This is a genomic window from Paenibacillus sp. FSL R7-0163 (assembly GCF_037969975.1).
GTDB lineage: Bacteria > Bacillota > Bacilli > Paenibacillales > Paenibacillaceae > Paenibacillus_AQ > Paenibacillus_AQ odorifer.
Window position 1 is genome coordinate 6,459,200 of record NZ_CP150224.1, and the last position, 230,686, is coordinate 6,689,885.

At 45.1% G+C, this 230,686-nt stretch carries 192 protein-coding genes and 1 riboswitch (1 of these 193 only partly in view); of the genes, 163 read left to right on the plus strand and 29 right to left on the minus strand.

Annotated elements, in window-relative coordinates; translation table 11 throughout:
* Positions 1-191: 191 nt before the first annotated feature.
* The 7 genes from NST45_RS28395 to NST45_RS28425 all read left to right on the plus strand — a co-directional run bounded on the left by NST45_RS28395 (position 192) and on the right by NST45_RS28425 (position 7,417).
* Positions 192-1,301, plus strand: a complete 1,110-nt coding sequence (locus NST45_RS28395) for an ABC transporter ATP-binding protein (RefSeq protein WP_036682445.1) — start codon at positions 192-194, stop codon at positions 1,299-1,301.
* Complete coding sequence (locus NST45_RS28400) at positions 1,291-2,103, plus strand: ABC transporter permease (RefSeq protein WP_036682096.1); 813 nt, start codon at positions 1,291-1,293, stop codon at positions 2,101-2,103. Before NST45_RS28395 ends, NST45_RS28400 begins: the two co-directional genes overlap by 11 nt.
* Positions 2,093-2,926 carry an ABC transporter permease gene (locus tag NST45_RS28405; protein ID WP_036682094.1) on the plus strand — a complete coding sequence of 278 codons (834 nt, stop codon included), beginning with the start codon at positions 2,093-2,095 and terminating at the stop codon, positions 2,924-2,926. The genes NST45_RS28400 and NST45_RS28405 overlap by 11 nt, the downstream gene beginning before the upstream one ends.
* A complete protein-coding gene (locus NST45_RS28410) occupies positions 2,923-3,996 on the plus strand; it encodes an ABC transporter substrate-binding protein (protein ID WP_076105064.1) in 1,074 nt (357 codons plus the stop codon). Before NST45_RS28405 ends, NST45_RS28410 begins: the two co-directional genes overlap by 4 nt.
* Positions 3,997-4,171: 175 nt before the next feature.
* The gene (locus NST45_RS28415; protein ID WP_076140670.1) at positions 4,172-4,846 is read left to right on the plus strand and encodes a response regulator transcription factor; all 675 of its coding nucleotides are present in this window, start codon (positions 4,172-4,174) and stop codon (positions 4,844-4,846) included.
* Complete coding sequence (locus tag NST45_RS28420) at positions 4,843-6,210, plus strand: HAMP domain-containing sensor histidine kinase (protein ID WP_036682088.1); 1,368 nt, start codon at positions 4,843-4,845, stop codon at positions 6,208-6,210. The genes NST45_RS28415 and NST45_RS28420 overlap by 4 nt, the downstream gene beginning before the upstream one ends.
* Positions 6,211-6,436: 226 nt before the next feature.
* Complete coding sequence (locus tag NST45_RS28425; protein ID WP_076105062.1) at positions 6,437-7,417, plus strand: alpha/beta hydrolase; 981 nt, start codon at positions 6,437-6,439, stop codon at positions 7,415-7,417.
* Between the two features lie 66 nt (positions 7,418-7,483).
* On the opposite strand, the gene NST45_RS28430 is transcribed toward NST45_RS28425, so the two are convergent.
* The 3 genes from NST45_RS28430 to NST45_RS28440 form a co-directional block, all read right to left on the minus strand.
* Positions 7,484-8,305: a class I SAM-dependent methyltransferase gene (locus NST45_RS28430; RefSeq protein WP_076105061.1), complete on the minus strand. Its 822-nt coding sequence runs from the start codon at positions 8,303-8,305 to the stop codon at positions 7,484-7,486.
* 158 nt (positions 8,306-8,463) lie between these two features.
* The gene (locus NST45_RS28435) at positions 8,464-9,315 is read right to left on the minus strand and encodes a 1,4-dihydroxy-6-naphthoate synthase (protein WP_038573726.1); all 852 of its coding nucleotides are present in this window, start codon (positions 9,313-9,315) and stop codon (positions 8,464-8,466) included.
* Complete coding sequence (locus NST45_RS28440) at positions 9,315-10,010, minus strand: futalosine hydrolase (protein WP_339824358.1); 696 nt, start codon at positions 10,008-10,010, stop codon at positions 9,315-9,317. Before NST45_RS28440 ends, NST45_RS28435 begins: the two co-directional genes overlap by 1 nt.
* A 280-nt stretch (positions 10,011-10,290) precedes the next feature.
* Between NST45_RS28440 and NST45_RS28445 the strand changes: the two genes are divergently transcribed.
* The 8 genes from NST45_RS28445 to mprF all read left to right on the plus strand — a co-directional run bounded on the left by NST45_RS28445 (position 10,291) and on the right by mprF (position 18,796).
* Entirely contained in the window at positions 10,291-10,761 is a 471-nt protein-coding gene (locus tag NST45_RS28445; RefSeq protein ID WP_036682080.1) for a MarR family transcriptional regulator, read from the plus strand.
* Positions 10,762-10,957: 196 nt separating this feature from the next.
* Positions 10,958-11,806, plus strand: a complete 849-nt coding sequence (locus NST45_RS28450; protein WP_038573724.1) for a neutral zinc metallopeptidase — start codon at positions 10,958-10,960, stop codon at positions 11,804-11,806.
* Positions 11,807-11,921: 115 nt separating this feature from the next.
* Positions 11,922-12,323, plus strand: coding sequence for a DoxX family protein (locus NST45_RS28455; RefSeq protein WP_036682076.1), 402 nt, complete (start codon positions 11,922-11,924; stop codon positions 12,321-12,323).
* Positions 12,324-12,340: 17 nt separating this feature from the next.
* The gene (locus tag NST45_RS28460) at positions 12,341-13,291 is read left to right on the plus strand and encodes a ring-cleaving dioxygenase (RefSeq protein ID WP_038573722.1); all 951 of its coding nucleotides are present in this window, start codon (positions 12,341-12,343) and stop codon (positions 13,289-13,291) included.
* The gene (locus NST45_RS28465; RefSeq protein ID WP_036682072.1) at positions 13,288-13,908 is read left to right on the plus strand and encodes an alpha/beta hydrolase; all 621 of its coding nucleotides are present in this window, start codon (positions 13,288-13,290) and stop codon (positions 13,906-13,908) included. The genes NST45_RS28460 and NST45_RS28465 overlap by 4 nt, the downstream gene beginning before the upstream one ends.
* Before the next feature lie 164 nt (positions 13,909-14,072).
* Positions 14,073-15,296, plus strand: coding sequence for a multidrug effflux MFS transporter (locus NST45_RS28470; protein ID WP_036682442.1), 1,224 nt, complete (start codon positions 14,073-14,075; stop codon positions 15,294-15,296).
* Positions 15,297-15,411: 115 nt separating this feature from the next.
* The gene (locus tag NST45_RS28475) at positions 15,412-15,762 is read left to right on the plus strand and encodes a FlxA-like family protein (RefSeq protein ID WP_036682071.1); all 351 of its coding nucleotides are present in this window, start codon (positions 15,412-15,414) and stop codon (positions 15,760-15,762) included.
* Positions 15,763-16,129: 367 nt separating this feature from the next.
* Positions 16,130-18,796, plus strand: coding sequence for a bifunctional lysylphosphatidylglycerol flippase/synthetase MprF (gene mprF, locus NST45_RS28480; RefSeq protein ID WP_038573719.1), 2,667 nt, complete (start codon positions 16,130-16,132; stop codon positions 18,794-18,796).
* Positions 18,797-18,852: 56 nt separating this feature from the next.
* Here the strand turns inward: mprF and NST45_RS28485 are convergent, their stop codons facing one another.
* The gene (locus NST45_RS28485; RefSeq protein ID WP_036682065.1) at positions 18,853-20,325 is read right to left on the minus strand and encodes an alpha-amylase; all 1,473 of its coding nucleotides are present in this window, start codon (positions 20,323-20,325) and stop codon (positions 18,853-18,855) included.
* 141 nt (positions 20,326-20,466) lie between these two features.
* Positions 20,467-22,059, minus strand: coding sequence for a histidine kinase N-terminal 7TM domain-containing protein (locus NST45_RS28490; RefSeq protein ID WP_036682063.1), 1,593 nt, complete (start codon positions 22,057-22,059; stop codon positions 20,467-20,469).
* A gap of 281 nt (positions 22,060-22,340) precedes the next feature.
* On the opposite strand from NST45_RS28490, the gene NST45_RS28495 reads away from it, so the two are divergent.
* From NST45_RS28495 to NST45_RS28520, 6 genes are all read left to right on the plus strand, one after another.
* On the plus strand, positions 22,341-23,123 hold the full coding sequence (locus NST45_RS28495) for an ABC transporter ATP-binding protein (RefSeq protein WP_036682061.1): 783 nt from the start codon (positions 22,341-22,343) through the stop codon (positions 23,121-23,123).
* 2 nt (positions 23,124-23,125) lie between these two features.
* On the plus strand, positions 23,126-23,938 hold the full coding sequence (locus NST45_RS28500) for an ABC transporter permease (RefSeq protein WP_051491222.1): 813 nt from the start codon (positions 23,126-23,128) through the stop codon (positions 23,936-23,938).
* On the plus strand, positions 23,938-24,855 hold the full coding sequence (locus NST45_RS28505) for an ABC transporter permease (protein WP_051491221.1): 918 nt from the start codon (positions 23,938-23,940) through the stop codon (positions 24,853-24,855). The genes NST45_RS28500 and NST45_RS28505 overlap by 1 nt, the downstream gene beginning before the upstream one ends.
* A gap of 136 nt (positions 24,856-24,991) precedes the next feature.
* Entirely contained in the window at positions 24,992-26,092 is a 1,101-nt protein-coding gene (locus tag NST45_RS28510) for an ABC transporter substrate-binding protein (RefSeq protein WP_051491220.1), read from the plus strand.
* Between the two features lie 105 nt (positions 26,093-26,197).
* Positions 26,198-27,661: a CoA-acylating methylmalonate-semialdehyde dehydrogenase gene (locus tag NST45_RS28515; RefSeq protein WP_036682059.1), complete on the plus strand. Its 1,464-nt coding sequence runs from the start codon at positions 26,198-26,200 to the stop codon at positions 27,659-27,661.
* Between the two features lie 31 nt (positions 27,662-27,692).
* Positions 27,693-29,051 carry an aspartate aminotransferase family protein gene (locus tag NST45_RS28520; protein WP_036682058.1) on the plus strand — a complete coding sequence of 453 codons (1,359 nt, stop codon included), beginning with the start codon at positions 27,693-27,695 and terminating at the stop codon, positions 29,049-29,051.
* Here NST45_RS28520 and NST45_RS28525 read toward each other — a convergent pair.
* Entirely contained in the window at positions 29,026-30,714 is a 1,689-nt protein-coding gene (locus tag NST45_RS28525) for a PucR family transcriptional regulator (protein ID WP_036682056.1), read from the minus strand. The genes NST45_RS28520 and NST45_RS28525 overlap by 26 nt on opposite strands.
* Before the next feature lie 318 nt (positions 30,715-31,032).
* Here NST45_RS28525 and NST45_RS28530 point away from each other — a divergent pair, with 318 nt between their 5' ends.
* Genes NST45_RS28530 through NST45_RS28545 form a run of 4 tightly spaced genes read left to right on the plus strand, consistent with a single transcriptional unit; the run spans position 31,033 to position 35,440 of the window.
* Positions 31,033-32,424 carry an NAD(P)-dependent oxidoreductase gene (locus NST45_RS28530; RefSeq protein ID WP_051491219.1) on the plus strand — a complete coding sequence of 464 codons (1,392 nt, stop codon included), beginning with the start codon at positions 31,033-31,035 and terminating at the stop codon, positions 32,422-32,424.
* A 45-nt stretch (positions 32,425-32,469) separates the two neighbouring features.
* On the plus strand, positions 32,470-33,759 hold the full coding sequence (preA, locus tag NST45_RS28535; protein WP_076222360.1) for an NAD-dependent dihydropyrimidine dehydrogenase subunit PreA: 1,290 nt from the start codon (positions 32,470-32,472) through the stop codon (positions 33,757-33,759).
* Between the two features lie 2 nt (positions 33,760-33,761).
* Entirely contained in the window at positions 33,762-35,189 is a 1,428-nt protein-coding gene (gene hydA, locus NST45_RS28540; protein WP_076222359.1) for a dihydropyrimidinase, read from the plus strand.
* A complete protein-coding gene (locus NST45_RS28545) occupies positions 35,189-35,440 on the plus strand; it encodes a hypothetical protein (RefSeq protein ID WP_051491218.1) in 252 nt (83 codons plus the stop codon). The genes hydA and NST45_RS28545 overlap by 1 nt, the downstream gene beginning before the upstream one ends.
* A 322-nt stretch (positions 35,441-35,762) precedes the next feature.
* Here NST45_RS28545 and NST45_RS28550 read toward each other — a convergent pair whose 3' ends face one another.
* Positions 35,763-35,939, minus strand: coding sequence for a GNAT family protein (locus NST45_RS28550; RefSeq protein WP_256720259.1), 177 nt, complete (start codon positions 35,937-35,939; stop codon positions 35,763-35,765).
* Positions 35,940-36,375: 436 nt separating this feature from the next.
* Here NST45_RS28550 and NST45_RS28555 point away from each other — a divergent pair, with 436 nt between their 5' ends.
* Complete coding sequence (locus NST45_RS28555; protein WP_036682051.1) at positions 36,376-36,993, plus strand: TVP38/TMEM64 family protein; 618 nt, start codon at positions 36,376-36,378, stop codon at positions 36,991-36,993.
* A gap of 59 nt (positions 36,994-37,052) precedes the next feature.
* Positions 37,053-37,964 (plus strand): aldo/keto reductase, encoded by a 912-nt coding sequence (locus tag NST45_RS28560; protein ID WP_036682049.1) that lies wholly within the window; start codon positions 37,053-37,055, stop codon positions 37,962-37,964.
* A 12-nt stretch (positions 37,965-37,976) separates the two neighbouring features.
* On the opposite strand, the gene NST45_RS28565 is transcribed toward NST45_RS28560, so the two are convergent.
* The 4 genes from NST45_RS28565 to NST45_RS28580 all read right to left on the minus strand — a co-directional run bounded on the left by NST45_RS28565 (position 37,977) and on the right by NST45_RS28580 (position 41,206).
* Positions 37,977-39,488: an aminotransferase class V-fold PLP-dependent enzyme gene (locus tag NST45_RS28565; RefSeq protein ID WP_036682047.1), complete on the minus strand. Its 1,512-nt coding sequence runs from the start codon at positions 39,486-39,488 to the stop codon at positions 37,977-37,979.
* A gap of 125 nt (positions 39,489-39,613) precedes the next feature.
* Complete coding sequence (locus NST45_RS28570; RefSeq protein ID WP_036682046.1) at positions 39,614-40,090, minus strand: DsrE/DsrF/DrsH-like family protein; 477 nt, start codon at positions 40,088-40,090, stop codon at positions 39,614-39,616.
* A gap of 120 nt (positions 40,091-40,210) precedes the next feature.
* The gene (locus NST45_RS28575; RefSeq protein ID WP_051491217.1) at positions 40,211-40,528 is read right to left on the minus strand and encodes a hypothetical protein; all 318 of its coding nucleotides are present in this window, start codon (positions 40,526-40,528) and stop codon (positions 40,211-40,213) included.
* Positions 40,529-40,582: 54 nt separating this feature from the next.
* Positions 40,583-41,206 carry a GPR1/FUN34/YaaH family transporter gene (locus NST45_RS28580; protein ID WP_036682044.1) on the minus strand — a complete coding sequence of 208 codons (624 nt, stop codon included), beginning with the start codon at positions 41,204-41,206 and terminating at the stop codon, positions 40,583-40,585.
* A 335-nt stretch (positions 41,207-41,541) separates the two neighbouring features.
* Here NST45_RS28580 and NST45_RS28585 point away from each other — a divergent pair, with 335 nt between their 5' ends.
* From NST45_RS28585 to NST45_RS28600, 4 genes are all read left to right on the plus strand, one after another.
* A complete protein-coding gene (locus NST45_RS28585) occupies positions 41,542-42,459 on the plus strand; it encodes a prenyltransferase (RefSeq protein ID WP_036682043.1) in 918 nt (305 codons plus the stop codon).
* Positions 42,460-42,494: 35 nt separating this feature from the next.
* The gene (locus tag NST45_RS28590; RefSeq protein ID WP_326047808.1) at positions 42,495-43,268 is read left to right on the plus strand and encodes a DUF6081 family protein; all 774 of its coding nucleotides are present in this window, start codon (positions 42,495-42,497) and stop codon (positions 43,266-43,268) included.
* Between the two features lie 41 nt (positions 43,269-43,309).
* On the plus strand, positions 43,310-44,263 hold the full coding sequence (gene menA / locus NST45_RS28595) for a 1,4-dihydroxy-2-naphthoate polyprenyltransferase (protein ID WP_076222356.1): 954 nt from the start codon (positions 43,310-43,312) through the stop codon (positions 44,261-44,263).
* A 163-nt stretch (positions 44,264-44,426) separates the two neighbouring features.
* Entirely contained in the window at positions 44,427-45,422 is a 996-nt protein-coding gene (locus NST45_RS28600; protein WP_326047807.1) for a Gfo/Idh/MocA family oxidoreductase, read from the plus strand.
* An 88-nt stretch (positions 45,423-45,510) separates the two neighbouring features.
* On the opposite strand, the gene NST45_RS28605 is transcribed toward NST45_RS28600, so the two are convergent.
* Positions 45,511-46,866 (minus strand): dicarboxylate/amino acid:cation symporter, encoded by a 1,356-nt coding sequence (locus NST45_RS28605; protein WP_326047814.1) that lies wholly within the window; start codon positions 46,864-46,866, stop codon positions 45,511-45,513.
* Positions 46,867-47,222: 356 nt separating this feature from the next.
* Between NST45_RS28605 and NST45_RS28610 the strand changes: the two genes are divergently transcribed.
* The 5 genes from NST45_RS28610 to NST45_RS28630 all read left to right on the plus strand — a co-directional run bounded on the left by NST45_RS28610 (position 47,223) and on the right by NST45_RS28630 (position 57,192).
* The gene (locus NST45_RS28610; RefSeq protein WP_076274843.1) at positions 47,223-47,990 is read left to right on the plus strand and encodes a hypothetical protein; all 768 of its coding nucleotides are present in this window, start codon (positions 47,223-47,225) and stop codon (positions 47,988-47,990) included.
* A gap of 73 nt (positions 47,991-48,063) precedes the next feature.
* Complete coding sequence (locus NST45_RS28615; RefSeq protein ID WP_076274842.1) at positions 48,064-51,801, plus strand: S-layer homology domain-containing protein; 3,738 nt, start codon at positions 48,064-48,066, stop codon at positions 51,799-51,801.
* A 684-nt stretch (positions 51,802-52,485) separates the two neighbouring features.
* Positions 52,486-53,292, plus strand: coding sequence for an ABC transporter ATP-binding protein (locus NST45_RS28620; RefSeq protein WP_036682032.1), 807 nt, complete (start codon positions 52,486-52,488; stop codon positions 53,290-53,292).
* On the plus strand, positions 53,285-54,943 hold the full coding sequence (locus NST45_RS28625) for a hypothetical protein (protein ID WP_052097381.1): 1,659 nt from the start codon (positions 53,285-53,287) through the stop codon (positions 54,941-54,943). The genes NST45_RS28620 and NST45_RS28625 overlap by 8 nt, the downstream gene beginning before the upstream one ends.
* A gap of 233 nt (positions 54,944-55,176) precedes the next feature.
* Positions 55,177-57,192: an EAL domain-containing protein gene (locus NST45_RS28630; RefSeq protein WP_038573706.1), complete on the plus strand. Its 2,016-nt coding sequence runs from the start codon at positions 55,177-55,179 to the stop codon at positions 57,190-57,192.
* 77 nt (positions 57,193-57,269) lie between these two features.
* Here NST45_RS28630 and NST45_RS28635 read toward each other — a convergent pair whose 3' ends face one another.
* The gene (locus NST45_RS28635; protein WP_076145420.1) at positions 57,270-58,967 is read right to left on the minus strand and encodes a methyl-accepting chemotaxis protein; all 1,698 of its coding nucleotides are present in this window, start codon (positions 58,965-58,967) and stop codon (positions 57,270-57,272) included.
* Between the two features lie 243 nt (positions 58,968-59,210).
* On the opposite strand from NST45_RS28635, the gene NST45_RS28640 reads away from it, so the two are divergent.
* The gene (locus NST45_RS28640; RefSeq protein WP_051491215.1) at positions 59,211-59,642 is read left to right on the plus strand and encodes a MarR family transcriptional regulator; all 432 of its coding nucleotides are present in this window, start codon (positions 59,211-59,213) and stop codon (positions 59,640-59,642) included.
* Between the two features lie 114 nt (positions 59,643-59,756).
* Here NST45_RS28640 and NST45_RS28645 read toward each other — a convergent pair whose 3' ends face one another.
* Positions 59,757-61,622, minus strand: coding sequence for an LTA synthase family protein (locus tag NST45_RS28645; protein ID WP_038573700.1), 1,866 nt, complete (start codon positions 61,620-61,622; stop codon positions 59,757-59,759).
* A 283-nt stretch (positions 61,623-61,905) separates the two neighbouring features.
* Between NST45_RS28645 and NST45_RS28650 the strand changes: the two genes are divergently transcribed.
* Positions 61,906-64,218: a helicase C-terminal domain-containing protein gene (locus tag NST45_RS28650; RefSeq protein ID WP_076274841.1), complete on the plus strand. Its 2,313-nt coding sequence runs from the start codon at positions 61,906-61,908 to the stop codon at positions 64,216-64,218.
* A 53-nt stretch (positions 64,219-64,271) separates the two neighbouring features.
* Positions 64,272-65,240, plus strand: coding sequence for a Gfo/Idh/MocA family oxidoreductase (locus NST45_RS28655; RefSeq protein WP_038573694.1), 969 nt, complete (start codon positions 64,272-64,274; stop codon positions 65,238-65,240).
* A gap of 77 nt (positions 65,241-65,317) precedes the next feature.
* Here the strand turns inward: NST45_RS28655 and NST45_RS28660 are convergent, their stop codons facing one another.
* Both NST45_RS28660 and NST45_RS28665 read right to left on the minus strand, forming a co-directional pair.
* Positions 65,318-66,001 (minus strand): CidB/LrgB family autolysis modulator, encoded by a 684-nt coding sequence (locus NST45_RS28660; RefSeq protein ID WP_036682019.1) that lies wholly within the window; start codon positions 65,999-66,001, stop codon positions 65,318-65,320.
* Positions 65,995-66,369 (minus strand): CidA/LrgA family holin-like protein, encoded by a 375-nt coding sequence (locus NST45_RS28665; RefSeq protein ID WP_036682017.1) that lies wholly within the window; start codon positions 66,367-66,369, stop codon positions 65,995-65,997. The genes NST45_RS28660 and NST45_RS28665 overlap by 7 nt, the downstream gene beginning before the upstream one ends.
* Before the next feature lie 111 nt (positions 66,370-66,480).
* Between NST45_RS28665 and NST45_RS28670 the strand changes: the two genes are divergently transcribed.
* From NST45_RS28670 to NST45_RS28700, 7 genes are all read left to right on the plus strand, one after another.
* The gene (locus NST45_RS28670; RefSeq protein ID WP_036682015.1) at positions 66,481-67,410 is read left to right on the plus strand and encodes a LysR family transcriptional regulator; all 930 of its coding nucleotides are present in this window, start codon (positions 66,481-66,483) and stop codon (positions 67,408-67,410) included.
* Between the two features lie 114 nt (positions 67,411-67,524).
* Positions 67,525-67,794: an aspartyl-phosphate phosphatase Spo0E family protein gene (locus NST45_RS28675; protein ID WP_076099698.1), complete on the plus strand. Its 270-nt coding sequence runs from the start codon at positions 67,525-67,527 to the stop codon at positions 67,792-67,794.
* A gap of 164 nt (positions 67,795-67,958) precedes the next feature.
* Positions 67,959-69,356 carry a hypothetical protein gene (locus NST45_RS28680; RefSeq protein ID WP_036681998.1) on the plus strand — a complete coding sequence of 466 codons (1,398 nt, stop codon included), beginning with the start codon at positions 67,959-67,961 and terminating at the stop codon, positions 69,354-69,356.
* Positions 69,357-69,761: 405 nt separating this feature from the next.
* Positions 69,762-70,148, plus strand: coding sequence for a MarR family transcriptional regulator (locus NST45_RS28685; RefSeq protein ID WP_339826263.1), 387 nt, complete (start codon positions 69,762-69,764; stop codon positions 70,146-70,148).
* Complete coding sequence (locus NST45_RS28690; protein WP_036681991.1) at positions 70,141-71,901, plus strand: ABC transporter ATP-binding protein; 1,761 nt, start codon at positions 70,141-70,143, stop codon at positions 71,899-71,901. Before NST45_RS28685 ends, NST45_RS28690 begins: the two co-directional genes overlap by 8 nt.
* Positions 71,898-73,796, plus strand: a complete 1,899-nt coding sequence (locus NST45_RS28695; RefSeq protein WP_036681989.1) for an ABC transporter ATP-binding protein — start codon at positions 71,898-71,900, stop codon at positions 73,794-73,796. Before NST45_RS28690 ends, NST45_RS28695 begins: the two co-directional genes overlap by 4 nt.
* 211 nt (positions 73,797-74,007) lie before the next feature.
* On the plus strand, positions 74,008-76,233 hold the full coding sequence (locus NST45_RS28700) for an MMPL family transporter (protein ID WP_036681987.1): 2,226 nt from the start codon (positions 74,008-74,010) through the stop codon (positions 76,231-76,233).
* Between the two features lie 456 nt (positions 76,234-76,689).
* Here the strand turns inward: NST45_RS28700 and NST45_RS28705 are convergent, their stop codons facing one another.
* The 3 genes from NST45_RS28705 to NST45_RS28715 form a co-directional block, all read right to left on the minus strand.
* Complete coding sequence (locus NST45_RS28705; protein ID WP_076212583.1) at positions 76,690-77,001, minus strand: antibiotic biosynthesis monooxygenase; 312 nt, start codon at positions 76,999-77,001, stop codon at positions 76,690-76,692.
* A 1,118-nt stretch (positions 77,002-78,119) separates the two neighbouring features.
* On the minus strand, positions 78,120-78,839 hold the full coding sequence (locus NST45_RS28710) for a 3-ketoacyl-ACP reductase (RefSeq protein WP_036681981.1): 720 nt from the start codon (positions 78,837-78,839) through the stop codon (positions 78,120-78,122).
* Positions 78,840-78,987: 148 nt separating this feature from the next.
* Positions 78,988-80,535: an FAD-dependent oxidoreductase gene (locus tag NST45_RS28715; protein ID WP_339824370.1), complete on the minus strand. Its 1,548-nt coding sequence runs from the start codon at positions 80,533-80,535 to the stop codon at positions 78,988-78,990.
* A 159-nt stretch (positions 80,536-80,694) separates the two neighbouring features.
* On the opposite strand from NST45_RS28715, the gene NST45_RS28720 reads away from it, so the two are divergent.
* The 18 genes from NST45_RS28720 (at position 80,695) to NST45_RS28805 (ending at position 103,291) form a co-directional block, all read left to right on the plus strand.
* A complete protein-coding gene (locus NST45_RS28720; protein WP_076105040.1) occupies positions 80,695-82,053 on the plus strand; it encodes a spore germination protein in 1,359 nt (452 codons plus the stop codon).
* Complete coding sequence (locus NST45_RS28725; RefSeq protein ID WP_094901293.1) at positions 82,053-83,153, plus strand: GerAB/ArcD/ProY family transporter; 1,101 nt, start codon at positions 82,053-82,055, stop codon at positions 83,151-83,153. Before NST45_RS28720 ends, NST45_RS28725 begins: the two co-directional genes overlap by 1 nt.
* On the plus strand, positions 83,150-84,247 hold the full coding sequence (locus tag NST45_RS28730; protein WP_038573684.1) for a Ger(x)C family spore germination protein: 1,098 nt from the start codon (positions 83,150-83,152) through the stop codon (positions 84,245-84,247). The genes NST45_RS28725 and NST45_RS28730 overlap by 4 nt, the downstream gene beginning before the upstream one ends.
* Positions 84,248-84,338: 91 nt before the next feature.
* Positions 84,339-84,734 carry a transcriptional repressor gene (locus NST45_RS28735; protein ID WP_036681969.1) on the plus strand — a complete coding sequence of 132 codons (396 nt, stop codon included), beginning with the start codon at positions 84,339-84,341 and terminating at the stop codon, positions 84,732-84,734.
* A gap of 230 nt (positions 84,735-84,964) precedes the next feature.
* Positions 84,965-86,968: a methyl-accepting chemotaxis protein gene (locus NST45_RS28740; RefSeq protein WP_339824373.1), complete on the plus strand. Its 2,004-nt coding sequence runs from the start codon at positions 84,965-84,967 to the stop codon at positions 86,966-86,968.
* 103 nt (positions 86,969-87,071) lie between these two features.
* Complete coding sequence (locus NST45_RS28745; RefSeq protein ID WP_339824375.1) at positions 87,072-87,884, plus strand: uroporphyrinogen-III synthase; 813 nt, start codon at positions 87,072-87,074, stop codon at positions 87,882-87,884.
* A 206-nt stretch (positions 87,885-88,090) separates the two neighbouring features.
* On the plus strand, positions 88,091-88,729 hold the full coding sequence (locus tag NST45_RS28750; RefSeq protein ID WP_036681964.1) for a ThuA domain-containing protein: 639 nt from the start codon (positions 88,091-88,093) through the stop codon (positions 88,727-88,729).
* Positions 88,730-88,827: 98 nt separating this feature from the next.
* A complete protein-coding gene (locus NST45_RS28755) occupies positions 88,828-89,175 on the plus strand; it encodes a phasin family protein (RefSeq protein ID WP_036681962.1) in 348 nt (115 codons plus the stop codon).
* Positions 89,176-90,843, plus strand: coding sequence for an AarF/UbiB family protein (locus NST45_RS28760; RefSeq protein WP_036681960.1), 1,668 nt, complete (start codon positions 89,176-89,178; stop codon positions 90,841-90,843).
* Positions 90,844-91,233: 390 nt separating this feature from the next.
* Positions 91,234-93,033 (plus strand): DEAD/DEAH box helicase, encoded by a 1,800-nt coding sequence (locus NST45_RS28765; protein WP_094901285.1) that lies wholly within the window; start codon positions 91,234-91,236, stop codon positions 93,031-93,033.
* Positions 93,034-93,232: 199 nt separating this feature from the next.
* Positions 93,233-94,108 (plus strand): M15 family metallopeptidase, encoded by an 876-nt coding sequence (locus tag NST45_RS28770; RefSeq protein WP_339824377.1) that lies wholly within the window; start codon positions 93,233-93,235, stop codon positions 94,106-94,108.
* Between the two features lie 141 nt (positions 94,109-94,249).
* The gene (locus tag NST45_RS28775; protein ID WP_036681956.1) at positions 94,250-94,726 is read left to right on the plus strand and encodes a glutathione peroxidase; all 477 of its coding nucleotides are present in this window, start codon (positions 94,250-94,252) and stop codon (positions 94,724-94,726) included.
* A 249-nt stretch (positions 94,727-94,975) separates the two neighbouring features.
* On the plus strand, positions 94,976-96,610 hold the full coding sequence (locus tag NST45_RS28780) for a formate--tetrahydrofolate ligase (RefSeq protein WP_076140696.1): 1,635 nt from the start codon (positions 94,976-94,978) through the stop codon (positions 96,608-96,610).
* Between the two features lie 336 nt (positions 96,611-96,946).
* On the plus strand, positions 96,947-98,311 hold the full coding sequence (locus NST45_RS28785) for an FAD-dependent oxidoreductase (protein WP_339824380.1): 1,365 nt from the start codon (positions 96,947-96,949) through the stop codon (positions 98,309-98,311).
* Positions 98,312-99,558: 1,247 nt separating this feature from the next.
* Complete coding sequence (locus tag NST45_RS28790; protein WP_036681949.1) at positions 99,559-100,386, plus strand: formate/nitrite transporter family protein; 828 nt, start codon at positions 99,559-99,561, stop codon at positions 100,384-100,386.
* A gap of 460 nt (positions 100,387-100,846) precedes the next feature.
* Positions 100,847-102,067, plus strand: coding sequence for an MFS transporter (locus tag NST45_RS28795; RefSeq protein WP_036681946.1), 1,221 nt, complete (start codon positions 100,847-100,849; stop codon positions 102,065-102,067).
* Between the two features lie 68 nt (positions 102,068-102,135).
* Positions 102,136-102,666 carry a GNAT family N-acetyltransferase gene (locus NST45_RS28800; protein WP_038573668.1) on the plus strand — a complete coding sequence of 177 codons (531 nt, stop codon included), beginning with the start codon at positions 102,136-102,138 and terminating at the stop codon, positions 102,664-102,666.
* Positions 102,647-103,291: an MOSC domain-containing protein gene (locus NST45_RS28805; RefSeq protein ID WP_081383983.1), complete on the plus strand. Its 645-nt coding sequence runs from the start codon at positions 102,647-102,649 to the stop codon at positions 103,289-103,291. The genes NST45_RS28800 and NST45_RS28805 overlap by 20 nt, the downstream gene beginning before the upstream one ends.
* Before the next feature lie 89 nt (positions 103,292-103,380).
* Here NST45_RS28805 and NST45_RS28810 read toward each other — a convergent pair whose 3' ends face one another.
* Positions 103,381-103,929 carry a GNAT family protein gene (locus NST45_RS28810; protein WP_036681941.1) on the minus strand — a complete coding sequence of 183 codons (549 nt, stop codon included), beginning with the start codon at positions 103,927-103,929 and terminating at the stop codon, positions 103,381-103,383.
* Between the two features lie 230 nt (positions 103,930-104,159).
* On the opposite strand from NST45_RS28810, the gene NST45_RS28815 reads away from it, so the two are divergent.
* Positions 104,160-105,866 carry a glutamine--tRNA ligase/YqeY domain fusion protein gene (locus tag NST45_RS28815; RefSeq protein ID WP_036682422.1) on the plus strand — a complete coding sequence of 569 codons (1,707 nt, stop codon included), beginning with the start codon at positions 104,160-104,162 and terminating at the stop codon, positions 105,864-105,866.
* 85 nt (positions 105,867-105,951) lie between these two features.
* Here NST45_RS28815 and NST45_RS28820 read toward each other — a convergent pair whose 3' ends face one another.
* The gene (locus NST45_RS28820; protein ID WP_305953522.1) at positions 105,952-107,187 is read right to left on the minus strand and encodes an MFS transporter; all 1,236 of its coding nucleotides are present in this window, start codon (positions 107,185-107,187) and stop codon (positions 105,952-105,954) included.
* A gap of 361 nt (positions 107,188-107,548) precedes the next feature.
* Here NST45_RS28820 and NST45_RS28825 point away from each other — a divergent pair, with 361 nt between their 5' ends.
* The 3 genes from NST45_RS28825 to NST45_RS28835 are packed head-to-tail and all read left to right on the plus strand — an operon-like array spanning position 107,549 to position 111,061.
* On the plus strand, positions 107,549-109,405 hold the full coding sequence (locus tag NST45_RS28825; protein ID WP_036681935.1) for an ABC transporter ATP-binding protein: 1,857 nt from the start codon (positions 107,549-107,551) through the stop codon (positions 109,403-109,405).
* The gene (locus tag NST45_RS28830; protein ID WP_036681932.1) at positions 109,335-110,012 is read left to right on the plus strand and encodes a response regulator transcription factor; all 678 of its coding nucleotides are present in this window, start codon (positions 109,335-109,337) and stop codon (positions 110,010-110,012) included. Before NST45_RS28825 ends, NST45_RS28830 begins: the two co-directional genes overlap by 71 nt.
* Positions 110,009-111,061, plus strand: coding sequence for a HAMP domain-containing sensor histidine kinase (locus NST45_RS28835; RefSeq protein ID WP_036681931.1), 1,053 nt, complete (start codon positions 110,009-110,011; stop codon positions 111,059-111,061). Before NST45_RS28830 ends, NST45_RS28835 begins: the two co-directional genes overlap by 4 nt.
* Positions 111,062-111,324: 263 nt before the next feature.
* Here the strand turns inward: NST45_RS28835 and moaA are convergent, their stop codons facing one another.
* Entirely contained in the window at positions 111,325-112,326 is a 1,002-nt protein-coding gene (gene moaA, locus NST45_RS28840) for a GTP 3',8-cyclase MoaA (protein WP_339824383.1), read from the minus strand.
* A 420-nt stretch (positions 112,327-112,746) separates the two neighbouring features.
* On the opposite strand from moaA, the gene NST45_RS28845 reads away from it, so the two are divergent.
* Positions 112,747-113,439 (plus strand): molecular chaperone TorD family protein, encoded by a 693-nt coding sequence (locus NST45_RS28845; RefSeq protein WP_036681926.1) that lies wholly within the window; start codon positions 112,747-112,749, stop codon positions 113,437-113,439.
* Between the two features lie 618 nt (positions 113,440-114,057).
* Here the strand turns inward: NST45_RS28845 and NST45_RS28850 are convergent.
* The 4 genes from NST45_RS28850 to NST45_RS28865 form a co-directional block, all read right to left on the minus strand.
* A complete protein-coding gene (locus NST45_RS28850; protein ID WP_036683961.1) occupies positions 114,058-115,173 on the minus strand; it encodes an IS110 family transposase in 1,116 nt (371 codons plus the stop codon).
* A 55-nt stretch (positions 115,174-115,228) separates the two neighbouring features.
* A complete protein-coding gene (locus NST45_RS28855; protein WP_155986559.1) occupies positions 115,229-115,402 on the minus strand; it encodes a hypothetical protein in 174 nt (57 codons plus the stop codon).
* A gap of 204 nt (positions 115,403-115,606) precedes the next feature.
* Positions 115,607-118,822, minus strand: coding sequence for an efflux RND transporter permease subunit (locus tag NST45_RS28860; protein ID WP_076140706.1), 3,216 nt, complete (start codon positions 118,820-118,822; stop codon positions 115,607-115,609).
* A gap of 115 nt (positions 118,823-118,937) precedes the next feature.
* Positions 118,938-119,855 carry a TetR/AcrR family transcriptional regulator gene (locus tag NST45_RS28865; RefSeq protein ID WP_036681609.1) on the minus strand — a complete coding sequence of 306 codons (918 nt, stop codon included), beginning with the start codon at positions 119,853-119,855 and terminating at the stop codon, positions 118,938-118,940.
* 227 nt (positions 119,856-120,082) lie between these two features.
* Here NST45_RS28865 and cls point away from each other — a divergent pair, with 227 nt between their 5' ends.
* Entirely contained in the window at positions 120,083-121,591 is a 1,509-nt protein-coding gene (cls, locus tag NST45_RS28870; RefSeq protein ID WP_036681607.1) for a cardiolipin synthase, read from the plus strand.
* A 65-nt stretch (positions 121,592-121,656) separates the two neighbouring features.
* Here the strand turns inward: cls and NST45_RS28875 are convergent.
* Positions 121,657-123,014, minus strand: a protein-coding gene (locus tag NST45_RS28875) for an IS3 family transposase (protein WP_143766079.1) whose coding sequence is annotated in 2 segments (ribosomal slippage) — positions 121,657-122,561 and positions 122,561-123,014 — 1,359 coding nt in all. Because the reading frame shifts where the segments join, the coding sequence is not laid out codon by codon here.
* Positions 123,015-123,090: 76 nt separating this feature from the next.
* A complete protein-coding gene (locus tag NST45_RS28880; protein ID WP_339824388.1) occupies positions 123,091-124,626 on the minus strand; it encodes a phospholipase D family protein in 1,536 nt (511 codons plus the stop codon).
* Positions 124,627-124,909: 283 nt separating this feature from the next.
* Here NST45_RS28880 and fni point away from each other — a divergent pair, with 283 nt between their 5' ends.
* The 93 genes from fni (at position 124,910) to NST45_RS29345 (ending at position 229,938) form a co-directional block, all read left to right on the plus strand.
* On the plus strand, positions 124,910-126,049 hold the full coding sequence (gene fni, locus NST45_RS28885; RefSeq protein WP_081383770.1) for a type 2 isopentenyl-diphosphate Delta-isomerase: 1,140 nt from the start codon (positions 124,910-124,912) through the stop codon (positions 126,047-126,049).
* A gap of 36 nt (positions 126,050-126,085) precedes the next feature.
* Positions 126,086-126,556, plus strand: coding sequence for a GNAT family N-acetyltransferase (locus NST45_RS28890; protein ID WP_235219460.1), 471 nt, complete (start codon positions 126,086-126,088; stop codon positions 126,554-126,556).
* A gap of 167 nt (positions 126,557-126,723) precedes the next feature.
* On the plus strand, positions 126,724-128,091 hold the full coding sequence (locus NST45_RS28895; protein ID WP_051491197.1) for a S41 family peptidase: 1,368 nt from the start codon (positions 126,724-126,726) through the stop codon (positions 128,089-128,091).
* A gap of 100 nt (positions 128,092-128,191) precedes the next feature.
* On the plus strand, positions 128,192-129,292 hold the full coding sequence (gene ychF, locus NST45_RS28900) for a redox-regulated ATPase YchF (RefSeq protein ID WP_036681604.1): 1,101 nt from the start codon (positions 128,192-128,194) through the stop codon (positions 129,290-129,292).
* Positions 129,293-129,525: 233 nt separating this feature from the next.
* Positions 129,526-130,602, plus strand: coding sequence for a peptide chain release factor 1 (gene prfA, locus NST45_RS28905; protein ID WP_076144618.1), 1,077 nt, complete (start codon positions 129,526-129,528; stop codon positions 130,600-130,602).
* Positions 130,592-131,584 carry a peptide chain release factor N(5)-glutamine methyltransferase gene (prmC, locus tag NST45_RS28910; RefSeq protein ID WP_076316157.1) on the plus strand — a complete coding sequence of 331 codons (993 nt, stop codon included), beginning with the start codon at positions 130,592-130,594 and terminating at the stop codon, positions 131,582-131,584. The genes prfA and prmC overlap by 11 nt, the downstream gene beginning before the upstream one ends.
* Positions 131,585-131,723: 139 nt before the next feature.
* Positions 131,724-132,908, plus strand: a complete 1,185-nt coding sequence (locus NST45_RS28915) for an FtsW/RodA/SpoVE family cell cycle protein (protein ID WP_038573650.1) — start codon at positions 131,724-131,726, stop codon at positions 132,906-132,908.
* A 520-nt stretch (positions 132,909-133,428) separates the two neighbouring features.
* On the plus strand, positions 133,429-134,616 hold the full coding sequence (locus NST45_RS28920) for an FtsW/RodA/SpoVE family cell cycle protein (protein WP_339824390.1): 1,188 nt from the start codon (positions 133,429-133,431) through the stop codon (positions 134,614-134,616).
* An 83-nt stretch (positions 134,617-134,699) separates the two neighbouring features.
* Positions 134,700-135,458 (plus strand): stage II sporulation protein R, encoded by a 759-nt coding sequence (gene spoIIR, locus NST45_RS28925; protein ID WP_081382511.1) that lies wholly within the window; start codon positions 134,700-134,702, stop codon positions 135,456-135,458.
* A gap of 104 nt (positions 135,459-135,562) precedes the next feature.
* A complete protein-coding gene (locus NST45_RS28930) occupies positions 135,563-136,918 on the plus strand; it encodes an L-threonylcarbamoyladenylate synthase (RefSeq protein ID WP_076140837.1) in 1,356 nt (451 codons plus the stop codon).
* A gap of 104 nt (positions 136,919-137,022) precedes the next feature.
* On the plus strand, positions 137,023-137,595 hold the full coding sequence (locus NST45_RS28935) for a manganese efflux pump MntP family protein (RefSeq protein ID WP_038573646.1): 573 nt from the start codon (positions 137,023-137,025) through the stop codon (positions 137,593-137,595).
* Between the two features lie 45 nt (positions 137,596-137,640).
* Positions 137,641-138,228 carry a low molecular weight protein arginine phosphatase gene (locus NST45_RS28940; protein WP_036681588.1) on the plus strand — a complete coding sequence of 196 codons (588 nt, stop codon included), beginning with the start codon at positions 137,641-137,643 and terminating at the stop codon, positions 138,226-138,228.
* Between the two features lie 48 nt (positions 138,229-138,276).
* Positions 138,277-138,359: riboswitch (ZMP/ZTP riboswitch) on the plus strand.
* Positions 138,360-138,433: 74 nt separating this feature from the next.
* Positions 138,434-139,018, plus strand: coding sequence for a TIGR01440 family protein (locus NST45_RS28945; RefSeq protein ID WP_076099682.1), 585 nt, complete (start codon positions 138,434-138,436; stop codon positions 139,016-139,018).
* Between the two features lie 115 nt (positions 139,019-139,133).
* Positions 139,134-140,381: a serine hydroxymethyltransferase gene (glyA, locus tag NST45_RS28950; RefSeq protein ID WP_038573642.1), complete on the plus strand. Its 1,248-nt coding sequence runs from the start codon at positions 139,134-139,136 to the stop codon at positions 140,379-140,381.
* 422 nt (positions 140,382-140,803) lie between these two features.
* Positions 140,804-141,433 (plus strand): uracil phosphoribosyltransferase, encoded by a 630-nt coding sequence (gene upp, locus NST45_RS28955; RefSeq protein WP_036681583.1) that lies wholly within the window; start codon positions 140,804-140,806, stop codon positions 141,431-141,433.
* Positions 141,434-141,491: 58 nt separating this feature from the next.
* Positions 141,492-142,652 (plus strand): UDP-N-acetylglucosamine 2-epimerase (non-hydrolyzing), encoded by a 1,161-nt coding sequence (gene wecB, locus NST45_RS28960; protein ID WP_036681581.1) that lies wholly within the window; start codon positions 141,492-141,494, stop codon positions 142,650-142,652.
* Between the two features lie 178 nt (positions 142,653-142,830).
* Complete coding sequence (locus tag NST45_RS28965; RefSeq protein WP_036681579.1) at positions 142,831-143,064, plus strand: AtpZ/AtpI family protein; 234 nt, start codon at positions 142,831-142,833, stop codon at positions 143,062-143,064.
* On the plus strand, positions 143,057-143,434 hold the full coding sequence (locus tag NST45_RS28970) for an ATP synthase subunit I (RefSeq protein WP_036681578.1): 378 nt from the start codon (positions 143,057-143,059) through the stop codon (positions 143,432-143,434). Before NST45_RS28965 ends, NST45_RS28970 begins: the two co-directional genes overlap by 8 nt.
* Positions 143,435-143,463: 29 nt before the next feature.
* Positions 143,464-144,231, plus strand: a complete 768-nt coding sequence (atpB, locus tag NST45_RS28975; RefSeq protein WP_036681575.1) for a F0F1 ATP synthase subunit A — start codon at positions 143,464-143,466, stop codon at positions 144,229-144,231.
* 105 nt (positions 144,232-144,336) lie between these two features.
* Positions 144,337-144,549 (plus strand): F0F1 ATP synthase subunit C, encoded by a 213-nt coding sequence (atpE, locus tag NST45_RS28980; RefSeq protein WP_036681574.1) that lies wholly within the window; start codon positions 144,337-144,339, stop codon positions 144,547-144,549.
* A gap of 97 nt (positions 144,550-144,646) precedes the next feature.
* Positions 144,647-145,135 carry a F0F1 ATP synthase subunit B gene (gene atpF / locus NST45_RS28985; RefSeq protein ID WP_036681571.1) on the plus strand — a complete coding sequence of 163 codons (489 nt, stop codon included), beginning with the start codon at positions 144,647-144,649 and terminating at the stop codon, positions 145,133-145,135.
* Positions 145,132-145,683 (plus strand): F0F1 ATP synthase subunit delta, encoded by a 552-nt coding sequence (locus tag NST45_RS28990; RefSeq protein ID WP_036681568.1) that lies wholly within the window; start codon positions 145,132-145,134, stop codon positions 145,681-145,683. Before atpF ends, NST45_RS28990 begins: the two co-directional genes overlap by 4 nt.
* 11 nt (positions 145,684-145,694) lie before the next feature.
* Positions 145,695-147,206, plus strand: a complete 1,512-nt coding sequence (atpA, locus tag NST45_RS28995; RefSeq protein WP_036681566.1) for a F0F1 ATP synthase subunit alpha — start codon at positions 145,695-145,697, stop codon at positions 147,204-147,206.
* 191 nt (positions 147,207-147,397) lie between these two features.
* Entirely contained in the window at positions 147,398-148,267 is an 870-nt protein-coding gene (gene atpG, locus NST45_RS29000) for an ATP synthase F1 subunit gamma (protein WP_036681564.1), read from the plus strand.
* A 239-nt stretch (positions 148,268-148,506) separates the two neighbouring features.
* The gene (gene atpD / locus NST45_RS29005; protein WP_036681562.1) at positions 148,507-149,907 is read left to right on the plus strand and encodes a F0F1 ATP synthase subunit beta; all 1,401 of its coding nucleotides are present in this window, start codon (positions 148,507-148,509) and stop codon (positions 149,905-149,907) included.
* A gap of 102 nt (positions 149,908-150,009) precedes the next feature.
* Entirely contained in the window at positions 150,010-150,426 is a 417-nt protein-coding gene (locus NST45_RS29010; RefSeq protein WP_036681559.1) for a F0F1 ATP synthase subunit epsilon, read from the plus strand.
* 195 nt (positions 150,427-150,621) lie between these two features.
* Positions 150,622-150,879 (plus strand): DUF1146 family protein, encoded by a 258-nt coding sequence (locus tag NST45_RS29015; RefSeq protein WP_036681556.1) that lies wholly within the window; start codon positions 150,622-150,624, stop codon positions 150,877-150,879.
* 199 nt (positions 150,880-151,078) lie between these two features.
* On the plus strand, positions 151,079-152,455 hold the full coding sequence (murA, locus tag NST45_RS29020) for a UDP-N-acetylglucosamine 1-carboxyvinyltransferase (protein ID WP_036681554.1): 1,377 nt from the start codon (positions 151,079-151,081) through the stop codon (positions 152,453-152,455).
* Between the two features lie 216 nt (positions 152,456-152,671).
* A complete protein-coding gene (gene spoIID, locus NST45_RS29025) occupies positions 152,672-153,814 on the plus strand; it encodes a stage II sporulation protein D (protein ID WP_038573638.1) in 1,143 nt (380 codons plus the stop codon).
* Positions 153,815-153,875: 61 nt separating this feature from the next.
* A complete protein-coding gene (locus NST45_RS29030; protein ID WP_076140714.1) occupies positions 153,876-154,619 on the plus strand; it encodes a M23 family metallopeptidase in 744 nt (247 codons plus the stop codon).
* A 272-nt stretch (positions 154,620-154,891) separates the two neighbouring features.
* The gene (gene spoIIID, locus NST45_RS29035) at positions 154,892-155,179 is read left to right on the plus strand and encodes a sporulation transcriptional regulator SpoIIID (RefSeq protein WP_036681548.1); all 288 of its coding nucleotides are present in this window, start codon (positions 154,892-154,894) and stop codon (positions 155,177-155,179) included.
* Positions 155,180-155,308: 129 nt separating this feature from the next.
* Positions 155,309-156,307: a rod shape-determining protein gene (locus NST45_RS29040; RefSeq protein ID WP_036681546.1), complete on the plus strand. Its 999-nt coding sequence runs from the start codon at positions 155,309-155,311 to the stop codon at positions 156,305-156,307.
* 47 nt (positions 156,308-156,354) lie between these two features.
* Positions 156,355-157,233, plus strand: a complete 879-nt coding sequence (locus NST45_RS29045) for a flagellar hook-basal body protein (RefSeq protein ID WP_076140716.1) — start codon at positions 156,355-156,357, stop codon at positions 157,231-157,233.
* Positions 157,234-157,285: 52 nt separating this feature from the next.
* Positions 157,286-158,107: a flagellar hook-basal body protein gene (locus NST45_RS29050; protein WP_038573632.1), complete on the plus strand. Its 822-nt coding sequence runs from the start codon at positions 157,286-157,288 to the stop codon at positions 158,105-158,107.
* A gap of 10 nt (positions 158,108-158,117) precedes the next feature.
* Positions 158,118-158,342, plus strand: coding sequence for a DNA-directed RNA polymerase subunit beta (locus NST45_RS29055; protein WP_036681538.1), 225 nt, complete (start codon positions 158,118-158,120; stop codon positions 158,340-158,342).
* A 263-nt stretch (positions 158,343-158,605) separates the two neighbouring features.
* A complete protein-coding gene (gene fabZ, locus NST45_RS29060; protein ID WP_036681536.1) occupies positions 158,606-159,028 on the plus strand; it encodes a 3-hydroxyacyl-ACP dehydratase FabZ in 423 nt (140 codons plus the stop codon).
* Positions 159,029-159,070: 42 nt separating this feature from the next.
* Positions 159,071-160,792, plus strand: a complete 1,722-nt coding sequence (locus tag NST45_RS29065) for a phospho-sugar mutase (protein WP_036681534.1) — start codon at positions 159,071-159,073, stop codon at positions 160,790-160,792.
* Positions 160,793-160,920: 128 nt separating this feature from the next.
* Complete coding sequence (locus NST45_RS29070; RefSeq protein WP_036681532.1) at positions 160,921-162,957, plus strand: DUF5693 family protein; 2,037 nt, start codon at positions 160,921-160,923, stop codon at positions 162,955-162,957.
* On the plus strand, positions 162,933-164,066 hold the full coding sequence (csaB, locus tag NST45_RS29075) for a polysaccharide pyruvyl transferase CsaB (RefSeq protein WP_036681529.1): 1,134 nt from the start codon (positions 162,933-162,935) through the stop codon (positions 164,064-164,066). Before NST45_RS29070 ends, csaB begins: the two co-directional genes overlap by 25 nt.
* A gap of 6 nt (positions 164,067-164,072) precedes the next feature.
* Positions 164,073-164,828, plus strand: a complete 756-nt coding sequence (locus NST45_RS29080; RefSeq protein ID WP_036681526.1) for a WecB/TagA/CpsF family glycosyltransferase — start codon at positions 164,073-164,075, stop codon at positions 164,826-164,828.
* A gap of 116 nt (positions 164,829-164,944) precedes the next feature.
* On the plus strand, positions 164,945-166,072 hold the full coding sequence (locus tag NST45_RS29085) for an MraY family glycosyltransferase (RefSeq protein WP_036681523.1): 1,128 nt from the start codon (positions 164,945-164,947) through the stop codon (positions 166,070-166,072).
* Between the two features lie 160 nt (positions 166,073-166,232).
* Positions 166,233-170,159: an S-layer homology domain-containing protein gene (locus tag NST45_RS29090; protein ID WP_076099679.1), complete on the plus strand. Its 3,927-nt coding sequence runs from the start codon at positions 166,233-166,235 to the stop codon at positions 170,157-170,159.
* A gap of 156 nt (positions 170,160-170,315) precedes the next feature.
* On the plus strand, positions 170,316-170,657 hold the full coding sequence (locus NST45_RS29095) for a hypothetical protein (protein ID WP_036681520.1): 342 nt from the start codon (positions 170,316-170,318) through the stop codon (positions 170,655-170,657).
* Between the two features lie 500 nt (positions 170,658-171,157).
* Positions 171,158-174,010 carry an Ig-like domain-containing protein gene (locus NST45_RS29100; RefSeq protein WP_052097368.1) on the plus strand — a complete coding sequence of 951 codons (2,853 nt, stop codon included), beginning with the start codon at positions 171,158-171,160 and terminating at the stop codon, positions 174,008-174,010.
* A gap of 87 nt (positions 174,011-174,097) precedes the next feature.
* Positions 174,098-174,637, plus strand: coding sequence for a hypothetical protein (locus NST45_RS29105; RefSeq protein WP_038573625.1), 540 nt, complete (start codon positions 174,098-174,100; stop codon positions 174,635-174,637).
* Positions 174,638-174,790: 153 nt separating this feature from the next.
* Positions 174,791-175,060, plus strand: a complete 270-nt coding sequence (locus tag NST45_RS29110; protein WP_036681516.1) for an alpha/beta-type small acid-soluble spore protein — start codon at positions 174,791-174,793, stop codon at positions 175,058-175,060.
* A gap of 339 nt (positions 175,061-175,399) precedes the next feature.
* On the plus strand, positions 175,400-176,602 hold the full coding sequence (metK, locus tag NST45_RS29115) for a methionine adenosyltransferase (RefSeq protein WP_036681514.1): 1,203 nt from the start codon (positions 175,400-175,402) through the stop codon (positions 176,600-176,602).
* 201 nt (positions 176,603-176,803) lie between these two features.
* Complete coding sequence (locus NST45_RS29120) at positions 176,804-180,838, plus strand: Ig-like domain-containing protein (protein WP_076212563.1); 4,035 nt, start codon at positions 176,804-176,806, stop codon at positions 180,836-180,838.
* A gap of 215 nt (positions 180,839-181,053) precedes the next feature.
* On the plus strand, positions 181,054-183,786 hold the full coding sequence (locus NST45_RS29125; RefSeq protein ID WP_081383173.1) for a stalk domain-containing protein: 2,733 nt from the start codon (positions 181,054-181,056) through the stop codon (positions 183,784-183,786).
* A gap of 57 nt (positions 183,787-183,843) precedes the next feature.
* Complete coding sequence (locus NST45_RS29130; protein WP_036681511.1) at positions 183,844-185,004, plus strand: sensor histidine kinase; 1,161 nt, start codon at positions 183,844-183,846, stop codon at positions 185,002-185,004.
* Between the two features lie 4 nt (positions 185,005-185,008).
* The gene (locus NST45_RS29135) at positions 185,009-185,731 is read left to right on the plus strand and encodes a response regulator transcription factor (protein ID WP_036681509.1); all 723 of its coding nucleotides are present in this window, start codon (positions 185,009-185,011) and stop codon (positions 185,729-185,731) included.
* Positions 185,732-185,866: 135 nt separating this feature from the next.
* Entirely contained in the window at positions 185,867-186,310 is a 444-nt protein-coding gene (locus NST45_RS29140; RefSeq protein WP_076123908.1) for a glycosyltransferase family A protein, read from the plus strand.
* A 138-nt stretch (positions 186,311-186,448) separates the two neighbouring features.
* Positions 186,449-188,461: a helicase-related protein gene (locus NST45_RS29145; RefSeq protein ID WP_076212560.1), complete on the plus strand. Its 2,013-nt coding sequence runs from the start codon at positions 186,449-186,451 to the stop codon at positions 188,459-188,461.
* The gene (locus NST45_RS29150; RefSeq protein WP_249267653.1) at positions 188,458-189,312 is read left to right on the plus strand and encodes a ComF family protein; all 855 of its coding nucleotides are present in this window, start codon (positions 188,458-188,460) and stop codon (positions 189,310-189,312) included. The genes NST45_RS29145 and NST45_RS29150 overlap by 4 nt, the downstream gene beginning before the upstream one ends.
* A 166-nt stretch (positions 189,313-189,478) precedes the next feature.
* Positions 189,479-189,889 carry a TIGR03826 family flagellar region protein gene (locus tag NST45_RS29155; RefSeq protein ID WP_038574933.1) on the plus strand — a complete coding sequence of 137 codons (411 nt, stop codon included), beginning with the start codon at positions 189,479-189,481 and terminating at the stop codon, positions 189,887-189,889.
* Between the two features lie 103 nt (positions 189,890-189,992).
* Entirely contained in the window at positions 189,993-190,280 is a 288-nt protein-coding gene (gene flgM, locus NST45_RS29160; protein ID WP_036678454.1) for a flagellar biosynthesis anti-sigma factor FlgM, read from the plus strand.
* A gap of 12 nt (positions 190,281-190,292) precedes the next feature.
* A complete protein-coding gene (locus tag NST45_RS29165) occupies positions 190,293-190,793 on the plus strand; it encodes a flagellar protein FlgN (RefSeq protein WP_036678457.1) in 501 nt (166 codons plus the stop codon).
* 54 nt (positions 190,794-190,847) lie between these two features.
* Positions 190,848-192,431, plus strand: coding sequence for a flagellar hook-associated protein FlgK (gene flgK, locus NST45_RS29170; RefSeq protein ID WP_076106998.1), 1,584 nt, complete (start codon positions 190,848-190,850; stop codon positions 192,429-192,431).
* 15 nt (positions 192,432-192,446) lie between these two features.
* Positions 192,447-193,364 carry a flagellar hook-associated protein FlgL gene (flgL, locus tag NST45_RS29175; RefSeq protein WP_076107000.1) on the plus strand — a complete coding sequence of 306 codons (918 nt, stop codon included), beginning with the start codon at positions 192,447-192,449 and terminating at the stop codon, positions 193,362-193,364.
* Between the two features lie 15 nt (positions 193,365-193,379).
* Entirely contained in the window at positions 193,380-193,946 is a 567-nt protein-coding gene (locus tag NST45_RS29180; protein ID WP_076107002.1) for a DUF6470 family protein, read from the plus strand.
* A 201-nt stretch (positions 193,947-194,147) separates the two neighbouring features.
* Entirely contained in the window at positions 194,148-194,594 is a 447-nt protein-coding gene (gene fliW, locus NST45_RS29185) for a flagellar assembly protein FliW (RefSeq protein WP_076273697.1), read from the plus strand.
* Position 194,595: 1 nt separating this feature from the next.
* Positions 194,596-194,835: a carbon storage regulator CsrA gene (gene csrA, locus NST45_RS29190; protein ID WP_076107006.1), complete on the plus strand. Its 240-nt coding sequence runs from the start codon at positions 194,596-194,598 to the stop codon at positions 194,833-194,835.
* 211 nt (positions 194,836-195,046) lie between these two features.
* Positions 195,047-195,943: a flagellin Hag gene (hag, locus tag NST45_RS29195; protein ID WP_076273698.1), complete on the plus strand. Its 897-nt coding sequence runs from the start codon at positions 195,047-195,049 to the stop codon at positions 195,941-195,943.
* A 232-nt stretch (positions 195,944-196,175) separates the two neighbouring features.
* A complete protein-coding gene (gene hag, locus NST45_RS29200; protein WP_339824397.1) occupies positions 196,176-197,072 on the plus strand; it encodes a flagellin Hag in 897 nt (298 codons plus the stop codon).
* Between the two features lie 126 nt (positions 197,073-197,198).
* Entirely contained in the window at positions 197,199-199,076 is a 1,878-nt protein-coding gene (locus NST45_RS29205) for a glycosyltransferase family 2 protein (protein WP_339824399.1), read from the plus strand.
* Positions 199,077-199,155: 79 nt separating this feature from the next.
* Positions 199,156-199,548 carry a flagellar protein FlaG gene (locus NST45_RS29210; protein ID WP_339824401.1) on the plus strand — a complete coding sequence of 131 codons (393 nt, stop codon included), beginning with the start codon at positions 199,156-199,158 and terminating at the stop codon, positions 199,546-199,548.
* A gap of 15 nt (positions 199,549-199,563) precedes the next feature.
* A complete protein-coding gene (gene fliD / locus NST45_RS29215) occupies positions 199,564-201,066 on the plus strand; it encodes a flagellar filament capping protein FliD (RefSeq protein WP_339824403.1) in 1,503 nt (500 codons plus the stop codon).
* A 171-nt stretch (positions 201,067-201,237) separates the two neighbouring features.
* Complete coding sequence (locus tag NST45_RS29220; protein ID WP_339824405.1) at positions 201,238-202,854, plus strand: glycosyltransferase; 1,617 nt, start codon at positions 201,238-201,240, stop codon at positions 202,852-202,854.
* Positions 202,855-202,856: 2 nt separating this feature from the next.
* Positions 202,857-203,624, plus strand: a complete 768-nt coding sequence (rfbF, locus tag NST45_RS29225; RefSeq protein WP_339824407.1) for a glucose-1-phosphate cytidylyltransferase — start codon at positions 202,857-202,859, stop codon at positions 203,622-203,624.
* Positions 203,625-203,627: 3 nt separating this feature from the next.
* Positions 203,628-204,698, plus strand: coding sequence for a CDP-glucose 4,6-dehydratase (gene rfbG, locus NST45_RS29230; RefSeq protein WP_339824409.1), 1,071 nt, complete (start codon positions 203,628-203,630; stop codon positions 204,696-204,698).
* 23 nt (positions 204,699-204,721) lie between these two features.
* Positions 204,722-205,951 carry a class I SAM-dependent methyltransferase gene (locus tag NST45_RS29235; protein WP_339824411.1) on the plus strand — a complete coding sequence of 410 codons (1,230 nt, stop codon included), beginning with the start codon at positions 204,722-204,724 and terminating at the stop codon, positions 205,949-205,951.
* Positions 205,948-206,478, plus strand: coding sequence for a dTDP-4-dehydrorhamnose 3,5-epimerase (gene rfbC / locus NST45_RS29240; protein ID WP_339824413.1), 531 nt, complete (start codon positions 205,948-205,950; stop codon positions 206,476-206,478). The genes NST45_RS29235 and rfbC overlap by 4 nt, the downstream gene beginning before the upstream one ends.
* An 11-nt stretch (positions 206,479-206,489) precedes the next feature.
* Positions 206,490-206,978: an acyltransferase gene (locus NST45_RS29245; protein ID WP_339824415.1), complete on the plus strand. Its 489-nt coding sequence runs from the start codon at positions 206,490-206,492 to the stop codon at positions 206,976-206,978.
* Positions 206,975-207,802 carry an NAD(P)-dependent oxidoreductase gene (locus tag NST45_RS29250; protein ID WP_339824417.1) on the plus strand — a complete coding sequence of 276 codons (828 nt, stop codon included), beginning with the start codon at positions 206,975-206,977 and terminating at the stop codon, positions 207,800-207,802. Before NST45_RS29245 ends, NST45_RS29250 begins: the two co-directional genes overlap by 4 nt.
* A gap of 325 nt (positions 207,803-208,127) precedes the next feature.
* On the plus strand, positions 208,128-208,472 hold the full coding sequence (locus NST45_RS29255) for a hypothetical protein (protein ID WP_339824419.1): 345 nt from the start codon (positions 208,128-208,130) through the stop codon (positions 208,470-208,472).
* A gap of 230 nt (positions 208,473-208,702) precedes the next feature.
* The gene (gene fliS, locus NST45_RS29260; RefSeq protein ID WP_076107027.1) at positions 208,703-209,092 is read left to right on the plus strand and encodes a flagellar export chaperone FliS; all 390 of its coding nucleotides are present in this window, start codon (positions 208,703-208,705) and stop codon (positions 209,090-209,092) included.
* Complete coding sequence (locus NST45_RS29265; RefSeq protein ID WP_076107029.1) at positions 209,085-209,420, plus strand: hypothetical protein; 336 nt, start codon at positions 209,085-209,087, stop codon at positions 209,418-209,420. The genes fliS and NST45_RS29265 overlap by 8 nt, the downstream gene beginning before the upstream one ends.
* Before the next feature lie 235 nt (positions 209,421-209,655).
* A complete protein-coding gene (locus NST45_RS29270) occupies positions 209,656-209,853 on the plus strand; it encodes a cold shock domain-containing protein (RefSeq protein ID WP_019915069.1) in 198 nt (65 codons plus the stop codon).
* A 317-nt stretch (positions 209,854-210,170) separates the two neighbouring features.
* Entirely contained in the window at positions 210,171-211,604 is a 1,434-nt protein-coding gene (locus tag NST45_RS29275) for an S-layer homology domain-containing protein (RefSeq protein WP_339824421.1), read from the plus strand.
* A gap of 229 nt (positions 211,605-211,833) precedes the next feature.
* Positions 211,834-212,382, plus strand: coding sequence for a ribosome-associated translation inhibitor RaiA (gene raiA, locus NST45_RS29280; protein ID WP_076107032.1), 549 nt, complete (start codon positions 211,834-211,836; stop codon positions 212,380-212,382).
* A gap of 269 nt (positions 212,383-212,651) precedes the next feature.
* On the plus strand, positions 212,652-215,159 hold the full coding sequence (secA, locus tag NST45_RS29285; protein ID WP_076107034.1) for a preprotein translocase subunit SecA: 2,508 nt from the start codon (positions 212,652-212,654) through the stop codon (positions 215,157-215,159).
* Between the two features lie 366 nt (positions 215,160-215,525).
* Positions 215,526-216,639 (plus strand): peptide chain release factor 2 gene (prfB, locus tag NST45_RS29290; RefSeq protein WP_143758633.1). Its coding sequence is split into 2 segments (ribosomal slippage): positions 215,526-215,597 and positions 215,599-216,639, totalling 1,113 coding nucleotides; the frame shifts between segments, so codons are not numbered across the junction.
* A 99-nt stretch (positions 216,640-216,738) separates the two neighbouring features.
* Complete coding sequence (locus NST45_RS29295; RefSeq protein WP_036678511.1) at positions 216,739-217,623, plus strand: YitT family protein; 885 nt, start codon at positions 216,739-216,741, stop codon at positions 217,621-217,623.
* Positions 217,624-217,806: 183 nt separating this feature from the next.
* Positions 217,807-218,856: an N-acetyl-gamma-glutamyl-phosphate reductase gene (gene argC / locus NST45_RS29300; protein ID WP_218642606.1), complete on the plus strand. Its 1,050-nt coding sequence runs from the start codon at positions 217,807-217,809 to the stop codon at positions 218,854-218,856.
* A 20-nt stretch (positions 218,857-218,876) separates the two neighbouring features.
* Positions 218,877-220,109 (plus strand): bifunctional ornithine acetyltransferase/N-acetylglutamate synthase, encoded by a 1,233-nt coding sequence (gene argJ, locus NST45_RS29305; protein ID WP_339824423.1) that lies wholly within the window; start codon positions 218,877-218,879, stop codon positions 220,107-220,109.
* Positions 220,110-220,150: 41 nt separating this feature from the next.
* On the plus strand, positions 220,151-220,981 hold the full coding sequence (argB, locus tag NST45_RS29310) for an acetylglutamate kinase (protein WP_339824425.1): 831 nt from the start codon (positions 220,151-220,153) through the stop codon (positions 220,979-220,981).
* A 69-nt stretch (positions 220,982-221,050) separates the two neighbouring features.
* Positions 221,051-222,337: an acetylornithine transaminase gene (locus tag NST45_RS29315; RefSeq protein ID WP_339824427.1), complete on the plus strand. Its 1,287-nt coding sequence runs from the start codon at positions 221,051-221,053 to the stop codon at positions 222,335-222,337.
* Positions 222,334-223,302: an ornithine carbamoyltransferase gene (gene argF / locus NST45_RS29320; RefSeq protein WP_339824429.1), complete on the plus strand. Its 969-nt coding sequence runs from the start codon at positions 222,334-222,336 to the stop codon at positions 223,300-223,302. The genes NST45_RS29315 and argF overlap by 4 nt, the downstream gene beginning before the upstream one ends.
* Before the next feature lie 311 nt (positions 223,303-223,613).
* Complete coding sequence (locus tag NST45_RS29325; RefSeq protein ID WP_036678522.1) at positions 223,614-224,849, plus strand: argininosuccinate synthase; 1,236 nt, start codon at positions 223,614-223,616, stop codon at positions 224,847-224,849.
* Positions 224,850-224,943: 94 nt separating this feature from the next.
* On the plus strand, positions 224,944-226,359 hold the full coding sequence (gene argH, locus NST45_RS29330; RefSeq protein WP_036678523.1) for an argininosuccinate lyase: 1,416 nt from the start codon (positions 224,944-224,946) through the stop codon (positions 226,357-226,359).
* Positions 226,360-226,496: 137 nt separating this feature from the next.
* Positions 226,497-227,696: a phosphoenolpyruvate hydrolase family protein gene (locus tag NST45_RS29335; RefSeq protein ID WP_036678524.1), complete on the plus strand. Its 1,200-nt coding sequence runs from the start codon at positions 226,497-226,499 to the stop codon at positions 227,694-227,696.
* Between the two features lie 153 nt (positions 227,697-227,849).
* Positions 227,850-229,058 carry a Tm-1-like ATP-binding domain-containing protein gene (locus tag NST45_RS29340; RefSeq protein ID WP_076099668.1) on the plus strand — a complete coding sequence of 403 codons (1,209 nt, stop codon included), beginning with the start codon at positions 227,850-227,852 and terminating at the stop codon, positions 229,056-229,058.
* A gap of 43 nt (positions 229,059-229,101) precedes the next feature.
* Positions 229,102-229,938 (plus strand): phosphoenolpyruvate hydrolase family protein, encoded by an 837-nt coding sequence (locus NST45_RS29345; protein ID WP_042192344.1) that lies wholly within the window; start codon positions 229,102-229,104, stop codon positions 229,936-229,938.
* A 130-nt stretch (positions 229,939-230,068) separates the two neighbouring features.
* Here the strand turns inward: NST45_RS29345 and NST45_RS29350 are convergent, their stop codons facing one another.
* Positions 230,069-230,686: the 3' portion of an alpha/beta hydrolase family protein gene (locus tag NST45_RS29350; protein ID WP_036678530.1), read on the minus strand. It continues 171 nt past the right edge of the window; only the last 618 of its 789 coding nucleotides appear in the window; its start codon lies beyond the right edge, outside the window; its stop codon occupies positions 230,069-230,071.

Consider the following 230,686-nt stretch of genomic DNA (forward strand, 5'->3'; position numbering starts at 1 on the left):
TGCTTAGCATTTAACAATGTAAGCTATCGCATATAATGGTACAATCTAATATGCTATATCTATTGGAGCGTCGAAGGAGAGGGGAAATTGTCGCTTATTAGCGCTGAGCATACCCATTTCGATTGTTCTCCGCAAGATGCGGGTAAAATAGTATTGTATTACTAAGGTAAGGGAGGTTGTTAGCTATAGCTATTCAGGAAGGTACCATCATTTCATTTGAAGAAGTTACTAAGCAATATGACGACGAAGATCCGGTGTTAAAAGGAGTCAGCTTTGAGATAGAGCGCGGCAAATTCTATACACTACTTGGTCCATCTGGCTGTGGTAAAACAACTATTCTTCGATTGATCGCCGGGTTCGCTGAGCCAACGAGCGGTTCTATCTATTTAAATGGAAAAGTAATTAACCACATTCCCGCCAATGAGCGGCAGGTCAATACGGTATTTCAGGATTACGCATTGTTTCCGCACCTGAACGTATTCGAGAATGTGGCTTTCGGACTGCGCATTAAGAAGCTTAAGAAGGACGTAATCACGAAGAAGGTACAGGAAGCGCTAAGCTTCGTTAACCTTGTGGGTTATGAGCAGCGTGCGATTAACGAAATGTCCGGCGGTCAGCGCCAGCGGGTCGCCATTGCCCGGGCGATTGTGAATGAGCCACAGGTTCTATTGCTGGACGAGCCTCTATCGGCGCTAGACCTCAAGCTGCGCACGGAGATGCAGTACATACTGCGGGAAATGCAGCAGCGGCTAGGGATTACCTTTATTTTTGTAACCCATGACCAGGAAGAGGCACTCGCGATGTCCGACTGGATTTTTGTCATGAATAAAGGAAAAATCGAGCAAAGCGGCACTCCTAATGATATTTACGATGAGCCGATTAACCGTTTTGTGGCGGATTTTATTGGCGAATCGAACATTGTGCCGGGAGTTATGATCGAGGATTATCTGGTGGAGTTTAACGGCCGCCGCTTCGAATGTTTCGATGCCGGGCTGAAACCGAATGAATCCGTAGAGATTGTTATTCGTCCTGAGGATTTGGAAATTTCTACGCTGGAACAGGGTAAACTACGTGTGCGGGTTGATTCCCAGCTGTTCCGGGGCGTGCATTATGAAATCAGCTGTTATGATGAATCCGGGCATGAATGGCTTGTGCATTCTACACGTAAGGCGACTGTAGGCAGTGAAATTGGCCTTTATTTTGATCCGGAAGCGATCCATGTTATGCGTTTCGGTGAAACGGAGGAAGAATTCGACAGACGTCTGGAAGCTTATGGCGAGGTGGAGAGTCATGAAGAATAAGGGCAAATCGTACTATCTCATCCCTTATTACCTCTGGATCGCATTGTTTGTAATTGCACCGGTAGTGCTTGTCATCTACTATTCGTTATTTGATTTGGATGGCCATATTACTCTGGATAATTACGTCAGTTTCTTCACCCCTGTATATTTGAAAATGACGCTGACCTCGTTCTGGTACGCGTTTCTGATTACAGCATTCTCTTTGCTGGTTGCTTATCCGGCGGCTTATCTACTGACAAGAACCAAACATAAGCAGCTGTGGTTATTGCTGATTATTTTGCCGACATGGATTAATTTGCTGCTAAAAACCTACGCTTTTATAGGGATATTCGGTACATTTGGTCCGATCAATAATTTCTTTGATCTGCTTGGAATCGGAGAACAGCAAATTTTGTTTACGGGCTTCAGCTTTGTATTTGTATCTGTCTATATTTTTATCCCGTTTATGATCCTGCCGATATACAGCGCTTTGGAGGATTTGAATTTATCCTTGCTGGATGCGGCACGTGATTTGGGGGCTTCGGGCTGGACCACGTTCAGACGTGTTATTTTTCCGCTGACCATTTCGGGAGTACGCTCAGGCTGTATGGCAGTATTCATACCGGCGCTGTCCCTATTTATGATTACCCGTCTGATTGCAGGCAACAGGGTCATTACGCTGGGCACCGCAATTGAGCAGCATTTCCTGGTCACTCAGGACTGGGGCATGGGTTCTACAGTTGCAGTGTTTCTGATTGCCATCATGGCGCTGTTTATGATTATCACAGGCGGATCGCGGAAAGGGGCGCGGAATGAGAAATAAAAATGGATTCTCTAACCTCTACCTAGTTCTGGTGTTCATTGTTCTGTATGCACCTATCTTCTATTTAATGTACTATTCGTTCAACAGTGGGGGGACGATGCATAAGTTCGAGGGCTTTACGCTGGATTACTACCGTGAGGTAGTCCAAGATAAGCGCCTGATCATCATCGTAATCAATACGCTTGTGATCGCGCTGCTATCCTCGGCTATTGCGACCCTTATCGCTATTATTGGTGCGCTGGCCATTAAAAGTGTGCAGAATCGCCGCGCTAAGAACACCTTGCTGTCTCTGAATAACGTGCTGATCGTCAGTCCGGATGTCATTATTGGTGCTTCGTTCCTTATCCTGTTCACCATTGCTGGCATCAAGCTGGGCTTCGCGTCTGTTCTGCTCTCACACGTTGCATTCAGCGTACCGATTGCCGTATTGATGATTTTGCCGCATCTACAGGAAATGAGCCCTACATTGACGGATGCAGCCCGTGATCTTGGGGCAAGCCGTAAGGATGTGCTGACTAAAGTTATTTTGCCGATTATTAAACCAGGGATATTCAGCGGATTTTTTATGGCGCTTACGTATTCACTGGATGACTTTGCAGTTACATTCTTCGTAACAGGCAACGGTTATTCGACGTTATCGGTTGAGATATACTCTAGAGCTCGACAAGGGGTATCGCTATCGATTAATGCGCTGTCGACACTGATCTTCCTGTTCACCATTCTGCTTGTGGTTGGTTATTACTTCCTGACCCTTAAGAAAAATCGTCATAACACAGCAGAAGCTGTGGCGGAGCCTGTTGCAGAAGCGGGGGTGCCTAGATGAAACAGCTGATAAATGCTTTTCTGGCGATCCTTATCACGGCATTTGCGCTTATATACTTGGGCTCTTGGATGAATTCGAGAGAGGGATATTCGGGTGGAAACACACTGACTATCTATAACTGGGGCGACTATGTTGATCCGGATCTATTGAAGGAATTTGAAAAAGAGACCGGCTTAACAGTCATTTATCAAACCTTCGATTCCAATGAAGCTATGTTGACCAAGGTTGAGCAGGGTGGAACTACCTTTGATGTTGTAATCCCTTCGGATTATGCCATTGCTAAGATGAAAGAAGAAGATCTGCTCATCCCGCTGGATCATAGCAAGATTTCAAATCTAAAGAATATTGATTCACGGTTTATGGACCTTTCGTTTGATCCAGACAACAAATATTCCGTGCCTTATTTCTGGGGGACCGTCGGGATTATTTTCAATCCGGAAATGACCAAGGGCATGGACTTCACCAGCTGGGATTCTCTCTGGGACAGCAGACTGCATAATAGCATCTTCCTGGTGGACGGAGCCCGTGAAGTGATGGGCATGGCTTTGAACAGCCTGCATTATTCTGTTAATGACAAGGATGAGGCGCATCTGCAAGAAGCACTGACCAAGCTCAACAAGTTGTCTCCTAACGTGAAGGCGATTGTCGGTGATGAGATCAAGATGCTGCTGGCAAATGAAGAAGCTGCGGTTGGGATTGTCTGGTCCGGCGATGCTTCCGAGATCATGGACGAGAATGATAAGCTGGATTATGTAGTACCGGAAGAAGGTTCGAATAAGTGGTTTGATAACATGGTTATCCCTCGGACAGCGAAAAACGTGGATGGAGCGCATCAGTTCATCAACTTCATGCTCCGCCCAGACGTTGCTGCTAAGAATGCAGAATATGTAGGTTATTCCACGCCTAACATTCCTGCGCTGGAGCTGCTTCCTGAGGAAACTTCTGAGGATACCCGTTTCTATCCACCTGCTGAAATTACGGACCGGCTTGAAGTATACGACAACCTTGGCAAACGGATGCTTGCTCATTATAATGAGCTGTTCCTAATGTTTAAGATGAATAAGAAGTAAGCTGACTAAAGCTAGAGCTAAAGCGAAACGACATTAAGAGCGTCTACATACGGGTAACCGTGTTAGACGCTCTTTTTCGGTTTGATCATCGTGTAGTCTCAAGACAACAGACAGTTTAGCCGAAAGTATAATATAGTATAATAGTAAGAATGGACAACAGGAAAAGAGGAAACGAATGCCTACTATACTGGTTGCTGACGACGATGCGAACATTCGCGAACTTGTCTGTTTATTTCTCCGCAACGACGGATTCGAAACAGTTGAAGCTGTGGATGGCAAGGAAGCGCTCGCCGTATATGCTGGAACACATGTCGATCTTGTCGTGCTGGATATTATGATGCCAAATATGGATGGTTGGATGCTTTGTAAGGAGCTCCGCAGAGCTAATCCTGATCTTCCATTACTTATATTGACTGCCAGAGGCGAAACCTGGGAGAAAGTGAAGGGTTTCGAATTAGGCACGGACGATTATTTAACTAAACCCTTCGATCCTTTGGAGCTGACGGTTCGTGTTAGGTCATTGCTGAAACGATATCGGATTGGCTCCACGCAGATGATCCAAATTGGCAATGTAATGCTTGATCGGCAGACCTATAAGGTGATGAGAGGCACGGATTCATTTGCCTTACCCCTCAAGGAGTTCGAATTGCTGTACAAGCTTGCTGGGACACCCGGACAAGTCTATACGCGCGAGCAGTTGATCGATCAAATTTGGGGAATTGATTATGCTGGAGATGATCGGACGATTGACGTGCATATTAAACGCCTGCGTGAACGGTTTGCGACTACCCCTGATTTTCGTATTGAGACGGTGCGTGGACTTGGCTACAGGCTTGAGGTGTACGAATGATTAGATCCATATATACACGCGTTGTACTGACCTTCCTAGCCTCCGTAATCGGGGGCACAATCATTGCTTTGTTTGTGGCAACTTGGGTATTCGAAGATAAACTGAACGAGAACACGCGAATTCCCTTATTGCATTTTGGACAGGATATTGTCAGGGTTTACGAGACCTTCCCATTTCGTGGAGCCAACTCTTTCGTAAGTGGAATGAAGCAGCTTGATTCCTACCACATCCGAATTTTCGATGAAGCGGGTAAATTCCAATCTTACGGAACGCTTAATGGGCACAAGCCGGTCCCTGTAACTATGGAAGAAATAAAAAAAGTTCTCGCAGGAGAAGTATATCAACCTCATAACAGGAATATTTCTGCGCTTCTCCTAGGCTTACAGCTGAGAACGGAAGACGGCACCAAAGCGATGTTTGTGGAGACGCTTAATCCCCCTTCCGTCACTGCCAGAAGGAACTTGGTATTAAATTTCTTGCTCTATTCATTGATAGCTGGAAGCCTCTTGATTCTGGTAGCTGCAATGTTCTTAGTCAGACCGATCAAGAAGCTAACCAAAGCGACCAGACGGATAGCAGCTGGTGATTTTAACGTCGAGCTGAATATTAAACAAACCGGTGAGCTAGGTACCTTGGCTCGCAGCTTTGAAGAAATGATGCACGATCTGCAGCAGCTTGAGCAGATGCGTAAGGAGTTTGTATCCAATGTGTCGCATGAGGTCCAGTCTCCGCTCACCTCAATATCTGGGTATGCGATTGCGCTCAAGCGAGTAGATCTTGCAGAACAAGAGCGAAATCGTTATCTGGATATTATTATCGCTGAAGCAGAGCGGATGTCTAAAATGAGTGACAGCCTGCTGAAGCTGAGTTTATTAGAATCGCAGTCCCAGCAGCTACGGCTAACTACATTCAATCTGGACGAACAGATAAGAAGAGTAATCGTAGCAATTCAGCCGCAATGGTCAGCTCGTAACATCAGCTTCGACCTTGATCTGAAGCCTATTATCCTACTGGCTGATTATGACCTGTTAAGTCAGGTATGGACCAATCTCCTTGGCAACAGCATCAAGTTTTCTAAGGATAACAGTGTAATTAACGTCAGCCTCAAACAAGATATCAACAACGTGACCGTTCGGATAACAGACACTGGCATCGGGATTTCACTTGAGGATCAGCAACGTATATTTGAACGGTTCTTTAAGGCTGATCGATCCCACAGTCGTAAATATGGTGGCAGCGGGATGGGACTTGCCATTGTTAAACAGATCGTAACGCTTCATAAAGGGGATATCCGCGTGGAAAGCGAACCCGGTCAAGGAACGACCATCGTTGTCACCCTGCCAATTATAGCGCCGACAGAGTAATTAGCTTCCAGGCGGTGCCTTGCGAGGGCTTGGATGCATCCCGTATTTTTCATTGCTACAGCAGTACTGGCAAGTTTTCTTGTCTTGTGCTGCCGTAGCATTTTTTTTACCTGTTCATTTTCAGTTCATATTGCCGTCATGAGGGGTACATCTTTGTTAGTTATGATCTCATTAGCGAAACATTAAGAGAGCTTAATAAACAGATTAAAGACAGGAGAAGATGAGGGTGACACAACAAGCGGACAAAAAAACGGGGAATGGACAGAAAAAACATAAACTGCGTAACCTGTTGCTCAAAATACTAGGAGCAATAGTGATCGTGGTCGTACTTTTTCTAGCCGTTGTCTATACAGTTAATGTGATCAGCAACAAAACAGATCAGAAAAAAATACAGCACTATGGTCAGTTAGTCCCTGTTGACGGGAAAAATATGAATGTTTTGATTCAAGGAGAAGGTAAACAGACGATCGTGCTCATACCAGGCTTTGGAACAGGAGCACCAGCACTTGATTTTAAGCCGTTGATTGATGAGTTATCACCATTCTACAAAGTGGTGGCGGTTGAACCGTTTGGGTATGGACTCAGTGATGAAACGAAAAAAGAACGAACCACAGAGAATATCGTTAGTGAAATTCATGAAGCCGTTCAGAATCTTAACATTGACCAATACATTCTAATGGGCCACTCGATTGGAGGTATTTATGGATTGGAATATGCGAAGAAATATCCAAACGAAGTGAGTGCTTTTGTGGGTATTGATAGTAGTGTTCCGGAGCAAGGCGGTATGGATGTTAAATTCCCAATTAAAAAATTAAAGCTGCTTAAAGATTCAGGGATTATAAGATTGGGCTTGCAATTAAGCGGTGACCCTTATGATGGACTGCCATTTGATGATGAAACCAAAAAACAAATGAAATTGATTTCGCTTAAAAATATGAACAATTCCACTACCTTAAATGAAATGGAACATATTTATCCTAACTTTGTTGCCTCCAGAGGCTTAAAATTCGACAAGAATCTTCCCATTATCTTCTTTATACAAGCAAATAATACTACTGTGAAAGACTGGATCCCTCTGCATGAAGGGCAAGTCAAGGATTCTGTGCATGGAAAAGTAATGACATTTGAAGGCGGACATTACTTACATCATTCAAAATCCAAAGAAATCGTGGAGAACCTAAGGGTATTCATGGAAGAAGTTAAATAAAAAGAAGAAAACGCTCCGAACTCCTCATATGAGGGGGCGGGGCGTTTTTTTGGTTGCGATCGAAGATTATTTGATGCCGATTCTCATTCGGTAGCTGATCAGAACCTCTAATGTTCTGCCTTTAAAATGCTGTTCAACTGCGGCGGTGTAATCGGCGATGTCTTGTTCAAGCAAGGTGGCGTCTAGCTTCATTACGGTTTGCACTCCCCCTTGACTTAGGGTTAAACCGATATATCGCTGGGCATCGCAGGACTCTAGGTTGTGGAATACGATTTCTCTGGCAAAAGAGAAGGCCCCACTAGCTTTGATCCGTGACAAATGGCCTTCTTTGTCCCATTTATGTGCTCTCTCCTCATTAGGTAAGAGCGAGGCCAGTAATTCTTCTGTTTTGGAGATTAGCTGGTTGTATCGTTCTTCTACATTTTGCTGAAGAGATAAAGGCCAATCGCAATCGTAGGCGGCAAAGACACCGCCTTTTTTTAAGACCCGGGAGATTTCTTGCAGTGTACTCTCAGGGTCCATCCAGTGGAATGATTGTGAGCAGGTAACTATGTCTACACTATCTGATGCAAGCGGAAGCTGGTTAGAGTAGCCTTGTACAAAAGTAATTGATTGGGGTTCTTCTAATCTGCTAAGTTTATCGATTGCTTTTCCCAACATATCTGGATTGGGTTCGATACCGATTACGCGGTCTGCGACATCGTTCCAGAGAAAAGTAGACAAACCCGTACCGCAGCCTATATCTGCGACGAGTGAAGGGGTGGTACCCAAGTAATCTGTTAGCAATTTGATAATCATCACAGGGGCTTCGGGACGGTAGCGGTCATATTCATCTTGAAACCCCAGAAAGCGGTCGATATTTTGTTTGCTGTTTTTTTCAGGTATCATGTGATCCTCCCTCATAGATCATGTTTATAGGTCTATTGTATAATCACTGGTTCGATAAGCCAAATAATGGCTGGCTGGGAATGTTACGTAGAATAAATAAAATCCCCGGAGAACACCTTTTAGGTGTAGCCGGGGATTGTTAAACTATCTAGTAAATGTTAACGAAGCAGTGCTGGATCAATTGCAGGCACAAGTCCTTCTGCCGCAGCACGATCAAGCAGGGCAGAGATTGCGGCATAGCCGTCATCACCCAGATTCATCGAGAAGTCATTCACGTAGAGATCGATGTGGGATTTAGCCACTTCAGGAGCCAACTCTTGAGCATGGCTAAGCACATAGTCTCTGGAATCCGTTGGATGATCCCACGCATACTGAAGAGAGCTGCGAATCCAGCCGGTGATAGCATCGGCATCTAAATCACGGCGGGCAATGATAGCGCCGAGAGGAATGGGCAGTCCGGTATCGCTTTCCCACCAGCTGCCTAAATCAGTCAGCATATTAAGACCATACGAGGCGTAAGTGAAGCGGGCTTCGTGAATTACCAGCCCCGCATCGATATGGCCATCCCGTACGGCAGGCATAATCTCATCGAAAGGCATTACGACTATTTCGCCGATGCCTCCAGTTACATTTTGTGCTGCCCATAATCGGAAAAGCAAATAAGCCGTAGAGCGTTCGCTAGGCACAGCAATCCGGCGTCCGGCTAGCTTTTCTGGGCGTTTGATCGCATGGGGTCCACTTGCTGTGAGCAGCAGCGGGCCGCAGCCGCGACCTAAAGCGCCGCCGCATGGCAGCAGTTTGTACCGCTCCAGAACCCAAGGCAGCGCAGCGTAGGAGATTTTGAGGACTTCTGGTCCTTCTCCGTCAGCGGCCAGCGTATTGGTAATATCAATGTCGGCATAGGTTACATTCAGCCTAGGTGCATTCGGGACAAGCCCGTGCGCCCAGGCATGAAATACAAAGGTATCGTTAGGGCAAGGGGAAAAAGCGATATTAAGCTCAGTTGTCATTACAGCACCTCCAGTAATATAGCGGCTGCCGCCGTTAATGCTTCCATTGCATCACCGATCTTCCATGCGGCCCGGTCGCGGGGACCGACCGGGTTCGAGATGGCGCGGAGCTCCAGTACCGGGAGCCCCAGCGCCTGGGCGGCCACGGCGACTCCGTGGCCCTCCATCGCTTCCGCGACGGCATGGGGATGCCGCGCGAGATGGGCGGCGGCCGTCTCCGCGGTGCCGGTCGCCGTCGAGACCGTAAGCACGGTGCCCGTGCTTACGGGTAACCCGGCCGCTGTCAGCGCGGCCGAAATCGCTTGCACCGTGCCGCGGTCAGCCGGCACGGACACGCTGCCGAAGCCGAGCTCGGCAGCGCTGCGGAAGCCCTCCGGCGTCTCGGCCCCGAGGTCGGCGGCAATCATCTCGCTGGCTACAACCAGCGAGCCTAAAGGTGCCAGCCCCGGGAATCCGCCGCCGATCCCGACGCTCAATACGCAGCCGTAAGAACCGGCTGCGAGTGCCGCAGCGGTTCCCGCCGCCGCCGCTGCCGGCCCTGCGCCGGCAGCGATAACATGGAACCTGTCGCTGCCTTGCAGGCCGCGCAGGACCGCGTCACGCTCCGCGTCTACGGCTGTCACGATCAGCACGCGTCGTGCTCCAGCCTGCCCTTCCATAGCTTCTTCGGTAGGGGTTGGATTGAACGAACTCATCAGGTCGCCTCCTTTAGGGTATTGAAATCGCTTACTAAAGAGTCATTCGTAAAGACAAGAATACGCCCTTTTATAGGTCAGGTCAAACTTGGGGTGATTTTTATCACTCCCTGTAAAGTGTCAAAGGAAACTTACCGGTCTCTAGACGGAAGTGACTTTTTTAGCGATGAGGTTGACAAGGAGGATGGGAAGTCGTATAGTTATCTTAACTTAAAGATATTTAATGTAAAGACAAATAAATGGATTGAATACAAGTTTGATTGAAGTGGAGGTGGAATTGATGAGTGATAAACAAGTAAATCTGCGTAATACAGAGAGTGCACCTGACGAAGAACAAGCCGCCTCACTGAAATTGTTCGTAGTCTTATCTAAGGCTTATAAGAGCCTAATGGATCATGCGGTGAAGGATATGAAGAGTTATGGCTTGGCTTCGGCTGAATTCATGGTGCTTGAAGTACTTTACCATAGAACGCGGATTCCGCTGCAACAGATCGGGGAGAAAATTCTCGTTACGAGCGGAAGCATTACCTATAATATCGACAAGTTGGAGAAAAAGGGACTGCTGAAACGTGTACCCTGTAGCGAGGATCGCCGCGTTACTTATGCGGAGATTACGGATGCAGGCCGTGAACTGTTTGATGAGATTTTCCCTCGTCATGTAGCCTCAATTCATGATTTGATGGGTGGATTAGATAAGGAAGAGAAAGTCCAGGCTATCGAATTAATGAAAAAGCTTGGCAAAGGTGTGTAGGCGCTGCGAACATGACGAATAACTAGGCGCCTCTATAAGGTTGGAAGTAGTTCGGCTCCATCCTCATTCTCCCAACTCCAGTAAGTATAAGTGAAACCCTGCTTTTTTGGGTATATCACTAATAAGATATTTAACTTAACGAAGCCAGGTAGCCATTTACTTAAGATTACCTGATATTTCGACTGGGGGCTTGGCCATGAAATGGCAGGGAAGAAGAGGGAGTTCGAACGTGGAGGACCGCAGAGGCATGAGCGGCGGCGGCAAGATGATTGGTGGCGGGATCGGAGGAATTATCCTTGTCCTGGTCATCACGTTACTCAGTGGAGGCAATGCCGGGGATATCCTGGGAAGTTTGACTTCCACAGGCTCCAGTTCAACGGCCCCTTATGAACAGACCGCAGAGGAGCAAGAGCTTGCGGAGTTTGTATCGGTAGTTCTTGCCGACACAGAGGAGGTTTGGGGTGAGATTTTTCAGCAGCAGGGAATGACCTATACGGACCCCACCTTAGTGCTATACAGTGGGAGTGTAGACTCTGCTTGCGGAACAGCGACCTCGGCAGTCGGTCCGTTCTACTGTCCGGGTGACGCCAAACTATATATTGATCTGAGCTTTTATGATGAGTTGCAGCAACGCTTCCATGCGCCGGGCGACTTCGCCATGGCTTATGTTATTGCCCATGAGGTTGGACATCATGTACAGACATTACTAGGCACCTCGAAACAGCTCGATTCCCTTCGTCAGACGTTGAGTGAGAAGGAGTACAACAAATATCAGGTTCGTTTTGAGCTGCAGGCTGATTATTTCGCCGGTGTCTGGGCCAATCATGCTCAGGGTATGAATCTGCTGGAGGAAGGCGACTTAGAGGAAGCTCTGGCAGCTGCAAGCGCCGTCGGCGATGATACGATTCAGAAGCAGGCTCAGGGCTATGCAGTGCCGGATAGTTTCACTCACGGTACCTCAGAGCAGAGAAAGCGCTGGTTCTACAAAGGTTTTAACTCGGGTACGATTAAGGGCGGCGATACGTTTAACGCCTCCGAGTTGTAGATAGAAGAGGGAAGAGGAGAGCAGCCCATAGGTTATTCCGGTTCGCCGGGCGCTCTTTTTTACCCAATATCTTAACATTAAGATAATTAAATCAAAGGAATAGGGGAATGTAAAAATGATAAGTGTAGGACTGTTATTAATGAGATTGGTGATTGGACTTGCGTTTATAGGACATGGTGCACAAAAGCTATTTGGATGGTTCGGAGGTTACGGTCCGAAGGGTACGGGAGGCTGGATGGAGTCCATCGGAATCAAACCGGGTGTGACTATGGCGATTTTAGCAGGGATTATGGAGCTGGTGGGCGGATTTATGTTCGCGGCAGGACTGTTAACGCCTGTTGCAGCGGTGTTGATCGCTGCCACGATGCTGGGGGCAATCGTTAAGGTTCATGCTCCAAATGGTTTCTGGTCCACTTCGAACGGGATTGAGTTTCCGCTCACGGTTCTGGTATTTGCGGTAGGTGTGGCGCTTACGGGACCAGGTTCGATTTCTCTAGATGCATTGTTTTTTAACTAAGAAGGGAGTTTATAATAATGACACTTCAAACTGCAGGAATACACCATATTACAGCTTTTGTCGGAGACGCTCAGCGCAATGTTGATTTCTACGCCGGGATTCTGGGCCTACGGCTCGTGAAAAAAACGATTAATTTTGATGCTCCAGAGGTCTATCATTTATACTTTGGGAATGAGCAGGGTGCTCCGGGAACGATTATTACATTTTTCCCTTCACCTGTAGGGCGTAGAGGCAGAATCGGCAGTGGTCAAGTTGGCGTAACGATCTACGCAGTGCCGGTTGGTGCTCTGCAATTCTGGGAACAACGCCTTGCTGAATACGGAATTTCGGTTACAAAAGGAAGTCGGATCTCGGAACCCTATTTAGCTTTTGCCGATTACGACGGTCTGCGGATTGAACTGGTGGAACGTGAGGAAGGCCCGCTCAGTAAGTGGTCCTTTGGTGGGATTCCTACTAAATACGCGATCAAAGGTTTTGGCGGGGCTGTGCTGTATAGCAGCAATCCGTTGCAAACAGCTGAGACACTTGTTCATACGCTGGGTATGGAACATATTGCTGACGGAGATGGATATACTCGCTATAGAACCAATGGGGAGCTAGGTAATATTATTGATTTGAAGACATCACCCGTTCCGCTCGGAGCGGGAGGTGCAGGGACAGTTCATCACATCGCGTGGCGGGCAAAGGATGATGCAGAGCAACTGGAATGGTCGCGCCATGTACAGAGTCATGGGCATAGACCTACACCCGTTCAAGACCGTCAGTATTTTAATGCGATCTATTTCCGTGAAAGAGGAGGAATCCTGTTCGAGATCGCTACAGATCCTCCGGGTTTTGCCCGTGATGAAGCCCCAGATGCGTTGGGTGAAAAGTTGATGCTGCCGTCCTGGTTTGAGCCGCATCGCGCGGCCATCGAAGAAAACTTAACGCCTATTCAAGTAAGAGAAATTGAGGTGAAGCAGGGATGATTCATGTATTCCGTAAAGGTAAAGATATAACTAAACCTACGTTAGTGTTGTTTCATGGTACAGGTGGTAATGAGCAGGATTTGCTGCCGCTGGCTGAGATGTTATCCCCAGATTCATCGGTGCTAGGTATACGGGGCAATGTGCTGGAGAATGGCATGCCACGATTCTTCCGTCGGCTGGCAGAAGGAGTGTTCGATGAAGCGGACTTAGTTTTCCGTACCCATGAGATTAAGAAATTTCTGGATGAAGCGTCAGAAAAATACGGGTTTGATGCCAACAATCTGGTAGCGGTTGGTTACTCTAACGGTGCAAACATTGCTGGTAGCCTTTTGTTTCATTATAAGGACATTTTCCGCGCGGCAGTGCTGTTGCATCCGATGGTGCCATTACGCAATGTGGAGCTTCCTTCTCTTGAAGGGGTGTCTATCTTTATTGGGGCAGGTACGAATGATCCGCTAATAACATCTACGGAAACTCAGGAGCTAGAGGGGATTCTGCAGAAAGCAGGCGCTGAGGTTACAACCCATTGGGGCAACCAAGGTCACCGCTTGAGTATGGCGGAAGCCGAAGCCGCCAAAGATTGGCTACAGGGGTTTAGTACATCTCAAAATGAATAAAACAATTAGGATAACCGCCTTTTGGCGGTTATTTTTAAGTTATTAGCCCCGAATGAGGTCTTATAAAAGGATTGATCATTTGAGTTCCTTTACGTTAGTATGAAGAATACAAAAAAAGGCCCCCGGGTTGCTTTAGAAAGGTTGACGTAAGGATCATGATTGGAATGCAAAATGCTAATAAACTTGCTGTAGATGGACCCTCTAGGAAGCAGAGATTGCAACTTGCTGTTATTCTGGGCTCCATTACAACCATTGGGCCGTTATCGATTGATATGTATTTGCCGGCGCTGCCTACACTTGTCGACGATTTCGGTACGACGGCTGCTTTGGTGCAGCTAAGTCTCACCTTCTTTTTATTGGGACTGGCCTCAGGTCAGTTAGTAGCTGGACCACTGAGTGATGTATATGGACGTCGCCGTCCACTGCTTATAGGGATGTTCATCTATGCCGTTTCCTCAGTGCTATGTGCTTTTAGTCCTTCGATTGGACTTTTAATTGTTTTGCGGTTTATTCAAGGTCTTGCTGGTTCAGTGGGTGTAGTTGTCTCTAGGGCGGCTGTGCGTGATCTGTATAGTGGCTCTGAACTAACGAAATTTTTCTCTTTATTGATGATTGTTAATGGTCTGGGTCCGATTTTGGCTCCAGTCATTGGAGGACAGCTCTTAAGAGTGACTACATGGCAGGGGATATTCCTCGTATTATTTGCTGCCGGAATTATCTTCTGCTTGACGATTCTCCTGCGCTTGCCTGAGACATTGCCGAAGGAGCGGCGCTCCAAGAGCGGGTTGAAGGGTACTCTGCTTACCTTTAAGGTGTTACTTGGCAACCGCAAGTTTATGGGTTATGCCTTGTCCCAAGGTTTTGTTACAGCGTCTATGTTCGCTTATATCTCAGGGTCATCTTTTGTTTTGCAAAATATTTTTGCGGTTACTCCGCAGGTATACAGTTTGATCTTTGCTGTGAACGGGATTGGGATTATTATTACAGGTCAAATCGCCGGCAGACTAGCTGGTAAGGTGAGTGAGACGAAGCTACTGCTTAGCGGGTTGCTGCTCTGTACAACGGGGGGCGTCTTGCTGCTGCTTACGATCCTGGTAGGGGGAGGGCTGATCCCTATTCTAATCTGTCTGTTCGCCGTTGTCTCCAGTGTGGGGATTGTCGGAGCAACCAGCTTCTCACTTGCAATGCAGGACCAAGGAGAAGCCGCAGGCAGTGCTTCGGCTTTAATCGGACTGTTACCGTTGCTGCTTGGTAGCTGTGTAGCACCGCTTGTGGGCCTTGGGGGCGTAGACTCAGCACTTCCGATGGCGATTGTGATTGCCTGTACGGGTGTTCTCTCTATTCTGTCTTATTTTCTGTTGGTCAGACGGGGAAACACCAATTCCTAACAGCTTATCCTTATAACCTTGAAAGTGAGCAAAACTTTCAGCAAACTTTCAGCGGGTTTTAACGTTCCTTATCTGCAAAAGGATTATATTGGAGGTAAGGAAGGGAGGGATGATTATGAGTATATCCGCAGTCTCAGGTTCTACATCGTATACCACCTCGACGTCTAGTGCTACAGATACCAGCGCGCTCGAGAAACAAAAAGCGAAGCTGGAAGCCGAATTGGACAAGATTGATGCCAGCTCGGATGACGCGAAGACCAAAGAAACGAAAACGAAACAAATTGAGCAGCAGATCAAGCAAATCGAGGCACAAATTTCCCAGAAGTCGCAGAGCAGTGCTTCCGCAGCAAGCAGTAGTGCAGAAGCACCTGCCAAACCTGCAAACAACGCGCTTGCTGCGGCAAGCCCGCAAGAGATCGCTACCGCAACAACGAATAGCCAAGGCAGATTTGATATTCGTGTATAAACCATACTAAGTCGTGTTACATAACAAAAAGGGCATCCTTTGCCGTGAGGGATGTCCTTTTTGTTATGTATTTTTAAGTTTAGACTACAATTTAAATGTTCTTTTATCACATTGTTGGCCAATACTAGAAAGATACCGCTAAAATAAAGTTCCGTCATATTGATCTGTCCAGCTTCGTAATATATTAACTATGCTTATCCTCATTTCCCAAAAAATCTTTAACTGTTGCAGGGGTTAGGGATTTGCTGGCAGTCTAATAGAGTAGGTGTTGATTATCACGGGTCTTCTATTCCAAGAATTGCTATAATGGACTAGTTGTAAAAATTGTCTAGCACAACGTGTGTCAGCGGTAAAGGCAGGTGGGCTCATGCATTCAAAGCAACAGACATTAGAAAGATTCAAAATTGTAAGACTGATCTTATCTATCTATCGGATCCGGGCGGTCAGAGCCCTTTTTCCAGTGGCTATCATAGCGTTCGTATACTGGGAGGGACAACATGAGCTGAAGCAGGTTCATTTAGGACTTATAATGCGTGAACTAAGGCGAGTACCTACGTCTGCTATTTTGCAAATGATTGGTTTTGCACTTCTTTCCGTAGCTGTGATGAGTGCTTATGATTATTTGATTCGGGCACATTTTCGTTTAAAAGTAGGGCTGTGGAGTACCTTTCGGTATGCATGGATTGCTAATACATTTAATAACTTGATTGGGTTTGCGGGTCTGGCTGGAGTTGGTTTAAGGACGCTGCTGTATAAAAAAAGCGGGGTGCCGACCTCCGTGCTAACACCCGCCATTGTATTTCTGTCGCCGCTTATGATTACCGGGTTATCGCTACTTTCGTGGGCGAATATCTTTGGTTTACTCCCGGCAACGGCTTTGATGGAAGAACATCGCTGGCTGGTGTTTGCAGTATGGGGAATGGCGCTTTATTTGCCGGTTTTTGTGTTTGTACAGCGCTCATCGCTTTATGCGAAATGGATTAACCGGGGAAAAGGTAGAACACCATGGCTTACAGTCGTTAATTCCGTCGGTGCTTCCTTTCTGGAATGGAGCTTTGCTGGCGTGACGTTTTGGACCATCAGCAGCCATCTCTTGGATGAGGTCCATTTTATAGCTATCTTTGGTATATTTACGATTGCTGCCATTGCCGGCATCTTGAGTATGGCACCCGGCGGTATCGGTGCATTTGACCTTATTGCCTTGCTCGGGCTGACACAGCTTGGCTACCAGACCGATAAGGCGATGGCGGTGCTTGTCATCTTTCGATTGTTTTATTATGTCATTCCTTGGTTGATCGGATTGGTGCTGGCTGCACTGGAAATTGGCCTGCAAGGAAAAAAGGATCAAGATCGTTCAGTTCCAGGGTTCGAACCCTCTCTTAACAAATGGCAGAAGATCTGGGGCTGGCCGGGTCAGTATACCTTTCTGAGCGATCTTGGGATGTGGGCTCTTGGCAAGCTGGTACTAGCTAGCGGGCTTATTCTCTTACTATCTGCAGCAGTACCCGGATTGCTGTATAGGTTGAAGATTACGGAGGAAATATTGCCGTTTCCGGTAATGCAGCTATCTCATCATCTGTCAGTACTTATTGGTTTTATGCTGATTTTATTGTCGCGGGGCATTACATTGCGGGTTCATAGTGCATATGTATGGACTAGCGTACTTCTGTTTATTGGATCGTTGTTTGCAGTCACTAAGGGTTTTGATTATGAAGAGGCGCTTTTGTTACTTATAGTAGCGCTTATTCTTTGGATTTCCAGATCGCGGTTTTATCGGATTAGTGCGCCAATCAGCAGACAGAGCGCGATCTGGTGGTTTGCCCTCACCTCAGTAATTGCACTAAGCTACTATCTGATGGGCTGTTATGTACATCGTGGATTTCTGAAGCATCTGCCTCCGGGTGTACAGCCTGAATGGTTGCAGCGGTATAGTCATGTTGCATTTACGGCAGTGGGAGGATTGGTCTTGTCTTGGGTACTGCTCATAATGTGGGTAAACCTCAGGCCCCATCATAAGGAGAACGAGCTGTTCGGGACCTTGGATGTAGCTAAACTGAAACATTTTCTAGATGGAGTTCAAGGCAATACCTTAACGCATACGTTATTTTTGGGTGATAAGGGCTTCTTCTGGGCTCAGAACGATAAAGTGCTGCTCGCTTTCGCCAGAGTTAGGGATAAGCTCGTTGTGCTGGGTGATCCGCTGGGAGAGAGAAGCTTAATAAATGAAGCCATCAGTGAATTTAGACAAGCTGCAGATCAGTATGGTCTGGTTGTAGTTTTCTATCAAGCTTCACCTGCTTTTTTATCGGTCTATCAGGAGCAGGGCTATCGCTTTTTTAAGCTGGGTGAAGAGGCAGTGATAAGCCTTGATAACATTGCACTCAGTGGTCTGAAGAAAGGTGATCTGCAAAGTGTAAGCGATCGTTTTGAACGGGAAGGCATGTTTGTTGAAATTACAGAAGCGCCGCTTGCTGATAGTTTGCTGAGAGAACTGCGAGCGATTTCGGACGAGTGGTTGAATGGCCGAGCGGAAAAGGGTTATTCGTTAGGCTGGTTTAAGGTCGACTATCTGCAACTGGCTCCCATTGCGGTGCTGCGGAACGCCAAAGGTACAATACTGGCATTTGCTTCTATTGCCCCGGGGTATGATCAAGGATTGACTCTGTCTGTAGATTTGTTGCGCCAGCGGAAGAATGTCCCAAACGGGACGGTAGATTATTTATTGGTTTGTATGTTGGAATGGGCGAAGTCCAAGGGGTATCGGCGATTTAATCTAGGCAACACTCCTCTATCATCCAGTGGGGGGCAGGACCCCGGAGCTCTGAAGGAGGAGAAGCTGGCTCATCAAGTGTTTAATAGAGGTGGGCATGGGCATGGTTACGGTTTTGCCAGATTGCGTCGTTACAAGGAAAAGTTCAATCCAGAGTGGGAGCCGCGTTACTTGGCTTATCCAGCGTCCCTAACATTACCCGTCTTAACGCTGGATCTGGTGAGGCTTGTATCCCGACATCCGGAGCATAAAGCGAATAACTAAAAAAGGTGCCCAACGCCAAACGGCGTTGGGCACCTTTTTAATCAGGTACAAGTGATTTACTTCTTGTCAGCTTCTGCATCCGGCAGAGCCCAGACGGAGACGCTGCCGCCATTGACCGGGAAGGTCGCCCAACCATCTTTTTCAATGGTTATGGTGGCTTTATGGTTATGGGTGAAATCCACCCATGCTTCACCGGCGCGATGTTCTCCTACGAACATTCTCTTCTGGCCATTCTCACCATTACTGATCACAACCGCACAACCGGAGTGTTCAATATCCTCCACGCCGAGCCGTGTCCAGCCAATCGTGTTAGGATGATCGAAATAATCCTTCTGTTCACCATAAGCTTTGTGATAGCGGGTATACAGCAGAGGGTCAATCGCATCTTTTTTACCTGCTACAGGTGTTGGTCCTTCGATCCCATAATAATCCCCGTAAAAGACCACAGGATATCCATCCCGTCGCAGCAGGATAAGCGCGTAAGCACTTTGCTTGAACCAATCATCTACCCAGGATTCCAGGGCTTCGTGAGGCTGAGAATCATGATTGTCAACGAAGGTTACAGCATTGGTGGGATGGGTCTGCACCAGTGTGTCATCAAGAATTTTAGTCAGATCATAGTTTCTGCCCTCCAAAGAAGCTGAATGCAGCTTGTAGTGAAGGGATACATCGAAGAGGTCAATTTTATAATCGACGGTATTCAGAAATTGTCGGCAGGACTCTAAGTCGGAATTCCAGAATTCACCGACGATATAGAAGTCCTTCTCGCATTTATTAAACATCTCTACCGCGAATTCTTTAACAAACTCATGGTTGATATGTTTGATGGCGTCCAAGCGGAAGCCGCTGCAGTGGAGGGTGTCCACCAGCCATTTTCCCCATTGGATCATTTCTTTTTTGACTTCGGGATGGCTGTAATCAATATTAGCGAACATTAGATAATCATAGTTTCCGAACTCGTCGTCAACATTCTGATTCCACGCTTTATTCTCGCCTACTATACGGAATACGCCGGTTCGCTCTTCTTTGGCGTCAAAGTCAGTGCCGTTAAAATGATTGTGATTCCACTTAAAGGCAGAGTGTTCATTTCCGCGGCCAGGGAAGGTGAATTTTGTCCAGCCCTCAATCTCGAAAGGTTTCGAAATTTCTTTCATCCGATCATTGGGGTCGACCTCGATGACTTGGAATACTTCCTTTTCATCCGCGCCTGCCTTATGATTCATGACCAAATCAACGTAAACGGCGATGCCATTCTTTTGACATTCCGAAATTGCGTTGATCAGTGCTTGTTTGGTGCCATATTTGGTGCGTACCGTACCTTTTTGGTCATATTCGCCCAGATCATATAGATCATACACGCCATAGCCTGTATCTTCTGCGGAGACGGCCTTTGTCACAGGAGGTACCCAAACAGAATCAATGCCTACGGCTTTTAGCGCGGGTGCAGTTTCTTTTAAGCGATCCCAGTGTTTCCCGTCCGCAGCAACATGCCATTCAAAAAACTGCATCATTGTATGGTTCCTCATTATTTCTTACGCCTCCATATCCCATCAAGCAAATTTTACTCTCAACACTCTGATTAGTTTTTCAGATAACTCTTATTAAACTTAAAAACAGACTATGAAAAATAAGGCCAGTTGTTGAATGCGCAGGAAGGGACATGATTGTCATTAAACAGGTTTGAAAAGAATGATTTCTGACCTTTGGGAGAGATGCACAGCGTTGCGTCCATTCCGTTTAGAGCTATACAGAGCATGGTCGGCTTCAGATAGCAGCTCTTCTAGAGTGGCCTCTGGATTTAGGGCCTCCACAACTCCAAAGCTGGCGGTCACATTAATGGGCCCGATGACGGTATATAAGGTGCTTTGTTCAATATCCGCGCGGATAGTTTCGCAGAGCAATGCAGCTTGCTTCAGCGACGTCTCTGGCAGACAGATCACAAATTCCTCGCCACCATAACGGCCAAAGAGATCTCCCTCCCGCAGATGTCTGCTGCACACTTGGACAATATGCTGGAGAGCTTGATCTCCGTATTGATGTCCATAGCGGTCATTAATGCTCTTGAAGAAGTCCACATCCAGCAAAATCATAGATAATGAACTTCGCAGGCTGGCGGACCGGGCAAGGAGAGCTCGACTCAGCTCCAAAAAATAGGAGCGGTTATAGATACCGGTTAGGCTGTCCATCGTAGCCAATTGGCGCAGCTTCTCCTGAAGCAGTATTCGTTCAGTCACGTCAATCAGCATGATCATCTGTCCTGCTATGTGCCCCTCTTGTTTTTGTACCGGAGAGGAACGGATTTGATAATAGCAGACCTCCTCTGCTTTGTTCCAAGCCACTTCCCGTTCTTCGCGCAACAGCGGCTCGGCGTCCATCACATAGGACAAGGCGTCTTTGCCTGCGTTAAGAAACAATTGCGCTAGCGGTTTGCCAATCGATGAGGAGTTGAGCCCCTCTATCATATCCGCGGCTGCACGATTGTAATCGACGAGCATGTCCGAGCGGTCGGTGACAAGCACTCCCTCCCGCATGCTCTCGAAGAGATTCTCACGAGCAATAGGCGCAGCCGTTAACATGCCCCGGGATAAAATAGCCCAAATATATAGGGAGGAGGTCAGGCTCATAATGATCGGGACGGGATCCATTCCGTAAGGAGTCAAGCCCATCAGATACAAAAAAGAGCCAAGTGTTGGAAGACTTAACCCGATTATTATTGTGATGATCTGCCTGCGGTATACCCGCTTCATCCGGTTCCACTGCCATATCATGAGGCAAATGGCTGCCAGCAGACAGCCAAAAGTAAAGCTGCCGTGAACGATATACCAAGGTCCCATCACAACATCAACGAGTGGGGTGGGCGTATTTTCCCGTAAATAAATGGATTTATAGAAGAGATGATGGTAATCATTGGTCCAAACCAGCAGCGTTGTAATGAACGGAATGATAAATAACGCCGCCCGTATGCCTTTTTTAAACAGCGTCTCCAGCCCAACGAAATGGATCACCATGATTAGACTAGCTGGCGCAATGAAGGGCATCCCCAGATATTCTAACTTAATCCAGAAGCTGATTTCCTCCAGGGTTTTCCCCGATAACTCTAATGCGAAGCCGAAGGTGTAAATAGCAGAGGTAAAGGAGCTTATAACAAAAGCCCTGATTCCTAAGAAATCAGTTTTTTTATAATAGGCGAAAAGGGCTAATAAGACGCTCAGCACACCTGATATAGCAACAATTACAATATAGTTCGAGATTATAGATCCCATGGGTCTATTGTCACCTGCCGAGGAAAGATATGGATAAATATTACCACATATCTACGGATATAAAAAAAATACTTCGGGTTTGTAGTCAAAAAAATGTCTCCTAGACAAAATGACGCAATTTAACAGGAGCTATTTTACTAATTGTCTAGTGAGAGTCCAGTGAGCAGCGTGTAACATGTTAGTTAATACTACATGCGATAGAAGTTTTCTTGATCTTATCTATATCACGTCAGTTTATATAACATTATAAACATGACTTATTTTGAAAAGGGGGGCTGAGGATGTCATCACTAGCGACAAATATTCCTGAGATTCAGCTGGAGAATGTTGAAATGCGTTATCGGACAGAAGCTGCGGAAGTGCTTGCCCTGCATCAGGTGAGTCTTGATATTGCTAAAGGGGAGTTCGTCTCCCTGCTCGGACCTTCCGGATGTGGAAAAACGACGCTGCTTAGACTGATGGCCGATCTCATAGCACCAACAGGCGGGAACATTGTGGTAGCTGGGAAAAGTGCCAGAGAAGCCAGGCTGGCGCAAAAATATGGCATTGTTTTTCAAAGTCCAGTGTTATACGACTGGCGGAAAGTGAAGCATAACATCACATTGCCGCTGGAGCTGATGGGGGTAAAGAAGTCAATCCGTGAGGAAAAGGCGATGGAGCTTCTTGATCTGGTGGGGTTGCAGAGCTTTGCGGATAAATATCCGTGGCAGCTCAGCGGCGGGATGCAACAGCGTGTAGCGATTGCCAGAGCGCTATCGATGGAGCCGGAAATTCTGCTCATGGATGAGCCATTCTCTGCGCTGGATGAATTTACGCGTGAGCGATTGAATGAAGAGCTATTGTCTGTCTGGAGTAAAGTGCAGAACACAATTGTTTTTGTAACTCATAGTATTCCTGAATCTATATTCCTCTCTGACCGGGTGTTTGTTCTTTCCCCGCATCCGGGTCGCTTGTCTGCTGTGGTCGAAATTCCTCTGCCACGTCCGCGAACGGCGGAAATGAGAAATAGCCCAGAGTTTTTCGAACTGATCGCACGTATTCGCGACAGCTTCGAAGGGGTGTAGTGATGAAAGGGGGCAGTATCTTTGTGCGAGGTCGTCTGCTGCCGTTGTTCGTCTGGATTTTTGGCCTGCTGCTAGTCTGGGAAGGCACTTCCTGGATGCTGCTCCATGTGGTGGAGACGCCGTTAGCACAGTCCAAGCTGCCATATGTTCATGAGGTGTTAGCTACCTTGTGGCAGTATGGAGGCACGCTCTTGAAGGAGGGGGCTGCGACCTTCGGTAATGCTGGTGTTGGCTTCCTGATTGGAGCGGTAGCTGGTGCCTCATTGGCGGTGCTGATGAGTTTGTCGAAGACAATAGAGCAATTAACTTTTCCTTATGCTATTGCCTCGCAGATGATTCCGATTCTGGGGTTGGCACCCATCATCTACGGGATTGTGCGCGATGAGCAGACCTCGCGGATTATTATTTCGGGATATATCACCTTTTTCCCGGTGGCTCTGAACATGCTGCGCGGCTTGCGGAGTGTAGATCCATCAGCGCTCGAATTGATGCATTCTTACGCGGCCAAACCTTGGGCGGTCTATTGGAAACTAAGATTCCCAGCGGCTTTGCCGGGTTTGTTCGGTGGGCTTAAGATAGCTGCCCCACTTGCTGTGACTGGAGCTATTCTGGTGGAGCTTATGGGTGCCCAGCATGGCATTGGTGTAATTATGCTGCGCAATCTCTATTATGGAAGCTCTCACACCTATATGTTCTGGTCTACGGTGATTGTGGGTGCCTTGCTGGGGATCGTAAGCTACTGGTTAATCAGTCTGATAGAACGCCTGGTAACGCCTTGGCAGCCTGAATATCGTCCGAAAGGAGGCAGCCGCTAATGGAAACTAACTCCGTTCGGGAGACCTCGTTTATAGGCTCTACTGGTAAAGAAATGGCTCAGCCGGCGCTAACGGCTACACAAAAGAATGCTGTAGCCGTTCCGAAACCTGCGGAAGCTACGGCGAGTCGAGGCGGCTCACGAATGCTGAAGAGGATATTTAGTGCAGGGGTGCTGCTGCCTGTACTGGCAGGTCTGTTATTTCTTGCACTATGGGAATTTCAATTCTTTCATAAGATCTTTGATCTGAAAAAGTATCAACTCCCGCTGCCTACAGCCATCGCCGAAACTATGCGAGATAATTTCAGCTTGTTGTTGTCCTATACCGGATACACGCTTGCTGAAGCTGTGCTGGGAATGTTGGTTGGTTCTGCTATCGGCTTCCTGATCGCTTTAGTCGCTACGGCTTGGCCGCGCTGGGGGAGTGGAAGCTTGACGCTGGTTGCCGCCCTAAATGCTGTGCCCATCGTCGCCCTCGCGCCCATCATGAATCTGTGGTTTGGAGATGGGATAGGCTCACGAATTGCCATAGTAACAGCAACTACAATGGCAGCGATGGCGATCAACGCCTATAAGGGCATGGCGGCGATTGATCCATTGGCGCTGGATCTGATGCATTCTTATGCGGCAGGTAAACCGGCAGTGTTCCGTTATCTGCGGATTCAGAGCAGTCTGCCCTATGTATTTACAGCACTGAAGATTAATGCTACTGCCAGTATGATTGGCGCCATTGTTGGGGAATTCTTTTTCTCCTCAAAGGGGCTTGGATATCTGCTCTCCAATTCCATTAAAGTTGCCAAAATGCCACTGGGCTGGTCCTGTATTGTGCTGGCTGCAATTGCAGGCGTGCTCTTCTATTTAGTGGTTGAGCGGCTGGAGAAAGTATTCATTAAGTGGCATCCTTCGCAGCGTACTTAATCTCGCCCTCATTACATCCGGCCATAGTGGGAATGGAAAAGAGAAACCGCCCGCGGCTGTATGCATAAACGCACCACGATGCTTGTCCATACTGTGCTTGTTACAAACTTAAATTACGATAGGGGGAGTTCGGTTGATGAACGGGAAAAAACGCAAATTTCGTGGTGGTTTGTTGGCAATCGTGATGATGTTGAGTGTTTCTTTAATGGCGGGTTGCGGTGGCAACAATAATAACTCGGCAGCTGAAGCTACGACTGCCCCTGAAGTATCAGCAGCTCCTGACGCAAGTGCTGCTACTGAACCGGCTGCTGATCCAGTTACAGTGAAGCTACAGCTGAAATGGGTGCCGCAGGCACAATTCGCTGGGTATTTTGTGGCGCAGGATAAAGGATATTACAAGGAAGAAGGCTTGGATGTAGAAATTCTGCCGGGTGGGCCTGATATCGTTCCGGAACAGCAAGTGGCAGGCGGCTCCGCAGATATCGGTGTGGGTTGGGTAGCCAGCTTGCTGCCGAGTCTTGAAGAGGGAATGCCGCTGGTGCAGATCGCGCAAATCTATCAAAAGAGCGGATTGGTCCTGGTTTCCAAAAAATCGGCGGGCATCAACTCAGCCGCTGATCTTAAGGGTAAAAAAGTAGGCAACTGGATGGGCGGCAACGAGTTTGAACTATTAGCGTTATTCGATAAATATAAGTTCGATCCGAATAAGGATCTGAGCTTTACGAAGCAAGGGTTCACGATGGATCAGTTCTTGGGCGATCAGATCGATGCGGCCTCAGCGATGACCTATAACGAGTACCAAGTAGTGTTGGAGTCAGGCATTAAGGCTGAGGATCTGAATGTCATCGACATGAATACGGAAGGCGTTGCGATGCTTGAGGATAACTTGTTCGCCAATAAGGAATGGCTTGCGGAGAACAAAGAGACTGCGGCAAAGTTCGTACGTGCCTCCCTGAAAGGCTGGAAAGATGCAATTGCTGATCCTGCAGCCGCAGTGGACAGTGTGATGAAGCAAGCGGAAGACGGCAGTACAACGAAGGAACATCAGCTGACAATGATGACTGAGGTTGCCAAGCTGATTCTACCTGAAGGCTTTGACAGTGCCAAGATGGGATATACCGATGCGGCGGCGTTCCAGCAAACTGCTGATATTTCGCTTAAATTTGGTGTCATTAAAGAACCGGTTAAGGTAGATGAGGCTTACACGAACGAAATCGTAGAAATGGCGGCAAAATAACCAGTTGAGCTCAAATGTTACAGTGGATGGCCGCCTGATCTGGCGGTCATCTATTATAATCAGCAGTCCATCAGTGCATCTGAAACAGAGAAAGAGGTGCGAGCTATGTCTCTCCTAGTAACGCAGGCTGAAAGAGTTAAGAATTATGTGAATGGAGCTTGGGTAGAATCGTCGTCCGGGCGAGATGAAGAGGTATATAATCCGGCGACGGGTGAAGTGATTGCCTATGTGCCCATTTCCAGTAGGGAAGAGCTGGGTGCGGCGGTAGATGCGGCTGCAGTGGCATTTCAAGTGTGGAAAAGGGTCGCTGTGCCGCGTCGTGCCCGCTACTTTTTCCAATATCAACAGCTGCTGGTGAAGCATTGGCATGAGCTGGCCGAGCTGATCACGCTGGAGAATGGCAAAAGTCTGGAAGAGGCGCAAGGTGAGGTGCAGCGTGGAATTGAGTGTGTGGAATTTGCCGCAGGCATCCCCACGTTGATGATGGGCAGCCAGCTCCCGGACATTGCTACCGGAATTGAATCCGGGATGTACCGCTATCCATTGGGGGTTATCGGGGGAATTGCCCCTTTTAACTTTCCGATGATGGTTCCTTGTTGGATGTTTCCGCTTGCCATCGCTTGTGGAAATACCTTTGTGCTGAAGCCTTCTGAACGGACACCGCTGCTTGTTAATCGATTGGCAGAGTTATTTGCCGAAGCGGGCTTTCCTCCAGGTGTACTGAATGTGGTACATGGGGCACACGAGGTTGTGAATGGGCTGCTGGAGCATGATGAAGTGAAGGCGATTTCGTTCGTGGGTTCGCAGCCGGTTGCGGAATATGTATATAAGGCAGGGACGGCGCAAGGGAAGCGGGTTCAGGCATTGGCAGGCGCTAAGAATCACTCGATTGTGCTGCCTGATGCGGAGCTGGACAATGCGGTCAAAAATATCATTGCGGCCTCCTTTGGCTCGGCAGGTGAGCGGTGTATGGCTTGCTCGGTCGTAGTGGTTCATGAGGATATCGCTGACGAGCTAGTGAACCGTCTGGCTGCGGCTGCGGATGAGCTTAAGATTGGTAATGGCGCCGATGACGGGGTGTTTTTGGGTCCGGTAATTCGCCAGTCGAATAAGGAGCGGACGCTTTATTACATTGAGACTGGTGAAGCTGAGGCAGCCAAGCTTGTGAGAGACGGGCGGAAGGATGCTGCTACGGGTGGTGCGGGTTATTTTATCGGGCCGACGATATTTGATCATGTACAGCCGGGAATGACCATCTGGAAGGATGAGATTTTTGCACCGGTATTGTCAGTGATTCGTGTGAAAAGTCTGAGTGAAGCGATTGGGGTAACGAATCAGTCCCCATTCGCGAATGGGGCTTGTATTTATACAGACAGCGCAAAGGCGGTTCGTGAATTTCGGGAAGAAATTGATGCAGGGATGTTGGGTGTGAATCTGGGCGTGCCTGCGCCCATGGCATTTTTCCCCTTCTCGGGTTATAAGAAATCGTTCTATGGAGACCTGCATGCCAATGGGCGTGATGGGGTGGAGTTCTATACGCGTAAAAAGATGATCACTGCCCGTTATTAGAGAAAATGAGCTGCTGAGAGGAGAAAATGTTATGCAGAGTCTGGGGAACGATAGCGAGCTTGCGGTGAAGAAGGATCAGGAATATTTATGGCACAACATTACGCCTTATAGTGAAAAGAATCCGCCTATGATTGCCGCCTCGGCGAGTGGGTCGTGGATTACGGATATACAGGGCAATCGATTTTTGGATGGGATGTCTGGCTTATGGTGTGTAAATGTGGGATACGGGCGCAAGGAGCTGGCGGAAGCTGCTTACAATCAGTTGCTGACCCTGCCTTATTTTCCTCTGACACAAAGTCATCTCCCGGCGATTGCGCTGGCGGAGAAGCTGAATGAATGGCTCGGAGGCGATTACGTGATCTTCTTTTCCAATAGTGGATCGGAAGCCAATGAGGCTGCTTTCAAAATGGCACGCCAGTACCAGCAGCAAATCGGCCAGCATTATCGCCATAAATTCATTGCCCGTTATCGTGGATATCACGGCAGTTCGCTGGGTGCATTATCTGCAACAGGCCAGGCCCAGCGCAAATATAAATATGAACCGCTGGCGGGTGGGTTTCTGCATGTAGCTCCCCCGGACAGCTATCGCCGCCCGGCCGGGATGACTGTGGAAGAATTCAACCTCCAGTGTGCACAGTCCATAGAGGATATGATCATCTGGGAAGGCGTGGAGACGGTAGCTGCGGTGATTATGGAGCCTGTAATTACGGGTGGTGGCGTCATTGTACCGCATCAGGTTTATTTGGATCGGGTGCAGGAAATCTGCCGTAAGCACGGTGTGTTGCTCATTATGGATGAGGTGATTTGTGGATTCGGGCGTTCTGGACGTAAGTTTGGTCATCACAACTTTAATGTGAAGCCTGACATCGTAACGATGGCTAAGGGACTGACTAGCGCTTATCTTCCTTTATCCGCGACTGCTGTTCGTAAGGATATCTATGAGGTATTTAAGGACAATAGCGATGACTATGGCCATTTTCGCCATGTGAATACTTTTGGTGGCAACCCTGCCTCCTGTGCGCTGGCGCTGCGTAATCTGGAGATTATCGAGCAGGAGAAGCTGGTGGAACGTGCGGATCTTTTAGGTAAAAGAATAAATACAGAATTTACCGAGCTGCTTGATCACAAGCTTGTAGGTGATGTCCGCAGCTTTGGTTTGATGACAGGGGTTGAGCTGGTTGAAGACAAGGTCAGTAAGAAGCCGGTTGATCTGAATATTGTGAAAGGAATTATTGCCGAATGTAAGTCCAAGGGGCTTATCATCGGCAAAAATGGCGATACCGTAGCTGGGTTCAACAATGTGCTTACCTTCGCCCCGCCGTTATCCTCCACGGATGAAGATATAGAATTTATTATCGATACCTTTAAATCTGTGCTGAACGGGGGCTAGGTAAAGTGATTTTGTCTGGATATAGAAATTGGTAAGCGCGCAGGGCGACTTGAATGGAGATCCGATTCTCTGGCTGCATGAAGTCTTCACCCAGTAGCTCTGTTATTTTGTCCAGGCGATAATAAAGTGACTGTCTGACAATGAATAAGTTTCGAGCGGCAATTTGTTTGGAACCATCATGATCCAGATAAACACGAAGGGTAAGCAGCAGCTCGCTGCCTTTGGTTTGGTCGTGGTCGATTAGCGGGCCGAGATAACTGCGAATGAAGTTCTGCAACGTTTTTCCGTCATTTAAGCTCAACAGCAACTGGAATACACCCAGCTCTTCATAGAAGAGCAGTGACTTCTGGTAACAGGAGTATAACGACAATGCCTGTAGGGCTTCCTGATAACCGGAATAGGCTCGTTTTAGGCGCTTATGCGATTTGCTGACTCCAATGACGAGCTGCAAATCCTTGAGCTTCTCATCGGAGCGGATGTTCTGCAGGGCTTCAAGTGCTTGTTGAAGTCGCATTTTGCCAGGCATTTTTGATTGGATGTCGAGGGCGATGACGGTGAGGCGATTGTTCTTAAGGGTGATCAGCGGACGTAAAGAATATTTCTCAAAGATGGAACGCAGGATGAGCGAAAGGTGGAAGGTGATGGACTCCCATTCGTTCTCCGAGCTGTTCCATTTTACATCTCTGGGGTTCTTGATCTCTATAAGGCATACACGGTAAGGGAGCTCGTTGACCACGTTGAAATTAGAGCCTATCAGGCCCTTTAAGCGGTTATCATCTTCGATGCGGCCATTGATCAGCTCGTCGACCCATAGATTTTCTGAAAAAAGCTTGCGCTCCTCCATATACCGGGTTCGCAGCAGCTCCTGAGCAATGGACAAAGAGGCGGAATCCAGCAGCAGACAGTCGAATTCCTGTGGTTTGTGATTGCATACCATCAGAATGTAAGCCCAGGTCTGATCCAGCGCACCTACAGGCTTGAGCGCGATGGTCTTCTGTCCATATTCCCGGATATAGGGGGCAGCGTCAGGTTGAATTCCTTCCAGCTCGTCGCCGAAGGCGGTGAAAAAATTCAGCAATGGAGCCTGCTCTTCCGGCGAAAGGGCCGGGAAAAATAAGGGTTTGCCTTGTAGCTGCATATAGACAATTTGTGTGCGGGTGCTTTTGCACAATAATTGCAGCACTTTCAGCGTTCCTTGTGAAGTTAAGGTCAGACGGTGGAATTCACGTGAGATTTTTTCAAGTTCTTGGAGCATCCGGTGATGCCGGTTGATGATAATCGAATGAAGATCCAACGTGATATCTACGAAACGAACCGTGCGGGTGAAGATGATTAGCGGAAAGTCATGCCTATCGGCTAATTCGATCATCTCTTGCGGGATGGTGCTGAAATACGTACCTAACTCAATACATAGGCAAGCTGCATTTTTGTCGATCAGGTTCTGCATAAACTCCAAGGAGGAAGGGAGATCGACACTTGCACCAATCCCCGTAGTCAAAATCATTTCTTCGCCATGAATCAGAGTCTCGAAGTTGGCACTTTCCAGCACATGCACCCAGCGAATGGCACGGCTTAGGCCGCTTTTCCCGCCGATCACCTCGGCTTCTGCGAATAGTGGTCTTTTTAAAGCGTCACGAATGGTTAATACAAGCTCCCAGTCCATAGTTACTCCCCCTCGATCTTCTGCGCTCTGGCCTTCGGTTAATGCCCTGTTATTCTCAGCCTATTCTCACACGTAAAAAATACAGTTTTGAAATTAGACAAAGTGTCTAATGCAACGAAAATTCGAAATGACTATAGTTTGATTAACGGATGTCAGTATATATAACCTAATCAGGGAGAACGTTGAGAGATAATTTCTGTTAAAGCTTATATTACTACAATAATTAAAAGATGTAAGCAAAATATTCAGACAAAACTTGAAATAATGTTATATTATATAACACAAATATGAAAAATTACCCATAAGGAGGGACTAGTGATGGAGCATTCTTCTCCGTTAACAGCATTTACACCTGATATGTTCATGCGTAATTTCGCCGAGGCTGAGCCGCCTCTGACCCATAAAGGTGCCATGGATGAGTCCAATCGCTGTCTATATTGCTATGATGCCCCATGTATAAAAGCATGTCCGACCAGCATTAATATTCCCTCCTTTATCAAACGGATCGCCACTGACAATCTGAAAGGCTCGGCACAGACGATTATGGATTCCAATCCTGTGGGTGCCAGCTGTGCTCGTGTTTGTCCTACAGATGAGCTGTGTGAAGGCGCCTGTGTGTTAAATGATGCCTCGGCGCCGATCCAAATCGGACTGCTGCAGCGTTATGCGACAGATTGGGCGATGAACAGCGGAGTTCAATTATTTAAGGCTGGCATTCCTAATGGGAAAAAGGTAGCCGTTATCGGCGGTGGTCCTGCGGGATTGTCAGCGGCTAGGGAACTCGCCCGTGAAGGTTTTGCTGTTGTGATCTACGAAGCGAAGGCGTTAGCGGGTGGGCTGGATACACATGGGATTGTATCGTTTCGGCTCCCGCAGTCTGTATCTCTTTGGGAAGTAGAGCAGGTAGAGAAGCTGGGTGTGGAAATACGTACAGGTGTGAAAGTCGGAGTAGATGTTTCTGTAGATGAGCTGAAGTCGAATTATGATGCCATCGTTTTGGCAGCGGGTATGGGTTATGTGCCTCCAATAGGGATTGAGGGTGAAAAAATGGCTGGAGTTTATGATGCTATTGCGCTCGTAGAATCCACTAAGACGGGCATTCCTCTACTAGAGCTGATGGGTCAGCGGGTCGCTGTCATTGGTGCAGGGAATACGGCTATTGATGCAGCGACTTGCTCAGTGCGGCTGGGAGCCACCAATGTGAAAATGGTCTACCGCCGGACCCGCGAAGAGATGACGGCTTATGACTTTGAATATGAATTTGCGAAGCAGGAAGGTGTGGAGTTCAACTGGCTTACCTTACCGAAACGTATCGTGGGTGATGGGCTTGGGAATGTAACTGCACTGGAATGTGTGCAGATGAAGCTGACGGAGGAGCTGGGCAAAGATGGGCGTCCAATACCTATGCCGATCGAGGGTTCTGAGTTCTTGATTCCTGTAGATGCAGTTGTAATAGCTATTGGTCAAAAGCGTCGTCTGGATCTAATAGATTCCTTAGGTCTTATGCATGACCGTGGGGTTGTGAGGGTGAATGAGGTCACCTGCCAAACCTCCGATCCGCAGATTTATGCCGCTGGGGACATCATATTTGGTTCAGGTAAAGGCGAGGCCATGGTTGTATCAGCGGCACAGCAGGGAAAAGATGCAGCCCATGCGATTGTTAAACAATTCTCAGGCCAGCAGGAGGTCGTTGTTAGATCTGCGGGCTGAGCGTAGAAATCATATTGGATTTTACATGACAGGGAGGGAACATCAATGGCAGATTTAAGTATTAATCTCGCAGGAATCAAATCACCGAATCCGTTCTGGCTGGCCTCCGCGCCGCCTACGAATACAGGTTATCAAGTGCAGCGGGCCTTTGAAGCAGGTTGGGGCGGGGCGGTGTGGAAGACGCTCGGCGATCCGATCATTAATACCTCATCGCGTTTTGCGGCAGTAAATTTCAATGGGCAACGGGTTGCGGGCTTTAACAATATTGAACTGATCACCGACCGTCCGCTTGAAGTTAATCTGAAGGAAATCTATGAAACGAAAAAAAGATTCCCGAATCATGCGATTATAACCTCCCTGATGGTAGAACCAACGCAGCATAAATGGCATGAGATTGTTAAGCGGGTAGAGGATGTGGGTGTAGACGGTCTGGAGCTTAACTTTGGCTGTCCGCACGGGATGGCTGAGCGTGGAATGGGCGCTGCTTCGGGGCAGCAGCCTGATCTGGTGCAGGCACAGACCACCTGGGTAAAAGAAGTTGCGACGACCCCGGTGATTGTGAAGCTGACGCCTAATATTACGGATATCACCGTCGTTGCCCGCCATGCGGTTAAGGGTGGAGCGGACGCGATTAGTATGATCAACACGATCAACAGTCTTGCTGGTGTAGATATTCATAGCTGGAACACCATTCCGAATGTTGGGGGTCAGGGTGCGCATGGCGGTTACTGCGGGCCGGCTGTGAAACCAATTGCGCTTAGTATGGTGGCCGAGTGTGCCCGTGACCGGGGAGTCGGCATTCCTATCTCCGGTATTGGAGGGATTTCGACCTGGCAGGATGTTGTTGAATTCATGTTGATGGGTGCAACGGGCATTCAAGTATGTACAGCGGTCATGCATCATGGCTTCCGGATTGTGGAGGAAATGATCGATGGCCTGAACAACTATTTGGATGACAAAGGTTTGGCTTCCGTAACAGAGTTAATCGGTAAATCGGTATCCCGGTACTCCAACTGGGGTGATCTGGATCTCAACTATAAGGTCGTTGCCCGTATTAATGAGAACAACTGCATTAACTGTAATAAATGCCATATTGCCTGCGAAGATGCTTCACATCAGTGTATTGATATGTTAACTAATGCAGATGGGAAAGCTATTCTACAGGTCCGCGAGGAAGATTGTGTAGGTTGTAATCTTTGTTCTATTGTCTGTCCAGCAGACGGCGCGATCGATATGGTTCCAGTCGATACCGGGGCAGCCCCACTGACCTGGAACCAGCGGCAGAAAGTGATCGGGAGTTTGAATGGCACCTATTCGGAAGTGGAGGTGGTGTAAGGATGAAAAAGATTATTAAAAATGGCATCATCGTTACCGCAGCAGATACTTATACAGGCGATGTGATGATTGAAAACGGGGTTATTACGGAGATTGGCCTTCATTTGGATGTCCCTGGTGCGGAAATTATAGATGCCTCGGGGTGTTATGTTTTTCCTGGAGGCATTGATCCTCATACGCATCTGGATATGCCTTTTGGCGGCACGGTTACAGCTGATGATTTTGAGACGGGAACCATTGCAGCTGCATATGGCGGAACGACCACTGTCATTGATTTTTGCTTAACCACCAAAGGACAACCGCTACAGCAAGCCGTAGATACATGGCATCATAAGTCGCAGGATAAAGCGGTGATTGATTACAGCTTCCACCTGATGGTCTCAGAATTAAACGATAAAGTACTGGGTGAGCTTCCGGAGATAATTGAGAAAGAAGGCATTACCTCGCTCAAAGTATTTATGGCTTATAAGAATACTTTTCAGGCGGATGACGGCACACTTTTTAAGACCCTTCAAGCCGCGAAAAAAGAAGGTGCGCTCGTTATGGTGCATGCGGAGAATGGAGATGTCATTGAATATCTTGTTGAGCAGGCCTTGGCCGCAGGCAACACTGATCCGATCTTTCATGCGCTGACCCGCCCGCCGGAGCTGGAGGGTGAAGCTACGGGACGCGCAGCTTATCTAACCGAACTGACAGATTCTCAGCTGTATGTTGTACACGTGACCTGTGCGGAAGCCGCTTGGAAGATTGCTGAAGCGCGTAAAAAGGGACTGCGCGTATACGGTGAGACTTGTCCACAGTATTTAGTGCTGGATCAGACGGCGCTGGAAAAGCCTAATTTCGAAGGTGCCAAATACGTGTGGTCTCCGCCCCTGCGTGAGCAGTGGAATCAGGATGTTCTGTGGGATGCGCTATGGAGCGGCAGCTTGCAGACGATTGGCTCTGACCAGTGCTCGTTTGATTTCAAAGGACAAAAGGATCTGGGGCTTGGCGATTTCTCCAAAATCCCGAACGGTGGGCCGACCATCGAGGACCGGTTTACGATTCTATATTCGGAAGGTGTGCAGAAAGGCCGGATCTCATTGAACAAATTCGTAGACATTATTGCTACCTCTAGCGCCAAGCTGTTTGGCTTGTATCCGCAAAAAGGCACGGTCGCAGTAGGTAGTGACGCTGATCTGGTCATTTTTGATCCTTCTGTAGAAAGAACCCTTTCTGCGGACACGCACCATATGAACGTAGATTATAATGCGTTTGAGGGCTTTGAAGTGAAGGGAGAGCCTGTTTCTGTTCTCAGTCGAGGTGAATTTGTTATTCGTGACAAACAATTTGTCGGCAAAGCAGGTTCGGGAAAATATTTGAAACGCAAACGTTTTGCAGCGGAGGCTCCTCTTCCTTCTAAGGCAGAAATCAGCGGAGGTGTAGTCTAATGTCTGCTTTTGCGGAATATGCCAAAGAACAGCAGGAGATTGATGGGCTGCTTTTTAAAGGGTATACGATTGCCGGCATCCAAGAGGATTTGGACGGTGCCCGAATAAAGTTTGTCAGAGGGGAGCCGGCTAAAAGCTCGGTAGAGCTGTTACTGCTCACAGCGGATGCCCGTAAGTACGTGACAACCCTTGTGGTTGCGGGGTTGAGGGCGGAAGGTGAGCAGGCGGGTTGTTACAGTGGAGAGGTTTGAAGGGAATGGAATTGAAAGCTGAGTAGTGAGCCCACGTAGGATAGGGAGCTTGCCGCTCGGCTTTTTATTGTGCCCATGAAAGGGTGCGAGGAGATAACCTACCTGAAAATAGCCGATTATCGTCTCGGAATATACTTTTTGGGGAAATCCTCCCTAAAAAGTAGCTGATTAGGGTCCCAAAATAGACGTTTTAGGGAAAATATCCCTAAAAATCACTGAAATACGCCGATTTTGCGCAAATTCGTTGAATATTAGGGAAGTTTTCCCTGATTTGCAGTTATAGGCACCTGAAAGACCAAAAATCAGGGAGGATTTCCCTAATCTATTTCTTCTTCTGCTGCTGCTCACGCTCTATATACTCATGCCGTAATATGGACATGATATGCAGAGATTCAAAATGTCCCTCAACCTTTATACAGTCACGTAGAGTGCCTTCCAGTGTAAAGCCGCAGCTTTCATAGACATGGCGAGCCCTGTGGTTGTGATCTCTAACATCCAACCATAGCCGATGCGTCTCGTGTGCTGGAAGATCCAGTCGCTCACGAGATGAAGCGACAGTTTGCTATAACCAAAGCCCTTGGAATGGATCACGATTCTTTTTTGATACGAACGATAAGATGAGTATCTTGAAGTCCTGTTACGATGATATAGCCGACTCTTTTCCCGGAGCTCTCCCAATTTGTAAGGTGCAGGATATCTGGATCATGGATAGCCGTAGAGTGCTCCGCTTTACTCCATTGTCCGATATAGGCACGATTAAGCTCACTTTGTTCAATGGCTAGAACGAACGCTAAGTCCTGCTCGGTGGTAGTTTATAGATCCAACGTTTCTGAATGAATGATCATAACCTTATGCACTGTAGGAATGAACGCAACTTCGTGTATAATTGAGACCAAGTGTTAAGAATTCCAATCGGATGAGGAGATCAGCTGGTTATGTATTTTCTTGATATTATGTCTTGGCTGACAGAGGATAATCTGCGGCATCTGCTGGAACAATATCGTTCGTTTGGGCCCTTTCCGGGCATTGCGTTAACGTTTATGAAATCATTTATACCACCACTACCAACTATTGCGATCGTAGGGCTAAATGGGGCCGTATATGGTTTATGGTTAGGTTTTTTGTATTCTTGGATCGGTCTGGTTGCAGGTTGTGTGACTACCTTTTGGATTATCCGCAAAGTAGCCTCCCATCGTTATTTACGAAAATGGGCAGCGCGGCCCAAAGTAGCCAAAAGCATGACATGGGTACGGCAAAGCGGATTTAGCTATGTTTTTCTGCTTAGTATATTTCCGGTAGGGCCTTTTGTTGTGATTAATATGGCAGCGGGGCTTGCCGGGATGAGGTTCCGTTCGTATCTTCTTGCGCTCACGGTGGGCAAAGCGATTATGGTATTCGCAGTTTCATACATTGGCAACGATCTGGAACGTTTCATTCGCCAACCGTGGGAGATTATCTATGTTCTGTTGTTTATCGGGCTGTCGTTATGGGGAGTCAAAGCCATCGAAGCGCGTTTTGCTAGAACAGCACAGGATGGGAACAAGATAGCTTAGTATAGTATCAGAATTAACTTGAATTCCTAAATCTAAATAGAATAAAGGAGGAAATGATGATGAAATATCGTAAGCTTGGCAGTACAGGAATGAATGTCTCGGTGATTGGCCTAGGGACTTGGCAGTTTGGCGGAGAGTGGGGCAAGGATTTCACTCAGGCTGAAGTCGATGCCATGTTGGATAAGGCTGGGGAGCTGGGGATTAACCTGATTGATACGGCAGAATGTTACGGAGATCACTTGTCGGAGAAGTTCATCGGGGATTATCTGGCGCGCCGCAAACGCGAGGACTGGGTTGTAGCTACGAAATTTGGCCATCATTTTCAAGGGCATTTGCAGCGGGAACAGCTATGGCGTGCTGAGGATGTGCTTAAGCAGCTGGACGACTCCCTACGCGCACTCCAAACAGAGTATGTCGACCTCTATCAATTCCATTCCGGAACGGATGAGCAGTTCGATAATGATAAGCTGTGGAGTATGCTCGACAGACAGAAGCAAGCCGGTAAAATCCGTCATTTAGGCGTGTCGATCAGTGCATCGGGCTCGGGGGTGCATCAGACCTCTGCGGCAGCGGATGTGCAGGCAGAGGCCATACAAGTAGTATATAATCGGCTGGATCGTCAACCTGAAGAAGAGATTCTTCCGCTGTGCATCGAGCATCAATTAGGTGTGTTAGCTCGCGTTCCGTTAGCCAGTGGTTATTTGAGCGGCAAGTATAAGCCAGATGCGATTTTTGCTCAGGGTGATGTGCGAGCGAACCATAAAGAGGATGTAAGACAAAAGCAGCTGCGCGCAGTAGCAGAAATTGCTGCCAATGAAGTGCCATCAGGTCTGGATATGGCGCAGTGGGCTTTGGCTTGGTGCCTCCAGCATTCCGCAGTAACCAGTGTAATTCCGGGCTGCAAAAATGTAGAACAAGTCATCTCCAATGCCAGTGCTGCCGATTTGGACATGGTGAAGGGCAACGTGTGATAAGTTAGAATGTTACACGGTGAAGAGTTCTTGGAGCTTCATCTCGGGTGAATGCTTCACGTAGATATGATTCCAGCTGTTCGTGGAAGTATCGTAAAGATAGTCCTGCTTCCATTGCTGGACATGGGTCGCAATACTCCTTACAGCGGATACAATTCTCTCTACTTCCTGATTAGTCATAATGGGATGTAGAGAGATGCGAATCCACCCTGGTCTGAAGGATTGGTCGCCGCTCATGATTGCTCCGGCAATCTGAGCGGATTGCGTCCACCCTAATCCGAGCAGGTAATGTCCGTATGGACCTGCACAAGAGCAGCCGCCTCGAGCTTGTATGCCGAAACGGTCATTCAACAGCTGGACAGCAAGGTTGTAATGAATATCGCGCAGTGTAAAAGAGACGATTCCATGACGTTCTGTATGATCTCCGGCCAGCAGTGAGCACTCCGGTATGTCGCTGAGTCCTGCCAATAATTGCTGACACAGCTCGTGCTCTCTCATCACCATATATTGACCGTTTCCATTCATCTGCTCCTTCAGCTTCACGCAAAGTGCCGTGCGAAAAGCCTGTAAAAACCCCGGTGTTCCCCCGTCTTCCCGCATCTCAATCGCATTAGTGTAGCGGCGTCCTCCCCAAGGGTTGACCCAGGCTACTGTACCTCCACCCGGTTCGTCAGGAATACGTCCATTGTTCAGCGCTTCATCAAAGATTAGAACGCCGTTTGTGCCCGGCCCACCCAGAAATTTATGCGGAGAAAAAAAGATCGCATCAAGCTTCTCCAATGGGGAAGGTGGGTGCATATTGATAGGCACGTAGGGAGCACTGGCGGCAAAATCCACAAAACACACGCCCCCATGACGATGCATAGCAGCCGCTAGCTTTGCGTAAGGCGTCTGAATTCCAGTCACATTAGAACAAGCTGTAAATGAACCAATCTTGAAACGGCGATTGGGGTATAATCTTAGCTGGTCTTCAAGCTGCTGGGGGTCAATATTTCCGTCCTTTCCGGCGGGAATGGTAACGACGTCACCAAGCCCCTCCTGCCAAGGAAGAATATTGGAATGATGCTCCATATGGCTGGTGAAGATAACGGGGCGATCTTCCAGCGCGCGGTTATTATGTTCCTGTAGCCATTCCGGGAGCCTTAATCCCATGATACGTTGCAGCTTGTTCACGGCTCCTGTTGTTCCATTGCCGCAGAAGAGCAGTACATCCTGAGGGCCGGCATTTACATGGTTCTTAATGATTTGGCGAGCTTCATTATAAGCCTGCGTCATGATTAGTCCGGTGGTGTTGGAATCTGTATGTGGATTGCTGACGTAGGGACCGAAGGCTTCCTGCAACTTGCGTTCGATCGGTTCATATAGGCGCCCGCTTGCGGTCCAATCGGCATACAGAAGCGGTTGTCTGCCATATGGGGTGGTGATCTGATGCCGAATGCCGATGGTGTGACCACGAAAAGTATCAAAATGGTCTTGTAATGAAGCGGGCGTCTCTGCAGAAGAGGCGTGGATGATGTTTAGCACGGATATTCCCTCCAGCCCGTACGCCGTCAGTGCTAAGTTAATGGGGTGTATTTTCGGCGTGCCAGTAGTTTCTATGGCAACAGTATATGCCTGCATGGGGGATTGGGTTAAAGCCTAGTCAGACTTTAAATAAATAACTGTACATCACTTTCTAAAGCATCTTTTAAATATGCCGCAGCATCGATGATTTCGACCTCTGGCAGCAGTTCCTCGGGCTTAAAGCCCATGATCTCCACAGAAAGCTTGCAGGCATAGAATTTGATGTTTTTTTTACGAGCCCCTTTTAGAAAATGAATCAGCTTCGGTGCGCCTTGTTCCTCCATCATTTCCTCCAGCATCATTCGTCCCAGCCCGCTAAAGTTCAGATGAGAGAGCGGCAGCTGCCCAGGGCCCTTCGGTGTAATAACATCCATCAGCTTCTCGTAGATACTCTTGTCCTCAAGGGTCATTTTCTCCGGATCACGCACCAAAAATAGACCCCAGAATGAAAAAAACATAGTAACCTCGACATCGATATCTCTTGCGGCATTCGCTAGGATCAGTCCAGCCATCGCTTTGTCGTATTCCCCACTGAACATTAGCAGATTGATTTTTTTGCTCACCCTGATAATCCTCCCGTTACTTTTATTAGAATGTCATTAGTATGGTTGTGGTGGGGAGAACTATGCGAAGAAGCTTTCTGAAATTATAAAAAAAGCCCCCTTTCGGGAGCTTGAGATTTACTAATGTACTTCAGGATCTTTAGATTCTGGATCTGCATTGCGACTGATGTCGTAATAACGGGCGGACAGCCAAATAGCTCCGGTAAATAACACGATGAGTCCAAGGACGATAGAAAAGCGCCAATCGCCTGCCTTGAAATTTAATTGAAGCACCGTTAGTACCAGTGAAACTTGGGTCCAAACCAGTGTTCTTTTGCGAAAAGCCGCAATATCGCCAACCATCTTCGGGATATTCCGAATGATCAGATAGGCAATAACTGCGAGAATAAGGGCGAAAATAGCAGTTACCGCTAATTCAGAAGAGGACAGGACATGCATAGTCTCAGCATCCTTTCGGCTTGCAAAAGTATTAGTTTCAGATCAGAACAATTTCTATTTTTTGAAGATGCCCAGCGGAGCTCCAATTGGTAAGAAGCTGCGGCCGAAATGAGCGTTTAGCACGGATGCTCCACATCCGTAAAGGGACACAATACCAATACCAAGCTCAGCACAAGCAGCAAGCTTATGGAAGAATTCTGGAGCGATCCCAAAGGAATCAAAGGTTAGTCCGATAAAAAGAAAATCTATCAATACAAAAATGATAAGCAGAACTCTATTTGCCTCAACGGCACCAATCGTCATAAAGAGTGTGAAGATCAAGTAACCCAAAAATACAAATCCGAGCTGCTTAGGATCTACAGCCTCCGCAAGCGTTGGACCAAATACGCCAAGCTTGATCAGCCAGCTGCTAGCCATGCCGAACCAAAAGAAAGCGTAGGCGCCAAAGGCGGTCATACCAAAGGTATTGTTGTGCTTAGCATCCTGAATGGCGGCGAATAGCTGCGCGAATGCTCCCAGGAAGATAGCCCAAGGAATAACATAGCTAAGTCCTGTTGTAAATTCAAGCTTCTGTGAAGAAGCGACCAATGTGACAATAGCCAGTCCGAATAGCCCGATGGCGCTAGGGTCGGCAGTGACGATTTTGACAGATTGGGTGTTAGGGGATTGCGCTGACATGACAGTAAAAGCCTCCATTATTATATATAGTTTTACGCTCTTAAAAACAGCCCGTAAGGGGCGCTGTTCATAGGCTTGCCTATCATATCATATCGGTATGTGCTTGCCTATAAAACAACACTCATTTTTTGTCGTAAAATAGGGGTCCTGCGTGAAATAAGGAATTGTTTACATTTTTATCTTCCATTATCAAGTTACTTGACCAAACAAACGGAAATATTATGTCAAGAATAGACATTATATGCAGTGATAATCTTCACAATCTATCGAAAATTGATGTATAATAGTCAGTGATAATTATTATCAAATCATATGAAAAAGGCGGTAAGCTTGAAGTGAACAAATGGACATTATTTACCAAGGCGACCCGGTTTTGGAGTTTTTCTGTTATGCTCATCCCGATTGTTTTGGGGACCGTTGGGGCATATGTATGGGAAGGGACATTCCATCCGGTTTTATTTATTCTTACATTAATAGGGGCGATTTCGGCGCATTTGTTCTCCAATATGGTGAATGATCTGTGGGACTTCCGCAACGGAACCGATACAGAAGCAAAGAATTCCGCTGGTGAAATCAGCACAAACTCCGGGCTACTGACAGGTGGGATCCTCTCGGAGTCTTTTTATGCAAGGATGACCTGGAGTATGCTGGCGATTGCCCTTATCTGTGGTGGGATTCTTAGTATATATAGCGGTTGGAATATCCTCTGGTTTGTACTTGTTGGTGCTTTAATCGCTTATTTCTATGTGGCTCCGCCACTGCGTTATGGCTATCGCGGCAAAGGTTATAGTGAGATGGCCATTTTTATTGCTTTTGGGATTATGCCTGTATTAGGCTCCTATTTCGTACAAACCGGTCAGTTTAGCATGAAGCCTGTAATTCTCTCGCTGCCTGTCGGATTTTTAACTACATTATTGTTGTTTAATCACCATTTCCTACATTGGAAAGCGGATGAGCAGGCGGGTAAGCTTACGCTTGTTGTAGTATGGGGAGAACAAAAGGCACTTGTATTCTCACGTGTACTTCTTTTCACTGGCTACGCTTCGGTGATAGTCTGTGTGCTGTTGGGTGTACTTCCTGTTTACGCACTGCTGGCGCTGGTTACAGCTTTCTGGCCGCTGCGCATTTACAGTAGTCTCAAGCAACATAATGCTTCGCCGGCTTATATCCCGCTGATGGGTGCTTCACAAAAAGCCTCCGTACGCTGCGGAGTAGTAATGGCAATAACTTTATTAATTCAAGGCTTGATCTGATACTAATAGATGGACTACAGAAGGAGTGAGCTTTCATGGAAAAGAAGGACAAGGTACTGATGGCAGAAGAACAACAAGTTAAAGGCAATCGCATGGTTCTTGGGGATTTCCACTCCATTTTAGAAGAAGGAAAGGTCTGGAAGACGGGTGGATTTACACTGCCTGACGGATCATTTTGGGCTTACCGTGAGCCGGAGGCTGTAGTTATCGTTCGTAATGACACCCTGTATGTACGTGCGAAGTTATCTCGCGAGAATCATCAAGTGCAAATTCTGGACAATGCCAAGCACATGTATTATTCAGCCAAGCCAGTGGAGATTCCGGAAGCAGGAGAGATTAGCATTGAGCTGCAAATTCGTTGCCGTACACAAGGAACTGCACCTGGAGATCTGTATGATGGATATGTATCGCTGAACCTGCTGGATTTCACGACAGGCGCTGCGCTTGATTTCTTCGCGGGAAATGATAAATACGCTAGTGTATATGGTATTTTGCCGTTCCCGGGTGTACAAGTACCAGAAAGCACTGGAACGAAATACTTCTGCATCTTTAAAGAAGATACGGATTTCAAACCACGGGAATTCAATACGTACCGTATTACCTATCACCGTGGCAATGATGAGGCTGTATTCTATTTGAACGGCAAGGAAGTACGCCGCGAGAAAAATATTCCGCTTAAATTCAATAACTTCACTGTAGCGCTCGGAATTATGACAGAGAAGGATCTGAGTCCTGAAGGCAGTGTGTCTGTACATGGACAAACAGTTATTGCAGAATGGTCCCCAGTGACGGTTACAACAACTGAATAGTAATGCCTCGCAGGCTCATTTGACAGATAAGGGTGTATGGTGTGAATATTAAAAGCTTTCTAAGATTTGTGGAGCTGCCGACGAAGGTAGCCAGTATTATTCCGTTTCTAATGGGAACGTTGTACGCCCTGTACCGGTTTGAGGATTTTTACGTACTGCGTTTTGGATTGATGTTCGTGTCTTTGCTTAGCTTCGATATGGCGACGACGGCGATTAACAACTATTACGATTTCAAAAAAGCTTCTAAAACCCACGGCTACGGCTACGAGACGCATAATGCGATTGTTCATTTTAAGCTAAAAGAGCGCACCGTCGTGGCGACGATTGTGATTTTGCTGGCGCTGGCAGCAGGGGGCGGGATTGCGCTTGTCACTCAGACGGGTTTGCTGGTCTTTTTGCTGGGTGGACTGTCGTTCTTGATCGGTATACTTTATTCGTTCGGGCCGATTCCCATCTCGCGGATGCCGTTAGGTGAGCTGTTCTCCGGTTTGTTTATGGGCTTTGTTATTATTTTTATCTCTGCCTATATCCATACGGATGAGCATGTGGTTTCACTGCTGCTCCAGAACGGCTGGGTCAGCTTGAATATCAACATCGTGGAAGTGCTGTACCTTTTCTGGTTTTCCATGCCCGCTATTTTGGGGATCGCAGGGATTATGCTCGCTAATAATATTTGTGATATTGATGAGGATGTGGAGAATCGAAGGTATACGCTTCCGGTGTACATTGGCCGCCGCAATGCGCTTGTGCTTTTTAAATATCTCTACTATGTCTCTTATCTGGATCTTGTAGTGCTGCTGATCTTAGGGATTAACCCTATTCTGGTTCTGTTGATTCTACTTACGCTGATCCCGCTGCGCCGAAATATTGCCTTGTTCACAGAGAAACAGGAGAAGGCGAGTACCTTTATTCTTGCCGTCAAAAACTTCGTATTGATGAACCTTGCACGTATAGTTGTGCTGGGTGCGGCTGTGCTGTTAAATGCACTAATATAAACATTCATATTTTATAAAAAAGCAGTGTCTATCGGGGTTGGAGCTCCTTTTGGCACTGTTTTTTCGCAATTTGCAGGTTTCTTTCTGTTAGAGAAACGTTTCATTCTATGATAAGGTGGCTTTAAGTATAGTAAGTAATCTATAAGGAAGAAGGTTAGCAACGATGGTGCAAAAACTTCGCTGGGGAATCATGGGCTGCGCGCAGATTGCGACAGGTTCAGTGATGCCGGCTATAATGGATTCGGAGACGGGAATGATCACAGCGGTAGCCAGTCGCGGTTTAGAAAAAAGCAGCGCTGTAGCCGAAGAGTTCGGAATAGATAAAGCTTACGGCAGCTATGAGGAATTACTGGCGGATAAGGATATTGATGCAGTGTATATTCCACTGCCAAATCACCTCCATCGGGAATGGGTAATCCGTGCGGCGGAAGCTGGCAAACATATCTTATGTGAGAAACCGATCGCGCTGAACAGTGAAGAAGCGGCTGAGATGGTAAAAGCTTGTAATGATGCTGGAGTCCATTTGGCAGAAGCTTATATGTATCGGCATCATCCTCGGATTGCGGAATTGCAAGAGATTATCTCTAGCGGTGAAATTGGCGAATTACGCTCCATTCGAGGCACTTTTACTTATAATGACGCTACAGATACCTCTAATATTCGCTTTAAATCCGCTTGGGGCGGCGGCTCGCTTTATGATATCGGCTGTTATCCGCTAAGTGCAGCACGACTGCTGTTCGGAGCTGAGCCGGAAGCCGTGACAGTACAGGCTATGTTCTCTCCGGAGCATGACAATGTAGATATGATGGCTTCAGGGCTGGTAGAGTTTCCGAAGGGGCTAAGCCTGATTTTTGATTGCGGGATGTGGGCATATAACCGCCAGCTGTTAGAGATTCTGGGGACCGATGGAATGATTGAAGTGCCTATGCCTTTTAATGCTAGAGATGAGGATGCCGAATTTTTTGTGCATACGGGAGAAGGGGTAAGACGGGTTGATGCCACCGGGGCGAATCCCTATACACGGGAGGTCGATGATTTTGCCGCCGCAGTATTTACAGGAAAAAAATTATTTGCACCTGAGGATGCAGTGCTGGGCATGCAATTGATCGAGACTTGTCTAGCTTCTGCTAAAAAGCGGGAAAGAATTAGTATGCTATAAGAAGATGAATCCAATATGAATCTATGCAAAAAAAACCTCCGGGCGCTCTCCTTTACGCAGCTTCCGGAGGTTTTTACAGTTTCAGCTTTTAAACGGTGCTCAAGAGAATATCATCGTCATCATTGCTATTAAACGCTTCGCGGTCAAATTCACCTTCGGAATTAGCTACTAACAGAGCTGTTACAGCTGTTCCAGTTGCGTTTACAGCGGTACGGCCCATATCGATGAGCGCTTCAACACCTGCAACGATAGCGATTCCTTCAAGCGGCAGGCCGAGAGCAGTTAAGACTACCGTGGTGGAGATTACGGCAGGTCCAGGTACGCCAGCTACACCAATGGAAGAAATAATACTTACTAATACCAGTGTAATATAGTCGGTCCAGTTCAGATCAATACCGAATACTTGAGCGGTAAATACAGCCACAATAGCTGGCCAAATCCCACCGCACGCATTAAAGTTCACAGATGCCCCTAACGGTGCGATAAAGCTCGCGATCCGTGGGGAGACATGAAGCCGCTTCGTAATAACTTCGAGATTGACCGGAAGTGTTGCATAGCTGCTTCTGGTTGTGAAGGCAACAGTAATGGTTGGATACACTTTGCGGAAGAAACGAATTGGATTCACCTTCGCTACTAATAGAACCAATCCGCCAAAGATAAGTACAAAATGTATAATCATTGCTACGTACGAGGTTATAATTACACTGCCTAGCTCCTGCAACGTCTCCCAGCCATAACGTGCGGTGATTCCGGCAATCAGTGCGAATACGCCATAAGGGGTCAGGCGAATAATGAATTTCACAACCTGATGCAGTATCAGTGTTAGGGATTCAATAAGATCACGTACAGGTTTGACTGCTTCGGGTTTCTTGGAGCCAATCTTGATTATAGCTACTGCTAAGAAGATGGCGAAAATGAGTAGAGGCACAACCTTACCCGTAGCTGCTTCATTAACAGGGTTAGATGGAACAAGATCGAGGATAACCTGGGAGAAGGTCGGGATTTCCCGGGCTGCAAAATCTGCGGGTACATCTTGTTGTATACCTAGGCCGGGATTGAACAGCAGCGCAACCGATAGGCCGATAATAGAAGCGATGCCAGTTGTTCCGAGGAACCAGGCGAAGGTTTTGATCCCGATTTTGCGTAGATACTCCAGATTGGTTAAGGAAGAAATACTGTTTAATACGAGTACGAATACTAAAGGAATGACGAGCATGCGGATCAAGCTGACATAAATGCTGCCGAATGTGCTAATTGCTTTGGTCTCTAAATCGAAGTATTGAAAGAATATACCGGCAATAAGTCCGATGCCAAGTCCGATGAGTACCCGGGTGCCAAATCCAATTCGTTTACGTGCCAGTAGAAACAAAATTGCAAACACAAATATGGAAGCGACAAATCCATACCAGTTCGTTTCGATGGCGGATAATAAGTTGTTATCTATGTTCACTACCAATACCCCCTTAAACCTAGTTTTTTAATGTGATTAATCCTATTGAGATCAATCTATATAGAATTTATAGTAAAGTCAATGTAATTATATGTTAAAAATAATTAATTCCGATAAAAACCATGTGAAAAATAAAAATTGATTGACAAGGCACTATGGCATGAATAATATGGAACTTAATCACAAGCCAATTGGAATCGACTGGACAGCCGGAGATTCAACGAAAGACGCGTAAATTGCGTCCCGTTGAGTCTCTTTTTTTTAACTTTAGAGAAGGGAGAGTTACGGATTTAAGGTACAAGAATGTAATGAAGGGGTCTCTTATTTTATTTGAAAAGGATGGTACACATATGAAAAAGCTTTCGATTTCTTTGGTTGCCGCCGCTATCGTCTTCTCCGCATTGACGTATGCCGCGGTATCCGCTAACAAAAAAACAGCAGAGGCAGCACCCATTCAAGAGAGTAGTAATACAGCAGTAACCGCAGCAGCTTTACCAGTAGCTACTTCTGCGGCAGCAGTTGTTGTTCAGGCAGAAGCTACTGCAGCTCCTGTAACAGAAGCTGTCCAGCCGGAAGCTTCGGCTCCAGCAGCAGAGACAGTCACGGCAGAAGCTACTGCGGCCCCAGCAGCTGTTGATTCTGCGGCGAAGGTTATTGCTTCAGCAGCTCCAGAAGCGGGCGCAGCTCAGCCTAAAGCAACCGCATCCCCGGCTGCGGACACCGCTAAGACGGCAACAGCTGCAACAACGGTATCTGCATCTGTTAAACCGCAAACCAGCGCGGCAACGCCTGCGCCAACTGCTGCGCCTACGACTGCTCCAAAAGCAAACGTAACCGCTAAAGCCGTTCAGCCGACCGCAGCTCCTGTTGTATCTGAACAGCCTAAGGAAACCGCCGCTCCTGTAGCAAAAGCAACGGAGACACCTTCCAAAAAAGCTATAACCTTCTCTACAACAGAGGTAGTTAAAGCGACCCCGGCTCCGGTAGTTGAGTCTTCTCAACCGAAAACATCGTCTTCTGCACCTGCATCCACGGTCAGCGCACCAGCAGCTGCTCCAGCGGAAACGGTTCAGGCACCCGCACCGGCACCAGCCGCTGAGGAAGAGGTTTGTCCTTGATGAGCAGCAGGCTCATTCAGGATTCCTTTCAGCCCATTCATCCCATAAACCTATTTAAGGCGAGGTGCACATAATGATACGACCATTAACCTTCAAAAAAATTGTAACGCTGCTGCTGGCAGCCTCCCTGCTAATCCTGCCTACTCAGGCAGGAAGAGCTTATGCTAATCCGGATACCGCAGAAGCGATAACCTCTTCCCAAGGCGGCGTTAACCAGTTTGACTATTTCAGTCATGTCTATGACCGTCTAAATGATGCTAACCATGTATTTAAAACAGCAACGTATGAAGATATCGTTCATCTTTTTGAGAGTGAAGGCACATACGCTGTTCTGGTTGGCGGCGCTTGGAGCGAGAATACACAGGCCGATATCGGCTTTATCAACGAGGCAGCCAAGGAATATGGCATCTCTACGATTTATAACTTTGATACTAAGCTGGACGGGGACACCCTTCAGATTGCAGACAGCAATAATAAATTTGCCTATAAATATGTTGATCTGGTCAACAAGTATTTGAAGAATTTAAATCTGTCTTCCAAAGATGATCCAGAACGCAATGTCAGCTATACCAATAAAAACGGGGAAGTTGTGACTGCTAACAAGCTCGAGTCTCCATTCTTATTGGTATACAACAAGGATCACAAGGATGCACAGGGAAATAGTGCTCCTGTCGTATCCTACCTGGATAAGAGCTATTCGTGGAATGAGTTCCTGACGAACGGAACACTTGATGCGGCGAAGGTTAATGCGTATAAAACATCAGTAAGTGAGGTGCTGGGTGCCGCTTCCCGATATGACACTATCGACGAGTCGGCTTATATCAAGGCTGCATTTAATAAGAACTATGAAGGGGAAAATGAGGGAAAACCTACGATCTTCAACGAAGCGGATGGCACGCTTGTTTATGAACATGTGACCTATCATCAGCTGAAGCAAATTTTAGCGAGTGAGGGAAACTATGCGATTTTGTTAGGCGGGTCGTGGTGCCCTAACACGCAAGCGGTGATTAAATATATCAACGAATATGCCAAAAAACATAATATCAATAAGATCTACTTCTTCGACACTAAGTTGGATGCTGGTGTGACCGTTGCTGAGCCTAATAACAACAGCGGCACTAAGGGCAGTGCAAATCCGCATAATAATAATGAGCTTCAGATTAGAACCACTAATCATCCGTATGCGCAGCTTTATGTTGATCTGGTTCGTACTTATCTGACCAATATCAAGACCGAAAACAATTCAGCTGCCAAACCAACTGTAATTAGTTATGTAGATGGACTTGGAAACACCGTGAGCGGAGACAGACTTCAAGTTCCATATCTGTTCACTTATAACAAGGACAACAAGGATGCAGGAGGCAAAAACTCACCGATTCTAGGGCATGTTGAACTTATGTACAGCTGGACGAATATCCAACCGGATTACGTGCAGGCTAATTACCCAATCGGAGCCAGATACAATAACACTACAACAGCGCTGGATAAAATATTCTCCAGACTCGAAGCTGTGCCGGCAGGACTTACCGGTGTAGCACCAACAGCGGCCGACAATAAGGATGGGCAAATTGTAGGCACCAGTGCAGCATTGGAATTTAAGCTTGCTGGAGACGAGGCTTACACCCCAGCTTCGGGATCAGCCATTACAGGGCTTGCACCTGGTGTTTATAAGGTAAGATATGCCGCTACATCGGGCTATCAAGGGCCAACTTCCGCAGCTGGACCCACAATCATTCCTTATAATGCTGGCGAAGACGTAAGTGTGGAAGTTCCTGCTTACACCCATCAACAAGCAGCCCCGACAGGACTGGTAGGCGTAGCACCTACTTCTGAAGCTAATGATGATGGGCAAATTACGGGTTCTGCTGAAGGACAGGAGTATAAAGGCGTTGGAGAAGCTGATTATAAGCCTGTAACAGGTACAGCTATCACTGGTCTTACTCCGGGCTTCTATAATGTGCGATATGCGGCAAAAGAGGGATACAGCGTAGGTAAAGACGCTACAGTTGAAGTCCCGGCATATGGTGAGCAAGCGGCACCTACAGGATTAGTAGGTATAGCACCAACCAGTGCAGCCAATGACGACGGTAAAATTATAGGAACTACGAAAGCGCTGGAATATAAGCTGTCTACGGTTACCGATTATGTCTACGCATCAGATGTAGAGATCGTTGGACTGGTGCCGGGTATCTATCAGGTAAGATACGCAGCTAAAGAAGGATTTAACGCGGGTAGAGCAGCAGAAGTAATCGTTCCAGCATTCACTGCGGAACAAGCAGCTCCAACTGGGTTACAGGGAGTTGCTCCTACCTCAGCAGCGAACAATGATGGAAGAATTACGGGAACCACGACAGCCTTAGAATATAAGCTGTCGAGTGTAACTAATTATGTGTATGCACCAGATAAAGAAATCACAGGATTAATACCGGGCACGTATCAAGTGAGATACGCAGCCAAAGAAGGTTATAAGGCAAGTCCAGCGACTGACATTGTTGTTCCGGCCTATGTGCCTATTTCAGATCCTGGAACAGGTGGAACAGGTGGATCGGGTGGATCGGGTGGCAATTCTACACCGAGCACGACTACACCAACACCATCGGCAAGCCCTCAACTGGTTGCTACGGCAACAGCAGGGAGTACCGTGAACCTATCAGCAACAGCAGCAACTAAAACGGATAAAACCACAGGAGTGACTACTGCAACGATCACAAAAGAAACGGCTGCTGAATTCGTGAGTCTCGCTAAGAAGGCAGAAGCTGATGGGAAGAAAGCTGTTCTTGAAATTAGTGTTGCAGCTACTTCAGATACTCAAACCGCTGAACTTACTCTTCCAAGAAGCATAATTAATGAGTTAGCCGCCGGAACGAAGGCGGAGATTACCATTGATTATGAGAATGTGGGTACGATTACGTTTGATGCCAAATCATTGGCAAGCATTAGTGCAGCTTCAGATGCCGGAGAAATCATTATTAGAATCGCGAAGGTGTCATTAACGGCAGAAGGCAAGGCTGTTCTCGGAGACAGACCGGTTTATGACTTGTCGGTTATAGCGGGTGAAAGCACGATTTCCACCTTCGGTGGGGGCAGTGTTCGTGTCAGCGTACCGTACGTGCTGCAAGCGGGAGAACGGTCAGATGCGGTTATTGTGTATCACATTAACAGCACTGGAAGTTTGGACAATGTACGTGGAAATTACAATACCGCTAAGGGAACTGTAGATTTCGTAACCACACATTTCTCCCAATATATTATTGGATATAATCAAGTGAGCTTTGCAGATGTTCCAGATGCCTCATGGTATAGCCATGCAGTAGGTTTCTTGGCAGCACGCAGTATCACATCTGGTACGGATGCTGAGCATTACAGTCCTAATGCCGCAATAACCAGAGGGCAGTTCATCGTCCTGTTGCTTAAGGCATATGACATCGCACCAGATGAGGTTGCCGCAGATAATTTTGCAGATGCGGGCAATACGTATTATACGAATTATCTTGCTGCAGCTAAGCGCCTTGGGGTAGCAACGGGTTCGGGAGATAATCAATTCCAGCCAGAGGTTCAGATCACTAGGCAGGAGCTATTTACACTCTTGTACCGCTCGCTTGTAGCGCTAGGTGAACTGCCATCTGAGAAAACAGCGGCCACGCTTTCCGGCTTTAGTGATGCTGGACAGATCGCTGGTTATGCACAAGAAGCCCTTCAAGCGCTGGTAGAGAGAGGCGTAGTGACCGGAGCGAACGGTAAACTCAATCCGGAGGAAGTCACTACAAGAGCAGAAGCAGCACAGGTTATTTACAATTTGCTATCCAAATAATCAGCGACTAAGACATAGCGGACGTCACGTAAGTAGCGTTCAACTATGAGTGCGGCGACTCGGCTAAGACAGCAGAGCAGCGATTCCTCTTTTATTGGAGTATCGCCGCTCTGTTTTTTTGTTTGTTAGCTGGCTGGTTGCCCTTGCCCTGTCCGCTTGCACGCTTGCCCTCTTGCCCGCTTGATTCAGCAGCTCATTCATTATCGGCGCGACTTTCGGACCCAGATGACGTTATTTTCCACATTCCAGCCTTTGGGGCATAGTTTCGGACTCCAGCGACGCTATCGCTTAGAAAAAGGTGCGTTTATGGTGTTTTTCATGCTGATAGCGACTATGGGGTCCTTTAGCACTCCAAATGTGGTAAAAATCCGCGTATAAGGTCAGCTGTGTCCGATAGCGTGCTCGCTCTCTTACGCAAAAATGCTACCCCACCAAACGGACTCTGATCTTAGCCCGGTTTACTAAAATAAAGGGGGTGCCAACAGCCATTTCGTGGCATCGGTGGCGCTGCCTTTCGCTATAAATCTCTAGGGGGTGGCCTAATGGCCACTCTTTTTTTAACTAGACATAAGATTAGCAGACTAAATCATGGAAGAGGATTCTACTAAATGATACAATTATTGTAATTACATAAAGTAGTAATATTTCACATTATTGATTAGTTACTAGAAAGGGGACTGAGATATGGGTTTAGCTGACGATCCGGTCATAGCGATTTCAGGTTTATGGATGAACTATACAGACCGAATGGTGCTAAAGGGAATTGATCTTAAGGTATATAGAGGACAAATTATTGGTTATATCGGCCCTAACGGGGCAGGTAAGAGTACAACGGTGAAGATTATGCTCGGTTTGGTAGAAGGATATAACGGTAAAGTGGAGATTTTCGGTAAGGATATTGCTGATGGAGATGTTTCTTACAAGAAACGTATAGGTTATGTGCCGGAGGTAGCCGAATTATATGATAGCCTCACTGCAAGAGAGTATCTAACCTTTGTTGGCGAGCTGTATGGGCTAGGTCGTGCGGAGGCGGACTACAAGGCCAAAAAATTAACCACACTGCTAGGTTTGGAGAAGTCTTACGATATGCGGATTTCTTCGTTCTCAAAAGGGATGAAGCAAAAGGTGCTGCTTATCTCCAGCATGCTGCATGACCCCGATATTTTATTCCTGGATGAACCGCTGAGTGGTTTGGATGCTAATAGCGTGATGATAGTGAAGGAGATTTTTGCATCGCTGGCGGCACGGGGGAAGACCATTTTTTACTCCTCACATATCATGGATGTGGTTGAGAAAATCAGTAGCCGGATCATTTTGATTGATGGCGGGGATATTGTGGCGGACGGAAGTTTTGCGGAGCTGAAGGAGAAAGGCCGCGAAGGGACGCTTGAAGATATTTTCAATCAATTAACCGGATTTGATAAATACCGTGATATCGCTGGTGAATTTGTTGCGGTCATGCAAGAGCAAGAGGTATCCTCTTATGACTGATTTCTTCGTGCTGAGGCTGTTGGATAAGCTGCGGGGTGCATTTATAAGATTTGGAGTCGATTATGACACCATGCGGAGTATTCTGCAGATCAAACTGACCATGGACGGAAGAAGAACGCCTACAGCGCTTGCAGGTATGCAGAAAAAGGAGAACGTTAAAGAAGGTTCGCCTTTGCGATTGCAGTGGATTTACTTACTGTTTGGTTTAATATTAATTCCGCTAACGCTATCCAATGATCACTATATGCTGCAAATGAGCTTAACCTTTGGGATCATTATGTTTTTTGTCTCCACAACCCTGATCTCTGATTTTTCTTCAGTAATGCTTGATTTACGTGATAAAAATATTCTTTTTTCCAAACCCGTCAACCGAACCACCTTAAATATGGCCAAAAGTATCCACGTTCTTCTCTACTTAGGGACAGTTACATTGTCGATCACTGGTCCATCTTTGGTATTTAGCCTATTTAAGCAGGGGATCGCTTTTTTTCTGATGTATGCGGTGACAATTGTCTTGTTAGACTGTTTTATCCTCGTAATAACTGCACTGCTCTACCTGATGATCATGCGGTTTTTTGATGGGGAGAAGCTCAAGGATATTATAAATTATACGCAAATCCTTCTAACGATCGGAATAATGGTGGGCTATCAATTCATCTCCAGGTTGTTCAACCTCACTGAGCTTGGTGCTGCTTATCATCCTGCTTGGTGGCAGTACTTTATTTTTCCGGTTTGGTTCGCGGCTCCGTTTGAACTGTTGCTTGGTGGAGCGAGAGAACCCTATTACTTCATTCTCTCATTGCTGGCTTTGATAACCCCACTTGTACTGATCGTAGCTTATATTAAGCTGATGCCACAGTTTGAGCGGAATTTGCAAAAGCTGGCAGAGCAAGGCTCCGGTGGAAAAGACAAGGGCCAGATCGCAGAGTGGCTCTCTCGCAGAGTATGTAAGGAACCGGCAGAGGGAATTTTCTTTCGGTTTACTTGGTCCATGATGAAGAATGAGCGCGATTTTAAGCTGAAGGTCTATCCTGCACTTGGCTTTTCTATCGCATTCCCGTTTATTTTTATATTTGGTATATTACAGAATAGTTATGATGGTTCCCTTAAAGGTTCAAAAGTGTACTTGTTAATCTATTTCTGCACGATGTTAATGCAGACTGTAATACAGATGCTACGCTACTCTACAAGTTATAAAGGAGCTTGGATTTATAGGCTGATTCCTTTACCCGATAGCACGCCTATTTACCGTGGGATGCTTAAGGCGGCGCTGCTGCGGCTAGTCTTACCTTTATTTGCTGTAGATGCGGTATTGTTCATTCTGTTGTTCGGTGTGCACATTGTACCTGATTTAGTAGTGGTATTATTCGCCATGCTGATTTTCTCAGTCATCTGCTTTCGTGTTTATCCGCGGAGCTTACCTTTTTCAGAGCGTTATGAGGCAGCCAAACAAAAGGATTACACTGGAGTCGCCTTCATGCTTATGTTTTTGCTGATGGGGATGGCGGGTATTCACTATGTCTTCACTTTATTTACCGGAGGAATTTACATCTATCTGTTAGTTCTGGTAGTTTTGAATCAATGGTTATGGCGAAAGACCTTCCCCAAAACCCCATCAACCACAGGTCACATATCCAACTTTCCGGGGTGAGTGAATGCGTCAAATATGGACATTTTTTGCCGACATAAAAAAAGGGTATAAATTCCAGTATTTTCTTAGACAATCGGCTGAATACAAGGTAGAATACATCTAAAGTTGCTTTTCAGGGATAACCTATAATCTTTACGCACTCTTCCATTTATCTGATATTCGTGTACTGATTTTTTACTTGAGAAATACGCTGCAGCGATTACGGTATTCAAAACCGGTGAAGAGGTTAACTAATGGATAAAATGGGAATCCACTATAACGTTTGGATTGTTTTACTATCATTTGCGCTAGCGGCGACTGCAGCTTATTCCGCGCTGAATCTGATCTCGCAAGTCCCTCGCTCGTTTGGGAAAGTTCGTCGCTTATGGTTAATATCGGGGGCATGTGTACTCGGCAGTGGCATATGGTCGATACATTATGTAGGGATTATGGCGAGCCGTTTTCCTTTTAGCGTGAATTATTATCCAGGCAGGGCTGTATTATCGTTATTGGTTGGTGTATTGTGCTGCTATTCGGCATTCCGGATTACGTTTGTGCCACGTTTAAGAAAAAGTTGTTTAATAGTTAGTGGTGTTCTACTGGGCAGCGGGATCTCTGCTATGCATTATATCGGGATGTCCTCCATGAAGATCGCAGCGGAGATCCATTATGAGATATGGACTCAGACATGTGCTGTAATCCTCGTTATGCTCTCGTCTTTTATCGGATTATTTCTATTTCACAAGTTTAAAGACTATGTGGGTTTTAACCGCTGGAAGTTATACTCTGCTCTCTTTATCGGATTTTCGGTGACTGGATTGCATTATACGAGTGTAAGGGCGACTCATTTTGAATATAACGGTCTGCTAGGCAATACAACTTTTTTTATGGAGACTGATGTTATTCTTTTAATGGGAGTATCCTTGGTAACGCTATTTATGCTTGCGATTTCTGGTGGTGCTGTATTTCTGGACCGGCATGTGCTGGAACGGATGGCTTATTATGATCCACTAACTGATCTTCCGAACAGACATGGTCTGGTACGTTATTTTAAAGATGAATTTTTCGGGAGTAGATCCGGCGCCGTATTTTTTGTGGATCTGGATCGGTTTAAGTCGATTAATGATACGCTTGGACATGATATAGGGGACTTGTTACTGCGAGAGGTCGCTATAAGATTAAGACGCTCTGTAGGAAGTAAAGGCAAGGTCTTTCGTTTGGGCGGAGATGAATTCCTGATCGCTCTTCCAGATTGTACTGTGGAGGATGCGCAAGAGGAAGCAGAGCACATTTTATATGAACTTAAGAAATACTACAGCATTCAGGGTAATGAGCTATATGTTACTGCAAGTGTGGGGATCAGTATGACCCCTATGCATGGAACTGACCGCTCAGCATTAATGAAGGCAGCCGATACAGCTCTTTATACCTCTAAGGATTCGGGTAAGAATAAATTCAGTGTGTTCGATCAGGAGATGAACCGCCATCAGCTGCGACGGATGTCGCTGGAGAAGGATCTTCGTAAAGCGCTGGCACGCTCCGAGTTTATGGTTGTTTACCAGCCGAAATGGGATTCTTATATGAATGTTACGGTTGGTCTTGAAGCACTGCTGCGTTGGCGGCACCCTGAACATGGGATAATTTCCCCCGCAGAATTCATTCCCATCGCAGAGGAAACGGGACTAATTGTCCCTATTACCTATTGGATGCTGCATGATGTATGCAGCCAGAACATGCTTTGGCATAAGGAAGAGATAGCAAATGTCGCAGTCTCTATTAATATGTCAGCGCGGATGTTTGAGGGTGGGGGCTTATACGATGTCGTAGAAGAAGCACTCACACGTTCAGGCCTAGAACCACATTTCCTTGAACTGGAGATTACAGAGTCCATTGCGATGAATAACATGGAAGAGACGGTTGCGCAGCTCTCCAGACTTCGGGCACTTGGGGTAAGGGTATCACTGGATGACTTTGGGACAGGCTTTTCGTCCCTTGGTAATTTAGATGAGATTCCAGTCAACACACTCAAAATTGACCAGGTATTTATTCGTAAGAGCAAGATGCATTCCAAGAAAGCCATTATCAGTAATATCATTGCGATTGCCACCAATCTTAATATGGAGGTCGTGGCGGAAGGTGTGGAGACACCAGAGCAGATTGAGCTGCTGCAATCCTTAGGCTGCAGAGTGATGCAGGGTTATTATTATGGGCGGCCAATGCCGGTGCATGAGCTGGGCCAGTGGTTTATAGCGAATACAGCAGTATCGTGACAGATGATCTCAATACATAGAACAAGGGGCTAGCGTCTAAGCAGAATTTCTCTGCTTGGACGCTAGCCCCTTTGCTATTAAGAAACCTTAAATCGTTCAATCAGAATTTGCAGCTTCTCAGCTAGTGAGGACAGGAAAGCTGCTGCAGACTCAACTTCTTCCATTGCGGCAAGCTGTTCTTCTGAGGAAGCGGATAATGTCTCTGCACTGCTGGCTGTCTGATTAGCGACATTTACGATATTCTGAAGGGTTGTAACGATACGGTCGGAAATTAGCGAAAGCTGTCGAACTGTTCCGGAGATCTGCTGACTTTGTGAGGCCATTCCCGAGACAGACATTTCTATCTCCGAGAAGGACTGGCCTGCCGTGGCAATCATTTCTCTGCCGTGCTCCATCTCTTCTGTAGAGCGTTTCATTGTTTCTCCTGCTTGATCCATCTGGTTCACGATGATGTTTACCAGCTGGCCAATTTGCGCAGCGGAATGGGCTGAACGCTCAGCAAGCTTACGCACGGAATGGGCAACGACCGCAAACCCTCTTCCTTCTTCTCCAGCTCTTGCGGCTTCAATCGCTGCATTTAGGGACAGGAGATTGGTTTCCTCTGCGATGCTGGCAATAGTACCCACGATATTTTCGATTTCTTTGGAATAACCACCCAAGGTTTCAATAATGATTGCTAGGTCGGTAATGCTGTCACTTACGACTCTCATCTGCTGTGTGGTGGAATCCATTGCTTCACGGCCTGTACGGGCTTTATTAGCGTTGCTGACCGCATTATTCATCGCGTTATCTGCATTGCCTGCAATCTCTGTGATGAAGCGAGACAGGTCCTGTACAGACTTATATTCGCCCTCCATATTCTGCAGCTGTGAATTCGCGCTATCCGCAAGCTCAATTGTAACATTGACGCTGTACTCACCGGCCCGGTTGGTTTCCTGTGCACTGGCAGAGAGCTCTTCGGACGAGGAAGCTACCTGCATGGAGGTCTCATTGACCTCGGTAATAAGCAAGCGCAGGCTTTGGGTCATGTCATTAAAATTACGGGCTAATGTACCAATCTCATCCTTACTGTTGAATAAAATAGGATTATGAGTAAGGTCGCCTTGTGCAACAAGATTGACCCCTTTAGACAGCTTCGTTAACGGACTTATCATTCGGCGGATTAACAGATAAGCTGCCACGATAGCTATAACCAGAATGGAAGCTCCGATAATAAAGGGCTGAACTATGATATCTTGGGTTCTTTCTTGAATTATGGAGCCATCGAAATTAATAGCCATCAGCGCAACTATAGGTTTGGATGGATCATGATCCTGATAGATGGGGCCGTAACCTGTCTTAAGTGAGGTACCTTCGTATGTATAAACCTTGGAGTAGGAGGAATGCTTGGACTGAGTGATATGTTGCTTAACTTCATCTGGGAAATAAAAAGTATCGCCTGCTTTATAACCTCTAGCCTGGAAGCTTGAATCTGCGGCAAGTACTTTTCCGTCTAAGGATAAGATGAATGCCTCTTTAAAAATAGCCTTATGTGCCACAATCCAACCGATTCGATCCTCTACAGCCTCCAGTTTACTTTGATCGCCTGCCAACAATGCGGAAATATCTGCGGGGTCAATCAGGCCGGTTGTAATATTAGCGCATCCTACCAATTCGATACCTGCGGCTTCGTCTACTTGCTTATAAGCTGTACGGTATCCGAAGAACCCGATGGATGATCCTACAAGAAGTAAGACGATGAACATCATCCAAGTTAATTTAGTTGCTAATTTCATTCTTCGCACCAACCTTGACAAATTATGTTCTCAGTGATAATAGCTCTCACCTCTACGATTATATCGCATTGATATGCTCATAACCTTACATGGAATATAGTATTTCTGTGTCGGAAATTGGAGATTCGTGGAAGTTTGCGCTTTCCAGCATGCTTTCAATGGTTTAGTAGACAAAACCATTGAATCATTACCAGTTCTAGTGGTACGCTTGAGTTATTAAAAACGGATTGGGGTTGAACAAATATGCCACATCAAATAGATCCGTTAATTGATCGTCTTGGACTATCCATGTGGAGAGTACAGCGTAAGATTATGTCTCAAATGTCTTTGCACAAAGAACTCGGACTTACGGTGCCTCAGATGGGTCTGTTAAATATGATAGCGAAAGAAAAGAAGTCGCGGGTGGTACAGCTGGCAGAAAGTATGGAGGTCAAATCCAGTGCAGTGACGGTGATGCTGGACCGTTTGGAGGTGCTGGGTTATATCAAGCGTGAGCCGGATGGGAAGGATCGGAGAGCGGTTGTAGTAACGATCACCGAGAAGGGTCAGCAGGTGCTGGAAGAAGGACATTTCCGGTCCAAAGAACTGCTGGCTGAGCATTTGTCCATACTGAAGCCCGAAGAACTACGCAACTTTGCAGAGTATTACCGTATGATCGAGGATCAGGAGCGTTAGTCAGCTAAGCTTCGGAATGGATATCTTTATAAAAAACAGCAGAGCAGCGGTTCTCCATTATTGGGGAATCGCTGCTCTGCTGTTTTTGTTCGTTGGTTGCCTACGCCCTGTAATTTATTGTTTAGGTTGTTTGTCGGGCAACTGAGTGATATAGCTGTGGGAAAGCTGTAAAAGCCTCAAGGCACGGTTATATTCGTCCTCAGTGGCACTTGGTGTTGTTCCATCGTTATAAATAGAGTACTGAGTGTTGTCTTCAAAGCTGTTACCAGGAATAAGCAATCCTGAGCTGGCAATGAATGAACCAGAAGGTAAATAATATCGTTCTGGCAGCAAATTATAAGTCTGACTGAGTAGATCTTGACCAAAATATACGTTATTCTCTAATGAAATCCCAAGCAGACTTGCAGCGGTTGGCATGATATCCACTTCTCCGCCTACTTCATCAATGGTCTGCGGCGCTACGCCATCACCTGCATGAATAAGCAGAGGGATGTTCATCATATCCGCATAACTGTATTCATGACCATAGATTTCAGTCATCAATTCTTTATCATCATGATCGAGGGAATAAATCGGCAATCCCATATGATCTCCATAAATCATGATTACACTATTGTCCCAGACACCTTTCGCTTTAAGCTCTTCTACAAAATGTCCAAAAGCATCATCCGCATAGTTCTGGGAACGGATATAGTCACCAACAAAAGTACCTTCATAACGCTCTGGCAGCTCCATACGGTATTTTTCTTCCGGAATAGTAAAAGGGTGATGCGCTGACATTGAAATGACTTGAGCGTAAAAAGGCTGCTCCTGTTGGTCCATTTCTTTTAGTTTGTCGGCTGTCTTACTGTAGAGCGTATCATCAGAAGCGCCAAAGAAAAAGACATCATCTTCACCAAAAAATTTGCGATCATAATAATGATCGAAGCCCAGGGAGTCATACAGCTCGCCGCGGTTCCAGAATTCTACGACATTGGTGTGGAAGGTTGCAGTCTGATAACCATTTTCTTTAAGCACACGTGGCAGACTCGGCAGTACCTTATCTACATAGGACATCGTTGCCGCTCCACGTGGAGGGATGTAGAAGGAAGTATTAACTACGAACTCTGCATCCGACGTATTCCCTTGACCAACCATTTGATAAAAATTAGGGAAGTAAAGACTGTCCTTCATCACCTTGTTCAGGTTCGGTGTGATTTCTTGACCGTCTAATTTAAGTCCTAGCAAAAAATTCTGGAAAGATTCCATTTGAATAATAATAAGGTTCTTATCTTTCGCGATGCCTTGAAGTGGAGAACTAGCCGTAGTATTAATCCCCTTCAATTTGTTAATGGCATCTTGTGTAATGTCACTTGAATTGACTAGCTCAGGCTCTTCTTTAGCGAAGATCGTATAGGCTTCATAATTAAGAATTCCCATTTCCTGGGCTTTCTTAATTTCGTTCATGCTGGCCTTATTAGGCAAGATGTTGAACAGGCATAAAGCAAGTGAGACTGCAAACAGAACGCTGTACTTAAGTTTTCCGCCACGGCGGCGGTTGATATTCTCTTTCTTATAGACCCGGCCTTTTTTATTAAAGAAGAAATAAACTCCGAGAATAATGATGTCTGTAAAAATCAGCAGGTAGTATGGATCCATAAGTGAGAATACGCTGTTGCTGACGGCGGTGACTTGATTCACCTGCTCCGCTGCATGGTAAGTCACAATAACACCATAATATTTAAAATACATAATGGCTGCGAAGAAAATGGCTGTCACTAATAAATTTACGGTCATGTAATATCCGAGCTTGCGCTTGGAACCAAAACGTTCAATGATACAGAAGAGCGCCCAAGCAAAGGGGATTTCAGTTAATAATGATTTCCAGGGCAATATATCGTCAAAGATTACGCCCCATGCCAAGAAAGCTTTTAGAATAAAAATTATTGTGAAAAACACAAAAGGTTTAACGATCCACTGTTTAAAGTTAAAGGATGACACAGCTTCGCCTTCTTTCTACATGATAAAACGCTATTTCCCGGCTAGGAAGAAACAGCGCCCCAGACAAAATAATTCCATAGTAATAAAATTTATTATGCAGGGCTAGCTATAGAATGTCAAAAATCGAGATCCTAAGTATAAGCTTAGCGGAGCGCGTAAAGTTAAACACATAGGGTTGAAGCTGACGCTCCTGCTCTCATGCAGGGTTATACAACGAATTCAGGACTAAAATGGCGATTGGGAGCAAAAAGAATATATGGAAAATTAAAGGATGTGATGCCGGATGGGCTCTACAGTAGCTTTATCAGTTAGAACTCTCGTTGAATATGTTTTTCGCAGCGGAAGCATTGAGCCTGGCTTTCATGGAACGGGCGCTATGGTCGAAGGCACAAGAATTCATCAGAAAATCCAAAAGCAATATAAGGAAGGTGACCGCAAAGAGGTTTATTTGAAAACGGAAATTTCTTATGGAAACCTGCTTTATGTTGTAGATGGGCGATGTGATGGATTGCTTGTCTCGGAGGATGGGAGCTTTACGGTCGAAGAAATCAAGTCAACCTCCGGACTGCTGGATTTACTGGATGAGGGACATGAGGTTCACTGGGCACAGGCGCTGATGTACGCATATATGATAGCTCTGGAGCAAGAGCTTTCTTCTATTCAGGTTAAGCTTACCTATGTCCACCGGGCCACTGATGAGCAAAAAAGCTTGTACCGAACGTTGTCTTTTGAAGAGCTGATTTCATTTGTGAATGACACAGTAGCTAGATATGCTCCGTACGCCGAGATGATGGTTCATCATGAGGCTAAGAAGGAGCAGAGTCTTCGGGAGTTGAGCTTTCCGTTCTCCTCTTATCGAAAGGGACAACGTCATTTTGCAGGAGCCGTATATAAGTCCGTCGTGGAAAAGGTCAGTCTGTTCGCTCAAGCACCCACAGGTATTGGGAAAACAATGTCGACGTTGTTTCCTGTCCTTAAAGCGATGGGCGAAGGACAAGCTAAGGGATTGTTCTATTTAACGGCAAAGACGGTTACCCGTTTTGCCGCGCAGGAAGCCATCTCGCTGTTGCTAACGCAGGGACTTCAGCTGCATGTCATCACTATTACCGCTAAAGAGAAGGCCTGTTTTCGCGAAGAGGGGGTTTGCGGTAAGGATTCCTGTCCTTATACGGATGGTTATTATGACCGGATCAACGAGGCGTTGATGGATCTGTTAGAGCACGAGACGCTCATGAGCAGAGACACCATTGCACTGTATGCTCACAAACACAAAGTGTGCCCATTTGAGTTCTCATTGGATGCGGCCTATGCCTGTGATGCTGTGATCTGCGATTACAATTATATATATGATCCTCGCATCAGTCTGAAACGGCTAACAGAGGAAAGAAAGAGAGAAACGGTACTTCTAGTAGATGAAGCACACAATCTGGTAGACCGGGGACGGGAAATGTTCTCCGCCTCTTTGCTGAAAGCCCCTTTCCTGGAGATCCAGCGCCAATATAAAGAAATGAACCGGAGTTTGAGTAAAACCGCTAAATCGGTGAATGCTTTTTTCATCTCCCTTCGCAAAATTTGCAATGAAGAGGGGCAAGGGCAGTGGGACTCGTTCCCGGAGGAGCTGCCAGCTTTGCTTGAGATATTTTCTTTGGAGGCGGAACAGGAACTTATTCACCCCAGCTCCAGCATTGTCTCTCTGAATGGAGAAGATGAAGGGGAAAATGTCCTCTTGGATACATATTTTGCAGTTCAGGGAATGCTCCGCACCTTTAAGACCTATGATGAACGCTACATTACCTATGCTGAGGTTCGTAGAGGGGATGTCTATCTCAAGTTATTCAATTTGGATCCCTCGCATCTGCTTCGGCAGATGTCCAAGAGCTTTCGCAGTCAGATCCTGTTCTCAGCTACACTTTCTCCATTATCTTACTACCGGGATATGATTGGTGCGGTGGAGGAAGATTACAGTTTAACTGTTTCTTCTCCTTTTCAGAAGGAGCAGTGGGAAGTAACCGTCTTACCTGTCTCCACACGTTATCATGACCGGGAAGCTTCCCTAGTTCCGTTGACTAAAGCACTAAGCCAAATGGTCTCCAAGAAGGGCAATTATCTGGTGTTTTTTCCTTCGTACCTCTATTTACAAAACGTATATCAGGCCTTTACGGAGAATTACCCTGAAATCCGGACATTGATGCAGGATACGGGCATGAGTGAGCAAGCTAGAGAAAGTTTTTTAGCTGCATTTAGTCCAGACAATGACGAGACGTTATTGGGATTTGCTGTACTTGGAGGAATTTTTTCAGAAGGTGTGGATCTGCCAGGGGATCGCCTCAATGGGGTTATGGTTGTTGGCGTTGGCCTGCCACAGCTTGGTCTTGAACGCAATCTGCTGCGTCAATATTTTAATGCCAGAGGAAAAAATGGCTTTGATTATGCCTATGTCTATCCGGGAATGTGCAAGGTACTGCAAGCCGGAGGCCGGTTGATTCGCAGCGAGACGGATACGGGCATTATCGTGTTGGCTGATGACCGTTTTTTGCAGAGTCCATATATGCATTTGCTCCCCGAAGAATGGAGAGATTATCTTATCCGCTCGTAAGAGGTTATAATCTACGAAAGGGTATTCATAATCAATCGGCAGGGGGAAATAATATGACATTAAAAGTGGGTATTGTGGGTACGGGTTGGTTCTCTAAGGTACATGCTGATTTGCTGGCAGGGATGGATGATGTCCAGTTGCAGGCAGTCTGTGGAAGCAGTAAAGCCAAAGGCGAAGATATGGCACGTCCATACGGAGCTGCTGGATATGGTGATATTACAGAGATGTTGGATGCAGAGACGCTTGATGCTGTTTATATCTGTGTGCCTCCACAATCTCATGGTGCGATTGAACGTTCATTAATCAAGAGGGATATTCCTTTTTTTATAGAGAAGCCGCTTAGTATGACTACTGAAATTCCTGCGAGCTTGCTGCAAGATATTAAAGAACATAATTTATTGACCTCGGTAGGTTACCATTTCCGTTATCAAGAGAATGTCAGACGGCTCAAGGAAACACTACGTGGTGATAAGATCGGTATGGTTATGGGCCAGTGGATGGGCGGCATGCCGGGCGTAGCTTGGTGGCGTGATCAGGAGCAATCCGGAGGACAGTTCACCGAGCAGACTACTCATATCGTCGATTTAGTGCGTTATCTGGCAGGAGAGGTAAAAGAAGTATACGGCATGTTCGGAAACCGAATTATGCATGAGCAGCATGAAGGTGTGAGCGTAGCCGATGTAGGTACCGTATCTCTGAAGCTTGAGAATGGAATCATAGCTAATATTTCAAATACATGTGTACTGCCTGATCCGGTGGGAAGTGTAGGACTTAGTTTCTATAATGATCGGGGATTGCTGGATTGGAACCCGGATCGTCTCTTGGAAGTGCGAAGTGGCAATAGCACCGAATTTGAAAACACAGGAAATCCATATTTAGTGGAAAGTGAAGCTTTTCTGCATGCTGTACGGACAGGTGATCGTTCACGTATTCTCAGTGACTATGAGGATGGATTCAAGACGCTTAAAGTAACCTGCGCGGCTTACGATTCAGCACAAAGTGGACTTCCGGTTAAATTCTAGGTTTAGATCTCTTAAAAAAAGAACATGTCGCCTTAGATGTGCTAAAGAGACATGTCCTTGGCTCAAGCTGGGTTAGCCTAGTGGAGGAATACCGCGAGTAAAGCTGGCGCCACACCTATGGATAACAGCGCGGACAGAATCATCGCAATACTGGAGATGGTTCCGGTCAGTGAACTAAGCTCGAAGGCCTTGGATGTTCCTGTACCATGCGCAGCGGTTCCCAGCGATACACCACGCGCGATTTCATTGTCAATGCGGAAGATGCGGAGCACTGTAGGGCCCATCATTGTACCGAGTATCCCGGTAATGATGACGAAGACTGCAGTAATACTCGGTACACCGCCGATACTTTGCGAGATGCTCATAGCGATCGGCGTAGTCACCGAACGTGGAACCAGACTGGCTGCCAGATCGCCGCTGACATGCAGCCATTTGGCGAGCAGAATAGAAGAGATCACCGCTGTTATCGTCCCTGACAGCACGCCTGCCGCAATTTCGGCGGCGTGCTTTTTGAGCACCTTGAAGTTTTTATGCAAAGGGATTGCAAAGGCCATAGTTGCCGGTTGCAGCAAATCCGTCAGCCATTTGCCTCCCGCATTGTAAGAATCATAAGTAATGCCTGTGATGAGTAAGAAGATAATCATAAGCACTGGTGTAATGATCAATGGAGAGGTGTACACTTTGCCACTAGAAGCATAAATGCGTTTCGCCAGTAGATACACAGCAACCGTAAGACCGAAGAATAACAGAGCGTTTAACATGATCCTTTCCGCTCCTTTGCTTTGTAAATTCTACTGGTAAGTAATCCGGAACTGGCCATTACAACAATCGTACCCAAAATGACCACCGCGAGGATTCGTAAACCATCAGTTTCCAGAATATTCGCGTATTTCATTACGCCAATAGCAGATGGAATAAAGAACAGCAAGAGCTCAGCCAGTAGCCAAGAAGCACCAACTTCAACCCAATTCAGATGAATGACACCAAACTCAAGCAAAAGAAACAATATAATCATTCCGAGTATGCTTCCGGGAATAGGGATATGCAATAATGGGGTTACAGCATTGATTAGTAATGAGAATAGGGTAAGTCCCGCTACCTGCAGCAAGCCTATAACAATCTTTTTCATAAGGCTTCGCTCCTTTCATGATAATGAAAGTTTACATCAATTGTTTTCATAGGTAAAATGAATAGATTGAATAAATGACATTCCTTTTGTCTATGTATCGGAGGTTGGAAGATGGATATCCGACAATTAGAATATTTCGTCCAAGCAGCACGAATGAAAAGCTTTACTCGGGCTGCCGAATCCTTATATATTTCTCAGCCAACGATCAGTAAAATGATCCGGAATATGGAGATCGAGCTGGAGGCGGATTTGTTTTACCGTGAAGGGAAAAGTGTCCGGCTTACAGATGCGGGGGAAATTCTGTTCACCAAAGCGCAAAATATCGTGGAGTCGTTCGCCAGCTTGTCTTCTGAGCTGGATAGCTTACGAAATTTGGAGCAGGGCCACATCCGCATCGGTCTGCCTCCAATGGTAGGGGCGAGCTTTTTTCCTTCGGTGATTGGTCAATTTCATAAACGTTATCCGCAGGTTACTATTCGTCTGCATGAGGATGGCGCGAAAAAAGTGGAAGAAGATGTAGAAACGGGCTTGCTGGACATCGGAATGGTTGTGCTGCCTGTAAATACAGCCAAACTTCATTGTTTCACTTTTGTTGAAGAGAAGCTGAATCTTATTTTACCTGTAGGACATCGGCTGGCCGGTGCAGACTTTGTTCCGTTAAGTGAACTGGCCGAAGAGGAGTTTGTGCTGTTCCGGGAGGATTTTACGCTGCATGATCGGATTATTACGGAATGTGTGAAGGCGGGATTTCAGCCTAAGGTAATCTATGAGAGCTCCCAATGGGACTTAATTAGCCGCATGGTGGCTGCCGGTATGGGAATCGCATTGCTGCCAGAGACCATATGCCGGGATATGGATCGATCACGGTTAGTTGTTGTGCCTTTGACGGATCCGGTAATTCCGTGGCAGCTTGCTATGGCGTGGCGTAGAGACCGTTATTTATCTTTTGCGGCACGCGAATGGATTTCTTTTGCAAAGGGACTTTTGCGAGAACAGTATCCCAATGAGCTCCCTGACCAGCATGCGGAGGACTCTGAATAAATAGTAATTCCGTTTTTGTTAGAAGCTCTACAATTTTTCTTTTTTTTGAAAATATGTTTTTTGGTATCATGACTTATGATAGGAGAAGATGTTGATAGAGAGAAGGAGAGAGATGTGACACAAAATCCAAATTCCTCCAAGAATAATCATAGAAAAGATTATAAAGAAGATGAGCTACTTGTAACTATAGAGAGTCTTAGATGTGAATTGCTGGAGGTTGCAGAGCAACGGAGTCTTAGTGACCGTGCTGTTTTAGAGCTCAGTGAGCGATTAGACAGCTATATTTTGCTGGCACAAAATAAGATGATGGAAAATTTGCGCAACCGGAAAGCCGGCATTACATCCTATAGTAGAAGTTCCAAAACCGCCATCACTGTTAGCTAAACTACCAACAACATAGAATTATAATACTATGAAGATGTTACTGATCTAGAGGAGCGTATTAGGCTCCTCTATTTGTCGTACAATCTATTTGTTGTACAATCCATAACTTTCACCTATAATGTCAATTAATAGAATCTTTTCAAGTCAAACTTTGGGGGTGCCGAGTGGAGGGAAAGTTAACAACTATACGCTCAGAAATTGAGAAAAATTTGTCCCGCTCCGGCCATAATCTCGCCTCATTTTCAAAAATTTGTGGCCTGAATCGAGGCAGCCTCAGTGCAATTCTGCATGGAAATCCGCCGAAGCCTATGTCCTTGGGACAAGTAGATGCAATTATAAAAGCCTTTGGTTTTCCAGAAGGTTGGTTATATCCTCTATATGTTGATGAATGCTTCAATGATGAGAAGGTCTCACGCCGTAGAGTGGAGCCTTTTTTGATTCGTTGTGCTGAATTGGGCAAACAGCCTTGTATTGAGGACACTTTAAGCAGGTTATTAGAGTCTACCAAGCCGCTGGATATCATTTATTCTGTTGCTGATAAATTATTCAATAAAGGCAAAGTTCAGGAATCCATGTTTTTTTACAAGATTGTAGTAGAGAACGAGTCGGATAGTTATAGTGAACGTCTCGCGATCAGTCATTATCGTAATTTTAAATTTTTGCAAACACTTGATATGGAGGAGAAGCTACGCGCAGTCATTAGCTTTAGTCCTTTTAGGGGACGCCTTCCGGAAAATTTGCAATTAGATGGTTTATTGATGCTGACACAGCTATGTTTCGCTCTTCGCAGATGGGAAGAAATGGAGATCTATGCTGATGAGTTGAGAGCTTTAGCCAATGCAGTTTACCGCCAAGAACTGCGGAGGAGCGGAGACAAACGAAGAGAAGAACTCTGTACGGAACGTCCGCTCGTTGTTTATTATGGGCACGGATATTTACTTAAAGCAATTTCGTTGACGAAGCAAGGTCAATATGAAGCTGCGAAGAAATATACCGCTGGTTATGCAGACTTAGGCTGGTTTGAGATGTTGGATGAAGTAGGCCAGCAAGCTGTAGAACAATTCCGATTATTTGCAGTTGGGAACAGTTTCACACTGGAAATGCTGGAGGGGAACGTAAAGGTTGTACCGGACTATGTAGCTTTTTTGGCTGAGCACCCCGGAGAAATATTGCCAGGACTCATTATTATTATGGAATCGGCTAATCATTACAGATTTTCTGTAGATGATGTGCTTAAACGTTTTGCACGGGAAATGTTACGATTTGAACAGTTTGAAGATCCCATTAATATTGACCGATTATATCGGTTGTACTATCAAATAGCCATGTATCTAATAAACAATGGACAATATATTACGGGTGTGGACTATATCATACAGTCTTTAGAGTTATCTATTAAGACTAATAATGGAATAGACTTCATTAAGTGCGTGACCTTATTTGAGACCAATAGGGACTATGCAACTCTAAATCAACAGGAGAAATACAGAAAGCTGATAAGGGAGGTGAGAAAAGATGAAAAAATCACTATTGATGATGGCAGGCATTTTAGCATTGTTTAGCTTCATCATTATCGGCCCAGTTGGTTCCGGAAGTAATGGACCAATCACAACTTATGAGCACGGAGCAGGATTCTAAAGGTTATCCTTGGCAATATTTTATATACAGATACATAAACCGATAACTACTCCCTTGCACTCGTGCTGGGGAGTTTTCTTTTTCGTAATAATTGATAGCGTATTCATAATTTGACAAAGCAATCCGGCGAAAATATAATTAGGTAGCCTAAATAATATAGTGTTTAATAATTAGTTGACCTAACTAAAATAGAGGTGAAGGAAATTGGGATAAACGGAGGAAATACAGAAAATACTGAAAATTCAGTCGCACACGGGCTTTTTGCGGCGATGAAACGCCTGCATAAAGCTCAATGGCAAAAGGGCGTTGAGGGCCACAAGCCAAGTGAGATGACTTTAATGATATGCATTGAAAAATGGAATCATTCTGATGAAGAGGGTCTTAAGGTGTCTGAAATCAGCCGACTACTTGGATTCACTCCTCCTACCATCACGCAGCTGATTAACAGTCTTGAAGCGAAACAGATGGTGGAAAGACACGCGGATCCTTCGGACCGAAGAGTTGTACGCGTAAAATTGACGGAACGTGGAAAAGAACTCACACGAAAAGCGGAACATTATCGTGATGTGATGCTTGATAAGCTTGTACAACACTTAGGCGAAAAAGACACTAAACAGCTCACTGAGCTATTGCTTAAGGTACATGAATACGTTGAGGATAATCCACCACCTGATTGGGATAGGCTACAAATGAACGGAGATGAGAAGCTTGATTAAATTATTTAAACAACTGAAGCCTTTTAGGGTAGCTATTGGTGCTGTATTAATCCTTGTATTTTTGCAGTCCATGGGTGATTTATACCTTCCTACTCTGATGTCTGACATCGTCGACAAAGGGATCGTTCAAGGAGATCGCGCTTATATTTGGAAAATAGGTAGTTTCATGCTCATGGTTGCAGGTGGCGGTGCTTTATGTTCGGTAATTGCCAGTTACTTATCGGCAAAAGTGGCGGCTGGGTTTGGTAAAATCACGCGTGCTCGAGTCTTTAATCATGTAGAGAATTTCACTCTGCATGAATTCGATAAGTTAGGTACAGCATCTTTGATTACACGTACAACAAATGATATTACACAAGTTCAAACCGTACTTACTATGATGTTGCGCATGATGATCGGGGCACCGATGATGATGATTGGTGGTATCATCATGGCAGTATCTGAAGATGCTAAATTATCATTGATTTTTGTAGTCGTTATTCCTGTACTTGTTGGGGCGATCTTCTTTATTGGGATGAAGGGTCTGCCACTGTTTAAAGCCATTCAGATTAAGCTTGATAAATTAAACCTGGTGCTGCGTGAGCATCTGACAGGTATTCGTGTTATTCGTTCTTTTAACCGGATTGATCATGAGAATAGACGTTTCACCGAAGCTAACCGTGATCTTACGGATACAGCTATCAAGGTCAACAAAATCATGGCCGGCCTGATGCCGCTGATGATGATTGTAATGAACTTTTCTATGATTGCTATTCTTTATTTTGGTGGAATTCGAATTGGTGACGGCGATCTGCAAGTTGGGTCCCTGATGGCATTTATCCAATATGCGATGCAAATTATGTTCTCTCTGATTATGGTATCGATGATGTTCGTGTTAATTCCGCGTGCTTCAGCTTCAGCCGTGCGTATCAATGAGGTACTGGATATGCAGCCTGAATTTACAGATCCTACTGAGAGTGAACTGCATACAACAGCTCAAGCTACTAAAAAAGACGGACGCGATTCTTTACGTGGTTTTGTTGAGTTTGAGAATGTATCTTTTTCCTATCCAGGGGCAGAACAGCCTGCACTTTCGAAAATTAGCTTTAGTGCTCGTCCGGGTGAAGTTACCGCAATTATCGGGGGTACCGGATCGGGTAAATCTACGCTGCTTAGCCTGATTCCAAGGTTCTATGATGTTAATGAAGGTGCTGTACGCGTAGACGGAGTGGATGTGCGTGAGATGACACAGGAAGAGCTGCGGAGCAAAATCGGTTACATCCCTCAAAAAGCAGTATTGTTCTCGGGTACGATTAATGAGAACATCCGCTACGGTAAAGAGGATGCTACGGATGAAGAAATCATTCATGCATCCAAGGTGGCTCAAGCCTACGATTTCGTATCCGCGATGAAGGATGGGTTTGACTCGGAAATTGCCCAAGGCGGGAATAACGTCTCTGGTGGTCAGAAACAGCGGTTGTCCATTGCTCGGGCGCTTGTGAGAAAACCTGAGGTGTATCTGTTCGACGATAGCTTCTCAGCTCTTGATTTCAAGACAGATGCCAAACTTCGCGCGGCTCTCAAAGCTGAAACTACGGAATCCACCGTATTGATCGTAGCTCAGCGGGTTAGCACCGTTATGGATGCGGACCGGATTATTGTAATTGATGAGGGTGAAATTGCTGGAATGGGCACTCACCGTGAACTGCTCGAGAGCAGTGATGTGTACCGCGAGATCGTATCCTCGCAGCTGTCAGAGGAGGAAATAGCATGAGCGAACAAAACAGAGAACATAAGCCTGCAGCTCCCCGCGGCCATAAAGGTCCGGGTGGACCGGGTGGCGGTCCTGGAATGAGGATGCCGGCAGAAAAGGCTAAAGATTTTAAAGGTACACTTCGTCGCTTGATCAAATATTTACGCCCACGTATGGTTCAATTGATTATTGTACTAATTATGGCGATTGCCAGTACGGTGTTCAGTATCTTCAGTCCGAAGGTTATGGGTAAAGCTACAACCAAACTGTTCGAAGGTGCTTACGGCAAATTGATGGGTGTAGAGGGTGCCTCCATTGATTTTGGATATATTAATGATATTCTGATCCTGCTCGCGGGATTGTATCTGCTTAGTGCTTTGTTTAGTTACATTCAGCAATATGTAATGGCTGGAGTAGCGCAGAAGGTAGTTTATGACATGCGTGAGCAGATCAACAGCAAGCTGGAGCGTTTACCTTTAAAGTATTTTGACTCCCGTACACACGGGGAAATTCTCAGCCGTGCTACGAATGACGTGGATAACATCAGTACCACGTTGCAGCAAAGTTTAACGCAGCTGATTACCTCAATCGTCACTATTATTGGTGTTATTGTGATGATGCTTACCATCAGCCCATGGCTGACTTTAATCACGATTACTACGTTGCCACTCAGCTTTATTGTGATTATGGCGATCTCCAAACGTTCGCAGACTTATTTTGTGAGACAGCAGAAATCGCTTGGTCAGTTGAATGGTCATGTAGAGGAAATGTATACAGGGCACCGGATTATTAAAGCTTTCGGCCGCGAACCGCAGTCGCTTAAAGATTTTGATGAAATAAACGATAAGCTATATGATTCTGGCTGGCGCTCCCAATTTATGTCGGGTATGATTATGCCGCTTATGATGTTTATCGGTAACTTGGGTTATGTGCTTATCTGTGTTGTGGGTGGTATTTTTGTTACTAAAAAAATGATTGATGTCGGGGATATCCAAGCCTTCATTCAATATTCACGTCAGTTCACCCAGCCGATTGCACAAACGGCTAATATTGCTAACATTATTCAATCCACCATTGCTTCCGCAGAACGTGTATTTGAACTTCTGGATGAAGAAGAGGAAGTCAAAGAAGTTAATACTACACTTGTGAAGCTTGATGAAGGTGCTCCGGAAGGCTCCGTTGAGTTCCGTCATGTGAAATTCGGATATAAAGAGGATGCTATTCTGATTGAGGACATGAATATTGAGGTTAGTCCAGGTCAGACTATAGCTATTGTCGGTCCTACTGGTGCTGGTAAAACCACTTTGATTAACCTGTTGATGCGCTTCTACGAGCTTAACGACGGGGAAATTATCATTGATGGCGTCAACATTACCGATATGAAACGGAGTGACCTACGCAGTAAATTTGGTATGGTGCTTCAGGATACCTGGCTCTTCAACGGTACGATTCGTGATAACATTGCTTACGGTCATGAAGGTGCATCAGAAGCTGATGTGGTGCGGGCGGCCAAGGCTGCGCATGCTGATCACTTTATCCGCACACTTCCGCTTGGCTACAATACGGTGTTAAATGAAGAAGCTTCTAATATTTCACAAGGACAGAAGCAGTTGATTACTATTGCTCGCGCTATTCTTGCTGATCCATCGATCCTCATTCTTGATGAAGCAACGAGCAGTGTCGACACACGGACTGAATTGCTGATTCAAAAAGCGATGAATGCGCTGATGCAAAACAGAACAAGCTTCGTTATTGCCCACCGTCTCTCGACGATTCGTGATGCGGATCTCATTCTTGTCATGAACCAAGGTAGTGTAATCGAGAAAGGCAACCACGAAGAACTGCTGGCACAAGGCGGATTCTATGCGGATCTCTATAACAGTCAGTTCTCTGAAGGGGATTTGGACGTAGGCTAAATTGAAGTGAAGAAAAAAGTATAGTTAATCATAAACCCCTCTTTTCACATGATGCTGATTTTTTATGTGAAGAGAGGGGTATTTTATATGTGATGAGGTGCTTTAATTTTTCTGAAAAATAAAAAAAGTTTGATTAAAAATTAAAGCATATATATGATAGAATAAAAAATGACCCGCGGCTCATTTTTAAGGCTGCAAGGTAAAGGAGAGGATGAAGGGAATGTCAGGCTACGGAAAATGGGTGGCAGGAAAAAAGACGAAGTGGATTACTCTTCTCGTATGGATAGTGCTTGTAGGTGCACTTACCCTGTTATGGCCTGCAGTGAATTCTCAGGTTGCTAATAATGCGCCTAACCTCCCAGATGATTCACAATCGGTACAGGCAGCAGCTATTGCAGAACAAGAATTCCCTAGTGGAAGTGGAGTGCCGGCGCTGCTCGTATGGCATAGAGAAGGTGGGCTTTCACAAGATGATTTAGTACATATCACTGCTGTGTACAAGAAGTTGGAGCAGCAACCATTGCCCCATCAGAATTTTGTTCCCCCATTAGGACAACTGCCGCCACAAGCATTACAAGCCTCGTTATCTGAGGATCTTAGTACGCTGGTAACCCCAGTGCTTTTTGATAAAACGGCAGATAGTGATCAGCTCGGCGAAGCTGTGACAGAAATGAAGAAGATCATAAACACGGAGACGGGCGGAGACCCCTCTGCTGCTAAGGTAGATGGAAAAGACCTGAGTTTACGTGTTACGGGTCCAGTGGGCATCTCCATAGATGCTACAGGGCTGTTCAAAAACGCAGACGTTTCCTTGTTAATTGCTACGGTTATGCTTGTTCTGGTGTTCTTATTGGTGATCTATCGTTCGCCGATATTGGCGTTTATTCCGCTTATTGCGGTTGGGTTCGCTTATGGCGTAACTAGCCCGATTCTTGGAAAAATGGCGCAAGAAGGCTGGATCACAGTGGATTCACAGGCGATCTCGATTATGACCGTTTTGTTATTCGGAGCTGGTACGGACTATTGTCTGTTCCTGATTTCACGGTTCCGGCAGTTGTTGAAGGTAGAGGAGAGCAAGAGTCGTGCCCTTCTTCGCTCCATTACCGAATCTTCAGGTGCAATTGCTATGAGCGGCTTCACCGTCGTGCTCGCGCTGTTCGCATTATTGCTGGCTAAGTATGGAGCTTATCATCGTTTTGCCATTCCATTTAGCGTGTCGATCTTCATCATGGGAATTGCCAGTCTAACCCTCGTACCAGCACTGCTGGCGATCTTCGGACGGACCTCGTTCTTCCCATTCATTCCGCGCACACCGCAAATGGAGGTAGAACGGGCTAAGGCTAAAGGCAAACCTGTTCCTGAGCCCAAGGTTTCCCGTAAAAAAGGCATTGGCGGCTTGGTAGTAACCCGGCCTTGGGCTATCGTAGGTGTGACCGTTATCGGCCTGGGGATTCTGGCTTCATTCTCCAGTGGCATCAAATTTACCTATGATATCCTATCCTCTTTTCCTAAAAATATGGAGTCCCGCGAAGGGTTCGACCTTATTGGCAAACAGTTCTCCCCCGGAGAATTGGCTCCAGCGAAGCTGATTATTGATACCCAAGGAAAAGCGAGCGGAGAGGATCTAAAGGTCATTCTGGGCGGACTCACCTACGTGGACACGGTTTCCGATCCGCAGCAGGGGGCAGTAAACAAAGATATTGTTGGTTTTGATATTGAATTTAAAAGCAATCCTTACTCACTAGAAGCGATGGGGCATATTCCCACCCTTCTTGCTACCGCAGAGCAGGCATTAATCGATGTAGACGTTGCGAACCCTGCGGATCATGTGTGGGTAAGCGGACAGACGGCAACACAGCACGACACTAAAGAGATTGGAGATCGGGATACCGATCTGATTATCCCCGTGGTCATCGGAATGATCACCTTACTGTTGTTGATATATCTGCGTTCAATAGTGGCCACCATCTATCTGGTCGGCACCGTTATTCTCTCCTTCTTCTCAGCGCTTGGCTTAGGCTGGATTATCATTCACTATGTGATGGGAGCTGATGCCATTCAGGGAGCGATCCCACTGTATTCCTTTGTTTTCTTGGTGGCACTTGGAGAAGACTACAACATCTTCATGATCTCGAATATCTGGAAAAAGCGTAAAACCATGCCGCTTAAGCAGGCTATCGCGGAAGGTGTGAATGAGACCAGCTCGGTAATTACCTCTGCCGGCCTCATTCTGGCAGGTACATTTGCTGTATTGGCAAGCTTGCCGATTCAGGTGCTTGTGCAGTTCGGTATCATCACCGCTCTTGGTGTTCTGTTGGATACCTTCGTGGTGCGTCCGTTCCTTGTACCAGCTATTACGACGCTCTTTGGTCGTTGGTCGTTCTGGCCGGGTAAACATCAAGAGGTGGAGACTCCTCAGCCAGATGTAAGTAAATAATGAGTTTATAAACAACAAACAGGGATGTCCCAGAGCCATATTGGCTCCGGACATCCCTGTTTGTTTTAGGCTTAGGTCCAGGACATCGCTGGATAATAGTGCTGCTTGTACCAACTAATTGAACTGTATCTAATAGGCTAATCAATAAGTCTGCTGGACGATAATTACTCTAAGTTTTTACTGTAGCAATTAGCATTTAGAAGCGATAACTGTGTTAATTAGCCCGCTGCATTGGTTAGCCAAGAGGTAAAGATAATTAGCCCGCTGTATTGGCTAGCCCGGCGGTAAGAGTTAACTAGCGCGCTGCATTGGTTAGCCAGGAGGTAAAGCCAATTAGCTCGTATCACCGGTTACCTAGCAGTAATAGTCAATTAGTTAACTGTACTTATCGGGCTACCATTCCGTACACACTGCTGGTTCAATCTAGCTACTGCTCTGTTTGGGTGGTCCAAATCCTTAGTTACTGGGCGTGCGGCTGATCATTAGCTCATATTTATCGATGGAAGCACCCAGGATTGCGTCATTACCACCAGCACCACGGTGCGACTGACGGAAGGACTCGCTGGAGGTCCAGCCTTTGAACGCATCCTCATTCTCCCATACGGTGCAGATTTTTAATTCCTCGATACCTTCTTTGGCATTTCCGCGCCATACCTCCATACGTACAAACCCAGGCATATCCTGTACACCATTATTTCCTCCGAAACGTTGAGCAATAGCTTCGCCATGACCTTCTTTTACTTTAATAGTATTAGTTACTACCAGCATGATAGATAAACCTCCGATCAGAAAGTTAGTATATTCTCAGGACATTGTGAATCGAAATAATATAACATGAGAACCTCGGAAATTAGTATCAAGATCTCAAGGTAACATCGTGATTCTCAAAAGCACATTACACCCGAAAGTACGGAGCAATGGTATATGACACAAGGCACAAGACACAAGGACAAGGCGCAAGGTACAAGACACAAGGCGCAAGGCACAAGACACAAGGACAAGGCGCAAGGTACAAGGTACAAGGTACAAGGCACAAGGCACAGAACACAATACACAAACCACAAACCAACTAACAAAATAAAAGACTACCCCAAAAGACACAAGAACGCGGGCGCTTAATTGCACTTTGTACACTTAAATTATCCGTCACACCAGAAACGATCGAATAAGTGTATTCTCTGCAACTAATTTGTGCGAATCTGGTGAATCGACGAGAATAGCCTTCTTTTAACTGTATAGAGTGCAACTAAAGTATGATTTCTCCTCTAATTGCGCTGAATAGATGTACAAAGTGCAACTATTATCTATTTAAACGTTAAGTATTGTGCAAACTCAGGTACCTGCGAAAAATCAAAGTGTCTACTGCAAGTAAAGTGGCTATAGCAAGTTAAAGTAACTACTGCACGTTAAAGCAACTACCGCAAGTAAAGTGCCACCTTAACCGTAATGTTACTCTAAGCCAAAGTGCCAACCCAACTCCAAAGTTTTTACTCAAAACCACCATTACAGCTAGCACCTAATTCCAGTCCCAGTTCCCTAATAAAGCCCCCAAATGAAGTTGCATTGCAGAATGTGCAACAGAATAGCCTGAATGTTATCTGAATAAGGCAGTCTGTTGCATTCTGTACAATAGAATCAAGCCCAAATCGCCTAAAAAGGAGGGGAGCCACTAAACTGATTGCACAAAGTGCAATCACCCAAGGCCTCATCCTCGTCTAGAGCGATTCTATTGTACAAAGTGCAATTAGATAACGGAGCAGAGCAAGCCTGAGGCGTTATCCCGCACAAAGTGCAATCACCCAAGGTTTCACCTTCGACTAGTGGGATTCTATTGCACTAGTGCAATCACCCCAGATCATCCGGCTCCCTACGCGTCCAGCGCGATTTTATTGCGGATTGGTGGTCCACAGTCCTGCTGTTTTTAGGAAGACGCGATCCGGCAGCTTCAAAGCTGTCAGTGCCAATTCAGCAACATCTTCAGGTTGCATCATGCGGTCTTCGTCACCGATTTTAAGTCCAGCATTGGAAGCTAGGCCAGTGTTGACCGTGCTTGGAGTCAAGGCTACGACGCGAATATTGTGTTTGCGCACTTCTTGTGCGAGGGCTTCGGTCATGCCCATGAGAGCGAACTTGGACGCGCAATAAGCAGAGCCTGTCGCGAAGCCGCGTTCTCCGGCTGTGGATGAAATATTGATGATATTTCCGCCATTTTTCTCAATCATCGCAGGCAGCGCAGCACGGGTTACGTAATAAGTGCCGTAGAGATTAACTTGGATGTGGCGCTCCCAGTCTGCAGGGTCCATTTCTACTAAAGTGCCGAATTTTGCGATCCCGGCATTGTTGATTAATGCATCAAATGCTCCCAGCTCATTTTGCAGGGAAGCAACAGCACGTTCAGCTTCTTCGCGTACGGCGATATCGGCCACGGCAATACTGACTTTAACGTCATATACTTCCGTTAAGGCTGATTTTAGCGCTTCGAGATCACCTGAAGTTCTGGAGATCAGGCCTAAATTAGCACCTTCCTTAGCCAGTGCCATAGCCAAGGCTTTTCCGATCCCTTTGCCTGCACCAGTAATTACAACACTCTTTCCTCTCAAATCCATCTCTATCGTCACTCTCCTTCAAACTTTTTTGAAGCAGCTGCTTCATTCAAGTCTTATTATACCTGAATGCTATAGGGCAATTACAATCGCCCCTTAGAAAAGGGACTGCAATTTTTCATGAATCCGAACTGCCTTTTCATGAAAAGTATTATTCATGGAGTTTCGTCAGCGGTACCGAAGCAGGGCCCTCTAAAACTTCGCCATCGTAGGAGAAACGGGAGCCGTGGCAAGGGCAATCCCAGGAACGATCCCCGTTGTTCCATTCGCATTCACAGCCCATATGGGTACAGGTTCTATCCACCAGATGAAGTTTACCTTCTGGATCCTTATAAGCTCCTACACGTTTGCCATCATGGAACACAACGGCTCCTTCGTCAGCTTCCAAATCAGTTGTCTTTTTATGGACGATTTCCACTTTGCCCGCCACGAGCTCTTTTGCCACATTGGCATTTTGCACGATGAAGTTTTTTAGGCTGGTGCCAGCTTTGAAGCGGGACGGATCGTACAATTCGGTATACGGATTATCTTTGCGCTGAATCTGATCCGAGATGATCTGTGCGGCCAGCGTACCGCTTGTCATGCCCCATTTTCCAAAACCTGTAGCGATATAAATCTCTTCGTTGTCCGAAATCTTGCCGATGTAGGGCACTCTGTCTAGGGTGATTAAATCCTGTGCTGCCCAGCGGTAAGGGATTGTTTTGATGCCGAGCAGATTTCCTGCGAATAGCTCCAAGTTCTCATAATGTCCTATCGTACAGATGCCCTGGCCTGTCTTATGATTGTCTCCCCCGACAATGACCAGATTCCTGCCTTCCCACTCTACTGCACGCAGAGAACGGGTGGGTTCGCTTGCGCTTAGATACATTCCACCCTCAAAATCCGTTTCAGGCTGGATCGCCAGACAGTAGGAGCGTTCAGCATGCAGCCGCGAGAAATATAATGCTCCTCCATCGTAGAAGGGGAAATGAGAAGCTGAAACGGCGTAGCGGCAGGTGATCCGATACCCGTCCTTTTCAGTAAAAAGCGTAAGCTTATCGTTCTTCTCCACCTTATCTGCCATCATCGTATGCTCATAGATTACGCCACCTTTATCCTGAATGACCTTCAGCAGGCCCTTCAGATATTGCAGCGGGTGAAAGCGGGCTTGTCCTGGTAATTTAATGGCACCACTGGCCATCAGAGGGATAGAGACGTTATCTAGCCACTCTCCGGGCAGACCCAATTGTTCATAGGCTTTATACTCTTCCTCCAGTTGTTTAAGCGTCTTATGATCTTCAGCATCCGCGTACAGAAAAGCTGCCTCATGTTTCATGCCGCAGGATACTTCAAGTTCCTCAGCCGTATTCTGGATCCAATTCATAGCCTCGCTGTTCGAACGATAATAGAGCCGGGCTTGTTCCTGCCCAAAATGTTTTATCAAATGATGATAGATTAGCCCGTGCTGTGCTGAGATTTTTGCACTGGTAAAACCCGTAGTGCCACTTAGAATTTCCCCTGCTTCCAAGAGCGTGACTTTGTAGCCTGCTTTGCTGAGGAGATAGGCTGTTGTAATGCCTGTAATTCCACCGCCTACCACTGCCACATCTGTAGAAATATCTTCAGCCAGCTTTGGAAAAGTCGGTAAATCCGTGGTATCTCTCCATAATGATTCCGGAAATTGTGGAAGACTTTGCGTTATCTTACGGTTTGGGTCCATCTATTATCCCTCCATCTGTACAATCCTCATCTCATTTATTACCACAGTCCTGTGAAAAGAAACTCCCCGTTCAATTGTGCAGTGCATGAATTCAAAGAAACAGTGCCAAAATAAGGGGGGATCCGGGACGTAAAGGACAAATAGGAGGGATGATGTTCCATGTCAGTTCAACAGGATAAGGACAATATTTCTCTGGAATGGATCAAAGACCAGCTGAACGGGTTCGCGGATTTAATCGATAAGACGATCGTTACCTCTTTTGGGCAGGTCGACCTACTTTATATCAAAAGCGTTGCGGATTCGCAGATCCTCAGCCGAAATGTAATCACACCGTTCTATGAGATGGAGAATATCAACGCTTACCAAAATTACATTATGACGTATCCGGGCAGTGAAGAGGCGACTACGAGAGATAAAGCGATCGAGCTTTTGCTCAGCGGTTATATTCTTCTGGGCTTGAAGGATACGTTCTGTTTCTTTGATGCTATGAATACGGAGATTAGTGGGGTTAATGAAACATCTGCAGAAAGCATTTCTCAGGGACCTTCAGATGCACTAACTGAGGATATTGCAGTGAATATGAACATGATTCGTCGGCGATATCAATCCACCAATCTCAAAATGGAGACCATGGTCATCGGCGATGTCTCCAAAACAAAGATAGCGATTCTATACGATGACAGTCGGGTGGATAAGAATGTTTTAAAGGAATTACGTGAGAAAATGGGGACGTTAAAGGTTGATATTTTGCAGGCTACAGGCGAACTTGAGAAGTTTATAAGCAGTGATAAATTAAGAATACTCCCGAAGTCCATTATCACCGAAAGACCGGACAGGGTTGTGTTTAATTTGTCTGAAGGAAAAGTAGCGATAATGCTTGATACTACGGGTTATGCGATAGTGCTCCCGTCTATTTTTAATGACTTTTTCACATCCATGGATGATAAAATCCAATTTCCTATCGTGGGGCGTTTTCTGAAGCTTTTGCGGATTATCGGTGTAGGCATGACACTTTGGCTGCCTGCGTTCTATGTAACCCTCACCTCGTATAATCCAGAAATTATTCGGGTGCAGATTGCACTGCTTATTTCGGGTAGTCGTGCAACAGTACCTTATCCATCTTTTGTGGAAGTGCTTTTAATGCTCATGATGATGGAGTTTCTGACTGAGGCGAGCTTACGGCTCCCCAAGGCGATTGGTCCAACGGCTACAACTGTAGGGGGGCTTATCTTGGGGCAGGCAGCGACGGCAGCAGGACTTGTAGGGAATATCATGATTATATTGGTTTCAGCTGTTGCGATATCCAATTTTCTAATTCCGCTGAATATGATGAGCTTGTCCATACGTGTGCTGAAGTATATTTTTCTTTTTGCCGCAGCTTTTTTAGGATTGGTTGGGGTAGTGGTCTGTGTCGTGGGATTTGCCATGTATTTATGCAAACAGCGCAGCTTCGGACAACCTTATTTCAGATTGTTTTTTCTCGATAATCTCGGCAAGAAGAAGGGTGGAGAGCATTGATGGCCAAAAGCCGTTATTTCTACTGTCTTTTTCTGATGAACAGCCTGATCAACATCATTAATTTTGTTCCAAGGGAACTAATAGACAGACGTTTTGGTGGTGCTTTGATGTCCATCCTAATCGGAACGATCTTGGGCACTTTGTTTGTCTATATATTTACTGTACTGATTGCTAAATTCCCCGGCAAGGGATTTCCGGAAATATTTGACTCTTTGCTTCCTAAGAAGTTAGCCAGAATCTTATTGGTCCTTTTTGCTGGCTTATGGTGTGTGGCCGGGGGAGTTACATTGCTTTCCTTTGTAGATATCACGCTGCGGTTTATCAGTCCGGATTCGAATCCCTATACGGTTGTGATCAGTTTTTTAGTCTTGGTCTGCATCTGCTGTCGCTTCGATTCTTTATCACTCTTGTATGGGCTTGAAATCATTCTCAGCGTAACCTTACCGTTAATTATTTATGGCCTCGTAAAAGCGCTAATCAATCCGGACTTCAATTGGGATTCTGTTCTGCAGGTCACTACATACTTCTGGCATAAGCCGGACCTAATGAGCCTTTCGGCGGCCACCTTTTCGTTTAGTGGTTACTTAAACCTGGCCATATTTAATCGGGTATTTCATGGACTGAAGCTGAAGCATGTCTGGATTTTAGGGGTGGAGGGACTGTTCGTATTGCTCTTGACTTTGTTAGTTCCCATCGGTTATTTCGGAACCGTTGCTATTGATAAACATGTGTATACATGGTTCTCGACGGCCGACAGTATTCGGATGGAATCCTTTATTATTGAACGGATGCTGTTTATTTTTTATTTTGCCTACTTGAGTTTGTCTCTGGTAAGTGTAATTGTTCATTGGCATGGAGGTTTAGAGCTTTTTAAAGGTGCCCTTTCATCTGTAAAAAAACATTCCCCAAAAGCAGAACGCTGGAAAGAGTGGGGCATTCTAAGCTTGTTTAGCGCGATGGTTCTGTCCTTAATGGGGCTGGATCAATATCAGCTTAACATGTTTGGTGCCTGGTTTCTGCAAATTCGCTGGTTTGGTGAGATGTTCATCATCGCTCTGCTGTTTTATTGTTATCGCAAAGTTAGGAGGGGGAAGCTGTGAGAAGAGTACTTGCTGGAATTGGGATTACCTTACTCCTTCTTCTTCCTGGTTGTGACTTCAAGGAGATTGATTTGCGGATTTTCGTGTTAGCAATCGGCGTTGACCAAGGTGCAGAAGAAGGGAATTTTAAGATTAGCTTAAAGCTTGCCATCCCTCAGGGGGATGTTACCAAGATTGATGAGAAGATGCAGATCTTGACGGAGGAGTCTCCAAGCATTTCGGAAGCCCTCCGTAGAATGAAATCCAGAGTGGAAAAGGAGCTTGATTACTCCCATTGTAAATCAATTATTTTGGGGGAGGAGGTTGCCCGTAAAGATATTCTCCATGTTATGGATTGGGCCGTGCGACGTAGAGATATACAGCTTATTATTAATTTTGCAATAGGGCGTCCGGAAGCACTTCAAGTGCTGAAGGTAAGACCCGAATCAGAGCGTATCCCATCGAATTCTCTTATCCTGGCTATGAGTGGACAAGGCACGGAGTCTCCATTTATTTCTAGTGTGTATTCCTATCAGCTGATGAGAAATGTTTTTGAGGAGGGGATTGATCCGATCCTGCCGATTATCGAGACTAAAGGGGAAAAGGAGTTTTTAATTGATAAAATTGCTCTGCTGAATAATGAGAAAATCAAAATGGTTCTTACGCCAAATGAGACCCGGCTATATAATCTGCTGTCACGCCCGAATCTTAGGACTAACTTACCCGCCCATTCCGAGGGAATTATGTTTCAATATTACACAGAGAGGTCATCCTCGCACTATAAAATCGTGACACCAGAGCAAGGGAAAGCTACTATTCGTTATCATATTAAGATAAAAGGTATTCTCGAAGAGAGTAGTAGCCCAGATCTGGTGACTCATAGCATGCTGGAGAAAATTGCAGTTGCTGGGGGAAAAGAACTGGAAGAGGATATCTTAGCATTGCTGACCAAAATTCAAGCAAGTGGCCTTGATCCCTTTGGTTGGGGGCTGCATTATGGAGCAAGACACTTTAATAACGATACGGAAATGAAAGTGTGGAAGGAGCTCTATTCTAAACTTGATTTCCAAGTGAAGGCTGATGTAGATATTAAATATTCAGGAATGATTAGGTAGCTTGTAAAGTAACATGTGGATAAAAATGGGATTGACGTTCCCATCCACAAGATTTATACTTGATCTAAAAATAAGTTAGAGGATGATAGGAATGAAAAGTCTAAATTTGACCTCCCAACGTCAAGCCGTTTACGATATCGTCCTTAATTCACATGACCATCCTACTGCTGCGGAAGTGATGAATCGGCTAGTAGAGCAGGGACATAGCTTAGCATACGGTACTGTATATAACTCTCTGCGTTATCTTTCAGATAAACAAATGATTCGTGAGCTTAAGCTTGGTGAAGCTGCCAGCAGATATGACGCACGTATGGATGATCACCAGCATATCATTTGTGAGGTTTGTGGAGCAGTAGATGAGGTTATGAATCAAGTTCCGCGTGAATGGATGGATACAGTGGCCAAGGATACCGGTTATACCATTGGTCATGCCCATGTAGTATTTGGGGGCGTCTGCCCGAACTGTAAGAACAAAAAGAATAATTAGGATAGAGGTGCCGGAGCCCTGTGCCGCGGCAATAATAAGTATATCGGAAGAGACCGCTTTCATTGAGGCGGCCTTTTTTGTTGCATTTATATGACAATTCTCAAAAAAAATGAGAAAAACGAAGAAAGATAGGAGGAAAATCGGTTCCTAAAAAAGATATAAAATTATATATTAAGTCTGGTAAATGTATCCTTGCCTAAGACTCAGATGAGAGAGAGATGATGACATCTATGAAAAAAAATGCGGGTATGACTATCCGTACCAAGTTAATTCTTACATATCTAATAATACTGCTGCTGCCCAGTATTATAATAGGCTGGCGAACCTATCAAGCTGCCAGCCAGGAAGTGGAAGATCAACTGGTGAACAATGCTACCGAAAGTGTGCTGGCCGTAAATGAAATCATTAACTCTAATATTCAATCCAAAATAGATGCGATTTCTTATTTTGCCGCGGAATTTTCATCTGAGGGGATTAACAGTGAGGGATCTGGGGGGACTTCCTCTGCTGTAAAAGCCAGATTGAAGGAATATGTGGCGCTGCATCCGGATGTACTGGATATTTATGTGGGTACAAGCAATGGCAAGGCTATTCATGCTTTAGATGCTAAGCTGCCAGAGGGTTATGATCCAAGGCAGGAAAGCGCCTATATTAATTCTCTGAAGCAAGGAAAAGGGGCAGTGATTTCTCCGGCTTTTCAAACCGCAAATAAGGAAACCGCGGTTGCGATATCAACGGTTCTTAAGGGCGGTGATGGGGTGATCACAATGAATCTTAACCTGTCTACTTTAGGGGAGCTGACCTCAATTAAGGTAGGCAAGGAAGGTTATATCCTCATCGTTGATAACAGCAAGAAGTTTCTAGTTCATCCTACAGAAGCTATCGGGCAGGAATCGTCTGATGATTTTGTTAAGAAAATGTTCGAAAAAGAACAAGGGGTCTTCGATTATGTCTTCAAGGATACGTCTAAAAAGATGACCTTTATGGTCAATGAACTGACAGGTTGGAGAATCGGAGGTACGATCAGCATTGATGAGGTTAACTCAGCAACTAGTGGAATCCGCGATACAGCTCTGCTTGTTATTGTAGTTTCCGTTCTGCTTGCGCTGGTTGTGATCTATTTTAATATTCAATCGATTTTGAGACCGCTTTTCCGGCTGCGGAAAGCAACTGCGGTGATAGCCAAAGGTGATCTGTCGGAAGACATGGGTGTTTTCCGTAAAGATGAAATAGGGCTGCTGGCAGAGAATTTTCAATTAATGGTGATCAGCTTGCGCGAGATGATCATTGGCGTGCAGGAGATGACAAGCAATGTCTCCTCCTCAGCGGAAGAACTGACGGCTAGTGCGGATCAGACTGCCCAAACGATTGAGCAGGTGACCATAGCGATTCAGGACGTAGCGGCAGGGACGGAGCGACAGGTGGTTAGTGTACGAAAAGGAATGGAGAGCACTGCCGCTACAGCTAGCGAGGTCGAGCAGATTTCCACATATATGGAGCAAGTATCCACAATGATGGACAAGACTTCACTCTCAGCATCAGAAGGCAATGATTCGGTTATCAGCGTGGTGGACAAAATCAATGGTATCCATGAAACGGTCGGAGAGCTGGGCAGTGTAATTGACAAGCTGAATGAAAGGACCAGTCAAATTGAGGGCATTGTTGGTGTCATCACCGGGATTGCCCGCCAGACCAACCTGCTGGCCCTCAATGCTTCCATTGAGGCAGCCAGAGCCGGGGAACAAGGGCGTGGATTTGCGGTGGTTGCTGCCGAGGTGCGTAAGCTGGCAGAGGAATCAGAGAGATCCGCACATTTGATTGCCGAACAGATTACCGCTATTAATAGTGAAATGCTGCTGGTAACTCATACGATGGAAGACACCAGACAGCGCGTATCCGAAGGTATTGAGGCTGTGGATACTTCCGGACGTTCTTTCTCTCGTATCCGAAGAGCAGTAAAGAGTGCCGCGGAGAAGATTGAAGCCATGGGCGGGGTTGTGCAGACCTTGTTGGTGGAGTCTAATCATATGGAGAAGGCTATTGGGGAAATTCGCGGCATATCGGAAGAGGCGGCTGTGAATACGGAAACTATCGCAACTGCCGCACAAGAGCAGCTTGCTTCTGTAGAGGAGATGGCCTCTTCGTCTACCGACCTTAGCCGTCTTGCAGAAGAACTGCAGAAGCTGGCGAGCCGCTTTAAGATAAACGCTTCTGGTAATAAGAATGATTTCTGATAGGAGAACCGTGCTTTTTATCTTCCCTTTTGAACTCCTTTGCAAGTATACTGATAAACAATAATGTTGGGTTAGGCAATGGAGAGAGGAGAGATAATAGGAAATGGCAGAGCAATTAAAAGGGATCACTGTCGCCTTGGCGGGTCCGCGCAAATCGGAAGAAATGGCCAAGTTGGTTCAGAATATGGGGGGGACGGCAGTATGCCGACCTGCTCAAGGGACTGTATTTCTTGATGATGAGGCATTGCAGGAAGGTTTGAATGCATGGATCAATCAGCCTCCCTACTTGGCGATCCTGACTACAGGGATGGGACTTGATGCTCTCTTCGATATGGCTGAGCGAATGGGGATCGAAGAACGTTTCTTAGAAGTACTTTCTGGTTCTATTATTGCCGCACGGGGTTATAAGACAGTGAATGCTTTGAAAAAAAGAGGACTTACGCCGGAGGTTCGTGACGACGACGGAAGTACAATCGGATTGATTCGTGGGCTTCAATCCCTGAATTTGCAGGGGAAAGAAGTCGTTCTTCAGCTGCACGGAGATCCAGCTCCTCATATGCTTGCATGGCTGCAGGAGGCTGGGGCTACTACCCGCCAAGTGTTGCCTTATCGCCATACCCCACCTGAGCCGGGCGAACTGGAAAGATTGCTTCTAGAAATCATATCAGGCAAAATTGATGCCGTGGCTTTTACGAGTGCACCACAGTTTCGTTTCCTCTGTCAATTTGCCCGGGAACAGGGAAAGCTGGACGAAATGCTGAAGTCTTTCGAGGATAAAGTGCTTGCTGTTTCTGTAGGGCGGATTACCTCTGAGGCTCTTAAAGAAGAGGGCGTACAGCGTATCATTATGCCTGAGCATGAACGGATGGGAAGCATGATTGTAGAGCTAGGCAAATATGTGGCGGCGAATCGCTAAGTCACAAGTTGCGTCAGCTTTACACGAATGACGTTATCACACAGAAGCATTCCCGCCTGTTATCATGGCCGGGGATGCTTTTTTACCCGGGAAAAATAAGTCCAAAGAGCAATATACCTGCCATCTGCATGGACATTCGCGGCAGTTTTCCTTAGAATATAGGCAACATGTGACGAATAATAACAACGAATAAGGAGGAGGATCCCATGGACAAGAGAAAATGTCTATTACTTGGTGATTACACCCATCCCCGGTTTCATCCACTTCAAGGAGTGGACCAACAAATTAGCGAGATCTTAAATGATTTATTAACCGTGCAATGTTCAGAAAATAAAAAATTAATGCGCATTGAGCATTTAGCAAGTTATGACCTATGTATCGCTTACAATGAATTGTGGAACGAAACAGTCTCCCCTCAACAAACGGCTGGTTTGCTCAGCTATGTAAGTGGAGGAGGAGGACTCATTGTTCTTCATACGGGAGCTTCGTTGACGAAACGTAACGAGCTTGCTCAGCTAATCGGGGGTCGTTTTAACGGACACACGGCTTACGAACCGATGAACTTCAAGGTGCTGGAGCATGACATCACCGAAGGTGTGGAAGATTTCCAATTGGATGAGGAGCCATATCATTTTGAATTTGACCCGTTCACAGAGCGGACTATTCTGCTTCAATATGAATCGGAGGGTCAATGGATTCCAGCTGCATGGTGCCATAGCTACGGTTTAGGACGAGTAGTATTCCTAATGCCTGGTCATCATGAACCCTCCTTCCGTCATCCGGCACTACGTAAACTAATTCTACAGGCGGCTACTTGGGCTGCCCGTATTCCGGTCACTAACTAAGGAATGTTGTGTTTTTTTTGAAATACGTACACAGTGGGGTATACTTTAATCATAAACTCCGTTATGTAATGAAACGGAATCTTTGGGAGGAAAGTGCCATGAGTGATTTGTTTAAAAAAGCGATCTCTTTAGGAGTGGGCCTCACCATTGTCAGTAAGGAAAAAGTAGAGAAGGTTGTTGAAGAACTAGTGAAACGCGGGGAGCTTGCTCCTTCGGAATCTAGGGCTCTCGTCGATCGGTTGATTGAACGTGGTGAGGAAGAACGAGGCATGTTCAAGTCTGCTGTACAAGAGCAAGTACAACGCGTGCTGAAGGAAATGAATGTGCCTGTACAAAACGATATTGCCGAGCTGGAAGGGCGAATTGCAGTATTGGAGCGCCGGTTGGCCGAGCTAGAGGGAATTTCCCATCTAGAGGGAACATCGGCGGAAACGCGTTCGGACTAAATGGCAGTACGCATTAGACATGCCGGACGTTACCGGGCAATCGCCATGGCGCTTATGCGCCATGGTTTTGGCTATATGGTGGAAGAGCTGGGGCTCTATCACTTACTATCCCTTCCACGTCGTCTTGTAACGCAGGAAGCACACACAAGCCTTACGCTCGGGGAGCGGATTCGGCTGGTGCTGGAGGATTTGGGTCCAACCTTTATTAAGCTGGGACAACTCGCCAGTACCCGTTCAGATCTGCTGCCTGATTCTATTATTCAGGAATTGGTAAAACTACAGGATAATGTGCCTCCTTTTCCTGTCGACCGCGTGCGCGCGATCATTGAGCAGGAACTGGATCAGCATATGGATGAAATCTTTAACTCTTTTGAGGATACGCCACTTGCTGCGGCATCCATTGGTCAGGTGCATAGGGCTGTACTTCACAGTGGACAAGTCGTAGCTGTTAAAGTTCAACGTCCTGGTATTCTGCGAACGATGAGCAGGGATTTGGAAATTCTCAAAGATTTAAGCACGCTTGCTGAAAAGCGGCTCAGCTGGGCGAGGCAATATCAGCTGTGCCGTATGGTAGAGGAGTTCTCTAAATCGCTGCTTGGCGAGCTGGATTATAGCCAAGAGGGGCGTAATGCAGAGAAAATCGATCAGCAGATGGATTATGAGGGAGTGTACATCCCGGATATCTATTGGGACTATACGTCAGCACGAGTGCTGACGATGGAATATGTGGTAGGGACAACGCTGAGTCGTCGCGATGAGTTGCTGAGTAAAGGCGTTAAGCTTAAAGCCATTGCACAGCAACTTGTGGAGATGATGCTTAGACAAATCTTCATTCATGGTTTTTTCCATGCTGATCCTCATCCGGGCAATGTTATACGGATGGGTGATGGAAAGCTGGCCTTGATTGATTTTGGCATGATGGGTCGGTTGAATGAGGAGATGAAGGAGCAGCTGTCTGCGCTTATTATCGCTCTAATGCGCAAAAATACGGATGCAATGGTCCGGGCAATTTTGCGTCTTGGAGTCATTCCTGAGGATGCTGATCGAAGTGCGCTGCATGATGATATGGATCGGCTGCGGGATGAATATTATGATGTTCCATTTAGCAAAATGAGTATAGGCAAAGCCCTGAATGATCTGTTTGGCATAGCGCGAAAACATCGTCTAGTGCTGCCGCCAGATTTGACGATGTTAGGGAAGACAATGCTCACGCTGGAGGGAGTCATCAGCAACTTAGATCCAACCATCAGTATTTTGGAAATGGCGGAACCCTTTGGGCGGGAACTAGTAAAGCAGCGCTTTAGCGGCAGTCGTTTGCAGCGCAAGTTTCTGGGAGGCGTAGCGGATTTAACAGAGAGTCTGCTGGAGCTTCCTGGGCAGGCTAAGCAGTTATCCGCGCTGATCAGTAAGGGAAAGATTAAGGTGGAGATTGTGGCACCCGAGATGCAGAATCTGGAGCGTAAGCTGGACCGGGTAGGTAACCGTTTAGCATTCAGTATTGTGATGCTCGCGTTTAGCATCATCATGACAGGACTCATTATTGGTACTGCGATGCGTGGACAGCCTTCAGTGTTATGGAATTTCCCTACAGTGGAGATTGGCAGCGTGGTGGCACTTCTGATGTTCTTATGGCTGATCTATGCGATTTTTAAATCGGGAAGGTTCTAGCTTAAGGGATTTGAATAATTATTCTTCAGCAGTTTCACACAAATGCCTTTCTATCAAGTACAATATAAAAGATAACTTTCTAAGCTTAACTTTACTTCTATTGTATAAAGTGGAATGGAACGCAAATGGAGTGCCGTCTTAACGTCCGGTGGATCGCTGCTGCCCAGAAACCGAACTTTGACCGCACTCTTTTAACGGGTCAAGGGATACATGGGACGGAAGGATGCCGGTGACGGTGTTCTTCCGCTTTTGTTTGAATATAGCTGAATCTGAAGCATATGCCCCAGAACAGGACAGCCTATGCAGGCTGCCTCATACAGGGCTTTTGAAGACGGAAGTTAAGAAAGAGATGTAATCAAATTAAACCGAGAAAATAGTGAGGTGGAGAATTTGCCGGGATTTAAAGATTTAGGAGTTTCAGAATTACTGTGTACATTGCTTCAAGGTCAAGGCATTGTTAAGCCTACGCCAGTGCAGCAGGAAGCCATTCCGCCATTGGTGCAGGGTTTGGATGTAATAGCTAGAGCGAAGACAGGTACAGGGAAGACTTTGGCCTTTTTGCTGCCAATTATGGACAAGATCCATACGGAGCGGGCTTATCCTCAGGCGTTGATTATGGCTCCTACACGTGAGCTGGCTTTGCAGATTACAGAAGAGGCACGCAAGCTGGCGCGTCATACGGATATCAAAATATTGGCGGTTTACGGTGGTCAGGATGTAGAGAAGCAACTGCGCAAGCTGGAAGGCGGCAGACATCTTATCATCGGTACACCGGGCAGACTTTTGGATCATATGCGCCGGGAGACGCTGGATCTTAGCGGCGTAAAAATGCTCGTTCTGGACGAAGCCGATCAAATGCTGCACATGGGCTTCTTGGAGGATGTTGAGACAATCATTACGGCTGTGCCTTATCGTCGTCAGACTATGTTGTTCTCCGCGACAATGCCTGATCCGATTAAACGTCTCGCTGCTAATTACATGAAAGAGCCACTGGATATCATCATTAAGAGTGGTTCTCCAATTCCGCTGGATAATATCAAACAGCAAGTAGTGGAATGCTCGGACCGTAATAAAGAAGAAGCGCTCAAATCCCTCATTGAACGGGATCGTCCTTACTTGGCTATTATTTTCTGCCGGACGAAACGGCGGGTATCCAATCTGAACGAAGCGCTGCAAGCAGCCGGTTATGAGTGTGACGAGCTGCACGGTGATTTGTCCCAAGGTAAACGTGAAGGTGTGATGAAAAGATTCCGTGATGCGAAGCTGCAGCTGCTAGTAGCGACAGACGTAGCAGCTCGGGGTCTGGATGTTGAAGGTATTACTCACATCTTTAACTATGATATGCCGCTTGATGTGGATAGCTATATTCACCGGATCGGACGGACTGGCCGTGCTGGAGGCAAAGGGCTTGCAATTACTTTCGTATCTCCACGTGATCAAGAGGGTCTGGATTTGATCGAGCATGGCATCTCGCAGCGGCTGGAACGCCGCCGTTACGAGAAGGATGAATTCGGCGTTGGCGAATTCATCCCTGTGCAAGGCGGCGGACGCCACGGCGGTCGCCAAAGCGGCGGCGCTGAGGCAGCGCGCACGGGCCGCGGGCCGAAGACCGGCGGCTCTGGCCGCGGCGGAGCTCCGCGCGGCGAAGGCGGAGCGCGGCAAGGTGGCCGTGGCCGCGGTAAAGAAGCAGGCGGCTGGGGCGCGCCTGCAGAAGGACGCCGCGGTCGTTCCGATGCGGCGGCTGGCAAGCGTGGCGGCAGCGGTTATGACGCTGCTGCTCCTAAGGGCGGCGGCAAGGCTGCCGGCGTAGTGCGAGTAGGCGGCGGCTATGGCGCCTTCGCCTCCAGAGGCGAAGCGTCTGCCAGCGGCAACGCGGCAACGCCTAGCACCGGTTCGCGCGGTGCGAACCGGAAGGGCGGCCCAAGCACTGGCTACAGTGAGAACGTAGCTAGAGGAGCGGACGGCGGTGCTTACACTGGAGGCACTCCACGTGGCGGCTTAGGCAGCGGCTATGGTTCAGGCCCGTCTAGAGGCGGCAAAGGTGGTAAAGGCAGCAAAGGTGGATACGGCGGTGCCAAGGGTGGCGCTGCTGGCAAAGGCGGCCGCAACAGCGGTGGTGGATCTTCACGCGGTGGCCGTAGCAATGGATCCGGTGGCTTTAAAAGCGGCGGTCGCGGCACTTCCAGATAAAGTTAGTAGAGTTTTATAGATGAAACTTGTTACCATAGGGTAGTTAGCGCTGAAGCTAATGACCTATGGTAACCTTTATTTTATAGCGTGAACATATTGATTTTTATTTTTAAATTAGGTTCTTAGTGAAACATTTATGAAGGAAAGCCTGTCTAATAGATAAATAGAATGTTCGGCTTCGAGGAGGAAGAACTTACAGATGTCAAAAAAATTTAAAATTATAATCTTGTTAATTGTCGTTATTGCTGTCGGTTGGGGAATAGGAAAGTACACGTCTCCTTCTGCTTCGGAGAGTAACGGTTCTAATATAAATGTGGGGGATAATCTTCAAGGTGAGCCTGGGAATACGGGGGAAAGTGATGGAGGGGGGATTACAGACCCGGCAGTAGCTGATCCATCTGATACTCCAGATTCATCTAATCCATCTGAACCCTCTAATCCGCCTGAATCAGGCGGTGATAATGCGGGTAGTGTTCCAGATCCTATTTCTGCAGAGCCTGATAGTATTACAGTGATGGTAAATAAGCAGTACGGCTTGCCTGATAATTATAAACCAACGGATCTTGTCTATCCTGATGTCCGTTTTACATTCAAAGAGAAAATCGAAAAGCGTATGATGCGAAGTGAAGCTGCCAAAGCCTTGGAGAAGATGTTCGCAGGTGCAGAGGACGACGGAATTTATTTAGCAGGCGTTTCTGCATACCGGTCACAGGCAACCCAGACGACTTTGTATAACATTTATGTGGAGAGAGATGGGGAAGAAAAAGCCCGTACTTACAGTGCAGTCCCCGGCTACAGCGAGCATCAGACCGGGCTGGCTATTGATGTCTCGGGAAGTGATGGCAAGTGTGCCGCCGAGAGCTGTTTTGGTGGGACGAAGGAAGCCGAGTGGTTGGCCAAGCATGTAGGGGAATATGGTTTTATCATCAGATATCCTGAAGGTAAGCAAGACATTACCGGATATAAGTACGAGCCTTGGCATATCCGTTATGTAGGTAAGGACATTGCTGCCTATATCAATGAGAAGGATATTACGTTGGAAGAATATTATGACGCAATTCCGGTATCGAAATAACATAGACGCAGAGAGCAGTCCTATGAAATTTGTAGGGCTGCTTTTTCTATGGCAATAAAAAGAGTTCAGAAGTTGCATTCCCTTACAGTTCGGGTAAGATACGTAGTGTAGTCCAAGTACAAGGAAGGAAGGGGAATAAAGATGTCGATCTACAATTTTGCCGGCGTTACACCTTCGGGTAAAGAAGTGCCGTTTGCGGAGTATGAAGGTAAGGTGCTGCTGATTGCTAATACGGCTAGTAAGTGCGGACTTACACCACAGTATGGAGACCTTCAGAAGCTATACGAACAGTATAGCGATCAAGGACTTGTAGTATTAGGATTCCCCTGCAACCAGTTTGCGGGTCAGGAGCCAGGTACGAGTGAAGAGGCTGAGGAATTTTGTCAGATTAATTATGGAGTTACCTTTCCTGTCTTCGCCAAAGTTGATGTTAATGGACCGGATGCCAGCCCGCTTTTCAATTATTTGAAGGAGCAGCAGCCTGGTGCTGGAGACAGCAGCGACATTAGCTGGAATTTCACGAAATTTCTTATTGATCGCAGCGGCAATGTAGTGGCTCGTGTGGAGCCCAAAGAATCGCCGGAAACGATGAAACAACATATTGAGTCACTCCTGTAGACCCTTTATGGGGTTAGTTGCAGAGTGATCTTCCAAGTATCCCTTCGACTCGGTTTCGACCGATGCTCGCGGGGATTTTCTTTTTTTAAAAGGATTAATGGAGATTGCCTTGAATTTTTATTGTGATAAATTATACTTGACGCTTTAAAAAGACCATGTATCCTTTGAAGAGAATATAGCAACTGTGCGAACATGCATAAAAAAGTGGAGTACAGCAGGATAATAACGGCAGGAGGGTTTTATACAAGCATGAAGTTAATTACAGAGGTAGCAGCACAAGCAGGGATCGACGAGCAGCATCTGGAACTATACGGCAAATATAAAAGCAAACTCTCGCCATCCTTATGGGAGGAAATGAAAAACAAGCCAGATGGCAAGCTGGTTCTGGTCACTGCGGTGAATCCCACCCCTGCTGGCGAGGGTAAGACCTTAACAACCATCGGGTTGGCGCAGGCAATGAATGCAGCAGGTGTGAAGACTGTGGCTGCTTTACGTGAGCCGTCGCTCGGGCCTTGCTTAGGGATGAAGGGCGGCGCAACAGGCGGCGGGAAGTCGCAGATTGTTCCGGCTGATGAGATTAATTTGCACTTTACCGGTGACATTCATGCGGTAACTTCTGCACATAATTTATTGTCCGCAATGATTGATAATCATATCTTCCAAGGCAATGAGCTGGGACTGGATCCGCAGCGTATCGTTTGGAAACGTGTCATGGATATGAATGACCGCAGCCTGCGCAGTATTGTGACTGGGCTCGGAGACGGAAACGGAGCCGTACGGGAAAGTGGCTTTCAGATTACAACGGCTTCTGAGATTATGGCTGTGTTATGCCTATGCGATAGCCTCATTGATCTCAAGAAGCGTTTGAACCGTATTCTAATTGGTTATGACCAAGAGGGACAACCGGTGACAGCCGAGCGAATCGGGGCCGTTGAAGCGATGACAGCGCTGCTTAAGGAAGCAGTTAAGCCAAACTTGGTACAGACTCTGGAAGGTACGCCTGTTATTGTGCACGGGGGTCCGTTTGCGAATATCGCTCATGGCTGCAGCAGTGTTATTGGCACTCGTTATGCCCTTAAGCTAGGGGATGTTGTGGTCACCGAAGCAGGCTTCGGAGCGGATCTTGGTGCAGAGAAATTCATGGATATCAAATGCCAACAGGCCGGGTTAACCCCTTCTGCTGCTGTTCTTGTCGTAACTGTTAAGTCCTTGAAATATAACGGTGGTGTGCCTAAAGGTGAGCTTCTAACCGAGAATCGGACGGCGCTGCGCGCGGGATTGGTGAATTTAGAACGCCATGTAGAGAATCTCGGTAAATTTGGAGTCCCTGTTTTAGTTGCCATTAATCATTTTGAAGGGGACAGTGAGGGCGAGATTAACGATGTACTGGAGGCCTGCCGCAATTTAAACGTGCCGGCTGCAATCTCAAAAGTATGGGCGGAAGGTAGTGCAGGTGGACAGGAGCTGGCTTCTGAGCTGAACAAGCTCTTGAATAATAGTGGCACGAGCCACTTTGCTCCTTTGTATGAGAAAGATCTCGACATTTCATCCAAAATCAACAAAATTGTCCGTGAGATTTACCGCGGGGCAGAAGTGAACTTTTCTCCGGCGGCTAAGCGTAGTCTGGCGGTTATTGAGCGGCTTGGGCTAAATGATCTTCAAGTATGTTTGGCGAAGACGCCTTATTCCTTCTCCGACCAGCCTAGACTCCTCGGAGCACCGGAAGGTTTTACGATTGGTGTCCGAGATATTACTCTTTCGCTTGGTGCAGGCTTTGCGGTAGTTATTACAGGCAATATCGTTACGATGCCAGGTCTGCCAGCTAAGCCAGCTGCTGAGGGACTATGGATGGACGAGGACGGAGAGATTCACGGTCTGGTGTAAAAGTGTTTTAATAAAAGGCTTCTCCTTACTGGTATTAGAGGGGAAGCCTTTTTTATGCTTCCTTTGGATTCCTGCAAATGCGGATCATAATGTACCCCTCACGTGGCAAAGCTAATGAGGTCGTCGCATTCGGCAGCAGTGGCGGAAAAAACTTAAAATTGTGAACAATTTGAGGATATAGGCGGAAAAGACTTGTAATGTGATAAATATCACAATATAATCAATTTATAAAGTGAAATAAATCACAACTAACCCATTGTTGATCAGATTCCATCATTGATCGGTCATGCAAGTCAAATATATAACCCGATTGTCCATTTGAAGGAGGAAGAAATAATGAAAGTAGCTGTCATTGGATGTACCCATGCCGGAACCGCCGCAATTGTGAATACTGCTCAGCTTTACCCGGATGCCGAGATTACTGTATATGAGCGTAATGATAATATTTCCTTCTTATCCTGTGGAATTGCCTTGTATGTAGGTGGAGTGGTTAAAGACCCAGAGGGGCTATTCTATTCTTCACCAGAAAAGCTTGCAGAGCTTGGCGTAAAGACCAATATGCGTCATGAAGTAACTGCAGTGGATACGAAGTCCAAAACATTGCGTGTACGCAATCTGGAGACAGGCCACGAGTTCGCTGACACCTACGATAAGCTGATTATGACTACAGGTTCATGGCCGATTGTGCCGAAGCTTGAAGGATTTGAACTCGAGGGGATTTTACTTTCCAAGAACTATGATCATTCCAACACTATTATAGAAAAAGCTAAACAAGCGAATAAAATCACCGTCGTCGGCGCTGGATATATCGGCGTTGAACTGGTGGAAGCTTTTCAAATGAATGGGAAGCAAGTTACGCTAATTGATGGTGAAGATCGCATTCTGAGTAAATATCTGGATCAAGAATTTACTGCACCGATCGAACAATCTTTTCAGGATCATGGGATTAAATTGGCACTGAATGAGAAGGTCAGCTCTTTTACGGGCAAAGATGGTAAGGTAACAAAGGTCATTACAAGCAAAGGAGAGCATGAAACAGATCTGGTCATTCTCTGCATTGGTTTCCGTCCTAATACTGAACTCTTAAAAGGTCAAGTCGATATGCTGCCTAATGGTGCCATTGTGGTCAATAACTATATGCAGACTAGCTGCCCAGATGTATATGCCGCGGGCGACAGCTGTGCGATTCACTACAACCCTACAGGCAAACACGCCTATATCCCACTGGCAACCAATGCTGTGCGGATGGGAACCTTAGTTGCACGCAACTTGGTAACAGAGACCATTCCTTATATGGGTACACAAGGGACTTCGGGCATTAAGATTTATGAAGATAATATCGCTGCAACAGGGCTTACTGAAGAAGGAGCTAAGGCTGAAGGAATGGACGTGGAAACCGCCATGATTATTGATAACTACCGTCCAGAATTTATGCCCACCTTTGAGCAGGTTCAGTTAAAAGTAGTGTTTGATCGCGCCACACGCCGTATTCTCGGGGCTCAAATTATGTCCAAGATGGATCTGACGCAATCGATCAACACAGTGTCTGTATGTATTCAAAATCAAATGACAATCGACCAACTAGCCTTTATCGATTTCTTCTTCCAACCGCATTACAACAAACCTTGGAACTTCCTGAATACAGTGGGTCTTCAAGCGCTGCCGACAACAGTACCAAGCAAAGAGGCTGTAACATTTTAAAAAGAAACGATTGTTTCTGAGTGATTTATCGACGAAAAAGATAACCTTATAAAGCTAGAAAAGCAGCGATTCTCCTGTAACGGGAGGGTTGCTGCTTTTTTTGTTAGGTGCAGAATGATTAGCTGCATAGGTAGGTAGAATCCAATGGCTTCGGCGATGGTAGCGAGCCAAATGTGCTCGAAAGTTACAGTTAAGGTCATTTGAGTCCGATGTCCGATAGCAAGCCAAATGTGCTCAAAAGTTACGTATAAGGTCATCTGAGTCCGATCGTGCTGAATCACCGCCCTCCTTAGAAGTTTTCAGACTCAGAAGCCGCTATATAGCAAATAATCGCTGTTTGAGTATGATTTCGGACTCCAATGCAGCTATTGCATAAAATGAGGTACAACTAGTGTGTTTTTGGTGGCAATAGCGACTATGGGGTCCGATGGCAAGTCAAATGTGCTCGAAAGTTACGAATAAGGTCATCTGAGTCCGATCGTGCTGAGTCAACGCCCACCGCAGAAGCTATCGGACCCAGAAGCCGCTATTTGGTAATTAATCGCCTATTAAGCGTGATTTCGGACTCCAATGCAGCTATTACATAGAATGAGGTACAGCTAGTGTGTTTTTGGTGGCAATAGCGACTATGGGGTTCGATAGCGAGCCAAATGTGCTCAAATGCTACCAATAGGGTCATCTGAGTCCGATGTCCGATAGTAAGCCAAATGTGTTCAGAAGCTACGGTTAGGGTCATCTGAGTCCGATCGTGCTGAGTCAACGCCCACCGCAGAAGCTTTCGGACTCAGAAGCCGCTATTTAGCAATTAATCGCTTTTTGAGTGTGATTTCGGACTCCAATGCAGCTATTACATAAAATGAGGTGCAACTATTGTGTTTTTGGTGGCAATAGCGACTATGGGGTCCGATAGCGAGCCAAATGTGCTCAAATGCTACGAATAGGGTCAACTGAGTCCGATGTCCGATAGCGAGGTATAGCTACAGTGAGATATAGCTGCATATAAGGACAACTGTGTCCGATAGCTGCTGCGTACGCTCAAATGTAATCCAACGAAACAAGATATGCTGGCTTAGTCGGTCATACATAAACTTCTATTTGTGCACAGGTCGCAGTAAATTTGACATGTCAGTGAAAACTTTCACTTAGTTTTCTCAAAGTGATAATTATCACGTTAATGTGTTTTACGACACGCTACAATGGTCATAAAGGAACAAATTTGAAGTAAATAGATGAAGGAGATAGGAACCATGGCTTATAGCAAACCGCAGCAAATTGCCGAAGTAACTGTAGAGAACGGCATAAAAAAAGCTCATAATCCGCTAAGTACCGTACTTATTCTGGGCTTTTTGGGAGGAGCGTTTATTGCGCTCGGGTTTTTATTGGATATTCGCGTCATTGCTGGCGCACCACAGGAATGGGGTTCCATTGCTAACTTTATCGGGGCAGCAGTCTTCCCCGTTGGGCTGATCATGGTACTCCTTGCGGGTGGAGAACTGCTGACAGGGAATATGATGGCCGTGCCGCTCGCTTTTATGGCTAAGAAGATTTCTTTTTGGGAAGTTGTGAAGAATCTTTTGCTCATTACGATTAGTAATCTGGCAGGGGCATTATTTGTAGCTTATTTCTTCGGTCATGTGGTGGGTTTAACTTCAGAGGGTGTGTATTTAGAGAAATTGGTGGATATGGCTGGTCATAAAATCGATGCAGAATTCTTTCCGGCATTTGTTTCGGGTATCGGCTGTAACTGGCTCGTTGCGCTGGCAGTGTGGCTCTCCTATGGAGCAGATAACTTCAGCGGCAAAATCCTTGGTATTTGGTTCCCAACGATGGCCTTTGTTGCGATCGGATTCCAGCACGTTGTAGCTAACATGTTCCTAATTCCAGCAGCTATTTTTGAAGGTTACTATTCATGGGGGCAATACTTCACTAACTTTGTTCCCGTCTGGCTCGGCAATCTAACGGGTGGAGCAATATTTGTCGCAGCTGCCTATTGGATGGCATACTTGCGTAAAGCACCTACGGCTATTCAATCCGTAGATAGCATGTCCGGCAGCAGTGTCAAAAAACACGCTTAAGCTCGTCTTATAGAGCACTCCATAGAACATTCAAGGTCTGCCTTATTGGTGGCGTTAATGTTTTAGGGGTGCTTTTTGTTATGTAGACACAAAAAAATCCGCCGTGATATATCCGCGCTCGGGGGAACGAAATCGGATCACGGCGAATTTTGAAGGGGGAGTGTTTCTAGGCTCTATTACCCCGTCTTTCTAAAAGCGAATCAGTTTCTTCTTGTTTAGTTTGCTTTACGGACGACAGCCACGGCTTTAAAATAAGAATAGATATTAGAGCTAGGAAGGGCTGCGGACGTGAACCCCAAGGGAGACGGGATAATTCATGCGATATGTGCGTTTTATTCTCTAGATTTCATGCGTACTTTATCGCGATAAAACGTCAATGTGTATGCTTGCTCATAACCCTGTTTTGGGATAATACTGGATGAATTAATGACACATATATAACAGGGGATGTACACTACTTATGAAGTTTTTACAGGCATATCCAAAAGAAGTGAAAATATTTCTAATTGCCAGCCTAATTAATGCAACAGGTAGTGCGCTGATGTGGCCGCTCGTTACGATGTATGTATTTGATGAGCTTGGACGCAGCATGTCAGATGCTGGACTGGTGATTCTTATTCAATCGGTTGGTGGGATCGTGGGTCAACTACTCGGGGGCTCACTCTATCATAAGGTAGGCGTTAACCGGCTGATTGTCGGAGCGCTCGCCATGAATGCTTTGGCACTGTTCACCTTGCCGGCAGCTAGTAACAACTGGACGTTATTTATGGTTGCAATGGGACTGGTAGGATTATTTAATTCCTTATCATTACCTGCCATTCAGGCATTTATCGGCTTTCGTTTCACGAAGCAGCGTGGTGAGCTGTTTAATGTTATTTATGTCGCCAATAATATTGGTGTAGCACTGGGTACGGCATTAAGTGGTTTTTTGGCCGATATTTCCTATATGCTAAGCTTTGTAATGAATGGTGTAACTTCGGCGGTATTTGCGGGTTTCTTTTTTATATATCTGAAGAAAATCGGTGGAGAACCTGCGCATGAGGTAATGGGGCATCAGAAGAATGAACCAGAGAAACAATCCACGTGGAAGCTAATGGGGCATACTCGTATTTATCTTTATATGGGGATCGGTTCTTTGTTCCTGCTTCTCGGTAACTCTATCTGGAATACAGGGGTATCTCCGTTCATTATTTCAGAGGGCTGGCCTAAGAAAACTTATGGTTTTCTCTGGACACTGAACGGTATTTTGATTTTTGCAGCTCAGCCATTGGTAACAATGATTAAGCGCTGGTTCGCGTCTACCTCAACGGCGCAAATGACTGCAAGTGCCCTGTTTTATTTGGGTGGCTATGCGTTTCTTTTGTGGATGCCTAATTATCCTGGCTTAGTGCTCGGAATGGTGCTTGCTACACTGGGAGAAATGCTGATTTCTCCAGCGATGCCATCCTTTATCTCGGATCATGCGGGGCGCAGCGCACCATTTTATTTGGGACTAAGCGGAGGGATTGGTGCAGTCGGGAGAGTCATTGGCCCTTACTTCATGGGCAGACTGTATGATAGCGGTGGTTTGGCACCAACAGCCTGGCTGGCCTGTGCGATGGCGCTGCTGTCTGTAGGATTTTTCGTCATCCATTCTTTAGTCAATCGTAAAGGCCATTCGTTAGAGCGGTCCGTAAGATAACTATACACAGTGGATTCCAACATCTGCTGTGAATTCTATAGAGGTGCAAGGCAAGGGGTGTACATCTTATGAAACAAATCAACAAGGCAAGGTTAACTATTAGACCATCAGAGATTAAAGACGTGCGAGAACTGATTGATCTGGACCATCTGATTTGGACAGAGGACACTAGCCCGGGACCTATGTTGTGGCGCTCACAAGAGGATTTCTTGCTGAATGCTCCTCCGGGCTCTCAGCTCGTAGCGCTGCAAGATGACAAGCTATGCGGATATGTCGGGTTTGGCTGCCCTAGTAGAATGGAGAGCAACCGGCATGTGTGCGAGGTTAATATTGCTGTTCATCCGAACTATCAACGTTTAGGCATCGGCCGGCAGCTCATGGAAGCCATTAAGGAACATGCTGCGGCGCATGCTATTCGTAAGCTTCGCCTGCGTGTATTATCCTGTAATGAATCAGCGATTTCTTTTTACCGGAAATGCGGTTTTGTGGAAGAGGGACGTCTGCGGGAGGAGTTTTATCTTGGCGGCCGTTATGTGGATGAGATATTTATGAGCTGTATGCTGACAGGAGGAAATGGATATGGAGATCGTCTCGCTTAATGTCGGTCGGCCGGTGACGGTGGATTATCGGGGAAAACCTTTGGAGACCGGAATTTATAAAACGCCTGTAGAAGGATCGGTTCGGCTGCATACCAATGGATTTGTTGGAGATGGTCAGGCAGATCTTAAACATCATGGAGGTCCTGACAAGGCGGTGTGCGCCTATCCCATTGAGCACTATCCTTATTGGGAACAGCAGCTGGGAAAGAAACTGGAGTACTCGGCTTTCGGAGAAAATATCACCACAACGGGTCTGCTGGAGACAGAGGTGTGTATTGGCGATGTATATGAAATAGGCACCACTTTGCTTCAGGTTAGCCAGCCAAGATATCCTTGCTTCAAAATCTCACAAAAGCATGGACCCGCAGATCTTCCGGCTCAAGTTCTGGATACAAGGTATAGCGGATTTTACTTGCGTGTACTTCGTGAAGGAATGATTTCAACCGGCGATGCAATTGTCAAAAAAGAAAACGGAGACAGCAATGCTTCCGTGGCGCATGTACTGCATTTAATGCAGGTTGGGCTGCAAGAGGAAGCTGCTCTGGCAGAGCTTGTGGAGCTGGAAGCCCTCTCAGCCGTAGTACGGAACAAGTTTCGAAAACAGCTGGGTATGCCAGAGATCTAATCTTGGTCTGCTCAATAAAATAAACCTGGGGGCGTATGCCAGCCAGGTTTATTTCTGCTTGTGTGTTTGTTTAACTTTGCTTACGTAACTTAGCCGAGCAGCTGCCACTCACTACGCAATAAACCATATACGGCGTGATTCACGTAGCCATCGGGCAGCTTTTCTGCCTGTCTGATCACACCTTCGAGCACAAAACCAAGCCGTTCAGGAATTGCCCGGCTAGTTACGTTGGCGGTCGCGCAGCGAATTTCTACCCGCTGCAGCTCCATTTCCAGCAGTGCGTAGTCTACTAGAACTCGGCAGGCGCTGGTCATATAACCTTTGCCTTCATAGCCATCACCAAGCCAATAACCAATCCCTACGGAACGGTTATGCCAGTCAATCTGGTGATACCCAATGACACCGGCGAGCTCGCCGCGGACCCAAAGTCCAGCAGTGAAGGCGCCATTGTCGGTGCCTTGTTTTATAGCATTTTTAATGAAATTAAGGGTGTGATCCTGTTCCGTAACGGCATCAACCCAAGGAAGCCATTGCCTAAGTCGTTCCCGCGAGCGCTCCACTAACGCGAATATGTGCCTAGCATGCTCAGGCATGAGTGGCTTTAAGATAAGCTCTTCGTCGATGACATAATTAAACAAGCGGTTGCCTCCTTTTCGGCACAAGGCCTTATGTATGATTATGGATTTTTTCTTATGATTATCATGCTACTCTATCGCCCGCAGAGAAGTCAAAAGGTCTAAAGATGCTAAAAATTGATCCAGGCCATGTGCCCCCTTTTATTGAACAATCTACAGTTAACGGGTATATTAGTAGGAAACATGTTTATACAAGAAGTAGTGTAACACTACAGAACGAAAGGTTGATAGCTGTGGAGAACCGTACTACCCCCTCCAATTTTATTAAAAATGTTATTACCGAAGACCTCCGTACGGGTAAAGTAAAAGAAGTTGTCACACGCTTTCCGCCGGAGCCGAACGGTTACTTACATATCGGACATGCCAAGGCGATTTGGATTAACTTTACACTGGCGGACGAGTTCGGTGGCAAGACTAACCTAAGATTTGACGACACGAATCCTGCCAAAGAAGATACGGAATATGTGAACTCCATTCAGGAAGATGTAAAGTGGCTGGGTTATGAATGGGAAGAGCTGCGTTTTGCATCGGATTATTTTGAGGAAATGTACAAACGTGCCGAATTATTAATTACTAAAGGCAAAGCTTATGTAGATGACCTCAGCGCGGATGAAATTCGCCAATTGCGGGGAACGCTGACGGAGCCAGGACAGAACAGCCCACATCGTGAGCGCGGCATCGAAGAGAATTTGGATCTGTTCCGCCGTATGCGGGCAGGGGAATTCAAAGATGGTGAGAAGGTTCTTCGTGCCAAGATCGATATGGCTTCACCAAATATTAATCTGCGTGATCCTGTCATCTATCGGATTACTCATGCGCATCACCATAATACAGGGGATAAATGGTGCATCTATCCGATGTATACATTCGCTCATCCACTTGAGGACGCTATTGAAGGAGTGACTCACTCCCTTTGTTCGCTTGAGTTTGAAGATCAACGCCCATTTTATGATTGGGTCGTAGCGGAATGTGAGATGCCTTCTGTTCCGCATCAATATGAATTCGGCCGTCTGAATCTCGCTCAAACCATGACTAGTAAACGTAAGCTAAAGCTGCTGGTAGACGAAAAACATGTGGATGGCTGGGACGATCCGCGGATGCCAACGATCTCCGGCCTGCGCCGCAGAGGATATACGCCGGAAGCGATTCGTAAGTTCGTGTTCGAGGCAGGGATCTCCAAGAGTCAGGGTCTAGTGGACCTGCAAATGCTGGAGCACTTTATCCGGGAAGACCTTAAGTTAACTGTGCCTCGCACTATGGCTATACTTCGTCCGCTTAAGGTTGTTATCACCAATTATCCGGAAGGTCAAACAGAATGGCTTGAAGCGGAAAATAATACAGAGAATGAAGAAATGGGCGTACGCCAAATTCCGTTCTCTCGTGAGATTTATGTTGAGCGCGACGACTTTATGGAGAATCCGCCCAATAAATATTTCCGCTTGTTCCCCGGCAATGAAGTACGCCTGAAGCATGCTTATTTCATCAAATGTAATGAAGTCATTAAAGATGAGAATGGCGAGGTTGTTGAACTGCATTGTACGTATGATCCGGAAACAAAGAGTGGCAGTGGATTTACAGGCCGCAAGGTAAAAGGTACTCTGCACTGGGTAGAAGCTAGTCAAGCTGTGCCTGCAGAATTCCGTTTATACGAGCCACTGATTTCTGCTGAAGAAGTAGATGAAGCTGCAGAAGTTGAAGGTCTGGATTCCACGGTAGAGAAAGCGGAGCCTAGCTTCTTGGATCAGCTTAATCCTAAATCCATTGAAATCTTACAAGGTTTTGTGGAACCCGCACTTAAGGACAGTGTGGCTCAGGATAAATTCCAGTTTTTCCGTCATGGCTATTTTAATGTAGATAGCAAATATTCGGCGCCTGGGCATCTCGTATTCAATCTTATCGTTTCACTGAAGAGTTCATTTCAGCCTCCAAAACAAGGCTAACACTTGATTCGTTCAGGTTCTTTATAATAAAACAGGCTCAAACGTCCCGTTTAGGTACGTTTGAGCCTGTTTTTTATATTTTCGCTTATAATATTTCGATGTGAGAGAGTTCTTCCTCATCCTCTGTAGGGGGCCGGTAGCCTCCACGGTTTACAAAGAGCCACATGAAAGTAAAGCCTAGCGTTCCAAACAGTGTCAAGAAGACACCCGCTTGATACATGCTCTGTGCACCTAGATTCTGATACATCCACCCGCCGAGAACTCCTCCAACAATACCGGCTATACCGCTCCAAGTCAGTGTGTAGAGTGCTTGTCCTGAAGCACGGTAAGGTCTTGGAATAAGAAGCATGGTCAGTTGAGTGCCTACATAGAAGAAACCACCAAATGTTATGCAGTGTAAAATTTGAATGAGCACTACTTGGAGGGCTGTAGTCGCGTCCGCCATGAACCACCATCGTAGTACGAATAAAGCGCTAACCAGCGCAAGCCAGCCGAGCAGAACAGATATTTTACGTTTAAGGAATCGGTCGCAGAGAACAAATACACCCACTTCCAAAATAGAGGAGAGGAATACTGCGAGACCAATCATTCCCTTGGAGCCGCCTAGATCCGTAATATACAAAGACATGAATGTAGTGTTCATGGTGTTCGGTATGGAAACTAGGATACCAAACAATATGAAACACAAGAAAAAGGGATTATAAATTAGCTTGCTGAAGCCTCTATAAGGCATGGGAGCCATGCCAATGGTATGGTTAAGTTTCGGTAATGCAAGAATGGATAACATTGATGCACATAGTAAGCCTGCAAACAGATAGGACAAGATAGATACACCAGCCCAGTCAAGGACCAATCCGGCGGCAATTGCAATTAGTGCCCACCCCAATGAACCCCAAAGCCGAAAAGAACGGAAGCGATAGTTAGTTCCGTCAATATAGCTGAGAATCATCGTATTGCTCTGAGCAAATAACGGTCCTTGGAAGAAATAGAACAAAAGAATGGAGATGTAGATCATCTCATATGTATTTGCCCGAAACATAAGCTGGGATAACACTAACGTTCCGATTAACATAAGCAAAACGATTCGCCGGATATTCTGGTATCGGTCAGTCCAGATCGCCCAGAATGGATTTGCAAAGATGGATACTAGCGCACCCATAGAGAATACGGCACCGATCTCTAATTTGTTCATCCCTACATCCAGCAGGTATAGTTGAAAGAAGCTGGAGAAGAGGACCATGGTTCCGTATACAAAAAAATTGAACCATTTTAAAGACGTGAAAGAAGATGGATAGTTAACGCCTTTCCGCAAATGCGTCACTCCTTTCCCACTAGATGTCTTGCATGGATATACTGACCAATATTAGGCCCTTCTATCACTGTAACACGTGTTGAAAAGGGATACAAACTTCCTTTTTTACTTTTTTACATTTTTTTAACGTTTATTTAAATTTGATCCGCTAAGTGACAAAAATCGCATATAACAAGTTTGCAGGTGGCAGAAATGTTAAGAGATCGCTCCTCCTTACTAGGAATATGCCTGAGGATTACCCTATCTACGTCGTACAAAAGCGGATCAACGGGTTTAACTTCAGTTTACAATTCAGGGCTAGGATGGGGTTAAGCGAAACAGAGATGATACACTCTTCTCGCAGAGTCACCAAGAAAAGGGGAGTTTTTGCATGAGAAAATCCGAAGCTAAGGGGAAAACGGCGCTGAAGCCATTCCTCACATTATTAAAAGAGACCAAGCCTTCATACGGCTTATTGGCAATAGCCATTGCACTAAGCATGATCTCGACATTGGTTAGTCTGGTGATCCCAATGTTCACCAAAAATCTGGTGGATGGCTTTTCTTTGGCCTCCGTCAGCAAGCTGCAAATTGCGGGTATAGCGGGTGCTTTTATCGCGCAGACGATCGCCGGGGGAATTTCCATCTATCTGCTGAATTACGTGGGCCAGAAGATGGTTGCAGGTCTACGTGACCGGTTATGGCGTAAATTTTTAGTATTGCCAGTAGCTTATTACAATGATAATCGAACAGGAGAAAGCGTCAGCCGGATGACGAATGATACAGGGATCATCAAAACGCTGATTTCTGAACATCTGGCCAGCTTATTTACCGGAGTGATCTCCATTGTGGGCTCCATTGCTGTGCTGTTATTTTTAAATTGGAAAATGACGCTTGTTCTATTCACCGTTCTTCCACTATCTGCGTTGATTCTGGTGCCGCTTGGACGGCAGATGTACAAAATCTCCAAAGGCATGCAGGACGAAACAGCCTCTTTTACCGCGACACTTAGTGGTGTATTGTCAGAAATCCGTCTGGTCAAATCCTCGGGTGCAGAGAAAAAAGAGTACGAAGCAGGCAAAACCGGAATTATGAACCTGCTCTCCTTTGGTATTCGTGAAGGCAAAATCAGCGCTATGATCAGTCCACTTGTCTCTTTTGTTTTTATGATGTTACTTGTGGTCATTATCGGTTATGGCGGAATGCAGGTATCTTCCGGGGCTTTGACAGCTGGAGAGCTGGTAGCCTTTATCCTGTATCTTATTCAGATTATTATGCCGCTTACTCAATTGACCACGTTCTTTACACAGATTCAGAAGGCTAAAGGGGCATCAGAGCGCATTATTGAAACCCTGGCAGCAGAAGAGGAGGTATATGAGGGCCAGGAAGAGGCGAACGGTGCAGAAGGTCCTATCTCGGTAGAAGATCTAAGCTTTGGATATAAAAATGGTGAGAATGTGCTAACCGATGTAAGCTTTCGGATGCTTCCGGGTCAGGTGACGGCTATTGTTGGACCGAGCGGGGGCGGCAAGACTACTTTATTTTCACTGCTCGAACGATTCTATGAGCCTCAGAAAGGTATGGTTAAGTTAGGTGATAAACCAGTGTCAACCTTCTCTTTACGCTCATGGCGGAAACTGATCGGGTATGTCTCACAGGAAAGCCCATTATTGGCAGGTACGATTGCTGAGAATTTAACCTATGGATTGGATCGCGACGTTAGCATGGAGGAGATGCGTGCAGCAGCAGCAATGGCTTATGCAGATGGCTTTATCGATGAGCTTCCTGAAGGATATAATACGGATGTTGGTGAGAGAGGTGTGAAGCTCTCAGGTGGACAGCGGCAACGGATTGCTATTGCTAGAGCGCTGCTGCGGAATCCAAAGATTCTTATGCTTGATGAGGCTACCTCCAGTCTGGATAGCCAATCAGAGGCCGTAGTACAGAAAGCACTGTCCAATTTGATGAAGGGCCGGACTACGATTGTAATTGCGCACCGTTTGGCTACTGTTGTAAATGCTGAGCAGATTATTTTTATGGAAAAGGGCCAGATTACCGGGATGGGAAGACATGAAGAACTGCTGGAAAACCATGAGCTGTATCGTGAATTTGCCACCCAGCAGCTGCAGATGAATAACCTTGAGATTCAAGACAATAAAGAGGAGGCTCCAGTGATACATGACAAAAATACTAGTAGCGGACGACGATCCGCACATCCGCGAATTGGTAGAAGTATTTCTGAGAGCTGAGGGGATGGATGACATCTATGGAGCTTCTGATGGACTGGAGGCTCTTCAGATTCTGGAGAGCCATAACATAGACTTAGCCATTATTGATGTGATGATGCCCAATTTGGATGGCTGGGAGCTGTGCCGGAAGATGCGCCAAACTTATGATTTTCCGATATTGATGCTGACGGCTAAGGGTGAGACCTCCCAAATTGTGAAGGGCTTTGAACTGGGAAGTGATGACTATCTCGTCAAACCCTTTGAGCCAGTGGTGCTTATTGCGCGAGTAAAGGCGCTGCTCAAACGTTACCAAATCTCTGCTGCACAAAGTGTGGGGATCGGCCGGCTGCGAATGAATCGTAAAACCTACGAGGTATCCTCAGAGTATGGAGAAGTCACCTTGCCGCTTAAGGAATTTGAGCTGTTGTTTAAGCTGGGCAGCTATCCGGGGCAGACATTGACTAGAGACAGGCTGATCGAAGAGATATGGGGTTATGATTTTGAAGGGAATGAGCGGACGCTCGATGTGCATATCAACCGTTTACGCGAACGGTTCGCTCCAGATAAATACGGGTTTGTTATTCGTACCATCCGCGGATTAGGCTATCGGCTGGAGGCAGAGGCATGAACCGGTTTAAGGAGCTTCTTAAGCGGATTGGGATGACTTTTATTTACTTCGGTGGCGTTGGGATTAGCTGGAGTGCAGCTTATTTCTTGATGAACTGGATATATGGCAGGGTTGGACGCCCCTCTTCGGAGTATTTGACCCAGTTAATCGGCGTGATGGTCGGAATTGTGATTTTGTTCATGATGGCATTGGTAACCTCCAAGTTATTCCGGGGCTGGGAACGTGTTTTTTATAAATCAATTATCGAAGGTTTAGGGCGTATTGCTAAGGGTGATTTCAATGTGGTACTCGATAATACTAAGGACTATGGTGATTTTGGTGAGATTGTAGAGAGCATCAACGTAATGGCCAGCGAACTGAGTCAGATGGAGACCATGCGTCAAGACTTTATCTCTAATGTATCGCATGAAATTCAATCTCCGCTAACCTCTATCCGCGGCTTTGCTCTTGCGCTGCAAGATGAAACTTTGAGTGTGAAGAGCAGGAGGCACTACCTTAATATTATCGTGGCTGAGAGTACCCGTGTATCTGGGCTCAGTGATAATTTATTGAAGCTGTCCGCGCTTGAATCGGGCAATTTTCCGTTTGAAAATCAGATTTACCGCCTGGATAAGCAGCTTAGAGATACGATTCTGGCTTCTGAACCACAGTGGTTGGAGAAAAATATAGAGGTAGAGGCTGAACTGGAAGAAGTGAATGTATCTGCTGTAAAAGATTTAATGAGCCAGGTCTGGACCAATCTACTGCATAACAGCATCAAGTTTACTCCGCAGAACGGTTACATCCATATTAGCCTTCGCATGGTGGATGAGCAGGTAGAGGTGGAGATTCAAGATAGCGGGATTGGCATCTCGGAGGAAGATCTGCCTCGGATCTTCGAGCGTTTCTATAAGGCAGATAAAGCTAGAACCGCAAGTGGTGGCGGTAGTGGACTGGGTCTGTCACTGGTTAAAAAAATCGTTGAGCTGCATGAAGGTAAGGTAACTGTACATAGTCGTCCGGGGGAAGGAACCGCCTTTAAGGTGAGCTTGCGAGTACGAAAGAAATAAACTTGCTGTATGTGAAAAACAGCTGAAGCTGGTATTCTGGGTGGATTCGAGGATAACACCTTCCGTCCTGAGAATAATGCCACAAGAGCCGAGGCAGGAGCGACTATTTATAAGCTGCTCGAAGCTCTGTCTCTCTAATAGTGATTGAATAGTTCATCGCTAAGCTTTAAACCAAACGCCGCTTTCCCAGATTGTTCAGTGGGAAAGCGGCGTTTTTTGTATTTATGAAATTAAAAGAGGAACTATAATACCGGGATGGACGTTTATCCACCAATTTGAGACATGCGCCGAGCTGTCGGCGTGTGGCTTTGTGCTTTTTTCTCCAGAGCTAAGGCCATTTCATGGTTATGAGGTTTGTTGCCCAGCGCTTTCCGGAATAAGACCTGCACAGCAGCAGGATCGCTTATTAAAGGACGGACATTGTATTCATCTGCCCAATACAGGCAAGCTTTGATGTGCCCATCTGCGGTAAGTCTCAGGCGGTTGCAATTATCGCAGAAGTGATCGCTCACCGGATGAATCAGGCCGAATGTACCAGGGGCTCCAACAACCCGCCGATTCTGGGAAGGGCCATTCCCGGAGGGCATTTCTGCTGCTTCCGTTTCCCAACCAGCCTCAGTACAAGCTTCTACAACCCTTTCCAGAGGCAGATAAGTTTGGCGCCAAGCATCAGTAGCACTGCCAATCGGCATGTATTCTATAAAGCGTACATTTAGAGGACTCTCCAGCGTAAGGGAGATGAAGTCTTTGATTTCGTCGTCATTAATTCCTTTCATCAATACAACGTTAAGCTTTATCGGTTGAAGTCCGGCGGCTTGTGCGGCCTCGATCCCCTTTAATATCTTGGCGACTTCACCGCCACGAGTAATCATAGAAAATCGATCCTGCCGTAAAGAGTCTAGGCTGATGTTTACCCGTGACAGACCAGCCTCTTTTAACAGCGCGGCTTTGGCTGGAAGCATTAAACCATTTGTAGTCAGCGAAATATCTTCTATACCTGGAATCGCGGATATCATCGCAACAAGCTTTTCCAGATCTTTGCGGACAAGAGGTTCTCCGCCAGTTAGTCGTACTTTACGTAATCCAAGAGGGGCTAGCGACTTAACGACTGCGGTAATTTCCTCGTAACTTAGAATCTCGTCCTGCGGTTGGAATTGCATCCCTTCCGCTGGCATACAATAGATGCAACGCAGGTTGCAGCGGTCGGTAACCGAAATGCGGATGTAATCGTGTAAACGTCCAAAAGGGTCCGTCAGCGGCTCCATGGCGTTGCTCCCTTCCTTTAAATCTGGCTGATAAATTGCTCTTGAATTTTCTCGTATAAACGCCTAACGTCACTAACAGGATAGAACGCGAAGATGTTTATACTTGTTTAGAATTTTAAAGATTGCTTGGATTCACGTCAATGAGCAAAGTTCTGGACGACAGGGTTTCATTACATAAAACTGGACAAACTAGATAAGAAGATAACGCATATTGAACAACGAAAAGTGTGACAAAAGTACGACAAATAAAGTTTTTAGACATAGAATGCTCACGGAAAGCGCTTTTAATTTCCGATATAATCTAGGTGCGGATTAGTTTTAACGTTCACTTTTGCGAAAACAGATAGGATACCGGAAACCGCACGTCGGTAATGTGTGTGACGGAGAGTGACCGGGAAACCATTGAGGAGGATTTGCAAAATGAGTACACATACTGTTCCATCGCTCACCGTTCCGGAGGCTTTTAGCCGTTGGTTGGAAAGTCGGGGATTAATATATCAGCTTTTAGTGGATTTTTTGGGTAGAAAACCATCACTCTCTCTAGTGGCTCAATGGAGCCGCCATCGCCAGATGAGTGTAGCGGCAGAGATGACAGAAGGCGGTCGGGAGCTGAAGCGCTATTTGAGTCAGGAACCGAACAAGCTGCCAATGATATGCGAGAAAGAGAGCAAAGAATATAAACGGCTTATGCAAGAACAGTCCGTTAGTTCTTTTAAATTGCGCGAAGCAGCGATTTTAGGTCGTTCGGAGGATTTCTGCAACGTGCTTGCAGATGTGTACACCTCCGCTGGAATTGTATTCAATAAGTGTAATGGTGAAGCCGATGATCATATTGCTATTGAGCTCGAATTTATGGCAGTCATGCATGAGCGTATGCTTTACAATAGTTTTTCAATAAGAAGTGCTATGGAGCTGCTTGATATTCAGGAGTCCTTTTTGGAAAAGCATCTACTTCAATGGACACCGCAGTTCTGTCAGAAACTAAATGCAGCAACAGATAGTCCGCTATATCTAGGCCTCTCTCATATGCTTGAGGAGTTTCTGCCACTTGATCTGCAAATGCTTCGTTCCTGGAGAGCTTCATTGGAGAGCAGTGCAGCTACAAGCATTTAATATTAGAAAGCCCGACCTATCCATTAGGGCGGGCTTTTGCATGCTGAGCATGGGGAAAAGAATCGTTGTGTGAAGCACCAACTGAAGTAGTAATTGAAGTACCAACCGAAGCGTCTTATTGTTGCCCAACTCAAGCGCCGATAGAATAATTGGGGAATTTCTCCCTGAAATTCTGGGATTTTCAGTCATCAGACTAATAATTAGGGAAAACCTCCCTAAAATATAGCTGATTCGGTGGTAATTAAAGAAATCCCCCTTATTATCAGGGAGGAAATCCCTAATTTCGTTCATTTAGAGAAAATATTAGCTTTTTTCAGGGAGTTTTTCCCTGCTATGAACGAATTAGTCAATTCCCCTGTTTTCCCCTTTAAACTAGAGGGTTTTCAATCCCTTGGGCACAGAGACAAAATGCGAGTCGTCGGCTGGCAATCTGCTATCCGTGGGTTGGTTACCACATATTATGCCTACGTCGAAGGAGCTTCCGTAAACTAATTTCGCACGTTAGATCAGGGATCCTGTGCACAGGGAATTCACGGATTCTCCTCGAACCTTTCTCTTTGTCTCCATGCCCCAAGGATTCAAATCTTTTGGGTATGTTTTTATTTTTTTTCGTTTCACCTACGCCATTTTTCGTTCTGCCTCTACCGCAATCGACCAGATAAATCCAATTAACTCACGACCCACTGCTGCCATGGTTAAATTTCGGTGTTTCCCGCGTCTGACTAATTTTAAATACTTGCTGTGTAACCGTTCTTGGGCTTTCCACGACGTTTCATGGACATGAATACTCTGGCCCTCAAGACGCACTGCTAAATCTCCCTTGACGGCAGGGCGGTGACGGTAACTCCATGCGGACTCCACCAGTGCGCGCCGCACTCCGGAATTTCCGACTTTTGTAAGACTCCCTCTTTTGGTACTTGCTCCCGAGGAATATTCCCGTGGCACGAGTCCCAGGTAACTCATGAGCTGAGCCGGTGAACGAAAACGTTCGAAATTTCCAATCTCGACAACTAAAGTCATAGCTGTCAGCAGGGCGATTCCCCTCAGGCCTTGCAACGCTTGAATGACAGGTGCGTAAGGGCAGATCTGTGCTTCTTCTCGCATTGCGGCTTCAAGTCGCTTGATTCGCTCCTCCACTTCCCGGAGCTGTTGCAGGGATTCGGTAAATACCCGTTCTTGAGCTACATTATTAAACTTCAGCATAGAGAGCCATTCCCGGTACCTTTTGGTCCAGCGTTTTTTCATACCCTCTGGCTTGTGAATTTGGTGGCGCAATAGAAAATGAATGAGCCGTTGCCGAGCCCGATGTAGGTCTTGCCTAGCATCTTCTCGTGCACGAATGAGATCTCGTAAAGCTTCGAGTTCTGGCGTTGGCACATAGATCGCAGTCAATTCTCCAGCCCGGTGTAACTGAGCCAGTTTTTCTGCATCCCGTCGGTCGGTTTTTATGGCATCTCCGGGACGCTGTGGCATACGCGAAGGTGCAATTACCACACAGGAAATTCCCATCTTCGTCAACCAGCGGTATAAGTCGTACCCCGTAGGCCCGGCTTCATAGCAGACCTCCAGTGTAATCCCTGAACCTTTGAGTTTCCGAATCATTCGAGCCACTGCATCTGGGGTATGGGGGATGGCTCCATAATATCGTGCGGGTTCCCGACCCTCATCTGCAATCGCCACCGCAATTTTTTCTTTAGACACATCCAAACCGACGTATTTTATGGTATTCTTCATAGTAACAGCTCCTTTCGCATGTAGCTCTGTAATGGTTGTCCTTTTAACTTCCATTTTAACCTACGGTGTGCGAAACAGGGGCTGCCTTTCGTTCATCATAACTAATTAGTTTAAGATCCACTCCGCGCATCGCCCAAACACAGAATGCAGTAAATACAAATGTACGCCGTCCAAACGACCCACGCAGATCACCCGCGTATACCGCATATCGCAAACGTTCACGGTACATTAGCCTCCCCACGCACAAACGCACATCATCCACCACCCAACCTAATAGTGATGAACAATTGGCACAGCACACAGTCTATTGGGCAAAGGAGGAATCCGCTGTACAGCCTATTTTCTAAAAAAAGAAGCTGCCTCATAAGTAGAATTCACTACTTTGGAGACAGCCTCTTGTTTAAATCTAATTTACTTGGTCACATCAGGTGTTCTAATCAATTACCTTTTTGCTGCGGAATTTCATCAGGAATTCATACACGACTGGCACTACTACAAGTGTCAGCAGCGTGGAACTGACCAAACCACCGATTACGGTCACGCCGAGCCCCTTAGAGATAATTCCTGCACTGTTTTCAAGTCCAGTAACCAATGGCAGCAATGCACCAATCGTTGCAAGGGCAGTCATCAGGATTGGACGTAAACGTGTGCCACCTGCTTCAAGCAAGGCTTGACGCGTAGTGAGGCCTTCTTTTTCCTTATGAATAACGCGGTCGATAAGGACAATCGCATTCGTTACTACGATACCAATCAACATCAGCGCACCCATGAGCGAGGACACGTTTAAGGTTTCTCCAGCGATGAGAAGGGCAACGAGTACCCCGATCACTGTGAAAGGAAGTGAGAACAGGATAGCGAATGGTGCTAATCCACCGCCAAATGTAACCACAAGCACGAAGTATACGATGGCAATAGCGGCCGCCATAGCAATTCCTAATTGACCAAACGTATCATTGATCTGCTCGGTTACACCGCCGAAGGTAACAGTTACACCATCAGGCAATTCCATAGCATCTACTTTTTCTTTCACGCTGTTCGAAGCGCTATTCACGTCACTCGAAATAATTTCGGCAGTAACATCTACCTTCATTTTACCGTCCATACGAGTAATCGAGTCAGGGGAGGAGCCATTTTCAATTTTAGCGACTTGCCCGATTGGCACGGAAATGCCTAGTGGCGAAGTCAAAGTAGCCTCTTCCATTTCTTTAATGCTCTTATACGTTTCTTTATCTGTTTCGATATAGACTTTGTAGTTCTTGCCGTCCAATTCTACTTCTGTGAGCACTGGACGTGTGCCTGCTGGACTCAGCTTCATCGCAATTTGTCCGGCTGTAAGTCCAAGGGAGCTAAGCTTCTGTTGATCCGCTACAATCGTATATTGATCGTAAGCTTCCTTGAGACTTGTTTCTGCGTCTTTGAAATTAGTGGTGTCAGCCTGTACGATTGAGGCAATCTCATCCGCGACTGGCTTCAGCTGATCCAGTTCATCTCCGAATACATTCACGGTCAGAGTGCTTCCACCCATGCCTCCACTCATCAGAGCGGACATGTCACCCCATACACCATCTGGCACTTCTGCGGTCAAACCTTCAATAAGCTTCTCTTTAACAGCTTCGAAATCAGGAGTATCACTATCATAAACGATGAAAAATAGTCCTGAATTGCTGGATCCACCCATACCCATCGGGCCTCCACCGCCGATGGAATATTGCATTTTGTCTATATGCTTCTGCGCTAAAATGTATTTTTCAGCTTTCAGACCTTGTTCTTGAACTTCCTCAATCCGTTGTCCAGCCTTTGGTGAATAAGTAAGCATTACAGTTTTATCCTCTTGGGATGGCATGAAGCTTACACCAATAGGCTTGATTAAGAATAAGCTGCCCGCAAGGAGAAGAACGGCAACTCCAAACGTAACGAGTTTATGAGAAAGACACCAGTTCAGAATCTTTTGATAACCAGCAGAAAGTTTGTCTGGTTTCTCGCTGTGAGTTTTTTTACGTTTCAATCCATTACGGAACAACGAGTGAGCCATTGCAGGAACTAGGGTAATCGCAACTACTAATGAAGCGAGCAGGGCGAAGACCATGGTTAGAGCGAAAGGCAAGAACAGCTCACCAACCATACCACTAACCAAAGCAAGTGGTAAGAAAACCGCGATGGTTACAATTGTAGAGGACATGATAGGCACGAACATTTCACGCGTGGCTGCACTGATTAATTCTCTGCCCTTCAGTTTCTCACCAGATAAGGAGAGCCGTCGATATATGTTCTCTATAACTACAATCGAGTCATCGACTACCCGCCCGATCGCGACCGTCATCGCTCCAAGTGTCATCATATTAAGCGTAATGTCCATCTGCCGCAGACACAGCACTGCAATCAGCAGGGATAATGGAATAGAGATGATAGAAATAATCGTCGAACGAATATTCCGCAGGAACACCAAAATGATAATTACTGCGAATAAGGCACCAAACACAGCTTTGGACAACATCGTATTTACGGAGTCCTCAATGGGCTTACCTTGGTCAAGCAGAACAGTAAGGTCAATGCCTTTATATTGTGCTTTTAATTCTTCAGTTTTGTCTTTAACGCCATTTACAACATCAACAGTGTTGGCATCATTGGCTTTGACAATCTGAATACCGATCGATTCTTTACCATTTGTACGGGAGATGGATTCGGAATTCCCCACAACCTCAATCGTGGCCAACTCTCCGAGCTTCACGGTTGGAAGTCCCATACTTGCAGCTCCGCCAGGAGCAGCATTTCCAGCACCTGCACCAGCAGCTCCGTTAGCAGCACCAGCGCCGGTAGCTCCAGCACCTGCACCAGCAGCTCCGTTAGCAGCACCAGCGCCGGTAGCTCCAGCACCTGCAGCACCTGCAGCGTTAGCGCCAGTTGGCATTACCGGTATGGTCACATTTTTAAGATCTTCAACGGTAGTGATGTTGCCGTCCACGACAACTGCTTTTTGAGCCTTGTCCATCTCGAATAGTCCTAGTGGAACACGGAGGGAAGAGCCTTGAATGATACCTTTAACGGTATCTTCAGTCAGTCCATATTGGCTGAGCTTATCTTGATTGAATTTAAGTGATACTTCTTTGACGTATTGACCAGAGATTTGAATAGAAGCCACACCCTCAACATCCTCTAGGGCTGGGCGAATATCGTTCTCAGCAATACGTGTCAATTCCTCAAGGTCCTGGGTATCTCCATTGGAAAGACTGAGCGAAACGACAGGCATTGAGCTAAGGCTAAAACGGGAAATGGAAGGCTTCTGCACATTGTCTGGCAATGAGACCTCATTTAGCGATTCGCGCACTGCTGCTGTAGCATTATCCAGATTTGTTCCGTAATCGAATTCAATTTGGATACTGGAGGCATTCTCCAGAGAAGTGGAGGTGATCGTCTTTACACCATCCACATTGCGGAGCTTTTGCTCCAACGGTTTGCTGACATCATTAACGACGCCTTCTGGTGCGGCCCCCGGATAAATGGTTGTTACGCTAAGATAGGGTATACTAATATTAGGCAAGGTTTCTTGCTTCATCGTCAGTCCGCTATATAAACCGGCAAACACAATAATTATCGTCAGAAGCCAAATGGCAAATTTGTTCCTGAGCGAGAAATTAATTAAGCTTTTCATAAGTTTCGTTTCTGCTCCTCTCGGCCCTTTTCTTTACGAAATAAGGCGCCATTATAAAAATTCATAATACTCACTATCCATGACTTTCTCTCTACCGAACTCTTCTTAGAGTCAATTAACGAAATACACATGAATTGTGCGGAATTGAGGCAATTAGCTTCCTCAGCTCTTCCAATTCTGCTGTGAGCTCAGAGCAGGATTGGAGGTTGGACAGCATCCCCTGAATGATTGCTTTTCGTGGGTGAGGTATAAGCACTTCACCTTCCAGAATATTGAGCGATTCCAGCAGATCGGCTGCTTCTTCGGATTCTATACTATTTAATTTACTGACCACAGTCTTCATTTCTTTAATGAGCTGTAATGGATTCTTTCGTTTATTCTCCTCATTCTCCGCCATCCAGTTCGCTAAAGTAGCAGAGTTGATTAGTGGAACCTGTTTACTAGTGAGTAAGCCAGACACAATCATATCCATTAGATTCATTAGATGATCTGCCATATCGGCAATAGGTACCTGCGTATCCTTACGAAAAATAACCGCAATATAAGACTTGATGAGACCATGTCCGATCATACATAAATCTCCGGTATAGGGAACGACGTCTTTTCCATAGAGCAACTCCATCTTCACCTGGAACCATCTTAAGAAGGAAGCGTTGTTTCTCCGCAGCCAGTCCGGGACTTCAGTATCAAATCCTTTGCCCGCAACCTCCTGAATTTGACGCTGTAAGAACTCGCGCAATTCGTACACGTGACTTAGCAGAATTTCTATCTGATTCCTAAGCTTCTCACGTGGTGTTCGTCGGGTTTCCTGTTCTTCACGTAACAAGGGATCACGAATCATCCGATAACAATAAAGGAAGATACTGCGCTCCAGTTCTTCTTTTGATTTAAATACCAGATACAAACTGCCCTTCGAAATCCCACATAATTCAGCGATCTCTTGCATGGATGTGGACGAGGAGCCTTTCACAGCGAATAACTGCATGGCGATCTTAATAATTTGTTCCTGCTTGTCAATAGTTTTATCATTCATTAAAGGATTAACCTCCTTTCTGACTACTGGGTTCTATAATTGACTAGTTGGTCAAAATTATTATATTCCATCCAACCAGGCAATACAAATATCGGAACAGAAGGGTTACAGTTTTGTCGTAAATAGACTTTTGCACAGTAATTAGCTAGGAAGAAAAGGGTTCTTCATGTAATATATAAAATGTGTCAATTTCGTGTTGCTTGTATGAATAAGAAGGTAGGTAGAGTATGAGAAGAGGACTTCAATCTATAATTATCATTGGGGCATTCATAGCATTTTATTATTTTGGTTTCGGCATTTTTGGGAGTACTGCGGGAACGATTATTAGTATCTTCTCCACTCTGACAGTTATTTCGATTAGCTTGGCTATTTTTATGGAGAACCGTAATCCTTCTACAACAATGTCATGGATCTTATTGCTTGCGTTGATCCCGGTGCTGGGACTGGTCTTCTATTTTCTATTTGGGCAAAATGTGTTCAAACGCCGTAAATATGATAAAAAGGCACAAAGAGACCTTATGGCCTACGAAAGAATTGAGAATGACGCTTTACGTACGCACCAAGATTGGTCAGTCTTTGATCCCTCGCGCCAAAAACTGTTGCTGTTATCCAAGACTTTAGCACGTACTCCTATTTCCTTTGCATCAGAAACTCGTATCCTCACTAATGGTGAAGAGACGTTTGGTACGTTATTGTTGGAGCTCCGTCAAGCTAAGCATCACATTCATATGGAGTATTACATCTTCCGGGCGGACCACATTGGAACACGCATTAAACAAATTCTGATCGATAAAGCTCGTGCCGGTGTTGCAGTCAGATTTATGTATGATGCCGTTGGCAGTTTTCAGCTTTCCAAAGCTTTTTTGAAGGAAATGAGTGACGCCGGAGTTCAGGTGGCTTCTTACGGAAATTCAACATCCTTTTTTTCCAGCCGTGTGAATTACCGGAATCACCGTAAAATTGTTGTGATCGACGGAGATGTCGGATTCATGGGTGGTCTCAATGTAGGCGATGAATATTTAAGCCGCAGTAAGACTTATGGATTTTGGCGTGACACACATATGTTGGTTAGAGGCGAAGCGGTACGGACGATGCAAATTATTTTCCTGCAAGATTGGATGCACACTACGGGTGAAAAAATACTGGAGCAAGACTACCTCACTCCACAACTTCGCTTTATGACAGGTGATGGAGCCGTACAGATTATTGCTAGCGGACCGGATAACGAACGTCGTGCGCTCAAAAACATTTTCTTCTCCATGATCACTTCTGCCGAGAAATCGGTGTGGATTGCCAGTCCATATTTTATTCCTGATGAGGACATCTTAACTGCACTGCGTGTAGCCGCTATTTCTGGTTTAGATGTGCGATTGTTATTCCCGGCTAAGCCGGATAAATGGATTCCTTTTCTGGCTTCACATTCTTATTTCCCGGCGTTGCTGGAAGCTGGCGTGAAGATTTATGAATATGAAAAGGGATTTATCCACTCTAAGCTGCTTATCGTCGATGGTGAAATAGCAACAATCGGTACGGCCAATATGGATATGCGCAGCTTCCACCTTAATTTTGAAGTGAATGCATTACTGATTCAGACGGAGAGTGTTGCTCGTATTGTGGCTGATTTTGAGCGGGATTTATTATCTACCAGCTTAATTGAGCATGAGGAATTTATGAATAAGCGTATGGTGATCCGTATACTGGAATCTGCTGCTCGACTTATGTCGCCGTTACTATAACCAAAAACCACCTCAGAGGGTGTTGTGCCTCTGAAGTGACCCCTTAAAGTTAGACAGGTATATAATTAAGCGACTTGTTGGGCTTGAGTTCGGTACTGTACCGGACTCAGGCCTTTTAGTTTTGCCTTAATTCGCTTGTTGTTGTAATAATCGATGTATTTTGATAGCTCTTGTTTGAAATGTGTGATACTTTCGAATTCCTTTAAATATAGAAATTCAGATTTCATGATACCAAAGAAGTTCTCAATGACGGCGTTGTCGTAGCAATTACCTTTACGGGACATACTTTGCTTGATATCTCGTTCTTCAAGGGCATGACGATACTGCTTCATCTGATAGTGCCAGCCTTGGTCAGAATGAATAAGGAGGTTATCTTCATCAGTTAATCGTCGGAATGCTTGATCTAACATCGTTGAAACAAGCGAGTAGACCGGCCTTGAACCGATTGTATACGTAATAATCTCACCATTATATAGATCTAGAATTGGAGATAAGTACAACTTTTCTCCAAATAATTTAAACTCTGTAATATCCGTAACCCACTTCTCATTTGGATTCTCAGCGTGGAAGTTACGTTCTAATATGTTCGGTGCGAGTTTGCCAATCGTCCCTTTATAGGAACGATATTTCTTCATACGTACCACACACTTTAAACCCAATACCTTCATCAAGCGTTGTACCTTTTTATGATTCACATGGTGTCCTCGATTCACTAACTCGTCACGAATACGACGATAACCATAACGACCCTCATGCTCCTCGTAAATCGCTTGAATAACGTCTTTTAGCTCCTTATCTCTATCGGGCATACCAAACGTTTTTACCACGAAATAATACGTACTACGAGGGATATCTGCTAGCTGCAGGAGTGCTTTCACCGAAAATTCGTTCCTTAGTTCATAGACTACTCGTGCTTTGTCTTGTTTGGTGATTTTTCCTTGTTTTGAACTAAGGCATTCAACTTTTTTAAATATGCATTTTCCATTCTCAAACGCTCTACCTCTGCTTGTAATGCCTCAACAGACCCTTCTTTTAACGTTTGAATCTTTCGTTTATTAGGTTCTTTTTTCATGGATGGACGCCCCTTCTTCTTTGGTTGTAGGGCGTCCATTCCATGTAACTCTAAGCTTCTATGCCAGCTTAAAATGGTACTATGACTCGCAATATTAAATATCGCAGCCGTTTCTCTAACAGACGTCCCGAATTCGTTCATATAATTAAGTACGTCTAGTTTAATCTGTGCTGGATATGATGTATAGCCCTTTTTAAATGCTTCTTCACCATGATGCTCATATTGACTAATCCAGTTTGAAAAGACAGAATGGTGAATCCCGATTGATTTTGCAATGGTTTTCAAGCTCTCGGATCCCTTTTTATAACGCATAATAGCTTGGATTTTTTCGTCTGTACTGTACCTGGTCATAAAAAAACTGCACCTCCAAATGTTAGTTGTGTCTAACAATTGGGGTGCAGTTCACTCATCTGCGGTGGTTTTTGCTTTAAAAAGTAGTTAAGCCCAAGGTGGTCTGCAACCGGAACAGGATATATTTGAACCAGGTCACTTCGCCCTGATAAGCCTCAAAAGGTAGGGTATACTCATGGTCCTCGTTATTCCACAGTCGATTGAAGTAGGCTTCCATCTGGGCATAAAGAGGCTGATCTTGTTTTACAGATACCCACAGATTATTCTCCAGGTTGTAGTCATCCAGATTGCGTGTCGTGAAATTGGTGGAACCGCCAAGAATGATGGAACTTCCAGTCTGTTTGGCAATGAAAAGCAGCTTCGAGTGATATTGTTCTTTGGTCGTGTTGTACCAGCGAATAGAGATTTTTCCGTTCGTGCGCTTGTTCAGGTTCATGGCAACTGGACGGTTAGGAATGCCGATTTTATCACGGCCGAAGGCGTTCTGATTGGGGTCCAGTATCAATCTTACCGTAGCCCCTCGTTCGGTAGCTTCTACCAATTCATCGAGAATTGCATCATCGGCAAGGTAGAACATACCCATCCAAATGGTGTCACCCTCCTGTGCAGATTGGAGGGCTTGTCTTGCATATTTATATACCTTTCCTTCCGTTAAATAGCGGACTCCCATAGATTCTTCAGAGTGCTGGTCCTTATCCTTGGTGAAATCCGGCTCATAAGTGAGCAATGGCCCTGCATCCGAAAGATTGACCGCGGCCTGTTCCGTCTGGAGAATATCAGCAATAATTGGACCTTGTACTTCCAGAGCGATATTGGAATGATAGGCGCTGGCATCATGGATATTTCCTGAGGAGATTAGAGCGCTATTCTCACTAACAACTACCTTACGGTGGTTAGCTTTTACATTGAGTAGCTTCATATAAGAACGAGCAGTAATATCCGGTCCGCCGCTGGCCATAAGATTCGGAATCCGGCCTTCGCCCGACTGTCCGAACCATTGAATAAAGGTACGCCAGACAGCAGAATAAGCAGGCGTAGAATCGCGTAGAGCATTTACATCAGTCATAATCACTTTAATCCCTGCAGCCTTCATCTCTTCCAGGAGATGGTTAGGTGCAGAATTGTAATTGGTATTAACCTCATCCGTAATGAAGACGATCTCCATCTCAGGATAAGTAGTTTTTTGTAAAATAAGCTTGTCCGTCAACATTCGACTGACTGGAGGAAATGACTGATCTTTATGGGTATAATCATTGAAAAGAAAGAGGTCAATCACCAAAAATTCATCGGACTCCTCGATAATTTGTAGAATCCTCGAAAGAATCTGACTTTCTTGAGTGCCCGTGGCTGTACCGTCCGAATAGGTTAAGTCGTGCCAGAAGGATACATGATTTGTTTTGTATATGGGGCTTTCAAAGGAAATACCGCTGGGTAGAGGTTTGTGCGTCTGATAAATCATTACGCCGGTTAACCAAAGGAGTAGAATGACGAAAGCCCATAACACCCGTGTACGGCGGCGTGAAGTGGAACGTTTCTTCGTAGTTAAACCGGGAGCGTAGTTTATATCTTTAGGTTTATGGGGGTGAACGGGTTGCTGACGATCTGAATTCATGGAAGTTCCTCCTGAAATTATTGCAGAGCACTTCCTTAGGATTGTGATGCTCCGGTGTATTACCAACCTATTAACACCTAGTGGAGCAAAATGAAGCAGCCCAAATATCCTTAACATTAATAAATAACATTCAGCTAGCTATAATGAGTTTGAACGATTAGTACGAAGTTTATGAAATTAATGATTACTAAACCGGAGAATTGTAATCGCTAACCTCATATTGTAAATTCATCTGTAGGGATATGTTATAATAAATCGAGTTTGGGAATAGGAGGAACGCAGCATGAATCATACGCCAGAAGAGGCCGTGCCATATGATGCGACTAGGCAGTCTGGCGCAGATCATGGCAAGGACCTGCCGGCTGTAGAGGCTTCTGACAAAAGATCTTTATTGCCTACATCGAAGACAGGCGAACGCAAAATTGAACATGTACGCCTTTGCCTAAATGAAGAAGTAGGTGGCGTCGGTGTGACTACAGGGTTTGAACATTACAGATTTCAGCATAATGCTCTTCCAGAGCTGAATTTTGACGATATATCATTGCAGACTACGTTTTTGGATCGCAAGCTGCGTACACCGCTGCTCATCAGCTCGATGACAGGTGGCAGCGCAGCTACAGGAGCGATTAACGCCCGGTTGGCCACAGCTGCACAGCGTCGTGGTTGGGCGCTGGGTGTAGGCTCGGTCCGGGCGGCAGTGGAGCGTTCTGAGCTTACGGCGACCTTTTATGTGCGGGATCAAGCACCTGATATTCCGGTTATCGCCAATATTGGTGCTGTACAGCTGTCCTATGGTTTTGGGATTGAGGAATGTCGCCGAGCTGTGGATATCGCAGGTGCTGATTTTCTTGTACTGCATCTGAATGGGCTGCAAGAGGTCTTTCAACCGGAAGGGAACACTGGTTTTGCCTCTTTGCTATCCCAGATAGAGAAGGTATGCCGTGCACTTGAAGTCCCTGTAGGTGTGAAAGAAGTAGGCTGGGGCATTGATGGAGATGCAGCTGCACGTCTTTATAATGCAGGTGCGGCTTTTATTGATGTTGCGGGTGCAGGCGGGACATCCTGGAGTCAGGTGGAGAAGTTCCGCAGTGTAGATCCTATACGGCGGGCAGCGGCGGAGGCTTTCGCGGATTGGGGTACTCCAACGTCTGATTGTATCACAGAGGTGCGCGCAGTTTCCCCGCAGGGCGCTTTGATTGGCAGCGGCGGACTAAAACATGGCGTGGATGCAGCGAAAGCACTGGCACTTGGAGCTGATCTGGCAGGCTTTGGCCGCAATCTGTTAGGGCCGGCTGTCGATTCTGAAGAGGCGCTGGATGCTGCATTGGCACAGGTTGAGCTGGAGCTAAAAATAGCAATGTTTGGTATTGGCGCTCCAGATTTAGCAACTTTACGTGGTACTTCCCGTTTAATACGTAAATAGGATGGTAAATATTGAAGCGAGGAAGTGAGTAAGATTATGATTAAACTGGTCCATATGGATGAGTCGGCCTTTCAATTTTTCTTAGGTCAAGCTACCCGGGATTATGCGGAAGATAAGATCAGCGCCGGTGCTTGGGATCCGGAGATCGCGATGAAGCTGTCTGAGGAAGCCATAACACGCTCTTTGCCAAAAGGGCTGCACACAGATGGTGCTTATCTATATTCTATAGTAGAAATAAGCAGTGATGAACAGGTTGGTTATATCTGGTTTAACGTAAGTGAAGGCCGAGGCGGCCGCGAGGCTTTCATTTATGATTTTTATGTTTTTGAACCGTTCCAGAGTAAGGGTTATGGCAAGCAGGCTATGATCGCACTCGATGAAGAAGCCCGGGAGATGAATGTTACCAAAATCGGGTTGCACGTCTTCGGCCAGAACAATCGCGCATTTGAGTTATACAAAAAAATGGGATATATCGTAACTGACATCACAATGTCTAAAGATCTATAGTCCATAAGTGTGAGGACCTCGAAAGAGGTCCTTTTTTGTTGTTCTACTGAATTATTATGTAAATAATTGTGATAAATATATTTGAATTAGGATGATTAGGAAAATATGATTAAAAAATAAATTCCTGAAAATGGATAAATCCATAAAAGAGAAAAAGGGGGATTAAGTTGAGACCAAGGACTGTATCGTGGGTGGTTGTTTCAGCAGTTATATTACTATTACTGGTCAGCTGCAACAGTGGCGATTTACCAGGAAAGAAGAAATCTGAGTCTGAGCAAGTTCAGGCAAGTCCGGTTGCACCGCTAGCCTCTTCAGCTGTAGTTGAAGAACCATCAGAAATAGCTTTGCCTTCATTGACGGTAGAACAAAGGCTAGAGGATTTTGATTATATGTGGAAGATTATTGAGGAGAACTATCCTTTCTTAGAGGTGAATAAACGTCTCAATGGAGAGGATTGGCTTGCTAAAAAAGAGGAATACCGCAATAAAATAGCAGCCGTGAAATCGGATGATGAGTTTTTGAAACGTATGAGATTTGTCCTTAGCAGATTAAACAATGGGCATACAAATTTTATATCCAAGGAAGAATACCCCTGGTATCTACATACGTATGCTCAGTTAGGTTTTGGTTTTGAGCCTTGGGTCAACGTGTTTCAGCAGCCTAACGTATTGGCCCGTTACAACCAGAAACCTTTAGCGGAGCAGCAAAGCTCTAATGATATCAATAACGATATGCATAATGGTGGAGATGGAGTAGGAGATGTAACAAAAAAGACTTCTGGGAATGTAAAAAAAGTCATTATAGAGCCCGATCGAATCGCTTATCTCGGCATGCAAAGCTTTGACGGGAGTCTCATGGAGATGGACAGCTCCGAGATCCATGATTTTTTAATAGAGGTAAAGGACTATAAGACATTAATATTAGATATCCGCGGAAATGGGGGAGGAAACAGTAATTATTGGAGAATTCATCTTGTCCCTATGTTGATCAATAAACCTATCGAATACAATACATACTTACTTTATACAAGAGGCAAATATGCGGAGACCTTTATGCAAGCACGTCAGATTACAAAGGGGCAACAACCTATTGCTGGCATCAAAGATGAGCAACTGCCCAAGCTGCCAACCGAAGCTTTAAAGATGTTTAAGACATATAGAAAAACAAATGATGTAGTAACCCCTAATAAATCTGTTGGATTTAAAGGGAAAATCTATTTGCTGGTAGATAGCTCTGTGTATTCATCATCGGAAGGTCTTGCAGCCTTTGTAAAAGGCACCGGGTTTGCAACGGTTGTAGGCGGCAGGACAGGTGGGGATGGACTAGGGATAGATCCGCTTGTTGTTGCATTGCCTAATAGCGGTTATCTCTTCAGGTTTTCCTTTGAAATGGGTCTGAATTCTGATGGAAGTTGTAATGAAGAGGTAAAGACTGTGCCTGATGTGGAGGTTGATCCGGATAAATCTAAGCCATTACTGGACCAGCCGGCGATAAAAAAGGTATTAGAGCTTGCGCGTTCGGACACATCTGCCTGACATCCGGTGTTGCTGGCGAATATGTTCTAATATATAATGGTTTAGATCGTATAGCTTATTCGGATGATCAATTTAGCTGAAAATAGGAGTTGTCATATAAATGGCTTTGAAAGCTGGAATCGTCGGTCTTCCTAACGTAGGAAAATCCACATTGTTTAATGCGATAACGCAAGCGGGAGCAGAATCCGCTAACTACCCTTTTTGTACCATTGACCCTAACGTTGGTGTTGTTGAAGTTCCAGACGAACGTCTTGATAAACTGACTGAGCTGGTACAGCCGAACAAGACCGTACCTACTGCTTTTGAATTTGTTGATATTGCTGGTCTCGTGCGTGGTGCCAGTAAAGGAGAAGGACTAGGCAACAAGTTCCTGGCCCATATCCGTGAAGTAGATGCTATCGTGCATGTGGTTCGTTGTTTTGAAGATGAGAACGTTACCCACGTTGATGGAAAGGTAAATCCGATCAGCGACATCCAGACCATTAATCTGGAGTTGATTCTTGCTGATATTGAGAGCATTGAGAAGCGGATTGAGCGTTCCCGTAAGAATATCAAAGGCGGCGACAAGAAATACGCTCAAGAAGTTGAGCTGCTAGAACGCGTCAAAGAAGTGCTCTACGAAGATAAACCTGCACGTAGTATAGAATTGTCTGATGACGAGAAGCTTATTATCCGTGATCTTCATTTGTTAACATTGAAGCCAGTGCTGTATGCGGCGAATGTAAGTGAAGATGAAGTGGCAAGTGCTGAGGACAATCCTTATGTACAGCAAGTTCGCGATTTTGCAGCTACTGAAGGTGCAGAAGTTGTTCCGATCAGTGCTAAGGTGGAAGCAGAAATTGCTGAGCTTGAAGGTGAAGATAAAGCTATGTTCCTGGAAGAGCTGGGACTGGAAGAATCCGGGCTTAACCGGTTGATTAAAGCGGCTTATAAACTGCTTGGCTTGTATACGTATTTCACAGCAGGCGTTCAGGAAGTTCGGGCGTGGACGATTCGTCGCGGCACCAAAGCACCTGGAGCTGCCGGTGTGATTCATACAGATTTCGAACGGGGATTTATCCGTGCTGAAGTAGTGGCTTACGCGGATCTTGTGGCAGCTGGTTCCATGAACGGTGCGAAGGAACGTGGTCAACTGCGTCTTGAAGGTAAAGAATATTTGGTGCAAGACGGCGACGTAATGCATTTCCGTTTTAACGTTTAAGAAGGTTTAAGTGTACGAATGATATAGGGGTCATCTCGAGCAGTGGGAGTTTCTATTGCTGGGATGATCCTTTTTAAAAATATAAGCTTTTTATTAAGGTATTGTGCGTACGGAACTGTAGCCATTTCACAATATCTTTGGTATAATATAAAGTCGTATATCTATTTTTATGACAGTACAAATTTGATGTTATATTTGCGAATTTGAAATTGAATCAGGAGAGGTGAATTCCCTTGTTGGACCGATTGCAATCCCTGGCGGACCGCTATGAGAAGCTCAGTGAACTGCTTTGTGATCCGGATGTTGCAAACGACAGTAAGAAACTGAGGGACTATTCCAAAGAACAATCAGACCTACAGCCTGCATTTGAGGCGTATACTGAATATAAGAGCGTAATGGAAGAGCTTGAAGCTGCTAAGCAGATGCAAGGCGAAAAGCTTGATGATGAGATGAAAGAAATGGTCAAGATGGAAATTGATGACCTTTCCAAACGTCAAGTGGAGCTGGAAGAGAAAATCCGCGTGTTGCTGCTGCCTAAAGACCCGAATGATGATAAGAACGTAATCGTTGAAATTCGTGGTGCAGCGGGTGGAGATGAAGCAGCATTGTTCGCTTCAGACCTTTACCGGATGTACACTCGTTATGCTGATGCACAAGGATGGCGCGTTGAGTTAATGGATGTTAACGCGAGTGATCTTGGTGGATTCAAAGAGGTAATCTTCCTTATTAACGGCCGTGGTGCATACAGTAAGCTGAAATACGAAAGTGGTGCGCATCGCGTACAACGTATCCCAGCGACCGAATCCGGAGGTCGTATTCATACCTCTACTTCTACGGTGTCCGTGATGCCGGAAGCTGAGGCTTTTGAGATCGAGATCCATGATAAAGATATTCGCGTGGATACCTTCTGTTCAAGTGGTGCAGGTGGACAGTCTGTAAATACGACCAAGTCTGCAGTACGTGTAACCCATGTACCTACAGGCATCGTTGCTACCTGTCAGGACGGTAAGTCACAGAACTCCAATAAAGAAAAAGCGCTGCAAGTGCTTCGTGCCCGTATCTCTGATATGAAACGGCAGGAAGAAGAAGCGAAGTATGCTGGTGAACGGAAGAGTAAAGTAGGTACGGGTGACCGTAGTGAGCGCATTCGGACGTATAACTTCCCGCAGAGCCGGGTTACAGACCATCGTATTGGCCTGACACTGCACCGTTTGGAGCAGGTTATGAACGGAGAAATCACTGAAATTATCTCAGCCCTTTCAATCGCTGAACAAGCTGACTTGATGGATAATATGGATAATGGAGAATAATGCTTTGAACGATGGCGTATATGTCATGTCGGAAGTCAAAAGCATCCGGGAAGCCTTTGCGGAGGCTTCTTCTTTTTTGAGCCGGAGCGGCTGCAATGAACCGCAGCGCAGTGCACAATTGCTGCTGGAGCATGTGCTTGGAGTGTCTGGCGCAGCTTATTATATGGCGTTGGCAGATCCTTTTCCAGCAGCGGTTAAGGAAGCATTTGAGGCGGGAGTTACCCGCCGGGGCGCTGGTGAGCCGGTGCAGTATATCATCGGCGAGCAAGAATTTTACGGGCGGCCTTTTGAGGTGACGCCTGACGTGCTTATTCCGCGGCCGGAGACGGAGCTGCTTGTCGAGGCGATTTTACGTTACGGCGCGGAGCTTTGGCCAAACGGCGTTGTAACGCCGGGCGAAGCGGCGCTGGATAGCGCGGGCGGAGATACGGCCCGCAACGGAGGCGGCGCGGGGGACGTGCGCGGCGCCGCAAGACCGCTGACCGCCGTCGACATCGGCGCCGGCAGCGGAGCGATCTCCGTCACGTTGGCGGCGGAAGCGCCGGCGTGGCGGGTCTGCGCCGGCGATATTTCGCCGGCGGCTCTGGCTGTGGCCGAGCGCAACGCTTTGCGCAATGGCACAGCTGTGGACTTTCGGCTCGGCGATCTGCTCGAGCCGTTCGCGGGGATGGAGACGGATATTCTCGTCTCCAACCCGCCGTACATCCCCGGCGAGGATATCGCCGGGCTGCAGCGTGAGGTGCGCGACCATGAGCCGCGCACTGCGCTGGATGGCGGAGCGGACGGGCTGGACCCGTACCGCCGCATGATGGAGCAGCTGACGCTGCTCCCGGCACCGCCGCGCCTGATCGGCTTTGAGCTTGGCTTCGGTCAAGCTGAGCAAGTCGCTGCACTCCTTGCGGCAGCGGGCCATTGGACGGAGATTATCACCATTAATGATCTGGCTGGAATCCCGCGTCATGTGCTAGGCATAACGAAATAATATTGCCTACTTTGCAGAGGGTTCCTTTGTCCAGGGTAGAGAAATTGTATTTTCAATCCGACTTCCTTTATAATAGTATTTAGCAGGATTTCTCAGGGGATCATAAAGAAAGACCGGATATAGAGTAGGGAGGCAGAGCGTGCTTCAGAAGATTAAAAAGATTGATGGTGCTATTGTAGTCGTTCTGTTATTACTCATGGTGGTCAGCATCTTCGCCATATATAGTGTTACTCATGGAAGAGAGAAGCTGGACGGACATCATATTCGTATGATGATGTATTATGCTATTGGTTTTGTAGCTTTTATTGGAATGACCTTTTTGGATTACAGAATATTAGTGAAATATGCGATATATATTTATTTGTTTGGGATAGGGATGCTGGTGCTCGTCAGCTTTTTGGGCGAGACTAAAAATAATGCACAAGGCTGGTTGACCCTGCCTGGAGGACTGAGTCTGCAGCCTGCTGAGCTGTTCAAGTTGATATTAATTCTTTTTCTGGCGGCCATGCTTGTCCGCAAGAATAAGAGTAAGCTTCTGTTCTGGCGGGATGTTGTGCCACTCGGCCTTCTGACCTTGTTTCCATTTCTTATTGTTCTTACCCAAAATGACCTTGGGAATGCCTTGTCTTACGTTGTGATTCTTGCGGGTCTGTTGTGGATTGGCAATATTAAATACACGCATGCATTAATCGGGCTGGTCATCGTGGCTAGTTCTGCGATTGCGGGAATTATGAGTTATATCCATTATCACGATGAAATTAAAACCTTTCTTACGGATATTGGGCGATCTCACTGGATTGAACGTTTTGATCCTTGGCTTGTTCCCGAAAAGGCAACAGAAAAGGCTAAGTATCATACCACCAATGCTAGAATTGCTATTGCTTCTGGAGGAATGAGTGGTGATGGCTATATGAAGGGAGATTCCGTTCAAACGAATCGTGTGCCATATACCTACTCGGACTCCATTTTCGTGCAAATTGCCGAGGAATTCGGTTTTGTGGGGGCGGCGCTGCTGCTGCTGCTGTACTTTATCCTCATTCACCGAATGATTCTGATTGCGCTGGAGTGTAAGGATAGAGCTGGGCCGTTCTTGATTGTCGGAATTGTCGCCATGATGCTATATCAGATTTTTGAGAATATTGGCGCGTTTATTGGTCTGATGCCTTTGACTGGTATTACGCTACCTTTCATCAGCTTCGGGGGTACATCACTGCTCATCAATATGGCCAGCATCGGGCTGGTAATGAGTGTGCGCCTGCACGGGCAAGAAGTAGAAGAAGATTTTCCTAAACCTACTCCTTATGCAGCTGCCAAACAGGTGTAACCACGAAATAAAATAGAACCGTCAGGTCCTTATTGTTTAATAGGGGCTGGCGGTTCTTTTTGATGGAGGACGGCTTCGTCGGATTGGTGTAATACGTAATGCGGACCGTTTCAGGTAAGCAGGCTGGAAGTAATTCGTATTCGTATTCGTATTTGTATTTGTATCCTGACTCGGACTCAGATGCCCTTATATTCGAATATTAACTACTTATTGGATAGTATCGGACCGCAAAGACGTTATTTGATCAAAAAGACTGGATTTACTGCAAAATGGCAAGTAATAACGACTCTGGAGTCCGCAAAAGTTCCCGTGGAGCAATAAATCCATAAATAAAGTCTACGGAGTCCGATAGGTTTGGATCATAGAGTAAAATCACGTCAGAGTGTAATTTTAATAGAAAGATATTTTATAGATTGGCTACATAAATTTGGAATTATATTGACGAATGTTTTACAATAGAAAGGAACGACTTTCCCTGAGAGAGGAGAGTTGAAACCTTAACAGAGTAAGGGGCTTGCAGATGCTTCAAAAGTTCAAAAGGATTGATAAGGTAATTGTTACTGTTCTGATTTTGCTGATGGTGATTAGTATTTTTTCAATATACAGTGTAACCAATGGAAGAATAACGCCTCCGATGAAATTGGACGGATTTCATTTACAAATGCTTAAATACTATATTTTAGGTTTTGTAGTTTTTATTGTGCTCGCTTTTGTGGACTTTAAGATATTTGTTAAACATGCACTTTATATTTATCTCTTGGGCTTAGTCTTGTTAGTGTCGGTTAGTTTTATTGGTAAAGTAGAGAACGGTGCTCAATTGGGACTTGAGATCGGTGGACTTAGGTTTCAGCCTGCCGAGCTGTTTAAATTGGTATTGATTCTTTTTTTATCATCGATCTTAATTCGAAAACAAGGGTCTACCTTAACCTTCTTGAAAGGGATTGTTCCTCTCACCATTCTTACGTTCATTCCATTTGGAATAGTGATTATGCAAAATGATTTGGGAAATGCCCTTAGTTACATCGTAATATTAATTGGACTTTTATGGATTGGGAACATCAAATTGTCGCATGCGCTCATCGGCTTGCTTATAGTGGGTGGGATTGGTCTTGCTGGGATTTTGAGCTATATAAACTATCATGATGAAGCAGTCAATTTTTTTGAAGGCATTGGTAAGGATCATTTAGTGGAGCGGTTTGACCCTTGGCTGGTACCTGATTTAGCGACAGATAAGGCAAGCTATCACACGAAAAATGCCAAATTAGCTATAGCCTCCGGGGGAATGAGTGGAGAGGGATATATGCAGGGCAGCTCTGTGCAGAATAATCGTGTCCCATATACCTATTCGGATGCGATATTCGTGCAGATTGCCGAGGAGTTTGGATTTGTGGGGTCTGCGCTGCTTCTCTTGCTCTTTTTTATTTTGCTGCATCGGATGATATTGATTGCTCTCGAGAGTAAGGAGCGTAGCGGACCATTTCTAATCATTGGAATTACGGCTATGCTGTTGTATCAAATTCTTGAGAATGTTGGAGCTTTTATCGGCCTGATGCCGTTGACAGGAATAACACTTCCGTTTATCAGTTATGGAGGCACGTCTCTTCTGATTAATATGGCCAGCATGGGGGTCGTGATGAGCGTGCATCTTTATGGGCAGGATGTGGAGGAAGATTTGCAGCTGCATAAGGAGCTGGCATTGAAGTTATAAATTTAATAGATTCATAGGTTTGCAGTCTCTTATCTCCGGGCATACTACTAGCATGAGAGTTAAGAGGAGAGGGGCTGCAACAAATGAACGATAATCATATGGATAAAAGAGATTCCTTACGTGTAACTTTTAAGTATACTGCCATTTTAATTTGTTTTTTTATGGTCCTCATGATGGCTTGGGAAGGTCAAAAAACCGATGCTGCAGTAGCTGAAGTATCTATTCCCCAAGAATCTATCCGGTTACGTATTCTAGCTAATTCTGACGGAGCGCAAGATCAGCTGGTGAAACGGCAAATTCGCGATAAAATTGTGGAGCAAATGAACCAGTGGGTATCTGCTCTTGAGGATCCGCAGAGCTTGGAGCAGGCACGTGCTCTGATTAGAAATCATCTGCCGGAGCTTAACGCTTTGGTTGGATCAGAGCTCGAGAAACGGGGCATTGAATATTCCTATAAAGTGGAGCTGGGCGTAGTCCCTTTTCCAACCAAATTATACGGTGGTACCGTCTATCCTGCTGGGGAGTATGAAGCTGTACGGGTCACGCTTGGTGCAGGCAAGGGACAAAATTGGTGGTGTGTACTGTTTCCTCCGCTTTGCTTTATCGATGCGGGCTCTGGAGATGCGGCAGCACCTGCTGCTGACAAAGGTACAAAAACAGTGTCTGCTGCTGGTGCGGATAACAGTGCTAAGGTGAAATCGGCAGCTGCAAAAACAGTGCAGGCTGATTCCTCGGCAGGAAGTGCTTCATCAGGAGAAACTGCTGCTGAGCCAGAGGTACGGTTCTTCGTCTGGGAGCTGCTGCAAAACCTTTGGAACTGGATCAGTGGATTATGGTCGTAAGACCCCAGATATGTTACTATTTTATAAGCAGATCTATCACGGCTCCCTACTGGGGCCGTTTTTTGCTAAGATAAATTATATCTTCTAGAAAGCCTGTGATGAGAATGAATGAACACAATAATCCTTTATTCGCCGTTCAGCGGCGGAGTGGAAATAGAGCTGAGACTGTATACTGGAAGTTGAATTCTGTTGAGGGAACGAACTCTGAGGTATTTCAGCCGAATGAAGCTGACAAGCTGGCGATAGCGGAGGCAGCAACAATGCTTCGCGAAGGCGGAACAGTGGCTTTTACAACCGAAACCGTCTACGGGCTAGGGGCGGATGCCCGAAATACGTCGGCAGTTGAGGCTGTTTTTGCAGCAAAAGGACGGCCCTCTGACAATCCGTTAATTGTACATATTTCGGATACGGCAGCTTTGGACGAGCTTGTTGCAGAGGTGCATCCTAAGGCGGCCGCGCTGATGGCAGCTTATTGGCCTGGTCCGCTGACAGTTGTGCTTCCTGTTCGTGAAGGTGTACTGTCGCCTTGTGTGACGGCGGGTTTGGATACGGTTGGTGTGCGGATGCCGGATCATCCGGTAGCTCTGGCGCTGATAAGTGCCGCAGGTTGTCCGGTTGCGGCGCCCAGTGCTAATCGTTCGGGTCGCCCGAGCCCGACATTAGCTTCGCATGTGATGGAAGATTTGGCTGGATACATTGATGGCGTCCTTGATGGTGGTGCTGCTGGAGTGGGACTAGAGTCAACAGTCGTGCAGGTACAGCCTGACGGAAAAGTTGCTGTGCTGCGCCCCGGCGGGATTACTTCGGAGCAATTGGCTGCAGTGGTGGGAGCAGAAGCTGTAAGCTCAGAGCCCGGTAATGCTGAGGCAACTGCTGCCTCTACTACTACTGTCATGGCTGATTCGGGGACGACAATCTCTGTTGTTGATTTAAGTACTGCTGAGCCAATCACAGCTAAAGCAACTACAGCACAATCTTCAGCGGATTGCCTGAATGTTAACAATCGTGAGCCTTTCGAAAGGGCATCCGCATCTATTGAGCAGCATGGTGCGGATGCTGCTGGCGGCATTTCGGCACCGCGCGCGCCGGGCATGAAGTACACGCACTACGCGCCGCGCGGCTGGCTTGGTGTAGTGCGCGGCTCTTCCCCGCAGCGCGTGGCGGACGAAGCCGCAAGTCAACTTCAGGCGGCGCAGCTAAACGGCGAGGTCACGGGCCTGCTCCTCTTTGAGGAGCATAAGGCCCTTTATCCCGCCGACCCTGCCGCCTGTGTCCTTTCCCTTGGCTCGTTATCCTCGCCGGAGGAAGGGGCCCGCTCCCTATATGCCGCTTTGCGGCGGTTCGATGAAGCGGGAGCGACTTACATCTTAGCCGAGGCTTGCCCGTATACGGGCCTCGGCGCTGCCATCATGAACCGGCTTATGAAAGCCGCCGGTGGATCCGTCATCGACGCCGGATAACCACGGCGTTGCTTTTTCGTATATGACTCCTATATGAAGTCATGATTACCCCCTTGTCCGCATATCGTTGTTGTACAAGATATTTCGGACTTGGGGGGTTAAGCATGGGCTTAGGAGATGTATATACCGAATGGGGGCAGATTGTTACCATTACTATAATGGCGGTTGCATTAGGGATGGATGCCTTTTCGCTCGGTGTAGGGATCGGTATGAAAGGTATTCGTCTGCTGCATGTTCTGCAAATGAGTCTGCTCATTGCTGTTTTTCATATGCTGATGCCTCTCCTGGGTTTGTTGACAGGAAGTTATGTCGGACACTTGTTAGGTCAAGTAACGACTTATGCTGCTGGAGGTCTTCTAGTTCTTTTGGGCGGGCATATGGTGTACAACTCCTTTCGTCCGGATACGGGAAGCTCGCGAGCTATGGATCATCGAACCTTGTGGGGGATGATACTTCTTTCGCTCAGTGTGAGTATTGACTCTTTCTCCGTGGGTGTATCACTGGGGATGTTTGTGAATGGAGTGCTTTTGACCATCTTAGCCTTCGGTGCCTGCGGGGGACTAATGTCGATTCTAGGGTTGCTAATAGGACGGCATGTCAGTCGTGGTCTCGGGGATTATGGAGAAGCACTAGGCGGTGCAATACTTCTGGGGTTTGGCTTGCTATTCATCTTTTGATACAATAACGGCATTAGAATATTTAATTTCATGGGGGTGCAAAACATGCTGCATATTTTATTCGTCTGCACCGGAAATACATGCCGAAGTCCTATGGCTGAGGGGCTTTTACGAAAGCTCGCGAAGGAACGTGGAATCGACCTGGAAGTGCGGTCTGCAGGTGTATCCGCCATTTCCGGTACTTCTATATCAAGACATGCTGCAGCTATACTGCAGGAAGAAGGAATTCATGATTCAATGGAGTCGTCACAATTGACAGGTCAAGCTGTCGCTTGGGCCGACCTCGTGCTGACCTTGACGGGTGGGCATAAGCAGCATTTGCTGCAGTATTTTCCGGATGCTGTAACGAAAACCTATACATTGAAGGAATACGTGCATGATGAAGATGCGGTGACGGAAGATATCAAGGAATTGGACAGCCTTTACGCAGATGCGGAGTTGAGCTTAGCCCTTGGTGGTGAACCGAATGCAACGGATCTGCAGCGGATGATTGAGATTCGCCAGCGTATTCCGAGCTTCGATATTTCTGATCCATTTGGTGGCACGCGTGAGGACTATGAGCTAACTGCTGCTGAGATTCGCACTGCGCTATTCAGTTTGCTGGATAAGCTGGAAACCTTCCGCCATTTGTAAATGGTTGATTTTCAGTTCACTTTGCTTTAAGATGAAGTTACAAATAATCGGTTCCGATGTAACTGGCGACAAATGTGGATCAAACCACGATGGAGCATCGGAATAAACGGCCGGTCGCCTGGGCAAAAGAGCAAATCCGCAGCTACCTGCGGACTGCTCTTTTTTGTTTAAAATAAGCTTGTTTGAAGTTTGAGGAGGTAGAGTGATGGACGAAGTTGTAGAGCTATCATTAACTGAAGCCACCGTCACTGTGTTAAGAGAGTTGGCGGAGGCTGGTAACCTTGGGTCAGGCAAAATTGTTGTCGTCGGAGTGAGCACAAGTGAAGTTGCTGGTGTCCGGATTGGAACTGGTGGTGCACTTGAAGTTGCAGAACAATTGCTTGAAGGTGTTCGTTTAGTAGCAGCGGAAAAAGGATTTCATCCGGTGTATCAGTGCTGCGAGCATTTAAATCGTGCACTTGTAATGGAACGCTCTCTGCTAGAATCACTTGGTCTGAAGGAAGTATCAGCTGTACCTATACGAGGTGCTGGAGGTTCGATGGCTACGGCTGCTTATCACGCTATGAAAGATCCTGTTTTGGCGGAAACGATAGAAGCTCATGCTGGTTTAGATATTGGCGAGACTCTGATAGGAATGCATTTACGGCGGGTAGCCGTTCCTTTCCGTCCGACTCTACGCTACATTGGAGCAGCCAGAGTGAATGCGGCATGGACCAGACCCCCACTAATTGGCGGGGAACGTGCGGTATATCGTGCTCCAGAACAAAGTGGTTCACAGTTTTGTGATTAACGAACTTTAGTTTTTATATTTTTTGCAGAAACGTAGACCTAAGTCACTTTATGGCGGGCAAATCGTTTCTACTTAAATACAACATATCTACACACACTAGGGAGGAAATAAGAACATGGAACAATTGCGTAAGAGTGACCCGGCAGTACTGGAAGCGATGGAACTGGAACTGAAACGTCAGCGTGCCAACATTGAGCTTATTGCCTCAGAGAATATCGTTAGCGAAGCCGTAATGGAAGCTATGGGCTCCGTGCTTACGAACAAATATGCAGAGGGTTATCCAGGCAAACGATATTATGGTGGCTGTGAAGATGTAGATATCGTTGAGAACCTTGCTCGTGATCGTGCAAAAGAATTGTTTGGCGCGGATCATGTCAACGTACAACCACATTCCGGCGCTCAAGCAAATATGGCAGTTTATCTGGCTGCGCTTAAGCCTGGCGACACTGTTCTTGGAATGAATTTGGCTCACGGCGGTCATTTGACACACGGTAGCCCAGTTAATGCTTCAGGATTGCTTTATAACTTCGTTGCTTATGGAGTACAAGAAGATACTTTCCTAATTGATTATGATGAAGTACGTAAAGCAGCCTTCAAGCACCGTCCAAAAATGATTGTAGCTGGTGCCAGTGCCTATCCGCGTATTATTGATTTCGAAAAACTTGGCGCTATCGCCAATGATGTGGGTGCGCTATTTATGGTAGATATGGCCCATATCGCAGGATTGGTTGCTGCTGGTCTTCATCCGAGCCCGGTTCCTCATGCTCATTTCGTTACAACTACTACGCATAAGACTTTGCGCGGTCCCCGCGGAGGTATGATTATGTGCAGACAGCCGTGGGCAGCTGCTATTGATAAAGCGGTATTCCCTGGTTCCCAAGGTGGACCTTTGATGCATGTAATTGCTTCAAAAGCAGTCGCATTTGGTGAAGCATTGCAGCCATCCTTTAAGACTTATGCTCAAAATGTAGTGAAGAACGCTAATGTTCTTGCAGAAACGTTGATCAGTGAAGGGGTTAACATTGTATCCGGAGGTACAGATAACCACTTGATGCTGCTGGATACCCGTAATCTGAACATTACCGGAAAAGATGCGGAAAAAGTACTAGATTCCATCGGGATTACTGTGAATAAAAACGCAATTCCATTTGATCCTACAAGTCCTTTTGTAACAAGCGGTATTCGGATTGGTACACCTGCAGTCACATCCCGTGGTATGGACGAGCAGGCAATGGTCACTATTGGACGTATCATTGCTAATGTTCTAAAGAATCCGAAGGATGAGGCAAACTTGGCAGAATCTGCCCGTCAAGTGGCTGAGTTGACTGACCAATACCCTCTTTATCCAGAGTTGAAATACTAAATTTTTGCTTCCAATAAGAAATGATTCTGCCTCCATTCATACCCTCTTCCGGGTTTGATGGAGGCTTTTTTGTTGCATATTGTTCACAAATATTACTGCAGTTAATAGATGAAATTGAATGAAATTAATCTTGAAAGTTCATGGAACTTTCAATAAAATTAGTGAAAATAATGTGAATAGTATGAAAAAGCCAAAGTTGCACAACATAATCTAGGTTTTATAAGTGATTGGTTTCCTAATTAAGCCAATCATTACCTTTAAAAACAAGGAAATACAAGGGAATATGTTCAATGTGAGTTCAAGTACCATTCTGAGGTGAAATGCAGCGGCGGGAGTGCTATAATAGACAGGATTTAGCCACTGAGAAGCAAAGCGCTTTCTATGGCTATAGACAAGACTTACAATTACCGGAGGGACAGTAAATGGGAAAATTGGTGATTTGCGATCATCCTTTAATTCAACACAAACTAACATTTATTCGCGACGTTAGAACAAACACGAAGGATTTCAGAGAACATGTTGACGAAGTTGCCACATTGATGGCTTATGAGATTACACGTGATATTCCACTAGAGACAATTACGGTACAGACACCGGTCACTGAGACGGAAAGCAAAGTGATTTCGGGAAGAATGCTGGGGCTTATTCCTATTCTTCGTGCGGGTTTAGGTATGCTTGAAGGTGTACTGAAGCTTCTACCTGCGGCTAAAGTAGGACATGTAGGGCTTTTCCGTGATCCAGACACTCTTCAACCAGTGGAGTATTATATCAAGCTTCCAACTGATGTACAGGAACGTGAGTTGATAGTGATTGACCCAATGCTTGCTACAGGCGGATCTGCAATTGCTGCGATTACCTCACTGAAGAACCGTGGTTGTACACAGATCAAAATGATGAACTTGATTGCAGCGCCAGAAGGTGTTGCTGCAGTTCAGGAAGCTCATCCGGATGTTGATATTTATGTAGCAGCGCTTGATGATCATTTGAATGAACATGGTTACATCGTGCCAGGCCTTGGTGATGCTGGTGACCGTCTTTATGGAACCAAGTAATAAGTAATTAAGTATTAAGTATAGTAATGCGAGAATATTTGATGAGAGGGTAGGGGTTATGTCCAAAATCAAAGTAATGACTATTTTCGGAGTGCGCCCCGAGGCGATCAAGATGGCTCCTCTGGTTCTTGAACTGAAGAAGCATCCTGAGCATATCGAATCAATAGTATGTGTAACAGCGCAGCATAGAGAACTGCTCGATCAAGTGTTGGAAGTGTTTAATATCACCCCTGATTACGATTTGGATGTGATGAAGGACCGTCAGACCTTGAACGAGATTACTATTCGTGTGCTTGAAGGTTTGGAACCTGTACTGAGGGAGGTTAAGCCTGACCTCGTGCTGGTGCATGGGGACACCTTAACAACGTTTTTAGCTAGTTACGCTTCCTTCCTGCAGCAAATTCAGGTTGGGCACGTAGAAGCAGGACTTAGGACATGGAACAAATTGTCTCCTTATCCTGAAGAAATGAACCGTCAATTAACAGGTGTATTAGCCGATCTGCATTTCGCTCCAACCGATTGGTCAGCTAGTAATCTGAGACACGAGAACAAAAAAGAATCAAGTATTTATATCACAGGCAACACCGTAACTGATGTGTTTCAATATACCGTACAGCCGGATTACCGGCATCCTGTTTTGGATTTTGCTTCAGGAAAAAGACTTATTTTGATGACTGCTCACCGCAGAGAATCTCAAGGTGAACCGCATCGTAATATCTTCCGAGCTATTAAAAGAATCGCTGATGAATTCGAAGATGTCGCCATTGTTTACCCTGTGCATCCGAGTCCTGCCGTTAAGGAACCTGCACATGAGATACTGGGAGGACATCCAAGAATTAAGCTGATTGATCCGCTGGATGTCGTGGACCTGCATAATTTTTATCCGCATACCCACTTGATATTGACCGATTCCGGCGGTCTGCAAGAGGAAGCTCCTTCTTATGGAGTGCCTGTTCTTGTGCTTCGTGATACAACGGAGCGTCCCGAAGGGATAGAGGCTGGAACGCTGGAACTTGTGGGCACGGACGAGGAGAAGGTGTATCAACGGACACATGCTCTTTTGACTGATAATGAGCTCTATCAGTCGATGAGTCGGGCCGCCAACCCGTATGGAGATGGCAAGGCTTCCCAACGGATTGTCAATGCGATTTTGCACCATTTTGGTGTTAATAAGGAACGTCCTGAAGAGTTTCACAGAATGTTCACAAAAAATAAATAATTTCAATTAAACTAATATCTGATCTGATTAAAATCAACATACAGTGAAACTGTACGGTTTATATGGTTTTGGAACGTTTTGCTGTGATTATTTTCATGTTTTCAAGGGTTTTTAGGCAATGTTCAATGAATTGACAAAGACTCAGGAAATTCAGTAAAATTAGTTGGGATTGTAGCCCATGAAAGAACAAAATAGCAAGGACAGCTTGTTACAGACCGCGCTTGTCATTGGAAGTGCAGGCACTTTGCTTGCCGCTTACATTCTTATTGGTTTTTTTGCGGCAAGATGGCTGAAAGACCTGATGGAGGGGCCAAAATATTGGCTCGCCATTGGCACTATAACTGGAATGATTCTGGGAATTGTGAATGTCGCCTTGTTAATTAAAAAATTTTTGGGGGAGCAGAATGGATAATATGACTCCCATGATCAATACCGTCACTAGAGTTACGCTCGTCCTTATGGCAGGACTCTTAATGGGCTGGGTGCTTCATCATGAGACCCGGGCAATTACACTGGGCATGACTCTGGGTCTGGTGGCGGGATTGGTAAACTTTCGTTATCTGGCCGTCAAGGTTCGACGGGTTACGCAGTCGATTGCGAGCAACGAAGGGAATGCCTTCAGCCTCGGTTTTGTTACACGGATTAGCTTCGCAATTTTGGTCACCATGTTCTCGGTCAAGATTGAGCATTTCTCCCTGGTAGCAACTGTTTCGGGCGTATTCATTCCTCAGCTTCTCGCCATTCCTGCGGGGATATATCTGAGTGTGAAGAATAAGCTTTAACCAGATTAAAGAGAAAGGGGGATGATACTATGCATGACATGCCGAAAATATTTGTCGGGGGAATACCGATAGATTTATCCGCCGTGTTGATGCTTCTGATCAGTTGTACAGTGGTATTTGTTCTGGTTATGCTTTCGGTTCGTAAGCTTTCCGTTGAAAATCCATCCAAGCTTCAGAACTTCATGGAATGGGTTGTGGAATTTGTAGAGGGTGTCATAAGCAGTGCCATGGATCTGAAGAAAGGAAAACCTTACATATCTTTAGGGTTGACATTGATTCTGTTTATCTTTGTTTCCAATCTACTTGGATTGCCTTTCTCCGTTGTAACTGAGGCGCATGGACCTGTAACAGTGTTTGGCCACGTGATTGAAGCAACTAAGAACTTGGCGAATGGTGAGCATGCAGAAATTTTATGGTACAAGTCGCCAACTGCTGACATTAATGTCACTGCAGGATTGGCAATCATAGTATTTGTACTGATGAACTTTCTGGGCATTAAGCTCAACGGCAAACATTATTTCAAACACTACATCGAGCCGTTTCCAATCTTTTTGCCACTGAACATTATCGAAAACCTGGCAAAACCTGTAGCGTTGGCTATTCGTCTATTCGCTAACATTTTCGCCGGAGAAGTACTAATTACAGTCATTTTGAAGCTGGGGATTCTCAGTATTCCGTTCCTGGCTGTATGGCAGGGCTTCAGTATTTTCGTCGGGGCACTACAAGCGTTTATCTTTACGATTCTGACGATGGTTTATATCGCACAGATGACGATTCACGAAGAAGAAGCACATTAATGAACTGCTGCGAAGAGAACGGCTATCGTCTGATTTTCCTTCGTGGGAGATATCTTATATCATTAAACACAAATATGAACCGAAATTAAAGGAGGATATTTACAAATGGAATTTTTAGCAGCAGCAATAGCGGTTGGATTGGGTGCACTTGGCGCAGGTCTTGGTAACGGTATGATCGTTAGTAGAACAGTTGAGTCCATCGCTCGTCAACCAGAAGCGAAAAATGCTTTGCAAACAACAATGTTTATTGGTGTAGGTATCGTCGAAGTTATTCCGTTGGCAGCAACAGTTATCGCATTCCTGATTATGTTTACTTAATAAACCGTAGTTACGGTTTGGCGGGGACGGCCGATGCCATCCGCGCCTTACTTTTGTATACGTCCGCATGACGCGGTAACGGAAGGGAGTGACCTCAGTGGATATTGTTTGGACAAACATAGTATTTTCAATTGTCGCCTTTGGGATTTTATATTTCTTGCTTAGCAAGTATGCGTTCAGCAAACTTTTTGCAGTTATGGAGAAGCGCCGTGAGCTGGTAATGCAGCAAATGGACGAAGCTGCGAAGACTAGAGAACAAGCGGTCGCGTATGTGGAAGAGCAGAAGCAAGCGCTGAACAGTGCACGCCAGGAAGCTCAACAGATTATTCAACAATCGCAAATCACAAGCAATCTACAGGTAGAACAAACTTTGGCACAAGCCAAAGCAGATGCAGCACGTGTCAAAGAAGAGGCTGTGCGCGATATCGAGAACGAAAAGAACAAAGCAGTGGAAGAGTTGCGCAGCGAAATTGGAACGGCATCTGTTCGTATTGCTTCCAAACTTCTTAAGAAAGAAGTTAGTGCTAGCGGCGAGCAGGAGCAACTTGTGAACCAATACCTCAAAGAGGTAGGAGGCCAATCATGAGCCGCGATACGGTAGTTGCCAAGCGCTACGCTAGAGCATTGTACAGTGCAGCGGTAGAGAAAGGGATTACCCTTGAAGTAGAAGAAGAGCTCAAGGCAGTGGTTGGGTTATTACATTCCGACCAAGAGATAAAGCGGTTTATTCTTGCACCGCGCATCTCGGAGTCCGACAAGCTGAAAGTGCTGCGCACAGCGCTTCAAGATAAGCTCTCTCCCATCGTGATGAACATTGTAGAATTGTTAGTAGAGCGAGGCAGAACCGATATTTTTGCCGATCTGCTGGATACGTATATCAAGATTGAAGGAGACGCTCTTGGCATTGGTGATGCTAAGGTATACTCTGTTTATTCTTTAAGTGAAGAAGAAAAAGCAGCTGTAGCTGCAGAATTCGGCCAACTCGTAAACCGTAAAATCCGGATTACGAATGTGGTGGACCCAAGCCTGTTGGGAGGACTGAAAGTTTATATCGGCGATAAGCTGTATGACGGCAGTCTGTCTAACAAATTGGAGCGTCTCGAGAAATCCTTTAATGATAAGCATAGAAGATAGGGGTGAGGATATTGGGCATCAGACCTGAAGAGATCAGCACTTTGATCAAAAGTCAAATTGAGGAATATAAAGCCGATATCGAAGTTGCCGAAGTCGGCACCGTCATTCAAGTCGGCGACGGTATCGCCCGTGTCTACGGTCTGGAAAACGCAATGGCAGGCGAATTGCTAGAGTTCTCCAACGGAGTAGTGGGCATGGCGCTCAATCTGGAAGAAAGCAACGTCGGTGTTGTTATTCTGGGTGAGTACAAGGAAATTCGTGAAGGCGATCAAGTAAAACGTACAGGACAAATTATGCAAGTTCCTGTTGGTGAAGCTCTGCTCGGCCGTGTAGTTAACGCACTTGGTATGCCGCTTGACGGCAAAGGCCCAATTGCTACAACTGAATTCCGTCCTGTAGAAAATAATGCACCAGGTGTTATCGATCGTAAATCGGTACATGAACCGATGCAAACAGGTCTTAAAGCCATTGATGCGATGGTACCAATCGGTCGTGGACAACGCGAACTTATCATTGGTGACCGTCAAACAGGTAAGACTGCAATCGCAATTGACGCGATTATCAACCAAAAAGGCAACGGCATGAAATGTATTTATGTTGCCATTGGTCAAAAGCAATCCACAGTAGCACAGGTTGTAGAAACTCTTCGCCGTCATGGCGCTTTGGAATATACAATCGTTGTAACTGCATCGGCTTCCGAGCCGTCCCCATTGTTGTATATTGCTCCATACGCAGGCTGCGCAATGGGCGAATACTTCATGTACAAGGGCGAGCACGTACTGATCATTTACGATGACCTTTCGAAACAAGCTTCGGCTTATCGCGAATTGTCCTTGCTGCTTCGTCGTCCACCGGGTCGTGAAGCATTCCCAGGTGACGTATTCTACTTGCACTCCCGTCTTTTGGAGCGTGCAGCTAAGCTTAGTGATGAGCTTGGTGGTGGTTCATTAACCGCACTTCCATTTATCGAAACACAGGCATCGGACGTATCAGCTTACATTCCTACGAACGTAATCTCGATTACAGATGGTCAAATCTTCCTTGAATCCGATCTGTTCTACTCTGGTCAACGTCCGGCGATCAACGTCGGTATCTCCGTTTCCCGTGTAGGGGGCTCCGCTCAAATCAAAGCGATGAAGAAGGTAGCCGGCTCGCTCCGTTTGGATCTTGCCCAATATCGCGAACTTCAAGCCTTCTCACAGTTCGGCTCAGATCTTGATAAATCTACACTTGCCCGTCTGAATCGCGGGGCACGTATGATGGAAGTTCTGAAACAAGGTGTGAATCAGCCGTTGTCTGTTGAGCATCAAGTGCTTAGCTTGTACACAGCTGTAAAAGGATATTTGGATGATATTCCAGTTAAAGACGTAAAACGTTTTGAAAAGGAATTCCTTGCTTACATGGATAGCAGTGCTGCTGATGTAGCTCAATCCATCAGGGATACAAAAGATTTGACAGCTGATAACGAAGCCGCTCTAAAAGCAGCGATTGATACCTTTAAAAGAGGTTTCGCTACTAGCTAATATAGATAGACTTTAACGGATTTTACTAAGTGAGCTTTGGCTCTGCCGAAGCTCAGGCTGTGCTTATGAAGTAGCTTTGACTCCGTCAAAGCTAAGATGATGCTTACGAAGTTAGCTTTGACTCCGTCAAAGCTAAGATGATGCTTACGAAGTTAGCTTTGACTCCGTCAAAGCTTTAAGGTGGTGAAATCATGGCAAGAAGCATGCGTGATATTAAACGTCAAATTAAGAGTGTTCAAAACACAAGACAGATCACAAAAGCGATGGAAATGGTAGCCGCATCCAAGCTGAGAAAAGCTCAGGAGAAGGCAATTGCCGCCCGTCCTTATGCTGAGAAGCTAAAAGAGGTTGTATCGAGCATTGCTGCTGGCACAGAAGGTGTTCAACACCCTATGCTGGTTAGCCGCCCTGTGAAGAAGACTGGTTATCTAATCGTTACCTCTGATAGAGGGCTTGCAGGTGGTTACAACGCTAATATTTTGCGTAAGGTGACGATGCTCATCGCGGAGAAGCATAAGTCCAAAGATGAGTACGCATTGTTTGTTATTGGTCGTAAGGGCCGTGACTTTCTACGTCGCCGTGAATATCCGATTGTACAGGAAGTTACTGAGCTTTCGGATGCGCCGAAGTTTGCTGACATCAAGTCTATCGCGAATTCGGCAGTACAGCAGTTTGTAGATGGTACGTATGATGAGTTGTATGTTTGTTACAATCAATTCGTCAATGCTATCACCCAGATCCCAACCGTTGAGCGACTGTTGCCTATGGATGGAGTAGGGAATCAAGAGCATCATGAAGCTTCTGCAAACTACGAATATGAACCTTCACCGGAAGGCGTGCTAGAAGTATTGCTTCCAAAGTACGCTGAAACTTTGATTTATAGCGCAATTCTGGATGGCAAGGCCAGTGAGCTGGGTGCGAAAATGACAGCTATGGGCAGTGCAACGAAGAACGCGTCGAAAATGATCGGAGAACTTACCCTTACGTACAACCGTGCCCGTCAGGCGGCAATTACGCAGGAAATTACCGAGATCGTGGCCGGAGCGAACGCGCAGTCTTAAAATACAAGAAAAGTTAAACCAAGTGCTTAACTTGTCTTGTATTTTACGAGAAAGAGTGCCGCTTGCTTAGGGTACATAGTTCCTTAAGAACGGCACTGTAAGTTCTTCTTACAATATAAGAAAGTATAGGTTTTACACTATACGAAATGCTTATATTTCTACGAGAAACGGTTGTCATCTTTATATGACGACAACGTCGTTTCTTCTTGATGTAACAGCTTTCGAGGAGGGAAAAGAAGATGAACAAAGGACGCGTTGTAAGCATTATGGGTCCGGTTGTCGATATTGAATTTGAACGCGGCCAGTTGCCCGAGATTTTCAACGCTATCAAAATTGAAACCGTCTTGGACAATGGTCGTCAGCTTAACCTAACACTTGAGGTTTCCAATCACTTGGGAGACAATCTGGTACGTTGTATCGCGATGTCTTCTACTGATGGTCTGGTTCGTGGACTGGATGCGATCGATCAAGGAGGTCCAATCTCGGTTCCTGTAGGGGAAGCGACATTAGGCCGTGTATTTAACGTACTTGGTAATCCAATTGATAACGCTGGTGAAGTTCTTGCTGAGAAAAAGAACCCGATTCACCGTCTCGCACCAACATTTGATGAATTGTCAACACAAGCGGAAATCCTGGAAACAGGTATTAAAGTTATCGACTTGCTCGCACCTTATGCTAAGGGTGGTAAAGTCGGCCTCTTCGGCGGTGCCGGCGTAGGTAAAACAGTAACAATCCAAGAATTGATTAATAACATTGCCCAAGAGCACGGTGGTATTTCCGTATTCGCAGGTGTCGGTGAACGTACTCGTGAAGGTAATGACCTTTATCACGAAATGACGGATTCCGGCGTTATTAAGAAGACAGCAATGGTCTTCGGACAAATGAACGAGCCTCCAGGTGCACGTCTTCGTGTAGCTTTGACCGGTTTGACCATGGCGGAATATTTCCGTGATGTGGAAGGCCGCGATACGCTGCTCTTTATCGATAATATATTCCGCTTTACCCAAGCGGGTTCCGAAGTATCCGCTCTTCTCGGCCGTATGCCATCCGCGGTTGGTTATCAGCCGACTTTGGCTACTGAAATGGGCCAGTTGCAAGAGCGTATCACATCGACTAAAAAAGGTTCCGTTACATCGATTCAAGCAATCTACGTACCGGCGGATGACTACACTGACCCTGCTCCGGCTACAGCGTTTGCTCACTTGGATGCAACAACTAACCTTGAGCGTAAAATTTCCGAGAAGGGGATTTTCCCAGCGGTTGATCCACTGGCTTCCAGCTCGCGTTTGCTAGCTCCAGAAATTGTTGGCGAAGAACATTACAACGTAGCACAAGGTGTTAAACAATTGTTGCAACGTTATACCGAGCTTCAAGACATCATTGCCATCTTGGGTATGGATGAATTGAGTGAGGATGATAAGGTTATCGTAGCTCGTGCTCGTAAAGTTGAACGCTTCCTGTCGCAGCCGTTCCACGTGGCTGAACAGTTCACTGGCTTTAAGGGTAAATATGTACCAATCAAAGAAACTGTACGCAGCTTTAAGGAAATCCTGGATGGTAAGCATGATGATCTTCCAGAAGCAGCCTTCCTATTTGTAGGTACGATTGAAGAAGCAGTAGAAAAAGCAAAATCGATGTAACCTGAGCTTAGCTAATGCTTTCGATGCAAGCTTTACTTCGTAAAGCTTAGTGCATGCTTTCGAAGCGAGCTTTACAATGTAAAGCTTTAAGGAGGAATGGAAGTGAATACCTTTTTGTTGGAAATTGTCACGCCGGAGCATCTCGTTTACTCCAAGCAAGTGAATAGCTTGATTGTAAGAGGGGTCGAAGGCGAGTTGGGTATTTTGCCGGGACACATTCCGCTTGTGACTCCACTTCAGGTTGCTCCGTTATCCGTCAAATCGGACGGTGTTACGATCTCCATCGCTGTTCATGGCGGGTTCGTTGAAGTGCATAAGGACAAAGTAACCGTGCTGGCTGAAAGTGCCGAGCTGCCAACAGATATCGATGTTGAGCGCGCCGAAGCGGCTAGAGAACGGGCTCAGCGCCGTCTCCAGACTCGGAGCAAACAAGATGATATCGATCACCGCCGTGCGGAATTGGCGCTGCAACGCGCTGTTACACGGATTAAAGTGTCCACTGGAAAAGGACAACAATAGGAAAAAAGCAGTCAAGCCTTATGGTTTGACTGCTTTTTTTTTATAGTAATCTATTGAATAAGGTTAAAATTCCTTCATTATTTTGGATAATAGCGCTGAATTGTTTAAAAATTTGTAAAAGTACTGGATTCTTTTGCCCTTCACAAGTATGATATAAGAGTCGATTTCCGAGTAATACGAACACGGAGGGTTAGCATGGAGGATATATTGTCGGGTGGGTTGTCTAGTGCAGTTGGAACCAGCAGTATGGTCTCAATGATTGTATCTTTGCTCAGTGTTGTATTATCTTGGTGGGCATTGCAGAACCTTAAGCTCGATTTGGTCATAAGATATCCCAAGAGTCCTCAGGGAAGGCTGCTGCACTTGCTGTTGGCCATTGTACTTGGTCGTTTTGTAGCGGGGTTCTTCCTGGATTACCTGAGCTGGAGTGGGATGATCCGATATATGTTTTAAGGGGATGTAGTTTGGTTATAAGTGTCTTAGGTCGCAGTGGTCAAAAGGTGTCGAATAATAAGGTTTTATTATGTCAACACTGAACTTTAAGGAACATGCCCGAGTAAATGGGCGTATTGATGGAGTAGAGAACTTTTTTGCAATTACTTTAATCTAAAAAAATAATTTAAGAAATAATGGACGCGGAGGGAAACCGAAAATGAGCAAATTTATCGTCCGCGGTGGCAACAGATTGACCGGGAGCGTGAAAGTTAGCGGCGCAAAAAATTCCGTATTACCGATCATAGCCGCCTCTCTATTGGCAGAAGAAGGAGTAAGCGTCATTGTAGACGCACCTCCGCTTGATGATGTGATGACGATATCAAAAATGTTGGAATCTCTGGGTGCAGGGGTTACATATCAGAACGATATTATCCAGGTGGATGCTACAAACATCACTTCCTGTGAAGCACCTTATGAATGGGTTCGAAAAATGCGGGCGTCTTTTTTAGTCATGGGCCCACTGTTATCTAGACTTGGTCAGACAAGAATTTCCCTGCCAGGCGGCTGTGCCATTGGTACACGACCGATTGATCAGCATTTGAAAGGGTTTGAAGCACTGGGTGCGGAGATTAGTCTCGGCCAGGGCTACATTGAAGCGAAAAGCAACGGACGCCTGCGCGGTGCCAAAGTGTATTTGGATGTAGCAAGCGTAGGTGCGACCGAAAATATAATGATGGCAGCTACACTAGCTGAAGGCGTGACCGTTATCGAGAATGCGGCTAAGGAGCCTGAGATTGTAGACCTAGCTAATTACTTGAATGGTATGGGCGCTATCGTGCGTGGTGCGGGAACAGGCGTTATTCGTATTGAAGGGGTAGAACGTCTGCATGGGGTCAAACATCATGTAATCCCTGACCGTATCGAAGCAGGTACGTACATGGCGGCTGCAGCAATTACCGGTGGCGATGTATATGTGGAAGGCGCAATTGCAGATCACTTAGGTCCTGTTATTGCTAAGATGGAAGAAATGGGTGTAACCATTATTCCCGACGAGAACGGTATTCGTGTAATCAGTGACAAGCCTCTCAAAGCTGTTGATTTGAAGACTTTGCCGTATCCAGGTTTTCCTACGGATATGCAGTCGCAAATGATGGCATTATTGCTGCGTTCTGAAGGTACCAGTGTCGTTACAGAAACCGTATTTGAGAACCGGTTTATGCATGTGGATGAATTCCACAACATGAACGCTGAGATTAAGATCGAAGGTCGCTCGGCGATCGTTACAGGTAATGCACAATTGGTCGGAGCTAAGGTTTGTGCTACGGATCTGCGTGCGGGAGCTGCGCTTATTTTGGCAGGTCTGGTTGCTGAAGGCACTACTGAAGTAAGCGGAACTCATCATATTGACCGCGGGTATGTTCATTTGGCTGAGAAGTTGTCCGGACTGGGTGCGGAAATTTGGCGCATTTCCATGGAGGATACTTCAGCGCAAACCGTGAAGGATGAAGTTCTTAAACCGGAAGTATCCAAGAGTGAATCGACTAAAACCGAAGAGGTTAAACCACGCTTTCAGGTTCAACCAACTTGGGTATAATATCACTCATTAGGAGAGACCAGGCTGCAGATTGCAGCTTGGTCTTTTTTTATGGAATCCTCATCTGATGGGGATTTTTTTGTGCGCAATTTAATAGCCTGCGGTCTAGTAATAGATTGAGGACAGGAACTCTCTTTCTCTCAAATTGTGTTCTAGCAGTTGCTGTAATTTCATATCTATAAGAATCACCAGTGATTCACGGAAGGAGCCATAGAGATGAAAGATTTCCGCTACTTGCGAAGAAACAAGACAACGCGCTGGCATTCGCGTCCCCTTGCTCCCCGGCGCAGGCGACTCATTCCCGTCGCCTGGCTCGCAGCGCCTTTCCTGGCGGCGCTGCTGATTCCGCTGGCGGTTGTCCCGCTACACCGGGGACAACCGGCGCCTGTGGCCGTGCCGGCGGTCACGGCCCCTCCGGCGGCGCCGGAGACGGCTGCGCAGGAAGCGCCGCAGCCGAACGTCTCTGTCTATTTGTCGCACAGCGGACAAATAGAGACATTGCCGCTGGAGGACTACGTCCGCGGCGTGCTAGCGGCCGAGATGCCGGCCGACTTTGAGCTTGAAGCGCTCAAAGCGCAGGCCGTAGCGGCCCGCACCTTTATCATGCGCCGCCTGGTGGCTGGCGACAGAAGCGGCGTACCCGTTCCGGAGGCGGATGTAACCGATACGGTAAGCCATCAGGCTTACATATCTAAGGACACGCTGGAACGGCAATGGAAGCTCGGCGGAAGAAGCGCCGACCTCGCAAAGCTGCAGCGCGCGGTCCTTGAGACGCGCGGAGTGATTATGACTTATAAAGGGCAGCCGATAACGGCCTCCTTTTTCGCCTCCAGTGGAGGATATACTGAGAACTCAGAAGAGTATTGGAATGCAGCGATTCCCTATCTGCGCAGTGTGACGAGTCCTTGGGAGAAAGAGATTACCCCAAACTATGCGGTGACTAACACTTTTACTGTTTCTGAAATACTTACTAGATTGGGTCTGAACGATAAAGTCATTCCAGCCTCCAAAGAAACTACCAATTCAGGAACTACAACGAAGATTTCATCATCTTCGAGATTACCTATGGAAGTGTTGTCTCTTACCACTGGACATCGGATTAAAGAGATCTCAATTGGAGGCTCTATATTTACAGGACGTGAAGTGAGGGAGAAGCTAGGCCTACGATCCAGCCAATTCAGTTGGAGCCGTAAGGGGAATAAGATCTTGATCACGACCTTCGGAAATGGGCATGGGGTAGGGATGAGTCAGTGGGGGGCAAATGGGATGGCCAAAGAGGGTGGAACAGCTACCCAAATTCTCAAACACTATTATAGTGGTATCTCATTTACACAAATCTCAACTCTTCTGAAAAAATAACTTGAAAGATACGTATAAAAGAGAAAAGCCCGGTAACACTGGTTACTGAGGTGATAACCATATGAATGAACAAGACAAAAACAAAACAAACCAAGATGAATCTCTCAAAAAAACTCAGGGAGATTTACCTGGTGCAAAACCTTCTTCATGGAACAGACTGGTATCTAAACGTTGGGTATTCCCAGCAGTCTACACGGCGGCAGCGGCAATTATACTAACCTTGGTGTGGGTCTATCAGGATGCCGGCCAAAAGCCGCTCAACCAGGACACTGCCGCCACTTCGCAGCAAGTAGGAACTTCCGCTAATGAAGCTGGTACAACAACCGGAGGTCCAGATGCACTTGAAGTTGTTGCTTCAACGGAAAGTATGACTTGGCCAGTAGCTAAACCAGGTGAAGTAGAAGTAGTTAAGCCGTATTATGATGAGAATGGTACAGAGGACAATCACGTTGCCGCTATGGTGCAATATAACGACAAATTTATTCCTAATGTCGGAATCGATATTGCCCGTGAAGACAACAATACGTTCGATGTCAAAGCAGCGCTCAGCGGTGAAGTGACCAGAGTGGAAGATGTTGCGGTATTAGGTAAAGTGATTGAAATTACCCATCAAGGTAATTTGAAGACTGTATACCAAAGTCTTGGTGAAACAAAAGTTAAACAAGGCGATGTAGTGAAGCAGGGAGATACTCTTGCCACAGCTGGTCGCAGTGAGATCGAAAAGAACCTTGGAAATCATGTACACTTTGAAGTGTACGAAGATGGCAAAGTAGTCAATCCATCGGATTTACTGCCACAGCGATAAAAATTTCTATAGCAGGGGGCGAAAGCCCCCTATTTTTTTGTGTATATAAGGATTTTTAAGGTTATGTTTGTGATGAGCCTTTTGTTTACGCGGGAAACGGTTGTTGACCTAAAGGGGCAGCGACGGCTTTTCATCATGCTAATAACACGGGTTATTAGGTTGTCCATTAAATAAAATGAGCCCTCCATAGCTTGTCATGTCTTGAAAGCGCGAATATATAAGCCCGCCCCTCATATAATGTACCAAACTATCCACAGTTGGGAGGCGGGAGCGTGCACGATTACATCAAGGAACGTACGATCAAAATCGGACGCTGCATCGTGGAAACCAGGCATACGGTCCGGACCATAGCCAAGGAATTTGGCGTTTCAAAGAGCACGGTGCATAAAGATTTAACTGAGCGTCTGCCAGAGATCAACCCTGATCTGGCCGATCAGGTGAAGCACATTCTCGAATATCACAAGTCCATCCGACATCTTCGGGGGGGAGAAGCCACAAAAATCAAATATAAAAAATCGACGGGGAAAAAACGTGAGGTTGCTGTAGCATCAAAGCCATGAGATTTTCGGAAATTTAAGGAAATATTCAGCTTTAATACATTGTGTACTTCCCCTAAAGTATGGTATTTTTAAATTTAGTACTAACTGCTGTTTTTTCAATTAAAATAACACTTTGGGGGCTCTTTCATTATGTTTAGCAAGGATATCGGAATCGACCTCGGCACGGCCAATGTGCTCATACATGTTAAGGGAAGGGGAGTCGTTCTGGATGAACCTTCCGTGGTCACACTTGAAAGTGATACGAAGAGAGTCCTTGCGGTGGGAGAACAGGCACGTCGCATGGTTGGACGTACACCTGGAAATATTATAACAATCCGTCCTCTCCGGGATGGTGTCATTGCAGATTTTGAAATCACAGAAATGATGCTTAAGTATTTTATCGACCGCGTTGGCGGCCGGTCCTGGTACGCACGGCCCCGTATTCTGATTTGCGCCCCTACAAATATTACATCTGTGGAACAGAAGTCCATACGGGAAGCGGCGGAGCGGAGCGGGGCTAAGGAAGTTTTTATGGAGGAAGAGCCAAAAGCCGCTGCAATCGGAGCGGGAATGGATATTTATCAGCCTAGTGGGAACATGGTCGTCGATATCGGTGGCGGAACGACGGATGTAGCCGTACTTTCTATGGGCGACGTCGTTACCGCTTCTTCGATTAAAGTCGCAGGAGACAAGTTCGATGAGGCCATTTTAAGATATATTAAACAAAAGTATAAGCTGTTAATCGGCGAACGTACGGCAGAGGATATTAAGGTTACAATTGGCACCGTGCGTCCAGGCCTGATGCAGGCTGAAATGGATATTCGTGGTCGTGATATGGTAAGTGGACTCCCTCAGACGCTCACTATTACTTCAGGCGAGGTAAAAGAAGCACTATGGGATCCGGTTTCTTCTATTGTGGCAGCTGCTAAGTCCGTTCTGGAACGTACACCGCCTGAGCTATCCGCAGATATTATTGACCGGGGTGTTGTTCTAACTGGTGGTGGCGCTTTACTTAATGGATTGGACGAGCTCCTCTCGGAAGAATTACATGTTCCGGTGTGGATAGCGGAAGACCCGATGCATTGTGTAGTTAAGGGAACAGGAATAATGCTGGATAATTTGGACAAGGTCGTTAAGAAAAAGTTCTAAGCAGCCGATATAAAAGGTAGCAAAAGATTCGGAAGGGGACTACCTTCATGATAAGAGGATTATATACAGCCGCTGCAGGTATGGTTACACAGCAGCGTAGACATGATACGGCAACACAGAACATCGCTAACTTGAATACAACGGGGTACAAGCAGGTTGACAGTGTCAATCATGCTTTTCCGGATGTATTGATCTCTGCTATGAGTAATGGCAATACCAAGCCAGTGGGGCGTCTTAACACTGGGGTTTTTGCAGAACAGTCGATATCCCAATATTTACAGGGTGATTTAAGGGAGAGCGGCAAGACCATGGATTTTGCTTTATCTACGGATTTGCAAGTAGCTGATCCTGTGACAGGTCAAAATATCTCCTTTGATGGTTCGGGCAAATATGTAAGCCCTGAGGGTGAGGTTGTTTATCGTCCACAGGCCTTCTTTACTGTACAGGATGCTGAAGGGAATAATCTGTATACGCGAAATGGGAGCTTCTCAATAAACGCGGCTACAGGAGAGGTACTGAGCAGTGGTGGCTTCAAGGTTCTTGATTCCACAGGCAAGCCCCTTGTCTTGACAGGAAATCAGGACACCCTTAAAGTGGACGGGCAGGGTAATTTGCTTAATCCAGCAACAGGACTTCCGACAGGGACCAAGCTTGGTGTGAGTGTAGTAACAAAGCCACAGGAGCTTGTACGTGACGGTAATGGTGTATTTCACGCTGATGATGTAGAGGCGGCAGATATCCGTTTCTCTAACGGAACAGATAACATGCAAGTACGCCAAGGTTACTTGGAAAGCTCCAATGTAGATCCTACTCAGGTTACTGTGGATTTGAATGCCGCCTATCGGGCTTATGAAGCGAACCAGAAGATTGTTCAATATTATGATGGCAGCTTGCAGAAGGCTGTAAGTGAAGTTGGCAGGGTTTAGGCAGTGCTTAGGAAATGAGCTTTACAGGTAGAGCTTATAGGAGGTTTGATCTATGAACAACTCAACGATTAGTGCGGCAGTCTCCATGTCGAGCCTTCAGCAGCGGCTTGATATTATAGCGGATAATCTAGCCAACATGGATACCAATGGTTATAAGAGCAAGCAGGGCTCTTTTGAGGACGTGCTGACTCGTGTACAACAGCAATCGGATGATTATGACCAACCGGGCCGTTCTACACCCCTAGGCTTTAATATGGGTTTTGGGACTTATGTGCCTTCGATCTCAACGAATTGGGAAGAGGGTCCCCTTAAAGAAACAGGGAGTCCGACCGACTTAGCCATTCAGGGCAACGGGCTTTTTGGTGTTCAGGTCAATGGTACTACGGCGTACACACGTCAGGGTGATTTTCACTTTATTCCTGACACGACTGATGCCAAGATGATGGTATTGGTTGATAACACAGGAAACTCCGTTTTAAATACAGAGGGCAAACCTCTAACGGTTCCTGTAGGTGTGAATGCTGCTATCGATGAATCCGGTCGTGTGTTAACGAAAAAGACGGAGAATGGACCTGTTCAGGTAGCGGGTACTATAATGATAGTAGAACCTAAGACACAGAATGCCTTAAAGGCTGTCGACGGGAATTTCTATATGCTTGCAGATGGAGTTACAGCACAGCAGGCTTTTGTACAAAGAGCGGCAGGCGAGGCATCTGGAATTGGAGTGCGCTCAGGATGGCTGGAGCAGTCGAATGTCGATATGACCTCAGAAATGACAGAAATGATGCAGATTCAACGCACGTATCAACTCGTAGCTCGGGCACTTTCGTCCAGTGATCAGATGTTTGGTCTAGCCAATAACATGCGCGCGTAGAGGTGAAGGAATGGATCGACAGGAAAAAGTTAAATCGGAAGAGAAGAAAGAACCCTCTCCACGAGGGATCTCCAAATGGACCATGATACAATGGGTTCTTATTCCCTTGCTTCTCGTAGCTGCACTTGGAGGCGGCCTGGCCGTCGGTTACGTTGTCCTGGGTAAGAAAGAGTTAAGCGATGCTCTGCAGTGGAGCACGTGGAGACATGTATATGATTTGGTTTTTGCTCCATAAATGAAGATGATTTAACCACTCCCTTGTTATACAAGGGAGTTTTCTTTTTTATGCTGAAAAATGTATAATGGTGGGGGGCCTCGGGCAGCAAAAAGGGCCCTCTCCGCCATGCTGCCGCATCCGGTGGAGAAAGCCCCTTATCTCAACCTCCACTTCTGCAGTTGGTGAAGGATAAATATAGTTTTTACCGAACCTGCCTAATTTTATGCATTTCGGCAAAGAATAAAAGAAAATGTGCAACATCCGAAAGGAGTTCTGTCATAATGCTGGATATCAACCAAATTCAAGAAATCATCCCCCATCGGCCTCCATTTCTGCTGGTGGACAAAATTATCGAGATTGAAATGGGCAAAAAAGCTGTAGGAATCAAAAATGTAACGATCAATGAACCGTTCTTTGTAGGTCACTTTCCGGGCTATCCGGTAATGCCGGGTGTACTGATTACAGAAGCCCTTGCACAAGTGGGTGCGGTTGCTATCCTGGGAGTAGAGGCTAATCGCGGCCGAATCGGTTTTTTAGCTGGGCTGGACGGATTCCGTTTCCGTGGTCAAGTGGTACCAGGCGATACACTTACTCTTGAAGTAGAGATCACCCGTCTTAAGGGCAGCATCGGAAAAGGACAAGCTACTGCTTCCGTTGAAGGTAAGGTTGTAGCCTCTGGAGAAATTATGTTTGCTCTGAGCTAAATATTTTATTTTTTTATAAATATATCTAAAGGAGAGATTCATATGACTCAATTAAGTGCAAAAGCGGCAGACACATTATCCCGCTGGTTGCAGGACCCTTCTGTTGACGAGGCTACAAAGGCAGAGCTTCGCGCTCTGGAGAATGAGCCACAGGAGCTTGAAGAGCGTTTTTACAGAGACTTAGAGTTTGGTACAGGCGGCTTGCGTGGGGTTATTGGTGCGGGCAGCAATCGTATCAATCGTTATACTGTTGGCAGAGCTACACAAGGCTTCGCTAATTATATTCTAGAAAAGCATACTGGAGAAGGCAGACCTTCGGTTGTTATCGCGCATGACTCTCGCCGCTTCTCGCCTGAATTCACACTTGAGGCTGCTCTCGTACTGGCTGCTAATGGTATCGAGGCGCATTTGTTTACTTCCCTTCGTTCAACACCACAGCTGTCATTCAGTGTGCGTTATTTGAAAGCAACGGGTGGTATTGTAATCACCGCGAGCCATAACCCTCCTGAATACAATGGTTATAAGGTCTATAATTCGGAAGGCGGACAGCTTGTACCACACGAAGCCGAAAAGGTCATTTCTTACATATTAGAGGTTGACACTTTTGATGGTGTGAAGCGGATTTCGCAAGAAGAAGCTGAAGCTCAAGGACTGTTGCACTGGCTAGGAGAGAAGGATGACGAAGCGTTTACCGATACTGTTGCTGCGGTCAGTCTTGCAAGTGAAGAGATTGCCTCTACGCTTGGAAAAGACTTCAAAATCGTATACACTCCGCTGCATGGTACAGGTAATTTGCCAGTCCGCCGTGTACTTGAGAAAATCGGCTTCACCCAGGTGCATGTTGTACCTGAGCAAGAGCAGCCGGATTCTGAATTCTCTACAGTGAAATCTCCGAACCCGGAGGAACGTGAAGCTTTTACGCTGGCTATGAAGCTGGGCGAAGAGTTGAATGCTGACCTTTTGATTGGTACAGATCCTGATGCAGACCGTATGGGTGCGGTAGTTCGCGACAATGAAGGTAAATTTGTTGTTCTGTCCGGCAATCAATCCGGAGCACTGATGATTCATTACTATTTGAGTCGTTTGCAGGAACAAGGAAAGCTGCCTCGCAATGGTGCGGTTGTAAAGACTATCGTTACTAGCGAAATGGGGGCTGCTGTAGCTTCTCATTATGGTGCAACTGTATTTAATACGCTGACTGGCTTCAAATATATTGGAGAAAAGATGACGCAGTTCGAACAATCCGGAGAATACACATATCTTTTCGGATATGAAGAAAGCTATGGTTATCTTGCAGGCAATTATGCTCGTGATAAGGATGCTGTTCTTGCTGCTATGCTTATCGCTGAAGCAGGTGCTTATTATAAAGCTCAAGGCAAAACATTATATGATGTTCTTCAGGAATTGTACGAGCAGTTCGGATACTTCTTGGAAAGCTTGGAGTCCCGTACGCTGAAAGGCAAAGATGGCGTTGCGCAAATTCAAGGAATCATGAATGATTGGCGTTCTAATGCACCACAAGAAATTGCTGGATCTGCCGTAACAGAAATTCAGGATTATTCTCTGGGCTTAAATGGACTGCCGAAGGAAAATGTACTGAAGTATTTGCTGGCTGACGGATCTTGGTTCTGCCTGCGCCCTTCCGGCACAGAGCCTAAGATTAAGGTTTATTTTGCAGTAGTGGGTGACTCCCTGCAGAATGCTAAGGATAAGGTTGCTGCACTGTCGAAACAGGTTATGGCTCGCGTTGACGGGGGACAATAATAAATATAGAGTGCCTTCTATATTGTGAATTATATTTTATGTAGAAACGGGTACCGTCTCTAAAAGGATGACGATCCGTTTCTACTTTTGTTAAAAGAGTTTTTAAAGCGAAAGAGGAGGTACTTTTGGTGCGGCAAAAATGGCAACGTTGGAATATTACTTCCCGAAAGTGGCTGTGGATCATAGTTGTGGTTGGCGTTATAGCAGCCTTGCCTGTGGTCTATGATCGACTGCAGACGGAGAAGTCTTCCAAGACAGTAGAATTTGTATTTGATTATCGTGATCTGGTTGATGTAGCCAGCTATCGTGCAAATCCACAAGATTATATTTCCGAGCAGTTAGATCGCCTTAAAGACGCGGGTGTTCAGAGTATGGCGATTTACGAAAGCACATTGGAAGATTATCGTAAGGCGCGTCGTCTGATGATATGGGGTGCGGCTGATATAGCTAATCTTACGGACACGATCATTCCTGAAAATGAGAACTATACCTATATTCTTTTTACCAGTGCTGATTACAGCGATACTTTAGCGCCTGTAATTAAAGAAGCATTTAGTAATCTTGGGATTAATTCAAGAGACTGGAGTTTCCGCGGACAGCAGGGTCTTATCATTGAGACCCCGCTAGAAGATGCTACATTGAAGCCGCTCCAGCCCGATCCATTTACATTGGAGATGCTGCACAACAAGGGATTCAGTATTGTACCTCGTCTTGTGGATTCTCTGACTTATAATGAAGCCACGGTAAAGAAGCTGTTGGATCGTTATGAGGAATTGGGTGTTAAACGGATTCTATTTGAAGGTGAGTCTGTTAAAGGGTTTAATGATGATGCCGATACTGGCAGTATCACTGACTTTGCTAATCTCCTTAAGGAACGTGGAATGGGGATTGCAGCAATTGAGAATATTAAGAAACAGCAAAAGGGCTTTAACAGGCTCGCTTATTTGCTGGATTATAATGTGACGCGTTTATATTCCCTTAGTGAGGGTGATTCTGCTTTAGATCCAAAAGTGATTTCGGACCGTTTCGCTCTGGCAACAAAGGATCGGAATATCCGCATGATCTACTTAAACACGATTCCTGCAAGAAATACTGCTAAGGCACAGGTAACAGATACATTAGATAATCTTATTACCAGCCTAAGCGAACCAGGCGGAGCTGTTGAGCAGATTGAAGATAATGGATTTAAGTTGGGACAAGCTACGGCATTTGAGGTTGTAGATTCCTCTTATCAACGTTACTTTAAGTTAGTTGCGGTGGTTGGAGCAGTGTCTTTAGTGGCTCTGCTGGTCTCTTACTTCATTCCACAGCTCACGCTTGCTGCCTGGGTGTTAGGTCTGATTGGAAGTGCAGGCCTGATGCTAGTGAAGCCTGAAATGTTTGAACAAGCGCTCGCGCTTGCCGCTGCGATAAGTGCACCAACGCTTGCCGTTGTGCTTGCCATTCGTAAGGTTAATGAAATGGGGCCACCTCTACGGAGCAATCCCCTTACCTATAAGGCTATGAGCCCGCAACGCCGGTTTACACATAGCTTAGTGCTTTATTTTAAGACTTCACTGATCTCTTTGAGCGCTGTGCCGTTTATGATAGCACTGCTTAATAATGTTACTTATAGCCTGGTTCTCAACCAGTTCCGTGGTGTCAGTCTGCTTCATATGGCGCCTATCGGTCTTGTGGCACTTTACGTACTTTTGTATCGCGGGGATTTTGTCTTTAACAAGACAGGTAAGCTGCTGCGGACACCAATCACATTTGCGATGATTATCATTGCCTTTGTTTTGGCGGTTGTTGGCTATTATTACATGACCCGTACAGGTAACGGTGGCAGTGTGAGTCCGCTGGAAATGGTTTTACGTACCTTCTTGGAAAATACGGTTGGCGTTCGACCGCGTAATAAAGAGTTTTTGCTAGCGCATCCGTTATTAATTCTTGGTGCATTCTTGGCCTTTAGATACCGGAATGCAGCGTTTATCATGATTATTGCTGTAATCGGTCAGCTCTCCATGGTGGATACCTTTGCACATATTCACTCGCCAGTTCTGATCTCGCTCATTCGTGGCTTGCTCGGTCTTGGATTAGGACTGATCATTGGTGTGATTGCCGTAATCGTATGGCAAATTGCAGAAGGGTGTTGGAAACGATGGTCGCCACTCCTAAAAAGATAGTTATTTCCGGTTATTACGGTTTCCATAACAGCGGGGATGAGGCGGTACTGCAATCTATATTGATTGCACTGCAACAACATTCTCAAGCTGCAGGTATAGAGATCGAACCCATTGTCTTGTCCATCGATCCTGAGTGGACTAGCGCCACATATGGAGTGAAATCTGTGCACCGGATGAAGCTGGTTGAAGTCCGTCAAGCTATTTATGAGAGTTCTGGTCTGATCAGCGGTGGAGGTAGCTTGCTGCAAGATGTAACAGGAAGCAAGAGTATTCCTTACTATTTAGGTATTATCAAGCTTGCGCAGTGGATGGGTAAACCGACCTTTATTTATGCTCAAGGAATCGGACCTGTGAATCGTAAGCTTTTCCACCCATTAATCAAATCAGTGTTTCGCAAATGTACCTATATCTCTGTGCGGGATGAACAATCCCGCGAGCTTTTACTTTCTATGGGATTAGAACAGAAGAACATAGAGGTTGTTCCTGACCCGGTGATGGGCTTATCTTTACCTGATGATACTGATGCTGCTGAATTACCAGAGTCTTCAGATTCACTTCCGGTAGTAGGTATTTCGGTACGTTATTGGGAACAAGATCGCAAGGAGCTGGACGCTCTTGCTCAAGGCTTGATTAAGGCGAATCTTGAGAAACCATTGCATTTAAGATTCCTTCCGTTTCATCTTCCATCGGATATTGAAGCCTCACGTTATGTGATGGAGAAGCTGGAAGAAAATATAAGCCAGCATGGGGGGCAGGTCAGTATTTGTGAAGATGCCAGTCATCCGCAACACATGCTGCGGGAAGTAGGGCAATGTGAAGTGCTGATCGGAATGCGTCTTCATAGCCTGATTTATGCCGCAGGGCGGCGAGTTCCGCTGATTGGTATCTCTTATGATCCGAAAATTGATCATTTTCTAGACAGAGTTCGGTGTCAGCCTGTGGGCACGACCCAATCATTAGATGCTGGACAAGTTGCTGCTGAGATAGGCCATCTTTTGGAAACAACAGAGGGATGGAGAAATGAGCGGGAGACGATCCTCTCCTCGTTGATTCAAGAAGCAGGGGCTCCAGCACGGCAAATCGTAGAATATTTCCACCATAAAGGATGATCTAAAGTGAAAGCAGAAAGCGCGGTACCTACAGTTCCTATTTTTGGGATTAGAGTCTCCAAGGTGGATATGGCAGCAACTGTTGCTTATTTGACAGAGGCGGTTCATACCCGTATCCCGCATCAAGTGATTACAGCTAATCCGATTATGGTTATGGCTGCTTTGGAAGATCCAGCTTATATGGAGATAATGAAGTCAGCTGAATTGGTTGTCCCAGATGGAACCGGTGTGGTATGGGCTGCTAATTATTGTAAGGAGCCTGTAACCGAACGGGTAGCTGGGTTTGACCTGTTACATGAATTGATGCAACAGGGTGAAAGATATGGATGGAAGGTATATCTCCTTGGTTCTACACCTGAGGTGATTCAGGAAACCGCTGAAAGGTTACAATTGCAATATCCGCGTGTTATTATTGCAGGATATCATGACGGTTATTTTGGTCCGGAATCGGACGATGAAATTATTGCTGGAATTGTTAAAACCAATCCTGACTTATTATTTGTGGCCAGAGGCGCGGATAGTCAGGAACCATGGATTGCAAAACACAAATCCAAGTTAGGTGTTCCGATCATGATGGGGGTCGGCGGCAGCTTTGATGTAATTTCTGGCAAGAGCAAGAGAGCGCCAAAAGTTTTCCAAAAAATGAGAATTGAATGGTTGTACCGTTTATTAAAAGAGCCTACGCGGTACAAAAGAATGCTTGCGTTGCCGAAATTCGCATTAAAAGTGGTGCGTGAGAAAGATAAAGTAACAAAAGTCTAGTCAAATGCCGATATTCACCTAGAAAATCAGATGAATAGCCTAAAAAAGGGATTGGAATTTGTTTTTGTAACAGCGTATAATTCAATGCGGTAGAGAAATGGGGGTCGACTGATCAAATGTTAATCATATACATCGCTGGATTTATCGTATGCATGGGACTCGCACTTGGCCTCACACCTTTGGTGAAAAAATTCGCCATTAAGATTGGTGCGACAGATGTGCCGAATGCTCGTAAAGTGCACACGAAAATTATGCCCCGCCTTGGCGGATTAGCTATTTTTCTGGCGTTTGTGTTAGGCCTGCTTGCCGTATTGCCGATTATTCCATATGAGTTCACTCCGCGGGAGGCCAACTTCATCAAAGCGCTGCTGTGTGGCGGCGGACTGATTGTACTTATCGGAGGGTTGGATGACCGATTTGAATTATCAGCAAAGTTGAAGCTGCTGGGCCAAATTGTCGCAGCATGTATTGTAGTTTTCGGTTTTGGTATTACTGTAGATTTTGTGAATATTCCATTTAACAATACGTATTCTTCATTGGAAAGCTGGATTGCTATCCCGCTTACGATTTTCTGGATTGTTGGTGTCACCAATGCTGTTAACCTGATTGACGGGTTGGACGGGCTTGCTGCTGGTGTATCAGGGATTGCGATTGCTACGATTGCGGTAATGGCTTTCTTGATGGGTAACACGATGGTTGCAATGTTATGCCTGTTGCTTCTGGGTAGCATAATCGGATTCTTGTTCTTCAACTTCCATCCCGCCAAGATTTTTATGGGGGATACGGGATCGCTGTTCTTAGGCTTCTGCTTAGCTTTACTTGCTTTGCTAGGGTTTAAACAGATTGCCGTGGTTTCGTTTATTACACCTTTGCTTATTATTGGTGTACCGTTGTCGGACACGTTCTTTGCGATCGTGCGCCGTAAGCTGCAGAAGAAACCAATCTTTGCACCAGATAAAGGTCACTTGCATCATTGCCTTCGCGAGCTAGGCTTTAGTCATCGTCAGACTGTGCTCATTATTTATGGTATTGCTGCATTTTTCGGAGTTTTAGCTGTTATTCAATCCTCTGCCGCTCTTTACGAGGCGAACTGGGTTACCTTTGTAGTCATCTGCATCATGCTCTTCTTCTTGCAGATCGGTGCGGAAGTTACAGGTTTGATCGGTAAGACTAAACGTCCGTTGATTGATTTCTTTTTAAGAATTCGTATGAAAGCTAATCCGGAAAGAGGTTCCAAATCTTAATTTATTAATGGTATTATTCTAATATTTTCTATAACTAACAAAACTCATCCCTTTTCGGATGAGTTTTTTGTTGTTTTCCCTAAAAATATCGCTTCCTATGACCGATAAAGAACAAAGTGAAGGTTTACGAGAATTTATACTCAAAGGAGAGATATAACACATGCAACGCTTTAAGAGACCGTTCGTTTGGCTGATGCTGGCGGCTTTGATCGTTTCTATGTTCCCAGGTAAATACACGCCCATAGCGGCAGCGGCTACCACGAGCTCCACGACTTTCTTCAGTCCGGATGATCTCACATTACGGAATACTGTTCTGTTGAAACAGGATGTTGTAGCAACAACAGCTAATCCTAATCCTGAGGGACTTATTGACCGTTCTAGTGTTTACAAAGTAAGTAGCCCTACCTTTTCAATTACAGGAACCTACTCTCAGGTAACATCTTCCACGATGAAGGTTACTGTAGAGCAGCTTACAAAAGATAGTCAATCTAATAAATGGGTAACAGATGCTACTCACCTGACTACGGGAGCGGTAACAACAGATACCAATAGCCCGGATAACCGTTTTGTAGCATCTGGTCTTGTTTTGTATACAGGTTTTAATAAGGTGACCTTTTCTGGTATGCAAGGGAATCTCCAACGTTCAGAATCATTTTATGTTCTTTATGATAAAGTTCCCTATGTAACAGAATTAAAAGTTTTGGGTGGTCCTTCTGCGCTTAATTTAAATGAAGGAACACAAGTTGTCGTACCAGTATCTACAGTTACTCTTCAAGGTAAAGTAACGAATGCCACTAAAGTCAGTGTCTCCGTGAATGGAGGAACTGCATTACAAACTTCCCTATTGGAAGACGGAACATTTTTCACCCCCGCGCTGAACTTGAGTCCGGGATTAAGTACGCTTAAGATTGTTATTCAAAATGCTTCGGATTCAATAACAATAGACAGATCCGTATATTTCTTTGATAAGGATCAACCGTACGCTTCTTTGAACATCAACCACGACAATGCGGACTATAATATCTTAAATGATAATGTGCCTACGTTGACTGCTGATTTGACTCCAAGTGTTGCAGGTTTTACTGGACAGATCTTAGTTCCATATAACGTGGCTCCGTTTGCAACAAATGCTGTGCTAACTCTTAATAAAGGTAATAGTTCCGAAAAAGTTGTAACGATTAGTGCTGTGACAGAAGAATTAACAATTCCTGGTCCTGATGGCGTTACGCCAACGTATAAATTGGTTAAATTTAAGACTGCAGCTGATTTAGAAATCTTGGCGGGTGTAAATGACTTTAAATTGTCTGTAGATTATGGCAGCCACAGCAGTTCTCATCTTTATTCATATAAATTTTTGAAAAATGAGACTGTTATAACAGAAATGTACTACCTTCCTGGATATACAGGCTCAGGTGATCTTACCAATATCTCTAAATTGCCTTTGAATGGCCAACAGTTAGAGACGGATAGTTTCTATATAATGGCGAAGACAAATAGATCAACAACCCCAGCAGATATAACTGCAAACTATTTGCCTTTGAGTAATAAACCACTATCCATAGATTATGTAACTGCAGGCACAGGAACAAATGAATATATTTATAAAATATCAGGGTTCTCTAATGGTCAACAAAAGGTACAATTCCGTTATAAAGGATCAGAATCCTTCTATAATGCTGATATTTCATATGTATCGAAAAACTATATATATGTAAGTAATCTGCAAGATGGTCAGACCTACGAATTCGATTCCAGTGTAGAAAAAAAACTTAATGTCGCTGGGGAATATATCGGGTTCGAAAATATAGAAAATGCACAAGTGCAAATTAACGGTACAGACAGTAACTCATTATCTAGCAATCCTTTTAAGCTTGAAGTAGAAAAAAACTCAACAGTAAATAAAACAACTTTTAATTTCACTGTGACAATCAGTCAGACGGGACCACTGGTATACGGTGAGAATAAAATCGTGTTTACTGGAGTCTCAAGAGATAATGCTGGTAACCAACGTATTATCAAAAAAGAACTTAAAATTTACATCATTGATACCAACATTTCTGGGATAAAACAATTCCATCCTACTTTAGGGGATAATCGTTTACCTTTTACAACTACAACCCTTTCTAATGAAGTCGAGCGTAATGCCATGCTGGCATTGCCGGCTGAGATTGTATATAAGGATGAAAAATATACAACAAACAAAGATAAATTCGACTTGGTACTACAAGGTAGTGGTGCTACAACGCTGAATCTTTATCAGGGCTCTACTTTGGTGTTTACTTCGACGGGGCAAGATAAGCTGCTAATTGACGGTACGGAATCCGCTGGACCTATTGGTCCTAAACGTTATCCTGATGAAGTGGCTGCAAATGGTCTGTATTATGACTACATTGGCAGTGCTAAAAACTTTATTTTAAGATTACGTGACATTAAATTTGATGCCCCAGGAAGTCAAGTTTATACCCTAGAGCTTATTAACAAAACAGGAGCAAGAACTACACAACGTCTTGAAGTAGTGCGGGAAGTTGCTCCATATCGTCTTCTGTCACCTGTAGCGACGGTAGGTGAGCAAATTGTTGTTAACAAAAACTTTGTTCGTTTTGATATTGAGGCTGAAGGTGCCACTAAAGTAATAATTGGCAAAGAAGAAGCAATTAAACGTACGGATTTGCCAAATCAAGATCGCTTCACCTATGATTATGTGGGTTTAAAAGCAGACAAATCGAATCCTATTAAGATACAAGTGGTTCGTGCTAACTCCACAATAAGCGATACCATAAATGTGTATTATGCCAGTGCTGTGCAGATTGATACACAATATATGGCGGAGAAGGTAGCTACGAAGTATAGTGTCTTTAATAAAACCTTGGAATTGAACTTCCCTAAAGGTACGATTATGAAGGGATATACTAGCTCTGGTGCTGCAAAATATTATCCTAATACAAAACTGTTGTTTGGTATTGCGGATCCCGCTGATGGCGTTGTTGAACGTAAGAATGATTACGGGAACATTATCAATGTAACGGGTAGTGACGACAGAACCGAAGGCGGGGGCGGGCAGCTTGTGATTCCACAGGATCTTGCTCTGCGCTTTACATCAACCGTCTCTACTAATAACTTTTCGAGAGTATCGGATATCTATTGGCTTAGTGGGGGTCTAGGAAATGATGGCGTTAATCTTGAGACTAACGGGGTTACCCCACATTTCGTGGATGCCAGTGGAAAGACTGGATATTTTACACAGTATAGTCAAACAAGAAAAATCGTACCTTCCCAACGTGGTGAATTGACGCTTACTTTCAACTCCAGCATAGTGGATGAAGTGGGATCGACTATTACAGTATTCCGATATACAGATTCAGGTAAGTGGGAGAACTTGGGCGGTGTCGTAGATACGAAGAAACATACCATCACCGTTCCATTCGATGAATTTGGTTATTACACTGTTATGAAGCTGCGCCGTGGTTTTGTTGATATTACGAATCATCCATGGGGCAGAAATATAATGAATGGATTGTATTCCAAAGGATTTATGACTAATCTTCGAGCAGATGCATTCGGAGCCGATGATTTGACCACTCGTGGTGAATTTGCAACATTGTTGGTGAAATCATTAAGTATTCCTTTGAACTATGATGCTAATAAACAAACCTTCTTTGATATTGTGCCAGAAGCCGTCGCGGCCACATGGGATTTCAAACACATTGAGACAGCTGCTAGGGCAGGTATTGTTACAGGCCTCAGTGATGGCTTCTTTGGGCCTGATCAAGCCTTAACACGTGAACAAGCCGCAGTAATGATAGCTAGGGCGTTGAAACTCAAGATGTCTTTGAATGACAGTAAACTGCTAGCAAGCTTAAGCAAATCATTTGTTGATACAAGTAACATGGATTTCTACTCACGTCCTGCAATTGAAGCTATATCTAAAGCTAAGATTATGGAAGGAAGCGCTGTGACCGTTACAGGCCAAAAGAAGCCCGTCTATAACTTTAACCCGAAGGGTAAGTTGACTAGAGCAGAGGCCGGTAAGATTACTGTGGCACTCTTACAGAAGAGTACAAGCATCTTCCCTAAGAACTTTAACTAAAGAATAAAAAAAAGTGCTCCGGCTTGCGAAAAGTATTCGTAGGTCGGAGTTTTGATGTAAAGATAACAATTACCAGCGACATAAATTTTGTAATCTGCACCGATTTACGATACAATAATGTAGAAAATATTATTTTCTGAAAGGTGAAAGCCATCGATGAAACCGATTTTATCAAAAGCACAGTTGGATTACATGAAAGCCAAGAATATGTTTGAGAATAGAGCAAAAGTGTTGGAGAAGGAAATTGCAGCTAAACGGGCACTACAGGAGATCACTCAAGAGGTTATGGAAGAACTGGTGCAAGCAACAGGATTCCACGATTCATACAACGAGCTTGTTGTTACTGAGAATGCTCTGATCGAATGGTCTCATACTACAATCAAGCATGAGAAGAGCTACCGCGAGAACCGCGCAGCTATTGATGCAATGTATGACAATGTGAACTCGAGTCCTGAGAAGCGTCAGGAATTGATCCAATTATCTATGAAGATTCGTTAGAAACAATGTAATAGAAGCAAGCGTCGGCAACGGCGCTTTTTTTGTTTTTTGTAGGAATGTTTAAATTAATAGTACAAGTGTTAATGATTCTTAGTAAATATTGCATAATGACGTTTAGAAAGCGACTATGATATACTGTTTTCCGTAGGCACCCATGATTAACAATAGTTAGTAGAACATACATATGTATCTTCTAATGGGATCACACCGGAAAATATAAAAAAGAAGATTTTTTTTGAGAAACCGCAACTTTTTCAAATCTTCTGCGTTTAAGGTGTAGAGTCATTTACACAGAGGCTGAAATTAACCGCTGGTAAAGCCAATTTAACAAAATGGAAAAATTAGCTTTACGTGACTTGAGGCACATTGTATAATACTTAGGTATAATTAGGAATCTAGTATTGTCATGTCCTAAAATCGTTTACCAGTTTCTGTGATACCCGTCACAGACATTATTTATACTTAATTTGCTCAACTCGGGAAAGGGGGTGCATCGGCTAATGAGTGACATGAGCTACTCAACTAAAGAAAAATCTCAGTTTATGAACGTCCAAGGAGGAGAAAAAAAGGTTATGAAGAAAATTTTATCCGTAGCATTATCTACAGCAATGGCATTCTCGATGTTTGCCTCTGTAGCGTTTGGTGACGCAGCAACAACTCCGCAACAAAAATTTGATGCTTTGGCAGCGAAAGGTATTCTCAACGGATACCCAGATGGTCAAGCTCACCTTGAAAAAGATCTTACTCGTGCTGAGTTCGCGAAGATCGTTACTAAATTGTTCGACCTTACTGAAGTAAGTAACAAATTGTCTTACAAAGACAAAGGTTACAACGCATCGAACTGGGCAGTGCCTTACATCGAAGCTGTTACTGCAGTAAACTACATGCAAGGTAAAGATACTGTTAAAGGTATCTTCGATTACAACGGTAAAGTAACAGTTGAAGAAGTTGCGGCTGTATTGTTCCGCGCTTTGAAATTGGAACAACCAACTACAACTGATAACTCTGCATCCGCATGGGCTAAAGGTTATGCTCAAGCAGTAATCAATGCAGGTTTGGTTGCTAAAGACACTAACTTCAAAGCTAACGCTAGCCGTTCTTTGGTAGTTGAAACAGCTTATGCTGTTGATCAATTGAGCCAAGCAGCTACAATCGTTTCTGCTGAAGCATTGAGCCCAACTAAAGTAGTTGTTACTTTCTCTGACAAAACTACTACAACTGTTGAATTGACAACTGCTCTTGTAGCAGGCGTTGAAACTACAATCAACTTCAAACACAATGATCATGATTACACTACAAAAGTAACTTTGGCAGCTCCTAAGGTTGTTTCCGCAGAAGCTCCAAATGCTAAACAAGTAGTAATCAAATTTAACCGTTCAATCGATGTTGATACACTGGCTGAATCCAGCAAAGTTATCGACGGCGTAGTAAAAGTAACTAAAGTGGGTAGTGATGTTAACGAAGTAGCTAATGCTAATGTTACCTTCAACGCTGACAACACTGAAGCTGTTATTACCCTGCCAGGAGTTAAATTCCTTAAAGGTAACTACACTGTAGTTCTTAACGATGCTGTAACAACAACATCTGCTGAAGCTATCCCAGCTTACACACAACTGATCACTGTTGCTGATACAGTTGCTCCAACACTTGCTTCTGCTAGCTCTACTGCAAAAGCAACTACTAAAGATGTATACGTGAAATTCAGCGAACCAGTTAAAACTACTGGTATTGTTGCTTACGTAAATGGTCAAGTTGCTACTGTAACTGTAACAAATGATACTTACACTGAGTATAAATTGTCTGCAGGAACATTGGATAGCGGCAAAACTTACGATGTATCGTTGCTTAACGTTACTGACTTTGCAGGTAATGTAGCTAATCCTAACCCAATCAAAACTACTGTAACTGTAGTTTCTGACGTTGCTGCTCCAGTAATCAAGAGCGTAACTCCAGTAAGTGACAAGTATGTTGAAGTTGAGTTCGACAAAACAGTTGATCGTGCTTCTTTGGTTGGTAATGTTCGCTTGTTGAACTCCGTTGGTGAAAGCCAAGGTACGTTCCAAGTGTTGACTACTGACAATGGCAAGAAGTTCACCCTTCAAAGCCCATTGACTAGCTTCCCTTCAACTGGAACTTTCACTGGTTCTGTAGTATTCGGAGCTTCTGTAAAAGATACTCTGGGTAACATTTTGGGAACAGCTGCTAGCCAAGCAATTACCTTTACTAAAGACACTGTAGCTCCTACTGTAACTGGTGTTACTTACACAACTACAGCTGTTAATAAAGGTCTGGTTCTGAAATTCTCTGAAAATGTTGTATACAAAGGTAAAGGCACCCTGCAACTGATTAATGATACTACTGGTGAAGCTACAACTGTACTTCACAATTCTAGTCTTGTTAAAGGTAGCGGAAGTACTTTCACTATCACTGGTGTAAGTGTACCAACTGCTGGTAGCTACACATTGCGTATTCCTGCAGGATTGTTCGTAGATAAATCCTACAGTGCAAATGAACTGACTGCTGCAGTATTGCCTGTAACAATCGGATCTACTTCAACTGACGATAAAGCTCCAGAATTGTTGGTTGTTAATGGCGCTGCTCCTATCAAGTTCTATGATAGCAAATCTGTTGGTGATGACACTTATGGTGATGCTTTGATCACTGTTGATCTGTTTGATGCTAGCGGTTTGAAATCATCCACAATTCTTGATAAAAACAGCTACACATTGAACAATGCTGGTCTTCCAAGCACTTCTTACGTTACAATTAAAACATTGAACGAAAAAGGCGAAGAAGTATCATCTGCTACTAACCCAACTCGTGCTCGTGCATATGTATATATCCCTAGCTCCAGCATCACAGAAACTAAAGACTATGTCTTTGCTGTGAATGGTGTTACTGATACTGCTGGTAACGTAATCGATGGTACAGTTGCACAACAAAAAGGTAAGCTGACTAGCAGAATTAGCCCTGCGTTTGATTCAGCTGTAGTATCCAGCGGAGGTTCAACTGAACTGATTCTCGGATTCTCCAAAGACCTGAATGAAGCTACAACTGAAGCTGACTTGAAAGCGAACCTGGAATTCTACATCAACACTGATGTTAATTCTAGCAACAAAATTTCATCAGATAACATTCTTTCTATCACTCCGATTAAATACGGATCTGATAAAGGAAAATGGTCTGTTAAATTCTCCAAGAAAATCATTGATTCCGCTGCTGGTGCTAAAGAAGAACTTGATCTTAACGCCAACGGTGTTAACAGAATCATTGTTAAAGTTAAGAAAGACGCTGCAATCTTCGATGCTGATGGCAACAAGATCAAAGGCGAAACAGAAATCTCCGCTAAGTAATCTCCGATTACCGAAGCACAGAATAGCCTCTTCGGAGGCTATTCTTTTTTTATAGGTTTTTATCCCCAATAATGAGGAGGAACTTCTTTGAAATCGGTATGGAAAGTAACAACCGCTGCTGTATTGCTGGCTGGTGGTATATGGGCTGGGTCTTTGCTAAACATTACTGCTGAAGGTGCAGGTGTTGGTTCTCAGCCTGGCACAACGGATGATCCTGTAGTTACTAAAAGCTACGTCGATCAGCAAATTCAGAAAGCACTTTCAGGTGGTGCAGTGACGACTCCGGTAGCGACTGCTACACCTGCGCCTAGTGCAACCACAGCGCCAGTAGCTACACCTGGTCAAAATAGTAGTAATGAATCTGTGATTGTTGATGTGAAGCCTGGCCAAACTTTAATTGCTTCTGCAGGCGCTGAATTTATCGTTCGCGCGGGTAAAGCAGTAATCGTTTCACAAGATGCGAATGGTGTGGCCGATTTAACAGATGGTAAAGATCTTACAAATGGACTAGCTGCACCATCTAACCACTTATTGTCCTTCCCTCGTGATGGTCGTGGTATAGCTGTTCAAGAGGGTCAAACCCTTGGTCTTGTTGTGATGGTTCGTGGTGGATATACCTTGAAATAATGTGTAATGATATATATTCATAATGCCCGTAAACGGACTTAATCATACCTTCAAACTGTTTTCCAAAGTTACAAATCATTGGCGCGATTGAAGATTAAGTGATGGACGCACAATATTCCTGTAATCTTACAAATTCACAGGAGGTGCTGTAACATGGCACGTAATAATCGTACAGTCGTACCTGAAAGTCGGACAATGCTGAAACAAATGCAATATGAAATTGCAGCTGAATTTGGTTTATATGGGGCTCATTATGGAGGCGGGGCAGACACGGAGTTTGCTTCTGAGTTAGGAGCAGTCGGAGGTAGTGGTTCTGGCCGTAGTCAGTACCTTGGGCATCTGAGTTCAAGGGATAATGGGTCTGTTGGAGGAGAAATTACGAAGAGACTCATTAAGCAAGCTGAACAGTCTCTTTTTCAATAATATCAGGGGTTAGGATACCCTTATTCCTTATCTGATATTGCTTTTTTATAGCGTGAAATCAATATTCATACTCTCACGGGGGGCTCTGTGTTTAATTGACACCACCCCCTAAATAAGATAATATGACTTTTGAGGAAAGCCTTAGACCTTTTCCATATGGAAAAGGTTCATTTTTTGAAGAGTTTAGTGAATGCAGGCATTAAATTTTGCGAAAATCCTTCATAAAAAGAAATCAGGCAAACCTGAATTATTTATATTATTTAGTTTTATTATTTGGCCTGTTATCATTAAGGAATCCCTTATACAGTGTCAGACTAACCATATGGGAGGTTGTTATACTTGTCTATTAAAGGGCGTCATTTGTTTACTTCTGAGTCCGTTACGGAAGGGCATCCGGATAAAATCTGTGACCAGATTTCCGACGCAGTATTGGATGCATTTTTAGTTAATGATCCTAATGCACGTGTAGCCTGCGAAGTAGCAGTAGCAACAGGTCTTGTACTGGTGATCGGGGAAATCAGTACCAAATCAGAGTATGTTGATATTCCTGCCATCGTACGCAATACCATCAAAGAAATTGGATACACACGTGCAAAGTATGGTTTCGACTATAATACATGTGCTGTGTTGAGTTCTCTTAACGAGCAGTCCGCTGATATTGCCCAAGGTGTTAACTCTGCTTTAGAACACCGTGATCCTGCTCAAGTAGCTGAAGAAACAGCTAATATTGGTGCAGGCGATCAAGGGCTCATGTTTGGTTTTGCTACGAACGAGACACCTGAACTGATGCCACTTCCGATTGCCTTATCACATCGTATTGCACGTCGTTTATCTGAAGTTCGTAAGAACGGAACCTTGGACTATCTTCGTCCAGACGGCAAAACACAAGTTACGATTGAGTATCAAGATGAAAAACCTGTACGCGTAGACGCTATCGTAGTATCTACACAACATGCAGAGGAAATTTCTCTTGAACAAATTCAGGCGGATATTAAAGAACATGTTATTTTGCCTGTTGTTCCTGCGGAACTGCTTGATGCAGAAACCAAATACTTTATTAACCCAACCGGACGTTTTGTTATTGGGGGTCCTCAAGGGGATGCTGGTCTAACTGGCCGTAAGATTATCGTCGATACATACGGCGGATATGCTCGTCATGGCGGCGGAGCATTCTCAGGTAAGGATCCAACTAAAGTGGACCGTTCTGCGGCTTACGCAGCTCGTTATGTAGCTAAGAATCTTGTAGCTGCTGGTTTGGCCGACAAATGTGAGATCCAACTTGCCTATGCCATCGGTGTAGCTACTCCTGTCTCGATAAATGTGGATACATACGGAACAGGTAAAATCAGTGAAGAGAAAATGGTTCAACTGATCAGCAACAACTTTGATCTTCGCCCTGCGGGCATCATTTCTATGCTTGATTTGCGTAAACCGATTTACAGACAAACCGCAGCTTACGGTCATTTCGGACGTACTGATGTTGATCTTCCATGGGAACGCGTAGATAAAGCAGAATTGCTAAGAGATCAAGCAGGGTTGTAATTCAATCATACGGTCTTATAATATGTTAGCCCGCAAGTTGGCCATGGTGTCAGCTCTGCGGGCTATTTTGCGTGCGAAAACGAGCAGGGCTAGTGAATCTAACCATAGAGAAGTAGACTACTAAACTTTGCCAGCCTTTTAGCCGAAATATAAGAATATACATAAAGACGATAGTATGGCTTGAGAGGAGTCTATCACGGAATGAAAAGAAAAATTTCAATATGGACGGCACTTATTCTAGCGGGAGAGTTAGTACTTGGTTCGGGTTATCCTGCTATTGGAATAGGGAATTCAGCAGTGTACGCTGCATCAGAGTTTGGTATAACAGTCTCGCCAGCGCCTGGAGCAAGTTATGTAAATATCGGATCATCTCTTAGACTGAGCTTTGATCGTCAAGTAAACCCGCAGTCAGGTGAAATTACTATTACGGGTCAAGGTGATAGCTCACCTTTTTTAACGATTCCTATTGGTAGTTATGGTCTAATTGGTAGTTCAAAAGATTACGAGCTTAAGCTAAATCAACAGTTTACTTCAAACAAGACTTATACAGTGACAATCCCTAAGGGGTTGTTCAAGGATAATGATGGTAATGAGTCAGGTATTACTTCATGGGCATTTACCACTGCGCCTGAGAGTAATACAGCGATTACGGCAGGTAACTTTTCACCTGCTAATAATACAAGAGTGGATGCAGGAGCCCTTAAGGAGCTAAGTCTAACCTTAAATAAAAACCTGTTAAAAGGTGGAGGTTCCATACGGATTTTGTCATCTGCAGATAATGCAACCGTACAAGAGTTCAAAATTAAGGATGATGATACTAGAGTCAACGTTCAGACTGATGCTAACTCTACTACAGTTAAACTAACATTGGATAAAACATTGGCCTCCGGAAGTAACTATTATGTTCTTATAGATTCTTATGCTTTTAAGGATGTTGATAATCGAACGTATTCCGGGATTTCAAGCGGTGAAGTGTGGAGCTTCTCTACTAAAGGTGTGGCAGAGATTCCAGTGACTCCTGCACCGGTAAACGGATCAGGTGGGGTATCTACCACTGGTGCCCTACAGCTTACATTTGATCGTCCTATGATGCCTGCAGCTGGAACCATAACAGTATCTCCAGGTGCTGCTAACGATGCTAGAACGAGATGGCTCAATGTAAACTCCCCGGCCGTTACAGGAGGAAGCAGCAGAACTATAACATTGCTTCCAGCATCAGCAGCATCACCCTTGCTAAACAGTACGCAGTATACGGTGACGATACCGCAGGGAGCTTTTTACGATCAAGACGGAAATGTATTTCCAGCTTCGGGTGCGTATACCTGGACATTTACAACGGCTTCTTTGACAGGACTTAACGTAAGCGCGCTAAATCCAGCTGACCGGAGTGAATCCATAGCTAACAACAGATCATTTTCTGTCACATTCAATCGTAATGTGAATTATAACAGTGCTGTGGAAAATGGTGTAGCGCTTTATAAAAGTGGTGGCGCACAGGTTCCGGTTACTGTTAACCGGAGTACAACTGCTGCAAACGAATATGTAATTACGCCTAAAACAGCTTTAGATAGCGACTCAACCTATTATATTGATATTGCTAAAGGAGCTTTTGTAGACGCTATTGATGCTAATGTTATCTATGATGGACTAAGCGGCAAAAATTCATGGAGCTTCCGGACCTTGTCTCAGGACAAAACAGCTCCACAGCTCACATCTGTATCACTCGAGAACAATCGGACCATTCGTTTAAAATACAATGAGAGTCTCAACTCTTCCATTGCACTGTTGATCTCCAGCTTTGGTGCTACGGTGAATGATGAGAACCGTACAATTGAAAGTGTCTATATCCAGGGAGACAGCGCCTATGTGGTACTCAGTACAGGGGTAGCGGTTGGACAGAACGTGAAGGTTAGCTATACAGGTGGCCTGCGGACCATTCAAGATCCAAGCGGAAATGCAGCCAGCACCTTTAGCTCAAAGCAGGTTACTAACACTATCGAGTCCTCCATGCCTACACCAAAAGATGGACGGATCACAGGTAGAACTGTAGCGTTGAATTTCAATGACTCCTTAAAGGCAGTTTCCTCTTACGCACATAGTCAGTTTCTAGTGACTTCAGATGGGGGATCCCTAGGGGTCAACTCCATAAGCTCCAGCGGGAACACTGTATATTTAGGGTTAAATAGCGATGCTTCTAATGGCCAGACCGTTCGTGTCTCCTATTATGCAGGCTCTTATCCTTTGCAGAATTCTTTTGGACAAAATATTGCGGATTTCACAGATTTCTACATTCGCAACAGCAACGATACAATTCCACCCGTGTTCCAAAGTGCAACCGGAGGTGGAAATAAAATCCTTCTGAATTACAATGAAGGCTTGTCAACGACAAACCTCCCGATGAACAGCCAGTTCTCTGTGCTTGTTGGCAGCACTCCTAACTATGTTACGAATGTATCAGTCAGTGGCTCACAGGTCACGCTAACGCTCCAGAGTGCTTTGACGGTGAATCAGAATGTTACTGTATCCTATGTTCCAGGGACTACCGGAATAAGCGATTTAAATGGAAACCGTGCAGCTTATATTAACCTGCAGCCTGTGTCCATCTCGGAAAATAGCGGCACTAGCATACCTGAGATTAGTTCTGCCACCATCAATGGCGATGAGCTTACGGTTACATTCAGTAAAAATATGCAGGCATCTGGTTCCCTCTACGCCAATCAGTTCGGAGTTAGAGCGGATGGAAGCAGTATGGGTGTACAAAACTACACTTTGTCAGGGGATATTTTAAAAATAACAACATCCTCAGTAGTAAAGACCGGGCAAACTATCGATTTGTCCTATATGTCAGGTTCAGGTACGATCAAGGATCTGAACGGTAATGTACTGTCCTCATTCTCTTCTCTCTCTGTTAAGAACCTAACCGGCGTGAGCACCGGAACGGGAAATCGTCCATCCTATCTAGGGACGCTTGCAACAAGTGAGTTTGGAAAAGAATACGCGCTGCTGAAGAGTGACTCTTCACAAATCGTGGATGACCGTTCGTTATACAATCAATCTGTAAAAAGATATACCTTAAACACAGATCGCCTGACGGCCAGTTATGAATATCTGTATAAGGCAAGTAGTGATACATTAGCTTTTGAGGTGCCTGCTACAGAACAATCGGCCTATGTGACTGTTCCTTTAAAGCCTTTGCTTGATGCTGTAAATCGCAGTAAAACCACAAAATTTATGATACGTTATGGCGATCACTTATATAGCGTAGGACTAGACGATATCGATATGAACGGATTAGCGACTAGCTTGATTGCAGACAGTAAAAATATCTCGCTGGTGTTCCGCTTAGAAAAGGTTCCGGCAGGTACGTTCTCCCCATTTGAGCAAAAGCTAAAAACTATGGGGATGCAGAGCGTTACTAGTCTTATGGATGTCCGGGTGACTGCGATAGTAAGCAGCAATTATTCTAATGCTAAGGCATTATCGGTACCTGGAGAATACACTGTGCGTACAACTTCTTCATTGAACAATGCGCAGACATCTGCTGCTAGACTGGATCTTTCCTATTACGATGCAGCTTATCTGCCAACAAAAGTAAGTACGGTAGGTAGCTATACGATTATTCGTGCTCGTACGGAGGGTAATCAGGTGTTAGGAACCTTTATATCAACCCGGGCCTTCTCAGATATGAGTAAGCATTGGAGTAATTCGATCGTAGCTGAGCTTAGTGCAAAGACTATCATCGATAGCAGTTACGGGACTACATTTAGTCCAGAAAAAAAGATTACCCGTGCAGAGTTTGCAGTAATGCTTAGCCGGGGACTTGGTTTGCTAGGCGATCGCGAGACCGCACAGCGCTTCCGGGATGTGCAGCCTTCCACACAAACTGGAGACTATATTGGTGCAGCAGCTAAGGCTGGTATTATTACAGGGAACACGGATGGCTCCTTCCGGCCTAACGATAATATCACTCGTGAGCAGATGGCAATCATGATGATTCGGGCAATGGAATACACCAAACATCCTATTACATTAAGCGGCACTTCTGCCTCAACACTGGCTCGCTTTAAGGATAAGTCCAAAATTCAGAATCAAAGTGCAGAATTCGTAGCTAAAGCTGTGCAATCGGGGATTATTTTGGGAATGACCACAAGTGAGTTCCAACCTCAGGGTAATGCCACTCGTGCACAAGCTGCTGTGATGTTGCATCGGATGCTGAAGCAAACAGATTATTTGTAGAATAAATTGATTGGTAAAGCCTGGCATTCTGCTGGGCTTTTTTTTATGTTAATAGTTTGTGCTACGAGACTCTATAAAGCTTGAAATCTCTCAATTTCGCAACTTTTTCGCTTATTTTCAGTCTATTAAAAGAGTACTAGAAAAATAGGAACCAGTTTCCAGACTTTTGATAACGGACTTGAAGAGTAAAAAAGAGATGGGAGAGTTACGTCGAAATGAATGAAGTTTTCATGGAGAAGAAGAGTAGAGAAGTTGTTCGGGGAATAAAATTATCATCTACTAAAAAATGGGTTGCCGCTTCATTAGCAGGTGTGTTGTGGATTATGCCGGTAATTGGCAGTGAAGGCTTAGCAATGTTTGGTCATAGTTCCACACCAATTGCTGCCGCAGCCACATCTAATTTTAAAGTAAGCAAGCTGGGAGAAGAAGTAATTACTTCGGGCGCCATTATGATGAAATACAAATATACGGCTACACGTTCAGGAGCGAGTGCTTCTGGCTTGGCGGATGTTATTCGCGTTGACCTCAACAATCCATATGTTTCATTAGATGTTATGACAGGTAAAGGTGGAAACCTGACAACACGTCAAAGTACTGGCGGGATGGCTAAGGAAACTGGAGCCGTGGCTGCAGTAAACGGAGATTATTTTAATACAGGCGGGGAAGGCGCTCCGATTGGTGGACAAGTATCCAGTGGAGTATTGGTATCCACCCCTTCGCAATTGGATGGAATGTATGCCTTTGCAGTGACTAAGGACCGCAAGCCTCTTATTGATGAGTTCAGCTTTGAAGGAATGGTAACCGCACCTGACGGCGCACAGTTTGAGATATCCGGTATCAATAAAGGTGCTTATAGTCCTGAAGGTGGAAGCTCTACTTATAGCCATGCTAATGCAATGTACATCTATACGGATGTATGGACCGCACTCGATCGTCCCAAAAACAGCTCAACCACACCGACAGAGGTGCTCGTTGAGAACGGCGTAGTTACTCAAATATCTGAAAATGCTGCGCTTCCTACAGCGGTTCCAAAGGGAGCTTATATTTTGCGGGCCCATGGCTTAGCCGCACGGTATGTTACTGCCCATCTGACTGTAGGACAACCGGTAACAAGTGTGTACTCCCTGAAATCCAAGACTACGCAGCAATCGCTAGATCCTGCTAATCTGCAAACAATGATTGGTGGACATACGATTCTTGTAAATAACGGAAAAGCTGCAACGTTCTCTCGCTCGACTAGCAGCATTGGCGGTTATCGTGCACGTACGGCTTTAGGATACTCTCAGGATGGACGTTATGTTTATATTATAGCTACTGAAAAAAATGGCAACAGCTCAGGAATGTCATTGACCGAGCTGCAATCTTTTATGACCAATATTGGAGTCTGGAAAGGGCTTAACTTAGACGGAGGCGGCTCTACAACGATGGTAGACCGGCCTCTTGGTGAAAGCTCAGCCACACTAACCTTTAATACAGAGTATGGCACAGAGCAGCGCAGCATTGTTAACGCGCTTGGTGTTTATACTAACGCACCACAAGGTGAAGTAAAAGGAATTAAAATTAGCGGAAGCACTTCGCTATTAGTTGGACAAAAGGCTACTTATTCGTTAAAAGGTTATGACACTTACTATAACCCTATAGATGTAGCAGCAGGCAATCCTACTTGGACATCAAGCGGAGGAAGCGCAACTGTAAGTGCAGGAGAAGTAACGGCAGTGAAGCCAGGCACCGTTACCTTAACGGCTAAAAGCGGCGTAGCAAGCGCTTCTACAACCCTTACAGTCTTGGGTGGAGATGATCTATCCAGCATGAGTGTAGGCACTGCTACAGCGCCACTGACAGCTGGGACAACTGTATCTGTCCCTGTAAAGGCCTCTACGAAGAGTGGAGCAACCATAAGCGTTCCAGATTCAGCGCTGAAGTGGGAGTTTGTAGGCTTTAAGGGAGTCGTGCAAAATGGCAAGCTTACTGTAAACTCTGTGGATGCAGGGGTTACTACAGGTTACGCTATTGCTCGTTATGATGGATTTAGCACAGCGGTTGTATTATCGACAGCAGCAGCTACAACATGGGAAGATTTCGAGAAGGTAAGTTATCCAGTCAACTTTACTACCAATGTGCCAGCGGTGCAGGGGACTGCAACGATAGTAGACGGATCGGCTGAAAGAGTAGGCTCCAAGGTGCTGTCACTCAGTTATGATATGACGGCTGGCAGCGGTAAAATGTACGCTTATGCTCAACTTAACGGCACAAGTGGAAAAGCCGTTCCAGCGCTTGCAACTTCGATGTCAGTTGATGTGATGGGCGATATGAGCTTAAATTGGCTGCGTGCTGAGTTTGTAGACAATAGTGGAGCTACAGCCTATGTAGATCTTGCGAAGATTATCGATTGGAACGGTTGGAAGAACATAAACATCGACTTGTCAGGATCAGGGATTAAATTCCCGGCTACGCTGAAGAGACTTTATGTAGTCAACGTAGAGGAAGGCCAAGATGAACGGGCGAAGACAGGTACCGTTGCTTTTGATAATATCACCTTCACAATGCCTTCACTTTCCAGTGATGCAGGGTTACCAAAGGGTACAGCTTCGATGAGCATCGGCTCCAAAGCAATGACCGTAAACGGAAATAAGAAGGCTATTGATGTAGCTCCAATTGTGAAAGACGGCAGTACTTATGTGCCGATCCGTTATGTGCTGGATGCTTTTGGAGGGAATGCTACCTGGGATCAGGTGAATAAGAAGATCATGGTGTTGCGCGGAGCCAAGGCACTGGATCTGACGGTAAATAAAAAGGAATACCTGTTAAATGGTAAGCGACAAAGTGCTGAAGTAGCACCTATTATTTTACAGGGTAGGACTTTAGTACCTCTGAGACTGGTTTCTGAACAGTTAGGATTAACTGTAAAATGGGAACAGAAAACGAAGACCGTAACTATCGAATCGTGATATGTTAATATATAAGGAAAACCTTAATACGATCCGATAGAAAAGGGGCAAGCATCCGTGGAATTTCAAGCCGATGCGATTGATCGCGTTATTAAAAATACCATCGACGTGATGGAGAGCAGCAAGTATCAGATTTTTGAAATATTGCAGGTTGCACGTGATGAACTTGCTGCACTCAACAAGGAACTGCAGCGGGTCATGGACGAAACGGATGAAACGTTGAAAAAGGTAGACAAGCTGGAGTTACAGTATCACCGCTCCAGAATCCGGCTGACAGAGGTCAGCCGGGACTTTGTCCGCTACTCAGAGAAGGATATCCGTATTGCTTATGAGAAGGCTACAGAGCTTCAGCTCGAACTCATGATGACGCGTGAGCGAGAGGTCTATCTTCGAAGCAGACGTGATGAATTACAAATGCGAGTGCGCAGTGTCGAAAATTCTGTAGAGCGTGCAGAGTCAATTGGTTCGCAAATGAGCGTAGTGCTCGAATATTTGTCGGGAGAACTAGGCCAAGTGACGAGAATTGTCGAATCGGCGAAGAACAGACAGATGATCGGACTCAAAATTATCCTGGCTCAAGAAGAAGAACGGAAGAGAATTGCCCGGGAAATTCATGATGGTCCCGCTCAAATGCTGGCAAATCTAGTCCTTAGGACGGAAATTGTAGAAAGAATGCTGGTAAAGCAGGAATTTGGGCTGGTGCAGGACGAAGTAGTAGATTTAAAAGGGCAGGTTCGTAACAGCCTGGAAGAAATGCGTAAGGTTATTTTTAATTTACGACCGATGGCTCTCGATGATTTGGGCTTGATTCCGACTTTGCGGAAATATGTGCATGATTTTGAAGAAAAGACGAAACTGCGGACGACTCTGGAAACCCGGGGACAGGAACACCGACTATCTTCAGCGATGGAGGCGGCGGTATATCGTCTGGTTCAGGAAGCATTGTCTAATGCAGCAAAACATGCCTACCCAAGCTTCGTATTGGTGGAGATTACATACCAAGCGCAGTTAATTAAGATTGTGATTAAAGATAACGGATTAGGCTTTAATGTACAAAAGTTAAAAAATCAGCAAGGTAATCGGGAAAGCTTCGGGCTAGTAGGTATGCGGGAACGTGTAGAGCTGCTTGAAGGAAGAATGGAAATTGTATCAGCCGAGAATCAGGGGACAACAATCGTGATCCATATTCCGACGAATGTGGAGAAGGGGAAGGAGTAGTGTGATGGAGAACTTAAACTCTAGTAAAACGCCCATTAAGGTTCTTTTGGCGGATGATCATCAGCTTTTTCGTGAAGGGCTGAAACGCATTTTGAATATGGAGGAGGATATCGAGGTCATAGGGGAGTGCGGCGACGGTATTCAGGTATTAGAGTTTTGTAACGGGACTAAACCGGACATCGTATTGATGGACATCAATATGCCTGTTGAGAATGGCGTAGAAGCCACTCAAAAACTTCGGGAAATGTTCCCGGAGGTTAAGGTAATTATTTTATCCATTCATGATGATGAGAGTTATGTATTTGAGACCCTTCGTAAGGGCGCCAATGGTTATTTATTGAAGGATATGGAGGCCGAATCCCTTATTAATGCCATTCGTTCGGTCTGTGAAGGACATGCCTTTATCCATCCAAAGGTTACTGGAAAGCTTATCAATCAATTGCGGCGTATGACTTACCTTAACGAGACTGGTGTAACTACAGATACAGTGGTGAAGGAAGCTGGTGTCAAATTTATTGCTGGCGACAACAATCCTCTGACCCGTCGTGAAGCAGAAGTGCTGCGTCTAATGGCTGAAGGTAAGAGCAACAAAATGATTGGTGAATATTTATTCATTAGTGAAAAAACAGTTAAAAACCATGTTAGCAGTATTTTGCAAAAAATGGAAGTGGATGATCGGACTCAAGCCGTTATTAATTCGATTAAATATGGCTGGGTAACCTTGTAGAAGCTTCACGGTAATACGTTACATATAGGAAAGAAATTAAGTAGACACAGCTTGCTTCCCTGATGGGTGTTCTAGGCAGTCACCGACCTTTTAATGCCGGCATATAGTGTTGGTATACAGAGGAGGTGCATCTCCATGGTAGCCCAGTTGATATGGATTGCGGTTGTTTATGTATCCGCTGCAGTGATGATTCATATGTTGCATAACCGGCAGAAGGTGCGTAAAACACCGCAGTCCGGAAAATGGATTCATTATATTTTTATTACCCGCAATCATGAATCTGTTGTGGAATGGTACATTCGGGCACTGACATTTCAAGCTCTTCTAACCGGAAAACGATTGCGAGTAACGTTCATGGATGATGGTTCGAGCGATGGAACACTTGGGATAGTTTCCAAAATGGCCGCTAGCGGCTGTTCTATCGATCTTGCAACATCTATGTACTCTCTTCAGATGAGTGAAGAATTGCAGCATGAAGGAATTGTAGTAGACTTGCGGCTGTCAGGGCAGTCTGTATCGCTGCCTTTTATGGGGATGGCAGGAAGTAGGGGATGCGAATCAAAGCGCAACAGATCTTAAGTAAATATGTAAGTAACGGGTGAAGCACACTCTCCAAGAACTGGGGGAGTGTGCTTTTTGCGTTTGGGGAGACGGAGTCGTGAATTTGGGATCAAATATGGAGTTGCTAAGTACAAGCGAGAGGTAGGAGGGATTATTATGCAAGTCGCTGTATATGCTTTGGAATGCAAGGGGAGCTGGAGGGTTGAAATTTCATTAGATCTTAGCGTGGATAGATGGTGGTGGTCTGTAGCTAGACCGGAGAAGAAAGCTGGGAGTTCCTTAGCGGCGAATAGTTTGGTTCTGCTTTCTTCTGCGTTGCCGCTAGGTTGGGCTGTGAAGCTCCGGGACAACTTTAAACAAAGAAGCGTAATGGGCACCTGGGGGATTAAGGAGTGGGGGCAATATATTAATAGTATGCTTGAGGCTGAGTTGAGAGAGGAGAAAGAGGCAGGGGGACTGTGGGAGGCACAGTGGTTAAATGATGGAATATTCATATGGAATCCTAATGAATCAAGTTTCGGAATAGATCAGGACAATAAGAAGAATGAAAGATACGATTGGTGTGAAAAAGAGGATTTTGAATCTGGATTACTAGAATCGGATTCAGAACAATTATTGCGGGCTGTGGCCGGGCGCTCTTTATTGGAGCCGGAAGTAGAAGCGCTGCTGGCAGAAGAATTGCCAGAGCTAGGGGGTTGCTGGCGCCAGGCGGCACAACTGGCGCATCTGCAGGGGCGGCTGATGCTTACAGCCGCCGTAGGCAGTGCGACCCCGGCTGCGCACGGGGCGCGAGCCCGCCAGCTCCCTGCGGGTGCTGGCGTTATGATGCGTGCGGCGGCTAGGCTGCCGCACGCATTGCGGCGCGGCGCTGTCGCTCGCCGCGCGGTTTCGCGCTGCCTGCGTTGCGGCAGCGTGCCCACCGGCCGCACGGCATGCGCCGCGTGCGGGCTTATGGGCTGCGCCTATTGCGAGGCCTGCCTCGCGCTTGGGCGCAGCCGGGCTTGTGCGCTGCTGCTGCGCAGCGCAGCACTTCCGGCCGTGCGGTGCACGGCCGCCCTTGACCCCGCCGCGGCCGCAGGCCGGTGGGGGCTGAGCCCAGCGCAGGCGGGAGCCGCTGGCGCTGCGCTGGGTTTTCTGGCGGAGGCGCGCAAGCGCTCCGCCAGTACCTGCCCAGAGCGGTTTCTGCTCTGGGCGGTAACGGGAGCGGGGAAGACGGAGATGATCTTCCCGCTCCTAGAGGCTGTGCTCGCCGCCGGAGGGCGGGCGCTGGTAGCGACGCCGCGCCGCGACGTCGTACTTGAGCTCGCGCCGCGGCTCGCCCGGGCTTTTCCGGCGGAGGACATCGCCGTACTTTATGGCGGCAGCGCAGATCGCTGGGTGAGCGGTCGCTTAACGCTCGCTACCACCCATCAGCTCCTGCGCTTCCATCAAGGTTTTGATCTCGTAATCATTGACGAGCTGGATGCGTTTCCCTACCACAATGATCCTATGTTGGCCTATGCCGCTGAACAAGCCTGTAAAGTGGACGGCTCTTTCATTTATTTATCAGCTACGCCACCACAAGAAATGCAGCGTTTGGTCCGGTTAGGCAAGCTTCCACATGCCAGAGTGCCTGTCCGCTTCCATGGTCATCCCTTGCCTATCCCGCAGCATTTGAGTATGCCCTCTGTTCTAACCTTTCTGAAGCGTGGAAGTTTGCCAAGATCGCTTATACAGAATCTTCAAAAGTCACTGGAGCGAAAAGCACAAATTTTTCTGTTTGTGTCTCGCATAGCTCATATCGAAGGCTTGCTGATCCTACTTCGTCGTAGCTTTCCTGGCGTGGTTATCGAAGGCACCTCGTCCAAGGATTCATTTCGGGCAGAGAAGGTGACTGCTTTTCGCAACCGTATCATCTCTTTGTTAGTAACTACTACGATCCTGGAACGGGGAGTTACCGTGCCACGCAGTGATGTGTTTATTTTGGATGCAGACAGTGGTCTTTTTGACGAAGCCTCTTTGGTTCAGATGGCAGGCCGTGCTGGTCGTTCTAAAGACGATCCTGACGGGCATGTTGTATTTGCCTCCCCTCAGTGGAGCCGATCCCAGCGTGGAGCGATTGCTCAGATTCGTACTATGAATATCATCGCTCGCCGCCAAGGATATATTCGTAAAGGTGGGGCTATATGAATACCAAGCTTACAGGGTTACGAAAATCTCTGTCTTTCCTCCTTACCCCCTCCGTGCCTCAATGTCTAACCTGCGGGAAGTACAGCCCACAGTCCTCACAGTTGCCTGGTATCTGTAAGAATTGTGCGGAATCCATTCCTTGGATACGCATTCCGCGTTGTTTGATATGTGGGCGGCATGTAGGCTGTCCAGACTGTACTCGCAGCGCTGAGCCCTCACCCATTGTATGTAACCGGAGTGCGGTAGCCTACACTAATGAGATGAGAGAATGGCTCGGTCAATATAAATATCGCGGGAATGAACGATATGCCCCTCTGCTTGGTCTCATGCTGGATAGGGCATATTTAACCCTAAAGGAGGAGAAGCAACAGGGGGCTCTTTCATCCCAGAAGGCATCGTTTTTTCATCTTATTCAACATAAAAGGTACAAAAAAAACAGCCTTTGGTCAGCTGATTTATTAGTTCCGGTACCTGTCAGTGATTCAAGGCTTCTAGACCGGGGGTTCAATCAAGCGGAAAGATTGGCCGATGTTCTATCTCATCATAGGAAGATTCCTCAGCTACCGCTACTAATTCGTACGCATCATACGGTTAAGCAGAGCTTTAAAGGACGTGCGGAGAGACTGGCAGATATGAAGAATGCTTTTGGAGCGAATCCGGCAGTCTCCACACCATTTAAGGATTGGCTGAAAGATAACTCACCTATAAGCCGTCCTATTCGAATTATTATTGTTGATGATATCTATACAACGGGAAGCACGATTCGTGCTTGTGCCGGAATTCTAAAACAAATGGTTTCAAACTATGATTATGCTGCAGAAATCTATAGCCTAACCTGGGCGCGTTCCTAAAGCGAAAATGCATGATTGTGAACAGCTATATCTATTTCATTAAGGATTAGTTGCGGTTGGTAGCGTTTCTTCTGTCCCATAGACGAATTCCTTGCAATCATGTAATCTAGGAGCATAAGAATATTATGCATTGCACAGAATGTACGGAGAGGAGCGGCTGCTTGTTATGAATCTAGACAATTGTCCAAGGTGCGGCCGGTTGTTTGTCAAGAATCTTATGGGGTTGTGCCAGGCCTGTATCAAAGAGCTGGAGCATGAATATGAGATCTGCGTGAATTATTTACGGGAAAACAAAGGAACCAACATTCAGGAGCTCTCCGATGCTACGGGGATTTCTATTAAAGAGATTACCCGCTTTATTCGAGAAGGCCGGATTTCTATAGCTAATGCACCCAATATGATGTACCCTTGCGAAGTGTGTGGTACACTGATTCGGGATGGCCATATGTGTGACAGCTGTCGTAGCCGGCTCAGGAAAGATCTCACGAATGCTGTCAAGGAAAATTCTGCTGAGGATACTACTAAAAAGACATCTGATGGTGCATATCGTGCCATAGATAAGCTGCGTGACCTATAAAATCTGCAAAAAAACGTTTGCAGCTATAAAGAATGTTTCAGTCTACGCCGATAAACTTAGTAAAGATTATCGGCTTTTTTATATTAGAAGGAAGGTGGAAGTTATGAAAATTAACGAGACCGGACGAATTAACGCGATTAATCCGTATCAACGCAGCGCGGAAGCGCAAAGGCAGGAACAAATGAAGAAAAGCACACGCAAGGATGAGGTTTCGATCTCTGATGAAGCGATTCAACTCTTGCAAGCACAAAACACTGGCAAGAATGATCCAGAACGCGCACTTAAGATCGACAATCTAAAGCAGCAGGTCTCCGCAGGTACCTATCAAGTTGATGCATCTAAGCTAGCAGAGAAACTCGCCCCTTACTTTAAGCAATCCTCCGAGAATTAGGTGAAAACATCCATGGCATTGACGACATTAATAGAACTATTGGAGCGGCTAGATGGAGTGCATGTTCAAATGCTGGATCTGGCCGCTGAGAAGAAACAGACAATTATGGATAACAAGGTGGATGCGTTAATCGACATCCTTAATCGTGAATCCAAGCTAATGAAGGTAATTGGGCAGCTCGAGGAAGAGCGAATATTAGCCGCATATACCGTTTTGCAAGGTGTGGGTATTCGTTCCAACCTGAACCTGAACCTAACGGAGCTGTCCAGGCTTATATTTGACCCTGAAGACAAGGCACGACTGCTGCATATTCAGCAGAAGCTTTCGGGTACTTTGCATCGCCTGAAAGAAGCCAATGACCTAAATCAGAAGCTGATAGAGCAGTCGCTTACATTTATAGATTATTCTTTGGATCTGTTGGTCGGAAGACCAAATCAGGATATTACTTATCATCGTCCGTCCGACAAAGGCAACAACGTAAATCGGTCGGGGATTTTTGATGCACGAGGTTAGAATTGTACTGATGAAGTGTTCTGCCAGAGCAGAACATAAGGAGGAGTAAGAAGCATGACATCCACATTTCACTCGATAGAGACGGCGAGACGCAGCCTTTTTACTCAGACCGCAGCTCTTAATACAACTGGACACAATATCGCTAATGCGAATACCGAAGGTTATACTCGTCAACGTGTTAATATGCAAGCCTCTTTACCTATTGAAGCGTACGGATTGTTAAAATCTACCGTTCCAGGTCAAATGGGTACAGGGGTGGAATTCTCATCTATCGATCGGATTCGAGAAATGTTTCTGGATGATCAGTACCGTGGTGAGAACGCTGCTTTCGGCAACTGGAGTCTTCAAGCGGATACGCTCTCTAAGCTGGAAGCTATCGTTAATGAGCCATCGGATACAGGCATTCGTACAGTTTTGGATAACTTCTGGAAATCGTGGTCGGATCTAAGTAAGAACCCTGAAGATCCAACAGCCCGTAAGATTGTAGTGCAAACTGCACAATCTTTGACGGATGCTATGAACTATATGAGCACGCAACTGAATAATCTGGAGCGGGATCTAACCACTAATATAGATGTTAAGGCAAAAGAAGCTCAGGGTTATCTGACCGCTATCGCAGATCTAAATAAATCGATCTATAAGATTGAGGGTATGGGGGATCATGCAAACGATCTACGTGATCAACGCGATCTGATGGCGGACAAGCTCTCCAAGATTGCTAATATTACTGTTGTAGAGACGGAAGCAGGTTATAACATTTCTTTGGGTGGACAACCTCTCGTAGAGGGTGGAGAAGTAACTGCAACCGTAGATGGCGCGTTTCTTAATAATGCTTATGCCTCCGGAACTTTGAAGGGCGGCGAGGCTTACGGAATGATTTTTTCCAATAATACCTATGTTGCCGATTACAAGAAACAGCTCAATGATTTGGCGAGCACTATTGCTACAGGTGACGTTGAAATTACAGTGCCAGCTGGCTCCAATCTTCCTGAGGGCACAGTGTTGACTAGTGATGCCAAGATTACACAAGCTGACGGTACCGTAGTTACTTTGACCGCTGGTCAGGCCATGCCTAAGGGCGCAACAATGTATGAGGACGCCAAGACCATTGTCAAAGGGTTAAACGGACTTCACAAGTTAGGTTACGCGATGGATGGAAGCGTCGGACGCGATTTCTTTGTAACATCAGGTGAGGCTGGAACGATCAAACTGAATCCGGAAATTGCAGCTGACGTAAATCTATTTGCAACTTCGCTTCGTACAACTGTTGATGCGAATGGAAATACGCAAGTCGTTAAAGGAAATAACACCTTGGCGCTTCTATTGACGAACCTGAAGGATAGTAAATTTACTAAGCCAGACGGTAGTGTGAGCAACACTGTTGGTGGGCTTTTCAGCTCTATGGTTGGTCAACTTGGTATTCAATCCCAAGAGGCTGCACGTCAGACGGATAACTCAGATTATCTCGTAGAGCAAGTTAACTCCCGTCGTCAATCAGTCAGCGGTGTATCCCTAGATGAAGAAATGTCGAATATGCTAGTATTCCAGCATGCTTATAGTGCCGCAGCGCGTTTTATGACTACTTTTGATGAACTGCTCGACAAATTGATCAATTCCACCGGCACAGTCGGCAGATAAAAGGAGATATAGCGTATGTTGAGAGTAACCTCTAACATGATGAATTCACAGCTTCTGCTTAACCTAAATCGCAATGCACGTACGATGAACGATACACAGTTACAGCTTTCCAGCGGACGCAAGATCAATAAGCCTTCCGATGATCCGGTAGGAATCACGTATTCCCTGCGCTACCGTGCAGAGCTTTCTTCTAACGAACAATATACTAAGAATGTAGATAGCGCTCTTTCGTGGCTAGATTATAATGATACAGTTCTAGGACAGGCCGGAGATGTTGTTCAAAAGATTCGCGAACTGTCCGTACAAGCAGCGACAGGGACTAATCCGCAGTCCGCGCTTGATAGTATTAATGAAGAAGTGATGCAGCTAAAAGAGCAGCTTGTGGATATCGCTAACAGTACACTGAACGGTAAATATATATTTAATGGTGAGCAATACTCCACCAAACCTTATGATTTTGCTAAAGGTGCAGATGGTACCTATGATGTGTCTAAGCCGGTTACTACGGATCCTGGGCAGATTCAATTTATTGTCGGTGAAGGTGTACGTATGCCGATTAGTATGACCGGTAATGATGTATTCGGTAATACGGGAGATTCAGATAATCTGTATACAATCATTAATAGTATTTCTGCGGGATTAAAGGCTGGTGATCTTGGAGCCATATCGGGTCAATTAGATAACATCGACACGCGTATGGAAACCATCTTGACGGCCCGTTCTGAAATTGGTGCCAAAACCAATCGAGTGGAACTCATGCAGGAGCGCTTAAGTGACTTGAATGTCAATCTGACGGATCTGCAAGCTAAGACAGAGGATGCGGATTACGAGGGATTGATTATGCAGTCGAAAATCCAAGAGAATATATACAATGCCTCTTTGTCAGTAGGTGCAAAGATTATATCTACAACTTTGGTGGATTTTATAAGATAACGGAGGTGCTTCTCGTTGCTGCAGCCGATATTGCAAATTCGTCAGACTCCCGCAGTTATTGGTATTGATGCAGACTTGGGTGCTTTTTCTATTACTCAACCTAAAGCGGAAGTTAATATATCTACAACAGCGGGGAAATGGGATATCCAAACGTTTAAACCTGAGCTTTCTATTGATCAATCTCGAGCTTGGGCGGCATATAATGGTGGTAATATGCTCGAAATGAACAAACGAATTTATTCTGGTATCCAGCAACTATATCTTCAAGGAATCGCAAGGAAAGTAGAACAGGGTAATCAAATGGCAGAATTTTTTAAACCTGGTAACTCAATTGCTGAAGTGTATGGTACTGATACTGAACCCAACTCGTTTCCTGAAATGCGTGGTCCGGCATCCTTTGACAATGTCGATGTGCGTGTGAAAACTAGAGCGCCTCAAATCGAATTTTCGCCTAGCAAGGTAAATATTCAGGTAAACATTCATCGTCCGGAAATAGAATATACTCGTGGTAAACTGGATATCTATATGCAGCAATATGCATCTTTGAGATTTATTCCTCCAGAAGTGGATGCTCAGATGTAATATGAGATGCCGTAGCAACTTGGACAGACCGTCTTTGGAAGACGGTCTGTTGTCTTTACTATAATAGAATTTTTTGAAAAAGTTAGTTTTTTCATGCTAGGTCGGTGAAAGAATATTGCTATAAGAAATGCTAACAGAGCAATTGAGATTAAACTGTTCGTCTTCGGGGGAAGTTGATTTTTGTTAAAGGAGTGGGTAATTTTGATTATAGAAACACTGTCTTGGGGTAAACTTGAAGTAACTGAAGAACAGGTATATCATTTCAATAAAGGAATCCCCGGTTTTGATGAAGAAACTGATTTTGCATTGATTGCTATGGAAGATACTCCTTTCTGGTATTTGCAATCTATGAAAGAAAAGAAATTATCATTTTTGCTTGGAGATCCCTTTGCCTTTTATCCATCTTACGAATTTGAACTACCTGATGATGAGACTGAGGAACTGGAAATCCAATCTGATATTATTGTTCGTTGTATTATTACATTGAAGGATCAAGTTGATAAGTCTACTATTAATTTATTGGCCCCAATTGTGCTTAATCCTGGTAATCGAAAGGGCAAGCAGGTCGTTCTTCATAAATCATCCTATCTCACCAAGCATACCTTATTATCAGAGAAATCTGTTGAAGATGGAAAGGGTGGAGACTAATATGCTTGTACTTTCTCGTAAAAAAGGAGAGTCTATCATCATTCAAGATCAAATTGAGCTGACTATCTTAAGTGTAGAAGGAGATACAGTAAGGGTAGGTATCTCCGCACCTAAGCATGTGGATATTTTTCGGAAAGAGATATATCTGTCCATTCAGGAAGCTAACCGGGAATCTGCTGCCCCTGTCCAATCTGATTTGAACGCATTGATGGATCGGTTACGTAAAGCCAATAGTCACTAATATGTGATCGAGTATACCTGAGCTGCAAATTGCAGACTCAGGTTTTTTGATTTGTGAGAAATAAGTTCGAAAAAAATTAAATTACTCTAAACTATAGGTGGCTTCAAGTCGATATAAGTTGTAGATGTTGAACGGGTAGGGCGGCCGACCTTAAGGGTTCAACATTACCACAAGGATGTGGATTAACTTATTTTCAGGGAGGAAATTTATTATGATTATCAATCACAATATTGCAGCAATGAACACTCACCGTCAACTAGGTGTAAATACTGCCAACACAAACAAATCCGTTGAGAAACTATCTTCCGGTTTGCGTATTAACCGTGCAGGCGATGACGCTGCAGGCTTGGCGATTTCCGAAAAAATGCGCGGTCAAATTCGCGGTTTGGATATGGCTACTAAGAATGCACAAGATGGAATCTCATTAATTCAAACAGCAGAAGGCGCCTTGAATGAGACTCATAGCATTCTGCAACGTATGCGTGAATTGGCAGTTCAATCTGCGAATGATACTAACACAGCTTCTGACCGTGGTGAGCTACAAAAAGAAGTAAATGAGTTGGCAAAAGAAATCACTCGTATTTCTAATACGACTGAGTTTAATACGAAGAAATTGTTGGATGGTTCTGCTAGTACTGGTGGTGCAGGTGCCGATGGAAAGGATCTTACATTCCATATCGGAGCTAACAAAGGTCAAAATATTACCTTGAATATCAATGCTATGGATGCTGCTACACTAAAAGTAGCTGGTGGTGGAGCAAGTAACGCAGCGACTTCATCGACAGTAGATGCATTAGCAAGTGATGGTATTGATATTTCTACACAAACAGCTGCAGATGCTGCAATTACTGTTATCAATACTGCAATCGAAACTGTATCAGGCGAACGTTCCAAATTAGGAGCGTACCAAAACCGCTTAGATCACACAATTAATAACTTGGGAACGACTTCCGAGAACTTGTCTGCAGCTGAATCCCGTATTCGTGATGTAGACATGGCAAAAGAAATGATGAACCAAACGAAGAACAACATCCTTGCACAAGCAGCGCAAGCGATGTTGGCTCAAGCTAATCAACAACCACAAGCTGTGCTTCAATTGCTTCGTTAATATTTGAATTGAAGGGAAGGGCTTTATATAAGCTCTTCCCTTTTTTTGAAATGTGACTCTTCAAAATATTAGATTCCATTAAATTATAGGAAAATATTTCAATCACTATAAACTATGTAATATCATGTGTCGATATTAGTAGTAGGGTTGTTTCTGAAGGGCGGCCGACCTTGAGGAAACAATATCACCACAAGGATGTGGAATCATTTAATTTCAGGGAGGAAATAAGATTATGATTATCAATCACAATATTGCAGCAATGAACACTCACCGTCAGCTAGGTGTAAATACCGCCAACACAAACAAATCCGTTGAGAAACTATCTTCCGGTTTGCGTATCAACCGTGCAGGTGACGATGCTGCAGGTTTGGCGATTTCCGAAAAAATGCGTGGTCAAATTCGCGGTTTGGATATGGCTACTAAAAACGCACAAGATGGAATTTCTTTGATTCAAACGGCTGAAGGCGCACTGAATGAAACCCACAGCATTCTACAACGTATGCGTGAATTGGCTGTTCAGTCTGCAAATGATACTAATACCGCTTCAGACCGTGGCGAACTTCAAAAAGAAGTAAATGAACTGGCAAAAGAAATTACTCGAATTTCTAATACAACTGAATTTAACACCAAAAAATTGCTAGACGGTTCTGCAGCTACAGGTTCAGGTGTGACAAGTGCTGCCGATCTTACATTCCATATTGGTGCTAATAAAGGCCAAAATATTAGTTTGTCTATTAAGGCAATGGATGCTACGACTCTTAAGGTAAGTGGAGCATCAGGAGCCAATAGCTCAGCAGTCGCTGGTAATGGAGCAACTACAGTAGATGGTATTGATATCTCTACACAAACAGCTGCAGATGCTGCAATCACTGTTATCAACACCGCAATCGAGACTGTTTCTGGCGAACGTTCTAAATTGGGCGCATACCAAAACCGTTTGGATCACACAATTAATAACTTAGGAACAACTTCTGAGAATTTATCAGCAGCTGAATCTCGTATTCGTGACGTAGACATGGCTAAAGAAATGATGAATCAAACTAAGAACAATATTCTTGCCCAAGCCGCTCAAGCGATGTTGGCTCAAGCTAATCAACAACCTCAAGCAGTTCTTCAATTGCTTCGTTAATAGTAGTCAGAATAATAGAAAAAAGGGACTCCATAGGGGGTCCCTTTTTTCTATTATTCTAATGTTTGATTATGACAAGGCCGATATATAAGATAACAGAATTTACGAGTTTGAGAGGATAATAATATGGATAAGACAATTACTTTATGCATGATTGTAAAAAATGAAGAAAAATATTTGAAAAGATGTCTTGAGAGTGTAAAAGATAAAGTTTCCGAGATCGTAATTGTTGATACCGGGTCAACGGATGGAACTCTATTAATAGCAGAAGAATATACTACGAAGATTCATCATTTTAAATGGGTTGATGATTTTGCAGCTGCTCGGAATGAATCATTAAAATATGCTACTTCAGATTATATTTTGGTACTAGATGCAGACGAGTACCTGGAGTCAGATGCAGATTTGCAGAAAGATATAAAGCCTGATTATGACTATTTTTTATTGAAAATATATAATGATGTTTCCTATGGCAGGGCATTTACACATACTGCGGTACGACTCTTTGCTAACAATAGAGGATTACACTACAATAACCGTCTACATGAACATTTAAACATATTGGATGCTAAAACGAATTATAAAAGCCAATATGGAGAAGTAATTATTCATCATACTGGATACACTGATGAAATTATGCAAGAGAAGGAAAAAACAAAACGGAATTTACCCCTTATGTTACAAGAAGTTGAGGAAAACCCTGGAGCCTACAACCTATATAATATGGGGAAAACTTATTTATCTATTAATGAAAATGCAAAAGCAATTGAATATTTTCAAAGAGCTTATCCACTAAGCTCTGGACGTATGTTTTTACCTGAGCTTATTACTAAACTGTGTTATTGCTTAGGTGAACTCAATCAATATGACGATAGTTTGAGAATTTTAAATGATGCAGTGAAAGTATATCCGCTTGAGACGGATATGCGCTATATGCAAGGTAGAATATTCATGGATGCAGGATACATCAAGGATGCTGAAATAACTCTTAAATCATGCTTAGAGTTCGGTGGTGACCTGGGTGTGAGTGTTACAGAAGGAACCGGGGGATATATGACCCGATTTGTATTAGCAGAACTATATGAAGACCAAAATCAACTAGACGAAAGTTATAAATATATAGTAGAGGTTCTTCAGGAGAAAAAGACTTTTGCGCCTGGATTAAGTAAATACTTCGAGATTGTGACTAAATCAAATATACCACTAGACGATGTGTACCAGAATATTATACAGCTGTATAATATATCTAATATTAATGATTTACAGCTTTTACTAGATGTTCTGTATGGGTTACGACATCCTTTATTGAATAGATTCATATCAGTGTATAGCATTTCTGCTCAATCGAATGTTGCAGCATCGGCAATGCAATATGGTAAGAAATATATTGAAGCTAAAGATATGTGGTTGAGCATGGAAGATATACAGCAAGAAAATGCAGTAGACATTCTTTTATTATCGTTTGTATTAGATAATGAGGAATTATTTAATCTGGCTAAGCCTCTTCTAAACTTTAGTGAAAAGGAAGAAAAACTCTTTAGAAAAATAATAAGAAAAGAAGCGATTTCATCTAATAAAATGACTTCTTATATAGAAAAAATTCTCGGGGATATCGCCTCTCATTTACTTAAACTTCAGGAATATGAGTGTTTGCAGACCCTATTAGAATACATTGCGAAGACTTCTTTGAAGAGTAAAATTAATAGCTACAGTCTCTTGATATCTTATGGCTTCAATGAGGTTGCTATTGATCTTTTTGTTAAGCTATTTGAAAATAATCCTAATAATGTGGAGATTATACGATTATTAGGCGATTTGTGTCTTTCCTGCAACTATATGGAGGACGCCCAGCTTTTTTATTCCAAACTTTTAGAGTTAGCGCCAGATTACGGTTCTTATGAAAGATGTTATAGATTATATGAAAAAATGAACGATCGTGTTGGCATGTCTAGAACGATAGATAGCATTAAGATTAAATTTCCTAGATCTTTGTGGGTGATCTAAATTCTCATATTGATGTACTCTTAATATTTTGAATATTTAACCGATAAAAATAATATAAATATGCATCGGAGGTTGTTCTATGAATCTGCAATTTTCCTTGACCAGTAACAAATATGAGAATTCTGTTATTGATCAGCGCCAGGTTAGTGAACGTAATATTCAAAACCAGGATACTAGATTAGTAAACGCAGTGAAGAATGGAGAGAAACTATCTGTGCTGGAGAAGCAGGGGGTTCAGATTCCGGTAGGACAAGAGCAATTGATACGTAATATAGATAGGGCTGTTAAAGCGCTGGAGGGACCCTCTACATCCTTAGAAATCAGTGTTCATGAAAAAACACATGCTATTATGGTGAAGGTAATTAACAAGGAAACAGGTCAACTTATACGTGAGATACCTCCAGAAAAAACGCTGGATTTAGTGGCCAAGATGATGGAGATCGCTGGGATATTAGTAGATGAAAAAGTATAAAAAGGAGGTTTAAAGATGCGGGTTTTTGGATTTGGATCCGGTATGGATATTGATTCAATTGTTAAGGAGATTATGACGGCCAAAAGGGCTCCGCTGGATAAGCTTAAACAGCAAAAGCAAACCTTTGAATGGCAAAGAGAAAGTTATCGTGAAGTAAATAGCAAACTGGTAGATTTCAAAATAAATAAATTAGCCAAATATAATAAGGGCGAAGAGATGAATCCTCAAAAGGCAGTATTAACTGGAAATAGTACTGCTATCAGTGCGAAGGCGAATGCAGATGCAACACCTGTTCCTATGGAGATGTATGTAGAACAGCTTTCTACGCGTACTACGATCACTACTACAGGTATAACAGGTAGTTATGCCAACGGATATAAATCAAGTACTCTGTTAAGTGCTTTGCCAGGAGGGACAAGTAATGCCGATGCACAAGGGAATTATACATTAACAATTGGTGATGCTGAATTTATCTTTAACAAGGATTATTCAATAACTCAGGTATTATCGAGAATTAATGCTGATGCAGGTGAAAAAAAGGCGAATGTAGTTGCGAGTTTTGATGAACTGACAGGCAAATTAATTCTCTCTGCAAAAGAATATGGTGACAAACAGATTGGTGCTGTAGGTGGGAATTTATTGAGTTTGTTCAATGCAGCACCTACGGATACATTAAGTATAACTGATGGGAAAACAGGAATTATACATGTTAAATCTGAAGGCGAAGCTTCCTTTCAGAAAGTGGAATTCAATGGTAATAAAACTATTATTAACGGAATAAGCATCTCGCTTCTAAGTACTTCAACAGAAGCGACTTCATCTAAAATATCAGTTCAGGTGGAGCCTGCCAAAGCAATAGAATCAATTAAATCATTTATAAATGACTATAATGAGTTAATTGAATTGATGAATAAAAAAACTAGTGAGAAAACTTATAGGGACTTCCCTCCTCTAACGGATGAACAAAGAAAAGAAATGTCAGAGGATGATATCAAAAACTGGGATGCAAAGGCTAAAAGTGGTCTTCTTAAAAACGATACAATTCTGGCGGCAACGGTTGCAAATATGCGTGAGATTATTTATGCAAATTTGGGTGACCTTAGTAAAATGGGAATTGATACTGGTCAGTATTTCGAAGGTGGTAAATTAGTTCTTAAAAGTGAGGATGACCTAAATAAAATATTGGAGAACAATCCTACCTTTGTTACTCAGTTATTTCAAGGTTCGGGTGAGCAAAAAGGTATATTCTCACAAATTTCCACTAAAATTGATGGACAGCTTCAAAAACTAGTTGACAAAGTCGGTACATCTAAATTTTCTACGAGTGTTACAGATGTGTTTAAAACAAATAGTATTATGGGAGATATGTTAAAAAATTATAATAAACGGATAGATGATATGACTCAACGTATGAACGATTTAGAAACAAGATACTATAAACAGTATGCTGCCATGGAACAAGCAATGAGTAAGTACAATGCACAATCAACAAGCTTGACTAATTTTATATCAGGGTAATATAACCGATGCAATCTATTATTAATTAAACTGGGCAGACCTGATGTTAGCAGGACGATGTTATCCGGATATCGTTTAAGCCTAACCTCTGGGCTGCCTTGTATATTTTTGGGTTATTTCACACCTTAAACACCTTAAAATATCAAGTTAACGAATGGAGAAAAATAAGGTATGTGGAAACAGCAAGTACAGGGATTTATTGAGACGGGCAACCTCGATGGTGCTAAAAGATTAGTAGCAGAGTTTGAAGAAACAATTGACGGGGTTGAATGTGTTGAGGTTCTTACTATTAAGGCTGCTATTGCTGTAGCGGAAAATAACTTGCAAGAGGCTGAAGCATATTTGCAAGAGGGATTACTGATTGATTCAGAATATATAGATTTGCTCTTTAATCTCGGATATATATATAAGTTACGTAACAATTTAATTCAATCAAATTATTATTTCAAAAAAGCACTAAGTGTAGCAAAAGATGTTGATATTATTAATATAATCGATCAATTTATGAATGAAAATAGACAACAAAGATTACTGACTGAGCATCCCCTTGTGAGTATTGTTCTTCTAGCGTATAACAAGTTAAGTTATACAAAATTGTGTGTGGAAAGTATATTGAAATATACTGAAAATATAAATTATGAGTTAATTCTTGTAAACAATGGTTCTACAGATGAAACCAAAGAATATTTTGATTCATTACCCTTTGCAAAACCTCTTCATCTTATAAACAACGTTGGACCTACCAATGGATTTAACGAAGGAATGAGAGTAGCAGTTGGCAAATATACAGCTTGTGTTTGTAATGATTTTATTTTCACTCCTCGTTGGCTAGAAAATTTATTAATATGTATAGAGTCAGATAAGAGAATAGGGTTTGTGTCACCTGGGGCTAGCACGATGAGTAATCTTCAGCAAATAAATGGTGACTATAATAATATTGAGGAAATGATACAATTCGCAGAGCGCTATAACCATTCAGATCCTCGTAAATGGGAAGAACGGGTAAGATTGCTTCCATGTGTATTACTGGCAAGAACAGAGTTGCTAAAGGATATTGATTATTATGATCCTAGATTTTATTATGGAGAGTTTGCTGATGATGATATTAGTTTCCGTATTCGAAGAGCAGGGTATAAACTAGTTTATTGTAGAGATACGTTCACTTATCACTTTGGCTCAGTTACGGTGCGGGAAGATCAAACTAATAATAATTCATTAGGTATAAGCAGGGATATTTTTAGAGCCAAGTATGACTTGGACTCATGGATAGATACTGCGTTTAATGCCCGTCTTCTTAATGAAATATCAGTAAAATTATCTAGTACTCATGCTTCAATTCTAGGTATAAATACAAAGTGTGGTAGTAATCCGTTACAGCTAAAAAACATGTTGAAGGACAAGGGAGTACGAAGTACTCATATCACTAATTACTGTATTGATAAGAAATATACAAAAGACATCAGAACAGTCTCAGATGATTTTTTTGAAGGAGAGATTGATTATCTTCATAAAAAATTAATAGGAATGAAATTTGATTATATTGTGTTTGAATACGAATCAGAACATCTTAATAGGTCGCCACAGATCATTGGAGAATTAAGTTCGCTGCTTAATCAAAGTGGACAATTAGCATTGAGTTTGAGTTACCCTGAATTTGATGAGGTTGTTATGAACAAGGATGTTGTTATACTTCAAAATTCTGGTCTCGCGATTTCTTACTATGAAGTCACAGCTAAAAACAATTCCTCTGAGGTGGAGTTGGAGATTATCCTTAGAAAGGATGTTTGACAGTGAAGGCAGTTATTTTGGCTGGTGGGTTAGGCACACGATTGAGTGAAGAGACAGTATTGAAGCCCAAACCAATGGTAGAGATTGGTGGATCTCCAATGCTTTGGCATATTATGAAAGTATATTCAAGCTACGGAATTAATGAATTTATCATATGTCTGGGTTATAAAGGGTATCTAATAAAAGAATTTTTCGCAAATTATTATATGCATACATCGGATGTTACATTCGATTTCAGAACTAATGAAATGCAAATCCATAAAAATAACTCGGAATCTTGGAAAGTAACATTAGTTGATACAGGTGAACACACCTTAACTGGAGGAAGGTTGAAAAAAGTTCAACAATACGTTGGTGATGAAGCTTTCTGTTTTACATATGGAGACGGATTGTCTGACGTAAATATATTAGAACTTGTAGACTTTCATAAGCACAAAAATCATCTTGCAACCGTAACAGCGGTTCGCCCTCCTGGAAGGTTTGGAGCGTTTGAGTTTCATAAAAATGAAATCATTGGATTTCAGGAAAAGCCGATGGGGGATGGAAACTGGATTAACGGTGGATTTTTTGTTCTTGAACCGGAGGTTTTTGACTTAATTAGTGGTGATAATACAACGTGGGAAGAAGAACCAATGGAGAAATTGGCCAAATCAGGAGAATTATCTGCCTTTATGCATGAGGGGTTCTGGCAACCGATGGACACTCTTAGGGATAAGAACAAGCTAGAAGAAATGTGGAGCACTGGAACCGCTCCTTGGAAGGTGTGGTGATCTATGAATACTAATTTTTGGGTCTCTAAAAAAGTGCTAATTACAGGACATACAGGCTTCAAGGGTAGTTGGTTATCATTATGGCTTCAGCATTTGGGAGCTGATGTATATGGATATAGTAGCCCAGTACCAGTGAGTGAACCACATTTATTTGGAATTGCTCAAGTTGCAAAAAACATGGACTCTACTTATGCTGACATCCTGGATTTCCAACGCCTGCAGTCTTTCATTCAAAAGGTTCGACCCGAGATCATCTTTCATCTTGCGGCTCAGCCTTTAGTCAGAGAGTCATATATTGATCCAGTTGCAACTTTCTCTATTAATGTTATGGGCACGGTAAACTTGTTAGAAATAGCTAGGCATACTGAATCTGTCAAAGTTGTCATCAACGTAACTACAGATAAATGCTATGAGAACACTAATAACTCAATACAGGGCTTTATGGAAAATGATCCTGTTGGAGGTTCTGATGCCTATAGTGCCAGTAAGGCTTGTTCAGAGATTGTTACTTCTGCCTATGAAAGATCGTTTTACTCGAATAGTGGTAAATTTCTATCTTCTGCAAGAGCAGGGAATGTAATAGGGGGAGGGGATTGGGCAAATGATCGGATAATTCCGGATATCATTCGATCTATTATCAATAAACAACCTTTAAATATTAGATATCCTCAAGCAATTCGACCTTGGCAGCATGTATTAGATTGTTTGAATGGATATTTACTGTTGGCTCAAAGTATGTGGGAGTCAGGTGCAAAGTATATAGGAGCTTGGAATTTTGGACCAGGTGAATCTTCAATTTTATCGGTTGCTCAGTTAATTGAAGAATGCAACAAGCATTTAGAGAATCGATTGAATGTGGTGTATGAATCCAACACGCAGCCTTATGAAGCTACAACACTGGTACTAAATAGTGATAAGGCTGCAAAGTTGCTAGATTGGAATATTATGTTGCCCATTCACCAATCAATTGAATGGACAATGGAATGGTATTCCTGCTATATGAGTAATAGGCTTAGCGATTTAACGTTAAGACAAATATGCCAATATGAAAACATTAATGCTTCTAGACTTTAATCACAATAAGGAGATATGAATGAATGTCGAACGGAATTTGTCGTTTTTGTGGTACAGAACTTAATACCGTATTTCTTGATTTGGGGATTTCCCCTTTGGCGAATTCCTATGTAAAGTCTGTAAGCCAAATGGAGTATATGTATCCATTAAGAACCTATGTCTGTGAAAATTGTTATTTGGTTCAGGTAGAGGATTTTGAGTCTCCAGAACATATATTTAGTGAATATGCATATTTCAGCAGTTATTCGGATAGTTGGTTAGAGCATTGTCGCAAATATGTTGAACATATGGTAGATATATTTCATTATACAAGTAACACAAATGTAGTTGAAATCGCCAGTAACGATGGTTATTTGCTGCAGTATTTCAAAGAAAAGGGTATTTCTGTGTTGGGAATTGAACCCGCAGCGAATGTTGCAAAATCTGCAATTGAAAAAGGGATAGACACTTCGGTGAACTTTTTTGGAACTGTATTAGCTAGATCCTTAAAGGGTGAGGGGAAGATGGCAGATCTCTTACTAGGTAATAATGTACTTGCCCATGTTCCTGACCTCAATGATTTTGTGGAAGGTATGAAAATTCTTTTGAAGCCTTACGGGACTATAACTATGGAATTCCCCCATTTACTACAACTAATAGAACATAATCAGTTTGATACAATTTATCATGAACATTATTCTTATTTTTCTTTTACAACAGTTTTCCGACTGTTTGCTAAGCATAATCTTTCGATTTATGATGTTGAACAGTTGGAGACTCATGGCGGTTCTATACGGATATATGCATGCCATTTAGAAAATAAAGATATTTCAGCAAGTACAGCTATTAATGAATTATTAGAAAAAGAATTATTGTTTGGTATGACAAATATTGAGATGTACAAGGGATTTCATACAAAGGCAGTTCAATTAAAAAGAACGATTTTGAGCTTTCTATTAGACCTTAAGGAACAAGGGAATACGATTGTAGGATACGGAGCGCCGGCTAAAGGAAATACGTTAATTAATTATTGTGGTATCGATCGTGATTATTTAAACTATACAGTTGATCGTAGTCCATATAAGCAAGGGACCTTTCTACCTGGTTCAAGAATCCCTATATATTCTCCCGATCTGTTGAAACAGACAAAACCAGATTATGTATTTATTCTGCCTTGGAATTTAAAAGAAGAGATTATAGAGCAGACTTCCTTTATCCGTGAATGGGGAGGTAAATGGATTATTCCGGTCCCTGAAGTGGTGGTGATTTCATGAAGTTTTTAGAAACGCCATTAAAAGGTGCTTATTTAATTGAAATTGAGCCTCATCAAGATGAACGGGGCTTCTTTGCGAGAACATTTTGTAAAGAGGAATTTATAAAACATGATTTGAAAGATGATTTTCTTCAATGTAATGTTTCTTTTAATCATAGACGAGGCACTGTAAGAGGCATGCATTATCAGGTCAAGCCTTTCGAAGAGACTAAATTGATACGATGTACAAGAGGTGCTATTTATGATGTTATCATAGACTTGTGCCAAACATCAGATACATATCTTAGATGGTATGCTATTGAATTGAATGAGAATAATGGTCGAATGCTGTATGTACCAGAGGGTTTCGCGCATGGATTTCAAACATTAGAGGATAATACAGAGGTCTTCTACCAAATGTCGGAATTCTATCATCCTGATTGTGCAACTGGTGTACGCTGGGACGATCCTACTTTTGGAATTCGTTGGCCATTAACAAACTATATTATGAATGATAAAGATAGAAACTTTCCGAATTGGAATTTGTAGGAGTGATCGAAATGCTTTTTATATCTGAACATGCTACAATTTCAAAATTTGCAGATATTGAACCTTCTCTACGAGGCACTCGAATTGTAATTAAAAAGGGTGTAATGATAGATTCCTTTGTTAAGATAAAACCTACCGGTGGTACTGGTGATGTCATAATTGGTGAAGATACTTATATAAATTCAGGGTGTGTTTTATATTCAGGTAATGGAATTAAAATTGGACAAGATGTCCTCATAGCAGCAAATTGTACTTTAGCACCCGTAAATCATGAGTTTCGATCTCGTCACCAGAAGATAAGAGAACAACGTTTTATGGAAGGTCGAGGCGGTATTGTAATAGAAGATGATGTATGGATCGGGGCAAATAGTGTTATCTTGGATGGTGCAATCTTGCGACAGGGATGTGTGGTTGGGGCAAATTCATTGGTGAATGGTGAGTTAAAGCCATATACGATTAACGTTGGCAATCCGGCGAAAATGGTAGGGGTGAGAGGATGAAAACTACTGTTATAGGAGCAAAAGGATTTATCGGACGCCATGTTATGCACAGACTAGGACAACTCGGGATTGAAGCATACGGACCTAGTCGTGAAGATTTAAGCTTATTCAATGACCATCTGGGGCATGTTATATATTGTGCCGGGGTTACCTCGGATTTTCGCCAACGCCCGTTTGACACGATAAGAGCACATATCAGTTTTCTAGCAGAATTATTAGAGAAGGCTACATTTGAATCATTTCTATATTTATCTTCAACTCGTGTCTATGTAAATCAAAACACCGATGAGATGGGTGAAGAAGAGGATCAACTCCTCGTAAATCCGTTTCAAGCGGAAGACTTATTTAACTTATCAAAAATTACCGGAGAATCTCTTTGTCTCATGGATAGCAGACCAAACGTGAGAGTGGCTCGTGTATCAAATGTCTGTGGAAATGATTTTTCTTCCAATAATTTCATCTACTCTATTATTAAAGATGCTGTAAATAATGGGAAGATTGTTCTTCAAACCACGTTAGATTCGGAAAAGGACTACATTACTGTAAGCGATGTAGCAGAGTTGCTTATTCAAATCTCACACAGTGGTAAAGAGCGCATGTATAATGTAGCAAGTGGTACTAATACTACTAATAAACAATGGGTTGAAGGAATTTCAGATCATACTGGTTGTGAAGTTGAATTGATATCAAATGCAAAAACAGTAAAATTTCCAGCGGTTAATATTTGTCGTGTGCAAGCTGATTTTAATTTCATACCGCAAAATTGTTTAAATATACTGGAGAATTTGATTCAACAATATGTTAATGGAAAGGAGCGTTTCTAATGGAACTATCCCTACCTTTATATAACTTTAAAGAGTACACATTAGCTCAACTTAATCATTTTTTTCAGACAAACAAATAGTTCGTTTTAAAGAAGTTGGGAACTCTCTATTTGATCTTGACTTAGATCGTACAGAGTATTGTTTTTCCAAGATAGCTTTGGAGTTTTACAGGAAAAATGGCACCACATTCCTCAATCATCTGCATTCCGATCAATACGCTGTTTTTCTTTGGTTCTTGTCGAATACCGTATGGAAAGAAAGTGGAGATACGGCATTAGCTAATAAAATTTTTTATATTAATAAAGCACTTCATGGATTTAGCTGTATGTATGATACGAACTTACCGAATATTTTTTTGCTCTTTCACACTGTGGGAACGGTGCTGGGCAAGGCTGAATATTCCGATTTCTTAGTCGTTGGGCAAGGTAGTACGGTTGGAGCTCAAAATGGAATCTATCCGAAGCTAGGGAAAGGTGTATCATTATTACCTTATTCCTCGATTGTTGGTAATTGTATAATTGGCGATAGAGTTTCGGTAGGGATTGGTGCTTCAGTCTATGAAAAGAACATTGAAAGTGGAATGGTTGTTTATAAAGAAATAGACGGATCTATTAGATGTAAATTTAAGCAAAGATGTTGGGCACAGCAGCATTTTTTAATAGATATATAACAGTTATATAGAGAAGATACAAACATTACTCGAGGTTTAACCAGTATTAACAAATTCTTGAGATTATTCGGAAAAAGACTGCAATAACATTCATCAAATGCCGATATATAAACTAAATACTAGTTCCCTCGTAACTATTGAATACGGAGTAGTAGCTATTAATGCCTATAAACTTAATGTAATAGAATGAAAAAGATTAAAAATGGACTTTTAAGTAAAGGGTGACACAAATGATAAATTCTCCTTATGAAAAATACCGTCAGTCATCGGTAAAAACATCGACCCCCTCACAGTTACTGATTATGTTATTTGATGGAGCGATTAGATTTGTAAGGGCGGGTATGGAAGGAATCGATTCAGTTGACTATCAAAAGACAAACATTAACCTGGGTAAAGCGCAGACAATTGTTAGTGAATTGATGTCAACACTGGATCCTACCTATGACATATCTAAAAGTTTGTATGATCTATACGAATATATAAATCATTTGTTGATTCAGGCGAATGTGAAGAAAGACAAGGTTCCTGCAGAAGAGGCGTTACAGTATTTGACTGAGTTCCGCTTAACTTGGTTGGAGGCGTCAAAGCTGGTACCAGCACACGAGAAGGCCCATGGATAATTGTATCTTAGAGTTAAACAAGATTACTCAAGATATTATTAATAGACTAGATAATTGTTCATATGAAGAATTAAATGATTTCGTCGAACAACGTCAAAATTTGATAGATCAGCTCGAACAGCAGGTAAGAAAACAGTCGATCGGTGTAATCGAGCAGCATCAGTTACGAGAGTTGTTGGAAGCCGATCCTATGATAATTGCAAGAATGCAACAACTTAAAAGTGAGGCAGCTAAGTGGCTTCAACAGAGAGAACAGGCCAAAACCCAACGCAACGCCTACGAGGCCGCCTACACCCCAGACAGTTTTCTTATGGATCGCAAAAAATAATTTTATCTCTGTTTCACTATAGGAGTAGACGGGTATTAAATACCGTCTGCTCCTTTTTTTGATCATTGTACCGAATCTATTTCTTGTTTATGGGAAATTTAATAGTTTATTTTACGTGGTAAATTATTGAATGTAAACATTTTCTTTTCCAATTGACAATAAAGAAGTTACGGTGGTATAGTCGAATTGTGAGCAAGACTCACGTTCATCTGATGACGAAGGGAATGTTTAATCAATGGAAGGTAAAGTAAAATGGTTTAACGCAGAAAAAGGTTATGGTTTTATCGAGACTGCAGACGGTGGCGACGTATTCGTACACTTTTCCGCGATTCAAACTGATGGTTTCAAGACATTGGATGAAGGTCAATCCGTAGAATTCGATATCGTTGAAGGTGCACGTGGACCACAAGCAGCTAACGTAATCAAATTATAATCATCCGGCGAAGCCGAACTACATATAAGTAGATGGTTAGCAATTTAGACAGCGCTAGCAGGGATCTTGGAATCTTCCAAGATCCTTTTTTTGTGCGTTCATATGTGTCTAGTATAGCCAATCCTAGTAAAGAAAATAGCCTATTTTGTAAATTCATTTTATGGAAAATGTTAGAACTCTGCAAAAGGTGGGTAATAGATATACGTTGAGCTGTTTATCTTACCTCGACACACACTATGTTAGCCTAGGTTACTACATTCACGAAGAAATTCAATATAGCCTAAGCTATCAAAACAATTAGGAGGGTGATTAGCAGGATGAAGAAGATGTGGCGCGGTCTTATGACCGGAATATTAGGTACTAGTATGTTATTGGGGTCTCTCGGCAGCGTATCTGCTGCAGCTGTACCTAAGGATATTCAAGGCCACTGGGCGCAAGGTCAGCTGCAGGAATGGCTAGATAGAGGTTACCTTGGAGGCTACCCAGATGGAACGGTAAAACCAAACAAAGCAATTACGCGTGGTGAGTATGTGACTATGGTAAATCGCCTGTTAGGGTTTACAACTAAAGCAACAGTAACTTTCAAAGACATGAAGAGCACAAACTGGAATTACAGTGAAGTGGCTAAAGCCGTGGAAGCTGGATATATCGGAGGATACGAGGATAATACGTTCCGTCCTAATAATCCGCTTACAAGAGAAGAAGCAGCTGTAATTACTGCAAAATTACTTAAATTGAGCACCAATACAACTTCGAACAAATTTAAAGACAATGCACAAATTGCAGCATGGGCAAAAGGTGCTGTAGCAGCCGCAGTGGAAAAGAAGATTGTTAACGGTTATCCAGATGGAACCTTTGGTCCTAAGAGATCGTTAACACGTGCCGAGGCTGTAGGTATTATCAATACTTCAGCTATCTATTATCCTGGTAGTGGCACAGGTGGTGGTGTAACACCTACACCAACTCCAACGGCTACTCCGACACCAACAGCTACACCAACCCCAACTGCTGCTCCAGGTGGTAGTACTGGCGGAGGTTCTGGCGGTGGTAACGGTGGCGGAAGTAGCACAGCGCCAACAGTAAGTGGGGCAACCTACGGTAATGTTGGTTCGGTCACAGCGGATGTATACCTGACACCTTCCGTAACTGGTGCAGTATACTATGTTGTAGCTCCTTATAATGCTGATGTAATTGCTCCAACTGCATTACAGGTGGAAAAAGGACAAATTAGTAACGGGACTGCAAGTGGTATCCATGGTAGTGTTGCGACTGTAGCTAACACAACGGTTACATTCTCTGTTTACGGATTGAATCCTGGTACAGAATATGCAACATATATCACGCTTGCGGATGCAGCTGGTAACTTGTCTACTGTAACGACAGTTCGGTTGACTACTGCTCAAGCTACTGCTAGCTCGATTTCGCTTTTTGAGCCAGGACAAGTTAGTACAGTTACAGCAGATGTATATATTAAATATGGTACGACAGGTGGCACTACAACACCAGTTAGATATGTAGTATTGCCAGCAAATGAGAAGGCACCTACTGCAGCACAGATTGCTTTAGGCCAAAATGGTAGCGGTACTGCACTGGCTGCTCCATGGACTGACACACTTACGTTTACTCCTGGTGTAAAACGTACACAGACCCTAACTGGTTTAGCAGCAAATACTGCCTATAAGGTATATGTTATTGCAGGATCGGGTTCTCAATGGTCTCCTGTAGAAATCATTCAAATTCATACCAAATAGCCTGACCTTATGTGATTTCATTCGGAGAATATAAGAGTGGGATCCGTACTATAATAACGACAGGTTTACTTTTGGTCCGGTAGGGCGATTGGTTGCTCTCACCGGACTTGTTTTATTTGTGAACGCTATGACAACATTTGTTATCTAAATGTAAGGGCTGTAAGGAATTGCTTTTTACTTAGCGCTTACAATTTGGTATAATGAAGGTGTAACTAAAGGAGGAGTGGCCATGCAATTCACCATTCGAGGTCAACAAATTGACGTGACCGACGCTTTGAGAGAGTATGTTGATAAGAAGCTCAGCAAACTTGAGAAGTATTTCGAAGCACCCCCTACCTCTGAAGGGGCTGTGACGCTTGGCGTAGTTCGCGGCCTTCATACGGTGGAAGTAACCATTCCGCTTGCTGGCGTGACGCTTCGTGCGGAAGATCGCAGCGATGACATGTATGCTTCCATAGACGCCGTTGTGGACAAGCTGGAACGTCAAATTCGCAAACACAAAACGAAGCTGAATCGGAAGTTCCGTCAAGAGGGACTCAAGACGCTGTTTGTGGATGGAGCTAGTGCCGCTGTTGCTGTAGAAGAACAAGATTATGATGATTTAGAAGTGGTTAGGAACAAACGCTTTACGATGAAGCCGATGGATGTGGAAGAAGCGATTCTTCAAATGAACATGGTAGGACATAATTTCTTTGTGTTTTCCAATATCGACACCTCGGAAGTTAGCGTAGTTTACAAACGTGATGATGGTAAATATGGACTGATTGAACAGGGCTAAGATACGATGATGCCAGTTATGCTCTAAGTATAAAGGGCCTCGAGAGTTAGTCAGGACTTAAGAAATTTAAACCGAGCCCCTATTCGCTTATAGCGAATAGGGCTCTTGTGCGTATATATGAAAAATGTGGCTGTTACACCTTGTATTGCGGCATCTCTTACAAACTGTTACAATTTATGAAGCAGCGGAATCGAATTTATAAATGGCCCTTTCAATTTTGTGAGGATGGGCTCGGTTCCACCATCTGTGTTGCATGAAAGGGGTTAACCATGCTAGGACTTGTAAAGAAAATATTCGGAGACACAAACGATCGTGACGTTAAACGTCTCATGAAGACAGTCGATGTAATTAATGGATTGGAGCCGGAATTTGTAGCACTATCCGATGAAGCTTTAAAAGCTAAGACGGAAGAGTTCCGCGCCCGTATTGAGAAAGGCGAAACCTTGGAAGAAATTCTTCCTGAGGCGTTTGCAACCGTACGTGAAGCTTCCAAACGGACGCTTGGCATGCGGCATTTTGATGTACAGTTAATTGGTGGTATGGCTCTGCATGAAGGCCGAATCTCCGAGATGAAGACTGGTGAAGGTAAGACTCTAGTAGGAACATTGCCGGTGTACTTGAATGCTTTGCTTGGTAAAGGCGTACACGTTGTAACGGTCAATGACTATTTGGCTCAGCGCGACAGCGCACAAATGGCACAAATCTATAACTTCCTGGGCATGACGGTTGGGGTTAACCTAAGCGGTATGGACCATGCTGATAAACAAGATGCTTACGCCTGCGATATTACGTATGGCACGAACAACGAATTTGGTTTCGATTATTTGCGTGACAACATGGTGCTTTATAAAGAACAAATGGTTCAGCGCCCTCTTTATTTCTGTATTATTGATGAAGTGGACTCCATTCTTATTGATGAAGCCCGTACACCTCTTATCATTTCCGGACAAGCTGAGAAGTCTACTGAATTGTACTTTGCAGCAGACCGTTTTGTGAAAAAGCTTAAAGCTGAAGAAGACTACACAGTTGATATCAAAGTGAAGTCCGTAGCCTTGACTGAAAAAGGTGTAGCTACTGCTGAACGCGCTTTTGGTATTGAGAACTTGTATGATCACAGTCATGTAACCTTGAATCACCATATCGTCCAAGCCCTGAAAGCAAACGTAATTATGCGTCGTGACGTAGACTACGTTGTTAACGAGGGTGAGGTCGTTATTGTTGATGAATTTACGGGACGTTTAATGTCAGGCCGTCGTTATAGTGACGGTTTGCATCAAGCGATTGAAGCGAAGGAAGAAATCGAAGTACAGAATGAGAGCATGACGCTTGCTACGATTACTTTCCAGAACTATTTCCGTATGTATCGCAAATTGGGTGGTATGACAGGTACAGCTAAAACTGAGGAAGAAGAGTTCAAGAAGATTTATGGTCTTGAAGTTCTTCAAGTCCCTACGAATAAACCGAATCAGCGCGTAGATATGCCAGATGTCGTCTACAAGAGTGAGAACGGTAAGTTCAACGCTGTTGTGGCAGAAATTGTAGAGCGTCACAAAAAGAACCAACCTGTACTTGTTGGTACAGTATCGATTGAGAATTCAGAGCTCGTATCTGAAATGCTGAAGCGCAAAGGCGTTAGACACCAAGTGCTTAACGCGAAGCATCACGCTGCTGAAGCTGAAATCATTACACATGCAGGTCAGCCAGGTACAGTTACGATTGCTACCAACATGGCAGGTCGTGGTACGGACATCGTTCTGGGCGAAGGTGTGACAGATCTTGGAGGTCTGCATATCATTGGTACAGAGCGTCATGAATCGCGCCGGATTGATAACCAGCTGCGTGGTCGTGCGGGTCGTCAAGGGGACCCAGGTTCTACACAATTCTACTTATCCCTTGGTGATGAGTTGATGAAGCGTTTTGGCGCTGACAACGTTTTGAGTATGATGGATCGCCTTGGGTTTGAGGAAGATCAGCCGATTGAGAGCCGCATGATTACGCGTGCTGTGGAATCTGCTCAGAAACGTGTTGAAGGTAATAACTTTGATATTCGTAAAGTCGTATTGCAATATGATGACGTGATGAATCAACAGCGTGAAATTATTTATAAACAACGCCGTGAGATTCTGGAGTCTGAAAATATTAAAGATATCGTACTTGAAATGATCAAGCCGGTTATTGAACGTATTGTTCACGCACACTGCAGTGACGATATTCCTGAGAACTGGGAGCTGCAAGAAGTTGCTGATTACGTAAACAGCAAGCTGCTTGAAGAAGGTGCTTTGACTCGCGATATTCTGTGGGGCAAAGAAGCAGAAGAGATCATTGAGTACATCTTCGAACGTGTACTTGAGAAATATGCTGCTCGTGAAGAACGCCTGGGTTCAGAATTGGTGCGTGAATTCGAGAAGGTAATCGTGCTGCGCTCTGTAGACAGCAAGTGGATGGATCACATCGATGCGATGGATCAATTGCGTCAAGGGATTCACCTGCGTGCTTACGGTGGTACAGATCCACTTCGCGAGTATCAATTCGAAGGTTTCGAAATGTTTAATACTATGACGGCTACGATTCAAGAAGAAGTAGCTACTTATATTATGAAGGCTCACATCGAGACAAATCAGGAGCGTCAATCCGTTGTAGAGGAAAATAAAATTTCCACTAACAGCGAACCTGCTGAGAAACGTCCGGTACATGTTGAGGCTGCGGCTGGTCGTAATGATCTTTGCCCTTGCGGAAGTGGCAAGAAGTACAAGAACTGCCACGGTCAAAACGCATAAGACAAACGTTTAGTAGCGCTCATATTCAGGTGTTGAAGATGTAAGTCTTTAACCCTGATCTCTATGGGTATACTAACCATAAAGAGCGGCTGGGCCCGGGGGTATCCCCCGTTTACGGCCCAGTCGCTTTTTTTGGATATTTAGCACTTGAGTGAATGAGGAATGGAGAGAAGGTTTGGAACTGGAGAAACGGAGTGATCGCCTTTGTTTCTGGATTCCAACCGCTATGCGGTTATCAATTCAAGGAATCTGGAAACAACAGCGATCGGAAGTCCAATCCTTCTCGGAATGGCTGAACATTCACTCATTACTAACTTTCCAATAGCGAGGACCGTAACAACCTATTTTGAAAGGTGAAGTGACCATATGATTGAAGCTAATGTAAAGCAGGATCTGCGTGAAATAGGCAAGAAACTAACTGACCTTAGGGGGTCTCTTTGACTTAGATCTTAAGCAAGAGATGATCTCGAACTTTGAAGAAAAAATGGCTGCTCCAGGCTTCTGGGATAATCCAGAGCAGGCACAGAGCGTGATCGGCGAGATGAATGCCGTGAAATCGTCCGTGGATCAATACGAGAAGCTGCAACAAGAATACGACGATGCTGCAATGATGGCGGAGCTTGCGGATGAAGAGGGCGATGAAGGTCTTGCGGCAGAGATTGGGGAGACGATCAGCAGTTTAGGCAGTAAAGTTGATGAATTCGAGCTGCAATTGCTACTTAACCAGCCGTATGACAAGCTGAATGCTATTCTTGAGCTCCATCCGGGTGCGGGCGGTACGGAATCCCAAGACTGGGGCCAGATGCTGCTGCGGATGTATACTCGTTGGGCTGAAAAACGTGGATTCAAGGTTGAGGTGCTGGACTACTTACCGGGTGATGAAGCGGGAATTAAGAGTGTCACACTACTTATTAAAGGCTTCAACGCCTACGGATATCTGAAAGCTGAAAAAGGTGTACATCGGCTAGTACGGATTTCTCCGTTTGACTCTTCGGGCAGAAGACATACTTCTTTTGTATCCTGTGATGTCGTTCCGGAAATTGCCGATGATGTAGAGGTTGAGATTCGTACGGAGGATCTTAAGATCGATACGTATCGTGCAAGTGGCGCCGGTGGACAGCATATTAATACCACAGACTCCGCGGTACGGATTACTCACTTACCTACGGGTGTGGTGGTAACCTGTCAGAACGAACGTTCACAGATCAAAAACCGCGAACAAGCGATGAAAATGCTGCGTTCCAAGCTATATGAGCGCAAACTGCAAGAGCAACAGCAGCATTTGGATGAGATTCGCGGTGAGCAATCCGATATTGCTTGGGGCAGTCAGATCCGTTCCTATGTATTCCATCCGTATAACATGGTTAAGGATCACCGTACTTCCGTGGAAACGGGGAATGTTGGCGCTGTGATGGACGGAGATATTGATGCATTCATTGATGGTTACTTGCGTAGCCAGATCAAGATTGAGGCAGAATAAAAGAGAGTTTCGGGGAAACGGATACCATTCATGGATTAGGATGGGATGGCCGTTTCTTCTTTCGTAGAGCAAGATGACACTTTAAGGAGAGCCTTTGAAATGCAAAAAGTCAATTCACGTAATAAACCCCCACTGATTCCTCTGAATGGGCCACTCCGACATGTGGTGGATACGATGTTAATTTTGCTCGGATCGCTAGTTACAGCGCTGGGGTTTAATCTTTTTTTTCTGCCTAATCATATTGCTTCTGGTGGTGTATCCGGTCTGTCTGTATTGGCTGAAGCTTGGTTTGGGGCTGAACCGGCATTTACGCAGTGGGCGCTTAATATTCCGTTGTTTGTACTCGGGGTAATCTTCTTGGGTAAACAATACGGAGTTCGCTCGCTGCTTGGGAGCTTTGTGTTGCCGCTCTTTATCTTGTTGACAAAAGATTTGCCTGCACCTACCACCAATCCACTCTTAGCCTCCATTTATGGCGGTATCTGTGTGGGGGTGGGGTTAGGTCTTGTGTTCCGCGGACGGGGCTCGACAGGTGGACTTACTATTTTGGCGCAGATTATTCAAAAGATATCCGGTCTCAGCTTCTCGATTTCCGTAGTGCTGCTGGACGGGACGGTTATTGTGCTGGCTGCTTTTATACTCGGTATGGAACAAGCACTATATGCACTGATCGGTCTGTTTGTTACAGGTAAGGCGATTAATGCGATAGAGGTAGGCTTCCGTTATACAAAGGTGGCTTACATAATCTCGGACAAGACGGAAGAAATATCTGAGGCGATTTTAAATGATCTGGATCGGGGTCTGACGAAGCTGGATGCACATGGCGGTTATACTGGTGATGAGCGTACGGTGTTGATGGTTGTAGTAGGCCAGAATGAGGTTTCCAGATTAAAAGCGATTGTTCAATCGGTAGATACTAGTGCTTTTGTGATTATAACTGAGGCGCATGAGGTGCTGGGTGAAGGGTTTAAAAGAGAAGTGTAATTTCTCCTCAAGGAGAAGCTATGCTTCTCTTTTTTTGTAAATACAATTATATTTAGGAATAAAGAAAGTTAACACTATGTGTTGTATTTATATTAATTGAGTCGTATAATAATACATATTTCTAAGACGGTATGCATTATATTATTTATTATAATTCATGATAAGCAGGAAGTGGGGATGACAGTGGAAGGCAAGCTGAGAGCGGCGATTGTTGGATCAACGGGTTATGGGGGCGTAGAGCTGATTCGGCTGCTACAAAGTCATCCTAAGGTAGAGATTACTTCGGTAATTTCCTCATCAAGTGCAGGGGATGCTATAGAGGAAGGTTTTCCGCATTTGACGGGTATCATTGATCGAAGGCTGGATGGCGTTGACCCGGCTCAGATGGCTGAGCGGGCAGATGTGGTATTTACGGCGACGCCGTCGGGTGTGAGCGCAAAGCTGGTACCGCAGCTGCTGGAAGCTGGACTTAAGGTCGTGGATCTGTCCGGTGATTTCCGATTAAAGGATGGTGCAGATTATGAGCACTGGTATAAACATCCCGCTCCGGCTGATGAATATCTAGAGCAGGCTGTATACGGACTTTGCGAGGTGTTTGGAGAGCGTGCGGCTGGGGTTGATTTTATATCTAATCCAGGCTGTTATCCTACTGCTACACTTCTTGGACTAATTCCTGCAATTCAGGCAGGTTGGATTAAGCATGACAGTATTATTATTGATGCGAAATCAGGAGTTACTGGAGCAGGACGCGGAACAAGCCTGATGGTGCACTACGCAGAGATTAATGAGAACTTTAAAGCTTATAAAATCAATAAGCATCAACATATACCAGAAATTGAGCAGACACTAACAGAGGTTGCTGGAGAAAAGGTAACGGTAACGTTCACCACACATCTCGTGCCGATGAGCCGGGGAATTATGAGTACGATGTATGCAGGGATGACGGACAATTATACGGAGCAGGATTTTGTGAATTTATACCGTGAATATTATGCGGGCCGGCCATATGTGCGGGTGCGTGATATAGGTGTGATTCCGGCGACAAAAGAAGTTAGCGGCTCTAATTATTGTGATATCGGATTTGCAACAGATACTCGTACAGGGCGGGTGACCATAGTCTCCGTCATTGATAATGTTGTAAAAGGTGCGGCAGGGCAGGCAATACAGAACCTTAATTTGATGATGGGATGGGAGGAAACCCTTGGCCTCGGCTACACACCTGTGTATCCATAAGGATCAGCGGTACAAATAATATGAGCGAGATTGAGTTATTTACCACCTTGGAGGGTGGAAGCATCACTTCACCTAAGGGTTTTAAGTCCGGAGGATTGCATTGTGGATTAAAAAAAACAGATCGCAACGATCTCGGAGTGATTCTGTGTGAAGTTCCGGCAACGGCTGCGGCTGTGTATACGACGAATGTTTTTCAGGCGGCTCCGCTGAAAGTGACTCGGGAAAGCCTTTCGAACGGAGTATTGCAGGCGGTTATCGTGAACAGCGGGAATGCCAATGCCTGCACAGGCGAACAAGGTGAAGCAGATGCTTATGAGATGCGCGCTGCTGCGGCTAAGCATTTAGGTGTGGCCGTTAATGATGTGGCAGTTGCTTCGACTGGAGTTATCGGTGAACTGTTGAAGATGGATTGCGTACGTAGCGGAATTACTGCAATACCAGAGAAGCTGGACGGAGGAGCTATTGGCGCGGAAGAATTCTGCCAAGCTATACTTACCACTGATTTAGTTAAAAAAGAGATCGCCGTGAAGGTGCTCGTTGGCGGTGTAGAAGTTACAATTGCCGGAGCTGCAAAGGGCTCAGGGATGATCCATCCTAACATGGCTACCATGCTTGGCTTTATGACCACGGATGCTGATATTGCAGCGGAGGATTTGCTTAGTCTTTTACGTTCAGCTACGAATGTTACTTTTAATAGGATTACAGTCGATGGAGATACTAGCACCAATGATATGTTAGTGTCGATGGCGAGTGGGCTTGCCGGTAATGAGAAGCTGACACGGCTGCATCCGGATTGGGACGCTTTTGCTGCTGGATTCACTTATGTGTGCCAGACGCTTGCCAAAGCGATTGCTCGAGATGGCGAAGGTGCAACTCACCTGATTGAGGTTCAAGTGAATGGTGCTGTTCATGATGAGGCGGCGGCAGCGATTGCCAAGACAGTGGTTGGTTCTAGTCTAGTGAAATCTGCTATTTTTGGAGCGGATGCGAACTGGGGGCGGATTATTGCTGCGGTTGGACGCGCGGGTGTTCCGGTATCGCCGGAGCATGTGAACATTTCGTTAGGGGATATTGAGGTGCTTTTGCACTCGAAGCCAGTTGCTTTTGACGAGGAAAAGGCTTTGGCCTATTTGCAAAAAAGTGAAACTGTGCTGATCACTGTAGATCTGCATGATGGAAGCGGAAAAGCAACGGCTTGGGGCTGTGACCTAACTTACGATTATGTGCGTATTAACGCCGCATATCGCACTTAATTTATGGCGTGTTAAGCCCATAAGGGAAGGATACCGATCATATGACGCTAAATAGCGAGCTTGAACTTATAGATGCTTTAGATGGTAGTGGATTGTTTGTAATGAAATGCGGCGGCAGTACGCTTGCCGCTCTACCTGATTCTTTTTTTGAGGATTTGCGAGATTTGCAGGAAGAGGGCATTCAGCCAGTAATTGTTCATGGTGGAGGGCCAGCCATTTCTGAGAATCTAGCCAAACTGGGCATTGAAAGCAGCTTTGTGAATGGCCTGCGAGTAACCACCGAGGAAGTACTAGATGTTGTAGAGATGACCCTGGCAGGGAGTATAAACAAGGCGATTGTCCGGCGAATTCAAGGGAGCGGCGGTCTAGCTCTGGGGCTTTCGGGCATCGATGGCAATATGATTATTGCTAAACCAGTGGCGAACAGCGCCGAAGTAGGTTTGGTAGGAGAAGTAACAGAAGTTAAGGCTGAGATCTTAACTGGTATTGTTGGGATGGGTTATATTCCTGTCATTGCACCTATCGGAGTAGATACAGCAGGTCAGCGCTACAACATTAACGCAGATACGGCAGCAGGGGCAGTTGCTTCCTATGTGGAGTCTCCCAAAATGATCGTCGTCACAGATGTGCCAGGCATCATGAGTACAGTGGAAGGTGAAAAGATTGTGCTTCCCTCCGTTACTGTACAGGAAATTGAAGCCTTGATCGAAAGTGGAGAAATCTACGGTGGCATGATCCCTAAAGTGCGGGCAGCTTTAGATTGCATTCAGGGCAGCGTATCAGAGGTTATCATTGTGGATGGAAAAGAACCGCGGGTGCTTAGTCGAGTACTGCAAGGTGAAGCGATAGGTACACGTATTATTCGTTCGTAGAATCATAGATGAATACAAATTAGAGGCGCAGCCTGTTCACAGGAGCAGCCGATGGGAGAGTGACTTAGAATGAGCAAGCTTACACAAGCGGAGTTGGATTCGCAAGCAGGGGCACAGCAGACCGATACAGTAGGATCAGGTACACCGGATGTTGCAGCAGGCAAGCTGAGTGCAGTGTTCCCTTCTTACGCCAGATATGATATCAGCTTAGTTAAAGGCAAGGGTACCTGGGTATGGGATGATAAAGGCAATAAGTATCTGGATTTCACCAGTGGATTGGCTGTGACCAGTCTAGGTCATGCTCCTGAAAAAGTCGGCGCTAAGCTGAAGGATCAGATTGATACGCTCTGGCATGTCTCGAATCTGTTCCATATTCCGGGACAAGATAAAGTTGCCAACCTTTTGACAGAGAATAGCTGCGCTGATCAAGTGTTTTTCTGCAATAGCGGGGCAGAAGCGAATGAGGCTGCTATTAAGCTGGCCCGCCGTTACCATCAGAAGATTAAAGGTGTCGACCGTTATGAGGTTATCACATTCGAACAATCCTTCCATGGACGCACACTGGCAACACTAACAGCTACAGGCCAGCAAAAGGTAAAAGAAGGCTTCCTGCCGCTTCCAGCAGGTTTCAAGACCGTACCCTTGCATGATCTCCCAGCGTTAGAAGCTGCTATCGGAGATCATACAGCTGCTATCATGCTGGAGATGGTACTTGCAGAGGGTGGCGTGCTTGAGGTAGAACCTGAGTTCTTGAACGCTGTAGTGGCCTTGTGTAAGAAACACGGATTGCTTCTGATTGTAGATGAAGTACAGACAGGTATGGGACGTACAGGCAAGCTGTTCGCTCATCAGCATTATGGAATTGAGCCGGATATTTTCACCTTGGCTAAGGGGATTGCTAGTGGGTTCCCGGCAGGTTTAATGCTTGGCAAAGGATATTTGCGTGAAGCCTTCTCAGCGGGCAGCCATGCGTCCACCTTCGGGGGAACACCGCTAGCAACAGCTGTTATGGCAGCAACGATTGAGACGATGCTGGAAGATGAGCTTCCACAGCGCGCCGAAGATATGGGTAAGTACCTGACAGGTCTTTTGAAAGAGAAGCTGGCGGATTGTTCTTTTGTGAAGGATATCCGTGGTAAAGGGCTGTTGATCGGGATTGAATGTCAATCCCCAGTAGGCGATATTGTACTGGCTGGACAAAAGAAAGGCCTGTTGTTCGTGACAGCCGGTCCTAATGTTCTTCGTCTGCTGCCAAATCTATATGTAAGCAAAGAGGAGATCGACCAAGCGGTGGACATCCTATGCGAACTCATTCATACTTATGCTAAACAAGCAAACGGGGAGGTAAGCTCATGAGTCAGGGCGTACAGAGTAACAAGCACACCATTGCGCAGCAACTGAAAGGCCGTGATTTACTGGAGCTGAACGATTACAGCCCGGAGGAAATTACGTATCTGATTGATTCGGCGATTGAGCTTAAGAAGAAGCAGAAAAATGGCGAAGAATTTCAGCCGCTGAAGGGAAAGACGATTGGACTTATTTTTGAAAAATCCTCTACACGTACGCGTGTGTCGTTTGAAGTTGGAATGTATCAGCTGGGAGGGCATGCCCTTTTCTTGAGCAAAAATGATATCCAGCTTGGACGCGGAGAAACTGTTGGTGATACAGCGCAAGTAATGTCACGTTATCTCGATGGAATTATGATCCGTACCTTCGGTCATGACAAGGTTGAAGATCTCGCTCGTTATGCTTCTATTCCGGTAATCAATGGTCTTAGTGACCTGGCACATCCTTGCCAAGTGCTGGCGGATTATCAAACAATTTATGAGCACAAAGGAAAGCTCAAAGGCCTGAAGCTGGCTTACATCGGCGATGGCAACAATATGGCGCATTCCTTAATGATTGGCGGAGCTAAGCTGGGCGTGGACGTATCTATCGCCGGACCGGAAGGTTATGAGCCGGATGAAGCGGTTGTCGCAGAAGCTCGTGAGATCGCTAAAGAAACCGGAGCGAAGATTGTGATCACTCGCAGCCCGCAAGAAGCTGTACAAGACGCTGACGTCATCTATACAGATGTATGGGCGAGTATGGGCTTCGAGGAGGAGCAAAAGGCACGCGAAGCGGCATTCAAGGACTATCAGGTCAATGAGGAGCTTGTAAAAGGCGCTAAGAGCGATTATCTCTTCCTGCACTGTCTGCCAGCCCACCGTGAGGAAGAGGTCAGCACAGGCGTGATTGACGGCCCTAACTCGGTGATCTTTGATCAGGCTGAGAACCGCCTGCATGCGCAAAAAGCTTTAATGGCTGCGTTGATGAGTTAAGGAATTATAGATAATTAGGATTGAACTTATATTGGTCTAAGATTATATAAAATACTATATAAGATGAACTTAATAAGTAGCGCTGGAATTCCGGTGCGGAGCAATGAAGTGAAAGTTTGGAACTGTAGGAGCGTTAGCGTTCGCCTTTATAATCAGATTTCATCTGCGAAGGCAGACTACAATCATAGAAATCTGATTATAACAGCGACCGGAAGTCCAAACATTTCACGTAGTTGCGCTTTATCACCGGAGTTCTATAAGCGCATTTAAGCGAATCTTATACCCCCCACACGAAAGGAAGTTGCCACACCATGGCTAAAGAAAAAATTGTACTCGCCTATTCCGGCGGATTGGATACATCCGTTATTTTGAAATGGCTTAAAGAAACTTATGACGCGGAGATCATCGCCTTCACAGCCGATATCGGCCAAAAAGAAGAGCTCGACGGTCTGGAGGAAAAAGCACTCGCTACTGGCGCATCGAAAGTATACATCGACGACCTGCGCGATGAGTTCGCTAGCGATTTCATCTACCCGATGTTCCAATCTGGCGCACTTTATGAAGGCCAATACTTGCTCGGAACTAGTATTGCTCGTCCATTGATCGCTAAGCGCATGGTAGATATCGCCATCGCTGAAGGCGCAACGGCTATCGCGCACGGCGCGACAGGCAAAGGGAACGACCAAGTCCGTTTCGAGCTTGGCGTAGCTGCATTGGCTCCGAACATCAAGGTGATCGCACCTTGGCGTCTAGAAGAGTTCCGCAATCAATTCCCAGGTCGTGCGGAAATGATCGCTTATGCGGAAGCTAATGATATTCCGGTACAAGCCTCTGCGGCGAAGCCGTATTCGATGGACCGTAACTTGCTGCATATCAGCTATGAGAGCGGCGTACTGGAAGATCCTTGGTTTGATCCAAGTGCACCAGAGAACAAAGGAATGTTCCTACTGAGCAATGCTCCTGAGGATGCTCCGGATGAAGCGGAATATTTGGAGCTCGAATTCGTTAAGGGAGACTGCGTAGCCCTGAATGGGGAGTCTTTATCACCCCTTCAAGTTATGGAGAAACTGAATGATCTAGGTGGTAAACACGGCATCGGACGTGTAGATATGGTTGAGAACCGTTTTGTCGGCATGAAGAGCCGCGGCGTGTATGAGACTCCAGGTGGAACGATCCTGTTCGTCGCTCATCGCAAAATGGAATCCATCACGATGGACCGTGAAGTGATGAACCTGCGTGACAGCCTGATCACTCGTTACAGCACTTTGGTGTATAATGGTTTCTGGTTCGCTCCAGAGCGTATCGCACTGCAAGCTCTTGTAACACAGAGCCAACAAAATGTAACGGGTACTGTTCGTCTTAAACTGTACAAAGGCAACATCATCGGCGCTGGAGTGAAGAGCCCAGTCAGCCTGTACAATCCTGAGATTGCAACGATGGAAGCTGATCCTACACAAGCTTATGATCAAGGGGATGCCACTGGTTTTATCCACTTGAACGCATTGCGCCTTAAGGTTTCTACAGGTGTAAATGGAGCTTCTAAATAGTACGATAACATAAACTTAAACGGGCAACCCCGAAGGCCGTTCCTCCCGTCAGGATAGGAGCGGCCCTCTGGCGTCCAAGAGGAGGAAACAACAGGTGAGCAAGCTTTGGGGCGGACGGTTTACTAAAGGAACGAACAAGCTGGTGGAGGAATATACGGCTTCCATTGGCTTTGATAAGGCTTTGGCCAAAGAGGATGTGCAAGGCAGTCTGGCACATGTCACGATGCTGGGCAAATGCGGAATCCTTCCACAAGAAGACGTGGAAACAATCAAACAAGGTCTGAACAAAGTGCTGGACAAGGTTAATGCTGGAGAGGTTGTTTTCTCAGTATCGGATGAAGACATCCATATGAATATTGAAAAACATCTGATCGAGGAAATCGGTCCAGTTGGCGGTAAGCTGCACACAGGACGTAGCCGTAACGATCAAGTGGCGACGGACATGCACCTTTACTTACGTGGTCGTGTAGTTGAGCTAGTTAGTTTGCTGCATGAGCTGCAGGAAGCTTTGATCGAACAAGCAAAAGACAATGTGGAGACCATTATCCCTGGTTATACGCATTTGCAACGGGCACAGCCGATCCTGTTTGCTCATCACTTGCTGGCTTACGTATCGATGTTCCGCCGCGATGCAGAACGTCTGACGGACAGCTACAAACGGATCAACGTGCTGCCACTCGGAGCAGGAGCGCTTGCTGGAACGACCTTCCCGATTGACCGTCATTTTGTAGCGGAACAACTGGGTTTTGACAGTGTGTATGAGAACAGTCTGGATGCTGTCAGCGACCGCGATTTCATCGTGGAGTTTTTGGCGAATGCCTCCCTTATCATGACACATCTATCCAGACTCAGTGAGGAACTGGTGCTGTGGAGCAGCACAGAGTTCAGCTTTGTAGAACTGGATGATGCTTTCTGCACAGGCAGCAGCATTATGCCGCAGAAGAAGAACCCTGACGTACCAGAACTGGTACGGGGCAAAACAGGCCGCGTTTACGGCAACCTGATTGGCTTGCTGACGGTGCTGAAATCATTGCCACTGGCGTACAACAAGGATATGCAGGAAGACAAAGAAGGCATGTTCGATACGGTTACTACGCTGACTGGTGCACTGCAATTGTTCGCGCCGATGATCTCCACTATGAAGGTGAACAAAGGTCGTATGCGTGAAGCTGTGAACACGGATTTCTCGAATGCAACGGATATCGCCGACTTCTTGGTAGGCAAGGGCCTTCCTTTCCGCCAAGCGCATGAAGTAATCGGGAAAACGGTACTCTACTGTATCAATGAAGGCAAGTTCCTCTTGGATCTGACGCTGGAAGAGTTCAAGCAATTTTCACCGCTTTTCGACGAGAATATCTATGCTGTTCTTCAGCCGGAGGCTGTAGTTAACGCTCGTAACGTTTATGGCGGCACAGCAACCGTTCAGGTGAAGGCTGCAATTGAACGGGCGGAGCTGGCATTGCACGAAGCTAATGAATGGGTTGTACAACACGGGGATGCTATATTGTAAACCGTATCAATATCAAATCTCGCCTCAGACCTTTATAGGTGGCAGGCGGGATTTTTTTTATTATCTAAATGAACTATGACTGGATTAGCAGTATTCTTTACGGTTATCCTTAGGTTAGGATAGGAGGGTTCGTAGATATGAACAGAAAGCAAACCCTAGACGAGCTTAGATCGGAATTAAAAGTAGGCAATCATATTATTGGAGTAGCCACCGGTGCTGGTATAACGGCAAAGTATGCGAAGCAGGGTGGAGCTGATTTCATTCTGATGTTAAACTCGGGTAAATTTCGCCAGATGGGGAGGAGCTCTCTCGCTGGTATTTTACCATTTTGTAATAGCAATGATATGGTGATGGACTTTGCATCTAGAGAGATCATACCGTTGGTCAGAGATATCCCTATTATTTTTGGCCTCAATGCAACTGATCCGACAAAAGATATGGAATCCTATATAAGTGAAATAAAGAATAGAGGCTTTGCCGGCATTAATAATTACCCCACGGTTGGTTTAATAGATGGTCAATTTGGAGAAGCGCTCGAAGAAGAGGGGAATGGTTATCTACTTGAAGTAGAAGCCATAAGAATAGCCCATGAGAAGGATTTGTTTACCATTGCCTTTGTATTTGACGAAATCCAGGCAGCACAGATGATTGAGGCTGGAGCGGACATTATTTGTGCACATCTAGGTCTAACAGAAGGCGGGTTATTAGGCGCTAAGAAAGTATTCTCTCTGGAAGCGGCCAAGGTTAAAGCGGACAAGATATTTAATACATGCAATGAGTTAAAGCCAGATTTAATTAAGCTGGTTTACGGTGGTCCGGTGAAAACGCCAATTGATGTGCAATATATGTACAGCAATAATCAAAACTTGATGGGATATATCGGTGGCTCTGCTTTTGAAAGAATTCCATCGGAGAAGTCCATTACGAATATAACCAAAGCTTTTAAAGTGTCGGGGACGCTGGATGAAGATGATTTTATGGTCAAAATGTTAGATGGCATCACAAAGCACTATGATTATGTTGAATTTGTTAAAGAATACGTAGCTCAAAATTATATGAATGATATCTTGTTTGCAGATTTAGCTAAGGTGGCGCATGTATCCCGAAGTTACTTGAGCAGTTTGTTCACCAAAAAAGTAGGATGCAGCTTCCAAACGTATCTTGTGCAATTTCGGATGGATAAGGCGGCGGAAATATTACATAGAGACCATATCCAGTTATCTGAGCTAGCGCCATTAGTTGGATACCAGGATTATGCGCAGTTTAGCAAAATGTTCAAGAAGTATAAAGGGTACTCTCCAAAACAATATAAATCTAACATAAACACAAAAACATAAGACATAAAAGCGTTTTCATCTATAAATCAAAGAAGTATGATTAACTCATAAGTTGATCATGCTTTTTTTTTGAAATATAAGAAAGCATAAGTTTCACATTATACATTATGCTTATATTTCTTGTTGCAGATATTTGAAGAGGAGGTTGAAGAAATGAAGACGATTGCTATTGCCGGAACTTTTGACACCAAGGGTGAAGAATATCTCTACATTAAAAATTTATTGGAAAGCTTGGAGCTGGGTACGTTTACAATTCATACAGGTGTGTTTGAGCCCACTTTTACACCGGATATCTCTAATAGAGAAGTAGCAGCAGCTGCGGGTGTAAGTATAGATGAGCTCGTTGCCAAAAAAGATAGAGCACTAGCAACAGAATTATTAGCCAAAGGTATGGAAAAATTAGTACCTGAATTATATAAGCAAGGCAAATTTGATGGAATTATCTCCTTTGGGGGCACTGGAGGCACTTCACTTGTAACACCGGGTATGCGGGCATTACCTATTGGTGTACCTAAAGTGATGGTTTCGACCGTAGCTTCAGGGAATACTGCTCCATATGTAGGCACTAGTGATATTGTCATGATGCCATCCGTAGTGGATGTTGCCGGACTGAACTCTATTTCAACAAAGATTTTTACTAACGCAGCTTTCGCCATCGCCGGTATGCTTAAATTTGAGAATAAACAAGTGATAGAGAAAAAACCATTAATAGCTACAACAATGTTTGGGGTAACAACCCCCTGTGTGACGGCAGCCCGTAACTATCTTGAAGCTAGAGGATATGAAGTGCTTGTATTCCATGCAACAGGTGTAGGTGGCCAGTCCATGGAAGCGCTAATCGAGGCTGGTTTTATTGAAGGTGTATTGGATCTGACCACAACAGAATGGGCGGACGAAATTATTGGCGGCGTGCTGAATGCTGGACCTCATCGGTTAGAAGCTGCTGGTAAACATCATATTCCACAGGTTGTCTCGGTAGGCGCGCTTGATATGTGCAACTTTGGCCCTTATGATACGGTACCAGCCAAATTTGCTGGACATAAGTTTTATAAACACAATCCAACAGTTACTCTGATGAGAACAACAGTAGAAGAAAATGAAGCCATCGGCAAAAAGCTTGTCGAGAAATTAAATATGGCCAAAGAGAAAACGGTGTTAATGCTGCCGCTTAAAGGGATATCCGGCATTGATGTTGCAGGGGAAGCTTTTTATGGGGTAGAGGAAGATCAAATGTTATTTGATACTTTAAGAAATGGTGTAAACAGAAATGTTGTAGAGGTTATCGAAATGGATTGTGCCATTAATGATGTGGAGTTTGCAGAAGCAGCAGCGCAGAAGCTAATAGATCTCATGAGCAAATAAGGCTTTTATAAGATAAATAAATATTTAAATGGAGGCGTTACACATGAACAAAAATACAAGAACTGAAATCATGGCGAAGTTTAGAGAAGAAGTGGCAAATGGAAAGATTCTTTTAGGCGTGGGGGCTGGCACTGGAATTACTGCAAAAAGCAGCGAAGCTGGCGGAGCAGATATGCTGATTGTTTATAATTCAGGAAGATACAGAATGGCAGGCCGTGGATCACTGGCAGGGTTATTATCTTATGGGGATGCCAACCAAATTGTGGTCGAAATGGGCTCGGAGGTATTGCCTGTTGTAAAAAACACCCCTGTATTAGCAGGCGTATGCGGAACAGATCCATTTAGAGTAATGGAGGTTTATTTAAAACAACTTAAGGAACAAGGTTTTAGCGGCGTACAAAATTTCCCAACCGTAGGTTTGATCGATGGCGTATTCAGACAGAATCTAGAAGAGACCGGCATGGGATATGGTTTAGAAGTAGATATGATTAGAGCTGCGCATGAATTGGATATGCTCACCACTCCTTATGTATTTGATCCTGAGCAAGCAAAAGCCATGGCAGAAGCCGGCGCAGATATTTTGGTGGCACATATGGGCTTGACTACCAAAGGTACAATTGGAGCTAAGACTGCTCTGACATTGGATGATTGTGTAGAAAGAATCGAAGCGATTATTAAAGCAGGGAAAGCAGTAAATCCAGATATTATGGTGATTTGTCACGGCGGACCGATTGCAGAGCCAGAAGATGCGGCGTACGTAATTGAACGGACAGAAGGCATAGACGGATTCTTTGGTGCATCGAGTATTGAAAGATTTGCTGCTGAAAAAGGAATCACAGAACAGACTGGATTATTTAAAAAAATCACCAAACAAGCATAATTGCCTTCGGCGTCCTTATAAGGACGGTAAGCAATTAAGCGAGAAGAACCCTCCGAAGAGGGCAATCTGAGTAGAACAGATATTAAGGTGCAGCTTATGGCTGCATCTTTTTGTTGTCTAATAAGTACAGCTAGTTACTTCTTAAAGGTAGCCATGCCAGCACATCGCGGATTTTGGCATCCCAGTATCCCCATTCATGTGTCCCCGGACCTTCTTCGTAGGTTAAAGAAAGTGAGGTTGCCTGGCAGGCATCGCGGAATCTCAAGTTATCGGTGTATAGGAAATCTTCTGTGCCACAGCATTGATACAACGCTGGTTTTGGTCCCGTGGAGCGGTTCACTTCCTCAAGCAGCCAAAGAAGGTCTTCCGGCGTTCCGGCGGTATCTTCTTTTCCGAAGATCATTTCGTATTCTTTGCTTTTAGTGGTAGCACCTTCCCCGTTCAAGAAATTATGCGCCATATCAAGTGCTCCAGACAAACTCGCTGCTGCTGCAAAAGATTCCGGTTTACGCAGTCCCAGCTTAATCGCTCCATAACCACCCATCGACAACCCGGCTACAAAGTTCTCCTCGCGTTTATCGGAAAGCGGGAAAAATGAGCGCGCCAGCATCGGCAACTCCTCACTAATGAAGGTCCAATAACGGCCCCCCATGGCCATATCTGTGTAGAAACTGCGGTGCACATTCGGCATTACCACAGCTATCCCCATCTCCGCTACATACCGTTCTATGGAAGTCCGGCGCAGCCA

What these genes read in the sequence shown, in the direction of transcription:
- NST45_RS28400 (WP_036682096.1), top strand. Translation starts at nt 1,291, where the DNA reads ATGAAGAATAAGGGCAAATCGTACTATCTCATCCCTTATTACCTCTGG.
- NST45_RS28405 (WP_036682094.1), top strand. Translation starts at nt 2,093, where the DNA reads ATGAGAAATAAAAATGGATTCTCTAACCTCTACCTAGTTCTGGTGTTC.
- NST45_RS28410 (WP_076105064.1), top strand. Translation starts at nt 2,923, where the DNA reads ATGAAACAGCTGATAAATGCTTTTCTGGCGATCCTTATCACGGCATTT.
- NST45_RS28415 (WP_076140670.1), top strand. Translation starts at nt 4,172, where the DNA reads ATGCCTACTATACTGGTTGCTGACGACGATGCGAACATTCGCGAACTT.
- NST45_RS28420 (WP_036682088.1), top strand. Translation starts at nt 4,843, where the DNA reads ATGATTAGATCCATATATACACGCGTTGTACTGACCTTCCTAGCCTCC.
- NST45_RS28430 (WP_076105061.1), bottom strand. Translation starts at nt 8,305, where the DNA reads ATGATACCTGAAAAAAACAGCAAACAAAATATCGACCGCTTTCTGGGG.
- NST45_RS28435 (WP_038573726.1), bottom strand. Translation starts at nt 9,315, where the DNA reads ATGACAACTGAGCTTAATATCGCTTTTTCCCCTTGCCCTAACGATACC.
- NST45_RS28440 (WP_339824358.1), bottom strand. Translation starts at nt 10,010, where the DNA reads ATGAGTTCGTTCAATCCAACCCCTACCGAAGAAGCTATGGAAGGGCAG.
- NST45_RS28445 (WP_036682080.1), top strand. Translation starts at nt 10,291, where the DNA reads ATGAGTGATAAACAAGTAAATCTGCGTAATACAGAGAGTGCACCTGAC.
- NST45_RS28450 (WP_038573724.1), top strand. Translation starts at nt 10,958, where the DNA reads ATGAAATGGCAGGGAAGAAGAGGGAGTTCGAACGTGGAGGACCGCAGA.
- NST45_RS28455 (WP_036682076.1), top strand. Translation starts at nt 11,922, where the DNA reads ATGATAAGTGTAGGACTGTTATTAATGAGATTGGTGATTGGACTTGCG.
- NST45_RS28460 (WP_038573722.1), top strand. Translation starts at nt 12,341, where the DNA reads ATGACACTTCAAACTGCAGGAATACACCATATTACAGCTTTTGTCGGA.
- NST45_RS28465 (WP_036682072.1), top strand. Translation starts at nt 13,288, where the DNA reads ATGATTCATGTATTCCGTAAAGGTAAAGATATAACTAAACCTACGTTA.
- NST45_RS28470 (WP_036682442.1), top strand. Translation starts at nt 14,073, where the DNA reads ATGCAAAATGCTAATAAACTTGCTGTAGATGGACCCTCTAGGAAGCAG.
- NST45_RS28475 (WP_036682071.1), top strand. Translation starts at nt 15,412, where the DNA reads ATGAGTATATCCGCAGTCTCAGGTTCTACATCGTATACCACCTCGACG.
- mprF (WP_038573719.1), top strand. Translation starts at nt 16,130, where the DNA reads ATGCATTCAAAGCAACAGACATTAGAAAGATTCAAAATTGTAAGACTG.
- NST45_RS28490 (WP_036682063.1), bottom strand. Translation starts at nt 22,059, where the DNA reads ATGGGATCTATAATCTCGAACTATATTGTAATTGTTGCTATATCAGGT.
- NST45_RS28495 (WP_036682061.1), top strand. Translation starts at nt 22,341, where the DNA reads ATGTCATCACTAGCGACAAATATTCCTGAGATTCAGCTGGAGAATGTT.
- NST45_RS28500 (WP_051491222.1), top strand. Translation starts at nt 23,126, where the DNA reads ATGAAAGGGGGCAGTATCTTTGTGCGAGGTCGTCTGCTGCCGTTGTTC.
- NST45_RS28505 (WP_051491221.1), top strand. Translation starts at nt 23,938, where the DNA reads ATGGAAACTAACTCCGTTCGGGAGACCTCGTTTATAGGCTCTACTGGT.
- NST45_RS28510 (WP_051491220.1), top strand. Translation starts at nt 24,992, where the DNA reads ATGAACGGGAAAAAACGCAAATTTCGTGGTGGTTTGTTGGCAATCGTG.
- NST45_RS28515 (WP_036682059.1), top strand. Translation starts at nt 26,198, where the DNA reads ATGTCTCTCCTAGTAACGCAGGCTGAAAGAGTTAAGAATTATGTGAAT.
- NST45_RS28520 (WP_036682058.1), top strand. Translation starts at nt 27,693, where the DNA reads ATGCAGAGTCTGGGGAACGATAGCGAGCTTGCGGTGAAGAAGGATCAG.
- NST45_RS28525 (WP_036682056.1), bottom strand. Translation starts at nt 30,714, where the DNA reads ATGGACTGGGAGCTTGTATTAACCATTCGTGACGCTTTAAAAAGACCA.
- NST45_RS28530 (WP_051491219.1), top strand. Translation starts at nt 31,033, where the DNA reads ATGGAGCATTCTTCTCCGTTAACAGCATTTACACCTGATATGTTCATG.
- preA (WP_076222360.1), top strand. Translation starts at nt 32,470, where the DNA reads ATGGCAGATTTAAGTATTAATCTCGCAGGAATCAAATCACCGAATCCG.
- hydA (WP_076222359.1), top strand. Translation starts at nt 33,762, where the DNA reads ATGAAAAAGATTATTAAAAATGGCATCATCGTTACCGCAGCAGATACT.
- NST45_RS28545 (WP_051491218.1), top strand. Translation starts at nt 35,189, where the DNA reads ATGTCTGCTTTTGCGGAATATGCCAAAGAACAGCAGGAGATTGATGGG.
- NST45_RS28555 (WP_036682051.1), top strand. Translation starts at nt 36,376, where the DNA reads ATGTATTTTCTTGATATTATGTCTTGGCTGACAGAGGATAATCTGCGG.
- NST45_RS28560 (WP_036682049.1), top strand. Translation starts at nt 37,053, where the DNA reads ATGAAATATCGTAAGCTTGGCAGTACAGGAATGAATGTCTCGGTGATT.
- NST45_RS28575 (WP_051491217.1), bottom strand. Translation starts at nt 40,528, where the DNA reads ATGCATGTCCTGTCCTCTTCTGAATTAGCGGTAACTGCTATTTTCGCC.
- NST45_RS28580 (WP_036682044.1), bottom strand. Translation starts at nt 41,206, where the DNA reads ATGTCAGCGCAATCCCCTAACACCCAATCTGTCAAAATCGTCACTGCC.
- NST45_RS28590 (WP_326047808.1), top strand. Translation starts at nt 42,495, where the DNA reads ATGGAAAAGAAGGACAAGGTACTGATGGCAGAAGAACAACAAGTTAAA.
- NST45_RS28600 (WP_326047807.1), top strand. Translation starts at nt 44,427, where the DNA reads ATGGTGCAAAAACTTCGCTGGGGAATCATGGGCTGCGCGCAGATTGCG.
- NST45_RS28610 (WP_076274843.1), top strand. Translation starts at nt 47,223, where the DNA reads ATGAAAAAGCTTTCGATTTCTTTGGTTGCCGCCGCTATCGTCTTCTCC.
- NST45_RS28615 (WP_076274842.1), top strand. Translation starts at nt 48,064, where the DNA reads ATGATACGACCATTAACCTTCAAAAAAATTGTAACGCTGCTGCTGGCA.
- NST45_RS28620 (WP_036682032.1), top strand. Translation starts at nt 52,486, where the DNA reads ATGGGTTTAGCTGACGATCCGGTCATAGCGATTTCAGGTTTATGGATG.
- NST45_RS28625 (WP_052097381.1), top strand. Translation starts at nt 53,285, where the DNA reads ATGACTGATTTCTTCGTGCTGAGGCTGTTGGATAAGCTGCGGGGTGCA.
- NST45_RS28630 (WP_038573706.1), top strand. Translation starts at nt 55,177, where the DNA reads ATGGATAAAATGGGAATCCACTATAACGTTTGGATTGTTTTACTATCA.
- NST45_RS28635 (WP_076145420.1), bottom strand. Translation starts at nt 58,967, where the DNA reads ATGAAATTAGCAACTAAATTAACTTGGATGATGTTCATCGTCTTACTT.
- NST45_RS28640 (WP_051491215.1), top strand. Translation starts at nt 59,211, where the DNA reads ATGCCACATCAAATAGATCCGTTAATTGATCGTCTTGGACTATCCATG.
- NST45_RS28650 (WP_076274841.1), top strand. Translation starts at nt 61,906, where the DNA reads ATGGGCTCTACAGTAGCTTTATCAGTTAGAACTCTCGTTGAATATGTT.
- NST45_RS28655 (WP_038573694.1), top strand. Translation starts at nt 64,272, where the DNA reads ATGACATTAAAAGTGGGTATTGTGGGTACGGGTTGGTTCTCTAAGGTA.
- NST45_RS28660 (WP_036682019.1), bottom strand. Translation starts at nt 66,001, where the DNA reads ATGTTAAACGCTCTGTTATTCTTCGGTCTTACGGTTGCTGTGTATCTA.
- NST45_RS28665 (WP_036682017.1), bottom strand. Translation starts at nt 66,369, where the DNA reads ATGAAAAAGATTGTTATAGGCTTGCTGCAGGTAGCGGGACTTACCCTA.
- NST45_RS28670 (WP_036682015.1), top strand. Translation starts at nt 66,481, where the DNA reads ATGGATATCCGACAATTAGAATATTTCGTCCAAGCAGCACGAATGAAA.
- NST45_RS28685 (WP_339826263.1), top strand. Translation starts at nt 69,762, where the DNA reads ATGACTTTAATGATATGCATTGAAAAATGGAATCATTCTGATGAAGAG.
- NST45_RS28695 (WP_036681989.1), top strand. Translation starts at nt 71,898, where the DNA reads ATGAGCGAACAAAACAGAGAACATAAGCCTGCAGCTCCCCGCGGCCAT.
- NST45_RS28700 (WP_036681987.1), top strand. Translation starts at nt 74,008, where the DNA reads ATGAAGGGAATGTCAGGCTACGGAAAATGGGTGGCAGGAAAAAAGACG.
- NST45_RS28705 (WP_076212583.1), bottom strand. Translation starts at nt 77,001, where the DNA reads ATGCTGGTAGTAACTAATACTATTAAAGTAAAAGAAGGTCATGGCGAA.
- NST45_RS28710 (WP_036681981.1), bottom strand. Translation starts at nt 78,839, where the DNA reads ATGGATTTGAGAGGAAAGAGTGTTGTAATTACTGGTGCAGGCAAAGGG.
- NST45_RS28715 (WP_339824370.1), bottom strand. Translation starts at nt 80,535, where the DNA reads ATGGACCCAAACCGTAAGATAACGCAAAGTCTTCCACAATTTCCGGAA.
- NST45_RS28720 (WP_076105040.1), top strand. Translation starts at nt 80,695, where the DNA reads ATGTCAGTTCAACAGGATAAGGACAATATTTCTCTGGAATGGATCAAA.
- NST45_RS28725 (WP_094901293.1), top strand. Translation starts at nt 82,053, where the DNA reads ATGGCCAAAAGCCGTTATTTCTACTGTCTTTTTCTGATGAACAGCCTG.
- NST45_RS28735 (WP_036681969.1), top strand. Translation starts at nt 84,339, where the DNA reads ATGAAAAGTCTAAATTTGACCTCCCAACGTCAAGCCGTTTACGATATC.
- NST45_RS28740 (WP_339824373.1), top strand. Translation starts at nt 84,965, where the DNA reads ATGAAAAAAAATGCGGGTATGACTATCCGTACCAAGTTAATTCTTACA.
- NST45_RS28745 (WP_339824375.1), top strand. Translation starts at nt 87,072, where the DNA reads ATGGCAGAGCAATTAAAAGGGATCACTGTCGCCTTGGCGGGTCCGCGC.
- NST45_RS28750 (WP_036681964.1), top strand. Translation starts at nt 88,091, where the DNA reads ATGGACAAGAGAAAATGTCTATTACTTGGTGATTACACCCATCCCCGG.
- NST45_RS28755 (WP_036681962.1), top strand. Translation starts at nt 88,828, where the DNA reads ATGAGTGATTTGTTTAAAAAAGCGATCTCTTTAGGAGTGGGCCTCACC.
- NST45_RS28760 (WP_036681960.1), top strand. Translation starts at nt 89,176, where the DNA reads ATGGCAGTACGCATTAGACATGCCGGACGTTACCGGGCAATCGCCATG.
- NST45_RS28770 (WP_339824377.1), top strand. Translation starts at nt 93,233, where the DNA reads ATGTCAAAAAAATTTAAAATTATAATCTTGTTAATTGTCGTTATTGCT.
- NST45_RS28775 (WP_036681956.1), top strand. Translation starts at nt 94,250, where the DNA reads ATGTCGATCTACAATTTTGCCGGCGTTACACCTTCGGGTAAAGAAGTG.
- NST45_RS28780 (WP_076140696.1), top strand. Translation starts at nt 94,976, where the DNA reads ATGAAGTTAATTACAGAGGTAGCAGCACAAGCAGGGATCGACGAGCAG.
- NST45_RS28785 (WP_339824380.1), top strand. Translation starts at nt 96,947, where the DNA reads ATGAAAGTAGCTGTCATTGGATGTACCCATGCCGGAACCGCCGCAATT.
- NST45_RS28790 (WP_036681949.1), top strand. Translation starts at nt 99,559, where the DNA reads ATGGCTTATAGCAAACCGCAGCAAATTGCCGAAGTAACTGTAGAGAAC.
- NST45_RS28795 (WP_036681946.1), top strand. Translation starts at nt 100,847, where the DNA reads ATGAAGTTTTTACAGGCATATCCAAAAGAAGTGAAAATATTTCTAATT.
- NST45_RS28800 (WP_038573668.1), top strand. Translation starts at nt 102,136, where the DNA reads ATGAAACAAATCAACAAGGCAAGGTTAACTATTAGACCATCAGAGATT.
- NST45_RS28805 (WP_081383983.1), top strand. Translation starts at nt 102,647, where the DNA reads ATGGAGATCGTCTCGCTTAATGTCGGTCGGCCGGTGACGGTGGATTAT.
- NST45_RS28825 (WP_036681935.1), top strand. Translation starts at nt 107,549, where the DNA reads ATGAGAAAATCCGAAGCTAAGGGGAAAACGGCGCTGAAGCCATTCCTC.
- NST45_RS28830 (WP_036681932.1), top strand. Translation starts at nt 109,335, where the DNA reads ATGACAAAAATACTAGTAGCGGACGACGATCCGCACATCCGCGAATTG.
- NST45_RS28835 (WP_036681931.1), top strand. Translation starts at nt 110,009, where the DNA reads ATGAACCGGTTTAAGGAGCTTCTTAAGCGGATTGGGATGACTTTTATT.
- moaA (WP_339824383.1), bottom strand. Translation starts at nt 112,326, where the DNA reads ATGGAGCCGCTGACGGACCCTTTTGGACGTTTACACGATTACATCCGC.
- NST45_RS28845 (WP_036681926.1), top strand. Translation starts at nt 112,747, where the DNA reads ATGAGTACACATACTGTTCCATCGCTCACCGTTCCGGAGGCTTTTAGC.
- NST45_RS28850 (WP_036683961.1), bottom strand. Translation starts at nt 115,173, where the DNA reads ATGAAGAATACCATAAAATACGTCGGTTTGGATGTGTCTAAAGAAAAA.
- NST45_RS28855 (WP_155986559.1), bottom strand. Translation starts at nt 115,402, where the DNA reads ATGTACCGTGAACGTTTGCGATATGCGGTATACGCGGGTGATCTGCGT.
- NST45_RS28860 (WP_076140706.1), bottom strand. Translation starts at nt 118,822, where the DNA reads ATGAAAAGCTTAATTAATTTCTCGCTCAGGAACAAATTTGCCATTTGG.
- NST45_RS28865 (WP_036681609.1), bottom strand. Translation starts at nt 119,855, where the DNA reads ATGAATGATAAAACTATTGACAAGCAGGAACAAATTATTAAGATCGCC.
- cls (WP_036681607.1), top strand. Translation starts at nt 120,083, where the DNA reads ATGAGAAGAGGACTTCAATCTATAATTATCATTGGGGCATTCATAGCA.
- NST45_RS28880 (WP_339824388.1), bottom strand. Translation starts at nt 124,626, where the DNA reads ATGAATTCAGATCGTCAGCAACCCGTTCACCCCCATAAACCTAAAGAT.
- fni (WP_081383770.1), top strand. Translation starts at nt 124,910, where the DNA reads ATGAATCATACGCCAGAAGAGGCCGTGCCATATGATGCGACTAGGCAG.
- NST45_RS28890 (WP_235219460.1), top strand. Translation starts at nt 126,086, where the DNA reads ATGATTAAACTGGTCCATATGGATGAGTCGGCCTTTCAATTTTTCTTA.
- ychF (WP_036681604.1), top strand. Translation starts at nt 128,192, where the DNA reads ATGGCTTTGAAAGCTGGAATCGTCGGTCTTCCTAACGTAGGAAAATCC.
- prmC (WP_076316157.1), top strand. Translation starts at nt 130,592, where the DNA reads ATGGAGAATAATGCTTTGAACGATGGCGTATATGTCATGTCGGAAGTC.
- NST45_RS28920 (WP_339824390.1), top strand. Translation starts at nt 133,429, where the DNA reads ATGCTTCAAAAGTTCAAAAGGATTGATAAGGTAATTGTTACTGTTCTG.
- spoIIR (WP_081382511.1), top strand. Translation starts at nt 134,700, where the DNA reads ATGAACGATAATCATATGGATAAAAGAGATTCCTTACGTGTAACTTTT.
- NST45_RS28930 (WP_076140837.1), top strand. Translation starts at nt 135,563, where the DNA reads ATGAATGAACACAATAATCCTTTATTCGCCGTTCAGCGGCGGAGTGGA.
- NST45_RS28935 (WP_038573646.1), top strand. Translation starts at nt 137,023, where the DNA reads ATGGGCTTAGGAGATGTATATACCGAATGGGGGCAGATTGTTACCATT.
- NST45_RS28940 (WP_036681588.1), top strand. Translation starts at nt 137,641, where the DNA reads ATGCTGCATATTTTATTCGTCTGCACCGGAAATACATGCCGAAGTCCT.
- NST45_RS28945 (WP_076099682.1), top strand. Translation starts at nt 138,434, where the DNA reads ATGGACGAAGTTGTAGAGCTATCATTAACTGAAGCCACCGTCACTGTG.
- glyA (WP_038573642.1), top strand. Translation starts at nt 139,134, where the DNA reads ATGGAACAATTGCGTAAGAGTGACCCGGCAGTACTGGAAGCGATGGAA.
- upp (WP_036681583.1), top strand. Translation starts at nt 140,804, where the DNA reads ATGGGAAAATTGGTGATTTGCGATCATCCTTTAATTCAACACAAACTA.
- wecB (WP_036681581.1), top strand. Translation starts at nt 141,492, where the DNA reads ATGTCCAAAATCAAAGTAATGACTATTTTCGGAGTGCGCCCCGAGGCG.
- NST45_RS28965 (WP_036681579.1), top strand. Translation starts at nt 142,831, where the DNA reads ATGAAAGAACAAAATAGCAAGGACAGCTTGTTACAGACCGCGCTTGTC.
- NST45_RS28970 (WP_036681578.1), top strand. Translation starts at nt 143,057, where the DNA reads ATGGATAATATGACTCCCATGATCAATACCGTCACTAGAGTTACGCTC.
- atpB (WP_036681575.1), top strand. Translation starts at nt 143,464, where the DNA reads ATGCATGACATGCCGAAAATATTTGTCGGGGGAATACCGATAGATTTA.
- atpE (WP_036681574.1), top strand. Translation starts at nt 144,337, where the DNA reads ATGGAATTTTTAGCAGCAGCAATAGCGGTTGGATTGGGTGCACTTGGC.
- NST45_RS28990 (WP_036681568.1), top strand. Translation starts at nt 145,132, where the DNA reads ATGAGCCGCGATACGGTAGTTGCCAAGCGCTACGCTAGAGCATTGTAC.
- atpG (WP_036681564.1), top strand. Translation starts at nt 147,398, where the DNA reads ATGGCAAGAAGCATGCGTGATATTAAACGTCAAATTAAGAGTGTTCAA.
- atpD (WP_036681562.1), top strand. Translation starts at nt 148,507, where the DNA reads ATGAACAAAGGACGCGTTGTAAGCATTATGGGTCCGGTTGTCGATATT.
- NST45_RS29015 (WP_036681556.1), top strand. Translation starts at nt 150,622, where the DNA reads ATGGAGGATATATTGTCGGGTGGGTTGTCTAGTGCAGTTGGAACCAGC.
- murA (WP_036681554.1), top strand. Translation starts at nt 151,079, where the DNA reads ATGAGCAAATTTATCGTCCGCGGTGGCAACAGATTGACCGGGAGCGTG.
- spoIID (WP_038573638.1), top strand. Translation starts at nt 152,672, where the DNA reads ATGAAAGATTTCCGCTACTTGCGAAGAAACAAGACAACGCGCTGGCAT.
- NST45_RS29030 (WP_076140714.1), top strand. Translation starts at nt 153,876, where the DNA reads ATGAATGAACAAGACAAAAACAAAACAAACCAAGATGAATCTCTCAAA.
- NST45_RS29040 (WP_036681546.1), top strand. Translation starts at nt 155,309, where the DNA reads ATGTTTAGCAAGGATATCGGAATCGACCTCGGCACGGCCAATGTGCTC.
- NST45_RS29045 (WP_076140716.1), top strand. Translation starts at nt 156,355, where the DNA reads ATGATAAGAGGATTATATACAGCCGCTGCAGGTATGGTTACACAGCAG.
- NST45_RS29050 (WP_038573632.1), top strand. Translation starts at nt 157,286, where the DNA reads ATGAACAACTCAACGATTAGTGCGGCAGTCTCCATGTCGAGCCTTCAG.
- NST45_RS29055 (WP_036681538.1), top strand. Translation starts at nt 158,118, where the DNA reads ATGGATCGACAGGAAAAAGTTAAATCGGAAGAGAAGAAAGAACCCTCT.
- fabZ (WP_036681536.1), top strand. Translation starts at nt 158,606, where the DNA reads ATGCTGGATATCAACCAAATTCAAGAAATCATCCCCCATCGGCCTCCA.
- NST45_RS29065 (WP_036681534.1), top strand. Translation starts at nt 159,071, where the DNA reads ATGACTCAATTAAGTGCAAAAGCGGCAGACACATTATCCCGCTGGTTG.
- csaB (WP_036681529.1), top strand. Translation starts at nt 162,933, where the DNA reads ATGGTCGCCACTCCTAAAAAGATAGTTATTTCCGGTTATTACGGTTTC.
- NST45_RS29085 (WP_036681523.1), top strand. Translation starts at nt 164,945, where the DNA reads ATGTTAATCATATACATCGCTGGATTTATCGTATGCATGGGACTCGCA.
- NST45_RS29090 (WP_076099679.1), top strand. Translation starts at nt 166,233, where the DNA reads ATGCAACGCTTTAAGAGACCGTTCGTTTGGCTGATGCTGGCGGCTTTG.
- NST45_RS29095 (WP_036681520.1), top strand. Translation starts at nt 170,316, where the DNA reads ATGAAACCGATTTTATCAAAAGCACAGTTGGATTACATGAAAGCCAAG.
- NST45_RS29100 (WP_052097368.1), top strand. Translation starts at nt 171,158, where the DNA reads ATGAGTGACATGAGCTACTCAACTAAAGAAAAATCTCAGTTTATGAAC.
- NST45_RS29110 (WP_036681516.1), top strand. Translation starts at nt 174,791, where the DNA reads ATGGCACGTAATAATCGTACAGTCGTACCTGAAAGTCGGACAATGCTG.
- NST45_RS29120 (WP_076212563.1), top strand. Translation starts at nt 176,804, where the DNA reads ATGAAAAGAAAAATTTCAATATGGACGGCACTTATTCTAGCGGGAGAG.
- NST45_RS29125 (WP_081383173.1), top strand. Translation starts at nt 181,054, where the DNA reads ATGAATGAAGTTTTCATGGAGAAGAAGAGTAGAGAAGTTGTTCGGGGA.
- NST45_RS29135 (WP_036681509.1), top strand. Translation starts at nt 185,009, where the DNA reads ATGGAGAACTTAAACTCTAGTAAAACGCCCATTAAGGTTCTTTTGGCG.
- NST45_RS29140 (WP_076123908.1), top strand. Translation starts at nt 185,867, where the DNA reads ATGGTAGCCCAGTTGATATGGATTGCGGTTGTTTATGTATCCGCTGCA.
- NST45_RS29145 (WP_076212560.1), top strand. Translation starts at nt 186,449, where the DNA reads ATGCAAGTCGCTGTATATGCTTTGGAATGCAAGGGGAGCTGGAGGGTT.
- NST45_RS29150 (WP_249267653.1), top strand. Translation starts at nt 188,458, where the DNA reads ATGAATACCAAGCTTACAGGGTTACGAAAATCTCTGTCTTTCCTCCTT.
- NST45_RS29155 (WP_038574933.1), top strand. Translation starts at nt 189,479, where the DNA reads ATGAATCTAGACAATTGTCCAAGGTGCGGCCGGTTGTTTGTCAAGAAT.
- flgM (WP_036678454.1), top strand. Translation starts at nt 189,993, where the DNA reads ATGAAAATTAACGAGACCGGACGAATTAACGCGATTAATCCGTATCAA.
- NST45_RS29165 (WP_036678457.1), top strand. Translation starts at nt 190,293, where the DNA reads ATGGCATTGACGACATTAATAGAACTATTGGAGCGGCTAGATGGAGTG.
- flgK (WP_076106998.1), top strand. Translation starts at nt 190,848, where the DNA reads ATGACATCCACATTTCACTCGATAGAGACGGCGAGACGCAGCCTTTTT.
- flgL (WP_076107000.1), top strand. Translation starts at nt 192,447, where the DNA reads ATGTTGAGAGTAACCTCTAACATGATGAATTCACAGCTTCTGCTTAAC.
- csrA (WP_076107006.1), top strand. Translation starts at nt 194,596, where the DNA reads ATGCTTGTACTTTCTCGTAAAAAAGGAGAGTCTATCATCATTCAAGAT.
- hag (WP_076273698.1), top strand. Translation starts at nt 195,047, where the DNA reads ATGATTATCAATCACAATATTGCAGCAATGAACACTCACCGTCAACTA.
- hag (WP_339824397.1), top strand. Translation starts at nt 196,176, where the DNA reads ATGATTATCAATCACAATATTGCAGCAATGAACACTCACCGTCAGCTA.
- NST45_RS29205 (WP_339824399.1), top strand. Translation starts at nt 197,199, where the DNA reads ATGGATAAGACAATTACTTTATGCATGATTGTAAAAAATGAAGAAAAA.
- NST45_RS29210 (WP_339824401.1), top strand. Translation starts at nt 199,156, where the DNA reads ATGAATCTGCAATTTTCCTTGACCAGTAACAAATATGAGAATTCTGTT.
- fliD (WP_339824403.1), top strand. Translation starts at nt 199,564, where the DNA reads ATGCGGGTTTTTGGATTTGGATCCGGTATGGATATTGATTCAATTGTT.
- NST45_RS29220 (WP_339824405.1), top strand. Translation starts at nt 201,238, where the DNA reads ATGTGGAAACAGCAAGTACAGGGATTTATTGAGACGGGCAACCTCGAT.
- rfbG (WP_339824409.1), top strand. Translation starts at nt 203,628, where the DNA reads ATGAATACTAATTTTTGGGTCTCTAAAAAAGTGCTAATTACAGGACAT.
- NST45_RS29235 (WP_339824411.1), top strand. Translation starts at nt 204,722, where the DNA reads ATGTCGAACGGAATTTGTCGTTTTTGTGGTACAGAACTTAATACCGTA.
- rfbC (WP_339824413.1), top strand. Translation starts at nt 205,948, where the DNA reads ATGAAGTTTTTAGAAACGCCATTAAAAGGTGCTTATTTAATTGAAATT.
- NST45_RS29245 (WP_339824415.1), top strand. Translation starts at nt 206,490, where the DNA reads ATGCTTTTTATATCTGAACATGCTACAATTTCAAAATTTGCAGATATT.
- NST45_RS29250 (WP_339824417.1), top strand. Translation starts at nt 206,975, where the DNA reads ATGAAAACTACTGTTATAGGAGCAAAAGGATTTATCGGACGCCATGTT.
- NST45_RS29255 (WP_339824419.1), top strand. Translation starts at nt 208,128, where the DNA reads ATGTATGATACGAACTTACCGAATATTTTTTTGCTCTTTCACACTGTG.
- fliS (WP_076107027.1), top strand. Translation starts at nt 208,703, where the DNA reads ATGATAAATTCTCCTTATGAAAAATACCGTCAGTCATCGGTAAAAACA.
- NST45_RS29265 (WP_076107029.1), top strand. Translation starts at nt 209,085, where the DNA reads ATGGATAATTGTATCTTAGAGTTAAACAAGATTACTCAAGATATTATT.
- NST45_RS29270 (WP_019915069.1), top strand. Translation starts at nt 209,656, where the DNA reads ATGGAAGGTAAAGTAAAATGGTTTAACGCAGAAAAAGGTTATGGTTTT.
- NST45_RS29275 (WP_339824421.1), top strand. Translation starts at nt 210,171, where the DNA reads ATGAAGAAGATGTGGCGCGGTCTTATGACCGGAATATTAGGTACTAGT.
- raiA (WP_076107032.1), top strand. Translation starts at nt 211,834, where the DNA reads ATGCAATTCACCATTCGAGGTCAACAAATTGACGTGACCGACGCTTTG.
- secA (WP_076107034.1), top strand. Translation starts at nt 212,652, where the DNA reads ATGCTAGGACTTGTAAAGAAAATATTCGGAGACACAAACGATCGTGAC.
- NST45_RS29295 (WP_036678511.1), top strand. Translation starts at nt 216,739, where the DNA reads ATGCAAAAAGTCAATTCACGTAATAAACCCCCACTGATTCCTCTGAAT.
- argJ (WP_339824423.1), top strand. Translation starts at nt 218,877, where the DNA reads ATGAGCGAGATTGAGTTATTTACCACCTTGGAGGGTGGAAGCATCACT.
- argB (WP_339824425.1), top strand. Translation starts at nt 220,151, where the DNA reads ATGACGCTAAATAGCGAGCTTGAACTTATAGATGCTTTAGATGGTAGT.
- NST45_RS29315 (WP_339824427.1), top strand. Translation starts at nt 221,051, where the DNA reads ATGAGCAAGCTTACACAAGCGGAGTTGGATTCGCAAGCAGGGGCACAG.
- argF (WP_339824429.1), top strand. Translation starts at nt 222,334, where the DNA reads ATGAGTCAGGGCGTACAGAGTAACAAGCACACCATTGCGCAGCAACTG.
- NST45_RS29325 (WP_036678522.1), top strand. Translation starts at nt 223,614, where the DNA reads ATGGCTAAAGAAAAAATTGTACTCGCCTATTCCGGCGGATTGGATACA.
- NST45_RS29335 (WP_036678524.1), top strand. Translation starts at nt 226,497, where the DNA reads ATGAACAGAAAGCAAACCCTAGACGAGCTTAGATCGGAATTAAAAGTA.
- NST45_RS29340 (WP_076099668.1), top strand. Translation starts at nt 227,850, where the DNA reads ATGAAGACGATTGCTATTGCCGGAACTTTTGACACCAAGGGTGAAGAA.
- NST45_RS29345 (WP_042192344.1), top strand. Translation starts at nt 229,102, where the DNA reads ATGAACAAAAATACAAGAACTGAAATCATGGCGAAGTTTAGAGAAGAA.